The following is a 230686-nucleotide window of genomic DNA, read 5'->3' as shown; positions in this document are numbered from 1 at the left end:
GACAACGCCTCTGATGAGTACGCCTAGTAGACGTTCATCTTTTACGACAGCAATTGGAGTAGGTGAGTTATGAATCATTCCTAAAATATCTTGTAAGAGCATATCAGGGGGGACTGTTAAAATTTCTGGTTGAACAATCGAATGGACTGTCTGTTCATGTTTTTTTGCTGCAAGAAGTGCATCATCCGCAGTAATAAAACCTTTTAGGCGACGATTTTTATCGACAGCCATAAGTAAACTAACGGTTTCTTCGCGCATTCTTTTTAGCGCTACGGTAGGGCCATCAAGATCAACATTGACGTATACCGGTCGAACCATTGCATTTTCAGCTGTTAAAACTTTGGAGCGATCTACGTCTTCTACGAATGTTCTGACATAGTCGTTAGCGGGATTCGTTAAAATTTCTTCACCTGTACCGATTTGTATGATAGTGCCGTCTTTCATAATAGCAATGCGATCGCCAATTCGAAGCGCCTCATTCAAATCATGTGTAATGAAAATAATTGTTTTTTTCAATGTTTGCTGTAAATCTAGTAATTCATCTTGCATTTCTTTACGAATAAGAGGATCGAGTGCAGAAAATGCCTCATCCATTAGTAGAATTTCAGGGTCATTTGCAAGTGCCCTCGCCAAACCGACACGTTGTTGCATCCCACCGGATAATTGGTTTGGATATTGATCTTTATATGCAAGTAATCCAGCATTTTCAAGTGCTTGTTCTGCTTTTGCTTTACGCTCTTCTTTTGAGACACCTCTAATTTCAAGACCGTATTCGGTGTTTTGAAGAAGTGTTCGATGAGGGAATAAACCGAAGTTTTGGAATACCATACTCATTTTGTTACGTCGAACAGTTTTTAAAGCATCCTTGCTCATTTTAGAAATGTTCTCACCATCGATTAGAATATTGCCGCTTGTTGGCTCAATTAGGCGATTTAGAAGTCTGATAAGTGTCGATTTACCACTGCCGGATAAGCCCATGATGACGAAGATTTCTCCTTCATTAACAGAAAAGCTAGCGTTATAAACACCAACTGTTGCACCTGTCTTTTTTAAGATATCCGTTTTGCTTTTTTGCTGTTTGACTAGTTCTAGTGCTTGAGGGATTTGCTTCCCGAAAACCTTGGAAACATGCTCCACTTTTATTTTTTCCATAGAACCACTCCTTTCGTTGATTGATGCTATTTTTAGGATTGTTATATCCAAAAATGAACAAGTAACAACTTAACGATAACAAAGAGTTGTTACTTTTGTCAAATTAACAAATTACAAAAAAAACGGTTAAACGCTGAAATAACAGCGTTTAACCGGATTTTAATTTGGGTATAAGAAATTTTGGACACGCGCTAAACTTTCATCATTACCAATGAAATAAATAATATCGCCATCCTCAAGCGATGCATACGGGCCGGGGGATAGTAATAATTCGTTGCTACGGCGAATACCAACGATTGTTCCAGAGGTATTTTGCCAAAAATTTAAGGCTTGTAGTGTTTGCTGAATACATGGGCTTTCCATCGTCATTTCAATCTGATAGGGTATGAAGGGATTTACGGAGCGGAAATGTTCAGTTCGGCTAATGAGCTGCTTTGTTTTTTCTTGCAAATTCAACAATTCATTTTGTTGGTTACGAATACTTACTAGTAACTCATTTTGTAGCTCATGCACTGACTGAACATCATGGAATTGTCGGACAAATTGAGCTGCTTTTTCATATGATTTAATGAATACACCACTCCCTTTTGAAGCTTCAACAATTTCTAAATCCTGTAAAACAGCAATGGCTCTTCTTGCAGTTTCAGCAGATACATTATATTGGCTTGCGAGTGAGGATCGTGCATATATTTTATCGCCTACTTGATATTTTTTTTCTACTATTTTCGAGGCGAGGTCTACCGCAATTTGCTGATATTTTGGCTGCTTCACCTGAACATTTTTTTCTAAGTTCATTCATAACTTCCTTTCATCTTAAAGAGCTATCTTTGCCTATTATAGACCAGCCTGTCCTGAAAAAATAGCACATCTATATATAATAAAAAAGGTGCATAATATTGTACTAAAATAAGAGTTGGTATTTGACACAAGTTGGTTATTATAATAAACTTAGTTACGTTATGTAAGTGATGTGTGAATATAAGCACGCAGTTAGGCAACTGCCCTAGCTGTTCACGATAGAAAGTTGGAGAAAATGATGACAATTACTACGAAAATAATGGATTTAGTTAAAGATAAGATGAGTATTATAAAGCAATCTGAAACAGAAAATATATGTATCGTTGGTCCCATAGAATTACCCGTAAAACAAGGAGATTTTTCAGCGACATTCCAATGGTATAACTGGCTAAAGGTGAAGGTGAATCTTTCAAAAGAAGAAATTATTGATTCACTTGCGACAGCAAATTTAGCCTTTCAACAACAATCATCTGTCCTTGTTTACGGTGATTTTGCTAATGCAGATAATGCAATGATACGCATGCATAGCATTTGTCATACTGGCGATATTTTTGGTAGCCAGCGATGTGATTGTGGCTATCAACTGCATGAATCTATGAAAATGATTGTTGAACATGGGTGTGGTGCTATTTTCTATTTAGCGGATCATGAAGGCCGTGGCATCGGTTTATTTTCAAAATCAATAGCCTATTTATTACAAGAAGAAGGCCTAGACACAGTTGAAGCAAACCATGCACTTGGTTTCCCTGATGATACACGTTCTTACGAGGAAGCCATGACTGTACTAGAAGCACTTCGCACAAAACCAGTGACACTGATTACCAATAATCCGAAAAAGCTAGCCGCATTAGAATCACACGGTTTAGCAGCAGAAGGACATGTACCATTATGGGGCGGCGTGACAGAAACAAATCAACTCTACTTGAATACAAAGGTTGAAAAATCTGGACATATGCGTGAAATGAAGTAAGTGGGGGGACATTAGTGATGACGACGGATGAAAAATATATGCAATTAGCACTTGATTTAGCAGCGAGTGCAAAGGGACATACGAACCCGAATCCATTAGTAGGTGCAGTCATTGTGAAAGACGGCGTCATTGTGGGTACAGGGTTACATCGAAAAGCTGGTGAGCCACATGCTGAAGTCCATGCTTTTCGTATGGCAGGGGAGCATGCAAAAGGTGCGACATTATATGTGACACTCGAACCATGTTCACATTACGGGAAAACACCTCCTTGCGCGAACTTGGTGAAGGAATCTGAAGTAAGTCGTGTTGTTGTAGCGATGCAAGACCCTAATCCCGATGTGGCAGGTCGTGGCATTCAACTACTTCGTGATGCAGGGATTGAAGTAGAAGTGGGTGTATTAGAAGCGCAGTCTCGTCGTTTAAACGAACGCTTCATTCACAATATGCGTACAAGTCGCCCCTTTGTAATTTCAAAATATGCGATGACATTAGATGGGAAGATTGCCGCACATACTGGACATTCAAAATGGGTGACAGGCGAAGCAGCACGCGAAGATGTCCATCATATTCGCCATGAAGTAGATGGTATTTTAGTAGGCGTTGGTACGGTGATTGCTGATAATCCTTCATTGACTACACGATTGAATGGAGTCAAAGGTAAAAATCCTGTACGTATTATTATGGACAGTTCGCTCCGAACACGGGAAAACGCGAATGTGCTTAATGTCGAAGAAGCAAAAACGATCATTGTTTGTAGTGAAGATGTAGACCAAGAGAAAATTGCTGCCTTTGAAAAAAATGGTGTAATAATGCTACCGGTTCGCAGTGAACATAAGAGACTTGATATTGATGAAATGCTTGAAAAACTCTATCAGCTAGGTATTACGGATATTTTAGTTGAGGGTGGTAGCACAGTGAATGCGTCCTTTTTACAAAGTGGTGCCATTAATAAGTACATTATATATGTAGCACCGAAAGTGTTAGGCGGTCGTTTGTCGTTAACACCAATTGCTGGTCATAGCGCCACATCGATGGACGAAGCATTTGACGTTGAATTTGATTCGTTTGAAAAAGTTGGTCATGATTTACGCATTATCGCTTACCCAAAGAATGGTGACGAAAAGTGAGTTATGAAGCGGATGTTTGCATTGTAGGAGCTGGTCCTGGTGGTGCTCTTCTTGGTTATTTACTTGCGAAAAAAGGACTATCAGTGATACTACTTGAACAAAACGCAGAGCTTGGGAAAGCATTTCGCGGCGAGCATTTAAATGAAGAGGGTGAGGCTGTTTTAAAGAGTCATAATTTATTTGAAGCAATCGAAGCCCATGGTTTATTACGGATGGAAAAACTTGAATATTTCAATAATGGGCAATTGTTTAAAACTATCGTTGCGGATCCAACAGTGGGTCACCTAGGTATACATGTGCCGCAAGCGCATTTGCTAAAAGTCATTTTAGACAAAACGCATCAATTCCCACACTTTACTTGTATGTTAAACACGAAAGTTACACAACTTGCGACAGATGAGTCAGGGCGCTATGTTGGGGTGGTCGCTTCTAAAGATGGTATATCGATTGAGATTGCCAGTCAGCTTATTATTGGGGCGGATGGTCGTTATTCCACGATTCGTAAGCAGTCGCACATTGATATGGCTAAACGTAAGCATGGCTTTGATTTACTGTGGGCAAAAATTCCTGCCCCGAAAGGATGGGAGCCTGCTATAAAAATGGCACTCATAGGTGATAAGCAATTGTCATTATTTGCACAGACAAATGGGTTTATTCAAATTGGTTGGAATATTGAACAAGGTAGTTTTTCAGAACTTCGAAAGCAAGCATTTACACCATTCATTCAACAGCTAACAAAAGCTTTTCCAGATTTAACTGAGATAGTGGTACAACATATTCAATCTTGGCGAGATTTCGTATTACTAGATGTATTTAGTAGCCATTGTGACAGTTGGGGAACAGAGGGACTCGTACTTTTAGGAGATGCGGTCCATACAATGACGCCAACTGGGGCCTTTGGTTTGAATAGTGCGCTTAAGGATGCGGATTGTCTTGCATCATTATTATCGAAAGAAACGATTGCACAATTCGACGTACAGGTTTTCCAGCAAATGCGCGAGCCTGACATTAATGAAGTACTGACGAAGCAAATCGAAAAAGAACAAACCTTTGCCGCAAACTTCTTAGAAACTGCTTCTTGAAAGGAACAAAAAAAGATGAAATTTGGTTTTGATATTGATGACACACTAATCGATTTACGCGCTCATGCTTTTGATCTTTATAATAAAAAACTAGGTAAAAATGTAGGAATTGAAGCCTTTCATGCACTGCAAAGAGTTGAAATTCACGAGCCATTTGGATTAAGTGATGCAGAAGGTTCTGTTATGTGGAATAGCTCTTTAGAGGATATTTATTTTACGGATTGTCCAATTTTTGAAGGTGCGCTGGAAACATTACAAGCATTGCAGCAAGAGGGACATGACATTTACTATATAACGTCACGTCCAAAACAATATTGTGAGAAAACACGTGAATGGATGATTGCGCAAGGCTTCCCTGTCACAGAAGGGCACTTCTTTTGTGGGATGCAAGATCATGAAAAAGTTGCGACTATTAAATCATTAGCACTGGATGTTTACGTAGATGATAAACCAGCAGTACTTGAAACGCTACAAGATGTAGAGACAGAAGTTATCTTAAAAAATCAATCGTACAATCAACATGTACCACTAGCACGACTTTATCATTGGCATGGATTTTTAGATATGATTAACGAATGAAAAGGATTGGCGCAACGAAATATTCGTTGTGCCAATCCTTTTTCTTTAGTTTGAGTGCCGGGTACTCAAACAATTCTAACTGTTTTAGCCAATCTACCGTTATTCTGCACACTTTCTTCAAATTTATAGATTATACTATAAATTATCAGCGTTTTACGACGTAGAAAGAAATATACAAGAGGTGGATACAAAATGAAATTAAAAATCTTTGCTGCAACTTTGTTTGCTACTGTTGTGTTAGGTGCTTGTAATGGAGAAAGTGCTAATGTAGATAACCCTACAAAAGAAATTGAAACGCAAGATATCAAGGAATTGGTGAATAATTATAGCGGGAGTAAAATTGAAGGTGAATCTGCTTCAATCACATCTAAGCAACTGATTGTGACTGATAAAGAAGACAAAGAGTCAACATATGGTTTGCCAGAAGACGAATTTTTTGTTTCGATTGCTCCATACATAAATGAAACTCATCCTTGCACAAACCATAGTTTGACTGGATGCCAAGGTGAGATGGTGAATAAAGAGATTGATGTTTTCATTGAAGATTCGAAAGGTAATGTGATAGTGGATGAAACAATGACAACTCCAGCGAATGGATTTATTGATTTATGGCTACCTCGTGATCAAACGTATAACATAAAGATGAAGCACGAAGGCAAAATGGTAGAGTCAAAGTTCTCTACTTCTGAAAAGGATGGTACTTGCATTACAACGATGCAATTAAAATAAAACAAAGTGAGGTTGTCACAGAAAACGGACTTTCTGCGGCAACCTCTATTTTTTTGAATGTTTAAGTTAGGTGGGCGTCTATCGTGCGAGATTTGTATTCAATCGTGCATAATATTGATTCTATCGTGCACAAACTCAAATTAATCGAGCATAATTCCACTGCTATCATGCATACCCCCTAGCAAATTTCAAATTCCGCTATGTTATGGAGAGGTTTGCAAGTTCACGATGGCGTGAAAGAAATTGTCGCAAGGCTTTATGCCATGGCTTATTGCAGTATAAGGTTTTGAAGGGCTTGGATATATCATTACAGGCACTTTTTTAGTAGTTATCATTCACAATATTCCATCGTTTGAAGCGTATTATTAACTTCGTTTTATTTTAATTAACAACATATTGTTAATTTGGATAAATCATATATCCCATCATCATAGCTATAAAGCAGGGCTTATTTTCGCCTCGTGATCATGGTATTCGGTAGATGGAAAACGGCCAAGTGGCAGGCTGAAATAGAAAAATGGAATAGCACGCGAAGCACGAGCTCCACCATAGTTAATGGGGCGTGGATACAGAATAATACGTTCAAGGGCAGCGGCTTTAATAGCTGTCCTTTTTATGTAATAGAAATAAGTTTATAAATGGAAAATCATTCCGATGTAAAGATAAATCTCATTGTAAAAGGTTTAACAATAATTAATGAGCAAAGGAGTGTTTACTAGATGAAAATTCAATCCAGTACAAGTTATCTTGGATCTATCAAGGAGAATGAATTAAAATGTCTGCCTTCGGATTTATTTTTAGATGAAGCGAAAAAGAAAAAAGGTAAAGCGAAATTTGAAATTAGAAGTGAAAATGGCTACATCCGCCATTATATTATTAAAGCGAATGGCGAAAAAATTCTTGTTAAAGAAGTGAAACAGCAACAAGAAACGCTTAGTGCAACGGGTACAGGAGAACTTTCTGCCTCACTTGATAAAATGTTAATGGAGCAACTCACTTCTAAACAACCGACGAATCAGCAAAATAATGTCGTAAATGAAGATAGTAATGAACAAAAAGAAGCTCGCATTAATAAATATAAAGCGAGTATATAATCTCATTCCGGCAGCATGACTAAGAGGAAATAATATACTTGTTATTTTGATATATGTATTAATGGAAAAATTCGTATGTTTGTAAAAGTGAAGAATAAGGTAACTGTATATTATGCATTTAAAATAACAATAGGAGGGGACAAAATGCAAGATTTACTTTTGATTTTATTGTTACAACTTTTATATGTTCCTTTACTAACATTGCGTACAATCTTTTTAGTGAAAAATATAACGACTTTAGCTGCTATTATAGGCGTTTTAGAAATGCTTATTTATGTATTTGGACTATCTTTAGTTTTTAATGGAGATCAAAGTGTTTTAGCAATGTGTATTTATGCAGGTGGCTTTGGTATAGGGATATTTGCGGGAACAGCCATTGAAAAGAAATTAGCAATTGGATATGTATATACAATGGTTAATACAAAGGAAAAAAATTCCGAAATGGTCGATTTCCTTCGTGTAGAAGGGTTCGCAGTAACAACTTATGTTGGTGAAGGACGAGATAGTAATCGCTATAAATATGAAATTTTGACAAAACGTAATCGGGAAGCGGAGTTGTTTTATCTAATTGAAAAATTTGAGCCAAATGCATTCATTATTTCATATGAACCAAAATCTTTTAAAGGTGGATTTTTACTAAATCGCATTCGTGCAAAAGAAAAAAAGTAGGATGAATTTAGTATGATTATACGGATACTCGCTTTCTGTGGGCAAGCATCGAGCCGCTTCCTTTGTAGCTGGCACTTCGCTCTCGCAACAAAACACAGCTTCACTCCGTTCCATGTGGGGTCTTTTTCTTGCTTGCATTTACCTAATCAACAAGATTAGCTTTTTTGCGAGAGTATATTTTGATATAGAGCTAAAAAGGTTAATAAAATAGGCAACTTCCTGTTCGAATTTGAACAAGAAGTTGCCTGTTTTTATTTGAAGGACATATGCAAAATTAAAAAAGTAAGCTTTAATGACTTCTAGAATTTGGATGTAACACTGTTTTTATTGAATATTAGATGGTACGTAGATATCTTGGGGTACGAGGTCTAGCTTATTACCACTACTATCTTTTATTGCATTTGTTGTTGATTTTTGAATCTTCACAATACTACCTGCTCTTAGCCATTTACCGCTCTGTGTAATGGTAATCAGTGCTGTCTTAGAATCTGTGCCATACGTTGCTGTTGCAACAGTGGCTCCATCTATCATTACTTCAAAATCCGTTGGGAAAATAGTTGAAACATCTTCAGTAAAGACTAGCGTAATTGTTGAGTTATTTGTTACATAGGCTGACGCCACTTTAGGTGCAATGTTTTCTTTTAAGCTAATAGTTGTTTTTAGCTCTGCTAACATTTCTGTTGAATTTGTAGCTTTTAAGCCTTTAATCGTAATATTACGTTCACCTGTGAATGTGTTTGAATCTTGTTTTAGTGTCAGTTTTATACCATTTAAATTTGTTGCCTCAATGACAGCACTTTCTACTTGTGCACCGTCAATTACATAGTTTTCAACATTTTTCGCGAGCGCTGGATCTACGGGATAATTGAAATGTAGGTAAATAACATTAGTATCTGTCAATGACAGATCATTAGCCGTTGTACGAATGCCTACTAGTGCTAACTTATTAATATTTACATTCAAGTCACCTGCACGTGTAAACTTCACATTTGGTATTTGTTTTAAGTTCACACCATATGTACTAGCGACACCAGAAAATGTTAATGTACCATCATAGTTAGCACCTTTTATATCATATTGATTTAATAAAGAAGATAGTTTTAAGCGAACCTTTGTTGGCGAATCCTTCACAGCTAACACTTCACTGCCTGGTACATTTGCCATATTATATAAAATATTTTGGTGAATATAGCTACCAGTAAACGTTGCAATTGGATAGCCACTTAATTTTATTGCTTTATCAAATGTTAATTGTAAATACTCAACGTTTTGATCATAAACTACTTCAGAATTAACGAGAGTCGGTGCTTTATCATCCTTCACGAAATTATAATCTGTAGAGAAAGTTGCTACTTCTCCAGAAAGGTCTGTTACAACACGTTGATAACCTGTTGCTATAGTTGCGACGCCAAGTAATGACACGTTCGCATCCACCGTCACATTAAATAAACGACCATTTGTTGCATCCTTTTCTATTTTCGTCACTGCTACTGGTCTCGAACCCAGTGTTACGGCTAAATCTATTGGTGCAATAGCTAGTAATTCCTCAGAGAAAAGTAGTTGGAATGTATTTGGTCCAGTTTGGTGTACACTTGTTAATGTAGGTGCAATGCCGTCCTTATCGCCTTTTTTCACCGTCACCATTGATGGGTTTGGCGAAATTAAATTACCCGCTACATCACGTGCTGCAATAAAAGTCAATTGTACCTCAGCTCCAGGAGACAATTGTTGTCCATTTGCTGTTGCGCTAGATAAATCAAATGTTGCTTCTGATGCATGGGCAGCTAATGCACCTTTAATTCCGACAACTCTCACACCATTAGGTAAAGCCGCCTGGATTTGCTCATTAGCAAAGGCTAACATTGGCTCCGAGAATTGGACAGTGACCGTTGATGCATTGCCTTGTTTTGTATCTTTAATGAACGGCGCCGTTGTATCCTCTGCAATCATCATCGTGTTGTCAATTTTACTTACAATCATACCCTTTGCTGATTTCACATTTTGTAATACATAACGATGTGTACCTTTTAACGTTTCTTTAAATATAAACGTGATTGCTTTCTTATCTTCGCTTATTTCAATTTTGAAAACAGGTAGTGCCTTTAAAGTATCTAGGTTAGAGAAAGCAAACACATTGTCAGCTATTGTACTATCTGCTTTTAGCACCGACGATGGATCGATTGCTTGGTTAAAAGCCACTTTGACCTGTGTACCATTTATCGCATCAATAGATTTTACTTTTAGCTCCGCTACTTCATATGTTACGACAGCTTCATATTGCTTTTCATTTATAACAAAATCCACTTTTGTTTCTTCATTTTCTGGTAATGGCGTTGGTAACGTCACCGTATGTTGAGTTCCATCTGTTAATGTAACTTGCAGCGTTGTTTCATTTGTAACAGTCACTGTTTGAATGAGCAAAGGTACTTCTGGTTGAATTGGTGGTTCTGGTGCCTGTGCATCTGTTATTGTACGATGTAAGAATGATGCGAACTGTCCGCGCGTTAATGTATTTTTTGGATTGAATTTTTTCACGTTCGTGATTTTTGCATATTCTAATGCAATAATTGCTTCTCGGTTTTCATCAGTAGACGCTTTATCTAAATCTGTTATCACAGTTTCATATGTTTTTTCTTTATATTGCGCTACTAAATCCAAATCATAAACTGTTTTAATGGCACGAACTAACACAACAGCCATTTGTTCACGTGACATATTATCCGTTTGCATTAATTTATTATTAGCACCTTTAAATACACCCTCGTCCTTTACAAGTGCTGCATATTGTAATAATTCCTTATCTTTTGAAGTCGTTGGCAAATCTGTGAAACGTGCTTGCTTATCAAAATCTTTAGGAATCTCATAGCCGTTAGCTTCTAGCCACTTCCCTAAAAACTTCGTTACACCTCCACGTGTCACCACAGCATTTGGTTTAAATGTACCATCTGGATAGCCACCTACGATACCTGCCTCTGCTAATGCTAGAATCGCAATTTGATGGTCATTATCACTAATATCTGAAAAGCTTGCTGCACTTGCTACGGGCACTACTGCCGAAGCTACTAATGCCGCTGATGCTGCACTTACAACCCATTTACTATGTCTATTCTTCAAGTTAAATTCCTCCTCTAAATGGTAGTCTAGTTTCTATTATAAAAGAAATCGGTATACTTTACCAAAAAACCATGGAAAATAGTTGAATAAAAGAAAAGTGAAGTTCCTATAAAGGGTTTCGCTTGTGCAGTGCCTCTCATTCATGAGAATTGAAAGGTTAATTGTAGGATTAAGGAGGAGTATTTAACAGGAAGAAAACTTTGTTTCAATTACAGCAGGTGCCAAAGAATTAAAGATGATCATGCCTATAATGTTAGCAACTTGAGGTAAGAGTATTGCAATAGATGAGAATGGACAAGCAAAAATAATAAAAGAAAATGGAATATCGTTGAGAGAAGTAAAATTTAAATCATTTACAGTGAACAATGAAAAACCCTGAATAGGAACGCTCTTATTTAGAGTGTCTTATTCGGGGATTATTTTATATATTGTTAGGATGCCTGTTTCCTATACATATTCAGCAATGTATCTAATTCTTGGCTACAAATAACAACCTTTGGATGCGTATATCCTAAATCCTTTGCCTTTTTATACATAACTTGTCTTTTGAATTCAATGACTAGTTTCAAAATTTTTATATTCAATAAACGTTTCACAAAATATCTCCAATCAATTTATTTAATTTTTATTATGTCCTGTAATTTAGTTTAAGACTATACTATTATTGTATAATATTTGAAATGAAAAATGTAAAATTTTTAATCAAATATGAAAATTTAATTAAATTGTAATATATAGGGGCGGAAGAGCGGGAATTACAAGCTTATTTTTATCGATGAGAGAAATAAAAAGATTTTACGTTGTATAGAGTGTAGAGGCTTTTACGACAAAAGGTAAGAAAGGGAACTGGTGCCATGAAGTCAAATGATAGAAATTTTATAAAGCGTTTGAAAAGACAAGAAGAGGATGCACTAGAATATGTCGTCGATCATTATTTACCGCTTGTGAAAGGTGTTGTTTATAAAGTATTGACGCCACTGCAACAAGAAAGTTTATTGGAAGAATGTATGAATGACGTATTTTTAAGTATTTGGGAAAACATAGATCAATTTAAAGGGGATGCCATTGATTTTAGAAAATGGGTCTGTGTAATAGCTAAATACAAGGCAATCGATTATTACAGGAAGGCAGGAAAGAGCATGGAAGTTTCCTCTGAACATACAGGTTTACTTGTTGAAGATTCTGTTGAGGAAGCGTTGATTCAAATCGAAAATCATGAAGAATTGCTACAGCTAATCAATCGACTTGACGCAATGGATCGTGAAATTTTCATGATGAAGTTTTTCCTAGGGGTGAAAACTGAGGATATTGCTGCTCGATTTGGTTTAACACGCGCGGCCATCGATAATCGTATTTATCGGGGGAAAAAGAAACTTCAGCAGCAAGCCATGGATATGAAGTTAGGAGGTAGCCTTGTATGAAAGACATTTATAAATTATTAAATGATGTGCAATTGGATGAAAATGAATTTGTGGAACTTGAAGTTAGTGATATTGAAAAAGCACAAATGAAAAAACAATTAAAGCAAAGAATAACGAAAAAGAAAAAACGAGGTAACTGGTGGGGTCAATTTGCTGTAGCCTCTCTTCTTATAGGATTATCAGGCACTATATTAGGCTTTACCTTCCCAGCACAGGCTGGAAGTATTCCAATTGTTAGAGATATTTTCAAGTTTATAGACGGGGACCGGGCTGCTTTTTATGAAAATTATAAAGAATTTTCGACAGCGATTGGATTATCTGATGAGAGTAAAGGGATTGAAATTACTATGAATGATGCCATTTATGATGGTGAAACGATGACTGTCACAATGGCCATTAAAAGCAAAAAAACTTTAGGAGATCAACCGATATTTCGTCATACGGCTTCTTTTAAAGATGTTGATGGGGGGACGTTTGGTTTACAAATAAAAAAAGTGGATGATTTCAATTATGTGGGAATATTGACGGCAGGAAGTTTTGGTCAAGCTTCAAAGGATATGGTTAATTTCATATGGAAAGTAGATAAAATATTTATCGAAGAAACAAATAAAGTTATTAATGGTAACTGGCGTTTTGCTTTTTCCATTGATGCGACAGAACAACATACTCAAGTAGTCAATCAATCCATAGAGCAAGATGGTGTCAAGGTGACAGTTAAGCAAATCACGAAAACACCAATGTCGGTGATTGTTTACGTAAAGGAGCAAATAGAACAACAAGTTTCAGAAGAATGGGATTCTATAAGTCTTCAGTATTCAATGAAGGATGATGTAGGGAATGTCTATGAAGGGGAGAGCCTAGGGGGATATGGAGAACCAGACGACCCAGGTGTGATGAATACGGGGAAAACGTTTGAGAAATTAGATGAACGGGCAACAACGTTAACGATTGTTCCTCAGCTCCGCATGTTGAAGGCTTCAGCGAATCCGAGTGAGAAAACTGAAAGCGTCAATGCACTTGGTGAATCTGTAATAAGTAATGCTACAACAGAAGTTGCTGATTATAAGGAAATGACGCTTGAGCCGATTGTAATTGAGTTAGAGAAGTGAATTCAATGAAGAGGGGGGTAGCGAATAATGCGAGTGCTGAAAAAAAAACGAAGCGAACGCTGAAACCTTGCTATGAGTGCTGAAAAAAACGAAGCGAACGCTGAAAAACAGCTATAAATATTGAAAAAACTAAGCCGAACGTATAAAAAATCGATGAGAAGACGTTCTCTTTATTTATTTTGTAGTTTCTTCTTCACAGCTGAATTGTTTTCGTTTTTCGGACGAGTAGTTTGCTGAAAAGCGAAGACACAGCTAAATAATTGTATAAATTTTCTTTCAATTCAAAAAGTATGTGTTACAATAAAAGAAACCAATCGGTATCTTTTTGGGGGTAGACATGAAAAAAGGCGAGGAAACTAGGCGGAATATTATTCAGAAATCTGCCGCGATTTTTAATCAAAAAGGTTATATCACGACAACAATGAATGACATTATTCAAGAAACAAAGATTCAAAAGGGAGGGATTTACAGGCACTTCAAGGATAAAGAGCAGCTGATGCATGAGGCTTTTCAATTTTCTGCAGAAACGATGCGTCATTATCTTATGGCGAGTGTATCACAGCACGAAAAAGCAGAAGAGAAATTAATCGCTTTTGTAGAGACCTTTTTACAATTGAGTGAAGGGAAGCCAATGGTTGGAGGATGTCCGATTTTTAATGCAGCAGTTGAAATGGATGATTTAGAGGGAAGTACATTGCTTCCAATGATCGACGAAGCAATGGGGTTGTTGATTCATTGGGTAGAAGAAATAATTGAAGAAGGTATTGGGCAGCAAGAGTTAAAACAATCGGTTCAGCCATATGATACGGCGGTATACATCGTCTCGACGCTTGAAGGCGGACTTGTGTTAGGTAAACTGAAGCCAGATGGGCAAGTAAATAACATCATTAAAAATCAGTTGATACATTATATTTCAATGATGAATGAGCGGCAATAGAGCCGTCTTTTTTTACAACAAAAAGAGACCAATGGGTATCTTTTTAGGAGGGGTAGAATGAAATATTTCTTAATAATTGTTTTGATTATGGGTGTTTTATTTGTTAGGCACTATATGGTGTACTCCATTTTCACTCCGAAAAAGAGAGCAACTAAAAAATTGCCTTCATTGCTATATGAAAATATTGAAATACAGTGTACAAAGGGAATGATTCGAGGTTGGTTAATGAAAAGTGAGAAGGCTGATGGCTGCTTTATATTGGTACATGGGTGGGGGTCGAATCGATCTACTATGTTAAGGTATGCAGATTCTCTGGTAGTGAAAGGGTATGACGTTCTGTTAATAGACGTTTTGGGTCATGGAGAGAGTGATTCAGTACAAAAGCAGGTGAGTATTGAAACTTTTGTGATAAGCATTCAAGCGGCAATTGATTTTGTGGAGGCACGATCAAATATTAATAGTCATGCAATTTATGTTTTAGGTCATTCGATGGGAGGGCTAGCTGCTAGTATTGTGAATGCAACGGACCTAAGGCTAAATGGGTTGATTACAGATTCCATGCCGACCTCATTAGAAAGTATTAGTAATTCGATGGCTGGCAAAGTAACACTTCCATATAGACCTTTTGGATGGCTCATTGTTAGTTGGTTTTTAGTGAGGGGAGGCGTATTTTTCAAAACTAGAGGCGAATGGCGTTTAGATAGGGTTTTTAATCAGCAACTAGCCCCAGCATTTAGTATTCACTCCTGCTTCGATCAAAAAGTGCCGGTTTCATGTGTTGATGTGTTGATGCACACTAGCAATTTTAAAGAAGTCATCAAAGTAAATACAAAAGGTCATCATAACTGCGTGCAAGACGAGCATTTTTGGCGTTATGTTTTTCAATTTATAGAAAGTACGAAGGGGGAGAAGGGCTATGAAACAACTTGAAACACTTGTAATTGGAGCAGGTCCAGGAGGTTATATTGCGGCAATTCGCGCGGCACAACTTGGTCAAAATGTGACGATCGTGGAGCGAGAGTATATAGGAGGGGTTTGTTCAAATGTTGGTTGTATTCCATCAAAAGCATTAATCTCAGTCGGTCATCGTTTTATGGAGGTAAAGCATGCGGAACCGATGGGTGTTACCACTGCCAATGTGACACTAAATTTTTCGAAAGTACAGTCGTTTAAAGATGGTATTGTGAAGAAGCTAACGAATGGTGTAGAAGGTTTGTTAAAGGCGAACGATGTAGAAATTATAAAGGGGGCAGCATACTTCGTTGATGCGAACACAGTGCGTGTTCAAAATGGAGATCAAACTCAACACTATACATTCAAAAATGTAATTCTTGCCACAGGTTCTCGTCCAGTTGAAATCCCAAGATTTAAATTCACTAAGCGAGTACTAAATTCAACGGGTGCACTTAACTTAAATGAGCTGCCAAAAAAATTGGTTGTTATTGGCGGAGGATACATCGGTACTGAGTTAGGGAGTGCTTATGCTAACTTGGGTTCTGAAGTAACCATCATCGAGGGCGGAAAAGACATTTTAGCTGGTTTTGAGAAACAAATGACTCAAATCGTGAAAAAAGGTCTGAAGAAAAAGGGTGTAGACATTGCAATAAATGCTTTTGCTAAAGGTGTTGAAGAAAACGAGTCAGGCGTTCGTGTTACTTATGAAGTAGACGGAGAGGAGAAAAAGATTGAAGCTGACTATGTATTTGTCACTGTTGGTCGCCGTCCAAATACAGATGAAATGGGACTTGAGGAAATCGGCATTGCATTCTCTGAACGCGGATTAATTAATGTAGATAAGCAAAGCCGTACGAACATCCCAAATATTTATGCAATTGGTGATATCGTCGCTGGTCCACAACTTGCACATAAGGCATCTTACGAAGGGAAAGTAGCGGCAGAGGCCATTACGGGCAAAGAATCCATAGTAGACTATCTAGTGATTCCAGCAGTATGCTTCACGGATCCAGAATTAGCAACAGTTGGTCTTTCTGAAGAGCAAGCAATAGCGGGAGGACTTGAAGTAAAAGTAGCGAAGTTTCCATTCGCAGTGAACGGTCGAGCATTAGCTTTAAATGAATCAGAAGGCTTTGTGAAGCTCATTACACGCAAAGAGGACGGCTTATTACTAGGAGCAGGGATTGTTGGCGTTGGCGCATCCAATCTGATTACTGAATTGGCCCTTGCAATCGAAGCGGGGATGACAGCAGAAGATATCGCGTTAACAATTCACGCTCACCCAACATTGGGGGAAATTGTTATGGATGCAGCAGAAGCCGTGTTAGGGAGAGCTATCCATGTTGTAGGGGTGTGAGTAGATGATTGTTTTTCAATACTATACGAAATGATATATACACATTTTTAATCGAGAAATAGTAATAAATGAATAGAGTACTTGCCATCTTTTTCTCTCCGTGGTTTCTCTATGAGACGTTAATCAATCATTCATGATTGAAATATAATAAGGTATTTGAATCTATATGGCTTGCTGTAGCGCGGCAATTAACAACTGTAATTGTTCTGAACGAGAGAATGTATAATAAAACGCTATCCTTCAATGTGTGTCACTGAAAGAATAGCGTTTTACTTGTTTCTAGGGCTAACCTGATGGATAGGGGTCATCATTCATTTTGTATTATTCAACAATCAAAATACGAGGGGAAGTTTTTGCAATAACTTTTGTTGATAGCCAACAGCCAATGCAAGAAACGACGATACTTAAGCAAGCTATGGCTATACTCATAGGCCAGTTCACGACTAGTGGTAATTCAATTAATCCATATTCTAATAGGATGATCTTTAGGGAAAAAGGAATTAATTTTATGCCAACAAAAATGCCGAATATTGAGCCAAGTGTTGAAAGTATACATATTCCAGAAGTAATGGACCATCTAATATTTGCTGAAGTCATACCAATAGATTTATAAATCCCATAGGTACTGCTTTCTTTTCGAACATTAATACGAGAAACACTAAAAATAATAATACATGTAACGGTTAAGAATAAAATGCCCATGACAGAAAGTGGGATGATAAATACGGCAATAACCACTTTGAACACAGAGTCTAATAATGTTTGCTGCGTTTCAGGGGTGATAGAGTGCTTGAATTTTTCATTTAACTCAGTTACTACTTGGTCTGCTTGCGTCTCATCGTGTAAGTTAATCAAACTGATTTTAGATGCTGAGTAGTCGGAATGATGAACCTTGACAACTTCAGCTGTGATTCGCGCAGAGGTAGACTTATTCGCGATAGCTTGATAAATGCCAGTAATGAGAAGACTATGTGGCTTTCCTTCTATATAGACGTCGATCACATCGCCTAAGTTTTTGTTTAATGCGCTTGCAACATTCACACCAATGGCAATTTCATTTTTAAGGGAAGGGTTACGACCTATAATAGTTTCGTAGCCTACATCATCGAAGCTTCCTTCTACAATATCTATATTTATATGCAACGGTTGCTGTGCTTTGTTTGGAAGGATTCCAGTAAATACATCTAGCCAAGCGTAATTTTTAATTCTACTATCAGAAAGCAATTGCTGTTCAAAGCGCTCTTTTGAAAACGTAGCATCATTATCTACAGTTACTGCGATATGAGATGAATCATAGCCCCATGAAGGTGCAGTTTCTTTAATAGAAGCAATGCTGTTAAGAAAAACAACACCAAATACTAAAATGCCAGAAGTGATTGTAGTCAGTATAATAATAAGAATTGAACTTTTCATATTCTTTGTTATATTTTTCATGCCGAGTTGCAGATGAATTGGTAAATCTACAAAATGTAGAATTCGATTTGATTGATTGAGACGTCTATTCATTTTGCTGTTGGCTAGTTCAGACATACCGTATTTGATGGCTTGAACAGGTTCGATATATCGAGCTTTGTTCGAATAGAAAAAAGCGGTAATGCTAACAATAAAAAATATTAGCAATCCGATAAGTAAATTAGTCGTAACATCTTGAATAATCGTTAAATGATCTCCTGTTTTTAAATAAGACAAAGAGCTTTCAATGATGATGCGAGAGAGGACATTACTTACTATAAGACCTGGAACAATGGCAACAATCGATAACAAGCTATATTGCAGTACATACGTTGCAATTATCCCTTTAGATGAAAGACCAAGGGACTTGATAACACCAATGGTTTTGTAGTTGGATAAAATCGCATCTGAAATGCTTAATCCAATGATAAATAATGAAATAAATAGCATTGCTATGGCTAATACCACCATGATAAAGCTTATTATTTTATTGATGATTGAATAAAATGAGAAGAGTTGCTCATACTCCATTTTGGATTCAAGATATGGGCTTTTTAAATATTGTTCGAAGTTCGTCCAATAGTCTGTATGTTGATGATAGTCTTCATATCGAAGGGCCATCATATATTGATCTATCCCTTTCATCATGCCTAAGTGTGCATTGTAATCCAGTTCGTTCATCCAAATTCGAGCATTTGTTGTAAAGGGTCCGCCGTAAGGTAAATCTACGACAATTGCAGCAACGCTTAGTTTAAAACTATTTTCACCTGTCTGGAATTCCACGAAATCACCAATGGTAATACCAGAAGTAGTAGCCATAGATGTGGGAATCCAAATGGTTCCTTTGTCTGGATAAGACTGTTCTTTTCCTTCTGCAAGTAGTAGTTGATCAATTCGAGATGGTGTTTTCGGTGTATTCATCATAAGCGGGTATAGATTTGGCGGTTCAATGCCATTGAATTTTATCCCCGATAGTTGTCTAAATGGTATTAGTTCGGAAGCTGTTACACCTTTTTGATTTTGCCACCAGTTGTTTACGATGTGCGGATTATGGATTTCTTCGCCCATTGTCAAAATTTGATGGGCACCATTTGATTCACGATGTGCTTTTTCAAACATATTATCTGTATTGATGATAATAGTAATTGAAGTGGCTAAAAGTAAAGTGGACAACAAAATGAGTATGGCAATAAGTCCATTTTGAATTTTTCTTTTTCTTATCTGTGCGAGACATAGAGTAGTGATTGCGTACATAGTCTACTCCTTCCTCGAAACATAAGAAAATATTATATTCTCGCGCTCTTGCATGTCCAGATTCTCGAATGGCTCAAAGTTTATAATCCCATCTATTTTTCCATCTTGAATTAGTATGAGACGATTCGCACGACAAGCTGCTTTTATATCGTGTGTAATCATGACAACGGACTGACCATTTCTGTTTAAATTCGTTAAAATATCTAATACCGCAATGCCTTGGTCATAATTTAAGCTACCAGTTGGTTCATCGGCAAATATCACTTCTGGGTCATTGACTAATGCTCTTGCTATTGCAGCTCTTTGTTGCTGACCTCCAGAAGTTTGGGAAGGGAGTCGGTTGCGCTGTTCATCAAGCGACATTGCTTGAAGAAGAGACTCCACTTTTTTTAGCACTTGTTTTTTAGCTGTTTTTGCAATATATCCTGGTAGTGCGATATTTTCAAGTAAGGTCAAATCAGGCACGAGATTACTACTTTGATAGATGTAACCTATCTTTTTTGAACGAAAAAAAGCTAACTCTTTTTCTGGAAATGTATCCAACCTTTCTCCATGAAAATAGACCTCTCCAGCAGTTATTGTATCCAGTCCACTAAGTAGATAGAGAAGTGTGGATTTGCCAGATCCAGAATTCCCCATAATAACAGTGAAATCACCTTTGTAAATTTCTACATCAATATTTTTTATGGCATGGTAGTGTTCACTACCTGTAGTATAAGTCTTACACAAATTTGTAGCATGAATAAGAACCTCTTTTTCCAATCAAAATCACCCCTAAATGCTGTATTTACTTAAGTGTAATGGATATATATTACAAGGTCCTTATCGAAATATTAATAAAGTATTAACAAATAGGGAGCAGTAGCGTAAAGGTTGTTCCTTCATTTTGTTTACTTTTGAATGATATGGAACCATTATGAGCCTCCATAATATGCTTGCAAATGGATAATCCGAGGCCAGCACCTTCATTTTTAATGATTGTTTCATCTGTAGGATGAGCACCTCTAAAATAACGTTCAAAAATAAAAGGCATATCTTGTGGAAGCATACCTTTCCCTGTATCCGACACAATAATTTTTAGTGTTTGCTGTTCAACAGTGATGGAGATTGTTATGGAGTCTCCATAAGATGTATGTTTAAGCGAATTTGTAATGAGATTCGCAATAACTTGTTCTAAGCGATGTTCATCAACTTGGATTAGGACATTCGGAATTTCTGTCGGCGCTATGAAGTGAATGCCGGTCGTTTGGACGTAATGACTAATCGGATGGATGATATTCGTAAGTACTTTTTTACTGTACTGTTCTTTTAAGGTGACAGGAATATGGCCAAGTTCTTTTAACGAATGGATCAATAAATCATCGAGGAGTCTCGACATTTTTTCGGTATTGGTTTGCATCACATTAATATAGGCCATTAGAGATTCCATATCAGGACAAATCCCTTCAGCAATCGCATCTAAATAGGCCTTTACTGTTGTCAGAGGGGTTTTAATATCATGTGAAATGCTAGAAACAAGTTTCTTTTGATTTTGATCCTGTTCAAGACGTTGCTTGTCTAGATTCATAATTTCGATGCGCATTTGTTCAAACACTGCGTATAATTCACCAATTTCATCGTTTTTCACAAAGTCATTTTTTTGTCCATAGTTGCCCTTTAAAATTTCTTCTGTACTCGTTTTTAGATTGCTAATAGGTATTAGCACGTCTTTTTTTGATTTATTTACAATAATACAGAAAAGGATTATTAGAATAATCGACAGGAGACTAATAACCAACATTATTAAATTGTTATTCGAGGTATCTGGCTTTTCTGGTAAAATCATATCTTTATGTAGAGTAAAGATAGCGTTACCTATTTGATTCTGTGTTTTTTCGTCTATAATAGGGAATGAGATTTTGTAAAATTCCGGTTCCACTTTTGAAGCTGATACATCATAATGAAGGTCATTTTTAATCTGAATATACGATGGACTATCTACATTTGTAGAATTAAAAATTACTCTACCGTCTAATTGAACAACTAATACACCTATTTTTTGGTCATTGCTCATTGTCTGAAGAGAATTTTGTAGATGCAAGTCCTGTTCCAAACTTTTATAGTGTTTCTCTATGTACAATTGTAAGTCGTTTACTTGTAGTCGAGTTTGATTGATAGCGTAGGGAGTTTTGGATTCAGCGTCGCTATCCAAACTATTAAAGAATAAATAACTGATACATCCAAGCATCAGCAATAAACAGACGATTGCTGCCAATAACCATTTTCTCAGCCAGTCTTTCACATACATAGTGTTCTCCTATTTAGTCGTTTTTGTATTAAACTTATAGCCAATTCCCCAAACAGTTTGTATATAAACAGGGGTAGATGGATTTTTTTCTATTTTTTCACGCAGCCTTCTAATGTAAACTGTTATCGTATTTTCATCGCCAAATGAATCGTATCCCCAAACAGCATCCAGTATCTGACTTTTTGAGAAGACTTGATTCTGATTTTTGATTAAAAAATATAATAATTCGAATTCCTTTGCGGATAGTTGAATTGGTTTTTGGTCTCGTATAAATGTATGTTCTATTTTATTTATCTCCATATTTTCAACCTGAATTATTTCTTTACTGTTAATTTGGCCTTGTAATAATCTATTTTGTTTACGTAAATGTGCATTAACTCTTGCTACAAGTTCGCTTAAAGAGAATGGTTTTGTCATATAATCATCCGCACCGAATCCTAATCCGAGTACTTTATCGGTATCACTGCCACGTGCACTTAATATAAGAATCGCAACATTGCTGTTCCCGCGAATTTGGCGACACAACTCGATGCCATCACAATCTGGGAGCGTCAAATCAAGGATAATAAAATCAGGATTATTATTCTCAATAGTATAAATAGCTTCCTTACCTGTTTCGGCAAGTAGTACTTCAAAATGATGCACACTTAAATAATCTCGAATAATAAATGCAATATCCTTTTCATCTTCAATAATTAAAACCTTGGAATTCTTCATTAAGAGCATCTAACTCCTTCATTACTAAATTTTAATTAATCAATCCCCATTACAAGTTTCATTTGCGCTTAGTGAATAAAAAGAAAATACCTATAACGAGGATGCTATACATAAAAATCCAAGTAAATTGCCAATAAAATAATCCAGGCATAGAAAGATTTTCATCTCCTGAATCCATCATTTCTAACGAAAGATAGACAGGTGGTAACAGCCAGATAAGACCTTTTATTTGTAGAATTACACTTTTTAAAGTGGTAATAGCTAGAGAGATAATTAGGGTGCTTAGTACACCCCACCAAGTATTCTGCTTGTTTTTAACAATGTCTCTTGTGAAAATAGCAGACAGTGCGATAGCTAAAAAGGAAAGACTAAAGTGAGATAGGAACCCCATCATAATATGTAATGGTTTTGGCTTTAAACCAAACGCATCAATAAGTATAGGGTAAGTGACTGACAAACAACTTAGGCACAAACCGGTAAGTACACAAAACATAAAAAGTACTAAATTGTACTCTTTTCTATTTTTTATGTGGAGTAAAGTTATAATCTTTTGATCCTCGTCTTCTGAGTGGAAAATCGTGATTGTAAACCAGCCCATAATAAAGAAAAGCACTATTGATGAAAAGGAGTAACTATCTAATATGGGGTTTGGCGTAAAAGTATAATTCACCACAAGGAATATGATAAAAATCGAAAATGGTGGAACATATCTATAGGTTCGTAGATAATTAATAAATTGATAGCGTAGTAAACCGCTCATTTTCATACCTCACTTATTTAGAATTGGTTGTAGAAATCCTCTTTTGCATGATTAATGGGCTGTAACTGTTTAATTGATGCATTTTTATGGAGGAGTTCTAATAAGATTTTGTCTGTATCCTCCAGTTTAATAATTACCTTTACTACATTAACTCTCTGATTTAATTGACTTGTTTGTACTATTTCAAAATAGGGATGTAGATCTTCAAAAGATTCTTGGATAGAGATTTCAAAAGTAAGTCTATTTCTATGTTGAGTGGTATTAAGTAATAAGTTATTTTGATTAACTTGATGATTGTTTATGAAAAAGATTTTATCTGCAATATTTTCAAGTAATTTAGTTTCGTGGCAAGATAAGATGATACTTAATCCTTTATCTTTCAATAACAAAAGGGTATCTTCTAAATTACTTTGTGCCTTAGGGTCCAGTCCAGATAAAGGCTCGTCCAGTATTAGAAGATTTGTTTCTTCAAGCAAGGCCTGCATAATCATGACTTTCTGTTTCATGCCCTTCGAAAAATCAGAAATCCTTGTTTTGCGAGAACCTTGCAAATTAAAAATATCAAGTAAGTAGTCTATTCTTGGTTGAAGTTGATTTTTAACCATACCTCTAATACATCCCATGTGAAATAGATACTCTTCAGGAGTAAACATTATAGTAGAAGGTGTTACTTCTGGTACGTAGCCAATTGTGAAAGGATGGATATGTTTATAGATTGTACCGCTGTCAGGATTAACTAAACCCCCAATTATTTTGAGGAGAGTACTCTTCCCAGAACCATTTTTCCCTACTAATGCTACAACCTGATGAGCAAATAACGAAAATGAAATATCTTCGAGAATGGTCTTGCCTTTATACTGTTTAGTAATGTTCTTTATATCCACTATTGTTTTCATGTATGCCTATCCTTTATTAAGTATTTGTAAGCTCGGCGAAATGAATTGTAAAAAAGGAAAACTTATTTATCAATGCAAAAATTGATGATAGCTAATCATATGTTATCCTTAAAAGTATTATAAAGTAATTTTAATTCTATCGCTTTCAATATATGGTTTATTTTTCTATTTAATTGTAACAAAAAAGTCCCGCTAAGTAATTTTTAGCAGGACCTTCAATTCTATAGATTTAAACGATTACAACGATCGATATTTTTTTAAGCTTATAATATTTAAGGTAATAAATACGAGCGCGAAGGAGGCTAGTATACCTAAATTTGTTGCAATGTCACTAAATGTATATCCCTTGTACATTACGCCATTGAGAGCATCTGCTGCGTAAAACATAGGCATAATCCGACCAATATTTTGTAACCAATCGACCATATTATCAAGTGGGAAAATACCTGAAAAGAATGCTTGTGGCACGATGACCAGAGGGATGAACTGCATCATTTGAAACTCTGATGCGGCGAAACTTGATAATAAGGCCCCTAATGATAAAGAAACAAGTGCCACTAACATATTCGTGAGTAATACGAGCCAGATGGAACCGACATGTACAATATCTAGCACATAGATACCAAACACTACAATAATAATCGTTTGAATAATCGCAAATAGCCCATAACCAATCATATAGCCAGCGACAATTTCGTAACGTTTAATAGGTGTAGCTAGTAAGCGTTCTAATGTGCCAGAAGTTCGTTCTTTTAATAGGGCAATGCCAGAAATTAAAAAGACGAAAAAGAATACAAAAAAGCAAATGAGCATTGGGCTAAACGTATCGAAAAGTGCTGTATTTTCATCACCATACACATAAGAAGTTGAGAATTTCATTGTTGTTGCGTTATCCGGTTGCATCGCTTGTGAAAGTTTCATCTTTACGGCTTTAGCTGTGGAAGGACTGTCGTTAAGTAACGTAAGCTCGAATTGATTTTGTTGAATATCTAACCAACCATCATATTCATTAGCCATCAAATCTTCTTTTGAAAAATTTTCTTTTTCAATTACATGAAAATCTACAGCTTGAAGTTTATCAATAAGTTGACTGTTACCATTTGATACAACAAGCGACAACTCAGACTCATCACTATTAAAAATAAAATACATCAAAGAAAGTATAACTAACGGTGCTATAAAAAGTAGTGCAAGCGTACGTTTATCACGTCTCATTTGCTGCATGATTCTTGTTATTAGTGCGACGACTCTCAAATGATATCCCCCCCAGCCTTTAAAAATACCTCATCAAAGTCTTTTGCGCCATAACATGTTTTTAGCTCTTGGGGTGTTCCTTGCGCAATGATTTGACCGCCCCTAAGCATTGCTAATTGATCGCAACGTTCTGCTTCATCCATTGCATGTGTAGTTACCAAAATAGTTTTATGTTCTTGATCTTTCAAGCGAATGAGTTCCTGCCAAATCTCTTTTTTTAGTACTGGATCAATACCTACTGTAGGTTCATCTAAAATAAGAAGTTTAGGATTTTGAATTAATGCAATGGCTAGTGACAATCTTCGTTTCATACCTCCAGAGTAATTCATCACCTTTTCATTTAAATCCCCTGTTAAATGAACAAGGTTGGCAGCGTATTGAACGCGATTTATTCTTTCCGTTTTGGATAACCCATATAGTTTTGCAAACAAATTGATATTTTCCGCCCCTGTTAAATCTGTATAAAGGGCGTCAGACTGTGCCATATAGCCAATATCCATTAGTAGTTGTTTATGAGGGACAGTGTAGTTGAAGACGTGAATGCTTCCTTGGTCGGGCTTTAACATGCCCATAATCATTTTAATTAATGTTGTTTTCCCACAACCTGAAGGACCAAGTAAGCCAATCAGCTGACCTGTTGGTACTTCTAAGGAAAGCGGGGCAATGACTTGTTTATGTTTAAATCGTTTTTCAACTGCAGATAAAGTAATTGCTATATCTTCCACAATTTATCTCTCCTTTACTGAACAACGTGTTGAGTATACTGAAATTTTACGTTAGGATAAATGCAAATACAATCAACAAATTGATAATGAGTGTTAAGTGAAAAGGAGGGTATTGATGTCGGTTCATGAAAAGATGAATTATGAAACGAAGCAAGCCATCAAAAAAGCACTACTTACTCAAATTGAAGAAGTAGGCTTTCAACGGGTAACAGTGAAAAATTTAGCCCTTACAGCAAAGATTAACCGTGGAACATTTTATCTGCACTATGCTGATAAGTTTGAGGTGATGGAAGATTTACAACAGGAGTTATTAAATGCGTTACAGAGTTATATTGAAAAGGTGCAACCTGTAGAAGCATTTCATACTTTGCAAACGGGGCAACTTTACCATCCCTTTATTGTTGTCATTCAGTTTATTAAAGAGCATGCAAAAGCCTTTCGAATCATTTTATCCGAGCAGGGTAGTCCAACCTTTAGTAAAAAAATGAAAGATGTTTTCAGTAATCATATATTGAAAAATCTTACTTTAAGTCAGACAGAAGTGCTAGATCCTATTTTTGAAAAATATTTACAAGCATTTATTACTTCAGCGATTTTAGGCGTTATTCAAGAATGGCTAGAGGGGGAAGATGCTGATTTAAGCGTAGAAGAGATGGCGACTATCCATCTTCGAATAGTGCGTTTCATAAGTAATTTGAGCGATTTGTAAGAATGGTGGAGATTCCGAAAAAAATAAGACTGTTTTCTCAAAGATTGTTGCTTCTCGTTTGGCTATCTTCTTTAACAAAAAAAACACCATTTATACAATAAGTTTAATAAAATAAGACCATCAAAAATGATGGTCCTACTTCACAACTATCACACAGTCATAAAAAAAACAAAGGTCATTGTAGCTAACAAAATCCTTCATCTTTAATGTTATTGTTCCATAACATTTCTAACAAACAATTGCTTATTTTTATGAGCAATTGTACTTACTATCGCAAGTAATAGCCCCGAAATAACGAATACAATTCTGATTCCTAACAAATCTGCCAATACTCCCATAACAAGAGAGCCCACGCCAAAAATCCCAGTTCCGATAGCACCTAATGAGGTATAAACAGTTGACAACTGTTCTTTTGAAACACTAGTTTGTATAACCGCTTGTTGAGGAATGTATTTTATTTGTCCAAAAAGTCCTACACAAAGCGATAAAAATAAGGAAATTATTGGAATGCTGTTTAGACTAAATAATAATGTGAATAAGAAACTTGCGAATGAACCGACAAAAATAAAGGTTCCTAATTTCTTTTCAACAAAAGTAGAAAATTTAATACAATAAACACTTCCTAAAATCAGACCTAAAAAGAAAGCTCCATTGATAAATCCCCACCATTTTTCATCAACGTTCAAAGCATCGTTGACAAACACATATAAAATAGCAGCTATCCAAACCGTTCCTGCAATTGTTTCCAAAAATTCTATCCAAGCAATCCTTCTTAATACCGGAGTGTTAGAAAGAGTTCTCCATCCCTCTTTAATCTTTTCTAGTTTTCCTTTTAGCTCGGTTGTTTTATGATTTACACTTTCTAAAAGACAAAGTAAGATGCTTGCAATTACAAATAAACATCCAACTAACCAAACAAGTTGTTGAGAACTCATAATAATTAGTAATGAACTTCCTACGAACCACATACCTGCTTGTATAACCTGCGTAATAGTTTCTGCAATTCCATTAGCTTGAATCAGATGGTCAGGTTTTACATAGTATGGAATCAATGTCTGTCTTAATGGATTTGCACAACCGTCAAAAAAAGCAATCAATCCTATTATTAAAAAGATAAAATAATAATTAGATGCTGTTATACCAATTAACATAAACCCTAGAATAAGGAGTAAAATCGTTTTTCCAATTTGTGACCCAACAATTAACCATTTAAGATTTACTTTCTCAACCAAAAGAGGTGTCAGCAGACTGGATATAAACATAGAAGAAGCGATCGTAAATGGCACAAACGATGCTGCAATTGCAGAACCTGTTAATACAAAAATTGTACTTATAACACTGACTATATATAATACATCGCCTATATTAGCGAGTGACTGACCTATTAGTAATAAAGAAAAATTTCTATTCAATTTCATTATATATCCCCCGATATTTCATTTGAATTTTGGCTTAATAGGGGAATATTAGATTGGACTATTCATTAAAATTTAACTCCTATCATTTATCGGACAAATCTGGGGGATTTAGATTTATCACAAGTTTTGTATCATCATAATATTTATATAAATTATAGTATTATTCTAACACCTAAAATGATTCTTAGCTTTTTTTTCAAAATATTACATTCCCTTAGTAAGTGAAAAATATCAAAGGGAAATGAGTATCCATAAATTATTTTCCTTACGATTCTTTTATTTAGTATCGTTAGTTGAAGAGCAACAATCTTTACGAAAACAGCCGAAAATAAAACCAGCAATGCTCCAAACCATTCGATTGAGAGGTTGCTGGTTACTTATTTATTCGTAATACTCAATTAATGCTACTTCTAAGCGATTTGTTAGATGCTTCGATATATAGTCTTCAACAAATTGTTCTTTCTCTAGTTCAATTTGTGAAGAACGGAAGTATTTGGCGAAAAAGCCCGATTTTTTTTGAGTAGAAAATTGCTGTAACGCTTCTGTTCTTAAAGCAGAAGCAATTTCATTTTCAATAAAACGTTCACGGACTTTTATAACAACATCCTTCGCATTAACCTCTTTTAACTCGGTGATTTGCTTTTGCAGTCTTTCATTTTCATATTTTAATTTATTTGTTTCTTTTTGAATTTCTATGATTTGGTTGTTTGATTCAGAGGCTTGTACTAGCATATTTTGCGTGAGGAAATCTTTGTTCAAAGCAATTTGCAAAGTGCCACTCTCATCTTCCTGTTCCAAGTTAAATAGCCCAGTCTGCATCATTTGCTGTAACACATTACCTAACATATCTACTTTATTTGCTAACTCATTTGAAGGTGCAATATCTGTTGTAGCAGCTAGTTGTTGGTCGATAAAACGGCCATATTCGTCCATGCCAAGAAGCAGTTTAAGCCCATTCACACGGTGCTCATCTTTGAGTAATAAAATCATACGAAGTTTTAAAATAGCTGGTAAATTTAAGCGAATAGCAGTGGTAGTTTTTGAATTAACTTTTGTGTCATCAAAAATATAAAGTTCGAATGGTTTAATGTAATAACGTAATTTCCTCTCAGTAATATCAAACCAACTTGAAACCTCTGCTGTTGAGTAATACTTTTTTTCGGAAATGTCGCTTAAATAAGGATCACGGTAAAGTACTTCCTCAAGAGGGGTGTCTCGTATAACAGCAAATAATGGGTCATGCTGGATTATTCCGAATATCATTTCTTTTGCATCATGTGTTTCAATCATATCCTTCACACTCCGTTTTAAATTATTTTAGTTCACGCGAATTTTCGGAATACTTCTCTATTAGATTCCTATTCATTTTTTAGCAATTGTATGCGTATTTTTATGAAGTAAATAATTTTAGGAGCGGTAAATTTTAATAGAATTGAAAAATATAGAATTTTTCTCTAGTTGTAATCGGAAGCACATTTCCATGACCACTGTTACATATTGTAATAGGAGTGGAATTATGTTATGAATAAAAGCGATGAGATCTGCCTTTTTCTAGTACAGTAAAAAACTGAGTGTATAGGAAATGTTGAGTGTGACCGAAGAAATTCTTCAGCATACTAATGGTACTTCGATCGTCAATAGGGTGACTTTTAGGAATAATAGAAAGCTTACCTCAACAGGGCAATCGGCGTATTATGTAAAAATTGAAGGAGTGTTGCACATGAATCAACTAGTAGTCGAATATTATGAAAATATTTTCAAAAACGAAATTATGCTAAAGCAATTAGATGGTGCCACCAAAACATTAAAAGAGCTAGTAGCAGAATTTGTTCAACGAGATGAAGCCCATCTTTCTGATATTCATACAGCATATTCGAATGTCAAAAAAGAAATAATCGGATAAAAATAAATAAAAACGAGCAATCCTCAAAAAAAGGATTGCTCGTTTTTATTTGCCCATCGCTAAAATGCAAGTGTGACAAAGTACAAAGCCTATTGTAACAGTGAATGGCGTAAATAGCGAGTAATAGTTAATACTTGTTCACCCATTGTGAAAGGTAGTTATTTCGAAAAATTTAAAGGCGGTCATCAATCGTGGATAAGATGAAGCTTTAAAATTTTTTAGTGAATATCTCGTTTTTTGAAGCTACCGCCACGTACTTCTGATACGTCGGAAATAACGACAAAAGCACCAGGATCTATATCTTTAATAATGGAGACTAGCTTATTTTCCTCCATTCGGTTAATAACGCAGTCTAAAATTTCTGTGGATTCGTTAGAAAAACCACCTCGGCCTTGTGAGTACGTAACACCACGACCTAAACGTGATTGAATGGCGTCTCCAATTTCTTCTGATTTACGACTGACAACACGAACAGACTTCGATTTTTCTAAACCGACTTGAATAATATCAATGACATTTTTCGCAATGTAGTAGGTTAAAGCGGAGTATAATGCACTTTCGAGACCGAAGATAAAGCTTGCGCCGATAAAAATAAAGGCATTAATAAATAAAATAATATCGCCGACTGAAAATGGTATTTTACGCGAAAGTAAGACCGCTAAAACTTCAGAGCCATCCAAAGCTCCACCGTTACGTAATACGATCCCGATACCAACACCTAACAGAAGACCACCAGCTAATACGACTAATAAAGGATCTTCAGGTCCTAAAATTGTCTCAACATTGTGTAAAAGTACTGTCGAAATCGATAAAGCTGCAATCCCTACAATACTCATAATCGCAAATGTTTTTCCGACTTGTTTGTAGCCTAAATAAACAAACGGAATATTTAACACAAACAGGAATACACCTAATGGAATACCAAATAAATGTGCTCCCATAATACTAATCCCTGTAACGCCACCGTCAATAACGGCGTTTGGAATTAACACAGCTTCTAGTCCGTAAGCTGTGATGACTGCACCAATGATAATCATTATAGCTCTTATAATTTTTTCTAATAATTTTTGATTCTTCATTCATCTTCTCCATTTCTTTTTAAAACATTAAATAGTTCTGTTTTTAAACTAATCGGTTATCCGTGCTCTTATAAATTTAACATGATTTATGTGTATATGTCTTTTTAGAGCCTCTACAATTTATGATCTTGGAATAATGTTTATAGCAAAAGTTTTCGTTTCAGTTTCTTCATTTTGGTTGCCCATTTTATAAAATTTAGTCACTAAATTGTTTAACTCATTTTGAAATTGTATGAATTGTTCGTTGGATAAAGACAACTCTACTAATGAAAAAGTTGCGGTATCTTCGGTAGACTCCTTTTCCTCAAGTGAAGTTAAATAGTTTTGATATTGGGATAATAACATTAATTGATAATAGGAAATATAGTTTAGCTTTTGCTCCTTGGATAGACGCTGCCAATCCTCCTGGTCTAATAGTGACGCATCCCCATTTAACGAATAAAATTTCTCAGTAACAGAGCGTACTTTTCGTTCCTTTACTATTTTTATGACATTTGTATCCATTAAAATTTGAATATGCCGATATAATGTGGCTTGAGGGACATCCTTAATAATCGAAATCAACTCTAATGTGCTTAAGCCATCTTCTTTCTGTGGAATAAGTGCCTGTATAATTTTCATTCTCACAGGATGCATTAAAACCTCTGCTTTATTGCGCATAATTAGTTCCTCCAATATGTTTTTTTGTTGAGTCATCAATGATAAACATAAATTGTTATTTAAAATGAGAACATTATCAAAAAATATAATATAAATTTAAACAGATGTATAGTGAAAAAAAGAGGTGAAATAATTTTCCATATCTGTTATCGTTATCGATAATGATAACGAAAGAGGGTAACTAGTTATGAAATTGCATTATGGTTTTGATGAAATCAGTCAAATAAATTGGGGGAGCATACTACCAATAATTGTCCCTTTTCTACTCGTTGGATTTTTACTAATACTGATTGCTTTAGTGGATTTATATCGTCATCGCGCAACAAGAGAAAACGTACTTCTCTGGACGATTGTTATTGTATTTTTTAATACACTTGGACCAATCTTATACTTTGTGATTGGTAGAAAGGATGTCAACAAACATGCGATTAGAAATCAATAATGTTACCAAAAAGTTTAAGCATAAAACAGCAGTGGATCGTTTTTCAATGGTAATTGAGGTGAATGATTGTGTTGGTTTAATCGGGCCAAATGGTGCAGGGAAATCCACGTTAATTCAGATTATTGCAGATATTCTTAGTGCAGATGAAGGTTATATTCTTCTAGATGGACAAAAAATTTCCACTAAGAAAGATCAAATCGGTTATTTGCCTCAATATCCGAATTTTTACTCGTGGATGACAGCATTTGAGACCTTATTGTTCATGGGAAAACTCTCAGGAATCTCTAAGTCTCATTTACATAAAGATATTCCTCTTATCTTAGAAAAGGTAGGGTTGGAGAAAGAAGCACAGGCCAAGGTCGGAACATTTTCAGGGGGCATGAAGCAGCGATTGGGTATTGCACAAGCCTTACTACACAAACCAACTTTAATCATCATGGATGAACCTGTATCAGCACTAGATCCAATTGGGCGTAGGGAGGTATTGAATCTACTAAAAGAAATTAAAAAAGAAACGACGATTTTAATATCTACTCATATATTGGGCGATGCGGAAGAAATCTGTGAGCGTTTCGTTGTCATTAAAGACGGTCAGAAAATTGAAGACGCAACAAAAACGCAGCTACTTAATCGTAGTCAAGAATCCGCTATTTACTTAACGATTCGAAAAGAAGATTATGAATGGCTAAACCAAGTAGAAAATTTGCCGTATGTGAAGGGAATTGAAAACTTTGGAGATGGATTTAAAATAAGTGTGCAACAAATGGAAGACGATGCATATCGATTACTCCAACATGGTATGGATCGGAAAATCGGATTTAAAAAGTTCGAGATAGGGGTTAGGGAAAGTCTTGAAGAGATATTCTTAGCATTGGTGGTGAAGGTATGAATAATTTTGCGGTATTAAGTAAAAAAGAATTTGATCAAATGATTCGTGAGTTGAAAATAATATGGCTTCCGGTTGTTTTTATGCTGTTAGGACTTATGCAACCAATCTCGATGTATTATTTACCCGTTATTTTAGAGAAGCTTGGGGGCGTAGAAGGAATACTTATTGATCCGACGATGGCGAGACCTGATGGGAGTGAAGTACTAGCATCAACGTTGGGCTCACAGTTTGATCAGTTAGGTATTATCATCCTTGTTGTTGCTGCCATGAGTGTCATTCAAGCTGAAAAAGTAAATGGGATGTTGGCATTTATTTTAACGAGACCCGTGTCTATTTCTTCTTATATCGGAAGTAAGATTATGACTCATTATTTTTTGGCGATTTTTTCTATAGCGATTGGTTATGCCGTGTCATATGGTTATACAGCGTATTTATTTACATCCGTACCAATTCCACAAGCTATATTAGCATTTGTCTTGTACTGTATTTGGTTGTTATTCCTAATTACTTTAGTAACCATGTTGAGTACGTTTTTTAATAGCCCTGCGTTTATTGCGTTAGTAGGGATTGTGGTGCTTTTACTATGCCGGATGACTGCTGGTTTACATCCGTTAATAGGCGCCTTAAATCCTGCAGGTGTTAGTCTACGTGCCACAAGTGTTTTAGCCACAGGTAGTATGGGGGATTGGTGGGAAGTCAATATTATAGCGACACTTCTTATAATATTAGGAATGGCACTTATAATACATTATTGGATTGCAAAAAAGAAATTTTAAATGAAAAATACGAGGGGATGGGTGAATTAAATTGAAAATATCTCTAAATATGAATAGCCAAATTCCCCTTTATCAGCAACTAGTTCAGCAAATTATTTTAGAAATCGCTATAGGGAATTTACGATGTGGCGACCAATTGCCTTCTATTCGTGATATGGCTAAGCAAACAAAAATACATTTACATACGGTTCATAAAAGCTACAAGGAACTTCAAAAAAAGGGCCTTATAACAATGAAACCTAACAGTAGAGCCTTTATTTTGGCAAAAAAATCAGGATCTATAGACGATATTGAACTACAACAAATTTCGTGTAATCTGGAGCAATTGCTAGTAGAGGCATATGTGAAGGGAATCAGCGAGGAACAACTACGACAGATACTTAATCAGATTTCAAAAAAACATTTCTTATAAAGTAATGTAATTTAACAGGTGTGTTGATTAACCGAATTTAACCATTTCTGTTAAAATGGGAAGTTGATTTCCGCTACGGGTAGCTCGCTTTCCGCGGGCAAGCACCGAGCCGCTTCCTTCGCTATGCTCAGTCCAGGGTCTCGGTTAGCTTGTATTTCCCGCAGGAGTCGAGCACCCTTCGCTACAATCAAGAAAAAATTTAGTATTGAGTATAAAAACAACCAATTTACAGGTGAATAACAACCTAATATTTCCCTAATCAACACATCTGGTAATTTAAAGTAGATGACTCCAGATTGGAAGTCATCTCTTTGCTATTTTCCTTTTATGATTTTCAACATTGAATTTGCATGTTTCTGAAATTCATTCGATACTTTAATTTCTTGCACAGTACAGCCAATATCAGCTAGAAAACATATTAATTTATCTAAATGTTTGTATCGTTTGCCTTCCAAATCAACTAAAGGAAAAATTTGGATTTCTTCGTTAGTCACCCGTAATAATTCTTTTATTGTTTCAACATGAAAATTATAATCCAATCGATCAGCGTAGGAAAATAGGAAATGTGCTGAAAGAATAATGTCAAATTCTCCATCCTCAAATGGAAAGGAAGGAAGTGTCACTGGCACATAACGACCATTCGACCTTGCCATATCCGTTGTACAATTTTCTAGAGCACTTTGACGGTGTTTTCGTAAATCCTTTACATCATTATAATAATCCCATACAAAAATATTCTTCGCTTTTTCCATATGCTTCATCGTATATGTAATGTCTTGAAGTCCTTTAATTTTCAAATCTTCCGCAGCATGATAGTAGGCAATGTCACATGCCGTAATATCAAAGCCGAATGTGTTGCCAACAGCTGTAAAAGAACAAGCCCCGGCTGGACAATCAAGAATTTTCTTGCCCTCCAAATCTTCTTGCGAGAGGAGAAACATATCTAGATACTCCTCAAAAGTTCTCCCGATAAATACAATTCTTTCTAAATCTAATTTTGTGCTCTGCTCTACTTTGCTCAACTAAGCTCACCTCATAACATAAGAATTACATATATCTTAACATCGATTTGGTAATATTAACCTTTTAATTTGGCTGAGGTAAGAGAATTGCAATTTTTACTGGTTTTGCAAAAGTTCCAACATGAATAAGGAAGTAAAAATTTAAAATAATATGAGTGGAAAACGACTTGTACTACTAGACAAGTTGTTTTTTGTTGCTTTAAATTTTTATAAAAGTAATATATATGTGACAATAGTAATTTATATGTTACAATTAAAACGAACGTTGGGTGAGCAATTACAACAAAAGGTTAATTAAAATGGTCGAAATAACTGAAGTATTTAAAATGCATGAGAGAGGAGCATTTTTATTGAAGGATGTTCAAGTAAAAAACTGTGTCAAGTTAATAAGAATTGAACAAGGGAACATGACGCAAGGTGAGTTAGCAAAAATGATTGGTGTGACGAGACAGACGATGAATTTAATCGAAGCTCAGAAATATAATCCAACGATCAAAGTGTGTTTATTAATCGCAGCAGCACTACACACATCAATTGACAAATTATTTTGGATGGAGGATGAGGAATGAATAAGATTTTTACGTATATACCAATTGGGTTACTAGTGCTTGTTTCATTTGGCTTAGAAAGCTCTTGGCTGAAGTGGCTATTACTAGGTATAGCGTCAATCGCCATAGTATTTGCTAAATATTATCGGGTTCACATGCAAGATGAAGATATTGAGTTTGATGAAAGAGTAAATGCAAATATATCAAAATGGTCCTTACGTACAATGATACTCTTGAATGCAGTGTTAATACTTGTTTTATTGATAAATAATAAAGGGCTATTGCCGGTGGATTTAGATTTACAAATGCTATTAATCTACCTACTACTAACTTTGTTTATTCCGTTTTATATAGTACCGACAATTATCAAAAAACTTTAAGGGGATGGATATTATGGATGCGAGCTTACTAATCATTGGAGTGATTTTACTAGCTTTAGGTTATTTAATCGGCGTAAAAAAACAAACTTGGCTACTATCTGGTTTTAATGAAAAAAGAGTAAAGGATAAAGTAAAGTTAGCTCATTTAGTTGGTGGCGCAAACGTGTTGCTAGGTAGTATTTTAATTATTGGCGCTGTAGTGGATGTAAAGTCAGTTGAATATTTAGTAATGCTAGTAGTTGGGGTAATGGTGAGTCTGGTGATTTTTGTGAATGTCAAAATGGTTGAATAATTTATCTATGTTTAATAGTAAACGTAAAACCCAGCGTATGTAAATTATTCTTACATACGCTGTTTTTTTATATATGGGTTATATTAAAAATACCGCAACGATGGTTGTGGCAATGAGCCCAATGAGTACGGGCAGTAAGTTACGGCGTGCGAGCTCAAATGGACTAACGTTACAAATTGCGGCAGCAGGAATTAGTGCCCAAGGAATTAACGTCCCCCCTCCAACCCAAATTGCTGTAATTTGTCCGAGTGCTGTTAATGTAGCGGTGCCCTCACCTATGGCATTACCGAACAAACTACCGACAGAACCTGCTAAAGATATGCCGGAAAATCCAGAACCATCTAATCCTGTAATGGCACCAACGATGGCTAAAGTAATAACCGCAATTTCTTTTGTTAAAGGAACAATCGCTGCTAAACCAACACCGAGGTCATTGACAATACCATGTGAAGCTTTTGGTAAAAAGTCACCAATGATTTGATTGAAACCTGAATCCCCTAAGTAAAAGAAAGCGGCAATTGGAATGACTGGTCCAAATACTTTAAAGCCAAATTGAAAACCTTGGATTAAATAACTTGTTGTCTTTTCAAGCCCTTCTTTTTTATGTGCAACTAGGGAAAGGATTAGTAAAATAAAGACTGCCGTTCCACCAATTAATGCGGTTGCATCCCCACCTTGTAATTTTAAAATGGACATCGCAACGACATCTGCTAAAAATGCAATAGGAATAAGTATGGCAAAAAAACGTTTTTGTCCTTTTGTGAGCAAATTCTCGACAGTCTCTTGCTCTTTTTCTTCATCGTTAGTACCGATCAATTCAAGAGTCCCACGCTTCATATCACGTCTTAGTAAAATATAGGCAACAATCGTCGTGACGAGCCCCATTGTAATAACAAGTGGTATACTTGCGCTAACAACATCTCCAACTGGAATCCCAGCTGCATCTGCCGTTAATTTTGGAGCCCCTTGAATGACAAAGTCACTCGATAAGGCAATACCGTGACCAAATAGGTTCATCGCCATCGCCACACCTAGAGCGGGTAAGCCGGCACGAATAGCTACGGGTAATAGAACTGCTCCTAAAAGTGCGACTGCTGGTGATGGCCAGAAGAACCAAGAGATGACCATCATTAAAATGCCAATCGTCCAATAGGCAAGTGTCGGTGTTTTAATGATTTTCGTAAAAGGTGCAACCATGACCTCATTAATACCTGATTTCATGAGCACCCGGCTCATCGCAACAATAATGGATATGATTAAGATGGTTGATAACAGCTCTGTAATGGCATAAATAAAGCTATTAAAAACACCACTAATCGAAGAAGTAATATCGCCCGTAGCGACAATAGCTATCATGAAAATACCGATAATACAAATGAGGGTAGTATCTCGACGTCTAACCATAAACCCAATAATCAATACAATAAATACAACATAAATCCAATGGAGAGCTGTTAATTCAATCCCCATAATTTTCCCCCTCAAAGTAGGTCTGATTATAGAATATGAGGGGAATTTTAGATGGTGATTAGTTTCAGAAATAAAAGTCGTTCCAGACGTGATGTAAATACAAAGGAGCTTTTCATAGTAAGTTAAAACGAATCAAGAGGAATAGCTTTACCAAATAAACTTGTTAATATCTTTAAGGAAGAAACATATTCGTCTATGGCCACACTATTAAACCGCGCCAAATAATTTCAAAATATTAATAATGAGGATACCTACAATACCGAAGTCTGAATCGCCGAATGTTGTGCCTTCGTAACCAATATCACCCATGAATATAAGTAGGATCGCTGGCAGGAAGCTGATGATTATTCCATTCGCGAATGAACCAGCCATAGAGCCAATTCGTCCGCCAGTCGCATTCCCGAATACACCTGCAGCTGCACCTGTGAAGAAATGGGGAACTAGACCGGGTACAATAACCTTTAAACCTAGGAGAGGGAGGGCAAACATTGACAGTATTCCTGCTAGGAAGCTAAATAAGAAACCGATAATCACTGCATTGGGTGCGAAAGGAAAAATAGTTGGGCAATCTAATGCAGGTTTTGAATTGGGTACGACCTTATCTGCGATGCCTTTAAATGCGGGAATAATTTCTGCAATGAGCATGCGCACACCTGCTAAAATGATGTAAACACCCGCCGCAAATGTGATAGCTTGAATAATAGCAAAAACGATGAAGTTAGAACCGCCAGATAATTCTGCTTCAATATAAGATTGACCTGCAAATAAAGCTACTATGATAAAGAATAAAGTCATGGTTAAGGAAATAGCTACGGACGTATCTCTTAAAAATCCAAGAGATTTAGGTACTTTGATATCTTCCGTTGATTTTCCTTTGTTTCCAAAAATTTTGCCGATTTGAGCAGATACGTAATAACCCACACTCCCGAAATGGCCGACAGCAAAATCATCGCTACCTGTAATTTGACGTACAAATGGTTGTAACATAGCGGGAAATACAACCATACAAATGCCTAGTAAAATAGATCCGATAATTATGAGCGGAGCACCACTCATGCCACCAACTGAAAGTGAAGCAGCGATTAAACAAGCCATAAATAATGTATGATGACCAGTTAAAAAAATGTATTTTAAAGGCGTAAATCGCGCTAACAATAAGTTCATGACCATACCAAATACCATAATCATAGCCGTAGCTGTACCAAATTCCGTTTGAGCTGCTGCTACAATAGCTTCATTGTTCGGGATAACCCCTTGCACATTAAACGCATGATCGAACATTTTACTAAAATGATCTAATGATCCAATCAGAACTGCTGCCCCTGCACCCAATATGACAAAGCCCATTATTGTTTTTAACGTACCTGAAAGAACTGTTGAAGCTGACTTCTTTTGGATTAGTAAACCAACCAATGCGAATAGGCCAACTAGTATTGCTGGTGTTCCTAAAATGTCATTTACAATAACATCTAACATACCAACACCTCATCCTATCCAATTATTTTTAAAACAATGGTTCAAGCTTCGATCTAATCTCTGAAATACTCATCATATTAACTATGCTCACTATTTTCCCTTTACGTTCATCTAATTGCTCGACAATATCTCCTGCACCAATATAAATATCAGCCTTTTCAGCTTTTGCTGATGCTAAATCCGTGTGAGTTACCTCTGCCGTTTTTCCGAGTTCAGTGAGCGCTTTTTTTACATTCAATTCCATAATGAAGCTACTGCCTAATCCATTTCCACACACCACTAAAATTTTCACGATTTCCTCTCCTCTGTAGAATATTGTTTTAAATTTTTTAGAATATCATCTGAATGCTGGCACGCAATAATGTTATCGATTTGAGTGGGTTCATATAAAACTTGTGTTAAATCTATTAATGCCTGTAAATGGGATTCACTATCCGTCGCAGCTAAGACAAAGATTAAGAAAACAGGTTTATCTGGTCCGAATAGTACAGGCTTTTGTAAGCTTAATAAGCTCATGGATAATGCTTTAACACCTTCAGTTGGCCTTGCATGTGGAATAGCGACTTTTGGTGTAAGTACAACATAGGGCCCATGTTCTTCGATGGAATGAATCATTGCTTGTATATAGCGGTTTTCTATTTTATTTTGCTGCAACAGAGGTGCGGAAGCTAAGCGAATAGCATCTTGCCAGTTATCTACTTCGTTGGCAATTTGAATCGTATCCTTATTTAGTAACTCAGTTAGCAAAAAGTAATACCTCCTTTCTATAGAATTCTAGAACCCTTCTATTCATATTATTAATGCGAGGTAAGCATTTATGTCAGTAATAATCATATTTTTAGATAAATTGTTGAATGATGGGTTTGGCATCAAAAGTTGGAGTTGATCCTAAATTTTTTTTGATATCGACGGTTCTAAAAATGTTTTGTGAAGGAGATAGTGCCCCTAAGTGAAAGTAGTATTTAGTAAGATGAAAAAACATGGACAAAACTGTTCTAACTTTTTCGATTTGGCTTAAACTTACTATAGGACGAACTATGCAAGGGAGGAAATAACATAGCAAAAAAGTGGGGAATTGTAGCGCTGTTGTTATTTGGACTGTATGTAATTTTCATGTATATGTATATTTTTCATATTGGAGGGGGCTCAATACCACAAGCTTTGAAAGGGACAGCTGCGGATCCCGCAATGTTTATGTCTGAGCGAGAATTAAATCTTAGTGGAGAGTATTCACAAATACGAAATTTTCTTTTCTTTGTCGTGACGCCGTTAGAATGGCTTGTTTATCTATTTGTTTTGCTGATGGGGCTTTCACGGTGGTTTGAAAAAGTAGCGACGTCACAAACAAAATGGACACTATTACAAAATGCGGCTTATTTATTTTTGTTATCACTGTTTTTGTATCTGGTGTTATTCCCTATAGATTACTACCGCTATGCCTTAAGTAAAAAGTATGGGATTAGTACACAAGACTTTTCTTCTTGGATGAGAGATGGTGTCATTGATTTTTGGGTAAACTTTGGCATGATGGTTATCATTGTGTCGGTGCTCTATTGGCTCATCAAAAAGAGTACAAAAAGATGGTGGCTATATGCTTGGCTATTAACAATTCCTTTTTCTATTTTCGTGATGTTTATACAACCTGTAGTCATTGACCCTCTGTATAATGACTTTTATCCACTGAAAAATAAAGAATTAGAGGAGAAAATTCTAACACTCGCTGAACAAGCAAATATTCCATCTGAGCATGTCTATGAAGTGAATATGGCGGAAAAGACCAATGCATTAAATGCCTATGTGACAGGTGTAGGGAGCAATTCTAGAATTGTACTGTGGGATACAACCTTAAATCGCTTGACCGATAATGAAATTTTATTTATCATGGCACATGAAATGGGACATTATGTTGAGAAGCACATTTATTTTGGCATGGCTGGCTATCTATTAATGACGTTGGTTGGGCTTTGGATAACCGCAAAGCTAATGACGTGGATGATTGCACGTTATGGGCGGGTATTAAATATTAAAAAGATAAACGATATACGTTCATTGCCACTGTTTTTACTCATTACTTCTGTTTTACTATTCGCATCTAGTCCTATCTCCAATTATTATTCGAGATACCAGGAAACTAGGGCTGATGAGTATGCAATTGCATTGACTGGTCAAAATGAGGCAGCTGTGACGGCATTTCAGAAGCTGACGAAAGCTGGGTTAAGTGAAGTGAACCCACCTCTTCTTGTGAAATTGTTCCGCTATTCACATCCAACGATGCTCGAAAGAATTGATAAAGTAGCTGAAAAAGAAGGACAGAAAAAATAAGTGTGACTGTCATTTTGAAAAGATCGAATTGATTGAAATAGATTTACGTTTTTTGTATGCAAAAGTTGGGTATTCTAATTAGAAAATACATCAGAATTTTTTTCGCTTAAGAATGGTAGGGGAGTCGTTATGCGCAATATTGTAATTGTTACGTTTGGATCCATTTTGATTGGCTTTGCTTATAACTTTTTATTAATTCCTCATGAAATTCTTAGTAGTGGATTAAGTGGGATTGCCATCATGTTGGGTTTAGTGACGCCAGTGAATACCGGTGTTTTAAATTTTTTATTAAATCTACCGTTGCTTATTTTAGGGGTAATGAAATTAGGAAAGAGATTTATTGGTTATACAATTCTCTCGGTCGTAGTTGTCTCGGTTAGCTTATATATCATTCCCGTTTATAAAATGACGAATGAGCCATTATTAGCATCTATATTTGGTGGAGTTATTGCCGGCGTTGGGGTTGGAATTATTTTTCGTGCCTCAGGATCATCTGGTGGCTTTGACATCGTAGCAATGCTTTTAAATAAGAAAAGAGATTTACCTTTAGGTGCACTCATTTCTGGAATGAATGCAGTAGTTGTCTTGATTTCAGGTTTCATATTTAGCTGGGATGCAGCATTATATACACTGGTATCGATTTACGCGACAGGTAAGGTAATTGATACGATTCATACAAGTCATATTAAACTCACGCTGATGATTGTTACGAGTAAAGGAGAGGAAGTAAAGAAGAAGCTTCTGGGGAGCCTTTATCGTGGTGTGACGATTATGGATGCAGAGGGAGCGTACACAGGAGAAAAAAGAAAGGTGCTTTTCACGGTTATCACGCGCTATCAACTGGGGGAAGTGAAAGACATGATTAAAGAAGTCGATTCGACAGCATTTGTAAACATAACGCAGACAACAGAAGTTATTGGCATGTTCGACCGAGGGTGAAACAGGGATTTACTTACTTGAAAAAATAAACTCGATTCTACGTTGAGAGAATCGAGTTTATTTTTATTTTATGATGTAATACAAGGAATAGAAAAGCGTTAAGAAATGTATGTACATTCCTCATTTTTTTGAATTATAGCCTTTTTCGTCAAAAGGCTGTAAAGTGTCTAACCACTTTTCTTCTAGCTTTTCTAACTCTTTTTTTGCATCGAAATAGCCATCTTCTTTTTTCTTTAAATATTCCACCACTTCAATATCAAACGCATCGGCACCAAATGTATTGTAGTCAGCTTGCAAAGCCTTATTCGTATGTGTGTTCGTTTTTAGCATAAACTGAAAGCCGTTTAATCGTTTTAAATTGTTGAAACTTCCGACAACCACTTTACCATTTTGTTTGTTAGTCATCGTAAATACGCCAGCTTCAATCGGTGTATCTTTATATAACTCTTTCAACTGTTTTTTGTGATCCATAATCAGTCCTACTTTCTTATTTTTTTAGCCAATAAGTACTACCATCATCTTGGCGGTCCATAAAGCCGTATTCAATTAAATAACGACGAATTTGTACATAGTCTTCATAAATTGGTTGAATAATTTCGTTTAACTCTTTTTCTGTATACTGTTTGGAGTCGTCTAGTAATTTTGAAATAGCCCGAAGCACGACAATTTTATGTTTTTCACGTTTTGGAAAGCGAACGAGTTGCTGTCCAATGCCATTTGGAAAATACTTTTCAAGTAGCTCTTGCTCTTCAGAAAGCGTGACATCATAACGCTCATCGACCATTGTAGCGGTTTTATGAATCGGTACATGGCTATCTTCTTTTTGATCTTGTTCTTTTAATAATTCCATCATCGCAAGAAATGTTTTTGCCTGACGCTCCTTTTCTTTTAGAGCGAAGCGGTGATGACGAATTGTCGTTGCACTACCAATTTCTAATTCCTCTTTAATCTCTTGATCGGTTTTCCCCTCATAAAATAATCGTAAAATGTTATTTTGATGGTCTGTTAAGCCCGTCATTTTTTTATTTAAGCTAATTAAATAATGGAAAACTGACTTATGCTCAGTTGTAATATGGTGTTGCATATATTTTTCAGCCTCATATAAAAGGCCGTCTTGCGGATAAATGATGCCTTTTTCAATGCCTTTTCCGCACAGTAGGCAAGTAAATTGCGATGATTCATCCGTATAGCCTTGTTTAATATCATCCAATGTCGCTTGCCAGAATAGTTGATCTAAATCCATTGTGTAACCACCTTTTGCAAACGAATATTAAATTCGTTTGCTTATTTATATACATAATAACGAATCGTTTGTTAAAAATCAATAAAAAACACATCGCCTTTCGTTAGCGATGTGTAAAGAAGCCTATTTGTTTTTCTTTTTAAAGATCATAATCGATAAAACAGAAAGAACGACAATTGTAACAAGAATGATGATGATGCTCATAGAAGAACTTAGTAAATGGCCATTTATATCGTAGACAACCCCGTAATTTAATTTATAAGCTTCCACGTCAGCTGCTGGAACGCTGTCAAAAACAGTAGCAAAGGAGTTTTGCATAAAGGCTTCTCGTAAAAGCACAGTAGTATGGCTAATTGGAAAGTACATGACCAAATTTTGCGCAAAGCCAGGTAGCACGCCAACTGGCACGTAAACACCACATAAGAATCCAAGGACAGTTCCGACAAGTGTGCCAAGTGTTGAAAAAGAATTTTGTGTACGAACAAACAATACAAGGAAAAGATTGAAAACACTCGCTAGAGAAACCGATAATAGTAAGATTGCAAACACTTTGGCGAACTCAGCAAAGCCAAGTAAGTTGCCGCCTGTTGCGACGATGAAAATTTCACAGCCAATAAGGGCAGTAAAGGAGAAGACAAGCCCAATTAGAAAAGCATTCGCGACATAACTAAATTGAATGGTTGATCGGGATACAGGGGCGGTTAAAAAGTCCGCTGTTGCCTTTGTTTCGATATCCTTTACAGCAATACCGAAGGCGGCAAGTGTTGATGTCACAGCAATCATTGACAATAGTCCGGCGACGAGCCATTCATTGACCATTGTCACCATTTCAGGTGTTGCCATTGCTATCTGTTCAAGCCGATCAATTTGCATTTTTTGTAGAAAGATTGCGTAGAGGGCAACTACAATGATAACGGATAATAGTGAGAAAAAGACTTGTGTTTTATCTCGGCGAAATACTTTGTTATTACGATTAACTAAGCTGAGAAATGCGTTCATTAGGCAGCCCCTCCGTCTTCCATAATGTGAATAAAGACATCATCCATCGTTCCTTTAATGACCTCAAAGGATACCAATAGTGGTTCAGCCTTTTTCAGTAATGTCAGTGCATGTAGTGTTGAATCCACTTTGATGGTGTAAATTCCTTGTTTCTCAGTGTAAGTAAGCTCGTTTTCAAGAAGCCATTTTTCGCCGTCTTTCTCGTTTTGAAATACTAAAGTCATCTGGTCATACGCATATGTCGTTTTGAGTGCATCTGGTGTGCCTTGTGCAACGATTTGACCCTTTTTTAAGACGATGACGTGGTGAGCAACAGCTGCTTCTTCCATATAATGTGTCGTTAAAAAGATCGTCATATTGGTTTCTTGTTGTAATTTTTTGATGGCCTGCCACACGAACTGACGTGTTTGTGGATCTAGTCCTGTTGTAGGTTCATCTAAAAATAAAATTTGTGGCTTATGGATCAAGGCACGCGCGATATCTGCCCGCCGTTTTTGCCCACCAGATAGCGTACCGTACTTTTTCTTTTCAATATCTTCTAGATGGAGGTACGTAGAGACGAACTGATAGTTTGCAGTAAGTTCAGTTTTTGTTAATCCATAGGTCTTTCCGCGGTGCATAATATTTTCATAAACTGTGAGACGCTCATCGAGTAAGCTTTGTTGAAAGACGACACCGATGGACTTTCGAATATCGGCATTATCATTTTTGGCATCGAGTGTGAAGCCGTTAATGTTAACGGTACCACTTGTTTTTTTGAGTAAAGTACATAAAATTTCAATTGTCGTGGATTTTCCTGCACCGTTTGCCCCTAAAAAGGCAAGAAGTTCCCCTTTTTTGACCTCAAAGGAGATCCCCTTGACTGCCTCATGCTCACCATATTGCTTTCGTAAATTTTTAACTTGAATAGCAATTGTCATCGAAGGGTTCCTCTTCTCTTTTGAATAGATTTGTTTATTTCCTGAATATCTCGCTTTAATAACACACGTATAATACACCAAGTGATTATATAAATAATGACCACAGAAAAAAGGACACCCACAATTGTGGAAATATCTGAAATGTCATACCACTGGCCGAAGTAACCAGCTATTAACACACAAATGATAATTGCGATAAAGTGAATGCATAACAAAACCGTAAACGGTAAGCGCTCTGACTCTAAAATAAGTGAAATCAAACCAATAACTATGCCCATTACCGCAGCAATCGCTATTTGTTCTAATAGTTCTGCTCCAGACATCACTGCGTTCGGTTTAGAAAACACACTTAGTGACATTAACACATAGGAAGAACTTAGTGAGATGAGTAAACCGATGATCATCATACGTAAAGCATGCATATTAAAATTCCCTCCCAATGCCTAATTGACGTTTTAAGTCTTTTAAATACTTACGGCTGACGTGAATAGAGACATCGTTATCGAGTAATAATTCCGTCGAGCCGATTTTGCCCATTTGTATAGAGGCAATTTTATTGATGTTGACGAGTGAGGATTTACTAACTCTTGCGAAGTCTTTAGCAAATTGCATTTCCAACTCATATAATTTGCGCTTCGATTCGAATTCCTGTTCTTCAGTTTGCAAAAACACCTTCGCACCCTCCGCATAAATTGAGTAAATATCACTAATTTTCAACATGTAAATTTCCTGTTGTATATAGCCGTCAATCATCGTGGATTGTGTTGCTTGTAATTGCTTCATCAGTTTTTCAATTTGTTCGTTATACTCTTTTGCATGGATGTGAATCTCAGTTTCTTGAAGCTCACTATTAATCGTTAAATGAATTTTCATTAGAGGCCCCCTCCGTTAATGTAACTTTAACATAGAAGATTTTGGAAATGATATGTTGGTTGATAAGAGGTTGTAAATGATCTGTAACAGGTTATTTTTAGCACATATAATGCGTGGTACATATGTTGCTAGAAAAATATTTACGTTCCCTGCATAATAGAACTATACGAACGTAAGGGGTTGGTGTAGGTGAATAAGGATTATAAAACTATGCTCATTACGTTATTAGTTGGCTATTTTGGTGTATTACTGTTTCGTTTTTTACATATTCCGATGCCTTGGCTACTCGGAGCGATTACAGCGGTACTTTGTGTGCAGCTATTTACGACGGTGCAGTTGAAATGGCATAAATTTTTTCGTGATTTTGGTTTAGTCGTTGCAGGTTACTCAATAGGGTATGCGTTTACGCCAGAAGCACTTCAGGATATTCAGCGGTATCTTGGTAGCATGATTGTGCTGAATATCCTCTTTATCTTGTTATTTATCGGCGTTAGTTTTTTAGTTGCTAAGCGAACGGATTTAGATTTGGCGACGGCACTGACATGCTGTGTGCCGGGCGGTATGACACAGATTGTGGCGTATGCTGATGAACAGGGAGGCATGGATATTGCGGTAATTACCTTTTATCAAGTGCTGCGTGTGCTACTCATTGTTAGCTTTGTACCGTTATTGGTGGCTGGTTCAAGTGTAGGTGGCATTACTGAGGATGGGTATTATGCATGGGGCCTTATCGGTTTGCTTATTGTTTGTGGTCTAGCTGGGTGGCTTGCACAAAAGGCGAGGATACCGACAGGCTATATGCTTGGTCCAGTATTTTTAATGATGGGCTTGAATCTAGCGGGGGTTGATGTACCAAAGTTGCCACTTTCCTTACTGCATGTTGCACAGCTTGCTATTGGCATTTATATTGGACTCTTACTGAAAAAAGAAGATTTGCATTTATCGAAGCAACATATTTTTTATGCTTTCGTATCAGCGGGAATTTTTATTGGCGCAACGTATGGTTTTACATTCGGGATGGAGGCATTATACGGGCTTGATTTTGGGACGGGCTTTTTAAGCATTGTGCCAGGAGGACTTGACCAAATGGGCATTATCGCAGCCTCCGTTCATGCAAATGTCACGATTGTTACAGCGTTTCAGCTCTTCCGTGTGCTTGTGGTGTCAATTTTGATTGTACCAATGGTAAAGTTTTTTGTGCAGAAATTAAGATCATAGTTTGGCTATGTGTAAACAAAATGCGCCTTCTCCATTTAACAGTGGGAAGGCGCATTTTTTAGATGGCATAATGATGATCCATGCGAGTACCTGTACGAATTAAATAGATAATAAACCAGAACATGATGCTAAACGCATACATAGCCATGGCAACGGTTAAAAGATTTTGTACTTACAAAGGTGTGTGTATTAAAGTGGCTATGCCGATACAAAAAAAAATTCAGAGGAAGCCCTATGTGGCAGAATTTCCAAATACAAAGCGGGATGGCAATAAGACTAACTCGTTTAGCAGATGGCTAGTTTGCTTTTTCTAAAGCAGCAATGATAAGAATCTAGCCAACAAAATCAGGAAGGATATCAAATGGAATGTTAGTACTTAGCCAAATAAATAGAAAGGATAGATTCGCTTTGTGGAATGGGAATCGGTGTTGGATGGTATTACTGTAGTATATAAATATACTACTACAAACAATCGTCGTCGCTAAAAGTAGGAGTGCGATAAAACGTTTACTCAATAAGATTCATCTCTGATACTACATATTTATTTAATTATTACATGTATAAAATGGTGAATAATTAGGAAAAGGTTGCTCATCATCATATTTACTGATGATTGACAACCTTTTTAATTAATATTTAAACTGAAGAATTAATGTTTGGAGAGTCTCGGCGTTCTTCGCTAACCGATTTGCGGCTCCGTTAATGTCTTCCATTGAATGCAGATTAGATTCGGCAATTTGAGTAACGCTATTTGCCTGCTGACCAGCACCACTTGCGATTTCTGCCATCATTTGTGTAGAGGCATTAGCTTGTTCGATACGAGCATAAAGCTCTTCGGCAATGCTTGACACCTCTTGGATTTTATTGGTTACGAGTGTTACTTTTGTTGTAATTTCAGCAAATGCGACGCTTGTTGTGTGCACGATATCAGCACTTGCTAATGCTTCCTGCTCACTTTGTTGCATATGCTCACTTGCATCCTTTGATAGCTGTTGCATCGTATGAACCGTATTGGTAATTTGTGCAGCTGAGGTTTTTGATTGCTCAGCTAGCTTGCGTACCTCCTCGGCAACAACGGCAAAGCCTTTCCCATGTTCACCTGCACGTGCGGCTTCAATAGATGCATTGAGTGCCAGTAAATTTGTTTGATCGGCTATGGCATGAATGACTTCAACAATTTTTCCGATGTCATCAGCATGTGTGTTAAGCGTAGTTATCGAGCTTGTACTGTCATGCACGGCGTTTGTCATTGTCATCATCTGCGCTTGCATTGCTTGGACGGTTTCTTCGCCGTGCTTTGCTGTGTCAAATGCATCAGATACATATGTTGAAACTTCTGCATTGGCTTCTGTGACAAGATGAATGCCACTTGCAATGTCCTCCATTGCTTCTGCATTTTCATTGGCACCATGTCTTTGCGTATCCGCACCGCTCGCTAGTTGCTGCATACTTGCAGTCATTTTTTCAGTTGTCGCAGTAGAGGAAGCTGCCGTTGCAGAAAGCTCTGCTGAAGAAGCGGATACTTGTGTTGCTGTGTCATTTACGTCTCGCATCATCGCACCAAGTGTGGCTAGCATTGCATTAAACGCAGTAGCAACTGCGCCAATTTCATCTTTAGAGGAAACTTCAAGCTGCTGAGTTAAATCGCCTTTCCCAGCAGATATCGTTTCAAGCTGCACGATTAAACGTTTCAGTGGCTTCACGATGCCCCGGACAAATAAAATGCCAGCAATTACGGCAATAATCCCGGCAATTAGTGCGAGGGCAGCCATTTTTAGAAGCATTTTCTGTGCTATTGCATCAATTTCAGAAGAGGGAACACCGGCAAACAACATACCGATTGTTTTACCATCAGCACTCTTAATCGGTTTATATTGTGTTAAATAAGGTTCACCGGCAACTTGGGCTGTGCCGTTATAGTTATTGCCTTGCTGCAGCACGACCTCTGTGACAGTTGAATCCGCTGTTGTTCCAATCAAACGCTCGCCATTCACTTGAATATTCGTATTTATACGTGTATCGCCTGAGAAAATAGTAATGGCTGCATCAGACAATTCTCCTAACTTGTCAATTAATGCTGTTTGATCGGCAATTTTTGCATTACCTTTAAATAGCTCACTATTTTCTAAGTGCCAGTCTCCTGGTAATGTCCTATCTAAATTGTATTGGCTCAAAGCAAAAATTTGTCCAAGACGTGCATTGTATTCCTCTACTAATGTGCTTTTCATTTGGCTTGTATTGACTATGCCTACAGTAATTAATACGAATAGAAGGATAGCAATAATCAGCGAGCTCAATTTGTTTTGCATACTTAAATTTTTCATCAAAGTTCCTCCAGGTTTTTGGCACATGAATTAGGCAGTAAGTATAAAAATAAAACTCACTGCCTGCTTATGATTCATTTAACTATAAAGAAAATAAAGGAAAAATATTTCTGTTTTTAGTATATAACTACTTTTTTTGTTTGTATATTTATTTAGTTTAAAAAACTGAATTTTTAAAAAATAAATAACTTTCTATTTTCTCGTTCCTGTGTCTTGTGCTACAATGATTATAAATATTTTGAACGGAGGTGAAGAGGAATGAATCGAAACGCTACTGGAACAGGTGTGAAAGTTGATAAAGCTATGTATTTTGCACGTGTACTTATTTTCGATTTTGCGACTGACGGGACAGGTCTGTTCATTTTTAGCAAAATTAAATAGTAAACGTAGCGGATTAACCATTCTTTTTCACAATTAGGATTTCTGAAAAAGGCTGCTTGTTAATGAAGCAGCCTTTTTTGTGTTGAAAAATGCTCTTTTCGCTCGTTTTATGGAGGGAAAAACGATGCAAATTAAGGCAGAAAACATACAAAAAATATTGGGTGGCAATATAATATTCGAGGGACTTCAATTTGAGGTAAATCATAGTGAACATGTGGCCGTAGTTGGAGCAAATGGCTGTGGTAAAACGACACTCTTACAACTTTTATCGGGGATTGATCTACCTGATGGGGGGCGTATTATTAAAAGTAAAGAGGCGACGATTGGTTATCTCCATCAAATACCGAGTTATCCATCGTTTACAGCAAAGGAAGTTTTAGAAGAGGCATTTATTGAGATTTTTGCGTTGAAAGCAAAGATGAAACAGTTAGAGCATGAAATGCAGAAGGATAAAATTGACGATAAAATATTGCATCAATACGGTCATGTGCAGGAGCAATTTGTACAGCGAGGTGGCTATGAAACTGACGCCCAGCTTGCGGCTATTGTAAATGGCATTGGCATTGCTCATTTACTTGAACAATCATTCGCAAATTTGAGTGGTGGGGAAAAGACAAAGATAATGCTTGGACAAATTTTGTTGAATAATTCTTCTATCTTATTATTAGATGAACCGACGAATCATTTAGATATGAAGGCGATTGAATGGCTCGAAAACTATGTGCAAAATTTTGTCGGTATTGTGATTGTCGTATCGCATGATCGTCAGTTTATGAATAGAATGGCACAAAAGATCATTGAAATTGAGGATGGGGCTGCCTGCACATATTTAGGAAACTATGATGCATTTGTAGCACAGAAAGAAGCGAAGATTGAACAACAATTCGCTGAATTTGAGGAACAGCAGAAGAAAGTCAAAAAAATGCAGGAAGCAATTAAACGCTTAAAGCATTGGGCTAATGAAGCAAATCCACCAAGTGAGTCTTTGCATCGCCGGGCGAAAAGTATGGAAAAAGCGTTAGCGCGCATTGAGCGAGTAAAAAAGCCAACGACCACAAAGAAAATGAATTTAGCGTTAACAATGGCTGAGCGGAGTGGCAAGGAAGTCGTTCAATTGAAGGATATCTGTCATGCATTTGAAAAAACTTTATTTAAGAAAAGTCATTTATCGGTTTATTTTGGAGACCGAGTAGCGATTATTGGTGATAATGGCAGTGGCAAATCAACCCTACTTAAAATGATTTTACAAGAAATTGAGCCAGATAGCGGTATATGTAAAATTGGTAGTAACGTAAAAATTGGCTATCTCTCACAACAATTTGAGCATAAAAATCCAACTATTCGTTTGATTGATGCTTTTCGTGAGTACGTCTATGTATCTGAAGCAGAAGCCCGTCATATTCTCGCACAGTTTTTATTTTACGGCTATGATGTATTCAAGAAAGTAAAAGATTTAAGTGGCGGCGAAAAAATGCGACTGCGTTTAGCACAGCTAATGCACGAAGATATCAATTTATTGTTACTAGATGAGCCGACGAATCATTTAGATATTGAGTCTAGGGAAGTGCTAGAGGATACATTAGAATCCTTTGAAGGAACGATTATTGGAGTGTCCCATGATCGGTATTTTTTACAAAAAATCTTCAAGAAAATTGCTTGGATTGAGCATGAAGAAATTACGATGTTCGATGGCGATTATGAATGGGCGAAAATGAAGCGACAAGCGCAAGAACATAGTCAATCGGCGGACAACAAGCCAATGAAAAAAAGAGGACCTGCAAAAGGAAGTCCATTAGAAGAGCAAATTGAGAAACTCGAAAATAAGCTTAAAGAATCGTTACTTGCTAAAGAGCAGCGACAAAAGTTAGAGCAAAGACTTGAGGCTTTATACGTAAAATGGATAGATGGGGGAGAAGAACATGCTTCAAGTTGAAGAGATTATGCAGTTAGACAGTGATTATATTAAGAGCTTTAGTCATGTTGAAAATTGGGAAGAGGGAATGTTATTTTACAATCAGGAGATGCCAACTTATTATGACGCTAATCATGCACATATTTGGAGAGAAATAAAGGATGCTCATTCATTTTTAACAGATATAAAGCAATTTTATGGAACAAAGGGTCTTGTGCCAAGAATGTATTTGTACAATATTGAGGAAAATCAACATTGTGTAGAAACTTTACAAGAGTATGGTTTTCAATATGAAACATTCACAGATGAAATTCAGCGCTGGAATGGTAATTTTGTAAATTTGTCACCTGCACCTGAAATAAAAATCGAACATGTTACAGATGCAAATTTAAGTGAAGCTTTAGCCATTGAAATGAGTATCTCAACTTTTGGAGAACCAGCGTTAATAAAGGAAGCATTTTTACGAACATATCATTCGCCTCATTTTACGTATTATTTACTAAGAGTGGACGGCGTAGCGTGTTGCACTGCGAATGTTTTTACGACAAAAAAACAGGGGAGAATAGAGAGTGTAGCAACATTAGAAAGCTACAGAGGTAGAGGATTAATTGGCTATTTATTGCAACATATTCAGAAAGAATCTGTTAAGAAAGAGTTAGAGCATCTATGGATACTACCAATTAGTGAACAGGTCGCGAAGGTATATGCCAAGGCTAATTTTGAATCAGTCCTTACAATGACCTCTATCCATGCCTTTATCGAGGGGAAAAGTATTCAAGAAATTCGACAGGGGAAATAATACTTTTGATAGAAGTTTTAAAATAGTATTCAACAATATCCATCGTAAAATTCGTCTAGTCTAGACTAATAAACCTGAACAAGGTAATTGTGAATAAATATAGGAGCAATGAAATGAAGTATTTTAGAGAATTAGAGGTATGGTACTTGAAAATTTTTGGATTTAGATTTATGTTCATTATAGATACTCTATAATTATATTCAGTCAGTGTCTAAACCAGAGGCTGAATATGATTAAAGCTCCGGTGGGTGTCACAGATGTTGAATTATGCTTACATAATATACATCTGGACGCAATGGTTACTACGCTTTAGCGTAGTGACAGCAGCAAATTCTCTGGGGCGAATTTGATTTGAACTTGGAGGATGTAAAATGCATGGAATTATTATACGTTATAATGTATCTGAAGAACTGACTGTAGATCAGTGGCCTAAAAAAATGGATGCATTTGCTTATGTTCAACGTAGCAAACCGCATACAGATGAAAAAACACTTTCATTGGATGAATTAAGAGACCATGCTATTCGCTATATTAAAAGTTTAAAAGAAAACGCAAGTGAACACCTGGTGGAACATCGTAACGGTGAAATTGAACATTTTGATCGCCGCTATACAGAGTCATTAAAATCAAAAGAAAATATGGAAGCACAACTCATAAATCTAGAAGAAATTCTTCTATTATTAAAATCGATGAGTGCGCTAAATTTATCACATGCATTTGTAGAAAATTCGGGGAAATTATTGCGCCAACTTAGCCCGTATGCCAATGATGCAGGGCATCCAACATTTCAAACAACTCGTGTAGAGCGCCATTTTTATACTGAATTGATAGAGCATATTGAGGTGGTACATGCGCGTATATTACGTATGCATAATCCATCCACTATAGAGATGCAGCATAACGAAAAACTGTGGACCTCCGTATGTGAGCAACTGATTGAAAAGGTAGAAGCTCGAATCGAACGTTTTTTGTCAGTGAAATTGAAGCATGAGGAAAAATTACTTGAGCTTCATCAATTAAAGCAACAAAATGTCGAGGCAAAAGAGCGTTTGGATCATGCTGTAAATGAGTTAGAGCAAATTTTAGAAGCGCTGGAATCATAAAAAAGCATGCCACTAGCAGTACTCTTAAAATGAGAGTCTTCTAGCTTGGCATGCTTTTATTGCTGTTCGGCTCTTTTACGCTTCGATTGGCGATATATCCTTAGTAAATCGATAGTGAACAATGGCCCTAGAATATAAAAAAATGGATCATTAAAGGATTGGATTGTTTGAGATTCACCACCAAGTAATGTGAGAACAATCCATAAGCCAACAAAATACATTATCAAATAGAGATATTCCTTTAGGGAGAGACTACCCTCTCTCCCTTTTGTTATCATAAGTTGCAAAATAATAAGGAAAATAACAATGATTAAAATTGTCTTTTTAGAAAATACCTCAGCTAATGCCGTGGAAGGGAAAAAGTCATTAACAATTAGCAGAGTGAAAAAAACGAGAACAGTAAAATTGATATTCCTTGAAAGCTTCATACAATTTCTCCATCCCCTTTATACCTCAGATAAAAAACACAAAGGTGATGTCGTCCTTTGCGAAGTTAGATTTTTCGTTGCTTCCCATTTTGATAAGCATGTTGAGCAGTTGCCCATAATAGTTGTGATGACTGATGTGGTGTTTTTTTCGAGCTTGTTCTCCTTTTTTTCGTATGATCAAATTCCGTTGCTGGTTTTTCTTTATATTCTTCAGTTTTTTGATATTCTTTGACTGAATCTTGTAAGTGGCTTGCCCGAACTTTTGCTTCTTCTGGATTTGTGCTTGATTTCTTGATGATGTTGATAGCTAGAAGTGGGACTTGCATAGTATCAGCCTTGGTGCGAGACATGCGCATCATCATTTCAGTTTGCTCGCGCTCAGCAGTAATGCGTAAAATACGGTCCACACTGGCAGGAGCGTTTTTAATTAGGTAACCAAGTTCCTCGGGCGTCAACTTCTTTCCGCCGTTAAATTTAGTTAAAATACGCTCCGCCTTTGAATCACCCTCACCTGTTTTCATCTTCGCTTCTTGCATTTCAGTTAATTGCTGCTGTACGGATTCTTTTAGGATGACAGCAGGATCTTTTACTTTGTTTTCTTCTTCTATGATGACTTCAGTTGTTTTTGTAGCAGTTGTCTGTGAGGTTTTTTTCGGTAAAAAAGTATTCATAGATGGATGAATTTTCATTACGTAGCCCCCTCTTATATTAGTAACTATATCGGAGCAATGTAAAAAATATTAATGGGAACTTCGGTATGGATCTTTGCATTTAGGAGCGAAGTGAAAGTGGTTGCTTTTAATGCGCGTATGAACAGATTTGTGTGTTGCATCTAAAAAAACCGCTCTAATTATTTGAAAATATGAAAAAATTCGAAACTTTGCACCTGGTTAATCCGTAGAGTAGGTAACGCGATGAAAAAGGGGTGAAACAATTTGACACTATTTGGCTATTCGCTAGAGCAAATATATTTAGTTGTTCTAATTTTCGTCGGTCTAGCAACGATCTTGTACATGTTTTTTGGGGATGTTGCTGAGGGCATTGGGGAAGGCATACCAATATTAAATCCGAGCGTGATTTTATCGTTCATCACCATGATGGCTGCAACTGGCCATGTTTTAGAAAAGCTTGCATGGTTTTCTAGTGGTATTAATCTCGTCGTTGCTTTTATAATCGGTGCCATTTTAAGCGCTCTTTTCTATCTATTTATATTAGTACCGCTAAAATCAGCGGATGTCTCCCTAGCTTATACCGAAGAATCGCTTGGCGGCCAATTAGGGAAAGTCATTGTGCCGATTCCGGTAGACGGTTTTGGTGAGGTCGTGATTGAATCAGCAAGTGGCATGATTTCAAAACGTGCAACAGGCTTTGACAATGAGGCCATCGATTATGATACAACGGTTCTCATTGTGGAAGTGAAGGAAGGGACTTTATTTGTTAGAGAGTATGAAAAGAAATTTATATAAAGAGGAGAGATTTAGATGACAGGGTTAGCAGGGATGACTGGAATTTTAATTGTTGTAGGAATTGTTGCTTTTGTATTACTCGCAATCGTGGCATTGTATGTCACAAAATACCGTACGGCAGGTCCAGATGAGGCATTAATTGTTACGGGTAGTTATCTTGGCTCAAAAAATGTACATACGGATGAGTCAGGAAATCGCATTAAAATTATTCGTGGGGGCGGTACATTCGTCTTACCGGTATTCCAACAGGCTCAACCACTTAGTTTATTATCAAGTAAATTAGAAGTTACTACACCAGAAGTGTACACAGAACAGGGAGTTCCTGTAATGGCAGATGGTACAGCAATTATTAAAATTGGCGGCTCAATTACTGAAATCGCTACTGCTGCTGAACAGTTTTTAGGGAAGCAAAAATCAGAACGTGAAAGTGAAGCTCGTGAGGTTTTAGAAGGACATTTACGTTCAATATTAGGGTCAATGACTGTAGAGGAAATTTACAAAAATCGCGATAAATTCTCGCAGGAAGTACAACGTGTGGCATCACAGGACTTAGCGAAGATGGGGTTAATTATCGTATCTTTCACGATTAAAGATGTACGTGATAAGAATGGCTACTTAGACTCACTTGGGAAGCCACGAATTGCGCAGGTGAAGCGTGATGCTGATATTGCTACAGCAGAAGCAGAGAAAGAAACGCGCATAAAGCGTGCAGAAGCGTCTAAGGAAGCTCAAAAGGCCGAGATAGAGCGTGCAACAGAAATAGCAGAAGCAGAAAAAGAAAACCAGTTAAAAGTTGCAGAATTCCGCCGAGAGCAAGACATCGCCAAAGCACGTGCTGACCAAGCGTATGAACTTGAAACAGCCCGTGCAAAACAAGAAGTAACAGAGCAAGAAATGCAAATTCAAATTATTGAACGTCAAAAGCAAATTGAGTTAGAGGAAAAAGAGATTCTACGTCGTGAGAAGCAATATGATTCGGAAGTAAAGAAAAAAGCAGATGCAGATCGTTATGCAGTGGAGCAAAATGCGGCAGCACAAAAAAGTCGTGAACTCGCGCAAGCAGATGCAGAGAAATACCGTATTGAGTCGTTAGCAAAAGCCGATGCAGAAAAGATTCGATTAGACGGTCTTGCGAAGGCAGATGCCCAACGTGCACAAGGGGAAACAGATGCTGATATTATTCGTTTGCGAGGTCTTGCAGAAGCCGAGGCCAAACGTAAAATTGCGGAAGCCTTTGAATACTACGGTCAAGCAGCTGTACTCGACATGGTTGTCCGTATGATGCCGGAATATGCAAAAGAACTTGCAAGTCCACTAGGTAATATCGATAAAATTACTGTTGTCGATACAGGTGGTGGAGAAGGCGGAGGCGGTGCCAATAAAATAACGTCTTACGCAACGAATCTCATGTCCACACTGCAAGAAACGTTGAAAGAGACATCAGGAATTGATATGAAAGAGCTGATCGAAAGTTATGCAGGCAAACATACACTGCGCCCAGAGCTTGCTCAAATTGTCACAGGATTAGAGAAGAAACAAACGACAGATGTGACAGAGAACGAACCACAAACAGTTGAATAATAAAAGAAATAGCTACCTAACACTTTTCTGTTAGGTAGCTATTTTCTTAAAGTAAAAAAGGGATTTGCATATAAGTATAAAAAATGCCACATTTACTATGAAGTTTTTGTCCATTCATTTGCCAGCATGCCATATACAACATGATCGACAAAGTGGTCGTATAGCCATTCTGCTGAGCGAATTGTTCCTTCTTTTACAAAGCCTAGACGCTCAGGAATTGCACGACTCTTTGTATTTCCTACCGCCGCACGTATTTCAACTTTATTGAATTGAAGCTCTTCGAATGCATATTGACATAAAGCATGCACGACCTTTGTCATGATGCCGTGACCTTGTGCACCTTTACTTAACCAGTAGCCGATATATACGGTTTCATTGGCATGATTTATGTTGTTGAAGCCAGCGATACCTACAATTTTTCCGTGAAATAAAATGACAGCTGAAAGGCATTTTCTCTCCTTGTAACCTGCGATATTACTTTCTATGTAAGCTCGTGTATGCTGCACTTCTGTCGTCATATCGAGCCACGGTAGCCACTCACGTAACGTACTTCTAGATGCGTCCGTTATAGCAAAAACTCTTTCCGTATCTTCCACTGTTACTGCGCGCAGGGATAATGTATGGTCGACAATAATTTCCATTAAATCTACTCCTTTTCATAAAAGTATCTTATTGATTGAAAAATTTATAATGGTTATTATGGGCCATTGCCAAAACATGTACTTGACTAAAAATAATTTCCGCTTTATGTAAGCTTGTGGTGGGATGTGCTGTCAAGTACAGACTTTGATGTAGAGCCGTTATTATTAAACTATATTTCTTTTTTGGAAAAAGAGAATATAAAATGTCAAAATTGTTTCTTATAGGGGAAACTGCCTTTTTTGAAAGTATATAGATAATCTTCTTAAGTGTATAGAGCTATTAATTGTAATCATTAAGTATGAATAGAAAGAGTGGGAAAGAAATGCGTAGGCAAATGGTTATCTAAAGTAATTACTGAAATTTGTCTATTTTTCGACAATTTGAGCTGTAATTCACATAAAGTTGTATTAGAATAATAGTATAAGTGTTAGATTTTTCAAACAGCAGTAGGAAAAATAAATATACCAGGTTGAAGGAGGTAGGATATTTTAGGGGTGAAAGTATTTTAGAAAATTTAATGACGGCTGAAATTTTGGGGAGAAAAAATTATGGATTATATAAAAAAGGGCACCAAAGAGTTTAATAAAGCAAATTGGGCATTGTTTTTAGCTGGGTTTATTACTTTTGCGAATTTGTATGTGTCGCAACCGTTATTGCCGACATTTGCTGAGGAGTTTAACGTATCGCCAGCAGTCGCCAGTTTATCTTTATCAGTAACAACATTTGCATTAGCGGTAAGTATGATTATAGTCGGCTCATTATCGGAATCTTGGGGAAGAAAACCATTAATGACCATTTCGATTTTTGCAGCATCTGTTATTACGTTAGCACTCGCATTTTCACCAAACTTCGAAACGATTTTGGTGTTACGTGTGATTCAAGGAGTCGTATTTGCTGGTTTACCTGCAATTGCCATGGCGTATTTAGGTGAAGAAATCGATCCACCAAGCTTAGGCGTTGCAATGGGTTTATACATAAGTGGTAACTCAGTTGGCGGACTGAGTGGTCGTGTTATAATCGGTACATTCACAGATTTGTATAGCTGGAAAGTGGGCATGATTGTTCTAGGGATTTTAAGTATCATTATTAGTATAATGTTTGTCATGATGCTTCCAAAGTCTACACATTTCACACCACGACCTTTGCAAATAAAAGCATTAACAAAATCGCTCATTCAACACTTAAAAGATCCATCCATGCTATGTCTATTTGGCATTAGCTTTGTATTAATGGGCAGTTTTGTCACACTCTATAACTACATAGGTTTTAAATTAATGGCACCACCGTACAATTTAAGCGCAACGATTGTCGGCTGGATTTTCGTGATCTATCTAGTTGGCACGTTTAGCTCGGCTTGGTTTGGTAGTTTGGCCGATAAATACGGTCGCCAAAAAATGTTATTAACTGCTATTACAATTATGCTAGCGGGTGCAATAGTAACGTTAAATGGCTTACTAATTATGAAAATCATTGGTATTACTGTATTTACATTTGGCTTTTTTGCGGCACATTCAATTGCGAGTGGCTGGGTAAGTAGGCGCGCTACACATGATAAAGCACAGGCCTCGTCACTTTATTTGTTCTTTTATTATTTTGGTTCGAGTGTTGGGGGAACAGTAGGGGGCGTGTTCTGGATGCAGTACGGCTGGATGGGTGTCATCACAATGATTATGGTCCTGTTACTAATAGCATGCATTCTGACATATGTATTAAAGGGGATTATTGCGAAACAACGAATAGCTACATATCATTAGAGTAATCAAGATATTTAAAATTTTATGTGGTGAGGTGCTAATTTGATAGAACTCATATTATTCTTTTTAATCATCTTGTTAGCATCCGTTCTGCAAACAAGTTCGGGATTTGGCTTTTCAATTATGGCTACACCATTTCTACTCATGTTATTTTCACCACAGGAAGCAATGCAGATAAATATTGTATTGTCTCTCGTAATTTCTTTATCCCTTATTTGGACGATCAGACACGATGTAGATTTTAGTTTGATAAAGAGAATTTTTATAGGCAGTATATTCGGTGCCCCATTAGGTAGTGTACTATTTGCTACTGTGGATTTAGTCACATTTAAGTTGATAGTAGGAGTCATACTAATAGGGGTAACCTTATTATTAATGAAAAATTTTTCAATTCAGCCAACTAGAAATAGAGATTATGCTGTGGGTTTCTTGTCTGGATTATTAACAACAAGTATTGGTATGGCTGGACCTCCATTATTGCTTTACTTTGCAGGAACGCAGAAAAATAAAGAAAATATGAGAGCTACATCAATAGTTTTCTACATCTTTATCTATCTAATTAGCTTAATGAGCCAATTGGTAATTGAGGGTACAAATAAAACGGTTTGGGTCAATAGTTTGTACGCATTGCCAATTGTCATGGTTGGTTTATTCTTTGGTCAACTTCTGTTTAAAAAGATTAATCAGCAACTATTCAGAAGGATGATTTATATACTACTGCTAGTTGCCGGAGTATTTTTGTTGTCGCAAAGTATTTTAACTATGTAGCGTTCTAATATAATAAAGAAGCAGATGAGATTGTACTCACCTGCTTCTTTTCATTTATCCCATAATATTATAGCCAGCATCGATGTAAATCGTTTCACCTGTGACACCACGCGATAGGTGAGAGAGCATCACGATTGTCATATCTGCTACTTCATCTTGTTGGACATTTCGTTTTAACGGTGCTGTTTCCTCGATTTTGTGTAAAATCGTATTGAATGAAGGCACACCTTTTGCAGCAAGTGTACGAATGGCACCAGCTGAAATGGCATTAACACGAATATTATCCTTACCGATATCTGCTGCAAGATAACGCATTGAAGCTTCTAAAGCTGCTTTTGCGACACCCATTACGTTGTAGCCTTCAAGGACACGCTCTGCCCCTAAGTAACTCATTGTCACAATCGAGCCGCCTTCTGTCATGTATGGATGCGCGGCTTTTGCTGTTGAAATAAGGGAGTATGCACTTGTATCTTGTGCAAATGCATAGCCGTCACGTGTTGTTTCTAAAAAGCGGTTGTGTAAATCCTCTGCATTGGCAAAGGCTACAGAGTGAACGATTCCGTGAATGACACCAAATTTTGCCCCGATTTCATCGAATGCTGCTTTTGTACTTTCATCACTATTCACATCACACTGCACGATGAAAGTATCTTGTTGTCCGTAGTTTTCAAGTTGCTTTTGTAGTTTTTTTAGAGAGCGTTCTTGACGATAAGTGAAAATCACATTTGCGCCGACATCAAATAGACGTTTAGCAATCCCCCAAGCAATACTTCTATCATTTGCAACGCCCATTACGACGATATTTTTGTCTTTTAACTGTAGTAAATTATCCATCATTTATAAAAACCCCTTTGTGAAATGATATCTGTTATTAGTACCAACTACTAAAATCTTATCATATATAAATTATGGATGCAATAACAACATTAAAAAGACGATACACAAGTGGCTCGCCTTTTTGGGAATTTTAATTATGAGGATGAACTTGCAGACATCGTTGAAGAAATACGTCAAGTCGCTCAACCCAGTTGAAATTGTTTAAATTGCTCTATTTGTTCGTGACGAATAATATATAAGCTGTGATCCGTTTCTAATTGTTTAAACGTCAGGCCCCGCTTATACAATTCTATATTTCCGGAATAGCAAGAATATAAACGTTGATGAAATATGTATCGCTAATAAAAAAGTAACAAGGCATCCTTTTTAAAAGGATGCCTTGTCGCATATACGTATAACTGCATAAAAATTATTCGAACTTTAATGAGTCGCCATCAAACGTTTCATCTGCTACTTTGATAGAATCAGTTGGGCAACCTTCAAAAGCGTCTTGCATGTCTTCTAATAGATCTTCTGGAACTTCAGTAGTCCCCATGTTATCATCTAAAATAACGAAGGCAATTCCTTCATCATCATAATCATAAATGTCTGGTGCAGCTGCTCCGCATGCGCCACACGCGATACATGTATCTTTATCGACAATTGTGTATTTAGCCATTTCTTTCTCTCCTTTTAAGATGTTCCTACGAAAGCTTCATACTCATTCTAAAGATGTTTAACTTACTTTTCAACATAATACTATTAAATTGGAGGAATTTGCGTCAATGTTTCAGCAAATCTTATTGCAAATTTTTCAAAAACTGAATAATGAACGAACCGTTTCTGCTGCGTATCATTTACTACGTGGGAAGCGTTCAGGTCAGACGATACAAGATGTCGGGCTGTTTCAATTGCACGCTTACTTTGGTTTATTACCTAAAATGACGCGAGCAACTTTTGACGCTGAAGTCCATACGTTTATGCAATATAGTTGGTTAGAAATTCAAGAATCTGGTCACTATTACCTGAAAAAGCTGGGTTTACAGAGGGCAGAACAGACACCTGACTTTTTATTTGATGGGTGGCATTACCGTGGAAATGAGCATGTGTTCTTTGCAAGACTATCATTAATTATACAGAGCTTATCCTATCAACGAGCTGGCATTCGTTCCTTTTCTCCAATTAGTAAAGACCCACAGGTTCAGGCATGGGTACGTGCGTTTTTACTTGACCATTCTTTCCAATCAGGACAGTTACAGCAACAATTATTTGATGAGTGCGAGAAAGTATTGGCAACTATTCAATTGTCTAATGCCAATAAACAACTTGTATTATACCGATTAAGTGGACATGGCATACCAGGTTGGACGTGGCAACAGCTTGCAAGTGAGCGAAAGGAAACAGTGCTCGATAGTCAATTAGCATTTATCGAAGTGTTACATACATTATTAAATGAAGTGTATACCACAAATACCTACCCGCTACTCGGTAAAATTGCTGAGGGTTTACGTGTTAAAGCACTGCTCACAGATTCAGCGCAGCAAACTGCACATTTATATGAACAAGGCTATTCGCTAGCGCAAATCGTACAAATGAGACGTTTAAAACAAAGTACAATTGAAGACCATTTAGTTGAAATGGCGATGAATGAACCGAACTTTTCCATCGGAGCATTCGTCTCCTATACAGATGCAGAAAAAGTTTGGCAAGCATCAAAGCAATTACAAACAAAAAAATTAAAAGCGTTACATGAAGCCGTTGAAGGCATGAGTTACTTCCAACTGCGATTAATTCTTGCTAAAGGGGAGGTATAGCGCATGCAGTTAGAACAAACTTTAGCAAAGTATTTTGGCTACACTTCGTTTCGTCCGGGACAAAAAGAAGTAATTGAAGCTGTTGTAGAAGGAAAAGATGTGATTGCATTATTGCCAACGAGTATGGGGAAATCACTTTGTTATCAGTTACCGGGTTATCTTTTTTCAAAGCCTGTGCTAATTGTTTCGCCGTTACTGTCTTTAATGCAGGATCAGGTTGAACAACTAAAACGTTTAGGTGAAAAAAGAGTAGTCGCATTAAACTCTTTTCTATCGGCAGAAGAAAAACGTTATGCTCTCCATTATTTAGAGCAGTATCGTTTTATTTTCACATCCCCTGAAATGCTGTTACAGCAACAGGTACAAGAGAAACTTTCACGAATGGAGCTCAGTTTAATTGTGGTTGATGAAGCGCATTGTATTTCTCAATGGGGCTTTGATTTCAGACCAGATTATTTACGAATTGGTGAATGGTTTATGCAATCGCAACGCCCGCCAGTATTGGCCTTATCAGCGACTGCGACAGACAAAGTATTAACTGACATACGCTCAACACTTTCTTTACAGGCACCGTTTGAATTTATTTATGATGTGGACCGTCCAAATATTCACCTAGGGCGTGTTTTATTTGAAGATAAGGCAGACAAGGCGAGTTGGATTTTGCATCATATACAAAAAACGGCGGGACCGGGCATTTTGTATATGTCTTCAAGAAAACGTGCAGAGCAGTATAGTGAGACATTTAAGCAAGCAGGTATTCGAGCGGCGGCTTATCACGCAGGGTTTGGCGCAGAGGATCGTCAGTTTATTCAACAACAATTTATAGACGGGGAGCTCGACTGGATTGTAGCGACGAATGCATTTGGTATGGGCATCAATAAAGCCGATATTCGCCAGGTCATTCATGAATCGTTACCGTCAACAGTAGCGAATTATATGCAGGAAATTGGGCGAGCAGGGCGTGATGGTAAACCGGCACTGGCAATATTGCTTTATAGCGATGGAGATGAGGAACTGGCTAAATTTGTAACTACCGGTGATTTGCCTGCGACTATTCATGTTGACCGATATCAAGAGCTGATGATGCAAAATGTACTTCCATCACAGATGCTAAAAAACGGAGAGCTTAGTGAGACTGCTTTTCGAGTTCTTGATTATTGGATGAAAGAGGAGCCTGTGGAGCAGGTGAAAATTCGTTTAAATAACTTAGCGCTCGAAAAATATCAATCAATCTATGAAATGCAAAAAATTGCACAAACAAAAGATTGTATGCGTAGACTACTAGTAGGCTATTTCGGCCAAAATTTACGAGAAAATCCAGAAAATTGTTGTGAGAATTGTGGCATTCTATATGATGCAATTATTAAAGGACGAACAGAAGTAAATCTGAAAATAGAAATGGTCTCTTGGGAGAATCGATTAAAACAATTATTAGTCGGTTTGTAGACAAATAGCGGCAGTCATTTACTTTTTTCGCAAACTTCGTCATAATAATATGAAAGAATGGAAGTAAAGTTGGAGGTACGGCGAATGAGTAAAGAAGACTATCGTGATAAAATTGAAGAACATCGTCAGTCATTTGAAGAGGAGAAAGAACTGGAAACGTTATCGAGAGCGTCACGTGTGAAGCGAAATGGCGGCAATAATAAACAAAAGAATACGCAACGTAAAATACCGTTAAATACGATTCTGTTTATTATTTTTATCCTAATTCCATCAACGATACTAATATATATCTGGGTGTTTTATGAGCCTGGAAAGACGATTGAGGAAGCAGAGAAGGATTCGTCTGGTTCTATTGTGGAAATGGCTAAACCTGGTGACAAATCCGATATTAAAGTTACAGAAGATAAAGATGATGAAGATACTAAAGCTAACGAACAAGCAGAAAATCAAGCGCAAAAAGATGCTGAAATGCTAGCCGCGAAAGAAAAAGCGGAATTAGAAGCAAAGAAGGCAGAAGAAGCTAAAAAGGCAGAGGCAGAGAAGGCGGCTGAAGACGCGAAGAAAGCTGAAGAAGCTCGAAAAGCACAAGAAGCTGCTGCAGCCAAAGTAAAAACACATACAGTAAAAGAGAAAGAAAATTTATACCGTATTGCCCTTAATTACTATGGTAATGGAAGTGAAGCAACATTAGCAAAAATCCGTGCGGCAAATGGTATGACTTCAGATACAGTTTGGGTTGGGCAAGTGATTAAATTACCATAGGTAATACGCGTGTTATTGATTTGCAATGAAGTTTTTCTAGTATAAAATAATCGACATACGTTAACTTCAAGAGCTATTGAATCGTATGTCAAATTTGGCAAAGAGACGATACTTCATGGAAGTGTATCGTCTTTTTGCTTTCGGTAAGGAGGAGTGCAGGGATGATTTATATTGGTCTAATACTAGTAATTGCAATAGCATTCCTACTCTATATGTGGAAAGTAGCAAATGAAAACAATGTGCTAAATCACCAAATGCAGTTGAACGGCGAACAGGAAAAAATCCGACTATTTTTTATTTCTGATACGCATTTACGTAAAATTAATCGCAACATGATTAAGGAGATAGAGGGTTCATTTGATGCAGTGATTATTGGTGGTGATTTTGCTGATAGAAGAACGCCTATTGAGCGTATTCATGAAAACTTAACCTTATTAACACTACTAGGTCCTACTTATTTTGTATGGGGTAATAATGATCGTGAAGTTGGAGAGGATCGTCTTCGAGGGATTTTGGTTGAGCATGGGGTGCATATACTAGCAAACGATGCAGTGCTATTACCTGAGAAGAAAAATCGTTTTTGGCTAAGTGCCATCGAAGATACATCGACAAGAAAGTACAGCTTTGAAGCAGCTTTTGAAAAAATCGAGGAAGAAGATCTAGTCGTCTTTATTTCACATAATCCGGGTGTTTTTGCCCGTGTACGCGCTAAGTTTAGAGCTGATTTGATGATTGGTGGGCATTTACATGGCGGGCAAATTCGTATCGGTCCATATGGCGTACATCCAAACGGCTCTTATAAAGAACGTGAAGGCGTTATGACGCTTGTTAGTAACGGCTATGGTACAACATTGTTGCCTCTGCGCTTAGGTGCGAAGCCACAATGTCATATTATTGACATCAATATTTCGGGTAAATAAACAACCAAAGCTGACTAAAGGGCGTATAATGGAAGTTATAGTGGTTTTTTAGATTCTAAAGGAGTGTCAAAAATGCAACAAGTAGATGCAATTATTGTAGGCGGAGGCCCATGTGGGTTAGCGGCAGCAATATCTTTGCAAAACATTGGCTTAAACCCAGTTGTTATTGAAAAAGGGAATATTGTAAATGCGATTTTTCATTATCCAACACATCAAACATTTTTTAGTACAAGTGAACGTTTAGCAATTGGTGATGTGCCGTTTATCATTGAGGAACGTAAGCCAAAACGTAATCAGGCACTTGTCTATTATCGTGAAGTAGTACGTCTGAAAAATATCCAAGTAAATCGTTTTGAAGAAGTAAGTACTGTCGTGAAAAGTGGAGAAGTCTTTACAGTAACGACCGATAAAGATGTCTATGAAACACCATATGTCGTGATTGCGACTGGCTATTATGATCATCCGAACTATATGAACTTACCAGGCGAAGAACTGCCAAAAGTGCATCATTACTTTAAAGAAGCGCATGAATTTTTTGATACGGATGTATTGGTGATCGGTGGGAAAAATTCTGCAATCGATGCGGCGCTTGAGCTAAATAAAGCAGGAGCACGTGTGACTGTAGTCTATCGTGGTAGTGAATATTCACCAAGCATTAAACCGTGGGTATTACCGGAATTTGAAGGTGTAGTCCGTAACGGTGAAGTGACGATGCATTTCAACACAAATGTCAAAGAAATTCGTGAACATGAAGTCGTTCTTGATATAGATGGCCATGAAAAAGTACTGAAAAATGATTTCGTTTTTGCAATGACTGGCTATCATCCAGATCATGCGTTTATCCGGTCGATGGGTGTTGCCATTGATGAGGAAACAGGTCGTCCGTTTTATGAGGCAGAAACAATGGAAACGAATGTGAAAGGTTTATTCATTGCTGGTGTGATTGCGGCTGGAAATAATGCCAATGAGATTTTCATTGAAAATGGTCGCTTCCACGGAGACTGTATTGCGAAAGCAATTGAAGAAAGAAAATAAGAATACTGGCTGTATGAGCACAAGATGCTGATACAGCTTTTTTTATAGGAGATGTCAGATTTAGAGGGATAAAAACGTAAATTTGATGGATAAGCAAGCATCGTGCACATGAAGGAGGAATGAAGGATGATTTGGCTGTACTGGTTATTGAGCTATGGTGTTGGAAACTTTATGACGGCATATTTCGTTGGAAAAGTATATAAAGTTAATTTACAAGAAGAACGTAGCAAAAACTTAGGGGCTAGAAATGCAGGAAGTGTCATTGGCAAGGCTGCATTTACATGGACGTTATTAGGGGATTTAGTAAAAGGTGTATTTATTGTTGTGTTAGGACGTTTATTGCATCTTGAGGAGTGGGTAATTGTTGGGGGAGCGTGCTTTGTCATCCTTGGGCATTTATATCCTATCTGGCTTAAATTTAACGGTGGGAAAGGGGTAGCGACATTTATTGGTGTGGGGCTCGTGCTGTCACCGGAATTATTTTTAATGATGATTCTTGGGACTACCTTAACAGCTATAGTAACTAGAAGCTTAACGCTCGGTATGCTTGGTGGCTTTGTATTTTATGTAAGCGCTATTATCATCTCAGGACAATTGCAGACATATATACTTTTAATATTCGCTATTGTATTGATGCTTATCAAACATAGGTCAAATGTACAGGAATCTTTAGGGAGAAAGAAGTGATTGCATGTATTGGTGTAAAATTGCACAAACACAAGCAGAATTTGCTGCCATAGAAAAGTTAAATTACGCTATATTTGTAGATGAAATACCACAACATGAACCAAATGAGTCGAAACGGAAAATGGACCGTTTTCATGCTGAGAATACATATTTAATTGTTTACAAAGAGAAGGAAATAGTCGGTATGCTAGCGTTTCGCGATCAACGTCCCTTTTCAATTGATGAGAAAATTGGAGTCGTCGAGAACTATTTGGAAAAGGGACTTTGCGAAAAATTATGTGAAATACGTCTTCTTGCAGTAAAAAAGGAATATCGAACAGGGCGAGTGTTGCTAAGATTAGCGCGAGCTTTATATAGCTTTGCATATGAAAAGGGATATTCTGCAGCGGTCATTTCCGGCACAACTCGTGAGGAAAAACTGTATAAACAAATGGGTTTTACACAATTTGCACCAGCAGTTGGGACGGAGGAAGCCAAATTTTTGCCAATGGTACTGACGCGGCAACAATTTGAACAGAATTTACTGCAACGCTTAGCGAATGATAATTATACGTTTTATCCAGGTCCGGTAAAACAACTTGGGGGTATCACGTATTCTGATATTTCGCATCGTACCCTTACGTTTCAGGCGCTATTTCAGCAAATGAGACAAAAGCTTTTACAACTATCACAAACAAATTACGTAGCCACTTTAGTTGGTTCAGGAACACTAGCTAATGATGTTCTACTTGGGCAGTTAAAACCACTAGGGCGTGGGCTGATCCTATCAAATGGTGAATTTGGTGAACGTTTAATAGAGCAAGCGAGGCATTGGGCTTTAGCCTTTGATACGGTGCAAAATGCATGGAGTGATCCGTTTGACGAGAAAATAATTGAAGCACACTTACAAATGGGTACTTACAATTGGTTATTATTCGTTCATGGTGAAACATCAACTGGTACTTTCAATGATATGGAGATGCTTGCAAAGCTTACGCAACGATATGATGTGTTGCTATGTGCAGACTGTATCAGCTCATTTGGTGCGATGCCGTTTTCATTAGAAAACTGTTATCTAGCAACCGCTGTCAGTGGTAAGGCAATTGGTGCAATGAGTGGTCTATCATTTGTCTTTTCACAGGACTTAGCGAAGCCTTCAACATTACCAGTCTATGTAAACTTAGCAAATTATCATGGAGAGCATGTGCCATTTACTGTGCCGGCAGCACTTGTGGCAAATGTAGAAGCGGCTTTACAAGAATATCCGGCAAGATTTAATCTTTTACAGGAACGTTTTCAAGCACTACAAAAACTATCTATTGTGCAAAAATTTCAATTACAAACGTCTTCGTATCCAATGATTCTAACCTTAAAGTTACCGAAAGAATACAGCGGTTTATGTATAGATTTAAAGCTTAATGGACTGTATTTACATGGAGATAGCCTTTACTTGCGTCAGAAAAATTTTGTGCAATTAGCTGTTATTCAGCCTGATTTTGATGTGGCATTCAAGCAACTTAGAGAAATTCTGACCTATTACGAGCAAGTAGTGGAAATGTAAAAAGCACTTCAAAATAGTAATGTATTTTAGAAGTGCTCATTTGAAGTTAAGAAAAGTATTCTTTTAAATCAATTGTGTGATCAATCTGATTGAGACCTATTAATAATTTTAAACGAGCTTTTTGGCCGTTAATGCCTGTGGCAAAGAGAACACCTAAATCTTCAAGCATTTTACCACCACCTTCGTAGCCGTATACACCTTCTGCGATACCATTAAAGCAGCGAGATACGAGCACCACGGGGATGTTGCGATCAAGCAAGGTTTTGATGCCTTTGACAACAGCTGGTGGCACATTGCCCTGTCCGAGTCCTTCTAATACAACACCATCATAGTGACAGGTAAGAACAACATCCAGTAAATCTTCTTCCATGCCAGCATATATTTTGAGCATGGCCACACGTTTCGTTAAATCTTGCAACTGGACATATTTGCGTCGCAGTGGGCCATGGTGGAATAAAATGCGTGATTTTGTAATGAGTCCAATCGGTCCATACTGTGGTGATTGGAAAGTATTGACTGAGCTAGTGCTCGTTTTTGTTGTGTTGACAGCGAGATGCACCTCATCATTCATCACAACAAGTACACCTTTTCCGCATGCTTCGTCATCAACAGCGACACGTACAGCTTCGACCAAGTTGTAGACACCATCTGCACCTAATTCATTGGAAGAACGCATCGCACCGGTTAACACAATTGGTATATGTAAATTCGTTGTAAGCTCTAAAAAATACGCGGTTTCTTCCAGTGTATCCGTACCATGTGTGATGACAATACCGTCAATGTGCTGAGCCGAAACTTTATCTACAATTATATTACGAAGTGTCAGCATTTCGTTCGGCGTAATATGCGGTGAAGGAAGGTTAAAAGCCTCCATTTCGATAATTTGGGCAATCGAATCAAGCTTATTACTTTCTTTCATAAGAGGATTTTCTTTATTGGGCAAAACTGCACCTTCATCGCTCATTGCCATAGAGATCGTCCCACCTGTATGAATCAATAAAATGGTTTTTTTCATAAAATAAAAACTCCTTTTCAATTTTTATGTCCTAACATGATATAATATTTGCAGTCTATTGTTGAAAGGGGCCGGCAACATGATCATCCTTTTATCAGCTGCCATTGCTCCCGGTCTAGCGCTTTTTAGTTATTTCTATTTGCGCAATCAAATGGCAACGGAGCCAAGAAGAACATTAGTCCATACGTTTTTATATGGTGCATTTTTAACATTCCCTATTATGTTCTTGCAGTATGTGCTGACAGAAGAAGGGGTTTTTCCAAATGCTTTTTTACAAAATGTCCTCTTTACGAGTACTATTGAAGAGTTTTTTAAATGGTTTGTCTTATTAATTGCTATTTACAACCATATGGAGTTCGATGATCCTTATGATGGCCTTTTATATGGTGCTAGTATTTCGCTTGGTTTTGCAACGGTTGAAAACGTGTTATATTTACTTTCTTTCGGTCTTGATACAGCATTTCTGCGTGCGCTATTGCCAGTATCTAGCCATGCCTTATTTGGTGTCGTGATGGGCTATTATTTCGGTAAGGCAAAGTTTTCAAAGCACACAAAATTGAAAGAAATGATTGCGATGGCACTGTGCGCCCCAGTGATTTTGCATATTCTATATAATACAATATTATCGTTTAAAGGGCATTGGGTATATTTAATGGTACCTTTTATGCTGTTCTTATGGTGGTTTGGTTTGCGAAAAGTAAAGCTGGCACATTATCATCTCGTACAGCATTTGCATATGCATAAGAAAATATAAAGCGTAGAAATCAAAAAATGATTTCTGCGTTTTTTTGTATAGAAAGAGATAGCTCAAGATTAATTGAGGTATCTCTTTTTCTTATGTAAAAAAACGTATAAATTTCAGCAATTGTTTCAAGCTATAAAAAAAGGAGTGATTGTTGTGCGCTTGTTAAGCATAATTTTTAGTTTAATTTTTGCGATTAGTATCGTCTCAATTCCTCAAAATGATGCCATTGCTTTTACCGAGCAGCAAATTGCGCGTGGTGCATATGGGGATGATGTTATTGAGTTACAGTCTAGACTACAATACTTAGGTTTTTACACAAGTAAAATCGATGGGAAATTTGGCTATAACACGTATTGGGCATTACGAAATTTCCAAGAAAAATTTGGTCTTCCAGTTGACGGCATAGCTGGTCCCCAAACAAAGAAAACGTTAGCGGGTCACTCAGACTATGACGAGAAATGGGTAAAAGCGCAGCTTAAAGCGGGCAATCAATTTACCTACTACGGTGGAAAGCCACTAGATCAACAGGTAGTGAAGAACCCAAATGGAGGAAATAATAGTGCTGGTGGCAATGGTGGTGGCGGCGGTACGAATACACAACTTCCACCGAAATATACGGATCGTGATTTACAGCTTATGGCCAATGCCGTATATGGTGAAGCGAGGGGAGAGCCATATGAAGGGCAGGTTGCGGTCGCAGCGGTTATTTTAAATCGTATAGAGCATCCAGATTTCCCAAATACAGTTTCAGGCGTTATTTTCCAACCTCGTGCTTTTACAGCTGTAGCTGACGGGCAAATTTGGTTAGAACCGAATCAACGTGCAAAAGAAGCTGTAATAGATGCAATGAATGGTTGGGATCCTTCAGAAAATGCGATTTACTATTTTAACCCCAAAACAGCGACAAGCGATTGGATTTGGTCACGACCTCAAATAAAACAAATTGGCGAGCATATTTTCTGCTCATAGATAGGAGGGATTTAGATGAGAACAATGCTCGTTATTTTGACAGTAGCGGTCATCGGTTTAGGTGCTTATAGTATTGATTTGCACAGAGATAAGGAAAATCTACAGCGTACCGTGCATGCACAGTACACTGAAAAATTAACGGATGCCTCTGAAAAATTATCATATTTACAAAGAGCTGTATCACAGTCATTATTGTTTCAAGATGAGGCAGCAGTTCATAACGAACTGGATACAATTTGGCGATTAAGTTCGGATGTACGGTCGTCAATTTCTAATCTTCCAATTGATCAGGAAATGTCGAATGATTGGTTAAGTTACTTAGGTAGACTCGGTGATGAAGCGAAAAAAACGGCTAAGTCAGGAGATTTTGATGCATGGCGAGAAAAAATGCCGGAAATCTCTACAAACCTACAATCACTGTCAGAGGAGTGGCAGGTCGCAACAACAGATTTTTATAGGCAAGATGGAAAATTAGATGTATGGATGAAGGAAGTAGACAGCAAAGAACCAAATACCACATTTGATAATGTCAAAAAGAATCTAAAGGATTATGGAGAAAGTGATTTCCCGTTGACTTTAAGTGAATCTGATTGGCAGAAAAAAGTAGGACTAGAAGCGCTACAAGATTCACTTATTACAGAAAAAGAAGCGCTGGAAAAAGTAAAGACTTTATTCCCAATGATCAAAGATGCTACGTTCACTGTGACGAAAAGTAGTGAAAATGCAACGTATCCGTTTTATCATGTTCAATTCCACCAAGGTGTGCGTCTTGGCTACGCTGATTTAACAGAAAAAGGTGGTCATTTATTATCTTATTTAGTTGAGCGACCGGTTGATGAGGCGAAACTTTCACAAGAAGAAGTTTTGAAAAAAGCAGAGGAGCATTTGAAGAAACTTGGAATGAACGATGTTGCGTTTGTTGAGAGTCGTGAAAATCATTTAGCATGGCATGTCACATTTGCACGTGTCAATCCGAGCGATAATGCTTTGATTTATGCGGATGGTGTTCAGCTGAAAATCGCGAAAGACAATGGTGAGTTACTTGGCGCAAATGCGATGGAATATATTCAGTCGGAAACGATTAAACCGCAAACAGCAAAACCAATCGATTGGAATACATTTTTCCAAGACGATGTTCGTGTAGAAGAGGTGAAAAAGATTTATACGGATAATGGACAATTTGATCAGCGTCTATGTTATCAGGTTATTGCGGTTCGAGGTGGGAAATCATCTGAGACTTTCCGAGTTGTCATTGATGCCGAAAACCATAATGTATTAAAAGTTGAGTATTTATCTTAATGGCAAGGAAAATCTTCCAGATAATATAGCAAAAATTTGTATCTCATGCGATAATGAAATTATATATTTCGTTCGAGGAGATGCGCATGGATATAAAAATTGGTACATTATTGCAATTGGAACCGACTCATAGTACGCGAATAGAAAAATTTCGCTGTAAAGTTGTTGAACAAACAGAAAATATCATCTATATCGATTATCCAACAAATGTTTCAACGAAGAAAACAGCCTTCTTAATAGACGGAACTGAATTTAGAGCAACCTTTCATACGGAGGATAGACAATCATTTGCTTTTAATACGCAAGTAATGGGGCGTAAAAGTGGTAATATTCCAATGATTAAGCTGTCATGCCCTGCAGAAACGGATTTTATTAAAATTCAACGTCGTGAGTATGTGCGTGTGGAAACACCTGTAGATGTCGCGCTACAATTGGGTAATTACAGATATCAACTTGTAGCAGAAGATATAAGTGCAGGTGGGTTGGCAATTGATTTGAAGGGGCCAGTTGCTTTCAAAGATGGTGATGATGTAGTGCTAACAATTGTTTTACCTTTCTCAAATGGAGAAATGCATTATGTTGTTACAGATGCAATTGTCGTAAGAATTTTTGAAAGAGATAATACAAAAATTGCATCTATTCGGTTAACAGATACAGATGAAATTGATCAACAACATATTGTGCGTTTTTGCTTTGAACGCCAACTATTGATTCGTAGAAAAGAATTGAATGAAACTGTCTAATTTAAATTAAGAAAAGGAGCTGTCCAAATGACTCTTAGGACAGCTCCTTTTTTATTTCTGTGATACAATATTGTGTGATAGAAAGTGAGGAATCGTATGAAAAAGAACATTCAAATTGCAATCGATGGTCCAGCAGGTGCTGGCAAAAGTACAATTGCAAAAATTGTCGCAGAAACATTGGGTTTCACTTATATTGATACAGGTGCAATGTATCGTGCAGTTACGTATAAAGCGTTGAAACAAAACATACATTTAGATGATGAAACAAAATTAGCTGAAATGTTAACAGTAAGTACGATTGACTTGAAGCCATCTCAGCAAGGACAACTTGTCTTTCTAGATGGAGAGAATGTGTCTGCAGAAATTCGTTCAAATGAAGTAACATCATCTGTTTCGCAAGTAGCAGCACATGCAAGGGTACGTGAGCTACTAGTAGCCCAACAGCAAAAGTTAGCTGCAAATGGCGGCGTAGTCATGGATGGTCGTGATATTGCCACGCATGTGTTAAAAGATGCAGAATTAAAAATTTTCATGTCTGCTACGGTAGAAGAACGTGCAAGACGTCGCTTTATCGACAATGAAAAACGTGGCATTGAGTCTTCTATAGAGAAATTACAAGAAGAAATTGCGCTACGTGACAAAATGGATAGTGAACGTGAGGCATCGCCACTCATTCAAGCAGAAGATGCGTTATTCTTAGACACAACTGATTTATCAATCGACGAAGCAGCGCAGGCCATTTTGAAATTAGCTAAAGAAAAAATGGCATAAATTCTAAATTTGTAGACAATTTTTAGAATTTAAGGATTAATTTTTGTTTTTGTCATCAATATCGAATAAAATAGTAATTGAAGATGCGAAGGAGGGTTACATATGACTGAAGAAATGAACTATACGGAAAACAAAACGTTTCAAGAAGGTGATATCGTAAAAGGTATTGCTGAGAAAGTGGATGAAAAAGCAGTAACTGTTTCAATTCCGGGTGCACCATTTGATGGAATTGTACCAATTAGTGAATTATCGAGCCTACACATTGAAAAAGCGTCTGATGCAATCTCCGTTGGGGATGAATTAGAGTTGATGATTACAAAAGTTGAAGAAGAAAACTATGTATTATCAAAACGTAAAGTAGATGCCTTAAAAGCATGGGATGCACTTGAACAACAATTTGCTGCGGAAGAAGTATTTGAAGCAGAAGTAAAGGATATTGTAAAAGGTGGTCTCGTAGTCGATTTAGGAGTACGTGGCTTTGTTCCAGCATCCTTAGTAGAAGATTATTTTGTAGATGATTTTGAAGACTATAAAGGTCAAACATTAAAATTTAAAATTGTCGAGCTAGATAAAGAAAAAAATCGCTTAATCTTATCTCATCGTGCAGTTGTTGAAGAGGAAAAAGCTTCTCACAAGAAGAATGTGATTAACCAGATTCATGCTGGTGATGTATTAGATGGGAAAGTACAGCGTATCGCAGTATTTGGTGCGTTTATTGATCTTGGTGGCATTGATGGCCTTGTGCATATTTCCCAAGTTTCACATGAGCATGTTAGTGATGTAAGCGAGGTTTTATCAGTAGGACAAGACGTAAAGGTAAAAGTTCTTTCTGTTGATCCTTCAAATGAGCGTATCTCACTATCCATTAAAGATACACTTCCTGGGCCGTGGTCGAATATCGAAGAGCGCGCAAAAAAAGGTACTGTTCTTGACGGTAGAGTGAAGCGTTTAACGTCATTTGGCGCATTTGTGGAAGTATTCCCTGGTGTGGAAGGCTTAGTGCATATTTCGCAAATAGCGCATAAGCACATTAATACGCCACATGAGGTGCTGAAAGAAGGCCAAGAGGTACAAGTGAAGGTGCTTGAAGTAAATGTTGATGAGGGCCGCTTAGCACTTAGTATTAAAGAGTTACTTGAAAATCCTAATGCTGAGGAAATCATTGATTATGAACTTCCTGTAGAAACAACTGGCTTTTCATTTAGCGACGTGATTGGCGATCAATTGAAAAACTTTAATAAATAATGAAATATAGAAAGGCGAGGATGCATAATGTATCCTCGCCTTTTTTGACGGTATAAGACTAGGACAAATAGAAATAGGGTCAATGGATAATCGATGACTCATCACCATGAAGTGGGGGTGATTTCCGTTCCAACTGGGCGCTTTCAGGGAGTCGCTCAGCCTCCACTTCAATCAATGAACTTACTAAAATTCTTTTTAACCAAATGTCACCCCAAACTTTTCATGATGGACCTAATTGATCAAGTTTAGCCTCGTTTTTGGCGGAAATTCATGTCTAATATTTGTGCAAACTGTTAATTCAGGAGGCACGGGTGCTATTTCTTATGATATAATGTCATTTTTCGTGTATAATAGCGAAAGACGAGAAGTTGGAAGGATGAAGTACAGATGACGAAACCAGTAGTAGCCATCGTAGGTCGTCCGAACGTAGGTAAGTCGACGATTTTTAATCGTATCGTAGGTGAACGTGTATCGATCGTGGAAGATATTCCAGGCGTAACACGTGACCGTATTTATAGTTCGGCAGAGTGGCTAACACATGACTTTAATATTATTGATACAGGCGGTATTGAGATTGGAGACGAGCCGTTTTTAGAACAGATTCGTCAACAAGCTGAGATCGCTATTGAAGAAGCTGATGTAATTATTTTCATGACAAATGGTCGTGAAGGTGTTACATCTGCAGATGAGCAAGTTGCAAAAATTTTATACAAAACAAAAAAGCCGGTCGTATTAGCGGTAAATAAAGTCGATAATCCAGATATGCGCGAAATGATTTATGATTTCTACGCACTTGGCTTTGGTGAGCCTTGGCCGATTTCGGGTTCTCACGGCTTAGGTTTAGGGGATTTATTGGACGAATGCGCGAAACATTTCCCACAAGTAGATGAAGTACAATATGGTGATGAGGTCATTAAATTCTCACTAATTGGCCGACCAAATGTTGGGAAATCTTCATTAGTAAACGCCTTTATAGGGCAAGATCGTGTTATTGTAAGTGATATTGCTGGAACAACACGTGATGCCATTGATACACCTTATGTATACGATGATCAAGAATATGTGATTATCGATACAGCGGGTATGCGTAAAAAAGGGAAAGTGTACGAAACGACTGAGAAATACTCGGTGTTACGTGCCTTACGTGCTATTGAACGCTCAGACGTTGTACTAGTTGTTTTGAATGCGGAAGAAGGTATTCAAGAACAAGATAAAAAAATTGCAGGTTATGCACATGAAGCGGGTAAAGCTATTGTTATCGTTGTCAATAAGTGGGATACTATTGAAAAAGACGATAAAACAATGAATGCCTTTACAACTCAAATTCGTGAGCATTTCTTATTCTTAGATTATGCGCCAATTATTTTCGTATCTGCGAATACAAAACAACGTGTACATCAAATTTTACCGATTATCCAACGTGTAAGTGAAAACCACGCAATGCGTATTCAATCATCTATATTAAACGAAGTGATTGAAGATGCAGTAGCGCGTAACCCGGCTCCGACAGATAAGGGTCGTCGTTTGCGCCTATACTATGCAACTCAAGTGGCAATCAAGCCGCCAACATTTGTTGTATTTGTCAATGAAAAAGAGCTTATGCACTTCTCTTACGAACGTTTCTTAGAAAATCGTATTCGTGACATATTTGACTTTGAAGGTACGCCAATTCGTTTAATTACTCGTGCTCGTGATTAATAAATAGAATAGTTATAAAAAAAGTACGTCAACCCGATACCAAAGGGGTGACGTACTTTTAAGCAAAATTTCGAAAAAATCTAAAATAAGTTACTCGTTTTAAAAGCGAAGTTAATCCACAAAGGGGGATTTTTGATGGAACGAGTTTGTGTGTTAGGGGCAGGCTCATGGGGCACTGCTTTAGCGATGGTACTTGCTGAAAATGGCCATGATACCCTTGTATGGACACATCGTGCCGAGCAGGCAGATGAAATCAATCAACATCATACAAATACAAAATATTTGCCCGAAACAGTGCTACCATCAAATTTACGTGCTACAAGTGATATTGCAAAGGCCGTTGCACATTCGGACACGATTATTGTGGCTGTACCGACAAAGGCAATCCGTGAAGTATGTGAGAAAATGACGTCCATACTTGATAAGAAAGTGCTGTTTGTTCATGTATCAAAAGGAATTGAGCCAGATTCATTAAAACGTATTTCAGAGATTTTAGCGGAGAGCTTACCGGCTGAGTTTGTGGAAGAAATTGTTGTATTATCAGGACCAAGCCATGCAGAAGAGGTTGTGCAACATCATCCAACAACGATTACAGCTGCTTGCGGGAATATTGTGGCTGCTGAAAAAGTTCAAGATTTATTTATGAATCAATATTTCCGAGTGTATACCAATGAGGATGTTGTTGGTGTTGAAATCGGTGGAGCATTAAAAAATGTTATAGCTCTTGCTGCGGGAATTACAGATGGCTTAAATTACGGTGATAATGCTAAGGCGGCGCTTATAACGCGTGGTCTCGCTGAAATTACGCGTCTTGGCGTGAAAATGGGTGGTAATCCATTTACGTTTTCAGGCCTAACTGGCATGGGTGATTTGATCGTGACATGTACAAGTGTGCATTCTCGTAACTGGCGTGCTGGTAATATGCTTGGAAAAGGCATGAAGCAACAGGAAGTGCTTGAACAAATGGGCATGGTGGTCGAAGGTGTTCGTACAACGAAGGCTGCTTATCAACTAGCTGAGAAGTTCGATGTGGCGATGCCAATATCAACAGCGTTATATGGTGTTTTATTTAATGATGTAGCTCCAAAAGAGGCTGTTGATGCATTAATGATGCGCGGAAAAAAACGTGAAATTGATGAGATGATGCCATAATATTGTTTAGCTTCTGGGGAAATTTATACCAACAAATTTGATTATTTCGTCGTAAAATGGACACAAACAGAAGACTCTAAAAAGGGTACTTCTGTTCTTTTTTATGTCGTACATAGTATAATATACGTTGATTGCATAAAGCTCTAGCGAATGTCATATCTGTAAAATTGTGTTTGAAAAAATTTTGTATGTGAATTATAGAGAAAGGTGGTTGTCCATTATGGGTCCTTTATCGCATATGCATGCACTGGATATTATGTGGGTTTCTTTTTATTGTATAGGTTTTATGATTATTTCTGTCGGGCTCATTTTTTTAAGCCGACATAAAATTGCTAATGGTTTTCTTCGTACCATAGTGAATTTAATTGCATACATATTGTTTGGACTTGGTACATTTTTAATGGTGCTCGTTGTTGCCACATGGCCGGCTTAAACATGAAGGGGAGTAAGTAATATGAAAAAATTAAGCGCTTTACTTTTGATGGCTGTCGTAACGGTATTAATGGCTGGATGTGTGGGAAGTGCATACCCAGAAGATGAAAAAATGGCTAAACAAATACCAGATATTGATCAACTGGCAGCTATGCAACGTGCTGTAAATGAATACCGCGAGGCAACGGGTGGACTTGTGCCTATTAAAACGACCGATATGGATACAGATATTTATATTAAATATTTGATTGACTTTGAAAAGCTAGTACCGCAATATATTGCTAAAATTCCGGGGAACGCTTATGAAAAGGGTGGTATTTACCAGTATATTATTTGGGATCCTGAAAATACTGCTGAAGTAAAACTAGTGGATTTAAATGCAGCTGAACGTATGCGCGAGATTAATATTCGTAAAATGGGTATGAAGTATTTACCAACGACAGGTGCAATTTCTGATAATGTCTACAAAATTAACTTTGAAAAACTAGGCTATAAATCAGATTTAACTATGAAAAGTCCCTATTCAGGCATAGAATTACCAATAATTATGACGGGTGATGGCGAACTTCACGTAGACTATTCGATTGATTTAAATCAACTGTTAATAGAAGATCAGCCTGATGTAAAACCAGGTGAAGATATTCGTCACTTGCTTGTCGATAAATATCCAGTAGTACCGGCATACTCAGTCCCTTATACAGTGGATGAAAACGGCGAACCAACATATATGATGGATGTATATATGGCAGAAGTAGAGAAGAAAAAGGAAAAAGCTAAAAAAGCAGCACAAGAAGCAGCACAAGATGCTGAAACTGAAACAAAATAATAGAAAGCTCCTCACATTTGTGAGGAGCTTTTTCATATCTGCAATTCGATTCGCATATAGTGAAAAAGCGTAGATAAAGGAGGCAAAAACCTTGAGTGAAGCAGTATTTAGAGAGATTGCAGAGCGCACAAATGGCGATGTTTATATTGGTGTAGTCGGTCCAGTACGAGTAGGGAAATCAACATTCGTAAAAAAAGTAATGGAGTCTGTTGTGATACCGAATATTGTGGATGATACGGAAAGAATGCGTGCACAGGACGAGCTGCCACAAAGCTCACCAGGTCCAGTTATTATGACAGCTGAGCCGAAGTTTGTGCCTGCCCAAGCAACTCGAATTGCAGTTGGGGAAGACGAGATGTCGTTCCAAATTCGACTAGCAGATTGCGTCGGCTATGTCATTGAAGGTACGAAAGGCTATGAGGATGAGAATGGTCCGAAATTGGTGCATACACCGTGGCACACAGAGCCAATTCCTTTCCAAGAAGCGGCGAAAATTGGCACTGATAAAGTCATCCGTGATCATGCCAATATCGGCATTGTAATAACAACGGACGGTACAGTGAATGGAATTCAGCGAAGAGCGGCAGAAAGAGCTGAAGAAGAAATTGTGGCACAATTAAAGGAAATAGGAAAACCGTTTGTCATTGTTTTAAATTGCCAAATGCCAGCGAGAGAAGAAACGGTACAGCTACGCAACGAGTTGATTGAGCGTTATAATGTCCCAGTAATTCCCATTTCGGTTGATCAAATGCGTGTACCGGATATTCAGTATATTTTACAAGAAGCATTGTTTGAATTTCCAATCCGAACAATTGAAGTAGAGAAGCCGGATTGGTTAGATGTGCTTGAAGCCTCTCATCCGTTAAATGTAGCGCTGGTTGATTCGATGGAAGAGGTACTTTCTTCAGTCATGAAAATTCGTGATGTACAACAAGCATCAGATGCATTTAAGGAAATTGATTTCATAGCATCTAGTGAAGTCGTGAATGTGGATGCTGGAATTGGTACAGCGGTTATTCGTGTGGCCCTTCAAGGCGACCTTTATAAGGCAGTGTGTAATGAATGGCTAGAGGAGCCGATTGAAACGAAGCGAGACTGGCTTTTATTCATAAAAGAGGCTGCAGAGGCAAAAGAGGCGCAAAAACGCTTTAGAGAGGCCATTAACGATGCTAGAGAAGATGGCTATGGTGTGACGCTGCCGATGATGCAGGAGTTTGAGCCGACAGCGCCGGAGCTTATTAAGCAAAATAATTTTTATGGGGTGCGTATGAAGGCAAGTGCACCGTCTTATCATATTATCCGTATTGATATGGAATCGGAATTTGCACCGCTCATTGGTTCTGAATTCCATAGCCAGCAATTATTAAAAGATTTAAATCATGCGTATTTACACGATCGTGAGGCATTATGGCAAACTCAACTTTTTGGTACGCCGTTACATGAAGTGCTAAAGCAAGGGATTCGTTATAAAATGGATGCTGTCCCTAAAACTGCAAAAAAACGGATGCGCCAAACTATAGAAAGAATGGTAAATGAGGGTGAAAGAGGTTTAGTAACCTTTATTTTGTAAAGAAATTAATCTAATTTAATTTATGAAAAAACAGTGCAGGACTCCACATTTCTATGTGAAAAGTCCTGTTATTTCTGTTTTTAGGGGGAAAATAGATTTTTTGGGTAAAATCTTGAATGAATACAGTTGCGTAGCGGTTTTCTATATGTTACTCTTTTTACAGATTGATTCATGACCCTTTGAGAGGAGGTGAATGGTGTGAATAAAACAGAATTAGTAAACTCTGTTGCTGAAGCTGCAGGTCTTTCTAAAAAAGACGCTTCTAAAGCAGTTGAAGCTGTATTTGATACAATTCAAGATGCTCTTGCGAAGGGTGACAAAGTACAATTAATCGGTTTTGGTAACTTTGAAGTTCGTGAACGTGCTGCTCGTAAAGGCCGCAACCCACAAACTGGTATGGAAATCGAAATTGCTGCGAGCAAAGTACCTGCTTTTAAACCAGGTAAAGCGCTTAAAGACGCTGTAAAATAATAAGCGTCTAGTAGTTACATAGAGCAGTCTTCATGTAAACTAACATGGAGACTGCTCTTTTTGATGGTATGGTGCGTATATACATAAAAAATGAACTAGAAATTACGTGAGATATGTTGAGTTTTGTATTGATAAGGTTAGCTGTTTTGCGCTTGCATAGTGGATATGCTACGATGCAAAGAGAAAATGTGTAATGCTTTGATACGCAGGAGGGTTTTTTAGGATGTCGAATGTTGATATAAAGAAAATAGAAGACGCAGTAAAAATGATATTAGAAGCAGTTGGTGAGGATATAAACCGCGAAGGCTTACTGGATACACCAAAGCGAGTGGCAAAAATGTACGCTGAAATGTTCAGTGGTTTACATGAGGATGCAAAGGATTATTTTAAAACGGTATTCCATGAGGATCACGAAGAATTAGTGCTTGTGAAAGATATTCCGTTTTATTCTATGTGTGAGCATCATCTTGTACCATTTTACGGGAAAGCTCATGTGGCATACATACCAGAAGGTGGAGTTGTTGCAGGACTAAGTAAATTAGGACGTGCTGTTGAAACAATTGCACGCCGACCACAATTACAAGAGCGTATTACTTCTTCTGTGGCTGATACAATCATGGAAATGCTTTCACCTAAAGGTGTTTATGTAGTGATTGAGGCAGAGCATATGTGTATGACGATGCGCGGACTTAAAAAACCTGGCGCCAAAACGGTTACATCTGTTGCACGTGGCGTATACGCAGAAGATGAAGTGAAACGTCGCGAAGTGTTGTCATTTATTCAAATGTCTTAATTTGCGTGTCTAATTATGTTACAATAAACGAAGAATTTGGTTGATTTAAGGAGCGTAAAACTATGGCGCAAGATTATATTGTTATTCAAGCTGAGGAAGATGGCGTGCATGTGATTGGCTTAACACGCGGTACAGATACGAAATTCCATCACTCAGAAAAATTAGATGCTGGCGAAGTAATGATTGCACAATTTACAGAGCATACATCTGCAATGAAGATTCGAGGTAAGGCGCAAATCCATACAGGTCATGGTGTTATCCATAGCGAAGCGAAAAAGTAAAACTGATAAAAAGAGAAAACTTTTTTATTCCAAATCGTTGCTTATGCTATAATTACACAGTAAGCGAGCGTTGGGTCATGCGAATGATAGACGTATTTGAAAGTGAAATGGAGAAAGGTCTATGGATGCAACATACATTCAAAATTCAATTCTACAACTTAAAACAGATATTTTCATGGATGTTCGACATAAAACTTTGCAAAAGTACACAGGAGATCCTGTGCTCGATGAAAATCAATTGTTTTACTTGTTAGTTCCTTTTTTTAATGGGGAAGAGTGGGAACATGAGCAAAAAGAAGCTGCAATTACAGTAGGTATAGTGTACGCAGCACTTGCGGCACATGATCATATAAAAGAATTAGATGCCACTTCGAAAGAACAACAGTTAACAGTGTTAGCGGGTGACTTTTACAGTGGCCGTTACTATGAGATTCTAGCTGCGTCAGGAAATGTCGCACTGATTAGAAGTTTGTCACAGGGCATTGTGGCACGCTGTGAACATCAAATAAAAGTGTATGAACAAGAAGAACGTACGGTCGAACAATGGTTTGCTGCAGTAGAAAATATTGAAGCAGGTTTAATAGCGCAGTTTTTCGAACTTTATGCATTTGAACAATATGTAGCGTTGGTAGAAAAAGGTTTATTATACTTCCGTTTGGAACGAGAGTTGGCAGCTCATCAGTGCGGACAAACGTCATTGTTTAATACGTGTATTGAAAAGAGTGCTATACATGAAGGCACGACGTATGAACGTGTTATGCAAAACAAAATAGTGCAATTAAAAGCAGAAATTCTGCAAGACATTAAACAAGCTTCATTTTTGCAGGATGATATAAAGTGGGCTTTGGAGGCACGTGTAGAGGCAAATGTAGTTTCTACTAACGGATAAGAGAGGTTTGACAAAATGGCTAAATCGAAAGAAGAACACGTACACGAAGTATTTGAACATATTTCGGAAAGCTATGACAAGATGAATGGTGTTATCAGCTTCCAAATGCATGTCGGTTGGCGCAATGATACGATGAAGCGTATGGCTGTGAAACCTGGCTCTAAAGCTTTGGATGTTTGTTGTGGTACGGCAGATTGGACAATTGCATTAGCAGAGGCAGTTGGGGAAACAGGGGAAGTTAAGGGCCTTGATTTCAGTAGAAACATGTTAAAAGTTGGCGAGGAAAAGGTAAAGCCATATCCACAAATCGAGCTTTTACATGGCAATGCAATGGAATTACCGTTTCCTGATAATACCTTTGATTATGTCACTATTGGCTTTGGACTCCGTAATGTACCAGATTATTTACAAGTGTTAAAGGAAATGCAACGAGTTGTAAAACCAGGTGGGATGGTTGTTTGTTTAGAAACATCACAATCTGAAATCCCGGGCTATCGACAATTATTCCGATTTTACTTCAAATATATTATGCCGATATTTGGAAGAATCTTTGCGAAAAGCTTTAAAGAGTATTCTTGGTTACAACAATCTGCAAATGATTTCCCAGGCATGAAAAAATTAGCGACAATGTTTGGACAAGCAGGTTTAGAAAAAGTAACGTATAAAGCTTACAGCGGTGGTGCTGCAGCAATGCATATGGGCTTTAAAAAAGTACGTTAACGGGGGAAGGTATTCACGCGTGGAAAAGATGAAGTTAAAACTACTCTATTCTGATTTGAAATCAGATATAGAGATCATCGAAAAAGAACTAGAAACAGCGGTGAACTCGTCATCACATTTGATTAATGATGCTTCTCTCCATTTATTACAAGCTGGTGGAAAACGGATACGTCCAATTTTCGTGTTACTTGGCGCGAAATTTGGTGACTACCAAATTGATAAAATAAAGGATGTCGCTGTTCCGTTAGAGCTTATTCATATGGCATCCCTTGTGCATGATGATGTGATAGACGATTCGGATATGCGAAGAGGCCGTCCAACCGTAAAATCACAATGGAATAACCGAGTAGCGATGTACACGGGTGACTTTATCTTTGCGCGTGCACTTGAATATATTACAAAGCTTGAAGACCCACATGTTCATCAAATTTTAGCACGAACAATGGTGGAAATTTGTAACGGTGAAGTCATTCAAATTGAAGATAAATACAGACTTAATCAAGGCTTAAAAGATTACTTCAGACGTATTAAACGAAAAACTGCTTTATTGATTTCGTCTAGTTGTGAACTGGGTGCAGTTGCAGCAGGTGTAGATAAAAAAACAGTCAACCATTTAAAACGTTTCGGCTATTTTGTGGGCATGAGCTTCCAAATTATAGACGATATTTTAGATATTATGGCAACCGATAAAGAGCTTGGGAAGCCTGCGGGTAGTGATTTGTTGCAAGGGAATATTACTTTACCCATATTGCTATTAAAGGATGACCCGCATATGCAACCGTATTTAACAAAGGTGTTTGCAGGCACATTAACTGAGCCTGAACGTCAAGAAATGTTGAAGTACGTGCGTAAATCAGAGGCTATAAAGCAAGCAAATAAAATGAGCGATCAGTATTTGAAAAAAGCATTGAAAGAGATCGATGCGTTACCAAAGCATCCTGTAAAGAAAAAGCTGAGAGACCTTGCTTTAGTAATGGGAAAACGTAAATTTTAGCTTTTTGTTGTACAATGGCTCATTGTTTGTTAATATTTATCGGTAGGTGAAAAACCTGTTAGACGAATTTAAGGAGTGTTTTTAAACATGGCAATCGAAAAAACTTTTTTAATGGTGAAACCAGATGGCGTAGAACGTCAAGTAATCGGAGATATCGTAGACCGTTTTGAACGTCGCGGTTTTGTATTGAAAGGCGCTAAATTAATGGTAATTCCAACTGAATTAGCACAAAACCACTATGCTGAGCATGCTGAACGTCCATTCTTCGGTGAATTAGTTGATTTCATCACTTCTGGTCCAGTATTCGCTATGGTATGGGAAGGCGAAAACGTAATTAAACTTGCTCGTACGATGATGGGCGCAACTAAACCTGAAGAATCTAACCCAGGTACAATCCGTGGAGACTACGCTACAACAGTTTCTCACAACATCATCCACGGTTCTGATTCTTTAGCTTCTGCTGAACGTGAAATCGGTCTATTCTTCGGTGAAGATTTAGTTTAATCTAAATCTACTTTAATAGTATAGATAAAAAATAAACAACTATCGTTTTTTATAGCGATAGTTGTTTTTTTATTTCAAAATATAGAATGTTCTTAGAAAACATTTCTATTTTTAGAATTGTTAGAAAATTTAATTTATAGTACAATTAATTTCGTAACTAACTAATTTCTTAAAGGTGGGATTTCATGGATTTAACAGTACCGTTAATGATACATGCACATCGAACGCCAAAAAAGGTTTGTTTAGTTTATCAGGAAAAAGAGTACACATATCAATCTTTAAATGAAGAAGTCAATCGCTATGCCCATGGGTTATTGGACCATGGAATTAAAAAGGGTGACAAAATTGCAGTTTTTATGAAAAACTCGGATGATTTTATTATCGCAGCTTACGCAATTTGGAAAGTCGGGGGGGTTCTTGTACCGATTAATTTCCGATTAACAGCAAATGAACTGAGTTATATTTTAAATCAATCAGATAGCGTACTTATGCTTGCTGATGCAGAGCTAGAAGATGTTTGTAAAGAAGTGATTGTTCAACTGCCCGTATCAATACCAGTGGCGATTACGCCGACAGCTAGAACTGAAGGATTTTTATCATTCCATGCGTTGCGAACAGACACTATTGCTGAAACTGGTGTTGAACTTTCGCCAATGGATGATGCGGAAATTTTGTATACTTCAGGGACAACTGGAAAACCAAAAGGAGCTTTATTTGATCATCATACCGTTTTAAATGTGAATGTAGCCTACAATCATATTGCGAGATTAAATGAAGAGGATTGTTATCTTTTAGTTGCGCCAATTTTCCATTCAGCTGCATTGAATTTAGTGTTTTTAACAACGATGTTTAGTGGGGGCACGCTAGTTGTGCATCGTGATTTCCATCCAGTCGAGGCATTGAAGGCGATTGAAAGGCATAAAGTGACAACTTTCTTTGGAGTTGCAGCTATGTATAATGCGTTTTTACAAGTGCCACCTAAGTCATTTAACTTATCCTCTATTCGCTTTTGTGCATATGGTGCTGCGCCGATGTCACCAGCACTAATAGAAAAGTCGATGGCGTATTTCGGAACTGATCAGTTTTACAATTACTGTGGTCTTACAGAGGGTGGTCCGGGTGGGATTTACCTTTCACCAGAACAGCATAAAACAAACCTTGGTGCTGGTGGGAAACCTATGCCATTTACGAATGCACGTGTTGTTAATGAGCAAATGGAAGATGTGTCACCTGGAGTAGTGGGTGAATTCATTCTCCGTGGTGCTACTATGATGAAAGAATATTATAAAAAGCCTGAGGAATCACGTAAAACTATTGTAGACGGTTGGTTATTAACAGGTGATTTAGCAACAATTGATGAGGAAGGATTTATTACAATTGTTGATCGTAAAAAGGACATGATAATTTCAGGTGGTGAAAATGTTTACTCAGTTGAAGTAGAGCAGGTGTTGGACGGGCATTCAAAAATACAAGAAGTAACGGTGATTGGTGTGCCAGATGAACATTGGGGAGAAAGTGTTGCAGCTGTTATCGTATTAAAGCCGGACGAAGTAATTGATGAGCAAGAGTTGAAGGACTATTGCAGAAAACACTTGGCAGGCTATAAAATTCCACGTCAATTTTTTTATGTAGATCAATTACCAAGAAATGCATCGGGTAAAATATTGAAATATAATTTGCGTGAAAGTTTTGGTACGAAAGTGATTAATAGATGAATAGTTTATGAGGATAACGCATATTGTACTCAGTATGCAAAAAAGCTATGTTAAATGAGACAGTAAGGGAGAAGTTTAAAAATGAGAGAAGCAGTGATTGTAGCAGCGGTTCGTACAGCAGTCGGGCGTAGCAAAGGCGCATTAAAGGATGTACGTGCCGATGATTTAGCGGCCGATGTATTACAGGAAGCGGTTAGTCGTGCAGGTATTGAAAAAGGTCAGGTTGAGGATGTTATTTTCGGCTGTGTCACGCAAACAGGGGAGCAGGGCGCCAATATTGCACGTACAGCGTTGCTGATGGCCGGTTTCCCAGAGACAGTGCCAGGCGTAACGATTGATCGGCAATGCGGCTCTAGTCAACAGGCAGTACACTTTGCGGCACAGGCCATTTTAGCTGGTGATATGGATATTGTCATTGCGGGTGGCGTAGAGAGCATGACCAGAGTGCCGATGTTTTCGAATATGAAAGACGCACATAAAGGAAAGCGCTTACAAGAAAACCAGACAATTATTCATCAAGGGTTATCTGCTGAAAAAATGGCGGAGAAATGGCATTTTTCAAAAGACAAGTTAAATGAATATGCGCTTACAAGTCATAGACGAGCACTTGCAGCGATAGAGGCTGGTCATTTTGAACAGGAGATTATTCCGGTGATGGTGCCTCAAGAAAATGGTGAACTCGATGCTTTTGCGGTTGATGAAGGTCCACGAGCAGAAACAACTCTCGACATATTAAATAGTTTGAAAACTGTCTTTCAGGAGGACGGGGTGATAACAGCAGGGAATGCTAGTCAAATGAGTGATGGTGCATCAGCTGTTGTTGTGATGTCACTTGATAAAGCGAAAGAACTCGGCATTAAGCCACTTGCAAAAATTGTGACAAGGGTTGTCGTAGGCTCGGATCCTACCCTTATGCTGACAGGGCCAATTGAAGCAACGAAGCGCGCACTTGAACGGGCTGGCCTTACAATCGATGAGATCGATACGTATGAGGTAAACGAAGCCTTTGCGCCTGTGCCACTCGCTTGGCTTCATGAAATTGGAGCAGATCCAACAAAGCTCAATCCAGATGGTGGGGCAATTGCACTTGGACATCCACTCGGTGCAACTGGCACAAAGCTGTTAACGACCATGCTATATCGTATGGAACGTGAAAATTTACGTTATGGCTTACTTGCGATTTGTGAAGGCATGGGGATGGCGAATGCCACAATTATCGAAAAACTGTAAAAGGGGTTGTTTTTGATGAAATGTCATGAAGTAGTAGCGATTGTAACAGGTGGTGCGTCAGGTTTAGGGGAGGCAACTGTGCGCAAAATTGTAGGAGAAGGCGGCAAGGCTGTTATATTTGATGTCAATGACGAACGAGCAACTGCCCTTGTACAGGAGCTAGGTGAAAATGTGCAATATGCACGCGTAGATGTGACGAAAGAGGTGGATGTTGCAGCAGGCTTGGAACAGGCTCTAGCAGCATTTGGATTGGTGAATGTGGCTGTGAACTGTGCGGGGATTGCAATTGGAAGCAAAGTACTGTCAAAGCGAGGAGTACATGCACTCGATTCTTTCGAAAAGGTAATATCTGCAAATTTAATCGGGACGTTCAATGTAATTCGCCTCTCTGCTGAAAAAATGCAGCATAATGAGCCGGATGAAGATGGTCAACGTGGTGTCATTATTAATACAGCGTCTGTGGCTGCTTTTGATGGGCAAATTGGACAAGCAGCCTATAGTGCTTCAAAAGGTGGCGTGGCAGCGATGACATTGCCAATTGCTCGCGAACTGGCGGATATAGGTGTACGTGTCATGACGATTGCACCGGGATTAATTGATACACCAATGTTTGCGACGCTTCCAGAGCCGGCAAGAGAAGCGCTAGGGGCTATGACACCGTTTCCGAAGCGACTAGGTAAACCGTCTGAATATGCATTGCTTGTTGAAAGTATTATTCACAATGGGTTGTTAAATGGAGAGGTGATTCGCCTAGACGGTGCCATCCGAATGCAGCCAAAGTAAGGGGGAGCGCTTATGCGGTATAGTTTTGAGACAGAAGAGCATGATGTTTTCCGAAAAACAGTGCGGAAATTTTTGCAAAAGCATGCGGAGCCGTATATTGATACGTGGGAAAAGGAGAAGCGTGTTCCACTAGCATTTTGGCATACACTTGGCGAGATGGGTTACCTTTGTCCGCAGGTAGCAGAAACATATGGCGGTCTTGGTCTTGATTTTAGCTATAATGTCGTCATTGCTGAAGAGCTAGAGCGTATTGCGTCTAGTTTAATCGGAATTGGTCTTCATAACGATATAGTCGTGCCTTATATTGAGTCCTTTGGTACAGAAGCACAAAAGGAGCGGTGGCTACCGAAGTGTGTGACGGGTGAAATCATCACTGCAATCGCTATGACGGAGCCTGGGACTGGATCGGATTTAGCTGCTATTCAAACAGTTGCTAAAAAAGAGGGTGAATACTACATTGTTAATGGTCAAAAAACCTTTATTACCAATGGGATTCACAGTAATGTTGTGATCGTTGTTGTTAAAACAGATGTAAATGCGGGACATAAGGGAATTAGTTTATTAGTTGTGGAAGAAGGTATGGAAGGCTTTACACGAGGGAGACAGCTAGAGAAAGTTGGACTCCATGCACAGGATACTGCAGAGCTATATTTTGAAGATTGTAGGGTACCCGTTGGTAATTTACTGGGTGAAGAGGGGAAAGGTTTTTATTATTTAATGAATAAGCTTCAGCAGGAGCGTTTAGTTGCAGCACTTGGCGCACAAATAGCCGCAGAGGATATGTATGATACAACACTTGAATATGTAAAAACACGAACAGCATTCGGTAGACCAATCGGTACTTTCCAAAATACACAATTTAAAATGGCAGAAATGGCAACACAGATTGAAATCGGAAAAACCTTTTTAGAAAGTTTATTAGTAGCACATATGGCTGGTAAGGATATCGTGACGAAGGTTTCGATGGCGAAATATTGGATTACAGAAAATGCGCGTCAAATGGCTGCTCAATGTATGCAGCTACATGGTGGCTACGGTTATATGGAAGAGTATAAGATTGCTAGAAGATACCGAGATATTCCAGTAGCTTCGATTTATGCCGGAACAAATGAAATTATGAAAACGATTATTGCCAAAAATATCGGTTTATAGCAGCAATCAGCCTTGGATGTTTATTAAATTGAGAATGAAGGGGAGAGATTTTATGCATATGATGGACACACCTTTATTATTAACGAGTTTTTTAAACAGAGCAGAGCGTTTTTTCCATGCTAAGAAAATAGTTTCTCGTACAAGCCCTACAACGATTCAGGAATTTACGTATAAAGAATATGTAAGTCGTACACGTAAGCTAGGGGATGCATTAACGAAGCTTGGAATGACAAGAGGTATGAAAGTTGGTTCGTTTGCCTGGAACCACCATCGACATTTAGAAGCCTATTTTGCAGTTCCATGTGCAGGAGCTGTACTCCATATGATCAACATTCGATTAGCATCGGAACATATTCTCTATGTCATTAACCATGCAGAGGATGAAATTTTACTGATTGATGATAATTTAGTGCCGCTCATCGCGCCATTTGCTGCGCAGTTAAAAACAGTGAAGCATTTTATCGTTATGGGGGATGCGGTGTCGTTAGATAATTGTCCATTGCCGAATGCTCACTCATATGAGGAATTACTAGCAGCTGCAAGCGATGATTTTGTTTTCCCAGAAGATTTAGATGAAAATACTCCGGCTGGTATGTGCTATACAAGTGCGACAACAGGTATGCCAAAAGGTGTCGTGTATACGCATCGTAGTCTTGTGCTTCATAGTATTTCGTTGGGCTTGTCAGATAATACTGGCCTTTGTGAGAACGACGTAGCACTTCCAGTCGTTCCAATGTTCCATGCAAATGCTTGGGGTTTACCGTTTGCGAGTGTATTATTTGGGACTACTCAAGTACTGCCTGGGCCGATGTTTTCACCACAAATACTGCTCGATTTGATAGAGCAGTACAAGGTGACGTTGACAGCAGGTGTGCCAACGATTTGGTTAGGTGTTTTACAGGAGCAACGCCAAAACCCACGCGATTTATCGTCGCTTCGTCTCATTCTTAGTGGTGGTTCAGCATCTCCGGTCGGTTTAATTCGTGGCTTTGAAGAGGAGCAGGGAATTCCGTTTTACACGGGCTATGGCATGACGGAAACATCGCCACTTGTAAGTATAGCGACTTATTTAACGCATATGCATAATTATACGCAAGATGAAAAAATGCAGATTCGTGCGTTGCAAGGACTCACGACGCCACTCATTGAGACGCGAATTGTCAATGAAGAAGGTGAAGTACCATGGGATGGTACAACGATGGGTGAGCTTACGATACGTGGACCTTGGATTGCAGCAGAATATTACAACGATGAGCGCACAGCCGAAGCCTTTAAGGATGGGTGGCTCTATACGGGTGACATTGCTGTTATGACGCCAGATGGTTACATTAAAATTACGGATCGTACGAAGGATTTGATTAAGAGTGGAGGAGAATGGATTTCCTCAGTCGACCTTGAGAATGCACTTATGACACACAGTAAAGTATTTGAAGCGGCGGTCATTGCTATGCCACATGAAAAATGGCAAGAGCGTCCATTAGCGTGCGTTGTACCAAAGCCTGAGTTTAAAGATACGATTACAAAAGAAGAGTTATTAGAGAGCCTTCGTGGTCAATTCCACAAAACATGGATTCCCGATGATGTACTATTCATAGACGAAGTACCGAAATCTTCTGTCGGTAAATTTTTAAAGGCAAAACTAAGAGAAGATTTAAAAGATTATCGTATAGAGGTTTAATCACGAAGGAGCTGACCGAAATCTGGAAAGCTCCTTTAATATTATTTAATAAATGAAACTATAGGTTAACACCAAAATTGGTTCTTGAATCGCACTATATTGATATAAAGCATTTGGATCGGAGAGCGGCGACTCCCTTAGTGGAATGTACGTTTAAGTAAATGTTTTGAAAAGGCTGTTTTCTAAATGATTATTGTTTTTCAATGAAGCAGATTAGTATTATAAACTATTTATAATGAAAAAAATCTGTTAATCTAAGATGGAAAATAGGTATTAGAATCAAAATCATTGGAGGATCTGCATTTGAAACAAATAATATATTTACTTAGACATGGAGAAACTGAATTTAATGTAAAAGGCAAATATCAGGGAGAACTTGATTCACCGCTAACTCCAGAAGGAATCGAACAAGTGGAGAATAATGGTAGATTATTGAAATTGTTTATAGACAATCCGAAAGAATGGGATTTCATTTCTAGTCCATTAGGTAGGGCTAAACGGAGTACTGATATAATATGTGAAGTTATAGGATACGACAAAAATAAAGTTACAATGGACAATAGATTAAGAGAGGTTTCAGTCGGTAAATGGGCTGGTTTAACTACAAAAGAAATAGAAAAATCTTGGCCAGATCTTATAGAAAATACTAATAGCTATAATTGGTATTTTAATTCTCCGAACGGGGAAAGCTATGATTCTGTTGTAGAAAGAGTATCAGATTGGCTTCGTTCCATTCGGGATAAAGAAAAAGTTATAGTAATGTCACATGGACTTACAGGAAGAATAATAAGAGGTGTATATAAAAATCTAGAAAAAGATCAAGCACTAATCTTAGAAGTGTCTCAGAATACTTTCTTCAAACTGGCAGATAAGCAGATAGCAAGATTTTGTTCAGAGTATGAAGAGTTTTAGTAAATAGGATACCACTTTTTATTTATGTGAATATACGAATTGGAATTTTCATTAAAAAACAACTGTATTAATGGCAAAATGAAGGGTCGCTCATTCATATGTCATTTTGAGGAGATGTCCCTGCAATAGAATAAAGATGATCATAGTTTATGAAAAAAACTTAAACTATCGGTTAGATTTTGTTGAATATTTGATTCGCGAAATACTCAAATCAAAATAACGATGACCCCTCAAGTTTTTGTGAAATCATAGCTGTTTTTTATCATAAGACAGATAAAGTAACAATCAATAAGAAAACAGTTTTTGAAAAAGAGTCGAAACTATATTTCTGTTTTATCGTATAATTTAGTTAAAGGAAGGATGTGGATGTATGAGCATTGCAATAGTTGCGATAATTGGTGGAGTGGTCATTGCATTAGCCGGTATTTTTACAGAAGCACGTACAAGGGGACAAAAGATTAAAATGAAGACTGTTCAACAAGAAATAGAATTGGAAAAGCTAAGACTCGAATCGTATACAATGGAAACTGAAAAAATGAGACTGGAACTGGAACATTCGAAAGTTCAGTTACTAGAAACGAAACAAAGTTCACTCAATAAACCGTGATCCCCCTTGAAAGCCTATTTCAGTAATGCTATTTTTCCGTTATAATGGAAATAAGACGCAAGAGGGGAAGATGACCATATGTCTGATTATGTTCAATTTATAGAAGGTATTAAACGTAAAACAGGTATTGATTTAGCTTTATACAAAGAAGCGCAAATGAAGAGACGTTTAACTTCTCTCTATGAGAAAAAAGGTTATCGTGATTTTGTTGATTTTTTAAGAGCGCTAGAGCAAGATCGAGATTTAATGAACGAATTTTTAGATCGTATGACGATTAATGTGTCAGAATTTTATCGCAACGGTAAACGTTGGGAAGTATTAGAAAAGAAAATTCTCCCGAAATTATTGCAAACAAATAAACGTTTGAAAATTTGGAGTGCTGCATGTTCAACTGGAGAAGAGCCATACTCATTAGTGATGGTATTGTCTCAGTTAGTGCCACTATCACAAATTCAAGTAATTGCCACTGATTTAGATGAAAATGTTATTCAAAAGGCAAAGTTAGGACTTTATCCGGAGCGCTCGTTAGCCGAAGTACCAAAGGATATTCAAGCAAAGTACTTTGAAAAAGAAGGTAACTTCTTTAAAGTGAAAGACGAAATTAAGCGTTGTGTCACATTTAAAAAACATAATCTTTTAAAGGACAATTATGAATCTAATTTTGATTTAATCGTTTGCCGTAATGTCATGATTTATTTTACTGAAGAAGCGAAAGATCAAATTTATGCGAATTTCAGTAAGTCACTTCGCAAGGATGGTATCTTATTTGTTGGCTCAACAGAGCAAATCTTTAATCCATCACGTTATAATTTTGAAGTAGAGGATACGTTCTTTTATCGCAAAAATAGTTAATTGTATATGGAAACATACGTACAGAGGACAAGCCTTTATTCACGTACATATAATACAAGCATTAGATCTGGATGAAATTGCGCTTTTCGCTTGTTAGTGAAAAAGCGTATTTTTATTTTAGGCAATTATGAATGGCTGAATTTTGCATAAATCGTTCAGAATATTCGCATATAATATTGTGGCGTTTGAAAAGGCACTGTTTTTTTCGAGAAAATATGTTATAGTGAAAAATACATACTTTAGCGAGTTGAAGGGAGAAAGCGTTTATGCGTTACTTAACAGCAGGAGAGTCACACGGACCTCAATTGACGACAATTATTGAGGGGTTACCATCATTATTACCAATTACAGCAGCAACGATAAATCATGATTTAAAACGACGTCAAGGAGGTCATGGTCGTGGTCGTCGTATGCAAATCGAGACGGATACAGTAGAAATCGTTGGTGGCGTGCGTCATGGCCAAACACTAGGTTCACCTGTCGCACTTGTTGTAACGAATGATGACTGGAAGCATTGGACTAAAATCATGGGTGCAGAACCACTAGCAGATGATGTGAATCCAGAAGATATTAAACGTCAAATTTCACGTCCGCGCCCAGGGCATGCCGATTTAGTAGGAGGCATGAAATACGGACACCGTGATTTGCGAAATATATTAGAGCGATCTTCAGCGCGTGAAACGACTGTCCGCGTGGCAGTAGGTGCTGTAGCAAAAGCATTATTAAAAGAACTTGGTATTTCAATTGTGTCACACGTAACCGAAATCGTTGGCATTAAAGCAGATACTTCAGTTATAGAAGGAAAGACAGCAGACGAAATCCGTGAAATTATTGAAGCGGACCCTTGTTACTGCGTAGATCCGGTCGCATCAGCCAAAATGGTAGAAGCAATTGATGAAGCGAAAAAAGCAGGAGACACTATCGGTGGTGTTGTAGAAGTTATTGTAGAAGGTATGCCAGCAGGTGTCGGTTCTTACGTGCACTATGATCGTAAACTAGATGCGAAACTAGCAGCAGCCATGCTCTCTATTAATGCATTCAAAGGTGTCGAGTTTGGTATTGGCTTTGAAATGGCTCGTCGTAAAGGCTCTGAAGTACATGATGAAATTATTTGGTCAGAAGAAGAAGGCTACACACGTGCTACAAATCGTCTTGGCGGTTTAGAAGGCGGTATGTCTACAGGCATGCCAATTGTCGTTCGTGGTGTGATGAAGCCAATTCCAACATTATATAAACCACTGCAAAGTGTTGATATCGAAACAAAAGAACCATTTAAAGCGAGCGTTGAGCGTTCAGATAGCTGTGCAGTACCGGCAGCTTCAGTTGTAGCCGAGCATGTTATTGCCTGGGAAATTGCAAGTGCCATTATGGATCAATTCCACGGCGATCAATTACCACAATTAAAAGCTCAAATCGACGAACAGCGCCGTTACGCAAAGGAGTTTTGATGTATGCGCGTACCAGTAGCGACAAAATCTCACCATTATGATGTTGTGCTTGGGCATAATTTTTTAGCCGAAGCAGTCAAATCATTTGATGATAAATTGCAAAAAGCAGATAAACTCATTGTTTTTACAGACGCCAACGTATGGGCAGCTCAGGGTGACTATTTTAAAGCTAATTTCCCATATGAATTTGAAGTCTTTGTGCTTCCAGGTGGAGAAGCTTGTAAAACATTCGAACAATATAATGCGGCACAAACCTTTTTACTTGAGCAAAAATGCTCACGTAAATCCTTCGTTTTCGCTTTCGGTGGTGGTGCAGTTGGGGATCTAACAGGCTTCGTAGCAGCGACCTATATGCGCGGTGTGCCGTTTATTCAAATTCCGACGACGATTTTAGCGCATGACTCAGCAGTTGGTGGGAAAACAGCCATCAATCATCCACTTGGCAAAAATATGATCGGTGCCTTTTATCAGCCTGAAGGTGTGGTTTACGACACGATCTTTATTGAGAGCTTACCAGAGCGTGAAGTGCGTTCGGGTACAGCCGAAGTCATTAAGCATGCGATGATTTCAAATGCAACGTGGCTAAAAGAGCTGATGGCTGCGGATTCGGTTATTCACTTTACTACAGAGGAATTAGCGAAACAGCTAAAGGCCGGTATTGAAGTAAAGGCAAAAATCGTATCAGAAGACGAGACAGAGCAATCTGTACGCAAATATTTAAACTTAGGGCATACGTATGGGCATGCCATTGAGGCAGCTGCTGGTTATGGTAAAGTTGCACACGGCGAGGCGGTAATGATTGGCTTAGTGTATTGCTTATTACTAAGTGAACGCTACGGAGAATTAGACCGTACTTTCACGAAAGAATTTTTACAGTTTGCGCTAAAAAATGGCTATCCATTTGAAGCGGTGAATCACTATTCATTTGAAGAGTTAATGGAGTATTTACTAAAAGATAAAAAAGCGGAATACGGCGTGTTGCAATTTGTTTTGCTCGAAAGAATTGGGGAGCCTTTTGTGCGACCAATTGAACTAGCAGAGTGCAAAGAAGTAGATGCCGAATTTAGACAGCTATTAGCGGAGGTGCTTGTATGATTCGTGGACTTAGAGGAGCAATAACAATTGAATCGGACCAGCCAGAGCTTGTATGGGATGAGACTGCAAGGTTAGTACGAGAGGTTGTAGCGGCAAACAACGTCGATGTTGATGATATTGCTTCTATTATTATTTCTACAACGCCAGATATTACATCAGCGTTCCCAGCTCGTTCTGTACGTTTAATGGACGGCTGGCAGTTTGTACCGGTTATGTGTATGCATGAGATGGATGTCCCAAACGCCCTGCCACTATGTATTCGCGTACTGATTCATGCGAATGTTGAAGTAGCACAAAAAGATGTACAACATTTGTATTTAAACGAAGCAATAAAATTAAGACCAGATTTAGCTCAAGCTTAATAATAGAGGAGACGGTAGAGATGAAATGGAAACAACAAATTCACGGCATGAAAGCCTATCAACCTGGTAAACCAATTGCAGAAGTACAACGCGAATTTGGTTTAAAAGAAGTTATTAAACTAGCATCCAACGAAAATCCGTTTGGTTGCTCACCAAAAGTAACAGCCTATTTAAAAGACGATGCGACGAATCATGCAATCTATCCAGATGGCTACGCACAAAACTTACGTACAGCTGTGGCAGACCACTTAGGTGTGAAAGAAACACAACTTCTTTTCGGGAATGGCTCAGATGATATTATTACGATGATTACTCGTGCCTTGTTGTATCCGGGTGTGAACACAATTATGGCAGACCCTTCATTCTCGCAATACTGGCACAATGCTGAAATCGAAGGTGCAGAAATACGTAAAATCCCGTGCATCGAAGGCGCACATGATTTAGACGCAATGGCAGCTGCAATTGATGACAAAACTTCCGTTGTTTGGGTATGTAGTCCGAATAACCCAACCGGAGTTGTCATTCCAGATGCAGACCTACGAGCATTCCTAAATAAAGTACCGAGTGACGTACTCGTTATTTTAGATGAAGCTTATCTCGAATACGTAACACACCCAGGACATAAAGAGACGCTACCATTAATTAATGAATATCCAAACGTGTTATTAATGCGTACATTCTCAAAAGCTTATGGTCTTGCATCATTCCGCGTTGGTTATGCAATTGGTCAACCCGAAATAATTGCAAAGCTTGATCCAGTACGTGCACCATTTAATAATACAATTTTAAGTCAGTCGGTAGCCGCAATCGCGCTGAGTGACCAGGATTATATTAAAGCATGCAGAGAAGCAAATGAAAAAGGCAAAAAACAATACGTTGAATTTTGTGAAAAACATAATTTAAACTATTACCCATCTGATACAAACTTTATTTTCTTTAACACAAGAGCAGATAGTGATGTTGTTTTCAATGAGCTCATGAAACGTGGATTTATTATCCGTAGTGGAAATGCTTTAGGTGCACCAGGTTTTATCCGAATCACAATCGGCACTGAAGCTCAAAATGCAGCGCTGTTAAGTCATCTTGAAGAAGTGTTAAAAGAGCAAGGAGTTTTTGCATGACACGGAAAGTGCTAGTTATTGGGCTAGGCTTAATCGGCGGCTCAATTGCCCTGGCTTTACAGAAAGCGCCTGAAACGAAAATTTTCGGCTATGATATGGACGAAAAAACACGCGAACATGCAGCGACACTACAAATCGTGCATGAGGTGGTAACAGATCCTAAAGAAGCCGCTGAAGAAGTGGATGTAATTATTTTTGGAACACCAGTCAACGCAACATTAGACTGGATGGAACAATTAAAATCTTGGCCACTTAAAAATAAAGTGATTATTACAGATACAGGTAGTACGAAAAAAATGATTATGCAAAAAGCAGGGGAATTACGTGCACAAGGCATTACATTTATCGGTGGTCACCCAATGGCGGGCTCACATAAAAGTGGTGTGTTAGCTGCAAAGCCTCATCTTTTTGAAAATGCTTATTATATGCTAACGCCACTGGCTGGTGAGGAAATCACCAATATGGCGCAACTTGAGAGCTTATTGAAATTTACACATGCAAAAGTTGTGAGTGTATCTGCACGTGAACATGACCATATGACAGCAGTTGTTAGTCATTTCCCACATGTCATTGCCGCTTCTTTAGTTCATCAGCTGGGCGATGAAAAAAGCGAATACCCAATGACACGCTCGCTTGCCGCTGGAGGCTTCCGTGACGTGACACGTATTGCGTCATCTAATCCAATTTTATGGCGTGACATTACGCTACAAAACCGTGATGAGCTTATTGTACAATTAGAAGGCTGGCAGTCAGAGATGGACCGTGTGAAGAAACTTTTACTTGAAGGAAATTCGGACGACATTGAAAGCTATTTTGCTGTAGCAAAAGAATTGCGTGATGAATTACCAATTAGTGCAGGTGCGATGTTTACATCATTCGATTTATATGTCGATGTACCTGACTATCCGGGTGTAATCTCTGAAGTAACAGGTTTACTCGCAGATGAAGCGATTAGTATTACCAACCTACGTATCATAGAATCTCGTGAGGATGTATTTGGGGTACTTGTAATAAGCCTTCAAAATGAAAATGACCGAGAACGTGCCGCAACGTGTATTCAAAAGCGTGCGAATTTTGAAACGTATATTTCTTAAAGAGGAAAGCGTCGAACAATCGGCGCTTTCTATCTTCATTCAGAGGACGTATAACGCCCGCTGAATGAAGATAAAGCCTCCGGCGGATGTCACAGATTTTGAAGGCCTAGGAGGATGTCAGCCCAAGTACGTCGCATCCATGCGACAATAGCTGACTGACCTGCGTCATGCAGGCCTGAGCACAATTCAAAATCTGGACGCAATTACGCCAAGGCGTAATTGAACTTCATATAGAGGGGAGAAATAATAATGAGTGAAAAAGAATTACAATATAGTAAACCTTCCCTACAAGGGACGATAACAATTCCAGGAGATAAGTCGGTCTCTCATCGTTCGGTCATGTTCGGCTCGATTGCGACAGGTAGAACGACAGTGAGTGGCTTTTTACTTGGAGAAGATTGCTTAAGTACAATTGACTGCTTCCGAAAACTTGGTGTGGAAATCGAGGTAGATGGCACAAATGTGACTATTAACAGTGCCGGTATCGATGCATGGCAAGAACCGACAGAGGTGCTATACACAGGGAACTCGGGTACGACAACTCGTCTAATGCTTGGTATTTTAGCGGGCTCTTCTGTGCATACAGTCATGACAGGGGATGCATCTATCGGTAAGCGTCCGATGCGCCGTGTCATTGATCCACTACGCCAAATGGGAGCTCATATCACTGGACGTGCAGATGGACAATATACACCGCTTGCCATTCAAGGAACAACACTGCAAGCGATTGATTATCAAATGCCTGTTGCCAGTGCACAAGTAAAATCAGCTATTTTGCTTGCAGGCTTGCGTGCTGAAGGGACTACAATTGTCCGCGAAACAGAGGTCTCTCGTGACCATACAGAGCGTATGCTTCGCCAATTTGGTGCGCAAGTAGACGTAGCAGATGGCGTAGTGTCGTTTAAAGGCGGACAAACTCTAACAGGGACGCATGTATCAGTACCGGGGGATATTTCATCGGCTGCCTTTTTCTTAGCGGCAGGCGCGATTTGTCGTGATAGTGACATCGTGCTAGAAAATGTAGGCGTGAACCCTACACGTGACGGGATGATTGAAGTGCTACAAAATATGAACGCGGCAATGACAATGGAGCGAGAGAATGACGGTGGTGCTGAGCCAACTGCTACGATACGAATTCAGACTTCGACATTGAAAGGAACAACAATCGAGGGAGCGATCATTCCACGTTTAATCGATGAAATTCCGATTATAGCGCTTCTAGCAACACAGGCAAACGGCAAAACAATCATTAAAGATGCCGAAGAGTTAAAGGTAAAAGAAACAGACCGTATTACAGCAGTTGTAGATGAATTAAAGAAATTAGGTGCCAACATTGAAGCAACAGATGATGGCATGATTATTGAAGGTCCTACGCCATTACATGGTGCAAATTTAAAAACATATGGCGACCATCGTATTGGTATGATGGGGGCTGTGGCGGCTTTAATTACTGATGGTGCGGTGACTTTAGATGATGCAGACTGTATTGCTGTATCATACCCGGAATTTTTCGAACATATTGAAGTTGTGAAAAAATAATGAAAACAAGACTCTCCAGTACTTTTGGGGAGTTTTTTCTTGTTTAGATAGATAATGTCTTGTAGCATAAAGATATTAATGAAAGAATAGGTGAATATCCATGAACAATCCGATGAATGAACTCGTGCAAGCCCTTGAACAAGGTGACTTAGCGTTAATAGACCAATTACTTGAACCTTTTTTAACAAATGCGATGCCAGAAGAGCAATATTCAATCGCTGAATTATTTATGCAATACGGCTACATGAAAGAAGCTGACCGAGTACTCGAACATTTACAATTTTTATTCCCTGAAGAAGCACAGCTGAAAATTGACCGAGCAAATGTATTAATGGAGCTTGGAGACGAAGATGGAGCGCTGGATTTACTGCTAGAAGTGGAAGAAACAGCTCCTGAATATCCACAGGCACTTCTTGCATTAGCTGACTACTACCAAATGCAAGGGTTGTTTGAGGTGGCTGAAACGCGTATTAACGAGGCGTTAGCTATTTTGCCAGATGAGCCTTTATTACAATTTGCTAAAGCTGAATTATTGTTTGAAACAGGTCGATTTTTAGAGGCGGCACGACTTTATGAAGAATTACACGAAATGCAAGAAGAATTTGCTGGGGTAAGTCTGATTGAACGTCTTGCAGAGATTTACCGTGCAGGTGCTGCGTATGAAACAGCGTTAGATTATTATTTAAAGGCACTTGAAGATGAAGTTAAACCAGACATTTTATTTGGAGCTGCTTATTCAGCTTTCCAATCAAAAAAATATGAAATGGCAATTAAGCAGTTAGAGGAGCTAAAAGAATTAGATCCTGACTACTTCTCTGCGTATTTATTACTAGCTGAAGCCTATGCAATGATAGAAGATAATAAAAATGCCTATTTAGCAATTAAAGAAGGTTTAAAACGTGATGAATACGACAAATCACTATTTTTATTTGCCGGCAAGATGGCACTGAAAAACGGCCTCCCAGAGGAAGCTGTGGGTTATTTACGTGAGGCTGTTGCGTTGGATCCTGAGTATATGGAAGCGGTGCTTGCGTTGATGTCAGTGTTGGCAAAACAAGAACGTCATGAGGACGTTATAGAACTATTTGAAACGCTACAAAAAAATGATTTTGAATGGGATGCGCTATATCCGCTTACTGCAGAAGCTTATGCGAATTTAGAGCAGTATGACCGTGCATACGAATTTTACCGTTTGGCATATACTGAGTTTAAGGAAGACGCAACATTTTTAGAAAAATATGTTTATTTCTTATTGGATGACGGAAAACGTTCGGAAGCAAGGGAGATTGTTGAACAATTAATTGCATTGGAGCCTGGGGAACCACAATGGCAAGAAATGTTGGAGAGCTTAGAATTCGAATAAAGGGGGGAGTGGGTATGACTGCTTCTGTATCAGTTGTCGATAAAAAGACATTTGTGAGATGGTTTTTAAAAAATTATCAGTTGAAACGTCGGGAATGTGTATGGATTTTAAACTACTTATTAAGTAATGATGAATTGCTTAAACATATACGATTTGTAGAAGAAGCACATTATTGTCCAAGAGGAATGGTTATGTCAACGGTTGAGTCAACAGGTGTACCATTTCGTTTTTACAAAGGGAACGTCATGACAGCAGATGCTGAAAAATCTTTTCATGATTTACGCTTAAACGAGAAGGAAGATATGTATTTGCAGTTGAATTTTCCAAATATACCACCAAGTACGCAATACTTAGCTGTTCTTGAAGAAAACCCTTATATGCCAGAGACACTACTAGTCAGTGAAAAAGACCGTTTGCTAGCAGAAGAAATGTTATCGAGTAGTTTACTTGTGTTCCAACAAGAGAAACTATTAGCGCAAATTGATGAGGCATTGGATAAAGGCGACGAGATTCGTTTTTATGAGTTGTCAAATTTATTACAAGCGTTGAAGCAAACAGCAGAACGAAACTAAAGATTTACCAATTAGGAAAAATGAGTGCCCTTTATGCATTTCTATATGGTACGATTACGAGGTGAAGTATAGATTTCACTTCGTAATCGTTTGCCTAATAGAAGTGGAAGAGGGTACTTTTTTATTTTAGCAATACAGGGAGGATTTTCTGATGTATTTTAATGCAAAAGATATAACAGAGTTCATGGCACAGAAGGAATTTATTGACACAGCGATTGTGCCACTAGTATCAGTTGATTTATCAAACGAAAAAATGAAGCAAAGTGGTGCAGAAGCAGATTTTTTAATTGCATTAACGGCCTTTATTGAACAGCAATTTAAAGGGCGTCTACTTGTCATGCCGCTATTTTCATATAGCACTGTCATGAAAAATGAAGAGATGCCTAAGCAACTGGAAATACAATTACATAATGCTGGTTTTAAACATGTATTTTTCATAACTTGTGACCGTTTTTGGACAAATATTGAAGAATTGATAAATGTTATATGGTTACCTGCAATACCGCTAGAATCAATGGATAAAGGCGTGAAAAACTCTATTCTTGAAGATCAATTAAGACAAGTTATTCCAATTTTTTCGACTAAATGGTCACAAAACTAACAATTTGTTTCAATATTTGTTCACATTCTTAGAGTTTCCACAGAATGCTATATTGACCAAGCTATGGTCTTGATATATCATAGATATGTCCTAGTATTACTATTTGTAGAAGCATGTCCGTTGGACTGACCTTTAAAGGTAGAGGGGGGAAAAGGATGAGTAATAATAGAGTTTCACGACGCCAGTTTCTTAGCTACACATTAACAGGTGTAGGTGGTTTCATGGCAGCAGGTATGTTAATGCCTATGGTACGTTTTGCGTTAGACCCTGTACTTCAAAAGCATGAAGGTGGGGATTTCGTACTAACAGAGCAAAAAATCGCTGACATCACGGAGGCCCCTATCAAAGTTGACTTTACATTTGAGCAAGTTGACGCATGGTACAAAGCAGATGTTACAAATACTGCGTGGGTTTATAAAGATGGCGATGTAATCGTCGCACTATCACCAGTATGTAAGCATTTAGGTTGTATGGTGGACTGGGAACATAAAGACGGAAATAAAAATGAGTTCTTCTGTCCTTGTCACGCTGGGCGTTACACGAAAAACGGAGGCAATATTGCAGGTACACCACCTCTAGGTCCGTTGGATGAATTCGAAGTACAAGAAAAAGATGGTTATTTAATGATTGGTCCATCAAAACCAAATACGCTAGTTTAATCTGTTAGGGGGTACGAAATCAGTGCTAAACAAAATTTATGATTGGGTCGATGAACGACTAGATATTACACCGATTTGGCGTGATATTGCCGACCACGAAGTGCCAGAGCACGTTAACCCTGCACACCATTTCTCAGCATTCGTTTACTGCTTCGGTGGATTAACATTCTTCATCACAGTAATTCAAATTCTTTCTGGTATGTTCTTAACAATGTACTATGTACCGGATGTAGAGAATGCTTGGAAATCAGTTTATTACTTACAAAACGAAGTAGCATTCGGCGAAATCGTTCGTGGTATGCATCACTGGGGGGCTTCATTAGTTATCGTAATGATGTTCTTACATACGCTTCGTGTATTCTTCACAGGTTCATATAAAAAACCTCGTGAATTAAACTGGATGGTTGGTGTAGGTATCTTTGGTGTAATGATTGGTCTAGGTTTCACAGGCTATTTATTACCATGGGATATGAAAGCATTATTCGCTACTAAAGTAGGTATCGAAATTGCTGCATCTGTACCGTTTATCGGTCAAATGATTAAAGTATTATTAGCGGGGGATGCAACGATTATCGGTGCACAAACGTTAACACGATTCTTTGCGATTCATGTATTCTTCTTGCCTGCAGTATTGTTTGGGTTACTAGCAGCTCACTTTATCATGATTCGACGTCAAGGAGTTTCAGGACCGTTGTGATTTAAGCTTGACGGTTCGATGATTTTTTAAAGGAGGGGACACTATGCATCGCGGAAAAGGAATGAAATTCGTCGGCGATTCACGTATTAAAGCGAATCATCGTATGCCGAACGTTCCAAAAGATTATTCCGAGTATCCAGGGAAAACAGAAGCTTTCTGGCCAAACTTCTTATTAAAAGAATGGATGGTTGGTGCTGTATTCTTAATTGGTTATTTATTATTAACTGTCGCTCACCCTTCACCACTTGAGGGGCCAGCAGATCCAACAAAACCATATACTCCATTACCGGACTGGTATTTCTTATTTATTTATCAATTATTAAAGTACACATATGCGTCTGGTCCATATAATGTAATCGGAGCAATCGTAATGCCGGGTATTGCGTTTATGGCACTATTATTAATGCCATTCTTAGATACAACTCCAGAACGTAAGCCATCTAAACGCCCATTACCAACTGCATTCATGATGCTAACTTTGGCTTCAATGTTCTACTTAACTTGGGAGTCAGTAGTAAATCATGACTGGGTAGCTGGTAAAGCGCAAGGTGCTATCGTGCACGAAGTAGAATTTGATAAAGAATCAGAAGGTTACCAAGCCTATTCTGCTTCATCATGTATTGGTTGTCATGGTGGAGATTTGACTGGTGGCGCAGGTCCTGGGTTAACGAACACAGGTTTAACTGCTGATGAGATAAAGAACATTGCAATCAATGGTTCTGAATCTGGTGCAATGCCAGCTGGTCTGTGGCAAGGTACTGATGAAGATTTACAAAAAGTTGCAGAATTTATCGAAAGTTTAAAATCTGAATAATTTTAAAAAAGAGTCGGGTAACTGGCTCTTTTTTTCATCATTTTTATACATACTAGCAGTAATGTAGAATAAGGCAAACATAAAGGAGTTTTAAACATGCAACTAACACGCGCAAATATTTGGTATTTATTAACGCACCGTTCATTTTTGATTGTGTTACTTATTGTGAATTTTTTAGGGACGTTATATGGGTACTACTGGTATGGGTGGCAACTAGCCATAACAGAGCCGATTTTTTATATTTTCGTGCCAGATAGTCCGACAGCTAGCTTGTTTTTTTGTTTTGTGTTAGTGGCGTGGATCTTAGGTAAAAGCTGGCCTTTAATGGAGGTTTTAGCGCTTGTGACGCTTGTGAAATATGGGTTATGGGCAGATGTCATGAATATTTTGACATTAATAGAAACAGGCTCGATTGGCTGGCAGGGCTGGATGCTAGTCGGCTCACACTTTGCAATGGCTGCACAGGCTGTCATCTATTTATCAAAATATACATTTAAATTATGGCATGTAGGTGTTGCGGCCGTTTGGACATTGCATAATGATGTCATCGATTATGTGTTTGGGCAAATGCCGATGTATCGTGTTCTTGCGGATTACACAAACTATATTGGGTACTTTACATTTTGGTTGTCCATTATTTGTATCAGTTTAGCGATTTTTTCTATTAAATGGCGTAATCATTTGCCGAAATAATAAAAACTAGCTAGAATTAAATCATAAAGCTAGAAAGGGGATAAAAAATTGTCAACAAGTATGTATATTGTCTATTTTGCAATAATTATGCTGCTACCACTTTATGCACAGCTTAAAGTAAAAGGCACATATAAGAAATTTGCAAAAGTACGTACAGCGAAAGGACAAACTGGTGCTGAAGTTGCCCGTGCAATTTTGGATGCAAACGGTTTGTATGATGTACGTGTTGTGCCGACACAAGGTGTGTTATCAGACCACTATAATCCGGCGACTAAAACAGTTGCTTTATCTGAAAGTAACTTCTATGAATCGAGTATTGCTGGTGCTGCGGTTGCTGCCCATGAGGTAGGACATGCAATTCAACATAAAGAAGCGTATTCAATGCTTACTTTACGTAGTAAACTTGTACCAGTTGCAAATATTTCATCAAATGCATCATGGATTTTCGTAATGATTGGTATTTTTGCAAGTAGCACGAATTTTTTACTGCTTGGTATTGTCTTATTAGCTGCAGGTGTCGTGTTCCAATTAGTAACATTGCCAGTAGAGTTTGATGCGTCTAAGCGTGCGCTTGTGCAAATGAATTCAATGGGTATTATTACGAATGAAGAAGAACGTCCAGCACGTAAAGTGTTAAGTGCCGCTGCATTAACATACGTAGCAGCAGCAGCAGTAGCTGTGCTTGAATTATTACGTTTAATTTTAATTTTTACGAATATGCGTAGTGATGACTAATTAAAAGACTCGTTGTAGTGCATTTATTGTGCTATGGCGAGTTTTTCTTTTGCGTTGAATGCACTTTTTAATCAAATTAATTAGAAAACGCCAGACAATTTGTCTAGGGCACTGAAAAACGCTAATGTTGAAATTTTTATAGTAATTATTTGCAGGAGCATTACATTTTTTATAAGGATTTAGCGCGGAGGTGTGAGATTTCTGCGGGAAAGCGAACGCCAGAGCGCTAAATCCTAAGAAGTGATTTTTATTAGAGTTTTATTGCGAGAACCGCTTTCTCTGTGCCTACCAATTTGTCCAGCGTCAATTTTAGTGTAACGGTTGTTTTTGATCGTCGAGGGTAAAACCTTCACCGGCGACATCGTGCACTTCAAAAATTGATACGAATGCATGTGGATCTACTTCGTGAATAATTGATTTTAAGCGAACCAGTTCATTACGACCTACAACGCAGTATAATACTTCCTTATCTTCTTTAGTGAAGTGACCCTGACCTTGTAAAGTCGTTACTCCTCGTTCCATCCGCAGCGAAATCATATCGGCAATGGCACTAGGATTTTCTGAAATAATGAGTGCACCACGCGCTGCATAAGCCCCGTCTTGTACAAAGTCAATCACACGAGCCCCGACGAATACCGCAACGAGTGTATACATCATTGAACGCGCATCTAAAAACGTCAGCCACGATAATAAAATAACTATCGCATCAAACATAAACATCGATTTTCCCATGCTCCAGCCCAAATATTTGTGAGCTAGGCGTGCTAAAATATCGACACCACCCGTTGTACCACCAAAGCGGAAGACAATACCAAGCCCAAGTCCGACAAATACCCCTGCAAAGAGTGAGACAAGGAATAAATCATCTTGTAAATGAATATCGAACTGATAAACTTGGAAGATTTTTAAGAAAATAGAAACGGAAACCGTGCCAATAACGGTATAGATAAAAGCTTTTTTTCCGAGTAAACGCCAGCCAATGAAAAACATTGGGATGTTTAATAGCAAATTTAGCAATGCAGGGTCCCAACCTAGTGTAAAATAGAAAACAAGGGTAATACCACTGAAGCCGCCTTCCCCAAGCTGGTGTTGCATATTAAAATGTACTAAACCAAAGCTATATATCGCTGCGCCGAGCATTATTGCCAGGACGTTGCGTATTTTAATTTGTTTGAGCATAATACCTCCCGTGAATTTTCTGACAAATGAAGTAGTGCATTCTATTATCTGATATTTTATTGTTTTTGACAACAATGGTGTAAAATATATACGATATAGTGTAGGAGTGTGAAAATAAATGAAAGATCAAATGAGCATGCAGGCTTTGCAAAAGCGTGTAGACGATTATATCGGACAATTTAAAGAAGGTTATTTTCCACCGTTTGAGCTGTTAGCACGTTTAACAGAAGAACTTGGTGAATTGTCACGTGAAGTGCAGGACGTCTACGGACAAAAAAAGAAAAAGAGCACAGAAGCTACGAATAGTATTGAAGAAGAATTAGGCGACTTTTTCTTCGTATTAGTATGTTTTGCAAATGCTCAAGGAATTAAACTAGATGAGGCACTACTTGGCGTCATAAATAAATTTGAAACGCGAGATAAAGATCGATGGACTAGGAAGGATGAAGAATAATGACTATTCGTGTAGCAATAGCAGGACCAAGAGGAAAAATGGGAGCAGAAGCTGTACATACCATCATGAAAAATGGCAAAATGGAATTAGTTGCTGTACTTGATTATAAGGAGGTTGGGGTGACTTTAGCAGATTTAGACATGTTCCCTTCCAACTATACAGCACCGATTTTCACGGACATGAAAGAGCTTGTAGCAGCGACTGATCCGGATGTATTGGTTGATTTAACAAATCCACATGCCGTCTATAAGCATACCAAAGAAGCATTAGCATTAAATGTAAGACCTGTTATCGGTACAACAGGCTTTACAGATGCTCAACTAGAGGAATTAACAGCACTGGCGAGAGAAAAGGATCTGGGTTGCATTATCGCGCCAAACTTTGCCATTGGTGCTATTTTAATGATGAAATTCGCCAAAGAAGCAGCTAAATATTTACCAGATGTTGAAATTATTGAAATGCATCATGACCAAAAGTTAGATGCTCCGTCTGGTACTGGTGTGAAGACAGCGCAAATGATTCAAGAAGTGCGCGCACAGAAAATACAAGGGCACTTAGAAGAAAAAGAAACAATTGAAGGCGCGAGAGGTGCTGATTTTGATGGCATGCGTATTCACTCAGTACGGTTACCTGGTTTAGTAGCACATCAACAAGTATTATTTGGTGGGGACGGACAGCTTTTAACGATTCGTCATGACTCATTAAATCGCGCTTCATTTATGTCAGGCGTTGCATTTTGCGTCGAAGAAGTGATGAAAATGGACCAGCTTGTATATGGTTTAGAAAATATTATTTAACATGAATGAATGGAGAGATTTCCTCTATTGATTCGAAAACTGAACATACATTGCCACAAGGTAAATTTGAGTAGAATAGGATGATTGCTATGAAGATTGCATTAATTGCGCATGACCGTAAAAAAGATGATTTAGTACAATTTGCTATTGCTTATCGTGATATTTTAAGTGAGCATACGCTCTTTGCAACAGGTACAACAGGACTGCGAGTGATAGATGCAACAGGTCTAGAGGTAACACGTTTTCGCTCAGGTCCATTAGGTGGAGACCAACAAATTGGTGCGATGATTGCCAATAATGATATGGACATGATTATATTTTTCCGTGATCCACTAACAGCACAACCACATGAGCCCGATGTTTCTGCCCTTATTCGTCTTTGTGATGTTTATCAAATTCCACTAGCTACGAATATGGGGACTGCAGAAATATTACTAAAAGGCCTGCAAAAAGGATTTGTGGATTGGCGATTGATTCAAGAGCGACGTGGTTAATCAAACCTGTAGTGTATGTATTATTACACACGGAATTAAGTTATGCCCTAGCTGGATGTCTCAGAAATATTTTGCGCGAAATTGTAGCAACAGTAGCCCAGATTTTGTAAGGAATCAAGGGAGTTAGCTTAAGTTAGTCACATCCGTGTGACAGCGGCAAGCCAACCTAATTCACACAGGCCTTAGAACGATTCGTATTATGGGTACAATTTTTCAGGGCTAAAAAGAAAAGTGCAACGCAAAGACAGCTACAAATACGTTCTGGCGTATTTGATTAGGAGAGGATGATAATCGAATGAGAAAGCTAAAAATCGGCATTACTTGTTACCCAACAGTTGGGGGCTCTGGTGTAATTGCAACAGAATTAGGGAAAATGCTTGCAGAGAGAGGGCACGAAATTCATTTCATCACCTCAAGCGTACCATTTCGATTAAATAAAATTTATCCGACCGTCTTTTTCCATGAAGTAGAAGTGAGCAATTATTCAGTATTTCAATATTCGCCATATGATATTGCACTTGCGAGTAAAATGGCGGACGTGATTAAAGATGAAGGGCTAGACGTGTTGCACGTACATTATGCGATTCCACATGCTGTATGTGCTGTATTAGCTCGTGAAATGAGTGGGCAGGATGTTGGCATTGTGACGACGTTACATGGTACAGATATTACCGTACTTGGTCAAGATTCAACACTTGTGCAAGCGATAAAATATGGCATTAATAAATCTGACGTTGTAACAACGGTTTCAGATGCATTAAAAGAACAAACATATGAACTAATCGATACAGTGAAGCCAATCGAAACGATTTATAATTTCGTTGATGAACGTGAATATCGTCCATTAGATCCAGGCGATTTGAAAGAACAGTTCGGTATTCATGAAGATGAAAAAGTCATTATTCATGTATCTAACTTCCGTAAAATTAAAAACTTACCGCATATCGTTGACGCGTTTATGAAAATTCGTGAACATACAAAAGCAAAGCTATTACTTGTAGGAGATGGTCCGGAAAAACATCGTATCATGGATCAGGTAAAAGAAAGTGCTTATGCAAGAGATGTCCTATTTTTAGGTAAGCAGGAAAACCTAGCTGAACTATATGCGATAAGTGATTTGAAATTATTACTGTCACATCAAGAGTCATTTGGACTTGTATTACTAGAAGCAATGGCTTGTGGTGTACCGTGTATCGGTTCAGCTGTAGGCGGTATTCCAGAGGTCATTGAACACGGTGTTGATGGCTATTTAGTAGAAGAAGGCGATACAGATGCAGTTGCTATGTATGCAATCGATTTGTTGAATGATGAAGCGAAATTACAGAAATTCCGTGAGGCGGCAATCCGTGCTGTGAGTGAAAAATTCCACTCATCGAAAATTGTCGAGCAATATGAAAAAATGTACGAGAAGGTTGCTGAAAAAAAGCATGCAAAACAATAAAGAATGGCAGGCGGCATTTACTGTCATTAAACAACTAGAAAATGCAGGCTATGAGGCAGTTGTCGTTGGGGGCGCTGTGAGAGACGCTTTACTTGGCCGTGCTGTACATGATGTGGATGTAGCAACGAGTGCGATGCCATCAGAAGTGAAGGAGATTTTCGCACATACAGTCGACATCGGTATACAGCATGGTACGGTACTTGTGATTGTGCCTGAATCCCCAGTGGAAGTAACAACATACCGTACAGACGGAGAATATACCGATCATCGTCGCCCGGAGGTCGTGCAGTTTGTGCGCTCATTAGCAGAGGATTTACGTCGCCGTGATTTTACGATGAATGCCATTGCGATGCGTCGTGACGGTTCTTTGGTTGATTATTATGGTGGACGAGAAGATATTGAGGCTTGTGTGATCCGTGCGGTAGGGGAAGCGCAGGCCCGTTTTGCTGAGGATGCTCTTCGTATGCTAAGGGCAGCGCGCTTTGCTGCACAGCTTAGTTTTACAATTGAACCAGCTACCAAGCAGGCGATGCATGAGCAAGCAGCTGATATCGAGTGGATTGCTATAGAACGTGTCAAAGCAGAGCTCGATAAGTTATGGGTAGGCAAAGCTGTCTATAATGGGCTGTTAACACTTGTGGAAAGTGGCTTAGCGACATATTTACCAGGTAAATTTGAAGCGGAACAATGGCAAGGGTTTAGTACGAAGGATGCCCAAATTGGCTGGGCTTATTTTGCATGGTTACAAGGCGAAAATTGGCCAGAAGTATTACGTAGTTACCGATTATCGAATAAGGAAACTTCTTTTATTAAGGCTGTTTTAGCAGCTTTTGAAGCGTTACAGATGGGCTGGACAAAGATGGATTATTTCACGTATTCGGAGGCAGCACTTGTTACGGCGCTTGATTTTTCCAAATTACAAAAGCTTCAAGTTGAGGTGACACAGGACGGTATTCGGGAAGCACAGGCGAGATTGCCAATTCGAACGCGGAATGAACTGGTTGTAAACGGGCTTGATTTACAAAATTGGTCTGGACAAAAACGTGGACCGTGGCTAAAAGAGGCACTACAAGAAATGCTAGAAGCAGTTGTAGCTGGTGAAGTAGAAAATGAGCGACAACACATAAAGGATTGGTTTGAGCTGCAGATTTTCCATAAAGGATGAAAATTGGCCCAAAAGTGACTAAGTAAAAAACTAGTTACTTTTGGGTCATTTGCGTTTATTTTAGGGAGTGACTGACACTCGAGCTCACTGTCAAAAAAAAGACACATCCAAAGTTTTTTTCTGTACATATCATTTTAAATTTAATTTATGTGGTGCTATTATATTTGTTGTAAGGGTTTTCATGAAGAGTGATTAGATGATTTTCTTTTTGAAATTTTAGAGGTCTGACGTCAGAAGTGTATTATTGGGTGCGAAATGTGAGTTAATAATATACGTTCATAAATTAAAGTCATGAATCACTCATAAATTTTAATGTTTTAGGGGAAATTAACTATAAAGTAGAAAGAGGGCGAAGGAAATGAGTCAAAAACACCCTGATTTAATTCCAGAAAACGAAAGAGTTGGACAACCTAAGCAATTATTTTGGATATGGTTTTCATTGAATATCGGTATAATGGGATTGGTTTATGGAGGGATTATCGTAAGTTATGGTCTTAACTTTATTCAATCAGTCGTAGCTGCATTCTTAGGGGCTGCATCGTTTGCCCTTATCGGATATCTTAGCTTACCAGGTAAGCTAGGAAAAGCACCGACCTTTGTTTTATCTCGAGCACCTTTTGGAAATAAAGGAAACTTGATTCCAGCTGTACTGGCATGGATTTGTTTAATTGGTTGGCTGAGTGTCGGTAATGTTCCTACTGGTATTTTCTCAATAAATGCAATTGTCACTGCAATGGGATTAGAAGTAACAACAACAACACAGATAATTGGACTAATCGGTCTTGCTATTGCAATTATGGCATTATCTCTTGTAAATCAAGAAACACTTGTTAAAGCTCAAACTATTTTCACCTACATTTTTGGTGCTCTAACAGTAGTTGTATTGATTATTTTAGTACCTCAAACAGACTGGTCAGCACTTATGAATATGCCAAATGGAGACTGGGTTGGCGGAGTACTACCTGCGATTTCCATCATTATTGCAGGTTCTGCACTTAGCTGGGCAATGTGTGCGAGTGATTACTCTTGTTATCAAAGTCCTCAATCTTCGAATAAATCGATTTTCTGGACAACTACATTCGCATCAGCTACACCACTATTTGTCATCATGTTCTTAGGGATTTTAATGAATGCAACGAATCCTGAACTAGTTAATTCAGCGGATCCTATTGCTGCATTAGCGTTACAAATGCCTAAATGGATGGTTATTCCATACTTTATTACAGCACTTGGCGGAATCATTCCACCAGCAGTTATTTCACTTCGTTCCGGACGTAATGCTTTAGAAGCTACAAATATAAAAATTTCAGATCGAGCATCTATTATTTTACATGGTGCAATCATGGTATTGCTTCCGACGTATGTGTTATTCATCAATGGTGACTTCTTAGGTTCATTCCAAATGTTCTTAGGGGTTGTCGGTATTGGCTTGGCAGCATGGACTGCTGTATTCGTAGCGGATTACGTTATCCTACGCAAAAAGCAAGGCTATGACCCTGATATCATTTCAGGCGATAAAAATATTGATGTAAATAAAGGAAATGTAATTATATGGTTTGTGAGTGTTATCGTTGGACTTCTGTTCACTGAAAACCCAATAATTCCTGCTATATTTGCTAAGGGAATCTTTGAAGGTAACAGCCTGGGCGTCTTACTAACATTTGCGGTTGGTTTAGTCTTAAGCTGGATTTATTCATCAGCACAATTGAAGAAGCAAACAGAAGATAGAGAAGCGAAAACAATCTAACATATCAATTATTTGGAGGTAAGAAAAATTATGAGTATCCATTTAAATGCAAAAGAAGGTCAAATATCTGAGAAAGTATTGATGCCAGGAGATCCACTTCGTGCTAAATATATTGCAGATACTTTTTTAGAGGATGTTGAGTGTCATAATACAGTTCGCGGAATGTATGGTTATACGGGAACGTATAAAGGGCAGAAAATTTCTATTCAATCTTCTGGAATGGGTGCTCCTTCCATGAGTATTTATGCCACTGAACTCATTAAAGATTATGGTGTGAAAAATATTATTCGCATTGGTACAATCGGAGCTATGAAGCGTGAAGTGAAAATCCGTGACATTATCATGGCAATGGCGGCTACAAATGATTCGAAAATGCAAAACATCATTTTCCCACAAATAAATTATGCACCAAACGCAAGCTTTAAGCTTCTTGAGAGAGCATATCGTTTATCTAAACAAAATGCTGATTTGAAAGTTCATGTAGGTAATGTGTTCACTGGCGATTCATTCTATGAAGACGATGATTCCATGATTCATAAGCTGGCTGATTTCGGTGTGCTAGGTGTAGATATGGAGACATCAGCACTTTATACACTTGGAGCTAAATACAACATCGACGTCTTAAGTATTATGACAGTGAGTGACCATGTTATTACAGGTGAAGAAACAACAGCGGAAGAACGTCAAACAACTTTTAATGACATGATTACTGTAGCGTTAGAAACGCTTATTAATGAATAGTTTTCGGTGATTGGAAAAAGCCTTACTTATATTTTAAGTAAGGCTTTTTTACATTGTTGAAATACAATTACGTCAACAAATTATTTGGCGAGCGTTAATGAGAGTTTGTTCAAGGAACCGTTGATTTCCGTTACAGGCGGGCGCTTTCCAGGGGGCGAGCCTTGATCCGCTTCGTCGCGGTGCTCCTGCAGGGTCTCAAGATGCTCGCTTATCCCCTAGGAGTCGCCGCCTTCCACTCTAATCAACTTGATATTTAATTAGAAATATTTTTTTCTTTATGAGTAGGTGGTTGTAAGCGGCGGACATTATTCGGAAATTTCAGAAATAACATCTTTGCTGTTTACGTATTCATGAGTCTAGTCTTTTTACAATTGTTGAAGAGTACATAGCTAAAAGATATCGCCATATGTAACATAATTAAACATCTGTTACACTGTTCACTTAACTACTAAATATTACGAAAGTTTGAAACTTTTTATGCCGTATTCTCGTAAAGACCTATTAAGAGATTACATATGAGAAGGGGATAGTTATTTTGAAAACGAATAATAGTAAAGTAATGTTTTATCTTTTGTTGGTAGTTGGAATTTTCGTAGTTATTACTGTAGGTAAGTTTTTCTTTTATGACACGATTGGTAGTGTTATTGAAAACTTTATAAAGGATATATTCTAAAAAGAATACGCTAAAATATCAGGCGTGTTGATAAATAATTTTCACCATTACTATTAAAGTGGAGGTTGATTTCCGCTATGGGAGCTCGCTTTCCGCGGGCAAGCACCGAGCCGCTTCCTTCGCAATGCTCAGTCCAGGGTCTCGTTTCGCTTGCATTTCCCGCAGGAGTCGAGCACCCTCCGCTACAATCAACAAAAAATGTAGGTGCAAATACTAGTATTGAATATGAAAACAAGCAATGATTAAGTAAATGACAACCTGATATTTACCTAATCAACACACCATTTAAAATATCTTACTTTAGGGTTTGAGCGTATGAATACAAGTCATTTGTGTATGTCCTTTGTTATGTTATGATCTGCTACAACCTCACAAAATGGCTTAAGGAAGCTGTTGTACTTACAATATTTAGGGTTGAATACATAAAGGGAGAAGAACACTATGTGATGGTAATCTATCTTGTGAAATAAATGACTAAAAGCGATTTTTAGTAACAGTCGGTGGTCAATTGTTATATTTTACAGTATCATAAAAACTAATAACTATAGTATTTGTGATCTAAAGTAAATAAGTGATTGTACACTTAACTAAAGGGTTGGTTTGAGGATGAGTATTTCCATGAAGGATGAGATTCTAAGAAGGTTATTAGCGGCTAATGGAGAAGCAGTTTCTGGCCAAGAACTAGCAGATACATTGAATGTGTCACGCACAGCTATTTGGAAGCATATGCAGGGATTGCAAGAAGAAGGCTATACGTTTGAAACAGTGAAGAAAAAAGGCTATATACTGACAGGCGTGCCGAATAGCTTAAGTCCAATGCAAATTGAACTATTTTTAAATACGGAGCGCTTTGGTCGTACTATTCATCATTTTGATGTGGTGGATTCAACACAAACGATTGCACATAAGCTTGCACAAGAGGGTGCACCGGATGGCACAATTGTCATTGGGGAAGAGCAAACAGCTGGTCGCGGTCGTATGGCAAGACCGTGGGAATCTGCACATGGAACAGGTATTTGGATGACCATTATTGTGCGACCAGATGTGACGCCGCAACAGGCTTCTTCTTATACCCTTGTCGTAGCGGTCGCTGTATCAAAGGCGATTAAAGCACTGTATAAAAACGTAGAGCCAGCAATTAAGTGGCCAAATGATTTACTGATTAATGGCAAAAAATGCACAGGTATTTTAACGGAAATGCAAGCAGAGGCTGACTGTGTACAAGCGTTACTTGTCGGTATAGGCATAAATGCGAACCAGGTGGAAGCGGATTTCTCACCAGAAATTGCGGACATTGCAACTTCTTTACGCCTGGCAGCCGGGGAAGAAATTAACCGTGCGGCACTTGTTGCAACTATATTACAATACTTGGAGCAATACACGGAAATATTCGTGAAGGAAAGCTTTACGAGCATTAAAAAAGAGTGGGAACAGGCATCTTGCACAATTGGTCAACGTATCGAAGTGACGACTATACGAGAGCGATTTGAAGGTGTAGCAAGTGGCATTACTGATGAAGGTGTATTACAGCTAAGACAGGATGATGGTACCGTGAGGACGATTTATTCTGGAGATGTAAGAATTATTTAAATGAAAAGCTGCAAGTAGATCACACTACTTGCAGCTTTTATTTATTTGAGTGATAGCTCTAGGTCACCATGTGTAATAGAAACTTTCAACTGATTGTCACCTACATATGATTGTGAAAAATCACCTTCGATCGACTTGTTATTAAGCGTAATATCTCCAAAATTAGTATTCAAGTCTAATCCGAGTTCACTTTCTTTGTTTAGTAAATCAAGATCAACATCCCCAAAACTAGATGTTATCGTGGATTCTCCATTCAACTCCCCATCGATGTCAATATCACCGTGTTCACTTTCTACAATGAAACGCTCACCCGAAAATTGCTGTAATGCCATATCACCAAATGATTGCGTAATTTCTGTATGTCCTGCCACAATATTTTCGAAAGAAATATCCCCATGGCTTACAAATAAATTGAGCTGTTGATAATTTAATTGTTCTAGGTTTATATCCCCAAAGCTAGAGTCCAATTCAATGTTTGAGAGCAACGCATCTTTTGGTACATAAATTGTAATGGTAGGTGTTTTAAAGGATCTAAAACCAATTGTGATGCCGTTGTCTTTTGTGCTTTTGGCATCCACTGTAAGCGTACCATCCTTTACTGCATACGTAACATTCGACGTTTCAAAAGAGTTTAATTCTAAACCATAGTTATCTGATGGCAGTATTTCAATATCTGCATGTTTATTGGAAAGATTAATGTTTGTAAAGGCATCGAGTTCATATGAATTGGCACCAAGTGATTGGTCGTTTGGTACGTGAAAACCTGCATCGCTAATTAAAATAAACCATTTGCCACCGGAGGCAAAACCGATCATGGCTAATACAATGCCTACAACAATCATACTACCTGCAATTTGTTTAAGAGAAGTCATTGATAACGCCCCTTTCGTTTACGTGTAACTCTTTGAAATAATCCAGCCAAACCTTCTACGCATACTAGGCCCATTTTTTTAATAAAGCGGATGGTAGAAGGGAAAATCAGAACCCCAATTCCTGTAATAATAAGGCCAATACCTATAAAGAGTAGCGCTGTGGGCCAGTGATCTGTAATGATAAAAAAACCAGAAATGAGAGCTGCAAGTCCACCAAACAAGATTCCACCCACAGTGGCAACAATTGCAATAACAATGCTGAAAACAACTGCACCAGCTGAAATGATAAGTGCAATTGCTGTGGCGAGCAGTGGTAGCGAAAGTGGTGCAGATAATATAGCAAGAATGATAAGCCAGATGGCCGACACGTTCTTTTTCGTAGAAGTTGGTGTCGCATCTAAATCTTTAATGGCAAGATCGGCCAATATTTGTGCAGCGACTTGAGAAGGGGGGCCTAGTTGCTGAATGACTTGCTGTTCGTTTTCTTCTCCGGCTTCATCAAAATATTCCTCGTAATAAATAAGTGCAGCGTCGATTTCATGTTCCGGAAGTCGGTGTAATTTACTTCTTAGACTTTTTAAATAGCCCGCTTTATCCATCTAAATTCCCTCCTATTAGTACACTGTCTACTTTCTGTTTATAAATTTGCCATTCGTTAAGAAGCTCCAGTAATCGTATGCGCCCTTGTTCCGTAATACGATAGTAGCGCCTATTTCTTCCTTGAAAAGGCTGGTCGTAAGTTGTTAAAAAATCAGCCTTTTGCAAACGACGTAATACAGGATAAAGCGTCGATTCCGATATATCCATCACTGATTGAACTTGCTGCGTCAATGAATAGCCGTAAGCATCTTCTTTTTCTAATATGGCAAGCACGCAGGCATCCAGTAAAGACGAGCCAAGTTGAAACGTCATCTTATCCACCTCACATTTCTATCCCTATACAAGGTTTTATATTATATGCTGTATAGTATATGGATAGTATATGGCGTATAATATGATTTGTCAATAAATACAAAATAATCCGTTGAAAACTAAAGCTTAGAAGAGACAATGGATATATTAAAAAACCTTCTTTAAGAGTAATAAAATTTGAATTCCAAAGATAGGATTTTAAATTGAAAGTTGATGCATTAATTAAAAAATAAGAAAAATGTATTCTATTGACAGGCAGATGGAGTGAATGTGAAAATATGTGAGGAGTTTTAAAATGACTGTTTAAAAAAGCTGTAAAGTTTACTAGAGTGAAAAAATTTTGAGTACTTAACTAATTCGAAAAACAAATAATGATCTTTGATTTTTTTAACCCTAGTTGTAACAAAAAGTCTTTTTGAAGAAAAGTAATTTGTAAGAGCACTTGCCAATTTATTACGATGAAAATATTGGTGTTGAAACGGGTGCTCGACAATTCAACTGTATACTAGAAAGATTTTCTGACGAAATTTTTTTTGTATGAAAAAATTAATAAATTTACCTGTTCCTATGGATGGAAGAAGTATTCTCCTTTATTTAACGTACATTTTGGAATAATTACTATTAATCGACCTGATAGACAAAGCCGCACTTGATCAGTTCTTGCTATTGTTGGAGACAAACTCTCAGACTACAAATTACTTATTATACTAAACAAAGCATATACAAACGACTACCTAAAAAATGGTGGAATTATTTGAACATATAATGGAGGGGTATTGATGTTACTAGGAGAAAAAATAAAAAACGCTAGAAAGTTAAAGGGGTTGTCACAAAAAGAATTGAGTGAGGGTATATGTTCACAAGGAATGCTTAGTCAAATCGAGAGGAACAAACATATTCCTAATTTAATGATTTTTGTTGAAATATGTAATAAATTGGACTTGCCATTAACCGAAATGGAATATCAAGAAAGCGAAACGGCAATACAACTACAAAATGAACTGCTAGAATATTTATCGCAATTATTTTACCAAAGAAAATATGAAGAAATTAATAATACTATTAACTCTCATTTTAGAAAAATTTACTTGCATACAAAATTAGATCAACAATTACTGTTATTTTATAAAGGTCTATATCAAGGTTTTGTAAAAAATGAGTATTATCAAGCGTTTGAATTATTGGAGGAATCTCTTAAAATCACATATTTTCAAGACAAAGAACATTTATCTCTAGAAGAATATTTAATACTTAATAATATTGGCATTATGATGTTGAAACTAGGTATGGTAGATGAAGGATTTGGCTATTTTGATTTAATTCTTTCTACAATTAATAAGAGTCGGAAAATTCGAAATGAAAGCAAACTTACAATGGTATTTTTCAATATTGCTAATTCATATTCTAAACTAGGGAAATATGAAAAATCTCTAAGTGTAGCAAATGCTGGGATTGAATGGGCAAATAAACCTCAAATATTAACACAATTTCGTTTAAGTTACCTTTATTATGAAAAGGCGTATAATGAAGAGATTATAGGGATATGTAGTTTTAAAGAATCCTATAACATAGCCTATCACCTCGCTTTAAATAGCAAAGATGATTTATTAATTAGCTATATTAATTCAAAAAATAATTCTTTTTTGAAATATTAGAATTCTAATATTATTTTAGTAGATTTATTACTTAAATAATATAAAATTACATAGAAAGAAGGTAAAGTATAAAAATAGTTACTATTACCTTTTTAAAAGCGAATATTTTAAAAATTGAGGTGAGAACAAGTATGTTAGATTTTTTCATTACATTATTAAGCGATTTACCTTACAACTACATCCAATTCTTAATTAAGTAATTGCTCCCATTTCTCGGATATGGTATGGAATGGATTGGCCACCAAGTATAAGTACTTGTATTTAACAATAGATGGACAGTTTATACGTGGAGGTATATAGCAGGGAAAGCTGGAGATAACATCAAATGCATACCTACTTTCGTAAGCGACAAATAGCACCTAACTGTTATTCAGTGGGAGCTATTTGTCGCTTACTTTTGTTTTTACAACTTGGCATACGTCATTACAATTTTTTTAATTGAAAGGCAGTATGTTGTCCGATAATTTGGTTAAAAAATCTGAACAAGTAATGCTGAACTCTTTATTCAAATTACAACGTTTCTGAAACCTGCGATTGTGCTAATTTTTTTGCATAGCAACAAGTTCTAATAACCATCTAAACTGTCAACGTTATAGGAGATGAGTAGGTAGTTGGCTAATCAAAATGATGGTTTTTTAATCTCTTACTAGGAGCCACTGTGCTAGCCGAGATGAGGGGTGTGGGTATGTCCTGTTTGGTACAGTAAGTAGCGGCATCTGTTTCACATATATATTGAAAGGCTTGAATATGTGAGTACCATAAAAAAGTGTGTTCGAATCGAGGCTGAAAAAGCTTTCTAATGAATGGTAATCGTAATTGTCTCGCGATTTTAAATTCATTAGAAGGTGGGGATTACCTGACGCTTACTAAACAAATGATTATTTATTTATTATAGGCGTGGTCTTACATGATAAATCATTAAAGTCTACATGCAATATTTTATTATAAGAGCTTGGTTGTTTATTCAATAGAAAACGAACAGCATCATAAGCAACTAGTATAGGAATAATACAATTTGATGGTTCTGGTGTACCAAAAAAAGGATTAATTACTTTTATATTTTCAGGTCTTTGTTCATATTCGGTATCTTCCAAAAAGTGAATCATATCACTTGGTTGATCAATAAATGGACCGACTCTTCCAAAGTGGGGACCAATACTTCCAGTGATAAAGGGGATTTGATATTCAATACATACTTTTAGAACTTCTTGATATAAATAATGAGGTTCATCAGCAGCATTGATTACAATATCAGGGTTAGATTTTTGAAGTATAGTTGATAGGTCTTCATGATTTTTGATTCGTTTTTTTAAGATTAGGACTTGTCCATGTGGATGAGATTCTTTAATTTTTGAAAAACAAATATCTACTTTATTAAAGCCGAGATCTTTTAAGGAATACATATATTGTTTATTTAATTGATGAATTTGCACTTCATCACTATCTATTAAAATATAGTTTTGAACCCCTAATCGAATTAATTGATCTAATATTACAGAACCAATTCCGCCAACACCTATGATAGCTACACATTTTTCTCTAAGTGTTTGTTGTAAATGAATAGGAGTTGGTGCGAGATTTTCTAAGTGAAATAGCTGTTTTTCGTAGCTATTAATGTCAAGGTTATCCCAATCGTCGATAAGTACCCCCATCTGCAATAAAGATTCCCAAAGTACTTGTACGTATTCTACTGGGAGAATTGATGCTAGTTCTATTAAAGATGTTCCTTTTTCTAATAGGAAATAAATATGTTTGAATTCTTCAGTTTGAAAACGAATTTTAACGCTTTTATTGTTATATAGAATCAAATCATAATCTGAGTAGTGTACAATCACGGCATCATATCTTAGTTTTTTTCTGATCATGTGAATACTCCTTAAAAATAGGCATGATGAATCAAATCTTCAACAAAGAAATACTATTCGGTTTTCATATAGAACCATCTCTTAGAATAGGTTGAATGTTCTAATGCAACTTATATTACAACAGGAGTTATAAGTATTCCATATACCAAATATTAGAATACTAATATTTCGCTTTTGAAATTCAAATCGACAGAAGACATATAAAAAATAGGTACTGTACATGTAATGTAAGCTAAAGGGCTCGCCGGAAATGGTGAGCTCTTTGGTGTTATTTAGAGATGTAATTGCATAGTAAATGTTTTAATGGTGTATGACATGGTTTTAATTTAACGCGAAAAGTAATTAGAAAATTAGAATTATAGAAAATATTGTTTGATGATGGGACCCAAATTCTGTTATAGTATGTGCTGAAGGGCAGTATCCTTTTGTGAACGGCACCTTCAAACTGTAAGACAACCAACAACAAATATCTGCCTTGATCTTTATAGACAGGGACGGAAGAAAACGATGCGTTCTGATCCATGAACGAACAAGCTACCCTTCTGCCCATTTTTAGGAACAGAAGGGTTTTTTACGGTTTTCTTCTCTTGAAAAGGAGGACTTCAATTGAAAACAACATCAGATTTTTTAAGAATGAAAGCAGCTGGTGAGAAAATCGTAATGCTGACGGCTTATGATTACCCAGCAGCAAAGTTTGCTGAGGAAGCTGGCGTCGATATGATTCTAGTAGGTGATTCACTAGGTATGGTCGTACTAGGGTATGATTCCACAATGCCTGTGACAGTTGCGGACATGGTACATCATGCAAAAGCGGCACGACGCGGTGCGAAGAATACATTTGTGGTAGTCGATATGCCATTTGGCTCTTATCATGGCGATGTGAATGACACATTAAAAACAGCAGTATCTATGATGCAAGAAACAGGCGCAGATGCACTAAAGGTAGAAGGTGCAGATGACGTTTTACCGGTTATTTCAAAATTAACATCTGCTGGCATTCCAATGGTGGCGCATCTAGGTTTATTACCACAATCTGCGGGAGTTTTAGGTGGCTATAAAGTCCAAGGGAAAACAGCTGAACAAGCAAAAAAACTTATTGAGGACGCAAAAAAATGTGAAGCAGCTGGTGTATGTGCAATTGTCTTAGAATGTATTCCGCATCAGGTAGCTGAAATTGTATCTGCGAACTTAGTCATTCCAACAATCGGTATTGGTGCAGGAGTGGATTCGGATGGGCAAGTGCTTGTCTATCATGACATGCTTGGCTATGGCTCACATCATGTGCCGAAATTTGTGGAGCAATTTGCGGATATGGGGGCTGCGGCAAGACAGGGAATTGCAGGCTATGTGGAGGCAGTAAAAGCTGGGACTTTCCCAGCACCGAAGCATTTCTTCACGATGAAGGATGAAGCACTGGATCAGCTTTACGGGGGCGTAAAATAAATGAAAGTCATCACAACAATCGAAGCTCTAACAGCAGAAATACTAGCAGCAAAAAAGAGTGAAAAGACTATAGGCCTTGTACCAACAATGGGCTATTTACACGAAGGGCATTTAACACTGGCACAAGCGGCACGTGAAGAAAATGATGTCGTTGTAATGAGCATTTTTGTGAATCCAACACAATTTGGTCCGAGCGAAGACTTTGAAAGTTATCCGCGTGATTTACAACGTGATACAGCTTTAGCTGAGTCGGTTGGTGTGGATATTGTCTTTGCACCGAGTGTTGAGGAGATGTATCTACATGATGGAGGAATTCGTATCTGTGCGGGTAAGCAGGCCAGCATATTGTGCGGAGCCAGTCGACCTGGCCATTTTGATGGTGTGTTACAAGTCGTGGCGAAATTATTTCATTTAACGCAGCCAATACGCGCCTACTTTGGTCAAAAGGATGCACAACAGGTGGCGATTATTGCCACAATGGTGCGTGATTACAACTTCCCATTAGAGATGCGTGTCGTGCCGATTGTACGTGAAGAGGATGGTTTAGCAAAGTCTTCGCGTAATGTCTATTTAAGTGAAGTGGACCGTCAGCAAGCACCGGCGATCAACGAAGCATTGACGTTGGCACGCGACAGCTTTTTAGAGAATGGTGATGCGGCGGAGGCAATTGAAAAAGCGTCAGTTCATATTGCGACGCGTACAAACGGCAAGATTGATTATATTGAACTTTTGGCGTACCCAGATTTAGCTCCTGTTACAGATGAGACAAAGCAAGTACTACTAGCAGCGGCAGTGTATATTGGCAAAACGCGTTTAATTGATAACATTATTTTTAATGTGAAAGAGGGACTGTAACATGCTACGAATGATGATGAACGGTAAAATCCACCGCGCGACAGTGACAGAAGCGGATTTAAATTATGTGGGATCCATTACAATTGATGAAGATATTTTAGATGCAGTTGGTATGTTACCAAATGAGAAGGTGCATGTTGTCAATAATAATAACGGCGCACGCTTTGAAACGTATATAATCGCCGGCAGACGTGGTTCAGGTGTAATTTGCGTCAATGGTGCAGCTGCTCGTCTTGTACAACGCGGGGATATTGTGATTATTATTTCGTATGCTTATGTGGATAATGCAGAGGCCAAGGACCACAAGCCAACTGTAGCTATTATGGATGAAGGTAATACTATTAAAGAAATGATTGAGTATGAGCCGGAAGCAACGGTGCTGTAATTTTATGAGAAGTATGTACTTTGGTGCATGCTTCTTTTTTATTGGGATGATGGGTGGAAATAACAAAAACTAGGTGTGAAATCGCTCAACCTCAAGCCGAAGTCGCTCAACCTCAAGCCAAAGTCGCTCAACCACGGCCTCAAGTCGCTCAACCTCGGCCTCAAGTCGCTCAACCTCGGCCTCAAGTCGCTCAACCTCGGCCTCAAGTCGCTCAACCTCGGCCTCAAGTCGCTCAACCACGCCCTCAAGTCGCTCAACCACGGCCGCAAGTCGCTCAACCACGGCGCCAAGTCGCTCAACCTGACCATAAATCACTCGTCCTAAACGTTGAAAATCTTGTAAAGTGACAGAAGCATGACCACTGAGCCGAATTTATGATAAAATTCAACTATACAAAAGTGAACTGTGAGTTGAGATGATGATGGATAGTCAAAAGTATGCAATTGTTGATTTGGAGACAACAGGACATTCGCCTGCAAATGGTGATCGAATGATTCAAATTGCGATTGTTATTATGAAGGATTGGGAAATTGAGCGTACCTATACGAAGTTTATTCATCCAGGGAAAACAATTCCGTCCTTTATTCAGGATTTAACGCATATTACGGATGAGGATGTGAAGGATGCCTTACCGTTTGAGGCACATGCCGACTACATATATGAACTGATTGCCGATTGTGTATTCGTCGCGCATAATACGGATTTTGACTTATCCTTTTTACAAGCAGAGTTCAAACGAGCGGGTTTACCAAAGTGGCAGGGCAAAAGTATGGATACGGTTGAACTGGCGAAAATTTTGTATCCAATGTCACTTAGCTTTAAGCTAGGCGATTTAGCAGCTGACCTAAACATAGAGCTAACCAATGCACATCGCGCAGACGAGGATGCACGTGCAACGGCTGAACTTTTCAAATGTTGCTGGAAGGAATTACTGAACTTACCACAACTAACGCTCGAGCAAATGCATAAACGTTCGTTTCGTTTGAAATCCAATTTGTCACAACTCTTTTTCGAGGCACTGCAAATTAAACGCCAGCATGTCACAACCAATGAAAATGTTACGTACCACCGCAATTTTGCCATAGGTGATGGTCGGAAAAATCATACAGACAATCATGAATTATCCCCGTATCCACAAACAGCAGCCGACAAGGAAACACTCATGGCAAAGACGATGAAAAATTATGAGCAACGTCCAGCGCAATTTGCGATGATGGACGCTATATGGCAAGCACTAAACAAAAAAGAAGAATGCGTAATTGAGGCATCCACAGGGATCGGCAAAACAGTTGGCTATTTACTGCCGGCCATTATGTATGCACGAGCGCATAACAAAAAAATCGCCATTAGCACATACACTGCGCATTTACAGGAGCAACTTGTGGAGGAAGAGCTCCCAAAGGTCGAAAAAATACTTGGCACAAAGGTCAACATCGCCGTATTAAAAGGCATGCATCATTACATCGACTTATCACGCTTTGAGCAATGCATTGCGTATGGAGACGAATCGTACGATGAAACGTTTACTATTTTACAACTACTCGTATGGCTAACAAAAACTGAGACAGGTGTACTAAGTGAACTGAACGTTTCAGGTGGAGGGCAGCTATTTTTAGATAAAATTCGTAAAATGCCAGATGAAAAACCACCGAGAGGCTTTGACTTCTACGAACAAGCATTAAAACAGAGTGAATCCGCCGACTGCATCGTGACGAATCATTCAATGGTGCTTAGTGATTTGGTGCGTCAAACGCCGATTTTTACACAAATCGATGGTTGGATAATCGATGAAGCCCATCAATTTATCCAAGCGGCCATGCAACAGGATGAAACGGTCCTATCCTATACGCAGTGGAAATATGTATTCGGCCAAATTGGCACAATGGAAGAAACTGCGCTCTTCCAGCAGTTTAGCCAAGCAGCCAAGAAAAAACAGCGTGTCCCAATGCAAAACTTACAGCGCCTCGACGAGCAATTTATGCGCCTACAACGAATTTTTGACGAAACGATTCAACATGTCGTACAAAAAATGCAACAATACTTAAAAGGTAAGCAAATAGCGGGAAGCAAACGTACTCTCTTTTTAGAGGAATTACAACTTCAAAAAGAGCCATTTATCCGCGTCAGCAAGCTCTTACAACAGTGGGTAGACCTTGCAGAAGCCGCTAGTCGCGCCTTTGAAAACGACATCGAACAACTCGACAAAAACGAGGCATTTATATTGTCGGAATGGCACTACTGGATTCGTGAAATAAAATTAAAAATTACTGACTGGGAAGAAATATTCCTATCGCCACAAGAAGACAACTCTGTTTGGCTGGAAATTGATCGACGCAGTGTCCCGGGGAGTTTACACATCTTTAAAAAGCCCATCAATGTCACACCAGTCATTGAAAAAGTTCTCGCACCACTACGTCAACAAGCAAGCATCGTGTGGACTTCTGGTACGTTAACTGTACCGGGCAATGAGCGTTTTATAACACGTCAGCTCGGCATTCAAGCTAATGTAAACGTGCTACAACTGCAGGCACCATCAGCCTATTATGCGGGGGCAAAAGCGTTTATTGTCACAGATATGCCGGACATTCAGCAGGTGACACAAGCAGAGTATATTGAAGCGGTCGCACTCGCCATTACGCGTACAGTACGAATGACAGAAGGGCGTTGTTTTGTACTCTTTACTTCACAGGATATGCTACGAAAAACAGTTGAACTGATTCAAGAAAGTGAGCTACTTGATGATTATATGCTCTTTGCACAAGGTGTCACAGGGGGCAGTCGCATGCGTATTTTAAAATCATTCCAAAAATTTAGCAATGCTGTTCTCTTTGGCACAAATAGTTTTTGGGAAGGGGTAGACGTACCTGGTGATGCACTTGCATCCGTTATAGTTGTACGCTTACCATTCTCTTCACCAGAAGAACCCGTATTCAAGGCACGTGCCAAGCATTTATCCGATCAAGGCCGCAACTCGTTCAACGAGCTATCACTACCCGAAGCCATTATGCGCTTCAAGCAAGGCTTTGGTCGATTGATCCGTTCATCACAGGACAAAGGCGCCTTTATTGTCTTAGATCGACGTATTACTACGAAATCGTATGGCAAGGAATTTATCAAAGCCCTGCCTCCAATTGAAGTGAAGAAACTACAATTGCCGGAATTGCTGAAAGAATTGGGTAATTGGGAGAAATGATTGAAATCCCCTTAGGTCGAAATTCGCGACTTAGGGGGATTTTTGTATTTTATATTTCGGAATATTATAGGATGTTAAGAGTATGTATCTTCCAAAAATAGATAAAATGAGATGAATGAAATTGTCCTATCCGTACCATGGACGATGTGTTTAATATTCGAAGCACCTATAATTTCGATATGTCTAAATGGCGTGAGCACGTAAAAGCTTTACAACTAGATGCAATTATTGAAAGGAAGTTAACAGCATATATCGAACAACGCTATTTAGGACTAGGCTTTGACGACACTCCGCAATATAAATTTTATCTACTAGAGAAGGTTTGTCACTGCCAAACCAACCAAGACCAAAACAAAATAACGCAGGTAGAAGACGCTATCGATTTGGTGATTTGAAGAAGGCAGAGTGTTTTGTGGAGTCGGCGGGGGAGCAAATGAGTATTTCGGATATGGGTGTGTGATGTGAGAAAGGTTTCTAGAAAGTCAATGAACGGACAAAGCTATTTTAGTAACGTTCTAGAGTGTGTTTGAAAGTAATAATATAACTAAGTAAAAAAAGAAGTATATTAACTTTTAGGAAGAGAGTTAATGTACTTTTTTGTTATTTTGTTAATTTTATGATATATTTTGGTGTGAACAAATGAAATAATCATATGTTCATGGTCTGATTGAGAAAATATTTAAAATATCGATAGTATTCTCAGAACTAAGATTAAATGGTAGTAATAGAATAAGTAAGGAGTAGTAGAATTATGACTAATAAAAATGATCAAAAAATGGTACAGGTGCAAGGAGAAGAAGTAGAGGTGGACAATATTTATGTCATCATGCCGCCATCTGGCACAATTATTGGAGAAGCGACTGAGAAAGAAATGGAAAAAGCTGCTGAGCTAGAATGCAGACATATGGCATTCCTACGCTTACAGGACATGAATCTACAAGTTAATGGGGATTCGTATAAAGAATTATTAAATGATTTTCTGGATTTCGAACTCGAATCGAGTAAATTTTGGCGATCAATCGCAAATCGTATAGGGTTACCATATGAGTGGCCAATTCGAATTGATCATGCGAATGGACCGATTTATATGGGTCAACATGAATTTGATGTAGAACCAGATGCAGAAGACGAAGCGTAAATAAAGGTATTTTCACACGAAAAAGCTATGGGAAGAAACTGGTAATTCGATATCTTTTAAACAGAATTAAAAACCAAACCTAGACCACTCACATAGAACTTCATTATCAGTATGTACAATTTTACCATAATAGAAAATATGAAAAGGTGTGTGAACAGAGATGTTTGCTTGCCTTTTTAGATGGGGTGAATTCCATCAGAAGGTTATATTTGAGGAGCCCCTCGTTGCAAGATAAAGAAAATAAAAAAGCAGAGGCGTTCTTTTATGAATGCTCCTCTACTTTTTTGTAAAAAAATCCATTTATTATTTTTATCTTAGGCTTTCGCTTTATAATGCAATTTGAATCGAATACTACATTTTTTAAATTAAAGAATCGTCATAATCCTATTACAAATGACTGGAAATAATATTCAGAATTATAGAAATTCAAATAATTTGTATAAATAAAAGACTCTAAAAATTCCTATACCTTTTTGTTGTTGTAAAATTTTTTGTGATCACGATTTGTTATTTTTACGCATCTAATAACAAATTTAATAGGAGTTCATTCTATTATTATAAAAAAACTCTGTATGAATTATTATACTATAATAATAATAATTATTCATTAATTTAAAAGTATTACACGTAGTAGTTTTTTTGTAAAAAAGGATAAATGAATTAATGTTCATAGCAATTAATCACAGAAAAATATTAAAAAATAAATTGACACTCAAATATATATGATTTAATATGAGTCTCAGCATAATAATATAGCTCTTATTAATAACCGTTGAGACGAGGGGTCGAAGATACGGTGGCCAAACAATTTAGTTCAATATGAATTAAATCCAGTGGGCCGAACCTGAGCACAAAATTTACTTTTGTGAACAATAAGAGGAACAGCAGCTGATAGTATTCGAAGCTTTCCTTAAATTGGGTGAGCTTTTTTTTTATGCCCTAAATCTATTATTTTGTTAGGAGCAGTGAAAATTGTCAGAAAAAGTATTATTCACATCGGAGTCTGTATCGGAAGGACATCCAGATAAAATTGCAGACCAAATTTCAGATGCGGTATTAGACGCAGCATTATCACAAGATCCACTATCACGTGTGGCATGTGAAGTATTCACAACTACAAACACGGTAATTGTTGGTGGAGAGATAACGACAAAAGCAGAACTAGATATCGAAAAAATTGCCCGTGATACCCTAGTCGGCATCGGATATACAGATGATAAGCTCGGTATTGATGGTCATAACTGCAACGTACAAGTTTTAGTACACACTCAATCACCTGATATCGCAGTGGGCGTTGATTCTTCAAGCGATACAAAAGAAGTTGGTGCAGGAGACCAAGGGATTATGTTCGGTTTTGCGACGAATGAAACTGAAAACTATATGCCTTTAGCAATTGAAATGGCGCATATGCTTGTAAAACGTGCAACTGAGCAACGTAAAAATGGACAATTCAAATGGGCTCGACCAGACATGAAATCACAAGTAACAATTGATTATACGGATAATAAGCAACCTAAAATCGATACTGTTTTAATGTCAATACAACATGATGATGGTTTTGAGCAAGTGGCTTTCATTGAGTACGTTACAGAAAACGTAATTAAAGCTGTTGCAAAGCAATTTGGAATGAAAGAAGACTTCCGCATTTTAATTAATCCAACTGGTCGTTTCGTAGTAGGGGGACCACACGGAGATGCTGGTTTAACAGGACGTAAGATTATTGTTGATACGTATGGCGGAGCAGCTCGTCATGGTGGTGGCGCATTTTCTGGTAAAGACTGCACAAAAGTGGACCGTTCAGCGGCTTACGCAGCGCGTTACGTTGCCAAAAATATTGTTGCAGCAGGCTTAGCAGATAAATGTGAAATCCAATTATCATATGCAATTGGTGTAAGTGAACCAATTAGTATCGCTTTAGAAACATTTGGTACAGAAAAAGTAGCGAAAGAAGAAATTTTAAAAGCGATTCGTCAATTGTTCGACTTAACTCCAGCTGGCATTATCAACATGTTAGATCTATGTAAACCACAATATCAACAAGTTGCAGCTTATGGTCACTTTGGAAGAAATGATGTAAACGTAACTTGGGAAAGAACAGATAAAGTTTCAGAATTACAGCAACTATTAGCAGTTGCTAGTGAACAATAATGCAAGGGTTACAGAATTGGGAGGCTAAAGAAGAAACTTTAGTAGCTCAAGATCGCATGCCATTATTTGAAGCTTTAGTGAACTATGCTAAACAAGACGTTACGCCGTTTGATGTACCTGGACATAAAATGGGGCTACAAGAAAACCCATTAAAATGGGTGCTTGGAGAAATGACGTTAAGAATGGATGTAAACTCCATGAGTGAGTTGGATTTATTAAGTCATCCGGAGTCAGTAATTAAAGAAGCACAGCAATTAGCAGCACAAGCATTTAATGTAGACTACGCTTACTTTTTAGTAAATGGAACGACTGTCGGTATTCTGGCGATGATTTTAGCGACATGTAAACCAGGAGATACATTAATCGTACCTCGTAACTGCCATAAATCAGTGATGAACGGCATTATATTAAGTGGAGCAAAACCTGTATTTATTCAACCTGAAGTGGATCAACATTTTGGTATTGCACACGGCATTTCAGTTGAGAATGTAAAAGTGGCACTTGCAGAAAATCCACAAGCGAAAACTCTTCTTGTGACGTATCCAACATATTTTGGCTCAATGAATAAACTGCAAGAAATTTGTATGCTCGCACATGAACAAAACGTAACCGTTATTGTAGATAGTGCACACGGAGCGCATTTAACATTTTTACCTGATGCAAAAGATGCGATACGTGCTGGTGCAGATGCAGTAACGATTAGTATGCATAAAACGGGTGGCTCATTAACACAAAGTTCGCTTCTTTTACTACAAGAACAACGAATCGATTCGAAGCATTTGCAAAAAGTATTAAATATGCTTCAAACGACAAGTGCCAATTATTTATTAATGAGTTCTTTAGATGTAGCAAGACGGGATTTAGCAGTGTTTGGTCAGCAACGTTATAGCAAATTAAAACCAATTGTTTATACGGCAATTGAAAAAATTGAAAACAATTCACGCTATGAAGTACTAAAAGCTGAATACGTACAACAAAATTTCAATCAATCATATGATTGGACGAAACTTGTTATTCGTGTGAACGGTATTGGTTTAACTGGTTTTGAAGTTTACTCAATATTGAAACAACAGTATGGTATTCAATTAGAACTTGCTGAAGGGTATGTCATAATGGCAGTCATTAGTCACGTAGATACGGAAGAAACAATCGATAAATTAGTACAGGCGTTAAAACAACTAGAACTTATACACGCTAATAAAGATGCGATTCAGTCAGCTCATGTGACAGCGAATCAAATAAATGTATTAGCAATGACACCACAACAGGCATGTAATGCAGAAACAGAAACGATTTCAATTTATAATGCGGTAGGTCGAATTAGTGCAGATTCATTAATGATTTATCCACCAGGAATACCACTAATAATTCCCGGAGAAGTTATTTCAGAGGACGTAGTAGAATTATATCACTTCTATTTTCTTAATTTTGGCAATGTTCTGATTGAGGCGAAAGAAAAAAATCACATCACGGTCGTAAGGGAGACAAATAAATGAGTATAGAATTATCAACATTAGGTAGACACGTATTAATCGAATTTTATGGTTGTCCAAGTGAAATTATTGAGCAAAATGCTTTAATCGAGCAGTTTATGAACGAAGCGGCAGACTATTCTGGGGCGACAATTGTAGAATCTTGCTTCCACCATTTCAACCCTTATGGCGTTTCAGGTGCAGTCATAATCGCTGAATCACATTTAACGATTCACACTTGGCCAGAATACGGATTTGCTTCAGTAGATGTATACACTTGTGGCGATTCAGTAAGTCCTTGGAAAGCAGCAGAATATTTAGAACAAAAACTACAAGCGAAAAAGACAGAATCATTTGAAGTACCTCGAGGAATGGCAGATAAAATTCGCCAATTTGCAGAACAAAAAATTGATACAATTCTAGTGAAACAAGAAGTATTAGAGGGCGTGATTTAATGAAATGGTATACAGAACAATGGAGCGATCATTGTAAATTTTCAATTGGGTATAATGAAGAGATTCATAGTGAACAAACTCCATTCCAAAAAATCGATTTTTATAAAGGTGATGAGTTGGGTACTTTCTTCACTTTAGATGGATTGATGATGGTCAATGAAAAAGATGAATTCGTTTATCACGATATGATAACTCACCCAGCATTCGCTACAAACCCAGATATAAAAAAAGTGTTAATTATAGGCGGTGGTGACGGCGGTACTGCTCGTGAAGTGTTACGCTACAAATCAGTTGAAAAAGTAGTAATGGTTGAAATCGATGAATTAGTATTCCGTTTAAGCCAAAAATACCTTCCAATAACAGCAGCGGGTGTTGAAGAAGATCCACGTATGGAAATGATTTTCGATGATGGCTTAGCTTACGTTCAAAATGCAGCTGATAAATCATTCGACTTAATTTTAGTAGATTCTACTGATCCAATTTCAGTAGGTGAAGGCTTATTTACAACAGCTTTCTATAAAGAGTGCTACCGTGTATTAAATGAACAAGGCATTTTAATTAACCAACACGAATCGCCATACTTCTCTGAGTATGCAGAAAACATGCGTAAAGCACATAAAAAAATTAAAGGTATTTTCCAAATCGCAAGCGTATATCAATTCCATATGCCAACATATCCATCAGGACACTGGCTATTCGGATTTGCCTCTAAAGCATTGCATCCTACTAAAGATATTAAGGTAGAGGCATGGGACAACTTTGGTCTGAAAACGAAATATTACAATACAGATTTACACGTTGGCGCATTTGCACTTCCTACGTATGTAAAAGATGCGCTTAATCGTGATGAATAAATCTTAAAAGATAGCACTGTTATTGATGTGATAGTGACAATTTTAATTCAGAAATCAAGGTAATAAAAAATGCTTAATGGTTGGTGGAGACAATACGATCCATAGCAGTAGCATGTAAAACAATTCGTCAAATGCTACTGACTTTAGCGAAATAAGTCACCAAGCATTCAAAGTGAAAAGACTTTGAATGCTTGTTTTTTTGAATATTTATATTGACTAAGTTAATTGTTTTTTAGAAAAAAGAGAATTCAACAAAATAACGTAGGAAATAGACGCTATCAATTTGATGAAGGCAAAGTAATTAGTGGAACCGGCGCATAAGTAGAGGGAGCTATTACTTATGATATGAAGAACCATACCATAAGTATATGCGGTTAAAAGAATTCACCACTTAATTTCTAATCCTCTTAAGCGGTATTTGGATATGATTAATAAAGACTAATTGTTAATAAAAAACCGCTTAAAAATTAGTTGCGGAGAATCAAATCATAAATAAGTACCGATTTTTGAAAATTCTTTAATAGAGTATATTACTGCTATTTGAATTAAAATAATATAAAAAGGAGGTAGCTCTTATGCACACGATTAACAAAATAGGTAACAGTTTTTGGTATATCACACCAATATCGGAAACCGACCGCCCGATTCTAGGAATGGTGGTAGGTAATAATAAGACATTAATGATTGATGCAGGGAACTCGGAAGACCATGCTAATTATTTTCAGAAAGAACTTTTAAAAAGAGGAGTTCCCAATCCTGATATAGTTGTTCTTACTCATTGGCATTGGGATCATATCTTTGGTCTTTCAGCACTATCTAATACAGTTTCCATCGCTTCCAAAGAAACAAAAGAAGAAATGGAGAAATTAATCCCATTTTCATGGTCAGATGAGGCAATCGATGCGCGAGTGAAAGAGGGAACGGAAATTGAATTTTGCGCCAGAGCCATTAAGGAGGAATTCAAGGATCACCGAGATATCAAGATTGTCTTACCAGATGTAACTTTTGAAAAACGAATGGAAATCGACCTTGGTGGGGTAACTTGTATTGTTCAACATATTGGAGGGGACCACGCTGCGGATTCTGCAATCGTGTATATCAAGGAAGAAAAGATTCTTTTCCTTGCAGACTGCATTTATCCTAAAATGTATGCTGTAAAAGATAACTATACGATTAATGAAACGCTACGGTTATTAGATGAGTTAGAGCAATTTGATGCAGATACGTATATACCTTCGCATCAAAAGCCAATTTCAAAAGAGGAATTTAATCAAGAAGTAGCCAAGCTTAGAACGATTGCAAAATATACAGATGTTTGCGGTGGGAATCAACAGAAAATAATAAAGGAATATGAAAAACATGTTCAAAGGGAATTGACAGAAGACGAAATAGAAACGATTTCAAACTTTGTGAACGGTTATTAAATCAAAAGGCAGTGGTGCGTACCACTGCCTTTTTTAAGTAATTATGATAAGGGTTCTAATGCAATTAGAACCCAGTTATTAATGGTTGTTTGCCTTTTCTTGGCCGTTGTTTTTAATTTCAACCGCCAAATACTCTGTGGTTACGCAGTACCTTTATAGAATCAAACTAACGATGATACTTGAAAGTATGCTTACAAGTGTGGCACCATATAACAGTTTCAACCCAAAACGAGCGACAGAATTCCCTTGCTTTTCATCCAGACTTTTAACAGCCCCGACAATAATACCAATAGATGAGAAGTTGGCGAAGGAAACAAGGAATACAGAAAGAATTCCCATTGTTCGTTCACTAAAGTGATAATTACCTCCGGATAAATCCAACATCGCCACAAATTCATTAGTCAGCAGTTTAGTTGCCATAATTGATCCGGCACTAACAGCTTCAGAGAAAGGAATCCCCATGATGAAGGCAACTGGAGCAAAGATATAACCTAATATCGTCTGGAAAGAAATATTAAACAATAGCTCAAACACATGATTGAATCCCGCCATCAATGCAATGAACCCAATCAACATGGCTCCAACAATAACGGCAACCTTGAAACCATCAAGGATATACTCGCCGAGCATTTCAAAAAAGGATTGTTTTTCATGCGCCTCAATTTTTAATAAATCCTCATTTGGGTCAACCTCGTACGGATTAATAATAGAAGCTATGATAAAACCACCAAATAGATTTAAAACTAAAGCTGTGACAATATATTTTGGTTCCAGCATCGTCATATAAGCCCCAACTATGGACATTGATACAGTCGACATTGCTGACGCACATAGGGTATACATACGCTGATTTGAAATCAGACCAAGTTGTTTCTTTAATGTGATGAAAACCTCTGATTGTCCGACCATCAATGAAGCAACGGCATTATATGATTCAAGTTTACCCATCCCATTCACTTTACTTAATAACAAGCCAATTCCTTTCATAAGGAATGGTAGGATTTTCAGATGCTGAAGAATACCAATTAATGCAGAAATAAATACAATTGGTAGCAACACAGTTAAAAAGAATGGAGCCTCTCCTTCATTCGCTATGCCACCAAACACGAAGGAAACCCCTTCATTTGCATATTCGAGCAGCTTGTTAAAAACAGAAGCAATTCCCTTGATGATGATTAATCCAAATTCTGTATTTAATAATAACAAAGATAAAAGAATTTGTATGACAATCATTGTGATAATTGGTTTGATTTTTATCTCTTTTCGATTGGAACTTGCCAACCAAGCCAAAAACAATACAACAAGAATGCCTAAAATAGAAATAATGTATTGCATATGTAACCTCCTGATGAATTAAAACATGATGTGTGTGTCTCCGATATAATTCCCTTTCGTATAGTAATCTCTTTTATTTGTGATTGTAGTGAATATTTTTTCCATATTTAATAAAAAAGAACCGTACTTAGAGAATGGTAACATAGAGATGTTAATAGAAAATTGTTAAAAAAGCAATAGAAATGGTTGAATATTAATTTTAAATAGGTCTTAGGAAATGAAAAAAGAAAAAAGGCTGCTTCTTATTGGACAAATATAGGGTAATTAAAATAGAAATAAAAGAAGGCTCAACTATTTTTTAGCCCTCTTTCAGCTTTTTCATGTTAAAACGTCAAGAGTGATACTTGTTTATCCCCGTTTATAAGCCCATCTATTTCATAGAAATCAATTTTTCATAGACTCGTTTTGCGTGTTCATTAGAATGCTCATAAGAAAGTGTAATAGTTTGATGGCGATCCTCTTTCATATTTCTAATATCTAATATGATAAGTTTAATCGCCTCTTTTCTATATCCTTTTCCCTGATGTTTTTGGTCAGTTATCAACATTTATTTCTGTTTTAAAGTGGTAGTTGCTTTCCTCTCCAACACACGCGCATCCAGAGAGCGAGCGTTAAGCCTCCTTTTAAGGAAGTGGTCCCCTTACTTTATTGTGAAAACAATCAAAGCCAGTGGAATTTTACTCGTCGTAAAATTCCACTGGCTTTTTCATTTAGAGAAGGGTTTTATCATTAATTTCGGATTAGATAATCAAATGCACCTAAAGATGCAGTAGCTCCTGATCCCATCGAAATAATGATTTGCTTATACGGGCTGTTCGTGCAGTCTCCCGCAGCAAATACACCAGGGATATTCGTTGCCCCATGATTATCTACAATGATCTCACCAAATTTAGTACGTTCAACGGTATCACTTAACCAGTCGGTATTAGGTACAAGACCAATCTGAACAAATACTCCAGCAAGCTCAATGTGCTGAGCTTCTCCTGTATCACGCTCAACATAAGTAATACCGTTTACTTTGTCAGTTCCGGTAATTTCTTGAGTTTGAACATTTTTTAGAACCGTTACATTTGGCAGACTGTATAGACGATCTTGTAATACAGAATCTGCTTTTAGCTCTGAATTAAATTCAAGAACAGTAACGTGCTTCACAATTCCTGCAAGGTCGATGGCCGCCTCGACACCGGAATTTCCGCCACCAATAACAGCTACATCTTTGCCAGCAAACAATGGACCATCACAGTGTGGGCAGTAGGCTACGCCTTTATTCTTAAATTCAGCCTCACCAGGTACACCAACATTGCGCCAGCGAGCACCTGTTGAAAGGATGACAGTTTTGCTCTTTAGAACAGCACCGTTTTCTAGTTCAACTTCGATAAGGTCTTTCTTTTCTAAACGTTTTGCACGCTGTAAATTCATGACATCAACGTCATACTCTTTCACATGCTCTTCTAGGTTTGCTGCAAGCTTAGGGCCTTCAGTGGACTTTACGCTAATAAAGTTTTCGATGCTCAATGTGTCCAGAATCTGACCGCCAAAGCGTTCAGCGACAATTCCTGTACGAATGCCTTTACGTGCTGCATAGATGGCAGCAGACGCCCCTGCAGGTCCGCCTCCAACAACAAGTACATCGAATGGATCCTTGTTAGCAAACTCGGATGCATCTGTAGCACTTCCCATTTTAGCAAGAATTTCTTCTAGTGACATACGACCGCTGCCGAATGATTCTCCATTAAGGAAAACTGTAGGTACTGCCATAATGTTTTTGGCTTCTACTTCTTCCTTAAATGCACCACCATCAATCATCGTATGTGAAATGTTAGGGTTGAGAACGCTCATAACGTTCAATGCTTGTACAACATCAGGGCAGTTATGACAACTTAAGCTAATGTATGACTCAAAGTGATATTCGCCCTCAATTCTTTTCACTTGATCAATGATTTTCTGATCGACCTTTGGAGCTCTTCCGCTTACCTGAAGTAAGGCTAATACTAATGAAGTAAATTCGTGTCCAAGAGGAATACCCGCAAAAGTTATCCCAGTTTCTTCGCTGAGACGATTCACGCTAAAGCTCGGTGTTCTCTGTAGTTCTGTTTTTTCTACTTTAATTCTAGATGACATAGTGGCTAATTCTTCAACTAAAGCCAACATGTCACGAGAAACATCATCGGATCCAGCACTAACTTTGAGTAGTACATCACCCTCCATCATTTGAAGATATTGGGCTAATTGTTCTTTAATATTTGCATCAAGTATCATTGATTGCACTCCTTAAATTTTACCTACAAGATCAAGGCTTGGCTTAAGTGTAGAAGAACCTTCTTGCCATTTTGCTGGGCAAACTTCACCTGGATTGTTACGCACGTATTGAGCTGCTTTAATTTTGTTCACAAGAATACTTGCATCACGGCCGATGCCGCCTGCGTTGATTTCAAGTGCTTGTACAACACCGTCTGGGTCGATGATGAAAGTACCACGATCTGCAAGACCTTCTTCTTCGTCCAATACATCGAAGTTACGAGTGATTTTTTGTGAAGGGTCACCAATCATTATATATCTAATTTTGCTAATAGCTTCTGAGTGATCATGCCATGCTTTATGAGTAAAGTGTGTATCTGTTGAAACAGAGAAAACTTCAACTCCAAGTTCTTTTAGCTCAGCGTACTGGTTTTGAAGATCTTCAAGCTCAGTAGGGCAAACGAATGTAAAGTCTGCAGGATAAAAGCAAACAACACTCCATTGACCTTTCATGTTTTGTTCAGTAACCTCGATAAATTCGCCGTTGCCAGCGTTGTAAGCAGAAGCTTTAAATGGTAAAATTTCTTTTCCGATTAGAGACATAATAAATCTCCTCCTAATATGGTTTTGTGCTTAGATAGTTTGGTTATAAAACCATAATTTTATAAGGTAAATAATAATTTTTATTGAATTTAATTATCATTTCTTAATTAAAATAATTCTAAAGCAATAGCTATTATTATATAGAAATAACTTTATGTCAATAATTATGCTAGTTTTTTATAATTGCTTTTGCGTATCAGTACTGGAGCTATTCTTTTTGTATAGAAATAAGCCAAAGAAAATCGTCTTCCGGGATAATTTGAATGTCAAAGCCATGATTTATCAATTGCTCAGCTTTCTTCTGCTTAGTACTTATCCCACGACGTTTCTCCCCAAGAATTAAGAAATTCGTCTCCTTTGTAACAGCCCCTTGCATAATTCCTCCATAAGCTCGCACTTTTTTCGCAGCTTTTGAACGTGTCATAGTAGAAAGAGCTCCTGTAAAGACAATTTGTTTATTAGTAAATGGATGCATCAAGCATTCGGATGGGTCAGACAGGATGATGTCTTCTGTGTTGTTCATATTATTGTTCATGTTGCTTCTCCTTAATTGAATGGAAAGATGGTTATTTATTATTATAGGCTAGATTAATTGAGGGGATTTAAGGAATACCTTCTCGACATTACCCCGTTGCTGGTTAAGTGCCCCAAAAGTTAGACACTATTTACTATAAAGTAACTACGGATGATTGAATTCGGTATTGTACCGGACTCAATCTTTTTATGTCCTTAAATACGTATTCGATTATATTTTTCGCACTATTGTTAAAATTATCGCAGCAGTTTGTTTATAAAAATTCCTGATGATAATTTGTATTAATATAAGAATTGAAAGGGCTAGTTTCGATGAATAGAAATATGAAATTACCTTATTGTTTTTTAGGAAGTGCTGTACTTGTATTATTAAATAGTCTGATAATTGATTGTGCTAAACTGGGAATATTCCCAGTGAGTGAGAGTACAGAGGTTGAAAATATACGCAGTAAATTCTCGATGGGAAGGGACTAAATGATTATTTTATGCGTGAGAGAATAAAAAATTTGAGGAATCTATTAGAATTTAATAATGTACCAAAGTGGAACAGCACTTCTAGAAGGCATAGAGAGCTATATCATCAGCAAGTTATACAGCCAATCATAAGTAGTTACGTTTTTTTCGGAATTAGAAAGATAAAGTGTTCATGCAGTATACTCTATTGAAGGTGAATTTTCTAACAATGGTTTTGAAAATAATTTGAAACATAATCTCGGTGTCATTTCAATAGCATTGCCGAATGATTCAAATTCTGCGGAATCGTAATTTTCTATTATGGTAGAAGAATCGCTGACAATTTGACGGAGAATATGTAGCTTTTTGAGATGTAATTGAGGGCATGAAGACAGCGGACGCTATCACTGCCGCTGAACGAGCTGGTGCAGATAATCCGATTTAAAAAAGTCGAAGTGGATACGAATGGCTTTGACTACCTGGCTCGAGAAATACGAAAATAGAGGATGTGACAATACGAAATTGGGCGATCTTAACTTATAGTGTAAGTATTAATGAAAAGAGACTCTAAAAAACCTGATTTAAGGGGTTTTGGAGTCTCTATTTTATTAGAAGTATATTTATTAATTAAGTTGTATAAGAAATTTCTATGCTATCATTTATGTTATTTTTTCATTATTATGAAATATAACTTTATAAATAAGGAGAGATTTTTTGAAGAATGGGAAATTCCAAAAAAGAGGGTTATTAAGTATAGTTTAAGTACAAATTTGGAAAATAAACAACTTGTTCCAAAGCTTATAGAAGCAAGAAGTATATCTTGATGACAGTGTTCATATGGACTCAAATACTGCCTACAATTGGGCTAATTAGTAGGTTTTATACTCCTGCATTAGCCGTATGGCTGTATGATCGTGAAAGTAAAGAATTTAGTCTTAAAGAAAATGGAGGTATTAGTAATGAATATCGGGGATAAGGTTGAAAAGTTAAGACAGCTAATGAAAGAAAATCAAATGGATGCTTATATAGTTCCGAGTTTTGATGCACATCAGAGTGAATATGTAGCAGAACATTGGAAATGTAGACAATGGATTTCAGGATTTACAGGGTCTGCAGGTACTGTAGTTATTACATTAGAGGATGCAGGGTTATGGACAGATGGTAGATACTATATTCAAGCTGAAAAGCAGCTTGAGAACTCAGGAATCAGATTATTTAGAATGATGGATCCAGGGGTACCATTTTATTCAGAATGGCTAGCAGATGTTCTTAAAGAAGGAAGTACTGTGGGTTTTGATGGAAATGTTTTTTCAATTAATATGGTTAAAAAGTTGGAAAAAGACCTAAAAGCAAAGAGTATCGTATTAAAAATGAGTCAAGATTTAATTGGTGATCTATGGGAAGATAGACCGGAGATTCCTAAAGGGCCAATGTTTACTCATGACGTAAAATATGCAGGCAAATCCCGAGCAGAAAAATTAAATGAAGTTAGAGAAGAAATGAAAAATAAAGGAGCAAATTATTATATTTTAACTTCCCTTGATGACATTGCATGGCTTTTGAATATAAGAGGAGCAGATGTGCCTAACAATCCAATTGTAATAGCTAATGTAATCGTAGCAGAACATAAATGTTATTTATTTATTGATTCGTGCAAGGTTCCCACTTCGGTTAAATTAGAACTGGAGGCTGAAGGAATCGAGTTAAAAGCGAATCATGAAATTCAAACATTATTGGAAAATCTTTCAGGCGGAGATGCTGTTATTTTAGATACGAATAAAACAAATATTAGATTATATAATGCCATTAACAGTAATACAAAGAAAATTGAAAGTCCTAACATCACGACTAATTTAAAAGCTATCAAAAATGAAATTGAGATAAAAAATTTAAAATGGTGTGAAATAAAAGATGGTTTAGCCATGATGAAATTTATAAAATGGCTAAAAAACTCTGTAGATAAAGAAGAAATTACAGAGATTACTGCAGAAGAAAGATTAGAAGATTTCAGAAAGGGGGAGGAAGGATTTGTTGAATCTAGCTTTGATACGATTGCAGGTTATAAAGACCATGCTGCCATGATGCATTATAAAGCCAATAAAGAAACGCAATATACTCTTAAGAATGAAGGTCTTTTTTTAATTGATTCAGGCGGACAGTATTATGATGGAACAACAGATATTACAAGAACAATTGTTTTAGGAAAACTTACCGATGAACAAAAAAGAGATTATACTTTGGTGTTAAAAGGATTTATTGCATTAAGCTCAGTTAAATATTTATATGGAACAACAGGCTCCAATTTAGATGTTTTAGCAAGACAACCAATTTGGCAGTATGGTTTGGACTATAAATGCGGGACTGGACATGGGGTTGGTTTTTTCTTGAATGTTCATGAAGGACCACAAAGTATAAGGAATGATAATAATAATGTTATATTAGAAAAAGGTATGATTATTACGAATGAACCAGGAATATACCTTGAAGGTAAACATGGAATTAGAATTGAAAATATGATGTTAGTAGTTGAAGACGAGAAAACAGAGTTTGGTCAATTTATGAAGTTTGAAGCAATCACGTATTGCCCTATTGATTTAGCCGGTATCAATCAAGATATGTTAACAGAAAGTGAAAAGCAATGGTTAAACGATTATCATCAAGAGGTATACACAAAGCTGGCTCCTTATTTAAATGAAGAAGAGAGAGTATGGCTAAGGGAAGAAACTAGGGATATTTAAATAGATATTGCCGAATGCAAGTTCGAATGTAGCGCAAATATTAAAATAGAACTGCACTTAGACTAGTAACGGTGAACCGCATCATAGTAAACGAGGATTGTACAAAAAGTGGAATTATAACGTTCAACCTCAAAAAAGGTAACCCCCCTTCTCTAATTGAGAAGGGGGGTTACCTATAAAGTCTAAGCAATACTAATCATGCAATTTTCTAATTTTGTATCAAGTATTTCATGAGGTTGTTTTTGAAAAGGTCCCTTTATTTGATAATACGTTTTGGATCTAAAAAGGTTTTTTCCAGTACTTAATGTACATTCTCGATTACCTTCGTTTTTTCCTGGTTTTCCTTATTCTCGAGCTGGTGAATACGATTTTCAGTGTCTTTATCAAAGAAGTGAGCTTTTTTCATATCTAATGCCAGGGGATGAATTTGGCCTGGTTTAACATCAGCGGAAGAATCGACGCGAGCGATAAATTGTTGTTCCTCGATTTGGGAGTAAAGAATTGTTTCTGCACCCATTAATTCAGCTACTTCTATTTTTGCATCAATGCAAGAACCTTTAGAAGCTTCAATGAATGCAGGCTCGATATGGAAATCTTCAGGGCGAATGCCCATCGTAATTTCTTTGTTCAAATAGCCTTGCTCACGTAAATATTTCATTTTTTCTTCTGGGACTGAAAGTGAAACGTTACCAATGATAATTTCCCCATCTATAAGAGTCCCCGTGAAGAAATTCATTGCAGGCGAACCAATAAAACCGCCGACAAAAACATTTATAGGTTTCTCGTAAACATCTTTAGGAGTACCAACTTGTTGAATTATTCCGTCCTTCATAACAACAAGTCTAGTTGCCATTGTCATTGCTTCCGTTTGGTCATGGGTCACATAAATGGTTGTTGTTTGTAATCGCTGATGAAGCTTAGTAATTTCAGCACGCATATGTACACGAAGCTTTGCATCTAAATTTGATAATGGCTCGTCCATTAAGAAAACTTTTGCATCACGGACGATTGCACGACCTAATGCAACACGCTGACGCTGACCACCTGATAAGGCTTTCGGCTTTCGGTTTAAATATTGCTCAAGATCCAAAATTTTTGCAGCTTCTTTTACACGACGATCAATTTCATCTTTTGGAAGTTTTCGTAACTTCAAGCCAAATGCCATATTATCATACACACTCATATGTGGATAAAGTGCGTAGTTTTGAAAAACCATCGCAATGTCGCGGTCTTTAGGAGCAACATCATTCATGCGTTTTCCATCTATCAGAAAATCCCCTTTTGAAATCTCTTCTAAACCAGCCACCATACGTAATGTAGTCGATTTACCACAACCCGAAGGACCAACGAATACAATAAACTCTTTATCTTTGATTTCAAGATTGAAATCTTTTACTGCTGTGACATCTTTATCGTAGATTTTATAGATATGTTCTAATTTTAATTCTGCCATTATTAATATCCCCCTTAAAATGTAAGTGTTTTTCAAAATCTTATAGGAAAATGATGGTTAATGTAAACGTTCACATTGCACAAAATTTTCTCTCTATTTATAAGGCAATTTGTACAATCTTAATGTTTTCCCTTAGTGATTAATGGGATAGCAAGCGATAAAAATGCTGCATTTGAAAAATCTCGACAGTCAATGCCTGTTTTATTGATTAATTTGTCAAATCGATATTGCAGGCTATTTCGATGAATATGTAATCTTTTAGCTGCTAGAGAAGCATTCAAATTATATTGTAAAAATACTTTTAAGGTATGAAGCATTTCTACGTCCTGAAGACTTTCTATTAAATAGCTGGAGAGTAGTTCTTGATCGATTAAATGTGCTGATGTAACAAGCAGTATAGGGAAAGCTTCATAGAACATGACAATTTTTTCTTGTTCAACAAAAGTAAGTAGTTCTTGAAAGCATTGTTTTTCTTTTCTGAATTTCTCTTTTAAAAACAAATTTGCTTTATGTAATTGTCCAATAAAACCATAAATATCAACAAGAAAGTCACTCGTTAATGTATCACTTAACTGGATAAAGTCCTCTTTTTCGAAAACACTATGTGGCTTTTCTTCAATGATGATTCCATACATGTTGTTAATCCAAAGGATGATGGGTTGTTGGAAAGCCCCTTTAATGGCGACTTCAAAGTTAAGAGGATCAACGATTGGTTGTTTCAGACTAAAATAGAAAAAACGAATGGATTCAACATCATCCAAATAGGGTAATTCGTTTGTATCTTCAAATAAAAATCGACGCCATTTCAGATGAACAATAGAGTTTTTTGAACTGGTTTCCGTATGCTCAACTAGAAGAAATAATGCTCGTAACAGGTTAAGTTCGACTTCTGAAAGAGCTGTTTTTAAAATCCCAAACATCTGACCATCTTCTGTTTGAAACCAATATTTAGCTGTGTCCTCTGATGTGAATTCGGTCGTAAAGGCAGTCTTAAAATGGTTAGCTAGTTTTTCAAGCATAGGCTTCTCCTTTGTGTAGGCAATTATTAACATTACTTTTTATTAATTTGCGTGAAAAGGGGAGCTTTGTCAAACGAAAAGAGGGGGGATATTAATCATTGTGAAAATTTTTTCCTAAAAATAATAAAATTCAGAAAAATATTTACACATTCCGTGAAGATGTTGTATTATTACTTGTAAGCGTTGCCAAGTTAAATTTCAGAAAGAATTGAAATCTTAATGAGGGTGTTATGTTAGGGGGAATGGACAAAATTATTTATATTGTATTTAAATATCATTACGTTTAGGTGGTGTACAAAGTGAATTTAGAAAAATTAAAAGGGATATTTCCTGCTTTTTATGCTTGTTATGATGATGTAGGAGAAATTTCAGAGAATCGAACAAAAGAATTGTGCAATTATTTGTACAATAAAGGAGTCAAAGGACTTTACGTTGGTGGAAGTTCAGGGGAATGTATCTATCAAAACCTTGAAGAGAGAAAAGCGACATTAAAATATGTTGCTGAAAGTTTAAGAGGAAAATGCACATTAATTGCCCATGTTGGAGCACCGTCGACTAGAGAAAGTGTTATTCTGGCAGAGTATGCCAATGAATTAGGATATGATGTGCTCTCTGCAATTCCACCAATCTACTTTAAATTGCCTGAAAGTTCAATTTATAAGTATTGGACAGAAATCATGAATTCAACTGACCTACCATTTATTATTTACAACATCCCTCAAACGACGGGATATAGCCTTTCTCTGCAACTTCTTAAGAAATTATTAGAGAATAAAAAGGTTATAGGGATCAAGAATTCTTCTATGCCTGTAATGGATATTGAAAGATTCAAGGCGGTTGAAGAAAACCTAATCGTATTTAATGGACCAGATGAACAATATGTTTCTGGGAGATTAATTGGTGCTGATGGTGGAATAGGCGGAACGTATGCAGTGATGCCAGAACTTTTCTTAATGGCTGAAGAGTTTGTATCAACAGGGAACTTCAATGATGCTAGAAGAATTCAAAGAGACATCAATGACATTATTATCGCTTTATGTTCATTAAATGGTTCTATGTACTCCGCTATAAAAGAAGTCTTGAAATTAAGAGGAATTAATATCGGAAGTGTAAGAGGACCATTAGAGCCGGTAACAGGGGAAGACCTAAACAAAATAAACGAAATAAAACAGATGATTGATCAAGCGATTTCTACCTACTTAACGGTAAGAAAATGAAAAGAAGAATAGTATGCTTTGGGGATTCTAATACATGGGGCTTTAATGCTAGAACTATGGAGAGATTTCCGGAAGGTGTAAGGTGGACCAGCCTATTAGCTGAAATGCTAGGTGATGAGTTTCAGGTGATTGAGGAAGGATTATCAGGTAGAACGAGTGTAATAGATGATCCATTATTTGAAGGATTAAATGGTTATACTTACATCCATCCTTGCTTGATGAGCCATGCACCCTTAGAGCTTGTCATTATAATGCTTGGTACAAATGATACAAAAGAAAGGTTTCATTTAACCGCTTATAATATAGCTCAAGGTATTGTAAGGCTTTCGCATAAGGTCAAAAATACTCCAGCGGCGTCAAAGGGAGGCTTTCCAAAAGTATTAGTCATTGCGCCTCCTCCTATTGAAAAAGGATACTATGAAACAGGAGTAAGTCAATCAATGGGAAGAGAATGTGATCTTAAATCAGAGGAAATGCCAAAGTATTTAATGGAACTGTTGGAGATTCAAGGTACGGAATTCCTTAACACGAAGGGTCTCGTACAAATGAATAACATTGATTTCATGCATCTTGATGAGGAAGGGCACAAGCTATTATCACATCATGTTTTTAATAAAATCGAAAGTATGTTACTACGTTAAATAGATTGATAAGGGGGAGTAGTTCATGTTTAAAAAACGTTATTTCACATTAAGTTTGGCAATCGTGCTTGTACTGTCAATATTGGCCGGGTGTACTGGAAAAGAAGAAAGTGAATCTAGTAAGGGTACTACTTCAAAAGATGAGATGGCAATCAAAGTTTGGTTAACACCGCAGTGGAAGGGTGTTTTAGACTCTTCTGAAGATGGAGCCGATTATGATAGTTTCTTCAAACATGCAGCTGAGCGTTTCTCAGAAGAATACAAAGATCAAAAAGTAAAAGTGGAAGTAGAAGTAATTGCAAGTGACCAAAGGGATGAACTTTTAAACGTAAGCCTAAATGGTGGAACTCCTCCAGATGTTTTCTTTGAGAGTGTTTTTGCTATGGGTGACTATGCACACCGTGGTGCATTAGTACCTTTAAATGATATCGTGGATGATGAATCGAAAAAAGATATTGCACAAAGCCATTGGAATAACGTTACTTTTGGTGACGATATTTATTTCTACCCATTCTCACAAAACCCAGGTACTTTAGCTTACAACGCTGATATGTTTAAAGCAGCAGGCCTTGAAAAGTACATTGGTGGAGAAAGCGATATTAAAACTTGGACTTTAGCAGAGTATGAGGAAATTTTAAAAGCTTTAAAAGACAACCTACCTAAAGACAAATATTCAAATGCATTTCCAATGGGCTTATATGCATTAAACAATCAAGGCGATACTTGGAACCTTGCTTATTTAAGAATGTTCGGCAACCAATTCTTTGACGGTGAAGGAAATATCATTGTTAATGATGAAAACGGTGTGAAAGCGGCAGATTGGTTAAAGAAAATTTATGATAATGGTTACACAAACCCAGGTGTGGAATCAGTTTCTTCAAATGATGTGAACGCAATGTTCCAAAACCAACAGCTTGCAGTAAGTTTCACAAATGCAATTCTATTCAATAACGCAAAAGCTGATATGGAAAGCGGTAAAGCACCTAAATTTGATATTCGCCTTGCAAACATTCCTTCAGAAAGTGGCGACCCATTAACATTCACTTATGTAACAGGGGCAACTGTTTTTAATACGAAAGACGAAGCAAGAATTAAAGTGAGTAAAGATTTTGTAAAATTCATCTCAACAGATGCTGAACTTGTAAAATCTTCGAAAAATGGTGTGCCAGTAAGAACTTCTGTTACAGAAGAATTTAGTTCAGAAAACCCTTACTTTGCAGCATACTCTGCAAACGATCAATACATGTTTAACTTTACTGGAAATGTACCAGGCTACGGTCAATTAAGACAAGTTCTTTATCCAGAACTACAAGCTCTATACACTGGAGCAAAAACATCAAAAGAAGTAGTAGAAAGTTACCAAACAAAAGGAAATGAAGTAATCGAAACTTCAAAAGCAGATTCTGTAATTTACAATAAGTAACTTCAAAAGTATATGACTTTACAACAAATTAAGCCCCGTTTTTGGGGCTTGATTTGTAGAAAGGTAAATGATGTAAATGAAATTCATCAAAAAATCCTATAAAGAAAATCTAACAGGCTACTTGTTTATCGCACCTCAAATTTTATTTTTCTTAATCTTTTTAGTGTACCCAATCATGGAAGGGGTCAGATTAAGTTTATTTAAAATAAACTATCAGGATGAAGTATTTGTCGGGTTAGAAAACTATAAACGATTATTTAGTGATCCAGTTTTTGTACAATCTACTATTAATACAGTTATTTTTGTTGTCTTCATCGTAGCATTAACAGTTGGTTTTGCACTTTTTGTTTCCGCTACAATTTTCGATAAAAATGCTAAATATGTGTCTTTTATTAGGGGTGCATATTATATTCCTGTCATGGTTTCCATGGTAGTCATGAGTATGATTTGGAGCTTCCTACTAAATCCAGCGAACGGTTTAATTCCTTTCATGGCAAGGGAGTTAGAGATAGCTTCAGTTAATTTTTTGGGTGATACGAGGTTGGTTTTACCAGTTATTATTTTCGTAACATTTGCAACGAATGTCGGTCAAGCCATTATCTTATACATCGCTTCGATGATAGGGGTGCCAAAGGAAACGTTAGAAGCAGCCGAAGTAGATGGTGCTAGTAAATTGAAAATAGTCTTTAAAATCATTATTCCAATGGTTAAGCCAACAACTATTTACATTATCATTATGAATATTATTGCAGTTTTGAAGATATTCGTTGTTATCCAACTATTAACGGGCGGTGGACCAAACAACGCATCTACAACGCTTATGTACTATTTATATAATAATGCCTTCAAGTACAATCAGCTAGGTATAGCATCAGCTGTAGGTGTCATTATGTTCTTACTAACATTGGCTCTATCGATTCCACAGCTAAGAGCTATGTTTAAGAACAATTAGAGGTGATTGGTTATGTTTAAAAATAGAGGTAAGAAAAAAGAAAAAATTGATATTATCGCAAATTGCATCGTACTATTTTTTGCTGTTTTAAGTTTGTTCCCTCTTTATTGGCTTGTAACAAGTTCTTTTAAAAATAGCTCTGACGTTGTGAAAATGCCGCCAGATTGGTTTCCAGCAACCTTTACTTTGAGTAACTATGTAGATGTTTTTAATAATCAACCTGCTTTTACATGGGCGTATAATAGTTTATTTGTAGCGATTGTGTCTACTTTTTTGTTAATTATTGTGAGCTCTCTCGCAGCTTATGCGTTTTCAAAATTACAGTTTAAAGGGAAAAATATCATTTTCGTAATTTTTATTTCAAGTTTAATGATTCCGAAAGAGGTCATGATTGTTCCGCTGTTTAGAATTATTCAAGACTTTGGTATGGTCAATACGCTAAGTGGCATGATTTTTCCTAACGTAGCAACAGCATTTGGTGTATTTTTACTGAAAGGATTTTTTGATACAGTTCCAGACTCATTGAGAGAAGCTGCGAAAATTGACGGAGCGAGTGAATTTAAGATTTTTTATAAAATCATGTTACCTCTAGCTAAACCGGGTATTGGTGCATTATTTATTCTTAACTTTGTTCAAGTATGGAATGACTATTTATGGCAACTTGTAGTCGGTCAAAGTGAAAATTCGAAAACATTAATGGTTGGGATTGCAACATTAATGCAAGATTTAAATCCAAACTTTGCTTATAAGATGGCTGGTGCAACTGTAGCAGCAATTCCTATGTTACTTATATTCATCTTCTTCCAGAAGTACTTTACAAAAGGAATTACACTTGGAGCAGATAAGTAATATTTTATACGTGGAGATGTGTGTAAATGAATAATAAGCAAAAAATAGTTAATCAAATTAAGGGTCAGCTAATTGTTTCCTGTCAAGCGTTGCCAGAAGAACCCCTTCATAGCCCTTTTATTATGAGTAAAATGGCTTATGCAGCAATGTGTGGAGGGGCGAAGGGAATCCGTGCAAATAGCGTTGAGGATATTAGGGAAATAAAGAAAACCGTAGAGTTACCGATCATCGGTATTATTAAAGCGGTTTATGAAGGTTCGGATGTTTTTATCACACCGACGAACAAAGAAATTGAACTTCTTTATCAAGAAGGTGTCGAAATTATCGCACTAGATGCAACGAAAAGAATTCGGCCAGATGGAAAGACGATAAGCGAAGTATTTCCAGAAATAAGAGCAACATATAAAGACCAAATTTTTATGGCGGACTGCTCGACCTACGAAGAAGCAAAAGAGGCGTATGCATTAGGGTTTGATTGCTTAGGTACAACATTAAGCGGTTATACGGAATATACAAAACATCATCATTTACCGAATTTAGCGTTAATGGAACGCTTAGTCAAGGATTTCCCGATTCCTGTCATCGCTGAAGGGGGAATTTGGACTCCGGAGGAACTGAAGCGTGTTTTCGATTTAGGCGTTCATACAGCGGTAGTGGGTACGGCGATTACTAGACCAATGGAGATTACAAAAAGATTTATTCATGCAATTCAAGTCAATTGATCAAGAATAAATCCTTTTTCAAAAGGTATTTAAAGGATATAGGCTGAGGATGACTAAAGTGAAAATATTAGCGGCTTATATTGGTGGGACACCTATAAAAGCTGGCATCTCCGACCAAGCTGGGAAGTTTGATGTATTTAAAGAATTCGATACAGAAAGTAAAAAAGGTGGAAAATATTTAGTTGAAAAACTAATTAAGATAATAAGTGAATTCCAGGGCTTTGATATGATTGGCATAAGCATTGTAGGACCAGTTAATAGTATAAGAGAATCAATTTGGGGTTCCTGTTCAGTAGATAAAACAATCTTTTACAAGTGTCCTAACTACAGGTACCATATCACTCAAGAAACGGTAGAAAATTCTATGAAAAATTTGATTCATGGTCACGCAACGAGTTGCACATGAAAGATGTAACACCGTACATGTCGTTTACAATTGAAGAATTATTACAATAAAAGGGTAGTGATCTAGATGATAAAGTATGCAGTAGTTGGAACAGGATATTTTGGAGCAGATTTAGCAAGGTCATTGAACAAAATAGAAGATGCAAAAATTACAGCAGTATTTGACCCATATAATGCAGAATCGGTAGCTGAAGAGTTAGGCGCAGATGTATGTGGAAGCCTAGATGAATTAGTACAAAGAGAAGATGTGGATTGTGTTATAGTTGCATCACCAAATTATTTACATCTTGAACCAGTAGTAAAAGCTGCTGAAAACGGTAAACATGTGTTTTGTGAAAAACCGATTTCTCTATCTTATGAAGATTGTAAAGCTATGGTAGATGCCTGTAAAGAAAATAATGTAATGTTTATGGCAGGACACATTATGAACTTCTTTAATGGGGTTCAACATGCGAAAAAATTGATTGAAGATGGCGTGATTGGCGACGTGCTTTATTGTAAAGCGGCTAGAACTGGATGGGAACCAATTCAAAAAGAAGTATCTTGGAAGAAATTCCGTGATAAATCAGGCGGGCATTTATATCACCACATCCATGAATTAGATTGTATACAATTTATTATGGGTGGAATGCCGAAGAAAGTAACAATGGTAGGTGGAAATGTTGCTCACGAACATGAGAATTGGGGCGATGAAGATGATATGCTGATTTTAAATTTAGAATTTGATAATAAGCGGTATGCAACAATGGAATATGGCTCAGCTTTCCGTTGGGGAGAACACTATGTGTTAATCGAAGGAACAAAAGGTGCAATTAAATTAGACTTATTCCACTGTGGAGGCACATTACATGTAGATGGTCAAGAAAAGAGTACATTCTTAATACATGATAGTGTGGAAGAAGATAATGACCGGACAGACATTTATACTGGTCGTGGAATGGATGGTGCAATTGCTTATGGTAAACCTGGAACAAGAGCACCACTATGGCTTGAAACATGTATTGACAAAGAAATGATTTATTTACACGATATTCTAAATGGTGGGGAAGTTACCGAGGAATTTGAAAAATTGACAAATGGTGTAGCGGCGCTTGAAGCAATAGCGACAGCAGATGCATGTACTAAGTCATTAGCTGAAGATAGAAAAGTAGAATTATCAGAGATAATCAATAAGTAACAACTGTTGAGTGGTATCTTTCAGGAATGAAAGGTACCACTGTAAAAAAACAAAAGCTATTTTCAGGCTATGTGTAGAGGATGACTAAAGTGAAAATATTAGCAGCCGATATTGGTGGAACATCTATAAAAGTTGGAATCTCTGATAAAGATGGCAAGATAGAAGTATTTAAAGAATTCGATACGGAAAGTAAAAAAGGCGGAAAATATTTAGTTGAAAAACTAATTAATATAATTAGCGAATTCCAGAACTTTGATGCGATTGGCATAAGCACTGCAGGGCAGGTTAATAGTATAGAGGGTTCGATCATTTATGCCAATGAAAATATTCCTAACTATACAGGTACGAAATTAAAGGAGATTCTAGAGAATCAATTTAAGGTTCCTGTTAAAGTTGAAAATGATGTAAATGCAGCTGCTTTAGGGGAAAGGTACTTTGGGAGTGCAAAGAAGTTTGATGATTTTCTTTGTTTGACATTTGGTACAGGTATTGGCGGTGCTATTGTAATAGATTCTAAAGTTTATAAGGGACATAATGGCCTTGCAGCGGAATTTGGGCACATCATTACTCATCCTTTCGGAAATAAGTGTAACTGTGGTAAGGCAGGTTGCTATGAAACATACGCTTCAACAACGGCTTTAATAAAAAGGGCAAAGGAAATACATCCTGATTTTATAAATGGTCGTGTTATTTTTGAAAGACTAGACCAGGGGGACAAAAGTCTAGCAATGGTTCTCCACGAGTGGGTTGAAGAAGTAGCGTTAGGTCTCACTTCTCTTATCCACATTTTTAACCCCCCGGCTATTATTATAGGTGGCGGAATTATGGAGCAGGAAAGTGTTGTAAATATGATATCAAGTAAAGTTCTAGAATTAACGATGGAGAGCTTTTCAGATGTGAAAATTTTGAAGGCCTCTCTAGGAAATAAAGCTGGAGTGCTTGGTGCAGTATCACTACATTTAAGATGAAATAAATAAGAAGGAGTTCCCAAATGGCAAACCAGGATATATTTACACTTATTCATTCAAGGTACAATTCATTTACTAACACTGAAAAAAAGGTAGCTGATTATATTCTTGAAAATATAAAAGGCGTTATTTACATGTCAATCACTGATTTAGCAGATGCGTGTAACGTGGGTGAATCAAGTGTTTTTAGATTTTGCAAGACGATGGATCTGAAAGGATACCAAGAATTTAAAATTGTTTTAGCTCATAGTATTTCCCTTGATAACGAAACCCCACAACTCTCCAGCATGATTACAATGCAAGACACAATTGAGGAACTAGCATCTAAAGCTTTATCTTCAAATATAAATGCACTTACAGAAACCTTTAACTTAATCACAGAAAATAATATTTCCAATGCGGTTGAAAGTATGGTCCAAGCGGAAAGAATTCATTTTTTTGGGGTAGGTACATCCTTAATGACAGCAATGGAAGCAAAGAATAAGTTTATGAGAATTACCAATAAAACAGAATGTTCCCTAGATTCACATCTTCAAGTAATGTCTGCTGCTTTAATGACAGAGAAAGATGTAGCTATCCTAATCTCCTATTCTGGTTCAACGAAAGATACTATTGAAGTGGCAAAAGTAGCAAAAGAAAGAGGAGCAAAAATTATTTCAATCACTAGATTTGCCAAATCTCCTTTGACAAGTTTCTCGGATATTACCTTGCTTTGCGGTGCGAATGAAGGCCCGCTTCAAGGGGGGAGTCTATCTGCAAAGATAGCACAGCTTTATCTTTTAGATCTGCTCTACTTTGAATATTTTAAAAGAACCAATAAGGAAGCAGTTCACAACAAAGAACTAACTGCTAAAGCTGTAATTGAAAAAATGTTATAAAGCGAAACTCCCATCGGTGGGGGGGCTTGTTGCCTGTTAAGAATGGGGTAACGTCAGTTGCATAAAGAAGGAGGAAAATAAGATGGATACATCAATTGTTTTAATAAATGCAAAAATTTATGAAGAGAATCAGATTATTCCCGATGGATTCATTAAGATTAAAGGAATGGAAATTAAAGAAACAGGATGGATGAGCAAGTATAAGGCGGATGACCAATCCAATGTTATCGATTTACAAGGACAAGTAGTGATTCCTGGCATGATTGATATTCATATCCATGGAACGGCTGGCGCTGATGTAATGGATGGAGAAATTGCATCACTGGAAACGATGGTCAAAGCATTGCCGCAGGAAGGTACAACGGCCTTTTTAGCAACCACAATGACCCAATCTGATGAAAATATTTCAAAAGCCTTAAAAAATACAGCTAACTTTATAAAAAATTATCAAAAACCAGGTCAATCAGAAATCCTTGGTGTACATCTTGAAGGACCATTTGTAAATCCTAGCATGGCTGGAGCACAACCAGTAGAGTATATTATCTCGCCTGAAATTCCACTGTTTGAAAAATGGCAAAAACTAGCTGAAAGATCAATCAAGCTAGTCACGATGGCTCCAGAGCAAAAGGGTGGATTGGAACTAATCCGTTACCTTAAACAGAATGGTGTGGTTATTTCGATAGGACATTCTGATGCGAAATTCACTGATGTGAAAAAGGGTATCGAAGCCGGTGTAACGCAAGTAACTCATTTATTTAATCAAATGAAAGGATTGCATCATAGAGAGCCTGGGGTTGTGGGTGCTGCTTTGCTTCTTGAAGAACTATATGCAGAGTTAATTGTAGATGGAATCCATGTATGTCCTGAGATGATACAGTTAGCATATAGAAACAAAAATAGCGAAAAACTCATTTTAATTACAGATTCAATGAGGGCAAAATGTTTGAAAAATGGAGAATATGATTTAGGGGGTCAATTGGTAAGTGTTAAAGATGGAATGGCTGTATTAGAGAATGGTGCATTAGCGGGCAGTGTATTAAAGCTAAATGATGCAATGAAAAATATGCTGAATTATTGTGATGGCTGTAACCTCGCCGATGTCATTAAAATGACATCAACGAATCCTGCAAAGCAGTTAAATATTAGTGATCGTAAGGGAAGTATTAGAGTAGGGAAAGATGCAGATTTAGTTGTTTTAAACAGTGAGTACGATGTACTTATGACATTTTGTAGAGGGGTTTTATCTTATCAAAAAAAGGGTGCATTTTGACGATGAATTTAGTAGAAGACCATTCCCTACGCAATACAAACGTTCCTTTAATTTAGCTGAATATGTGCTATGAATCTAGACAACGAAACTAGTTAGTATCTTTTTTATATTTTTACCAAATAATGTTTTCTTCCCGATGGAATTTAAGATGACTTAGATAACGAATGCAATCGTTATGAATTATTAATTGAACAAAATGTGGGAATCGATTTAAAGGTTTTAGGGTTTGACCAAAATGATCATATTAGGTTTGATAAACTAGGTACCTCTTTTAAATTCAAAAATCATATCGTGGAACTAGATTATTCTACTCGAAAAGCTAATTATCGATTCTTCTTTACAATAAATACAGCCCCTACACATGCATTACAATAGGGATTTCTGCAATTTTGAGAAGTAAGGACATTCTCCTATTAGTTTCTGGCAAAAGTAAGATTCGAGCTTTTCAAAGATTACTAGAAGGTGAAATTTATAAGGAATTTCCACCTTCAATTTGCACCGCAGATCAAACACCTCAAATGTTGTCGTTTCTACCTCTTTTTCTGCAATTTTTCTTTTCATCAAATAATTGGGACGTTTCCAAAACATGTCCTTGATCTAACTGAGAGTCGTCTCCTTATACCTAGGGCAGAATGATAATGCATATTAAGTTTAGATTGCTTGTTGATTGTAGTGGAGGTGAGGGATCAGGCGCCCCTCAGAAAGCCTCCAGCCGGAACGAAAATCAACCTCACGTTGATGTGACGGAATATGCTTTCAAGAACAGATTTTGGTGAAGAGCCAAATAATCATGTTAATAACCTTCAATAATAAATAATAGGTTTATTTTTCTGAATATTTTGAATTAAGATATTTTTTCGTAATAAAAGCAAGCGCCTAAAGGAGGTGATGGTAGAGATTTTATAGTTATCTATAATAAGAAATTTGTTCAAATTTCCATAATAAGAGGAGGAGAGATTTTGAAAAAATTTTGGATAGCAGCCATTACATCAATATTCGTTTTAAGTGGGGGTACTATGATTAAAGCAAACGCTTCTGAGGTAGAGAAATCGATAGAAAAAATAGTATGGGAACACGCAGGAGAGTTAGAGGCGCAAAAAGGATTTGACAAGAATATTGGGACTGCAGGAGTGTTATCAGGATCTTATAAAGATTATGTAATCGTAGGGGGAGGGGCAAACTTCCCATATGAAACAGTTTTAAATGGAGGGGCAAAGAAACATTACTCCGATATATATGTATTAAAAAAGGATAAAAATAAATTAACGATGGTAGAACATACTAATCTTAATCATGAAATAGGCTATGGATCTTCCGTAACGACAGAAGAAGGGGTTTATTATATTGGTGGTAGCCCTGAAAAAGAATATGCAGACGATATTACTTTACTAACTGTTGGCCAAAATAAAAAATTGAAAGTAAGTAAAATAGGAGATTTACCATTTACTATCAGTGATGGAGTAGCAGCTGAGAGCGATGGGAAATTGTATATTGGACTTGGAAAGCAAAATGGAAAAGAGAGCAATAAATTATATGAATATGATTTAAAAACTTCAAAAACTCGTGAATTAGCACCAATACCAGGAGAAACTGTTCGAAATCAAAGTGTAGCTCAAATATTAGATGGAAATCTTTATGTATTTAGTGGTGGAGGATCTGTTGCTTATACGGATGGCTATAAATATAATATCGAAAAAAATAAATGGTCAAAAGTTTCCTCAGTAAAAGTAGGTAAGAAAGAAATATCTTTATTGGGAGCAAACTCAGTCAAATTAAATAAAGATGAAATGATGGTAATAGGTGGATTTAATAAAGAAATATATGATCATGCAGTAAAAAATTTAGGCTCATTACAAGGGGAAGGGTTATTAGCTTTTAGAACTAAATACTTTAATACGGACCCTGTTGAATTTAACTGGAATAAAGATATTTTAATATACAATGCAAAAAAGGATACTTGGAGATCTGTAGGAAAGATTCCATTTGATGCACCTTGTGGTGAAGGCTTAGTTCTAATGGATAAAACTATTTATTCTATTAATGGAGAAATAAAACCAGGGGTAAGAACTAATGCAATTTATTCAGGAACAATTCTCTATAATTAAATATTAAAACTTGTCAGCTAGATAAACCAGCCCGAAACAGTTGGATGTAAGTTGAACTGTAATGGATTTATGTTCCTTGACATTATTTTTAGGTATACAAAAAGCACCTCATTTTCTGGTTTAGTGTGATTTTCTAGAAAACACTAACAAGTAGAAGGGGTGCTTCAATTATGATAGAACAGAACCTTTCGTGTATTAGAAATTAATAAACTTTTATGAAACACAGGAATTACAAAGGGCTTTGGCTTTTCAAGAAGCTATTTGTTTCAACTTGTCTTTTGCCTCGTATTTCAACATAAAAGCTGGTCACCCTACATCAAAGTAAGAGAAGTGACCAAAATCCAGCGTAAGATACAGTTTATGAAAAAACTATCAGAGCTTATTGAAGCAGGGGGTAAGTCTTATATTTGAATGGTAATGGAAAAGATAAAATGTTATTTTGATTGGGGATTATTAGGGTTTTCTGTGTATCCTTTTTTTCCTGTTTATCAAAAAATAGTATACTATTTTTCTTTTAGGACAACCCCGTCAGCCCCCTCTTTAAAAGATGATGGCGGCTATACTTTTGAGATAGAAATGAGCCACATAAAATCATCCTCAGGAACTATTTGAATGTTAAATCCATGACTGATCAATTGCTCAGCTTTCATCTGCTTAGTACTTATCCCACGACGTTTCTCCCCAAGAATTAAGAAATCGGTCTCCTTTGTAACAGCCCCTTGCATAATCCCTCCATAAGCGCGCACTTTTTTCGCAGCTTCTGAACGTGTCATAGTAGAAAGAGCTCCTGTAAAGACGATTTGTTTATTAGTAAATGGGTGCATTAAGCGTTCAGATGGGTCAGAAAGGAAGATGACTTCTGTGTTGTCTTTATTTTTGTTCATGTTTGTTCTCCTTGATTGAATGGAAAGATTTCTCCTTTTATTATAAGCGAGATGGATCCTCGTCGCAGACTCAAGGCTGCAAAATAGTACTTTCTCGTAAATAAGTAACGCTATAATGATTGGCTAATTGCTGTAAAAAGCAAAGGAGTGTTGGTACATCGCAAGTGTTGAGCAGTTGTTCGTATTTTTGCTTTTCTTCGGGTGTGGCTACTTTACGGAAATATCCCCACATATGCTGGCAGGCATTACGCATGCTGCTTTTGGTTGGCGTTTGATGTAGTGCATCATTGATTAATTGTTCAATTTGTTCATGAGGGAACTGGTCACGCATTGCCTTTCGTATTTGGTCATAATGCTTTTGGCTATGGAACATGACACGGTATTTTTCTTCACGCCACAATTTTTCTGTAAGTTGACGTTTCATACAATCACCTCTTAATATCTAAATGAAACGCACTTAGACTAGTCATGGAGAAGTATATCATCAGCAAGTAAAAAAACCACATCGAATACTTATTTGGTTGTCTTACTTTTGAATTATTTGCGATCTCAATTTGTCTAATCACCATCATTTATAAACCACAATAAATCTTGAAAACTTCAAAATGAATCAAATTCTGTACTAAGTAGAAGGAAAACATGTAGTTTTAAGATGTCTTCGATTTACCTTCGTAGTATATAATTGGTTTATTGTATTTATTTACAAAAATACAGTAAAAAACTTAAGTGACTTGAAATTTATTATTGAGTATCACCTTTTTACGGTGTAAAAACGTACGATTAAATTCGTAAAACGAAATAATGTACGGAAATGATTTTTGTTGTTACTTGGATTGAAGGTATAATTTAATGGAGAAATTAGAGAATAAATGGATGCGTGCAGTGTTACCAGCATTGTTAATTCATTGTAGTATTGGTACGGTATATTGTTGGTCATTGTTCAAAGCCGATATAGCGAATTATATTGGGAAGCCGATCGGGGAAGTGGAATGGGCGTTTAGTATTGCCATTTTTGTACTTGGTATGTCTGCTGCGTTTGGTGGGAAGTTTGTAGAAAAAGACGTGCATAAGTCTTCGCTGATTTCCGCTATATTTTTTGTAGCGGGAATGCTTGGGACAGGGTTCTTTATTTATCAAAAATCACTGATTGGCATCTATATTTGTTATGGTGTGATTATGGGGATCGGGCTAGGTATTGGTTACTTAACACCAGTAAAAACATTAATGCTTTGGTTCTACAAACAAAAGGGATTAGCGACAGGTCTTGCCGTAGCAGGTTTTGGTCTTGCGAAAGTAATTGCGAGCCCTGTTATTGAAATGCTTCTAGGTGCTACAAATGCAGATGGCACATTAGTAGATCCAACAAATATTTATAAAATGTTTTATATTTTAGCAGCTGTTTATTTAGTGATGATGCTGATTGGGCATTGGCTTATTAAAAAACCAGCGGGCTGGGTTGAGGAAAGTGTACATACAGAAAGTTTTAATTACATGGCGGTTTTAAAAAATAAAACATTCATCGGTATTTGGCTCATGTTCTATATTAATATTACATGTGGCTTGGCACTTATTTCACAAGAAAAAGGGATTCTCTATTTCATTGGTTTTGGTGCAGTCGGTTTGGTGAGTTCGTTAACGGCAGTTTTTAATGCAGGTGGCCGTTTATTCTTCGCAGCATGGGCAGATCGATTGAATGACCGAAATACAATTTATAAAATCATTTTCGTCTCAGCTATTGCGTTAATAGGGATGACGATTGTGTTTGATGGGGTTAATAATTCAATGGCGCTACTAATTATCGCTTTACTCTGTGTTATTAACGCAGGTTACGGCGGTGGATTCTCCAACTTACCACCGTTATTAGTAGATCGATTTGGCATCCATAGCATTAGCACAGTGCATGGTTTAGCGTTATCAGCATGGGCTTTTGCAGGTCTAACAGGCAATCAGCTAAGTGCATTTATTTTAAAGCAGACTGGATCATATGACGCGGTACTGTATGTCATTTTAGGGCTATATGTAGTCGCAACAGTTATTAGTATGTGGGTTGTGAAACCAGAAAAAGTGCATTTAGAAAATGACAAACCGCAATCACGAGGCGAGAAGCTCGTAACTAATTAAGGGTGACTGAAAAGCACATACATTGCCCTGTTTGAGGAGAAGAAGATTCGTCTAAAGATGAGTCTTCTTCTCCTTTTCTAATTTGATAGAGATAAAGTTACGAGCACCCAGTTTTTGGTATAATTGATATAGGGACTAAGATTGGAAGTTGATCTTAGGACTGTACCGAATAATTAGATGCTACAAAAATCCCATTTGATAAAGAAAGTAGGTTGTAATGATGGCACTAACGTTGGTAAAAGGACAAAAAGTAGATGTTACAAAAACGAACTTAAATCTTGTTAAATTAAATGTAGAACTAGGTTGGCAGGTAGATGAGAAAATTGAGCTGGATGCATCTGTGTTTTTACTAGCTGAGAATGGAAAGGTTAGAAGCGATGCGGACTTTATTTTTTATGGACAACCTTCCTCAGAATGTGGTTCTGTAAAGAAAAATGCTAGTGGAAATAAGCATCAACAATTTCAAATCGAATGGAGTGAAATCCCGACAGACATCCAAAAAATTGTATTTTCATTAACAATTTTCACAGCAAACCAATCATTTAAACAAGCCTCTTCGATTTATTTAAAGATGTCCGATCCTCAAACAGGGTCAGAAATACTTCAATTTAAAGTGCCAAATACATTCTCGAATGAGACAGCGATTGTAGTAGGTGAATTATATCGCCATGCAGGTCAATGGAAATTCAATTCAATCGGAGCAGGCTATTTTGGTGGGCTTGAGGCATTATGTGGATCGTTTGGAGTGGTTGTTGATGATGAGCCGACAGTTGCAGCGACGATTATGGAGGAAAAGCCAAAATCCAAGCCAATAGAAGCAGTCAATTTAGGGAAAATAGAATTAAAGAAAAAACAATCAGTGAACATTCAAAAATCCCAACGGATCACAGCTACATTAGAATGGGAAACCAATAAAGACCTCGATCTCTATTGCTTCTATGTTATGAAAAATGGTAGAACAGGTAAGGTCTACTATCGTGATTTGGGAGCTCCAAACCAGTATCCTTTTATTAAACTAGATGGTGATGCACAACAATTCGGAAAAGAAACCATTGAAATTTATAAAACGGATGAGCTAGCGTTTGTATTATTTGCGGCCTATAGCGCTGTTGGAAATGGTGTTGGGAGCTTTTATTCAATGAAAGCAAAAGCAATCGTGGATAATCATAAGGGCAGTGTTGTAGTTGCGCCACTTCTAGAACGAAATAAAAATTCTTATTGGGTAGCAATTGCGCAAATGAATTTTACAGATGACAAAGAGATGCAAGTTTCTCACGTAGAGCGATATTCTAAAAATCATTCGGAAGCCTCTCCTCGTCTTTATGAAGATGGTACTTTCAAAATGGATGCAGGTCCTATCGAGTTTAAGTGAAAATTGATTATGGATAAAGAATAGTCAAAGTGTCACTATTGAAAGTCGATAAAACCATATGCAATCTATTGAAAGGAAAATGTTTATTTCTTGTAAAAAATAGATTACAGCACATAAATTAGAATATGGCGTATGTTTGGATTGCTGCATATGACTTTAGAAAGAACATTTTAGAACACAAGAAAACCACTCCTCGCCGCCAAAAGCAAAAGAGTGGTTCTCGTAGGAAAAACAAAATATAGACAACAACCACTTTTACGGTAGAAGTTGCATTTGAGAAGTGTTAATCGACACTTCTTTTTTATCTATTATTAATCACGATAATTAACTAATGGAACGGTTTATCATGCATGTAGACAATATCAGTCGTAGAAATTTTTTTTCTTGTAGGCAGATAGAGTTTAGTCGTTGTTACTCGGAAAGGCAAAGGTCGACACGGATTCACTATTTTCTTCAAACCACTTTTCTGAAATGGTTTTGGTTTTGGTGAAGAAGCGGACTTGGTCAGGTCCAAACATATGCCCTTCACCAAATCTTGAGCGTTTCCAGCCGGCAAAGTTATGGTAGCCGACAGGGATTGGGATTGGGACATTTACACCGACCATACCAACTTCTATCTCCGATGTGAATTTACGAGCGGCAGCACCGTTATTAGTGAAAATTGTGACACCATTTCCTAGCTCATGTGCATTGATTTGTTCAATGGCTTCTTCTAACGTATCCACTCGGACAACATTACGAACTGGTCCAAATACCTCTTCTTCATAAATTTCCATGCCAGGTTTGACGTTGTCTAGTAGTGTAGGCCCTAGATAGAAGCCATTTGAGTTTTTCGCGATGTCTGGGTTACGTCCATCGCAAACTAATGTCGCGCCTTCCTCTAGGCTACGGTCGATAAAACCAATGATTGTGTCCTTTGATTGTTGTGTAATGACAGGACCAAAATCAACTGCGGAATCTGTGTAGGGACCAACTTTTAATTTTTCGATTTTATCAGCCAGTACTCTTACAAGGTTATTCGCTGTTTCTTCGCCAACAGGGATGATCGTTGAGATAGCCATACAGCGTTGGGAAGCAGCTCCATAAGCAGCACCTAAAAATGCATTTGCGACTTGTTCTAAATCAGCATCTGGCATGACAACCATATTGTTTTTCCCACCACCTAAGGCTGTGACGCGTTTACCATGTTTTGCACCTGTTGAATAAATGTATTCTGCGACTGGTGTTGAACCAACAAACGAAATGGCTTCAACAGTAGGATTTACTAATAACTCATTGACAGTATCCTTGTCACCATTGATGACTGTCCAAACGCCATCAGGTAAACCAGCTTCTTTCCAAAGTTCCGATAAAAATAGAGCGGAGCAAGGCACACGCTCAGACGGCTTTAAAATGACAGAGTTTCCAACCGCAACTGCCATACTCGTAATAGCTAGTGGTACCATCACAGGGAAATTGAAAGGAGAAATCGCAGCCACAACGCCCAGTGGTGCTTTTGTTGAGTAAGCATTGATATGTCCACCGACATTGACGGAGTACTCGCCTTTTAAAAGGTGAGGGGCATTGATGGCTAAGTCAACAGACTCTAGTCCACGGATAATCTCCCCCTTGGCATCTTCTTTTGTTTTCCCACTCTCGGTACAAATCATATCAATTAATTCATCCATATTCTCTGTCATCAATTGACGGAACTTCATGATAATTTCAGTGCGTTTACCAACCGACAGCGCACGCCATGCTGGAAATGCAGCTTTCGCTGTTGCAATTGCATTTTGTACTTCTTCTTTTGTGGCAATAGGGACACGTGCAATGACTGCACCGGTACTTGGGTTGAAGACTTCAGAGAACTGACCACTTTTTCCTGGAACGACTTCGCCATTAATGAAATGCCCCAGTTCCGTTACTTCTGTATTGGTTACCATTTAATTAATTTCCCCCTTAGTTTTCATTAGTTTTATGGCTGTTGCAGAAGTTCATTTAAAGCGTTCGTGAATTTTTCTACAATTAAATCCTTTTCTTCCAATGAGATAATAAGTGGCGGTGATAAGGTTAATACATTATTAAAGCCTGCAACGGTTACGCCATTTTTTCCGATGATGAGGCCTTGTTCTTTACATAAACCAATCACTTTGTTGACAAGAGCTACGTCGAGTGGTGCTTTACTATTTTTGTCGCTCACAAGTTCAATGCCGAGTAGTAAGCCTTTTCCACGGATATTGCCTACATTCGGATGATCTTTTAAACGTTCTTGTAGTTCTGCATAGATGATAGCGCCCATTTCTTCCGAGCGTGCAAATAAATTTTCATTTTCCATGATTTCTATATTTTTGAGGGCAACAGCACAAGCGGCTGGAGAACCGCCGAATGTGTTCACATGGCGGAAAAAGTCGTATTCATCGCTACCTGCAAATGCCTCATAAATTTCACGTCGTACAGCGGTTGCTGATAGTGGCATATAAGCGCTCGTTAAGCCTTTTGCCATTGTCACAATATCCGGCTGAATGCCATAGTTTTGAAAGCCAAATGCTTTGCCTGTGCGTCCGAATCCACAAATTACTTCGTCAACGATGAGAAGGGCACCATGTTTTTCGCAAACAGCTTTTACACCACGTAAATAATCCTCATGTGGCATAATCACGCCGCCACCGGTAATAATGGGCTCGAGGATTACGCCGGCAATCGTTTCGGAAAATTCCCACGTCATGACATTATCGATTGCTTGAACAGAAAGTAACGCAGATGGGTCTGTAATATGATCTTCATTTGCACGGTAAGCATCGGGTGGCGCGACATGAATAAAGCCAGGTGTTAACGGTTCGTATTTGTATTTCCGCTGTGCCTGACCTGTTGCCGCTAATGCACCCATCGTGCTACCGTGGTATGCCCGATAACGAGAGATAAATTTCGTACGGCCCGTGTGTCCTTTTTGCTGATGGTATTGACGCACGATTTTAAACGCTGCTTCGTTCGCCTCTGAACCACTATTGGAGAAAAATACAACATAATCATCGCCTAATAACTCGCTAATTTTTTCACTCAATTGAATGGCAGGGATGTGACCAACCGATAGTGGGGTATAGGTATTTTCAAGTAATTGCTCGTAGGCAACTTTAGCGATTTCTTCTCGACCATACCCAACGTTGACACACCATAAGCCAGCCATAGCATCTAAGTACCGCTTTCCATCAGTGTCCGTAATCCAGGCACCTTTTGATTTTTGGACAATCATCGTTGCATTTGGGTTGTACGGCTTCATCGAATGCCATACATACTGTTCATCTTTAACTTGCCAATTTTGACTTGTTAAATTTGTCATCGAACATCACTCCTTTGCTATAACTCTATTATTCAATATTTGGGAAAAATAAGCATTGTACAAAATGTAAAACAAATGCTATGTCACTATTTACATTAAGGTAAATTAAGTAGAGTGTTCAAAGAGTGACCATTCATTTGCAACGAGCATTAATTCTAATGCCAATCGTTTTTCTGGTTTCATAAAATCATGACCAAGCAACTGTTCGATTTTTTCTAAGCGATGATAGAGTGTTTGTCTAACGATAAAAAGGCGCTCGGACGTTTCTTTTTTGAGCCCATTTGTTTGCAAGTATACTTTTAACGTTTCGACTAATTTACTGTTATGTTTTAAGTCATATTCGATGAGTGGGTTTATATATTCGGCCACCATTTCCATAATGGCGGGATTTTTTTGTAATTGGAAAATTAAATGATGAAGGTGCAAATCTTCGTAGAAATACGAAAAATCTTGCGTTCTCAATCGAATTTGCAAAGTGTCTTTGGCTGTAGTGAAACTATTTTTAACATCTTGTAAGTTGATGACGTATTTGCCAACGGCTAGAGAAATTTTTAACTTTGCATATTTTTTGTTATTATCGAGTATTTGTTCAATTGCTTGTTCGATTCGGTTCTTATACGTCTCTTGCTCACGTAGATTCGCTAAAATAAAAATAAGTTGGTGATTTTTTTCTACTATAAACGGATAAAAGCCAAACTTCTCAAACACATTGCGTGTAAATAGTTTGTAGTACGTTAAATCACTATTTTTGCCTTTTTGGATTTGATGAATCATGACAATCCAATGATGCGCAGGGATGTTTGGATGATGATCTTGAATGAAAAGCGTCAACTCTTCGATATTGGGCACACCATTCAGCCAATTCTCTAAAATTTCACGATTCTCCATACCTTTTTTCTCTTCTATATACAAATCTCGTAATAAATATTGTGATAGTGCAATAACCGTGCGATCCAAAATAAGTACATCATATTCATTAATGACACGCTGCGGGGAAAACAAACAAACTTCACCATAGCATTGATTGAGGATGTTAACATCACAGCGTATAAAATGTTTTTCTGTATACTCAAGGTTCGATTCTTTTTGCATCATTTCATACTTGTCCTGATGAATATTCGGGATAAAAATAGGTTTTTGCCCGTTGAACGTAAAGATGACTTGCAAACCGAGGTGTTTATATAAATGCATTAAAATTTGCTCATAGTTGTTGGCCGTTAGTGTGTATTTATTGATTTGTTGGGCGTAGTTTTCAAGGTTTTTAATCATGCCATATTGTTGATTGATGAGAATGCTGTGTATTTCTTGTGTAATTTCGACAAAGGCGACTTCCTTTTGAAAAATGATGAGAGGGAATTGATAATCTGTTGCCATTTGTTGTATGAATTCAGGGATCTTTTGAATGGAGCTACCAAGCTCAATGCACAGACCAGCAGCTTTTGATGCAATCAACTGGTGAATAAACTGTTTAAAGCATTCATCATTTTCTTTTAAATGAATACCAGTCGTCAAGATTAATTCATTACCCTTAAGTAACTTTACAGTATCCATATTTTCGACAATATGTACCCATTTGATGACATTTAGTTGTCCTTTAGCACCTGCAATCAACGAAGCACTACTAAATAACTTTTTCGTCATCGCATCAGCTACAGTGAGTGAAAAACCATTCATATTTTCCTCCTCCTCCTAGAATAAGCATACAAAGCTATATTAATTCTCGATTTGAGCAAAATCACGCCCCAAAATACCTAATCTATTTAACAAGGGAATCATCATGATTTGGGGTTGATTTCCGTTCCGGCAGGGCGCTTTCCGGGGGGCGTCTGATGAGCCGCTTCACTCGCAACCTCGCTCCAGGGTCTCATCTAGGACGCTGATTCCCCAGGAGTCGCCCGGCCTCCACTTCAATCAAAAAGCCAGCTACCACTTTATTTAGATGGAAATACATTATTACCAATTTGTTCATTATGAGTTAATTGTTATCCTATACGAGCAAAAAGTAGCGTATTGAAAACTTAAGCAATCTATCTACTTCTCATTTTTGCTAATAGATAGACTGCTATTTTATCGGGTGTGTTGCTTAGGCAAATATTAGGTTATAATTCACCTGAAAATTTGTTGTTTTTATACTCAATACTAACTTTTGTTACTGTAGTTTTAGTTGATTGGAGCGGAGGGTGCTCGACTCCTGCGGGAATCACAAGCGTACCGAGACCCTGGACTGAGCATCGCGAAGGAAGCGGCTCGGTGCTTGCCCGCGGAAAGCGAGAAACCCGTAGCGGAAATCAACTTCCCACTTTAATAGTAATGGTTAAAATGGGTTACCCAACACGACAGTTAGTTTATATGAATAGATTGAGAATTTTAGAAGGGTTGTCTTATCACTGAATATTCTGACGGAATACTGTGCACTTCTCTGCAAACTTCAATTAGCTATGTGTCAGAACATCTTCTATTAAAAAGGCCATATAAAGATTTGTTTTTGTAAATGGGTTGCTTAAGTCCATATCTAATAGCATTTCTATTTTTTTGATTTTATAAAGGACCGTGTTGCGATGGATAAATTGTCGTTCACTAATTTTACTTGTACTGCCGTTTTCTTCGAGAAAAATTCGTAAAAATGAAAGGTAATCGGTATTGTGTAAATCATCATAATGATAAATTTGTCCGAGTATATCTTGGCTAAATGATTCGATTAATGTTCGGTTTTGCACACCCATTATAATTTTATAAGCACCAATTTCTTTATATTTGTATAAGAAACGGTTGTTATGCAATTGTGCTAAACGAATGACAGTGAGTGATTCTTCGTAACTAGTTTGGATGTTTTCAAATTCTTTATGAAAATTACCTTTGCCGATGATTACATCTAGGCTGCCATTTTTCTTGGTGATTTTGTCGTAAATTTCTTCAACTGTTTTTGAGAAGGGGATAGTAGGTGTATTTATTTGTACTCGGTCGATTAGAAAGATGAGGTGATTTTTATACTTTAGTTTCAAAAATCGTTTATATCTATTTTGGAATGCGAATTGAATCATGACCTCGTAACGGTCAATGCGACTTTGTGCAGCAATTGTTTTGCAAGTGATGATGGCTAGTTCTGTACCTTTTGGGAATCCGAGTTGCGCTAAATTTTGTTTAATGGAATCAGCGTGCTGTTTGTAATGAAAAAGTAAGTTGTATAGAACCTTCTCTTCGGTGGATTGTTCTTGTTGATGCGTGGCGATAAATTGGAATGTTGTTTTTAAAAGATCGGCTACACGACGATCCCAAGGCATTTGAAAAATTGGGAAGTCATGTTCGTTAGCAAACGTGATGACCGATTCTGGGATGTCAGGAATGTAAGGACCTATATTAATAATAAAACCAGCTACTTTTTTAGCGTAAGCAAGTTTAACGAGTTGTTCTAAGGAAGTATCTTGGTGTGAGAAATTAACCCCTGTTGTCACGACTAATTCATTTGGTCGGCAAAACATGATTAAATCAATGCTCTCTACAACGTTAACCCCTGTAACTCTTCGATACATACCGTTATGTCCAGCTACTAAAGTAAGCATCGGGAATTGAGTTCCTTCTACAATTTTTCGTATTGTCCCCATAACAAGCGCCCCCCTATTATGCAATTAATCTACCATAAATGATGTGCAATTGCATATATTTATTTAGTTTTATCACCATATCTAGTAAAAATTTTCTATTTTAGAATTTGCATAAATGTATTTTTATTAATGAGGGAGTGAGGACTAGCATATGTATAAATGTAATAGTAGTCGGTTGCAAGAGTCAATTGAACAATTTAGTCAATTTGGAGCGACTGTAAATGGTGGCGTAACTCGTTTGTCCCTTTCGAAAGAGGATCTACTCGCGAGAGATTATTTTTGCGAGTGCTGTAAAGCCTTGGGCATGGAAATTGTAATAGACGATATGGCAAATATCTATGCGATTTTACCGGGAAAAAAAGATTTTCCACCGATTGTAATGGGGTCACATTTAGATTCAGTTGAAAAAGGTGGGAAGTTCGATGGCGTCTTAGGTGTGTTGACCGCATTAGAGGCTATTAAAACGTTAAAGGAAAATGATATTGAACTAGATATCCCGCTAATGATTGTGAATTTTACAAATGAAGAAGGTGCTCGCTTTGATCCGGCAATGATGAGCTCAGGTGTAATTTCTTCAAAATTTAATAAAGACAAAATGATGCAGTCTGTCGATAAAAACGGCATTACTTTTAAAAAGGCATTGCAAGCGAGTGGGTATGAGGGTGAACAAGAAAATCGTTTAACAGAAGCACTTGCTTATATTGAGCTTCATATAGAACAAGGCCCAGTATTAGAAGCGAAGCAACTAGAAATTGGTGTGGTTGAGGGTGTTTTAGGCATGATTTGTTATGAAATTACGATTACAGGGGAATCCAATCATGCTGGAACTACACCAATGTCGATGCGTAAAGACCCGATGATTGTAGCGTCTCGAATAATGACGTATTTACATGAGCAACTTGGAAAAGTAGATGATGAACTTGTTTACACATTTGGCCGTATGAACGTTTCTCCAAATATTCATACAGTAATTCCGAACAAAGTAGTGTTTACCATTGATTCGCGTCATCAAGATCCACAAGTCATGCAAAAGGTGGAAGATATACTAAAAGGCTTACCCTTGGAGATAAAAGGTTGCCGTATTCAACCATTAAAGCTATGGGGAAGAGATACTGTATTTTTTGATAAGTTCATTTGTGATGAAGTAGAGAAATCATGTCAGAACTTTGGTTATTCTTCTCATCGAATGTTTAGTGGGGCAGGACATGATGCACAGTATATCGCAAGCTTTATTCCTTCAGCGATGATTTTCGTGCCAAGCATTGCTGGTAAAAGTCATTGTGAGGAAGAAGAGACGACATTTGAAGATTGTGCGAAGGGTGCAGACGTGTTACTTGAAACTGTGTTGACGTTACAAACAAAATTTAGTGTTGGCGAGTCATACACGTTAAATTAAATTTACTTAAATTAAACGAAGGGTGAGGGGAACGATGAAAAAAATTATTACAGGTGGACTAGTTGCCACAGCTTCAGATGTGTATGAGGCAGATATTTTAATAGAAAACGGAAAAATTGTTCAAATTGGCACAGATTTATCAGCTGAAGGAGCAGAAATTATAGATGCAACGGGCAAATATGTAATGCCTGGAGGAATTGATCCCCACACGCATTTAGATATGCCCTTTAACAACACGGTGACTGATGATGATTGGAAGTCTGGTACAATTGCTGCTGCATTTGGTGGTACGACGACAATTTTAGACTTTTGCTTATCTGCTGGGGAAGAAAAGCTTTCAGCGGCTGTGGAAAAGTGGCATGCAAAAGCAAATGGCAACTCGGCCATTGACTACGGTTTCCATTTAATGATTGGTGAATTAACGCCAGAAACAGAAGCGGAGTTACCGTTATTACTAGAGCAAGAAGGCATAACATCAATGAAGGTATTCATGGCTTACGCGAAAGAATTCCAGGCTTCAGACCGCACGCTTTTCAAAGCATTTAAAATCGCGAAGGACTTGGGTGCTATCGTGATGGTGCACTGTGAAAACGGCTCAGTTATTGATGAACTAGTAGAGGAAGCGAAGTGTGCTGGTCATACGGAGCCGATTTATCACGCACTTACGCGTCCGGCGGAATTAGAAGGTGAAGCGACAAAACGAGCAATTGAACTGGCGCACATCGCAGGTGCAAAGCTTTATGTCGTACATGTTACGTGTAAAGAGGCTTTAGATGAAATTATAATGGCGCGCGAAAAAGGGTATGACGTGTACGGAGAAACATGTCCTCCTTATTTAACGCTCGATCAATCCGCTTTAGCACAGCCAGGCTTTGAAGGGGCAAAATATGTTTGGTCACCACCACTTCGTCCTAAATACCATCAAGAACATTTATGGAACGCGTTAAAGGCAAAGCAACTGCAAACAATTGGTTCGGATCAATGTTCATTTAGCTTTAATGGCAAAAAGCAGTTGGGCATCAATGATTTCTCAAAAATTCCAAACGGTGGGCCATTTATCGAAGATCGTTTCAGTATTTTATTTTCAGAAGGTGTGGCGAAAGGGAAAATCTCCATTAATGACTTCGTCGATATGATTTCGACAAGTGCAGCAAAGATTTTCGGCTTGTACCCACAAAAAGGAACGATTGCAATCGGCTCTGATGCAGATATCGTACTTTTCGATCCTTCCGTAAAACGAGAGATTTCAGCGAATACACATCACATGAATGTCGATTATAACGCTTATGAAGGCTGGGAAGTTACGGGTGAGCCAGTAAGTGTACTCGTACGTGGTGAATACGTGATTAAAAATAAAGAGTTCGTAGGGGTATTAGGCAGTGGACAATACGTGAAACGCGTACTAAAACCAACTGTTACAGATACAATCAAGGTTTAAATTCATGAAGCGGGTGCTCGAATGCTCGCTGGAATCAATTACGATGGGGCGTAATTGATTGTATATCCAAAAGTAAGGTTCATCACCAAAAATAGGGTATGACATTAAATTTAATAATGTTTGTTGATTGGAGTGGAGACTGGGCGACTCCTGGGGGATTAGCGTCCTAGATGAGACCCTGGAGCGAGCTTGCGAGTGAAGCGGCTCATCGGACGCCCCCGGAAAGCGCCCAGCCGGAACGGAAATCAACCCTTAGTTATGGTAATGGACCAAAAGTAAACACATGAGGGGGATGTGGAAATGGTTCCGATTCAAGAAAATGCAATGACTGAACAACTCAAACGAAACTTTGTTGAAATGAATAGCAGGATGACAAAAAATGAAGCACTAGAAGAGGCCAATCGTTGCCTATACTGCTACGATGCACCTTGTATTACAGCTTGTCCGACGAGTATTCAAATCCCAAATTTTATTAAAAAAATCGCTTCAGGTAATATGAAAGGTTCGGCCATGACGATTATGGAGGCAAATCCGATTGGTGCTAGTTGTGCAAGAGTATGTCCGACAGAAGAGTTATGTGAAGGAGCATGTGTGCTAAACGCTTCAACAAAACCAATTAAAATCGGCCATTTGCAACGATATACAACAGATTGGGCGATGGAATCGGATGTCGAGTTATTCAAAAAAGGGGAAAGCAACGGGCAAAAGGTAGCAATTGTTGGTGCTGGACCTGCTGGTTTATCCGCAGCTCGTGAGTTAAGTCGTTTAGGCTATGGTGTTACAATTTTTGAAGCAGAAGCGAAAGCGGGTGGCTTAGGAAACTACGGCATTGTGTCATTTAGATTACCGAACGACGTCGTGGATTGGGAAGTTGAGCAAATTGTAAAGCTTGGTGTTGATATTAAAACGAATACGGCAGTAGGCGTGGATATTTCTGTAGAAGAAATTTTAGCGCAATACGACAGCGTTATTTTAGCGGTTGGTATGGGAGCGGTTCCGAATCTAGGTATTGAAGGTGAAGAACTAGCGGGCGTTCATGATGCCATTGAGTTTGTAAAGCAAACGAAAATGGGATTACTTACGGAAGACTTAGTCGGTAAACGTGTTGCGGTCATTGGTGCTGGGAATACAGCAATCGATGGTGCTACGTGTGCTGTTCGATTAGGTGCTGAACAAGTAGAAATTCTTTATAGAAGAACAGAAAAAGAAATGACAGCGTACCAATTTGAATATGAATTTGCAAAGCAAGATGGTGTCGCATTTAAGTGGCTGACAGCACCGAAAAAAATTATCGGTGACAAGGCAGGTAAAGTAGTGGCGCTTGAATGCGTCAAAATGAAACTCGGGGAGGCGGGTGCAGACGGCAGGCAAAGACCTGAAATTATTGAGGGTTCTGATTTTGTCATAGAGGTGGACGCTGTCATCAAAGCTATTGGGCAAACACGTTTCGTATCGCTAATTGAAGCTTTTGGTTTAGAGCACACGCATGGTGTTGTTGATATTGACGAAACGACAATGCAAACATCGAATAAGAAAGTGTTTGCATGTGGAGATGTCGTTTTCGGAAACGGTCAAGGGGAAGCAATGGTGGTAACAGCGGCACAACAAGGAAAAGATGCAGCTTACGTTATTCACGAACATTTAAGAAAACCAAGCGAAATCGCATAAGGGGGGATGTGGCATGGCAGACTTACGAATTAACTTAGCAGGCATTAAATCACCAAATCCATTTTGGTTAGCATCAGCACCACCAACCAACTCAGGCTATCAAGTACAACGTGCATTTGAAGCTGGCTGGGGTGGAGCAGTTTGGAAAACATTAGGGGAACCGATTTTGAATGTTACTTCACGTTTTGCGGCAGTGAGCTATAACGGACAGAGAGTAGCGGGTTTTAATAATATAGAACTGATTACGGATCGTCCGTTAGAGGTGAATTTAAAAGAAATTTATGAAACGAAAAAAAGGTTTCCAGATCATGCAATTATTGTGTCCTTGATGGTGGAGCCAAAGCAAGAGAAGTGGCATGAAATTGTAAAAAAAGTAGAAGATGTGGGGGTTGATGGTCTTGAGCTTAACTTTGGTTGTCCACATGGGATGGCAGAACGAGGGATGGGTTCTGCCTCTGGTCAAGTCCCTGAATTGGTGGAAAAGCAAACGTACTGGGTGAAAGAAGTTGCGCGTACGCCAGTCATCGTCAAACTAACGCCGAACATCACGGATATTACGGTAACAGCAGAAGCGGCCGCAAGAGGCGGAGCAGATGCCATCAGTATGATTAATACGATTAACAGCTTAGCGGGTGTTGATTTAGATTCATGGAATACAGTGCCTCACGTTGGTGGTAAAGGAGCACATGGTGGTTATTGTGGTCCGGCAGTAAAACCAATTGCACTAAATATGGTGGCAGAATGTGCACGTAATCCTTTATTCAATGTACCGATATCAGGAATCGGGGGCATTTCAAACTGGCAAGATGCTGCAGAATTTATTTTGATGGGTGCAACAGGGGTTCAGGTTTGTACAGCGGCAATGCACCATGGATTCAGCATTGTAGAAGATATGATTGATGGGCTTAATAACTATCTAGATGATAAAGGCATTGCATCTGTGATGGATTTAGTTGGCAGGACAGTCCCACGTTATTCTGACTGGGGTAACTTAGACTTAAACTACAAAATTGTCGCTGAAATTAATAATGATGTATGTATTAACTGTAATAAATGCCATATCGCATGTGAAGATACGTCGCATCAATGTATTGATTTGTACTCAGAAAGTGGTCGGCCAATGCTAAAGGTACGTGAAGAAGATTGTGTAGGATGTAATTTATGTTCGATTGTGTGCCCTGTAGATGGTGCGATTACGATGGTTGAAAGAAAATCCAATATTGCACCAATGACTTGGAATGAACGCCAATCACTTATCAGTAATTTTGCTCGATAAGTAGCGCTGAATTTTTGTGAGCTGGAAATCTAACTTAAGGGAGAGACATGTATGGCGAATGGTGGGAATTATTTAAAATCACCAGATTTACTTCCAGTGACACATCAACAAAGAAGCATCGGTACATTTGGTTTTGCAGTGATATGGATAGGTATGGCGATTGTATTAGCTGCCTTTGCAATTGGTGGGGCAGGAATAATGAGTTTACCATTGCCAATGGTTATTTTGGCGACAATCATAGGTTCCGTTTTAATCGGCGTATTTATGACGTTAATCGGTGATATTGGCATAGAGCACGGATTGTCCTTCCCAGTTTATATGCGTGCCCCATTTGGTACATTTGGAACACATTTACCTTCACTTGTTCGTGGGGTTACTGCAGCATGTTGGTTCGGGATTAACACTTATTTTGGTGCGCTTGCGATCAATGGTATCTTGAATTTATTATTTGGCTTTGATAACTGGTTTTTATGTTTTTTAATTTTTGCAGCATTGCAGTTATTCAATACATCATTGGGCATAAAATCAATTGAGCGCTTTGCGGATTTAGCTGCTCCAATTATTATATTAATTTCGTGCTGGATGTATATTACGTTAGCCGATAATGCAACATCTCAAGGAAAAGATGTTTGGAGTTGGGTGGAATCACCAACGACAGGGATGGCAGCGTTTACAGCATTTATGGTTGTAATCATGGCGAATATGGGATTCTGGGCGACATTAGCAGCTGATATGCCGTCATTATCACGTTTCTTTAAAGCACCAAAAAATGAGCGCAATTGGTTCAAACGCAATAAAACGCAATTAGTAGGTTCTTTAATCGTGATGCCAATTACCAATACGTTTATCGTAGCCATTGGTGCGGTTTGTTATATGGCAGTGGCATCTGCTGATCCTGTAAATGCACTACAACAAAGTGCAAGTGGATTCATTTTAGGAATCTTATTGCTGATGATTGTGTTAGCGCAATGGTCTACGAATACGTCAGCAAATGTCATACCTGCGGCGACAATTTTCTCGAACATTGGTGGGCCAAAAGTGCCGTTCTGGGCTGGGGTTATCATAGCGGGGGTTATTGGGATTTTAGCACAGCCTTGGAGCCTATTTGGCGTCTTGGTCAATGCACTATTAATCATTGGCGGTATTTTAACAGCAATTGTTGGTATTTTATTTGCCGATTATTACTTAATCCGTAAACGCCGCGTGAACGTAAAAGAACTATACGAGTTAGATGGCCAGTATAAGTATATGAATGGCTTTAACTTGGCAGGTTTGATTGCTTGGGTGATCGGTGGTGTCTTAGCGAATATGTTCCCGACTTATTCTTCATTGATTGGTTTCTTCGCAGGGGCTGCCATTTATTATGTGTTGGCGAAATATTGGTGGTTTAAAAAGTATCCACAAGCGGAACTTGACGATCCAAGTGATGAGAAGTATCTAGGCATTACAGTTGGTCGTGATTGGGACGATATACTCGTGCAAGAAACAGAAAAAGTACCTTCAATTGTGCGGGTGAAGTGAACCCAATCCTCTAAGTAAAGGTGCTGAATAAGAAAAGCGGGGTGTGTGTATGTCAGATCACTTATTAAGTTTGGATGAAATGAAAAAAGTAGATAACTATTTAGACACGGGCTATAAAGTCCAATATGTATATGAAAATTTAAGTGGTATGTTTATTGAGTTTGAACGGCAAGAAGAAGAGGTTTGTTTGCAGATTACGACAGCAGAAGCACGAAAGTATTTTGCGGCAAAGCTTCAAGAATAAAAGCTGTTGTAGTAAGTCAATTTAAAATGCAGTGCTGGGCACTCTATTCTATTAAGTATATAGAATAGAGTTTTTACGTTAACAAGTTTTTCTAATAGGGCTGGTGAATGAACAATAACCAAGAATAACTGATATGTTGAAACTAAAGGTCATTCTGGGATATAATAAAATATAAATTTCGTAAATAACTGAACGAACTAGGAGATTAAGTGATGAAAGAGTTGAAAAAATTAACGATTCACCGAGCTTTAACAGAATTAAAAATGCTGAATCATCGAATTGAAGCATCGACGAATGAAGTAAGTGTTGTCTTAGCTAATCGCAAGAGTAATGAGAAGATAAATGGAATTAACATTAAAGAATACGAAAAGCAGATGCAGGCTTCTTATGATAAGGTGACGAGCTTAATAGTATATCGTAACCGTTTAAAGGCACTCGTTGTCGAATCGAATGCGTTAACAAAAGTTAACATAGGTAGAGATGAAATGACTGTAGCAGAAGCAATTGAACGAAAACAGTCCATTCAATATGAAAAACAGTTATTAGACCGAATGCAGCAACAGTATCGTACAGCGATTAAAACAGTCGCTAAAGAAAACGATGCACTACCAGCAAAACTTGAAACGTACTTGGTGAATATTCTTGGAAACAAGGAAAAGCAATCTGCAGAAGAAGTCAAATTACATACAGAGACATTTATGAAACGCAATGAATTTGAATTCGTTGATCCGATGAATGTCAAAAAAATGATTGAAACATTGACTAATCGTATTGAAGAGTTCGAATCAGAAGTGGATGCTGTATTATCGGAATCCAATGCGACTACATTTATCGAAGTAAAAGCTTAATAGGATTAGAATTGCATGGCCTAGCGAAAACAGAAAACGTATAAGTCGCTCGTGCTTAGAGGGATGTGTGCGAGTTGAAACATCAAAACACACCTCACTCAAATGGTTTTTAACCAACTCAACTTAGTCAGCATTATTGAAGCTGCAAATGCAGGCGGAAAATAATGCTTTAATTTGAAAGTTCAAAGGGTAAAGCTAAAAGTGTAAAGTTTACGTTTCAAAGTTCTTTATAATTTAAAGTTAAAAACTTAAAGTTAAAACTTCTTTTAAATCCTGGGTTTCTGGTTGAGGTATCGACTTTTCAGGACCGTCTGTCATCCACTAGGCAGCTTGTGCTGTGCAAAACTAATATTAAATGATGAGGGGTTAGCATAAATGATCACTCCCAGTGAGTTAAAAACATGCTTTTTGCTCTCAAAATATAAGGGTAACTTTCAGTAGTTTGAACTGAAGGTTGCCTTTTTTTTGTTTATTTATCACTCGTGGGAAAGGTTCTGCGCCCACTTAAGTTCTTACCAATCCAAAGCTTAGACTGAGAAACCTTTTATAGAAATTATGCAATTCTCCTAAAATATTTGTCTAAAATGTGAACGAGTCAGTGTCTGAGAAGAAAAAACACTTACATCATAGTGAATTATTTTGCTACAATAACAAACAGACCGGTTGGTATGTTTGGAGGAATGCATCAAATATGGATACAAAATCGCAATTAATCAATACTGCTACAGCTCTTTTTCAACAAAAAGGCTACAAAAGTGTAGGGCTCAATGAAATCTTAAAAGCCTGTAATGTTACAAAAGGTGCGCTTTATCATCATTTTCCAAATGGCAAAGAGGAACTATTAATTGCCTGTTTACATGATTTAAACGAAGCCATTACGACAGATATCAAGACTATCTTCAAAGAGAATCTATCCATCAGAGAAGCCATACGATCAATGATTGATAAGTTAGTTCATGACTTTGAATCTGACGGGACACTTTCTGGCTATACATTTAGCAGCATGGTCAGTGAAATGGCTACAGTAAGTGAACCTGTCCGTAACGCATGTAGTGCACTCTATGAAAATATCCAACACATTTTCTATGAGAAACTTGTAACTGAAGGCTTTTCGAGTGAATCGGCTTCGGAAATGGCATTGTTGATGACAGCCTCGATTGAAGGTGCGATGATGCTTTGCCGAACGCAAAAATCGACAGATCCTTTAAAAACGGTTGCCAAATTAATACCGAATTTATTGAAGTCGTTTTAAATTTGTATTTTGTGTATTGCTGAGGTCTAGAATAAGCTTTTTGAAAGGATGAATAAAATGAAACAAGAAATGAGATTGCCAAGAAACGGGAAGGAGGGTGCATTGTACGGTGCCATAATTTGTACACTAACCGTTTTGTTAATGACTTCGTTAAATATCATTCTAGCAGTCGGAGAATTTAATGTAGACACGCTCTTAATTATTCTAAAGACACTACCGATTTTTTGGATTATTGCCATGGTTATTGAACCTGTTCTAATAGGTCGTATCGCTGAAAAATTGGTTGAGAAATTCACAGCACCAACCGATAGCTTTAATGCCAAAATTTTATTCCGAATTCTCTTCACTGTAATCGGGATGTCAGTCGTTATGACGCCAATTGGTTATATTGTTGGAAATGGTATTAACAGTGGCATCTTTAGTAACTTCATATCAAATTGGCCAAGAAATTTTTTAATTGTCCTCATTGCTGAAAGCTTAGTGATTCAACCAATTGCTCGCTTTGTAATGGTGAAACTACATGCTGCACAGGACAAAAAGAATCAAGCAGTAATGATGTAAGTATAATGAGCCCTCAGACAAATAGATTTGTCTGAGGGCTTTTTTATTTTATACAATCTCATACACAAATCAAGTATGCGAAATCACAAATGAAACATACTATCTCCACACGATTGAAAATTAATAATTGAAAATATTTTATTTTACGTAACATTAGTAGACTGCCTACGTCTAATCACTTTGTAGTCAAATAATTAGTAAAAAGGAGAGTTTATTATGAAAAAAATGATGTTAATTATGCTAACGATGGTGTTAGCTATGGTAGTTTCAGCATGTTCTGGAGATAAGACTACTACAATCGAAGCAAGTAAGTCAGCAAAAGAAATGGCAGACCAAATGCTAAAAGAGGTCGAGCAACCAGATCTAATGGAATTATCAGAAGAGGAAATGCAGAACCTATATAACATAGATCCTGCAAAGCTTGAAGATTTTTCAGTCCGAGTGCCAATGATGAACGTAAAAACAAATGAAATTGCAATCTTCAAAGTGAAGGATGAAAAAGATGTAGCTGACGTGGAAGCTGCAGCAAAACAAAGAGCAGAAAATGTGATGAAGCAATTCGAACAATATCTTCCAGATCAATATGAAAATGCAAAAAATCATAAAATAGTTGTAAAAGGAAATTATGTGTTGTTGGTTATTTCTGATAGAGCAGACGAACTCATTAAAGTTTACGACAGCTTCTTCGAAGAAAAATAGACAGCTATGGTATTTAGTAGCCTTCTTTTCTTATTCTTGTTCTTGCCGGCAGTTCTAACGCTTTATTATTGTTCGCCAAGAAGTATTAGAAATCTCATTTTATTTATTATGAGCCTTGTCTTTTATGCATGGGGCGAGCCGGTTTACATCGTGATCATGTTAGTGTCTACGCTTACGGATTATTGTTTCGGTTTGCTACTCGATAAACCGAATATGACTTCTGTCAAACGTAAGGGTATTGTCGCATGTTCAGTTATCGTGAATCTCATGCTGCTGTCTTATTTTAAATACGCGGATTTTCTAATTCAGAATGTCAATGCGTTAATCGGGACGAATATTCCTTTAACCGAACTGCCTCTTCCAATCGGAATATCCTTTTACACGTTCCAATCGATGTCTTATATCATCGACGTCTATAGAGGAACAGCGAAAGCACAGCGCAATTGGATTGACTTCGGCACATATGTCGCCCTGTTTCCACAATTAGTGGCAGGGCCGATTGTGAAATATAGCACGATTGCCGAACAGCTAAAACACCGATCTGAAAATATGAAGATGTTCGCAGAGGGGGTTCGTAGGTTTACGATAGGACTCTCAAAGAAGGTGCTACTTGCCAACAACATCGGCTTGCTTTGGGACACCATCTCGAGCTCTAGTCCTGAGACGATGCCGGTGTTAACGGCATGGCTTGGCATCATTGCGTTTGCCTTCCAAATCTATTTTGATTTTAGTGGTTATTCGGATATGGCTATTGGTCTCGGTCTTATGTTTGGTTTCCGGTTTAACGAGAATTTCAATAAGCCGTACATTGCGCAAAGTATTACTGACTTTTGGCGGAGATGGCATATCTCGCTGGGCAGTTGGTTTCGCGAATATGTCTACATTCCGCTTGGTGGCAATAGACGAGGGTTGGCCATTCAAATGCGTAACATCTTGATTGTTTGGATGCTGACAGGATTTTGGCATGGAGCTAGCTGGAACTTTATATTGTGGGGCTTATATTTTGGTGTCATTCTCATTTTTGAAAAGTGGTGGGGATTATCATTACTTCAACGTGCACCTCGTTGGATCAGACACTTTTATGCAATTATCCTCATTCTTATTGGGTGGGTGCTATTTGCCTTTGATCAGCCTTCTTTAATTGTTGGTTATTTAGGTGCTATGTGGGGATTCAATGGACAAGCGCTTTGGAATAACGAAACAATATACTTTTTTTATACAAACGCCGTGTTACTGATTGTATTGATCATCGCTTCTGTACCGTTGAAGCAATGGCCAAGAACGAGTGGATTATCGATAGCTCATCTTGTTTGGTATGGGTTTCTTTACTTACTTTCGGTTGCCTATTTGGTAGACGCCACGTTCAATCCATTTTTATATTTTCGTTTTTAGGGAGGTAGAACTTTATGAAGCAAATATCAGAGCGATTATTAGTAGCTGGATTTATCGGTACGACGTTTTTAATCGCTATACTCTTTTTCATTTTGCCTCAACAACGTTTCTCTGAACTAGAAAACAGGTATTTACAAGCAGCGCCACAACTAACTTGGGATAACTTGATATCCAAGAAATTTGCCGAGGAGGCGGAGAGTTTCATCACAGATCACTTTCCTTTCCGAGACAAATGGTTATGGGTCAAATCAACGTCAGAACAAGCCCGTTTGCAACAAGAAAATAACGGCATCTATAACGGCAAAGATGGCTATTTATTTGAAAAGTTTTTAGAGCCAGATTATACAAAGGTGCAACAATATACTGAGTCGGTAAACCAATTTGCAAGCAAGCATCCGGAAGTGAATATGACGTTCATGCTTGCACCCACATCGATTGGCCTTTATCCAGAAAGGTTACCTTGGTTAGCGCCGTCGTATCCTCAAAGGGAAGTGAATCGTTTTATCGGTCATCAAATGGAGGACGAGATAACCTTCATTGACGGCTTTGATGTTCTCACACCACATGCATCAGAATCGATTTACTACCGGACTGATCATCATTGGACAACATATGGTGCCTATTTGGCCTATGTTGCCTATGCAGAACAAAAGGGATGGCAACCACTTTCTCAGCAAGATTTTCTGATTGAGACAGTAAGTGATTCGTTTCTAGGGAGCTATCATACAAGGAGTCAGTTTACTGGTTTAACGCCGGATTTCATCGAAGTTTACAAACCCCGTGATTCCGCACCGACAGAGATGTATATCGCCGATTCGAATCAAACTTTGACGGGTATGTATGATGAGAGCTTTTTGGCGAAGAAGGATCAGTATTCCTATTTTCTAGGTGGGGTTCATGCGCTAATGAAGCTTACAACTGAACTCGATTCACAACAGGTTGCACAAGATAAGCTACTTGTCATTAAAGACTCTTACGCGCATAATGTACTCCCATTCCTTACTAATCATGTGTCAGAAATTCATGTAATTGACCTTCGTTATTATAATGGTAGTATTACTGATTATTTGAATGAGAATGGCATTAAAGATGTACTGTTTTTATTTAATACAGCTACCTTAGTTGAAGATGCATCGCTTTTGAAACTAAATTAAGTGGAAAAGGCTTATTCCGGCACAAAACAGTCCCACTCAAAAAGCACATCAACTTTATGCGTTGATGTGCTTTTTGAATATAGTTCGCTTATAAAATCAAATTGGTCAATCTTCTTTTCTCATAATAAAGCTCATATGTCGACCACTTTGTTTATCCTCACGATAAGAGAAACCACTTGGGCTCAAATACGTACAGGTTGGGTCAATCGTAATTTGATGTGAAGGAATACCAGCTAGTTCACATTGTTTTTTCACAGTTAGTTGATTATCGATGTGATACTTATTTGTTTGCTCATTGAGATACATAAAATCATCTGCGTAGCCAAGGTCTTTGAATTTCACATATACATCTGAATCGACTTCGAATTTTTCCTGACTTAGCGCCATCCCAATTTGTACATGAAAATCACTAGGATTACATTTTTCTACTTCTACTAAGTGCTTAAATAATTTCAGCGTGATTTCTTTAACAGTACCTTGCCAGCCGGAGTGAACGACGCCGATAAGACCATTCGCCTCATTGTAAAAAATGACAGGCACACAATCGGCCGTAAAGCTACATAATAACAAATTCGGCTCATATGTGTAGAGCGCGTCGGTGTCCTTAATAGCGGTATCTGGATGGTCAGCACCGCGGCCTTTATCAGCAAGTGTTACCTTATGAAAATTCGCGCTATGTGTTTGATGGGTACAGACAAAATGATCTAAATCACAGTGCAAGGCAGCAGTTAATTTCTGACGATTTTCTAGAACGTTCCGAGTGCTAACACATGTGTGTAGCGCCATGTTGTTGTTTTCAAATTCAGTTTCATCTTTGAGGGTAATCCCTGCGATGAATTTCTCGTTGTCTAAATAAATGTTTGTTTCCATATCATCACCCTTCATTAATATATAGTAATAAATTGTGCGTGTATAGGCTGACATAATCGCAATGGTTGCAAGTTAATGGATATATGATCCAGTAGATGATTTCTGTGCGAGAGCAAGTAGGAATTGCATACCAACTAATTTAAATTCATTACCAAAAGAAGTAGTTAATTTTGCAGTAAGGAGATGCTTTCCATACTAAATTGGCTTTTTTTCAGCACTCACGGCAATAAATCAGTGATTGCGAAGGCTAATTCAGCACTCTCAGCAATAAATCAGCGATTGCGAAGGCTAATTCAGCATTCACAGCAATAATTCAGCGATAGCGGAGGCAAATTCAGCACTTGCGGCAATAAATCAGCGCTCATATCTTTTATTTAGTATTCACTGAAGTTTTTTAGCACTCAAAGTGGATTCAAGAATTTTTATCAACAATTATTAGGATCTGATTTTAACATAAACAATAAATTTTGGTTCATATAGTATCAGAGGAGCGTAGGGGCTATTTTCATTAATGATTATAAAGGATGGTGTAGTTGAATAATCCAGTCGACTTACTTTTAGTTTGTCAATTAGGGATGGGCCTATTTTGGATACTGACTTACATACTTATCATAAAACGAGGATTTCAAGACAAGGCGTATGGCATGCCTATGGTGGCCATTTGTGCAAATGTTTCATGGGAATTTATTTTTGCATTCATTTATCCACAAAATGATTTACAACAAAAGATCACGATTATTTGGTTTGTACTGGACATTGTGATACTGATTCAGTATTTAATCTATGGTCGAAAGGAATTCAAAAAATACCTATCTAACAAGCTGTTTTATGCGTGTTTTTTCATAACACTGGGTATTAGCTTTCTAACGATACTGGCAATCACGCAGGAGTTTAATGATTACGAAGGGATATACACTGCTTTTTTTCAAAATTTAATGATGTCGGGTCTGTTTATCTCTTTGTTGTTCTGGCGAGGGAATTTAAACGGTCAATCTCTATCCATCGCAATTTTTAAAATGCTTGGGACCTTATTTGCTTCTGTTGCGTTTTTTATCTATTTTAGAACAAGCTTAATTACAATACTCTCCGTAGCTACTTTGCTCTATGATTGGATTTATATTTTCTTCCTGTGCAAATTCTATAGTAGAAGAATTAAAGCTAGATAGTAATCACTTTTGCCGATTTTCGCACAAAAAGAGGTTGTCTCAAATGATTTTTGAGATAACCTCTTTTTCTATTTTGGGGATATTGTTAGCTATAAAAACTACTTTTAGATAAAAAATATCATAGTAATATATTCCTATTACAGCTATATTTCAAGCTTATTACAGAAAAGAAGCGTGAGAAAGTTGTTATCAAAGTAATCTTAAAGGCAATTGTTTCTGGTGTAATACTCCTGTAAAAATCCTTCCATATATTTAGGGATGCATTATTCTACAAAACTATTTACTATGGTTATAGAACAAACCGAAAGGAATGGTTAGATGTTTAAACAAATTAAAAAAGTGGCGATGGCCTCAGTATTATCATTATCTTTATTAGTACCAATGACTGCGATGGCAGCTGGTTCATATACAGTAGTTTCAGGAGATACACTTTGGAAAATTGCCGTTAAAACGCAAACAGGTGTACAGGAGTTAATCGATTTAAATCCACAACTTTCAAATCCAAATCTGATTTACCCAGGACAAAATATTAATGTCCCTTCAAATGAACAAGCAAGTGTAGAACAAGAAGTTGTCAAACTTGTCAATGTTGAACGAGCAAAAGCTGGACTACCAGCATTGAAAGAAGATTGGGAGCTTTCAAGAGTAGCGAAGTACAAGTCACAAGATATGCATGACAAAAAGTATTTCGACCATACGAGCCCAACTTACGGTTCACCATTTACAATGATGAAAAACTTCGGTATTTCATATAAATCAGCTGGAGAAAACATTGCACAAGGTCAAAAAACAGCAGCTGAAGTCATGAAAGCATGGATGAACAGTGAAGGGCACAAAGCGAACATCATGAGCAAAAACTTTACGCATATTGGTGTAGGGTATGTAGCAGATGGTAACTACTGGACACAAATGTTTATTTCAAAATAATTAAGATAAGGGTTGTTCCAACGTCAGTAAATATTGACCTTGGAACAGCCCTTTTTTTATTGCTTCTTATGCAGTATTGCTTTTGCTCTTGTATTAACGCCGAGTTTACTATAAATATTTGATAAATAAACACGAACCGTACCTTCTGACAAACCTAGCTGTTCCGCGATTTCACGATTCGTTCCACCGTAGGCTAAAAGATCAAACACTTCTTTTTCACGAGACGTCAGTAATTCGTTTGGTACCGATGTTGACTTGATACTTTCTTTTAGATAGTTGAAAAAAGGCGCTGGAATAGTATCCCACTTCGTTTCAAGTGACTTTAACTTAAAATAGCTGTCTAGTAGCGGAAGTATTTCTTTTTCATCTAAAAAAGTTCGAACGTAGTAAAACTTTTCCGCCAGCACTAAGGCTTCATGTAAAACATCTAATGCGATATGTGTGTTTCCTAACTGATTATGACAAATTGCCTCAAGCACCGTTGCTTCCACAATTGTCGCGATTTGCCCATCTTGCTGAGCTTTTGTTTTGACTTGAATCACAGTAGTTAATGCTTCATTGGGCTGTTCCTTTAATAACAATAGACGAGCATACACGAGCATCCAAAATGGCTGTTTTGTTTTTGTTGCTTGTAGGAGCATCTCAGCATTCTGGCTATCTCCGTCTACTACATAACAATAAGCCTGCATGATTTGAATAGATGTTCGCCAATGCTTTTCAGAAACATCTTCTAACACCTGGGCCAGCATTGCACGAGCTGAACTTATTTGGTTTTGTTGTACGTAAATTTTTGCTTTTAGTAAATACATGGGGACGAATAAACTAGGATCTTGGTATTGATGACCTAATCGGATGGCAATTTCCAACTCTTTTTGAGTATCTTCTAATACGTTTCTCTCATAATAAATTTCAGCAGCTATACCAGTGATGAACGCAGTAACATATAATGTCTTGAAATTTGTTTCTTGAAAAAGCTGTACTATGATTGGCACTTCATCCAATATAGGCAATTTTCCTTTCGAAGCTAAACTTGTTCGTAGAAGCTTATATTCAAAACTATTATAGACCATTGGTATTTTGTCCCAAATGTTGAAGGCATATTGCTTAGTAAGCTGTTTTCCCAACATTTCTTTTACAGTGTTTAAATCCCCACCTGCTGCAATTATTGCATAAGCTTTTGTTCTTTCATAAGAATTCGCCATCGCCGCGTGTTCTTCTTGTTCCATCCATTGTTCAGTTTGTTGACGCAGTTCGAGCTCTTGCATCAGCGAGTTCGCCGTTTCAAGTTCTAATGTTGTAATGGCATGTTCATAACCCAATATAAGCATCTCATAAGGAACTGTATAATGATTGTTTCGAAGTTGCTGCAACCAACGCATGAAAGTCGCAGTTTGCCCTGATAAAAACAGCTGGACAAGATGTTTTGACATCCATAGTTGTGCTTGTTCATGAAGATCATGTTTCAAAGCTAGTTCAATAGCGGAAGTGTAATCACCTTGCATATATATTAATTGAGCTGCTTTTTTTACAATCGACTGTATTTCCTGAGCTGAATATTGTTTGAAAAGTTCAGCTTGTAGCGCTTCGGCAAATAAATGGTGGTAGCGAAAAACAAGTTTTGATGATTGAAGGCGCACTGTGAAAAGTCCTTTTTCTTCCATTTGAGTTAAAAATTCCTCGCTATTAGTTCTCTCTGTTAATTGGTCACATGTAGCTGGGTCTAATTCATGTAACAAAGAAGTTCGTAATAGAAAATCCTGTGTTGCTTGTGGAAGGTTATGAATAATTTCTTGCCATAAAAATTCAGAAATAAACGGCTCGGCTCGTTTGACGTTTGGTTGTGATTCATTTGTTAGACTCGTTAACAATAATCCAGCTATCCATCCTTCTGTTTTGTCTTGGATATTTTGTAACTGATGTTGATTAAGGAAAGTTGAATTTTTTAAGGAAAAAAATTGCTTTGTTTCTTGGTAAGTAAAACGTAAATGTTCAGTGTTGAATTCTTGTACCCATTGTTTGACGCGCCACTTGGCTATTGGTAACGGCAAGGCGGTACGTGTTGTTAAATAAACATGTACGTGCTTAGGAAGCTGTTCTATTAACTTTGTCATCATTTGGTGAATCACTGTATTTTCGATTAAATGGTAATCATCCATCACGATATATAAGGTTTTTTCAGTAAAACTAATTTCATGTAAAAAGGAGTCAATTAAAAATTCATATGTGGCAGCGTCTTGTGACTGTAATAGTGGTGCGAGCACTTGATCAATATCTGTTTGACAGGCTTTAGCTACTGCTTGAAAAACGAATGTCCAGTACCGTATCGGATCATTATCAGCACGGTCGATAGCTAGCCAGGCAATTTGTTCCTGTGAATGTTTGAGCCATTGACTTAAAAGTGTTGTTTTCCCATAGCCTGCAGGCGCTCGTAGAACTGTTACTTTTTTAAGCATGTTATTGCGAAAATTTTCGTATAATCTAGGTCTTTCCAAAGCTTCTGTCGTGCTGTAAGGTACATTTATTTTAGAAGATAATAGAGTGCTGGGCATCTCATTTCCCCCCTTATTTTAAATTAATAGATGGCATTATTTTGTTGTGAAGATACAATAAAAGCTTATTATCTGTCATTCTATTACAAAAACTATCAAATTTACCAGTGTTAATATGCAAACCATTAACATTCGTCAGTATTGCACACTTATTTTTTGTTTTAAGGTAGTAGAAAAAGGTGCTTAAAAAAGATAAGTATTAGATGGGAGGCATCTATTTTGGAGAAATCTGTTTGATACTATTGCTTTATGCGAAGTAGACAGTCAATCCACAGTATCCATCCAGATGAGCCAGTAACACGCGCACAATTGCTGGCGCTCATGTACAGAGCACTGAATTTACAAAATTCACACTTTGCTTATTAATTAAAACTAACGTACCTGAGGAGGTCATATTTATGAATGTACTAAAAATTAGAGCAAGCGTTTTTATCCCACTGAACTGGACACCACCTTTTAAAGATGAAGAAACACAAGATCTTATTGAATTTGAAGGGGATTCTCGGGAATTTACACCGCATGCAGTAAATACGATGCGTTCACGTGTCGAACAAGATGTCACAATCGATTTTTATAAAAAAGAAATTTTCAATTATGCCAATACTGGGATTACAACGTTAAAACTTACACGCGCTGACGGTTCTGTAGAATACCATAAAGCACAGGCAAGTAACGAAGAAATCACATGTGAAAATATTCAATGGCAAGACGATTCTGTGACATTTGAGATGCACGCGAGCGGTACGAATCCTTTAAGTCCTGAAGCACCAGCAGTCGATTACTTATTGCAAGTCGCTGCATCCAATGATGGCTCGGTGACGATTAAAGGCTCGCACGATGGTTTTCCTTGCTTTGAATTTTATAAACAAATCGACTTTGGTCCATTTGAAGAAATTTATACACACGATTTCCGGAAAACAGGCGATACACCGCACGCAATGGCAGATGATATGGAATATCACTTTGAAAAAGTGATGCAAAGATGTTTGCTCCTGAATTAGAGCTAACAGTGAAATGTAATAAGATGTCCCAAAGAGTCATCCATACTTTGAGGCAATTACACTACTTCAGAAAGCAGGCATTGCCTTAAGCGATAATGGCACCTTTAGACCAGATGAGCCAGTGATACGTGCGCAATTCGTGGCGTTTATGTACAGAGCGCTTAATCTATAAAAAGAAACACTCTACCAAATTCGAGTTTTAGAATTTGGTAGAGTGATTTATTTATGAAGTTACCTTTTCAGAAAGTATCCTAAAGCATAGGTCTTGTTCCTTATTTTTCGAAAAATTCTATTTATTTAACCTAAATTTAACCTTTGTGATTTACAGTTAAGTGTAGTCGAATGTAGAAATCCCAACAAAGGGAGAAATACAAAAGTACTATTACACCTATGAAGAATTTAACTAACATACATGATAACAATTCTATCAATGAGAAAGAGAGGATGATTATGAGAAAATCATTTCATCAAACATTGTCAATGTTGGCCATTTGTCTACTACTCTCGCAAGCTTTTTTAGGGAGTTTACCAGTGTTCGCGGAGACCAGCAGTAACGTATTAACGATTACGATGACAGAGAACGGACAGCCTTATGTAGAAGGTAGCGTCGCAACAAGCCCTGTCACGATTCAAGTAGCGGCATCATCTCCAGATAGTGCGGGCATAGAACTATCACAAGACTTTGGCGCAACATGGAAATCGTATGATTCAATCGTGCCACTGGTGTTGGAAGATGCGGGCGGCCACGATATCTGGTTCAAGGCAACAGATGCAGTAGGTCAAACAGTCATCGAAAAGCGTCGTATTCAAATCGCAGTCGCGCCATTGCTGTTGTCACAATCAACAAGTGTTGCAACAGCAGACAGTGCCACTATCTATGTGAATCAAGCATCGACGGGTACTGTAGAAGACGGTATAAGCTGGGCAACCGCCTACAAAGATTTACAGAAGGCACTTACTAAAGCAACTGATGGAAATCAAATTTGGATTGCCAAAGGAACGTATATACCAACAAAACCTTTAGTTGGGAATGATTCTCGTACGGCTTCATTTCAAATGAAAAACGGTGTGGCGATTTATGGTGGATTTAATGGAACAGAAGTGATACGGGAACAACGAGATTTTGCGGTCAATGAAACCATCTTAAGTGGTGATATTGGCACAGCTGGAGATAATACGGACAATACCTATCATGTATTTTACCATTCACAAAGCTCAAATTTAGACATATACGCGATTTTGGATAGTATTACCATTAATGGGAGCATTGTGGATATGAAAGTTTCATATGGTCTACATTCTTCGGGAAGCGGTATGTACAATCATACTAGCATCCCTCACTAGTGAATGTCACTTTCAGCGGAAATTCTGTAGCGGTATGGGCACTAGGGACAACAGCAGACTCATTCTAACAAATGTCATATTTATAAACACTACTATTTATCGAGAGGAGAAAGTCGGGATGAAATTAAAAAGTTATAAAATGTATCAAGTAAGTGGGGGACATCGTAGGTATAAAAAAGTTGTTTATGCCTGGATTATCATGGTGTTAGCGGCGTTTACTATTTTTTCAACGCCGATAGCATCTGCTGAAGCGGTAGAGCAGAATCCGGTGAAGTCGGCTGCCATTAAAATTAAGGAGAAGCTGAAGCCTAAGCCGAAAACGACTTTAATTCAGGGGCAGGTGAAGGCACCTTCCATTCATATTGACGGTCAGGAAACGAATCAGGATATTGTGCCCGTTTTTGTCAAGGATAGAGTATACCTGCCCATTGAGGCAATCTCTAACCTGTTGAATCTTGATGTTCGTTGGGATCAAACGAAAAAAGCGGTTTATTTTACGACTGGTAGTACGAAAGATTCTGACTCTTCGATTAGCGAAATTAAACTGGAAGCAGGCACTATAATTAAAGGGACCGAAACAAGTGCATCTGTTTATGTTGATGACAAGAAAATTGAGCTAAAGGACTCAAGTAGCAGTAGTATGTCGCCATTTTTGTTTAATAACAATATATATTTACCAATACAATCAATTACCACTGCACTTGGTATGGAAATAGATTGGGACAGTAAAAATAATCAAGTGTTAATTACTACACAATCTGGTGACAAGGGATTAAAAGGAGATAAGGGAGATAAAGGAGAAACTGGGGCAACGGGATCAACTGGCCAACAGGGAGAAAGCGGAGCAACGGGATCACAAGGTCAAAAGGGAGAAAGCGGAGCAACGGGATCACAAGGTCAAAAGGGAGAAAGCGGAGCAACGGGATCACAAGGTCAAAAGGGAGAAACTGGAGCAACGGGATCACAAGGGGATAAGGGAGATACCGGACCACAAGGAGCAATAGGACCAGCAGGACCACAAGGACCACAAGGAGCAATAGGACCAGCAGGACCAATAGGACCAGCAGGACCACAAGGACCACAAGGGGAATCGGGATCAAATAGTCTACCTTGGGCAAACGCTGTCACGCAGAATACAGTCGTTCCTGTGACTTCTGATGGTACTAAACTACCCTGGCCTGGTTTCTCATTTAATGCTACTTATTATAAATCCTTGTCAGATGGTATTGCAGTAACCCAAACTGGTTACTATTATATAACCTATCATATTAACTTGACACAAGCTAAAAGTGTAGGGGCGCGGCTGCTTATAGATGATCGTCCTTTAGAGACCTCTACAGTACCACCGGGTGAGGCAACATCAAGCCTATCAGCTACTGTTATAGTACAATTGTACGCTGGTTCCAAAATATCACTTCAACTATACGGAACTAACGAAACAGTGGATTTAGTAAGCGATGGTCAGGGTGCATCTTTGAGTATATTGAAAGTAAGTTAAGCTCAATCGGATGGCAACAGATGTTGCCTAGCATATCGGTAAAGCGAAGTATATTTCCTTTATGGACGAGAGATGCCTCTGTTTTACCGACTGTTTTACGTAGGCTCATAAAAACAGGGACTTAACCGCAAATGAGTTAATCAGCAGCGAATGATCGAGAGATAATAATAGCCATTGAAGCAATCGTACTAACAATGCATTGAAACTATAACTAAATTGCGTACTCGCAAATAGTCGATATTGCACTTGGCGACAACGGTAATTTCAGTCCAGATGAGCAGTGACATGCGCACGATTCGTGGCATTTATGCACCGTGCGAGTAATCCATAAAAATAACACGCTACAAAAGTGAGAATCAAAGCTTTTGTAGCGTGTTTAATTTTATTAATAAGCTCGTAGTCATAAATAAAAATGAGTGAAAATAAACACACTACTATGTATAGACGAATAAGATGTGTCTGTAGAAGTACCTTAGAGGTAGGTGTTTGGTAGTGAAGAGAAAATGGATGGCTACACTTTGTCTAGTATGTGCAATTGGATTAGCGGGTTGTCAGGGGAAATCAGAGAAAGAACAAGCTTTAGAGAAGAAAGTAAGCGAATTGGAACAACAAATCGAGGAAATACAGAAGCCGGTTACTTATGAACAAGAAGATACACAAGAGGTCGTCAATATTGTCGATCCAAATACAATGGAAATTGTCCATACATTATCCCCGCAAGACTTAGGTTATGAAGAGGACTTAAAAACGTATAAAAAGCACATTGAACAATTAGCGAAAGAGTTAGCGAGAGGAACTGAAAAAGAACTTGGTTATGACCAGCGAATGGTGCTAGATCGGATGGATGAAAAGGGACAAATCATTAATGGTAGTCCAATGGTTCTGTTAAAAGAAAGTGAATTGGTAGAGAAAATTCTCGCTGTATCAGGAACTGGTGGGAATGTTGAAATGCCCTTGTATGTCACAGAAAGCGGCTATTATTTAGAAGATATTCCGTACTTAGAAGACGTAGTCGTTGCCTCCTATACAACGTATTTTAACACCTCGGATGTAGGGAGAAACAAAAATATTGAGCTTTCAGCACAGGCTATTAATAACGTCATTGTTGGAAGTGGCGATCAATTCTCTTTTAATACAGTAGTAGGTCCAAGAGATGAGGCGAATGGCTATCAACCTGCACCAGAAATTATTAATAAGAAAGTAGTGATGGGAATAGGGGGAGGGATTTGCCAAACCTCCTCAACCCTATTTAACGCAGTTGATCAGGTACCTATTAAAATGGTAGAAAGACATCACCATTCATTAGATATAGGCTATGTGCCAAAAGGAAGAGACGCCACGGTATCATATGGTGGATTGGACTTCAGATTTCAAAATACCAGTGATGTTCCCTTTTTAATTCAGGCGATCTACGGTAAAGACTTTCTGACAGTAGAGGTCAGAACTTCAGAGAAATATGAAGAGATGTTGAAGAAGACGCCATAATGTAACACTTCCAACAGTAGGGGAAGGAGAATCCCTGCTGTTGGGAGTGTTTTTTCTACATCACTACTAAATGATTTCCAAAATTTCAGATGGCGAGTATACTTTGTAGTCTGGTTTTTCGGATTGAACCACTTCAATTGAATCATAGCCCCATCCAACCCAAATAATGGGGATGCCGACTTTTTTACACGCGACAATGTCTCTATGCTCATCACCAACATAGAGCACATCCGATTTTTTTAAATTTGAATCCTTCAAATATTTTTTAATAATCTTATCTTTTCCAAAAATACGACTAGAGCAAAGCACTTTCGATACGTTGTTTATGTTGTTCGCATGTAAAAATGCTAAAATATTTTCTTTATCGTTAGAAGAAATGATAGCAATTTTATACCCCTTTTTTTCTATCTCTTGTAGCAAATCTTTCATGCCATCAATAAGGTGGACATCTTTTATAGATTGGCGGTATAACTGATAAAATTGAGGAATAAATATGGGCATTTTATGCATGGGAAAGTTCACTAACTTACTACGCTCCATGATAGATAGTTTTTTCAGCGATTCTAATTCATCTAGTTTTATCTTTTTATAATGATATTTTTCAGCTAGGGTATTCCACGCAGCCATAAACACCATTGTAGAATCTGCTAGCGTGCCATCAAAATCAAAAATGATATGTTTCATTATAAGTGGTACTCCTTTGGGATTAAGTTGTATCGACGATGTTATATCTTAGTATAGTACTCATTAATGAAAAAAGTGGTCATGCTTTTGTCTTGAATCAATTGTTTTCTTTTTTCAGAGCAAACTTAATATTTAACCATTATCCTCTAAAATTACAATTATTAAAATATATTAGTCCCCACATACATTGCAAATCATGAAGCGTAGGAATCCAACAATCCGTTCTAAAAAGTTGGCCAGAGTTATAGGAAAGACAACCAAAAAATATGCATGCAAAAAATCCCGATATACATAACCGAAACACCTACTAAAGAATAAAGAAATAGTTGTTGGAATTTTACTTTGCTTTTTTGATAAACCCAATAGGATGCACATAAAATTAAAATGGAAAGAACAATTTTTATACATAAAAATAAGAGTGGACTAACCGCCATGAAATAATCCATAAGAGGATTTAGTTCTTCAATCATATTGTTCAATAACCCATAATGAGTAGCAATCCCATCAAACAGATTTAATAGGGCAACTAATACACTGCAATATATTATAAAGCGTTTATTTTTCATTTTACCGTCCTTTTCTAGAAAAATAAATAACATTCAAGTGCATTATATACATGGCATAATTTATCTATTCAGGATTCCGGTGATTAATAATTAGAAAGTTGCCTCAACTCCGAGAGTAGTTATTATGCTCATTGCTATGTATAATAAGAGTCTGTGTTAAGAACTCATAGTGAGTAAAATATCAAGAATTTATTTCCATCTGGTTAAGTGGTAGTTGCTTTTCGCTCCACGCAACTACTAGTTACAAAGGAAGACAGGATTCTATTTATGGATCTATGCATGCATTCTTTTGAAGAACTTATTAATAAGTAGTACGCTTGTTGATTGGAGTGGAGGCTGGGCGACTCCTGGGGGATCAGCGTCCTAGATGAGACCCTGGAGCGAGCTTGCGAGTGAAGCGGCTCATCAGACGCCCCCCGGAAAGCGCCCAGCCGGAACGGAAATCACTCCCAATGTTTGATGATGAATTCTTTTTATAGATTGAGTATTTTTATGGTGTAATTTTACTCATATTGAGTTAGGAATTAAATATATGCAAATTGAAAATAAAAGAGGCTTCGTGATGAGTGAAAATAGATTTAAGGATTATACATTAAGTAATGAAATAATAATGGCACTGGATAGCTTAGAATATACACAACCAACAGAAGTTCAAAGTAAGGTCATTCCGTTAGCGTTGGCAAAAACAGATCTTGTTGTAAAATCACAAACAGGTAGTGGGAAAACTGCATCGTATGCGATTCCGATTTGTGAAGCTGTTGATTGGCTTGAAAACAAACCTCAAGCATTAGTGTTAACACCAACGAGAGAGCTTGCTGTTCAAGTAAAAGAGGATTTTACGAATATCGGCAGACTGAAACGTATTAAAGCAACCGCGGTTTATGGAAAACAACCGATTGCCTTTCAAAAAACAGAACTAAAGCAAAAAACGCATGTTGTTGTTGGTACACCAGGACGCATGATGGATCATATTGAAAGAGGAACGCTTGTCTTAGACAAAGTACGTTATCTTGTCATTGATGAGGCAGACGAAATGTTGAATATGGGGTTCATCGAACAAGTTGAAGCGATTATTAAACAAGTGCCTCAAAACCGTGTGACGATGTTATTTTCAGCTACATTGCCAGAGAAGGTAAAAGACTTAGCCCTTAAGTATATGAAAACACCAACGGATGTAGAGATACAGGCAACGGGATTAACGACAGATAAAATCGATCATTCACTTTACGTAGTGGAAGAAAATCAAAAACTATCTGTGTTACGCAATGTAACGATTGTTGAAAATCCAGATAGCTGCATCATTTTTTGCCGCACAAAGGATAGAGTGGATACGCTATGTGAGCAGTTAACCAATTTCGGCTATAGCTGCGATAAAATTCACGGCGGTATGATACAGGATGCACGTCTTGAAGTGATGAATGATTTTAAAAGAGGCGATTTCCGCTATTTAATTGCCACAGATGTAGCAGCTCGAGGGATTGATATTGATAATATCACGCATGTCATTAACTATGATTTGCCATTAGAGAAAGTAAGTTATGTCCATCGTACAGGTAGAACTGGAAGAGCAGGTCTACAAGGGAAAGCAATTACGCTTGTAACACCGTTTGAAAATCGTTTTTTAAGTGAAATTGAGGAGTATATTGGTTTTAAAATTCCTAATAAAGTAGCCCCAACTGAAGAAGAGGCTTCGAAAAAGAAAGCAGCTTTTGAAGCGAAAATGACTATTGAGCCAACATTGAAAAAAGCGAAAAGTGAAAAGTTGAACAAGCAAATCATGAAATTATATTTTAATGGTGGGAAGAAAAAGAAGCTTAGAGCAATAGATTTCGTTGGGACGATTGCCAAAATCGATGGTGTAACAGTAGAGGATATCGGCATCATTACAATTACAGATACTTTTACTTATGTAGAAATATTAAATAATAAAGGGCCGATTGTCTTAAAAAACATGAAGAATACGACAATCAAAGGTAAACTATTGAAAGTATATGAAGCCAATAAATAACAAGTAACTTTAAATAATCGCATCAACAGTAAATGAGATGTTAAATATAATGCCGTTAGTGAACCTTGCTAACGGCATTTTTTATCCTACAAACTGAATCAGCAACTCGCTTCCACTCTCTTATAAACCCTCCTATTTCCATAATAACCCAATGTGTTTAAGGGTGTGTTATACTATTCGAAAAACTTATCTTCAAGTTATAAAGAAATAATTAAACGATTATTTGCTGTTGCAACGTATGTTGAACGTGGCAAAGGTCATACATTATAGATAATAAGCAAAGTGAAATTTATTGGAGTTGGGGGTTATTCAATTGACAGTAAATAAGAAACCTATTTATGCAATCTATGGACCGGAGTTTTCGGGAATCGTGCTGACACTTAATGAATATCAAAATAGAGTAAAAGGTAAGAAAAAGACATTTGGAAAAAAGTTTTCGAGTGAAGAAACGGCCTATCAATGGTTAGAAACAAATAAAGCAACCTCTGTACTAAAGGCGAATTCATTACCACTAGCAAATCCAAAAGAAACAAGTGCGAATAATGAAAAGAGAAATACTAAAAAAAATACAGAGGTCGTTATTTATATAGATGGTAGTTACAAAAATGGTCGTGGAAAATATGGATTCATTGGATTTGCACCATTAAAAACCGAGCCATTATTTAAAACATTTGGCTATGTTTACGACGATGAATTCAATAAGTTACATAATATCGGTGCTGAATTGATGGCTTGTTTGCGGGCTTTAGAATGGGCTTACAGTAATAATATCAAAACAGTTCATATTATTTATGATTGCGAAGGGATCATTAATATTCAACAGAAGGAACAAACACAAGGAGCACGTAAGAAATACTACGAAGCAGTACATGCGTTTAAAAGGAAATTAGATATTCATTTTCTGCATGTGCGCCATGGGAATAATTCATTACATCAGGAAGCACATAAATTATCTCAAATGGCTGTCCTTTAAATTCACAGTATAAGTGAAATTATATATCGCAACATCTCCTTCGAGGTCGTGCCAAGTTCTCAATCGACGAGGATGAAGCAATTCAAAAAAATGGGCGAAGCGAAAAGATATATTACAAATTTATAATTTAGTAGGACCCTGCTTGTGATAGGGAGAACCGTGCCATAAGTAAGTGCGGTTTTTATCTATCCCCCTATCCTTCCAAAAGAAGAGAAACTGATTTGAATTTCCAATCATGATTTAAAATGTATCGAAAAATATATAAGAGGAGGTCGTTCATTTGAAAGCACTTGTATTTAACGCATTCGGAGGACCGGAAGTACTAGAATATCTTGAAATTGCGGATCCGGTTATCGGACCTGATGAAGTATTAGTAAAGATGAAAGCTATTGGATTGAATTTTGCAGATATTTATAGAAGAAAAGGGAACTATCATCTTACTGGAATTGCCCCATTTATTTTAGGGTATGAAGGGGCCGGAGTCGTTGAAAAGATCGGAGCTAATGTTCAAGGAATAAGTATTGGCGACCGTGTTGCATTTGCGGATGTCCCACATTCTAACGCGGAACTAGTGGCTGTTCCGATAGAAAAGGTAATTCCTCTTCCAGAGACCATTTCATTTGAAGATGCGGCTTCCGTTTTACTACAAGGCTTGACTGCTCACTATTTAACAAAAGATAGTTATGCGGTTAAGGAGAATGATGTAATTCTTGTTCATGCGGCGGCAGGGGGCGTGGGACAGTTGCTCGTCCAAATTGCAAAACTCCTTGGTGGAAGGGTCATTGGTTTAACTTCCTCTGTAGAGAAGGCGTCCGCAGCTAAGAAAGCTGGGGCAGATTCGGTTATCTTATACTCGGATGATTGGAAGGGAAAAGTTTTAGAGGTAACAAACGAAAAAGGTGTGGATGTAGTCTATGACTCAGTAGGATCCACGCTCGAAGATAGTTTTGCAGCTACTCGCATTGGGGGAGCGGTCATATTTTTTGGAATGGCAGGAGGAGACCCTTCTCCGGTTGACCCAAGAATGTTGATGGAAACATCAAAGACTTTGACTGGTGGGGATCTATGGAATGTCCTTACCTCCCCTGAAGAACGAGTAGCCCGTTCATCCGAGTTATTCCGCTGGATAGAAGAGGGGGAAGTAACAGTATCTGAGCCTGCGGTATTTGCACTGCGAGATGGCCGCAAAGCGCATCATTTTCTAGAAAGCCGCAAAAGCATGGGGAAAATTTTATTAAAACCATAAAATGATAAGCTATGTGGGCGAACAGGGAGACGTTCTCATTTTTTGAATCAAGAACCGTCCTATGTTTTACTTTCGTTTGAAAATATAGGAAACCTCATTTTGATGCGAACCGTATCATAAGTAAGTGCGGTTTTGTTAGATTGTATATTTATGTTTTATTGAGTGAGTTAATTTCATAAATAGTTTATCTAGGGAAAATCACGAACATTTCAGTGGAGCGTAAGTCGGCGACTCCAGCGGGAAAAGCAGATGTTTTATGTGCGAAAGCGAAGCGTCAGCAACAAGCGAACGAAAGACCCTGGACTGAGCGTAGCGAATCTGTGTTTTGTTGCGAAAGTTTTGAAAGTTAAACTATAATTACAAAAAAGGATAATGGTTATTTACCGAAGTTGATTTCTCTACTACCTTGTTTATTTTTAATTAATAGAGAAGGGAATGATTTCATTAATCATTCCCAATTTTTTTGGCTTTTTTATCTTTATAAATGCCTTCAATTTTTTTGCCTTCTACAAATGAGGGTACATCTAACTCTAGCAAATCATAAATAGTAGGAGCTATATCTAAATTAGACGTGGAGTTAATTTGTTTCCCTTTGTGAAAGTCTGCCCCAGTAGCCATAAAAACAGGTCTAAGCATGCTTCTTTCTCCATCTGCTCCATGTGTTCCCAATTCAATGGGTGGAGTTATATTTTTTTCAATGTCGCTGCCCATAACATAGCCAGGAGCCCCAATCAATACAACATCGCCTGAATTTTGATGTTCCAAAAGGGTTATATTTGTATTTTTCATTACTTTTTCATAAGGATGAATTTTTAGATTGAAAAGATGATTCCAAATATCTTTGATATGCTCTTGCCCCTTATTGAACGAGAAGTTGTCTGTTTTAATACTTGATATGATTTCTTTTATGTCATGTTGAATGACCTTTCCACTTTTATTTGAGACTTCTACCCCTTTAAAGGCCTGAATAATCTGGTCACGGACAGTCTCATATTCATCGAGAGGGACAATACCGCCTTTTTCTCGGTTTTGTAAGTTAATGTATACATGTGCTGTTGATCCACTTGGAATGGCATATGCCTTTGATTCTTTAAAGTTGATTTTATTTTTTTGATCTACAGTTAATAACCCAGCATCTTTTAATACTTTGTTAGGTGAAAGAGTAGAATGGGCAGGTTCCATTCCGTGATCGGAGACTACAAACAAATAATCATTCTCTTTTAGGGAATTCAATGTTTCGCCAACTACCTTGTCCGCCAACTGGTACGACCACTCGATATAGCTCATATATTTTTTTGACTTTTCAGGTGAATATCCTGGCTGCCGAGGATCTATTAATAAATACTTATGTTGTTCATGATCAATTTGGGGAGTATAAAACATTAGCAAATCAGGATCGTATTTCTGTTTTATATAGAGAGAAACTTTTGTGACCCACATAACATATCGTGTGCTTATCTCCTGATATTCCTTTCTCGTAATCCATCCTTTCTCAAGGGCACTATCATCATCTTGCGTCGGATAAAAACCAAATTCCTTCTCAATCTCATCGGAAAATCCTTTAGGACCACTAATTAAGCTAGAAGTTACTGATGTCCTGTACAATTGTACGGGATGAGTAAGATCTGGGTTACCTTCTTTAATTTTGAACCAAAAACCAGCAGATTGATGATCTTTTATATGGAGTGGAAGAGATCCCCATTGATTGCCTTTTACAATTGAGTCATTAGGATCTACCTTTTTGTCTTCAGATAATACAAAGGTGTCATAGTTTTGCTTTTGATCATCAGTTGAGTCAATCGCCAAAATGTGGATGAGACAATTCCTTTCATTTTTCATTTTAATGGAGAATTCGGTTTCCTTTAAAGGACTGAAGCTTTTGGGAGAATGAATCCATTCGGCAGATTTTATATAGGTTAACGACTCTAAATTGCTTGGAGACCATGTTTCTCCAGCATAAATAGAGTAATCGCCTTGTTTTCCTTCTTTGGGATTAGCACCTGGAAAAGCAATGGTGGCTGTTGTTTTCCCTTGTTTTCTAGCTTCTACCCACAATGGGGGTACTTGGATTTCCGCCTGGAAACCACTTTCTTCATTATCTAAAGCTGTATTTGGTTCGTGCCAATGATTACTTACAATTCCGGTCTGGTTAGGTTTAGCCCCAGTGGCAATTGCTGCGTGTGAAGGTGCTGTAAGAGAAGGCGTAATAGTAGAAGGATTTTTTGCTGAAACCCCGTTGTCTTGCATCTGTTTGATATGAGGCAATTTATTCTCTTTAACATATTTTTTAGTATAGTCATTTTTCATTCCATCAATAGAGATAAGTATGACCTTTCTATCTGTTTCTTGATTTTCCTTAGCTTTTACTTCATTAATTATAGTAAAAAGACACAAATTAAGAATAATTATGCCCGCGTATAAACATTTTTTCATTTTCTTATCCTTTCTGAGCGCTATCTCTCTTCAAAAGTAAAATTGGTTTGTCCAAAAAGGGCAAATCTGAACAAAATTCAAAATGAAGAATGCTGTTATATCAGTATTTTCATAATCTTTTTCCTTAAAGGTTTTTACTGGATCGGTGAATTCAAATTCCTCTAAATGATTCATTACTAAAATAGCAGTTTTTTCTCATTCCAATCAGCACCTTCATAAATAAATTACCCTTTTTCCAATGGATGAAACTTTTCAGTGATTACGAACCATCTCTAGTATCACCGTGCTGGAATCCAGGGATATAAAAACCTCATTTAGATGTGTTACTGTGAACCGTAACACAGGTAAGTGAGGTTTTAGCATTTGTTAAAGAGACAGTCTTGCTAATTAGTTTATTTAGTAGGGCTATTTTTCTTTATTGTTAGTGCATTAATTATATATATAAGTGAGATTGATATAGTAAAATAATAGATATGCTTTTGAGATTATAATTGCTATAATCGTTTTATTTATCGTGAATACACGTTATATACATATTTTATGGATTATACTGCCTAACTTTTTTATAAGGAAGTGGAGGAAATAGCTGTTTTGAGAAAGTATTTTAAAAGGAATTTATTAACGCAAATGACTTTACTAATTATTGTGGTGATTCTTATTAGTACAATATTGGTGAGTGTGCTCTTTTCTTTTATGTTAGATAATCTAGTTAAACAGTATATGGGGGAGCAGGCGTTGATTGTGGCGGAGCTCGCTGCGCAAAATGAGGAGATTATCGAAGCTTTTGATGATGAAAATCCGTCTCTGGCCATTCAAAGGATTTCGGAGCAAATTCAGCGCACGACTGATGCAGACTATGTGACGATTGCGAATCGACAGAGCATTCGTTACTCCCATCCCAACCCCGAAAATATCGGAAAACCTACAGCTACAAGTAATGAGCCTGTTTTCCAAGAGAGAGAACCGATCATCTATAGTGGAAAAGGTATATCAGGAGAAGCGATTAAAGCAAAGGCGCCTATTTTTAATGAGCAAGGGGAAATCATAGGTGTGTCTTCAGTTGGATTTTTAATTAACAACGTAGAAAAACAAATAGGCGATTATCATCAAAAACTATTTCAGCTAGCAATTATTCCATTGATTATAGGATTTAGCGGTGCCATTCTAATTGCTCGACGGTTAAAAAAACTGACATTTGGTTTAGAGCCTGAGGAAATTTCTTTTATGTTTAAAGAAAAAGAGGCGACACTTGAATCAATTACTGATGCAACGATTACAGTGAATACGGATAAGAAAATTACGTCAATGAATAAACGGGCCAGGGAATTATTTTATAGTAAGTCGTTGATGGTTGATTCTATATTTAAGGAGGAGAGATTGAACTTATATATTGATGAAGTGATTGAATCAAATCAATCTCAAACGAACAAAAAGCTATTAATTGATAAAAATTTATACGTACTTGATGCATCACCTATTTCAGATCATAATCGTGTCAAAGGAATTGTTTTGACGATTCGTCCACTGTCAGAAATTAAGCAACTAACAAATGAATTCTCTAAAATAAATGAATTCACAGAAAATATGCGAGCTCAAAATCATGAATTTCTAAACAAGTTGAATACGATTTACGGTTTGTTAATGCTTCAGCAATATGATCGCGCGTTAAAAATTGTGTCCAATGAAGTAAGCGAACGACAGGATATTATTTCTTTTTTAATGACATCGGTGAAGGATCCTTTAATTGCAGCGTGTTTATTAGGAAAAGTCAATCGTGCGAAGGAGTTACATGTGCAACTAGTGATTGATGAGGAAAGTCGATTAGATTCTGTGTTCGATGAAGTGAAATCAAACCATTTTGTTCCTATTATTGGAAATGTTATAGAGAATGCGGTGGAAGCGGCGAGATTACATAGTGGGCAAGACGCTCAAGTAAAGGTATCATTTACGGACTTAGGGAAGGACATTATTTTTGATATTGAAGATAACGGTCCAGGGGTTCCTGTTGAATTAGAAAAACATATTTTTCAAACAGGATTTACGTCAAAACAAGGTGAAAATCACGGTTTAGGTTTGGCAATTGTAAAAAATGCACTCGAAGTCTTAAATGGGCAAATATATATTGATAAAAGTGAGCTTGGAGGAGCACGATTTACGATTGTTATTCCGCAAGAAATTTGGGTTCAAAAGGAGGGGCTAGAATGATAGATGATACAACGATTAATGTAATCATTGTTGAAGATGATTTGGATGCCGTAAATATTTATAAGCATTTTACAAATCAATTAGAAGGATTTCATGTTATTGCTACAACAAGTTCGGGCACTCAGACTTTACAAATGTTAAATATGATTCAACCACATTTAATTTTATTGGACGTTTTTTTACCAGACATGAATGGGATCGAACTTTTACGGGAAATTCGTAAAAAATATCGAGGAATTGATGTCATTATGATTACAGCAGCTAATGATACAGAAACTGTAAGTGAAGCTATTCGTGGCGGAGCTTTTGGATATCTTATTAAGCCAATTATTATTGATAAACTGGTTGCGACTTTAAATAAATTTAAAACCGTTCGAGAAAATTTGCATAAAAATAATAGTATAAATCAGGAGCATGTCGACCTATTATTTCAATCAAATCAAAAGGATGTACCTGAGCAAGTGGAGAAAAAAGCATCATATCCAAAGGGAATTGATAAACATACATTAAAATTAGTAAGAAATCATACACAAGTATTGGAAACAAGTGTAAGTGTAGATGAATTAAGTCAAATAGTTGGCATCAGCTATTCAACAATGCGACGCTATTTAGAATATCTAGTTTCCTTAGATGAGATGGAAGTAGAAAATGATTACGGTAATGTAGGGAGACCTGAAAGAAAGTATAAGAGCATAAAACAGCAATAAATGAGTAAATACTCATTATTGCTGTTTTTTTTCGCGCGTAAAAAATATGAAAAAAATGGTGATAATAAAAATTATAAATAATATATTGATAATTTATTAATTTATCAAAAAAGTGATAATATTTAAAAATAAAACGTTTTCAAAAATGTTTGTCAATGAATGGAGTGGCATGTATGTTATCATTTTTAGGATTTGCTATGGTAGCGGTATTCATGTATTTAATTATGGCGAAGCGCCTATCGGCATTAGTAGCTATAATGATTGTACCGATTATTTTCGCTATTATAGGTGGTTTTTTCACAGATTTAGGACCAATGATGGAGGCTGGCGTAGAGAATGTAGCTATGACAGCGATTATGATTTTATTCGCGATTTTATACTTTGGGATTATGATTGATACTGGGTTATTTGACCCGTTAATTAAAACGATTTTGAAGTTAGTAAAGGGAGATCCGTTAAAGATTGTCGTAGGGACAGCTATTTTATCGATGATGGTTGCACTAGATGGTGATGGAACAACTACATATATCATTACAGTTTCCTCTTTATTGCCGTTATATAAGAGATTAGGGATGAATCGTTTAGTATTAGCTACAACAGCGATGCTTTCTATGGGGGTTATGAATATGACTCCTTGGGGAGGAGCTTCTGCGATGGCCATGGCTTCTCTAGGTTTAGATTCTTCAGAAATATTCATTCCTATGATTCCAATTATGGCAATTGGACTTGTATGGGTTGTTGTAGCGGCCTTCTTATTAGGGATGATGGAGCGTAAACGAATCGGAGTAATTGAGTTGGATGACTCTGAAACTGTAAAAGTAGATGAAAGTTTAACAGGGACGTTAGCTTATAAACGACCAAAATTAGTCTGGTTTAACTTAGCTTTAACGATTACATTGATGGTCTGTTTAATTTTAGATTTTATGTCATTAGGTCTTTTATTTATGATTGCGTTGGCAATTGCACTATTAGTGAATTATCCAGATTTAAAATTACAGCAGGAACGATTACTTTCACACTCTAGGAATGCTTTGGCAGTAGTTTCAATTGTTATTGCAGCTGGGATTTTCTCTGGTATTATGTCTGGAACAGAAATGATCGATGCGATGGCGCAAACGTTAGTAGCGGTTATTCCGCCTGCATTAGGACCTTATTTAGCGATTATCGTTGCTTTCTTAAGTGCACCATTTACCTTTTTCATGTCTAATAATGCCTTTTACTTTGGGGTTCTGCCAATTTTGGCACAAACCGCTGAAGCTTATGGGATTAGTGCAGCAGAAATTGGACGTGCAGCGTTAATAGGACAGCCTGTACACGTACTTAGTCCACTAGTAGCTGCTGCGCATTTAATGATTGGATTAGTCGGCACAGAGTTTGGAGATTTGCAGAAATTTGCTATGAAATGGGCTTTCGGCACAGTAACTGTTATGACGATTGCCGCCTTAGTTTTTGGTGTTATCTCGATTGGATCTTGAAGAGGGGCTGCCCCCAAAATATAAAAATGCAATTCGATTTCAACTCGAATTGCATTTTTTTGCTTTTGGATGATGAGGAGAATGAAGTCAAACCCACGGAAAGCGAGCTCCTGTAGCGGAGATCAACTTCCCACTTTAAAAATAGTGGATAATCAATGCGTCTGGAACCTTATTATTTCTAAAGTTCAAATCCTTTGTTAAGCATTTTTAAAAATTCTTTTAATGCAAACGATTGGTAGGCATCTTTCTTTGTAATGATACCAATTTTCCAACACAAAGCAGAGTTGTCTATTTCAACGATTTTAATATTTTTGTTATTTTGTTTTTTATAAATCGATTTAGGAAGTAAAGTAATGCCTAGTTTTGATGAAACAAGCTCAATAATCAAATCCCATTGCGAACTCTGATAAGAGATGGAAGGAGTGAATCCACTTCTTTCGCATGTCTGAATGATGTAATCATGTAACGTAAAATCTTTTGTGAATAAAATGAATTTTTCGTTTTTTAATTCGTTCAACGTGACGCTAGTCCTTTGAGCCAGTTTGTGATCCTTGTGGAGGAATAAAACGAAATCGTCTTGTATAAATGGGGAGATATTTAATTTTTCCTCATTAGCTGGTAATACTACTATGCCAACATCTATCTGTGCATCCTCGACAAGTCGACCAATAAGCTTGGCACCTTGTTCCACCAACTTGAGAGATACATTTGGATAATATTTATAAAAATCGTTAGCGATTTTAGGGAAAAATAAAGTGCCAATAAGAGGTGGGATACCTATTTTAATTTCACCAGTAGTTACGTTTCTGAGATCATCTAAGAGTAAATTCATTTCAGTCAATACAGCAAATGCCTTTTGACTTTGCTGGTACACAACTTCTCCAGCATCTGTAAGGAATAAGTGTCTTGTTGATCGATCAAATAATTCGACGCCGAGCTCATTTTCAAGTTTTTTGATAGCTTTACTTAAAGAAGATTGCGTTAAATAAGAATGGTCGGCGGCATTCGTAAAACTTTTATGATTAGCGACTTCAATAAATGATTTTAAATCTCGTAACTCCATAGATATCCCCCTTAATTTATTCCATTTATTCATAAATAATATGACTTTTAGTCATTTTACAATTAAATTTTTTCAAAGTAAAATATTTAAGAATAATAATTATTTCGGATAGCACCACTTTATATAATGTTTTTATGCTCGAATTAATGGAAAACGGAATAAAATAAGAGATTTTGTAAATTTATACAATAATATTCCGGTATAATAATTACTTATTTTTGTCTAAATTATGTCGACTTCTTACTTTAGTATTTCCGCTTCGTTAAAGATGTAACACGAGTGAACATAAGCGATTCCTGAAATTATTTAGATTAAATTGAAAGAGGTGATATTCTTGTTAAGTATAGTTGTAGGTTTAGTTTTATTAATGGCTTTAGCCTATTTAGGATGGTCTATTATTTGGGTAGCACCATTGGCTGCTGGTGTTGTAGCATTAATGAGCGGGTTAGATGTTTTTGAAGCATATACAGGTACCTATATGACTGGTTTGGTTGGATTTGTTCAGAAATGGTTTCCTATTTTCTTATTAGGGGCAGTTTTTGGTAAATTGATGGAAGAAACGGGTGCAGCTAAATCAGTTGCTAGAAAGGTAACGCAGTTAATAGGCAAAAAGAGAGCAATTCTTGGCGTATTAATTGCAGCAGCATTATTGACATACGGAGGCGTTAGTCTATTTGTAGTTGTATTTGCAATTTATCCGATTGCACTTCAATTATTCCGTGAGGCAAACATTACAAGAAAATTACTTGTACCAACGTTTGCTCTTGGAGCCTTTACATTTACTATGACATCCGTGCCAGGTACGCCACAAATTCAAAACTTGATACCAATGGATTACTTCCATACTTCCCCAACTTCTGGACCGATTATTGGGATTGTAACAACTTTGATTATGGCAGTTGGTGGATATCTTTGGTTAGCTTATAGAGCGAAGGCCTTTTCTGCAAAAGGAGACGTATATACAGAACCAAATGCGGATTCTTTGGCGGATACAGAGGACGAAGAAAAAATTCCAAACTGGATCTTATCTTTAATACCTCTTGTTGTCGTTGTTATACTTCTAAATGTTGTGAAAGTAGAAGCAATATATGCTTTATTACTTGGTATTTTAAGTATCATGATTTTAAATTTTAGGGATTATAAAAAATTTATATTCTCTATTAACGAGGGTGGGAAAGGGTCAGTTATGGCGATCCTTAATACCAGTGCTGCTGTTGGTTTTGGTGCAGTTATAGCAGTGGTACCTGCATTTGATACCATTACAACTTGGTTACTTAATATCTCTGATAATCCATTAGTTGCTGAAGCCCTTTCCGTACAAATTATGGCGATCATTACTGGCTCTGCTTCAGGCGGTATGGGGATTGCACTAACGACGCTAGGGGATACTTTTTACAATGTCGCACAAGCAACTGGCATTAGTCCTGATGCGTTACACAGAATTGCCGCTGTTGCTTCAGGTGCGTCTATATTCCCGAATAATGGTGCGTTGTTAACATTAGTCGCGGTTACGGGACTGACTTATAAAGAAACTTATAAAGACGTATTTATGGTCGCTTTCTTAATCCCTTCAATTGCATTGGTTGTTGGCGTAATTATGGGGGCAGTTGGATTAGTTTAACTTACTCAAAAAAGAATTTTTGTGTACCGAAGCGCAGTGGTAACATTGCGACAGGTACTGAAAGTTATAGATGTTTTTCGGATCTCTTGTTTATGTAGGATCGCGCGCGATTCTATCATAACGTAGTAGATTACTAGCATCAAAAAAATGGTTACTTAAAATTAGGAGGAATTTATTATGGTTGAAAATAAAGTAGTTATTATTACAGGCTCTGCTCGTGGTATTGGATTTGAAATTGGTAAACACTTTGCAGAAAACGGAGCAAAAGTGGTCCTTTCTGACATTAATGAAGAAATGGTAAATGAATCTGCTGAATCTTTGAAAAAATTAGGTTACGCATCAATCGGAATTAAAGCCGATGTTACAAAAGAAGAGGATCTACAAAACTTAGTACAAGTAGCGAAAGAAACATTTGGAACAGTAGATATTGTCATTAATAATGCGGGATTACAACACGTATCACCATTAGAAGATTTCCCAACAGAAAAATTCGAATTAATGCAAAAAATTATGTTGATTGCTCCTTTCATTATTACGAAAACGGTTTTCCCAATTATGAAAGAGCAGGGGTTCGGCCGAATTATTAATATTGCTTCTATTAATGGTTTAGTTGGATTTGCGGGTAAAGCGGCATATAACAGTGCTAAACACGGTGTTATAGGTTTAACAAAGGTTGCTGCATTAGAAGGTGCAGAACACGGTATTACTGTTAACGCATTATGCCCTGGCTATGTAGATACTCCACTTGTTCGTGGACAAATGGCAGACTTAGCAAAAACGCGTAATGTTCCTGTAGAAGATGTGTTAGCTGAAGTTCTTCTTCCTATGGTTCCTCAAAAGAAATTATTAGATGTTAGTGAAATTGCTGATTATGCTTTGTTCTTAGCAAGCGATAAAGCTAAAAGTGTAACAGGACAAGCTGTTGTAATTGACGGCGGTTACACAGCTCAATAAAATCATAAAAGAAAATAAGTAGAATAATTAAGATGAACCCCACTATCAATTAATGTGATTGATAGAGAGGTTCATTTTTAGCGTTTTTCTCTACAATCAACAATTTAAAAAACAGTTGTTTATAGAGGGATATTGGAGAATTGATAATTAAACTATACAAGGGGAATACTAATGGATTTAGTAATTATATTATTTGCACTTGGATTTTTAATGTTTGCCGCCTATCGTGGTTACTCTGTTATTTTATTTGCACCGATCGCTGCCTTATTAGCTGTTTTCCTTGTTGATCCGGGGAATGTGTTACCTTTTTACTCCGGTGTATTTATGGAGAATGTTGTAGTTTTTATAAAAAAATATTTCCCTGTCTTTTTATTAGGTGCAGTTTTTGGGAAAATCATTGAAATGTCAGGTATTGCCGAATCGATTGCCAAGACAATTGTTCGATTGCTTGGTGCTAAACAAGCTATGTTGACGATTGTTATATTGGGTGCAATTTTAACTTATAGTGGGGTAAGTTTATTTGTAGTGGTTTTTGCCATTTACCCTTTTGCTGTTCAATTATTTAAGCAAGCTGATATTCCTAAAAGACTTATGCCTGCTACTATTGCACTTGGAGCATTTACATTCACCATGGATGCTTTACCGGGAACTCCTCAAATACAAAACGTGATTCCTACATCATTCTTTGGTACAGACATTTATGCTGCACCAATACTCGGGATCATTGGCGCTCTTTTTGTTTTATTCGTTGGTTTAGCATACTTAGAAATGAGAAAGAGGCAAGCCAAAAAAGCGGGAGAAGGTTACTATGGATTTGAAGAGGATAAGTCTGCTGCTGTTGAAGAAGAGAAATCTCAAAACAATGAAGAAATTGGCTCTGATTTAAGTTCCAATCAATCTGTTTTTAGACAGATTTTAGCGTTTGTTCCGCTTGTTCTAGTAGCATTTATGAATAATTATCTGACAAAGGCTATCCCGAAATGGTATCCAAATGGATTTGACTTTTCGTCAATTGGACTAGCGCAATATTCAGTTGATGTCGCTGCAAACACTGCTATCTGGGCAGTTGAAATAGCGTTAGTTGTCGGAATACTAACAGCTCTCGCCTATGATTGGAAACGTGTATCGAAAAACATGAAAGAAGGGCTAAATAACAGTATTGGTGGATCACTACTTGCCGTCATGAATACTGGTTCTGAATACGGTTTTGGTGGAATTATCGCAGCTCTTCCTGGATTCACTAAAATAAGTGATGGCATATCTGGATTATTTTCGAACCCACTTGTCAATGGTGCATTTACCACTAGCACACTAGCAGGTATAACAGGATCTGCATCTGGAGGTATGGGAATTGCATTAAGTGCCATGGCTGATCAATACAATAAGGCAATTGCACTGGCGAATATATCACCTGAAGTGATGCACCGCGTTATCGCGATGGCCTCTGGCGGTATGGATACGCTTCCTCATAACGGTGCAGTAATTACCTTACTAGCTGTTACAGGTTTAACACACAGACAATCATATGGCGACATTTTTATGATTACCATCATTAAATCATTGGCTGTTTTAGTCGTCATTGGTCTCTATACGTGGTTTGGTATTGTTTAAATTACTATATTTAAATGCAGATATAGTAATGGGGTTTTATTAATGAAATCGGATATGTTTTTCTTTTTAGGACAATTTTCCGCTCTTATACGTTACGTCACTAAGTACATTGGATTCAGATTCTTGGGTCCGTCGAAGTAAGCCTAGTTCGCATAGCTCGAATTTTTTACATCAAGAGGCACATAAATTATCTCAAATGGCTATCCATTAATTTTAAAGTTTGAAAAGAGCTAATTGCTTATCAGAGACAGTCGATTGAAGATATTCAATACAGAAATAGAAAAAACGATTGGATATACTATCCAATCGTTTTTAAACTTTTTCTCCTGTTTTTAATAAAGCAGGTGTCAACCCACATATAACCATGGCAACTGCCATAACGATAAATCCCGTAAAGAAGGATCCACCAGCAATTGTTACAAGATTCCCAATAATAATTGGAGAAATGATGCCACCAATGAAGGCACCAATATTGATTACTGCATAAGATGAGCCGATAAGAGAAGATGGAATTAGTTGGTATGGTAATGATAAAAATGCAGTAAATGTAAACATAGATAAAGTAGTTACGATATATAAGAAAGCAATCATTAAGATAAGGTTACTACTAGTTATAAACGCCATTAAACCTACTGCAGTTAAGACGCAAGATAAGAAAACAAAGTATTTCTCTTTACCGGTGAAATACTTTCGAAGTATAATACCAGCTGCTGCCGATGCAAAGGCCATTACTGTCAAGCCCATCATACTTTTATCTAAACATGAAATTGAACCAATAAACAATAAAGTAAGAAGCGTTTTTTCTGCTGTGATGTAAGATTTATTTGTTTTTCTCCACTTCTATCTATAGTATTTCCACATGAATTAACAAGCAAAAATACCCCTTCATTAACCCATATCCCCAAATACCATATCAACACAACGCTTGTATATTCCTTTGAGATGATTATTTCTATGTTTGTAGAAAAATAAAAAAGCAATAGTCAAATGAAATGAGAAAACTCATTTGACTATTGCTCTTTTTTGCGTTTGCTTAAAATCAACAAAAGCTTATTTTGCTTAAAAATAATAATCCTCGATATGGACAAAATACATTATGAGGAGTATGGATGAGGTAACGGATTACCTTTTTATACTTTTCAAGGCTATCAAATTACTGAGGAGGAGAGCTATGCCAAATGTAGAAGTGAACTGTACTGTATCAAATTGTGTTTTCCATGCAAAAGGAAATATTTGTGGAGCCGACAAAATTGAAATCAAAATGGATTTCCGCCCAAATAACAAAAAAAATGCAGAGTTTGCTTCTGATTTTGATTTCCGCAGTGTGTCTGAAGAAGCCAATCAGTCTTCAGACACGTGCTGTAAGACGTTCATGTCAAAAGAAAAAAGTCGAAAATAATTTGGCTTTTGGGGTAAGTGGTTTGAAAGTATAGGCTGTTTTTGCCTATACTTTTTTTTCATTAGAAATGAATTTAAAAATCGCTAAAAAACGCTTAACCTTCTCATCATCGGAGTATAAAAAAAGTTCATGACAAAAGAGTTTTTTCAAAGAGAACGGTTATCTTTAAAAGAATTTGAAATAATCATAAACAAGTCATTCTGAATTTAGTTATAGTATAATAGTATTGGTAGAAAAAATTACTTTCGTTTCATTAGCAAATGAATGCTATATATGAAATTCGGATGATTTATGTAATTATCCACCTTTTAAATAAAAAAGATGAGGAAGTACCAGTTTGTATGAAAAATTATAAAATAAAATTAATTTTAGTGTTATCAACTGTCTTAATATTATCGTTTACAAGTTTAAATGTTTTTACATCTTATGTGAGGACGAAAAAGACGATTGAAGAGTCAATTGCAAACCAAAGTCTTGAAGCAGCTATTGCGATTGCATCAACAATCGATATAGACACCTACCAGCATTTCTTAGGTACAAAAGTTAAAGATGCGTATTATTGGCAAATAAGTAACCACTTAAATGATGCAAGAAAAAAACTAGGTGCTTTAAGTGTGTATACATTGGAAATTGATAATCCTAAGCAATCGAAAGTAATGATAGCTGGAGTACCCAATGAATTAAATAACAGGTTTATCATTGGGGAGGTTTGTACAGTACCCGAGGCTCAGGTCAAAAGAGCCTATGAAGGAAATACATATGTAACAGGCGTAATTGAAGATCCCCATTTTGGTTCATATCTTTCTGTTGGAGCACCGATAAAGGGTGAAGCAGGGAAGGTGATCGGATACATAGGTATCGATATTGGTGCCGATACACTAAATGAAATCAAAGGCAAAGTACTAGAAAATAATTTTCTACTTTTCGTCTTTAATGGTGTAGTTATTTTGGTTGTAATAGGAACATTTTTCTTTTTGCAAAGATGGTATCGAAAAGAAGTGGCAAAAGAGGTAGGTGTTACTGAAGATATTTACCAAGCAGAAATTAAAACATTAATCACCTCGGTTTCCTCTTTAAGACATGATTTTACCAATCATATTCAAGTTTTACACGGGCTTCTCCAATTGGGTGAATCTGTACGAGCTCAGGAATATTTAGCATCACTGTCAAAAGAAGTTCGTGCAATTGAATCACTAAAATTAAATATAGATCATCCAGGGCTGTCTATATTATTGCAAACAAAGAAATTGGCCGCACAAAATTATATTATAGATATGAATTTTACAATTTCTCGAGATACATTCAATAAAATAAAAACAACTGATTTAATCAAAATTTTATCGAATTTAATTGATAATGCCATTGATGCAACAATTGAATTACCTGAAGGAGAACGGAAAATAACGATCTGCTGTACAGCATTTAATACACACTATGTATTTAAAATAATGAATACAGGACCGAAGATTATAGAAAAAGAACAAATTTTTAAACAAGGGTATTCAACAAAAAGAGCAGAACAAGGGAAAATAAGAGGGCAAGGTTTATTTATCGTGAGAGAAGTTGTGGATAAATATAATGGGAAAATCACCATTAACTCAACCAGTGATTTAGAGACAACAGCTATTGTGAAAATTCCACTAAAGTGAAATTGAGCGAGAGTTGTAAACGTTCTAAAAATCCAGTATACTTCTTTCGATAAAGAATACTTGATATGACTGAGATAAAGGATGAGTATAAATGACGTTTGAAGAGGTTTTACCACGCTTAAAAGCTGGCGAGAAAGTGATTCGTAAAGGATGGGGCGGAGCCGAGTTGTACGTGAAGCTTGTTGGACAAAGCACACATGATGGCGAGAACTTGAATCCCTATTTTTTAATAAATGTACGTGGTGAGGGCTACACAATGTTCACACCGACAGTTTGTGACTTGTTAGCAGAAGATTGGATAATAGTAGAGTAAGCGTAAAAGCTCATGAGCAATCATGGGCTTTTTGCATGGAGGAGAGATGTTATGAAATTTGAAGAGTACGTAGGCAAGACGGTATTTGTAACGGGGGCTGCTTCTGGTATTGGGCAGGCGCAAGCCATTGCTTTTTTAGAAAATGGCGCAAATGTATTTGCTTTTGATATGGATGAGCGGGGGTTAATCAATCTACAACAACAATATCGTGAACGTTTTACATACAGGGTAGGAAGTGTATGCAGTAAAGCTGATGTGGAGCAAGCGTTTGAAGGAGCGGTGGCAACATTCAAGCAAGTCGATATATTACTCAATACCGCAGGCGTTTTAGATGGCTTCGCGAAAACGCTTGATACAGATGAAGTGCTTTGGGATAAAATCATGAATACTAATGTAAAGGGTACCTATTTTGTGACGAATACAGTTTTACCGCATATGTTAAAACGAAAATCGGGTGTAATCGTGAATATGGCATCCATTGCAGGGCTTGTTGCCGGTGGTGGTGGTGCTGCGTATACAGCTTCTAAGCATGCGATTGTTGGTTATACGAAACAGTTAGATTTAGATTATTGTCGTGAAGGTATTCGCGCCAATGCGATTGCACCTGGAGCCATCCAAACGCCAATGAATAAGGCTGATTTTGAAGGAGATGGCGAAATCGCAAAATGGGTTGCTAAAGAAACACCTGCGGGTCGTTGGGCACAACCAAGTGAAGTGGCAAGTTTAACACTTTATTTAGCGAGTAAGGCAGCTGATTATATGCACGGGGCTGTTGTACCGATTGATGGTGGTTGGATTGCAAAATAATATTGTTTCTTGTTAAATTTTTCTGCTATAATACGCAAGTAAGCAAAATTTAGCTTGCACTACGGCACTTCAGATAGGGCGATAGGCTCTCTTCCTTTGGTCGTAGTTATTACTAAAATAGCCATGATGCTATTTTACAAAGGAGAATGAAAATTGAATACATCTGTTTTAAAAGACTCATCTCGTACTTCTGTCAGTGAGCTTACAAAGACAGCACTTGTTGCAGCCCTTTATGTGGCCGTAACTGTTTTGTTGTCGGTCATTAGTTTTGGAGCAGTACAACTACGTTTGTCGGAGATGTTCAACTATCTGGCATTGTACAATAAGCGGTATATAGTGGCCGTGACGTTGGGCGTAATCCTCGCAAATCTCATGTCACCAACTTGGCTACTAGACGTACCAATCGGTGGGATTTCGACATTTCTTGTATTAATTCTTTGTAGAAGCCTAACTAAAAATATGACAAATGACATTTTGAAAATGGTTTTGACCGCATTGATTTTTGCTTTATCAATGTTCACAGTTGCAGGGCAATTAACAATTCTTTTTGATCTTCCATTTTGGGCAACTTGGTTTACGGTTGGAATCGGGGAGTTGTTGTCAATGACTGTTGGTGGAGTAACTATATATTTATTAAATAAAAAAATCGATTTATCGAAATAATATCCATTACGCCGAGGTGAAAACTGCGACATTCACATAAGTGGAAGTGTAAAAAACGTATGAAGAAGTGTTCGCAGCACTTAACACAATGGTGAATGTACTAGTTTTTTTTCAGAAACTATAAAATAAAATAACTAAAGTTAGAAAAGATAGTAGAGGAGTTTCCCTACTATCTTTTTTTGTTTTCTAAGAAATTTACTATTGAATTTTACGCCTACGTTGAGGGTTAATGTTGAAAAATCATATAGAAAAAAGCTAGGCTTAGGCCACCTTCCATTTTCTTTGGCGATGTAGCATTTAGCTTAGCTTTAATTTGCTGGATTGGCATTTTGTCACCGCTTAATCGAACAAACATGTTTATGTGGATAAGCACGGTTGTTTTTATAATCATAAATACATATATCTAGAAAGTAATATGTAGTAAAAACTTCATTTGAAAAATACTCTTTTGGAGAGAGGCGATTTAGGATGGGAAAAGCAATAAATCCGCCGATTCTTAATGAGCTTATAGCACAGGCCATCAAGAAAAGGAATATAACCGGAGCAGTTTTATGCGTAGAAAAAGGGGATAACTCTTTTTCAAATGTTAGTGGTGCTGGGAATATAAAAGAAGAAGATCCATACTTTATTGCGAGTGTAACGAAATTATATATTACAGCAATCATGTTGAAGTTAAGGGCGGAAAATCAGGTACATTTAGATGATGCAATTTCAAAATATCTTCTGGAAAATGATATTAGACGTCTTCATATATTAAAAGATCAAGATTACTCAAATGAAATTACTATTAAACACCTAATGTCTAATACTTCGGGGATACCAGATTATTTTACTTCTGAAGTTTTTTTAGAACTTGCTAATGGAAAGGATCAATCTTGGCCTCTTGAGAGAACACTTCAATCTGTCAAACAAATGAAGGCAAAATTTAAACCTGGACAAAAAGGTAAGGTGCATTATTCTGACACGAACTATAAACTCTTAGGTGAAATCATTAAAAGTATTACTGGAAAAACGACTCAAGAGGTATTCAAAGAATTTATTTTTGACGATTTAAAGCTACAACATACCTATGTTTACGAAGATGTGAATGACTCAAAACCGATCCCTTTGAATTATAAGTCAAAACAACTTCATATTCCCGAGTACATGGCATCGATCCCATCAGAAGGTGGTATTGTATCGACAGCAAAAGAATCGATGCTATTTTTAAAAGCATTTTTCGACGGACATTTCTTTCCAAAAAGTGATTTTAAAGAGTTAATGAATAACTGGAATTTCCTGCTGATACCTGGACAATTTTATTATGGAGTAGGAATAGCTAAACAGCCGATATCCATATTGTCTTTCAAAAACGGATTAATCGGACACTGGGGACAGTCGGGGGCTTTTGCTTTTTATTATCCTAAAAAAGATCTTTATTTTACAGGGACGGTCAATCAAATTACAGGACATAGTGTAGCGGCTGGCTTAATAGGGAAGGTCATAAAGAATTTTGATTAATTTAGGGTTCATCACCAAAAGTTGAGGGCAATTTCCATTCCAACTGGGCGTTTTTAGAGAGGCTTCTGATTGACCTGTTAATCCATGATGAATTCTGAACTCATGCTTCATCTGCAATATGTGAAGAAGCAAAATAGAAATATTAGATCAACTTTCAATAGGCTTATTAGCAGAAAAATTAGAAGTACGGCCACCTTCGTTATATAACCATCTCGATGGTTTAAATGGATTGAAACAGAAGTTAGCTATTCAAGGAGTAAAAAAACTACATGAACACTTGCTTCAAGCTGCGGTGGGACGCTCAGGTGATGACGCCATTCGGAAAATTAGTAATGCATATATACAATTTGTACGGATGCATCCGGGGCTGTATGAAGCGAGCACTCGTTTTCCAGATGCGAACGACAAAGAATTGCAACAAGCCCAGGAATCTATCGTGCACCTTGTTGTTCAAGTACTACAAGCCTATAATTTGAAGGAAGAAATGGCGATTCATATGATAAGAGGTTTACGGAGTATTCTTCATGGCTTCACTTCTATTGAACAGATGGGCGGATTCGGGATGCCACTTGATATCAATAAAAGCTATTCAATCCTCATAAATACGTTTATAGAGGGTATTCATGCAGTTGCTATTAATGAAGATGAATATATGCAATAGAAGAAAAGATTCGGATGATAGTTTTGTATCCTTACTAAGGGTATGATACGGTGAACCGTATCATAAGTATGCGAGGTTGAAAATTTATCAAAAATCCGATTCATAATACTTCTATGAATCGGATTTTATTTTTCATGAATTTTCATGCTATTGGTATCGAGTTCTAACTTTATTTTGATGTTTGTAGGGAATTCTAGGCAGCTAATTTGTAGGTGGTTATCGATCCACCCGTTAAATTTAATCATATCCATCGGCTTTGGACTTTCGATTGTTTGTCGTTCATCCAACAATGCACCAACTAATTCGATAGAATAATAGTCAGCTATAATAAAATCGCCATCAGGTGTTACCGTTAAATCTTGATAGATTTTCTGCTCTTCATAAATTGATTCAAATGAAGTCATTTTCTTGCTAATACAATCGATTTCAATTAAATAATCGGAAGTAAGAATTAAAACTTTATTATGTTTGGTAGATAAAGCGATGGATTTTGGTAATCCTCTAAATTGACCATACCATTCATAATAATTTTCATCTTCAAACTTTACCCATGTCCAATCAATCGTAGTTGGGGAAGAAACTTCATAAATTATTTCATCAAATTGACCAGCTATTGGTTGTTCCGTTATTTCAGCACTAATAATCATCAGTTTTCCTATCCTACCTTCTTTATTAGAATGTGAGTAATTATCAAACAGTATAATTGAAAATGATATATGATTCCAATAATTTTTAATAACCGCAATTAGACCAGTTACAGAGAATCGCATCACAAGTAAGTGAGGTCATATATTTCTGAACTTTAATGAAAACAAAAGAAGGAGAATGCTTGATATACCAAGTGTTCTCCCTTTACCATTTTGTTGCGGCAATTTTCGAGATTACTTATTTCATCTTTTGTAGGGATAGTAGAATCGGCTTTTGCAACCGATTTTATAAATATAAATGAAAACCTTCCACCAAAATGATAAAATGCATTATTAATTTCCCTTCATTCTGTGGGTAACGTTTATATTGATAGATTGGTATCATTAACTATTAAGATTCAGAGAGGAGGAAGGAATCGAAATTGTACTCCGAAGATTTTGTAAGCGCTTTATTTGTTTATTTTATTGGAGGTGCTTGATGACAGTTGACTAGTAGTAATCTTTTAAGTCCATGAACCTTGTGTTTAAATTTTTTTAAAAAATAGTCCTAAAACCTGAAAGTCTTTCACGTATTTTATCCATGTGGTGATGGTATTCATGGAGGAATGCTCATCAGTTAATTATCGGTTAGAAAACTTTAAACTTAGCAAATAAGGAGTGATAGTTTTTGAAAAAAAAGTTCAGTTATTTTCTTATATTTTTGCTGTTTTGTTCAAGTTTTGTTGGAAGCGGATCAGTTTTAGCTTCTGGAAACGCTCTTTCAGCCGATTTAATTTTGAAAAATGGCTCTGTGTATACAGTAGATGAAAATCGAAGTATAGCAAAAGCAGTTGCTGTAAAGGATGGAGAAATTGTTTATGTTGGTGATAACAAAGGCGTGGAGGCTTTCAAAGGAAATGACACGAAAGAGATTGACCTAAAGGGTAAAATGGTTATACCTGGAATTATCGATACCCACAGCCATATGTACGCTAAATCGGAAGAACTTTTTTGGATAGATCTTAATCCCTCCAACACAATGAAAAAGTATGCAAGTGACATCAAAAAGTTCCATAAAAAAAATCCTAACTTAGAACAATTACGCGGTGTGGGTTGGGACAAAAGCTTAATCCAAAAAGAGAGTGAAAGTAGAAAACTGGCTCCTAAAAAATTGCTTGATGAAGTCGTTTCCGATCTACCTGTTGTTATGATTGATAACGACCATCACACGATATGGGTTAACTCAAAAGCCCTTGAATTAGCAGGCATCGATAAAGACACTCCTAATCCCCAAGGAGGATTTATTGAACGAGACCCTGTAACCGGAGAACCAACTGGAATTATACGTGAATTTACTGCTATTGCTCTTTTGGTTAAAGGTCTTCCAGAACCTTACTTTACGGTAGAACAAAATAAAATGGGGATTCTTGCTTTTCAGGAAATGGCTGCTGAGAGAGGGACAACCTCCGTCTTCATACCCCTTGCCGGAGAATCGCCACACGAAACTTTGCTGGATGCATTAAAAGAATTAGACAAAGAAGGTAAATTGACTTTACGATACGAAATCGCGTTATGGGCCGATGAAACGAAAGGTCCAGAGCAGATCGAGAGATTTAAAAAATTACGTGATGGACATCAAGGAAAGTTGTATAATGCAAATTCCATTAAAATATTTGCTGATGACGAAGAATATAAATCGACTTGGAAACAAGATCATTTAGAGAAGGTTGTAGCTGCTGCGGATAAAGAAGGTTTTCGAGTTTTCGTTCACGCGTTTGGTTCAGGGGTAAACGCGACTCTAGATGCTTTTGAAGAAGCCGCTGGACAAAATGGGACTAGGGATTCTCGACATGTGATTACCCATCTTCCTAATCCTAGTGATGAAGAAATGAAACGCTTGAAGGAATTACGAGTAATTCCATCTCCGCAGCCTGGTTCTTACTGGGGAGTCGCACGAATGAAAAGTTATTTTGAGATGGGAATTCCAGTTTCCTCATCGAGTGACTTTCCTGTAAATGAATTCTGGCCTATGGATGGCATTCAAGGAGGTATGATAGCAAAGGATGAAGAGGGAAATCTTAAGCCTGAAGAAAATGCCTCACTTGATCAAATGATCACTAGCTATACATTAAATGGCGCTCATTTAATGTTCAGAGAAAATGAAACAGGATCTATTGAAGTGGGTAAGAAAGCAGATCTAGTTGTTTTGGAGAAAAATCTCTTCGAAGTTCCAGTTGAGGAGATTAGCGATACGAAGATTTTAATGACTTTCTTTGAAGGGCAAGAGGTGTTCCATCGCTGATTTTGGTACAAAACCACTACACTAAGTACCGCTTCAAAAAGTTAACAGATGAAGACTGTTTTAAGATAATATATAAAAAAGTCAGGTGTGTTGATTAACTAATGCTATCTAATCCTAATGATAGAAAAAGTTGATTTCCGCTACAATCTATGATGGGAAGCTTTATGAATAATGATAAAACCATATAATATTTACCTAATCAATACGCTTGTAAAAAAGTATTATAAGAACTGTTTGAGAATATAAGAATTAATCTAAAAGAAAACTGTATTTATAAATTGATTGAAGAACGGTTAGCTTAAAGTCTAGCAATGAATACTTGATGAATTTGTTAATAAGCCCTGGTTGGACATAAAAGTCAATCAGGGTTTTGTTATGAATTAGGGATATTGTTATTAAAATATCAACTGCTCTTGCATCATTTACTCGTGATTTTTTTCATAATATTATTTTCAATAATGCTTCAAATTATGTACCAGAATTCATTTTTTAGCTTACATAGATATTCGTCACGCTAGCCTTGCATATTCTCTGGACATTTCACAATACTATGTCTAGATCATTTATTTAATCGGTAGGAAGGGATGAAGCAAAATTGGCTAAGCATTCAGATGTAAGTTGGAAACAGGACCATCCAAGCACTTTGTCAAGCAACTCTGTTCAAAAGGCAGAGCGTTTGTTGAAGATAGCGAAGTCACGGCCAGAAGAGATGGCAGTTGAGCATGTTTTCGAACAAGTATCACATGCTGAAAATGCACTCTCAAATGCTGAACAATATGGTGAGCATTTGGATATCGTTCAACAAAATAGAGAACAGTTAGAGCAGATTAGGCAGCAATTACACGAAATGAAAAATCAGTAACATCATACAATAACCCTCGTAGGTCTATAAAAACGTACGGGGGTTATTTTATATTCTTGATTCGGCAATTGGTCCGCTTTCATTCCAAGCATAGTGTTAACACCAAACGATTATTTTATATGGTGTGGTTTGTGCAGGAATACTTCTTGTAGTAGGCCCATATAGCACAATTAGGTTTCGATTTGCAGGATTTTTTGAAAAAGGTTGGTCATTTGTGAGGAAGATAGGGGTATAGGGTGAGAGATTTAACTTTAACTCTCCATCACTGCTCACCAGTTGGTTATTAAAAAAATCTACTTTTACATTTTGATAGTTGGTTTCCTTGACAACAACAAGTGCTCGATATTGTGGCGGGTATATCAAAGGAACAGGTGCATCCCCATCATAATAGCCTGTAATTTGATTCCCGACAGTTACAATTTCATGGTTCACAAAGTAAGTAGTAGGTGAGATGACAAAATTAACGATGCCGCCAACCCCATCTTCTACAGTCATTAGTTTATAACAACCTTCGCTTTCCCCATTTTGCTCAATCATAAAATCATTGATCTGAGTAACAATCCCACGAAAAGATTTAAAATTTACCATAGCCATTCCTCTCTTTATTAAATCTCAATCGAACATTGATGGCGCAAAATTCCTGCCCGGATAAAAAACATGTTGTACAGCACTATTTTATGTAACATTTCGAAGAGGGGTGACAAGGAATGATTGAACCTACATGAGGTTATATCGTTCTGAGACAACTAATTGACGCATTTAATTAGTAAAAGGGGACCTCATCAAAAGAAAATAATTACAGTCTTCAAGAATTATATAAATGTTGGTTTAATCATTATATAATTAAGCTGTAGACGATCATGTTATTTTACAGTGGAGGCGAACATATTGAAGTGGATTTCAAAAAAAAACAAGAAACCGATGATATTAATATTTTTACTAATTTTTATCATTGCCGGTTTACTTGATATTATATATGAAGGATTATTCTATCAACTATTACCTAACTCTGTTCAATCATATTTATCTGATATATTTTAAAACGTGAAAAAGTGTCGATAATGAGCTTCTAGGACAAAAAAGTTCTAGGGGCTTTTTTGTGAGTAATTCTGACAAAAATTTTAACTAAATAAAATCTGCTATATAACAGGTTGCGCATGTATTTTGAGTTGATTAAATAACGAAAATAGCATTCATTTGTGTCTATTTCTAGAACATTATGGACAAGACTTCTCACTTGTTACCGATAACTCTCATATAGGTAGTAGATATTTTAATATTTAAATAGTTGTGATACACTACAGTAAGGTTGAAATTGATACAGAAAAGGTGTGTTCCAAGGTCGCTTCTTGTCTTTTTATGACGCCTAAGCGGGAGCTCCTACATCCTTTTTTGCAAAATTTACAGTATAAGGATGGTAGAAATGGGTAACAAAAAAACTAAAACAGACGTTATTTTAATTGGTGCCGGAATCATGAGCGCGACATTGGGATCAATGCTAAAAGAATTAGCACCGGAATGGAATATCAAAGTGTTTGAGTCACTTGAAAAAGCAGGGGAAGAAAGCTCTAACGAATGGAATAATGCGGGAACGGGCCATGCTGCGCTATGCGAGCTGAACTACACTTCAGAAAAACCAGACGGCTCTATTGATATTAAAAAAGCGATTAATGTTAATGAACAGTTCCAACTTTCAAAGCAGTTTTGGTCGTACCTTGTAAATAGTAACCTTATTAATAATCCACAAGATTTTATCATGCCAATACCTCATATCAGTATGGTACAAGGCGAAAGTAATGTAGCGTTTTTAAAGAAACGTTTTGAAGCTATGTCAAAAAATCCATTGTTCCAGGGCATGGAATTTTCTAATGATGCGGAAACACTGAAAAAATGGATTCCACTTATTATGGAAGACCGTCTAGCTGGAGAAGCAATTGCGGCAACAAAAGTAGACGATGGTACGGATGTTAACTTCGGTGCTTTAACGCGTATGTTATTTGACCACTTAGAAACTCAAAATGTTGATATCAACTACAAACATACTGTCCAAGCTATTAACCGTACTAAAGAAGACAAATGGGAACTTAAAGTACACGATATCGATGGCTGTAAAATGGAATATCATACAGCAGATTTCGTCTTCCTTGGAGCTGGTGGAGGAAGCCTAGAATTACTTCAAAAAACAGGTATTCCTGAAGGGAAACATATTGGTGGATTCCCAATCAGCGGGCTATTCCTTGTATGTAAAAATCAAGAGATTGCTGATCAACATCATGCAAAAGTATACGGAAAAGCTAAAGTTGGTGCTCCACCAATGTCTGTTCCACACCTTGACACACGATATATCGATAACAAAAAAGCATTACTATTTGGACCGTTCGCTGGTTTCTCACCAAAGTTCTTGAAAACAGGTTCAAATATGGATTTATTCGCTTCTGTAAAACCGCATAATATCACAACATTATTAGCGGCAGGCGTTAAAGAGATGGGCTTAACAAAATACCTAATTCAACAACTTATGTTATCAAAAGAGCAACGTATGGATGAGTTACGTGACTTTATCCCGAACGCTAAAACCGATGATTGGGATATTGTAGTAGCTGGTCAACGTGTACAAGTTATTAAAGATACTGAAGCTGGTGGTAAAGGAACGCTTCAATTTGGTACGGAAGTTGTTAGTGCTGCTGATGGTTCGGTTGCTGCATTACTAGGTGCTTCACCAGGTGCTTCTACTGCTGTTCACGTTATGATTCAAGTAATCAATAAATGCTTCCCGCAACATGTAAAAGAGTGGGAACCAAAATTAAAAGAAATGATTCCTTCTTATGGCAAGTCACTAGCGGAAAACCCAGAGATTTTCCAAGAAATGCATACTTCAACATCACAGGTGCTTGGTCTAAAGGAAAACTAGTCATATAGTTAACTCTTTGGATGTGGAAACAAAGATATTTAATGAAAACGTTTACGTTCCATTTTTTTCAATGAACAGTCATTTCTAGGATGAAAATATTGAAATTGCTATGTGAGATGAAGAACGTTTACATAAAGTATTGAATGAATAATAGAATATCATTGAGAATAAAGCATAGAACCTTTGATCCAATTTTGGATTGAAGGTTCTTTTTTTAAAACTCTGCAGTTAGCAGGCCAAGGAGGGTTTCCTGTTTGATAACTATTACTTCTTTTTCTCTGGAATAATGAAGTTTGTGAAACTACCTCAGATTACTAGAAATAGCTTTTTTTGAATCTTTTTATAAAACATTTCGTAAAGTATAATGCAAAAAGGAAGTGGGGGTGAAAATAGTGGGGAAAACACAAAGAATTATGGTAGGTGTTTCAATGACTGCACTTACACTTAGTCTTACTGGATGCGATACCGACAGCAATGATCTCCCTCCTAAACCAAATGATCAAGATTGTAGCGATTGGGAATGGGAAGATGATGAAGGAGTCTGGGTATGTGATGACAACAGTTCAAGTTACTATGGTCATTATTACTATGGCGGTCATTATTATAACAATAAAAATTCATTATTAACAAACAGTGACTACAATAGTTATAAAAATAGCTCCTCATTTAAACGAGGAAACAATACGAGCTCTGGATTTGGAAATGGCTCGAACCACTTCGGGGGATAAGTATTCCTACATACATTAGAGTTGAAAAGGAGAATTTTTGTGAATTTATATATCAATTTTCTATCTTATTTAGGAGTTGCCCTGCTTCTACTTACTGTAGGGGTGGCTTTATTTGCAATTAGCACACCGAAGTTAAAGGAATTTCGTTTGATTGCTGGGAAAAATGTAACAGCTGCAATGTCACTCGGTGGGAAAGTCATGGGTCTGGCGATTGTTTTAGGAGCTGCTGCTGAATATTCGGTATCGTTGCTTGATATGGCGATTTGGGGTGTTGTTGGGATTGTATCTCAAATTCTAGCGTTTATTTTTGCGGAAATAATCACAATACGTTTTAGTATCCATGAAGCAATCGAAGCGGATAATCGGGCTGTCGGTACGATGTTATTATCCTTATCCTTAGCCATTGGCTGGATAGTTGCCAAATGTCTATCTTACTAAATGAATTGAGGTAGTAAATTGAAAAAAATAATTTATTATATTGATAAAGGCTATGGCCATTATGAGCCGTTCTATGAATATACTGTTTCAAACGTTGGAATGGATGAATTTTACGCTAGACAGCTGTGTACATATTTTATAATGAGAGGAACCGAGTATGAGCTTACTGCTACTGAAATGGATGGAGAAGAAGACATTTTAGTGATAAAAGAAATAGGGAAAAACTTGTCTGGAGAAGATGAAAAAAGTTTTCGAGGTGAGGGAATACACATTGAGTTTCGTAGCTATGATATAAGAGAGAATTTTCGACTCATTTCTCGTATTCCTTGTAGTACTCATTTTGATGTTCTTCGTTTTCTTTTAAAGGATGTTGTGGATGTGCCAGGAATCGGACAAAAGCTTAGAACCTCTACAGAGATAGATGAAGATCGAGGCGTGTATGTGATTTACGTTAAGGATTTAGGAGAGGAATAGGATTGAGCGAGTATAGTACAAAAAGGCAGGAGTTTTATGAGAAAATCGGAGGCTTTTGGGCTGACCTTTATGGGGAGGAATATGCTCTTTATGACATAAAACTAATAAATCAAGCAGAGGTTGTTAGAATACGTCGTATAAGTGAGCGTATTGGTTTTATTTTTTTTAAAACTGCAGCATTGCTTCGAAAGGTGCCAGATCAAACCCTACTTGAAATGGGATTTCCAAAAGAGACCGTTTCATTTATAAGATTAAAAACCCTTCCAGTCGAGAGTGTTATTTCGCGACTTGACCTAATTCCCTATAGAGGTAGCTATAAATGCATTGAAATTAACGCCGACACCCCTACATTTATTAAAGAATTATTTTATATTAATACAATGGTATGTAAAGAATTTGGAGTGGAAAACCCAAATGAGGGCATGGAAAGGTTTTTACGAAAGGCAGTTCACGAAAGCATAGTTCAAAGTACAAATAAAATATCCCCCCATATTGTTTTTACTGCACACCAGGATAACATTGAAGATTTCGAAACCGTCCTGTATCTTCAAACTGCTGTGTCATCAAAATTCACCCCATTAGATAAGCTACAGATTCAAAAAGGTGTAGGTCTTTTTGATGAGGATGGAATCAAAATAGATGTTCTTTATCGCCAGACATTCCCGATAGAAAGTTTGATAAAGGACGTAGATGCGGAAGGAAATCCAATTGGTTGCTGGTTATTGGAACTTGTTGAGGAAGGGAAGCTCTCGATCATTAATCCTCCTTCATCCTTTTTATTACAAAATAAAGTTGTTCAGGCAGTCATTTGGGGACTACATGAAGAACAGAACACTTTTTTTACAGT

At 37.3% G+C, this 230686-nt stretch carries 218 protein-coding genes and 1 pseudogene (2 of these 219 cut by a window edge); 157 read left to right on the top strand and 62 right to left on the bottom strand.

The features are described from left to right. Both AEA09_RS12245 and AEA09_RS12240 read right to left on the bottom strand, forming a co-directional pair. Positions 1-1152, bottom strand: the 5' portion of a protein-coding gene (locus AEA09_RS12245; RefSeq protein ID WP_053584112.1) for a quaternary amine ABC transporter ATP-binding protein. It extends 48 nt beyond the left edge of the window; the window shows 1152 of its 1200 coding nt (coding positions 1-1152); its start codon is at positions 1150-1152; its stop codon lies off the left edge, out of view. 159 nt (positions 1153-1311) lie between these two features. Continuing rightward, positions 1312-1947, bottom strand: coding sequence for a GntR family transcriptional regulator (locus AEA09_RS12240; protein WP_053584111.1), 636 nt, complete (start codon positions 1945-1947; stop codon positions 1312-1314). A 241-nt stretch (positions 1948-2188) separates the two neighbouring features. On the opposite strand from AEA09_RS12240, the gene AEA09_RS12235 reads away from it, so the two are divergent. The 7 genes from AEA09_RS12235 (at position 2189) to AEA09_RS12205 (ending at position 8200) form a co-directional block, all read left to right on the top strand. Beyond that, positions 2189-2920, top strand: a complete 732-nt coding sequence (locus AEA09_RS12235; RefSeq protein ID WP_053584110.1) for a GTP cyclohydrolase II — start codon at positions 2189-2191, stop codon at positions 2918-2920. A gap of 17 nt (positions 2921-2937) precedes the next feature. Continuing rightward, positions 2938-4047 carry a bifunctional diaminohydroxyphosphoribosylaminopyrimidine deaminase/5-amino-6-(5-phosphoribosylamino)uracil reductase RibD gene (gene ribD / locus AEA09_RS12230; protein WP_053584109.1) on the top strand — a complete coding sequence of 370 codons (1110 nt, stop codon included), beginning with the start codon at positions 2938-2940 and terminating at the stop codon, positions 4045-4047. After that, positions 4044-5129, top strand: coding sequence for an FAD-dependent monooxygenase (locus AEA09_RS12225; protein ID WP_053584108.1), 1086 nt, complete (start codon positions 4044-4046; stop codon positions 5127-5129). Before ribD ends, AEA09_RS12225 begins: the two co-directional genes overlap by 4 nt. A gap of 15 nt (positions 5130-5144) precedes the next feature. After that, positions 5145-5708, top strand: a complete 564-nt coding sequence (locus tag AEA09_RS12220; protein WP_053584107.1) for a 5' nucleotidase, NT5C type — start codon at positions 5145-5147, stop codon at positions 5706-5708. A 192-nt stretch (positions 5709-5900) separates the two neighbouring features. Next, positions 5901-6437 (top strand): CueP family metal-binding protein, encoded by a 537-nt coding sequence (locus tag AEA09_RS12215; RefSeq protein WP_053584106.1) that lies wholly within the window; start codon positions 5901-5903, stop codon positions 6435-6437. 719 nt (positions 6438-7156) lie between these two features. Next, on the top strand, positions 7157-7531 hold the full coding sequence (locus AEA09_RS12210; RefSeq protein WP_053584105.1) for a hypothetical protein: 375 nt from the start codon (positions 7157-7159) through the stop codon (positions 7529-7531). A 144-nt stretch (positions 7532-7675) separates the two neighbouring features. Further along, on the top strand, positions 7676-8200 hold the full coding sequence (locus AEA09_RS12205) for a DUF5698 domain-containing protein (protein ID WP_053584104.1): 525 nt from the start codon (positions 7676-7678) through the stop codon (positions 8198-8200). Positions 8201-8524: 324 nt separating this feature from the next. Here the strand turns inward: AEA09_RS12205 and AEA09_RS12200 are convergent, their stop codons facing one another. Continuing rightward, on the bottom strand, positions 8525-11314 hold the full coding sequence (locus AEA09_RS12200) for an S-layer homology domain-containing protein (protein ID WP_053584103.1): 2790 nt from the start codon (positions 11312-11314) through the stop codon (positions 8525-8527). Positions 11315-11745: 431 nt separating this feature from the next. Continuing rightward, positions 11746-11910 (bottom strand): aspartyl-phosphate phosphatase Spo0E family protein, encoded by a 165-nt coding sequence (locus AEA09_RS19655; protein ID WP_082332646.1) that lies wholly within the window; start codon positions 11908-11910, stop codon positions 11746-11748. 258 nt (positions 11911-12168) lie between these two features. Here AEA09_RS19655 and AEA09_RS12195 point away from each other — a divergent pair, with 258 nt between their 5' ends. The 5 genes from AEA09_RS12195 (at position 12169) to lpdA (ending at position 17092) form a co-directional block, all read left to right on the top strand. Continuing rightward, a complete protein-coding gene (locus AEA09_RS12195) occupies positions 12169-12735 on the top strand; it encodes a sigma-70 family RNA polymerase sigma factor (protein WP_053584102.1) in 567 nt (188 codons plus the stop codon). Continuing rightward, positions 12732-13844: a DUF4179 domain-containing protein gene (locus AEA09_RS12190; protein ID WP_053584101.1), complete on the top strand. Its 1113-nt coding sequence runs from the start codon at positions 12732-12734 to the stop codon at positions 13842-13844. The genes AEA09_RS12195 and AEA09_RS12190 overlap by 4 nt, the downstream gene beginning before the upstream one ends. Positions 13845-14181: 337 nt before the next feature. Then, positions 14182-14781, top strand: coding sequence for a TetR/AcrR family transcriptional regulator (locus AEA09_RS12185; protein ID WP_053584100.1), 600 nt, complete (start codon positions 14182-14184; stop codon positions 14779-14781). A gap of 57 nt (positions 14782-14838) precedes the next feature. Continuing rightward, positions 14839-15711 carry an alpha/beta hydrolase gene (locus AEA09_RS12180; RefSeq protein WP_053584099.1) on the top strand — a complete coding sequence of 291 codons (873 nt, stop codon included), beginning with the start codon at positions 14839-14841 and terminating at the stop codon, positions 15709-15711. Then, complete coding sequence (gene lpdA, locus AEA09_RS12175; RefSeq protein ID WP_053584098.1) at positions 15698-17092, top strand: dihydrolipoyl dehydrogenase; 1395 nt, start codon at positions 15698-15700, stop codon at positions 17090-17092. The genes AEA09_RS12180 and lpdA overlap by 14 nt, the downstream gene beginning before the upstream one ends. A 321-nt stretch (positions 17093-17413) precedes the next feature. Here the strand turns inward: lpdA and AEA09_RS12170 are convergent, their stop codons facing one another. The 8 genes from AEA09_RS12170 to AEA09_RS12135 all read right to left on the bottom strand — a co-directional run bounded on the left by AEA09_RS12170 (position 17414) and on the right by AEA09_RS12135 (position 26437). Further along, the gene (locus AEA09_RS12170; RefSeq protein WP_053584097.1) at positions 17414-19798 is read right to left on the bottom strand and encodes an ABC transporter permease; all 2385 of its coding nucleotides are present in this window, start codon (positions 19796-19798) and stop codon (positions 17414-17416) included. A 3-nt stretch (positions 19799-19801) separates the two neighbouring features. Further along, on the bottom strand, positions 19802-20560 hold the full coding sequence (locus AEA09_RS12165) for an ABC transporter ATP-binding protein (RefSeq protein ID WP_053584096.1): 759 nt from the start codon (positions 20558-20560) through the stop codon (positions 19802-19804). An 82-nt stretch (positions 20561-20642) separates the two neighbouring features. After that, complete coding sequence (locus AEA09_RS12160) at positions 20643-22085, bottom strand: HAMP domain-containing sensor histidine kinase (protein ID WP_053584095.1); 1443 nt, start codon at positions 22083-22085, stop codon at positions 20643-20645. A 9-nt stretch (positions 22086-22094) separates the two neighbouring features. Beyond that, positions 22095-22802, bottom strand: a complete 708-nt coding sequence (locus AEA09_RS12155; RefSeq protein WP_053584094.1) for a response regulator transcription factor — start codon at positions 22800-22802, stop codon at positions 22095-22097. A 58-nt stretch (positions 22803-22860) separates the two neighbouring features. Then, positions 22861-23562: a hypothetical protein gene (locus AEA09_RS12150; RefSeq protein ID WP_053584093.1), complete on the bottom strand. Its 702-nt coding sequence runs from the start codon at positions 23560-23562 to the stop codon at positions 22861-22863. A 17-nt stretch (positions 23563-23579) separates the two neighbouring features. Beyond that, on the bottom strand, positions 23580-24458 hold the full coding sequence (locus AEA09_RS12145; protein ID WP_053584092.1) for an ABC transporter ATP-binding protein: 879 nt from the start codon (positions 24456-24458) through the stop codon (positions 23580-23582). Positions 24459-24695: 237 nt separating this feature from the next. Continuing rightward, positions 24696-25712: an ABC transporter permease gene (locus AEA09_RS12140; RefSeq protein ID WP_053584091.1), complete on the bottom strand. Its 1017-nt coding sequence runs from the start codon at positions 25710-25712 to the stop codon at positions 24696-24698. After that, positions 25709-26437: an ABC transporter ATP-binding protein gene (locus tag AEA09_RS12135; RefSeq protein WP_053584090.1), complete on the bottom strand. Its 729-nt coding sequence runs from the start codon at positions 26435-26437 to the stop codon at positions 25709-25711. The genes AEA09_RS12140 and AEA09_RS12135 overlap by 4 nt, the downstream gene beginning before the upstream one ends. Positions 26438-26552: 115 nt before the next feature. Between AEA09_RS12135 and AEA09_RS12130 the strand changes: the two genes are divergently transcribed. Beyond that, positions 26553-27146, top strand: coding sequence for a TetR/AcrR family transcriptional regulator (locus tag AEA09_RS12130; protein WP_053584089.1), 594 nt, complete (start codon positions 26553-26555; stop codon positions 27144-27146). A gap of 209 nt (positions 27147-27355) precedes the next feature. On the opposite strand, the gene AEA09_RS12125 is transcribed toward AEA09_RS12130, so the two are convergent. Together AEA09_RS12125 and AEA09_RS12120 are read right to left on the bottom strand one after the other, a co-directional pair. Then, the gene (locus AEA09_RS12125; protein WP_053584088.1) at positions 27356-28564 is read right to left on the bottom strand and encodes an MFS transporter; all 1209 of its coding nucleotides are present in this window, start codon (positions 28562-28564) and stop codon (positions 27356-27358) included. 381 nt (positions 28565-28945) lie between these two features. Continuing rightward, positions 28946-29854 carry a hypothetical protein gene (locus AEA09_RS12120; protein WP_053584087.1) on the bottom strand — a complete coding sequence of 303 codons (909 nt, stop codon included), beginning with the start codon at positions 29852-29854 and terminating at the stop codon, positions 28946-28948. Between the two features lie 430 nt (positions 29855-30284). Between AEA09_RS12120 and AEA09_RS12115 the strand changes: the two genes are divergently transcribed. Further along, a complete protein-coding gene (locus tag AEA09_RS12115; RefSeq protein ID WP_053584086.1) occupies positions 30285-30467 on the top strand; it encodes a hypothetical protein in 183 nt (60 codons plus the stop codon). A 218-nt stretch (positions 30468-30685) separates the two neighbouring features. On the opposite strand, the gene AEA09_RS12110 is transcribed toward AEA09_RS12115, so the two are convergent. Next, positions 30686-31546, bottom strand: a complete 861-nt coding sequence (locus AEA09_RS12110) for a YitT family protein (protein WP_053584085.1) — start codon at positions 31544-31546, stop codon at positions 30686-30688. A gap of 120 nt (positions 31547-31666) precedes the next feature. After that, positions 31667-32206 carry a helix-turn-helix domain-containing protein gene (locus AEA09_RS12105; RefSeq protein ID WP_053584084.1) on the bottom strand — a complete coding sequence of 180 codons (540 nt, stop codon included), beginning with the start codon at positions 32204-32206 and terminating at the stop codon, positions 31667-31669. 187 nt (positions 32207-32393) lie between these two features. On the opposite strand from AEA09_RS12105, the gene AEA09_RS12100 reads away from it, so the two are divergent. From AEA09_RS12100 to AEA09_RS12085, 4 genes are read left to right on the top strand one after another with little or no spacing between them, the layout of a single operon-like run. Beyond that, positions 32394-32648, top strand: coding sequence for a PLD nuclease N-terminal domain-containing protein (locus tag AEA09_RS12100; RefSeq protein WP_053584083.1), 255 nt, complete (start codon positions 32394-32396; stop codon positions 32646-32648). Next, on the top strand, positions 32629-33537 hold the full coding sequence (locus tag AEA09_RS12095; RefSeq protein WP_053584082.1) for an ABC transporter ATP-binding protein: 909 nt from the start codon (positions 32629-32631) through the stop codon (positions 33535-33537). The genes AEA09_RS12100 and AEA09_RS12095 overlap by 20 nt, the downstream gene beginning before the upstream one ends. Then, positions 33534-34313 carry an ABC transporter permease gene (locus AEA09_RS12090; protein WP_053584081.1) on the top strand — a complete coding sequence of 260 codons (780 nt, stop codon included), beginning with the start codon at positions 33534-33536 and terminating at the stop codon, positions 34311-34313. The genes AEA09_RS12095 and AEA09_RS12090 overlap by 4 nt, the downstream gene beginning before the upstream one ends. Before the next feature lie 31 nt (positions 34314-34344). After that, positions 34345-34725, top strand: coding sequence for a GntR family transcriptional regulator (locus AEA09_RS12085; RefSeq protein ID WP_053584080.1), 381 nt, complete (start codon positions 34345-34347; stop codon positions 34723-34725). A 314-nt stretch (positions 34726-35039) separates the two neighbouring features. Here the strand turns inward: AEA09_RS12085 and AEA09_RS12080 are convergent, their stop codons facing one another. Next, the gene (locus AEA09_RS12080) at positions 35040-35747 is read right to left on the bottom strand and encodes a class I SAM-dependent methyltransferase (protein ID WP_053584079.1); all 708 of its coding nucleotides are present in this window, start codon (positions 35745-35747) and stop codon (positions 35040-35042) included. 299 nt (positions 35748-36046) lie between these two features. Here AEA09_RS12080 and AEA09_RS12075 point away from each other — a divergent pair, with 299 nt between their 5' ends. The 3 genes from AEA09_RS12075 to AEA09_RS12065 are packed head-to-tail and all read left to right on the top strand — an operon-like array spanning position 36047 to position 36967. Then, positions 36047-36316: a helix-turn-helix transcriptional regulator gene (locus AEA09_RS12075; protein ID WP_342667627.1), complete on the top strand. Its 270-nt coding sequence runs from the start codon at positions 36047-36049 to the stop codon at positions 36314-36316. Next, a complete protein-coding gene (locus tag AEA09_RS12070; RefSeq protein WP_053584078.1) occupies positions 36313-36675 on the top strand; it encodes a hypothetical protein in 363 nt (120 codons plus the stop codon). Before AEA09_RS12075 ends, AEA09_RS12070 begins: the two co-directional genes overlap by 4 nt. A 13-nt stretch (positions 36676-36688) precedes the next feature. Next, positions 36689-36967 (top strand): DUF3784 domain-containing protein, encoded by a 279-nt coding sequence (locus tag AEA09_RS12065; protein ID WP_053584077.1) that lies wholly within the window; start codon positions 36689-36691, stop codon positions 36965-36967. Positions 36968-37045: 78 nt separating this feature from the next. On the opposite strand, the gene AEA09_RS12060 is transcribed toward AEA09_RS12065, so the two are convergent. The 4 genes from AEA09_RS12060 to AEA09_RS12045 form a co-directional block, all read right to left on the bottom strand. After that, on the bottom strand, positions 37046-38437 hold the full coding sequence (locus AEA09_RS12060; protein ID WP_053584076.1) for a hypothetical protein: 1392 nt from the start codon (positions 38435-38437) through the stop codon (positions 37046-37048). A 207-nt stretch (positions 38438-38644) separates the two neighbouring features. Next, a complete protein-coding gene (locus tag AEA09_RS12055; protein WP_053584075.1) occupies positions 38645-39913 on the bottom strand; it encodes a PTS ascorbate transporter subunit IIC in 1269 nt (422 codons plus the stop codon). Positions 39914-39941: 28 nt separating this feature from the next. After that, positions 39942-40205: a PTS sugar transporter subunit IIB gene (locus AEA09_RS12050; RefSeq protein WP_053584074.1), complete on the bottom strand. Its 264-nt coding sequence runs from the start codon at positions 40203-40205 to the stop codon at positions 39942-39944. Then, positions 40202-40660, bottom strand: a complete 459-nt coding sequence (locus AEA09_RS12045; RefSeq protein ID WP_053584073.1) for a PTS sugar transporter subunit IIA — start codon at positions 40658-40660, stop codon at positions 40202-40204. The genes AEA09_RS12050 and AEA09_RS12045 overlap by 4 nt, the downstream gene beginning before the upstream one ends. A 309-nt stretch (positions 40661-40969) precedes the next feature. Here AEA09_RS12045 and AEA09_RS12040 point away from each other — a divergent pair, with 309 nt between their 5' ends. Both AEA09_RS12040 and AEA09_RS12035 read left to right on the top strand, forming a co-directional pair. Next, the gene (locus AEA09_RS12040) at positions 40970-42235 is read left to right on the top strand and encodes a M48 family metallopeptidase (RefSeq protein WP_053584072.1); all 1266 of its coding nucleotides are present in this window, start codon (positions 40970-40972) and stop codon (positions 42233-42235) included. Positions 42236-42364: 129 nt separating this feature from the next. Beyond that, a complete protein-coding gene (locus tag AEA09_RS12035; RefSeq protein ID WP_053584071.1) occupies positions 42365-43174 on the top strand; it encodes a YitT family protein in 810 nt (269 codons plus the stop codon). 120 nt (positions 43175-43294) lie between these two features. On the opposite strand, the gene AEA09_RS12030 is transcribed toward AEA09_RS12035, so the two are convergent. From AEA09_RS12030 to AEA09_RS12005, 6 genes are all read right to left on the bottom strand, one after another. Next, complete coding sequence (locus AEA09_RS12030; protein ID WP_053584070.1) at positions 43295-43645, bottom strand: GIY-YIG nuclease family protein; 351 nt, start codon at positions 43643-43645, stop codon at positions 43295-43297. A gap of 16 nt (positions 43646-43661) precedes the next feature. Then, a complete protein-coding gene (locus AEA09_RS12025) occupies positions 43662-44417 on the bottom strand; it encodes a DUF2087 domain-containing protein (protein ID WP_053584069.1) in 756 nt (251 codons plus the stop codon). A gap of 123 nt (positions 44418-44540) precedes the next feature. Next, entirely contained in the window at positions 44541-45416 is an 876-nt protein-coding gene (locus AEA09_RS12020; protein ID WP_053584068.1) for an ABC transporter permease, read from the bottom strand. Continuing rightward, positions 45416-46336: an ABC transporter ATP-binding protein gene (locus tag AEA09_RS12015; RefSeq protein WP_053584067.1), complete on the bottom strand. Its 921-nt coding sequence runs from the start codon at positions 46334-46336 to the stop codon at positions 45416-45418. Before AEA09_RS12015 ends, AEA09_RS12020 begins: the two co-directional genes overlap by 1 nt. Continuing rightward, on the bottom strand, positions 46333-46758 hold the full coding sequence (locus tag AEA09_RS12010; protein WP_053584066.1) for a DUF3021 domain-containing protein: 426 nt from the start codon (positions 46756-46758) through the stop codon (positions 46333-46335). Before AEA09_RS12010 ends, AEA09_RS12015 begins: the two co-directional genes overlap by 4 nt. Position 46759: 1 nt before the next feature. Next, positions 46760-47209, bottom strand: coding sequence for a LytTR family DNA-binding domain-containing protein (locus tag AEA09_RS12005; protein WP_053584065.1), 450 nt, complete (start codon positions 47207-47209; stop codon positions 46760-46762). A 210-nt stretch (positions 47210-47419) separates the two neighbouring features. Between AEA09_RS12005 and AEA09_RS12000 the strand changes: the two genes are divergently transcribed. Next, the gene (locus tag AEA09_RS12000) at positions 47420-48427 is read left to right on the top strand and encodes an AbrB family transcriptional regulator (protein ID WP_053584705.1); all 1008 of its coding nucleotides are present in this window, start codon (positions 47420-47422) and stop codon (positions 48425-48427) included. 629 nt (positions 48428-49056) lie between these two features. Here the strand turns inward: AEA09_RS12000 and AEA09_RS11995 are convergent. Beyond that, the gene (locus AEA09_RS11995; RefSeq protein ID WP_053584064.1) at positions 49057-50751 is read right to left on the bottom strand and encodes a methyl-accepting chemotaxis protein; all 1695 of its coding nucleotides are present in this window, start codon (positions 50749-50751) and stop codon (positions 49057-49059) included. 258 nt (positions 50752-51009) lie between these two features. Between AEA09_RS11995 and AEA09_RS20500 the strand changes: the two genes are divergently transcribed. The 4 genes from AEA09_RS20500 to AEA09_RS11980 all read left to right on the top strand — a co-directional run bounded on the left by AEA09_RS20500 (position 51010) and on the right by AEA09_RS11980 (position 54946). Beyond that, positions 51010-51132, top strand: a complete 123-nt coding sequence (locus AEA09_RS20500; RefSeq protein ID WP_281176723.1) for a hypothetical protein — start codon at positions 51010-51012, stop codon at positions 51130-51132. Positions 51133-51256: 124 nt separating this feature from the next. After that, positions 51257-53065 (top strand): ribosomal protection-like ABC-F family protein, encoded by a 1809-nt coding sequence (gene abc-f, locus AEA09_RS11990; RefSeq protein ID WP_053584063.1) that lies wholly within the window; start codon positions 51257-51259, stop codon positions 53063-53065. Beyond that, positions 53052-53843, top strand: coding sequence for a GNAT family N-acetyltransferase (locus tag AEA09_RS11985; protein WP_053584062.1), 792 nt, complete (start codon positions 53052-53054; stop codon positions 53841-53843). The genes abc-f and AEA09_RS11985 overlap by 14 nt, the downstream gene beginning before the upstream one ends. A gap of 371 nt (positions 53844-54214) precedes the next feature. Further along, positions 54215-54946, top strand: coding sequence for a hypothetical protein (locus tag AEA09_RS11980; RefSeq protein WP_053584061.1), 732 nt, complete (start codon positions 54215-54217; stop codon positions 54944-54946). Between the two features lie 56 nt (positions 54947-55002). On the opposite strand, the gene AEA09_RS20330 is transcribed toward AEA09_RS11980, so the two are convergent. Together AEA09_RS20330 and AEA09_RS11970 are read right to left on the bottom strand one after the other, a co-directional pair. After that, positions 55003-55173: a hypothetical protein gene (locus tag AEA09_RS20330; protein WP_245622836.1), complete on the bottom strand. Its 171-nt coding sequence runs from the start codon at positions 55171-55173 to the stop codon at positions 55003-55005. 266 nt (positions 55174-55439) lie between these two features. Further along, positions 55440-56063 (bottom strand): hypothetical protein, encoded by a 624-nt coding sequence (locus AEA09_RS11970; RefSeq protein WP_053584059.1) that lies wholly within the window; start codon positions 56061-56063, stop codon positions 55440-55442. 246 nt (positions 56064-56309) lie between these two features. On the opposite strand from AEA09_RS11970, the gene AEA09_RS11965 reads away from it, so the two are divergent. Together AEA09_RS11965 and AEA09_RS11960 are read left to right on the top strand one after the other, a co-directional pair. Continuing rightward, a complete protein-coding gene (locus AEA09_RS11965) occupies positions 56310-56840 on the top strand; it encodes an NfeD family membrane protein (RefSeq protein ID WP_053584058.1) in 531 nt (176 codons plus the stop codon). A 15-nt stretch (positions 56841-56855) separates the two neighbouring features. Continuing rightward, positions 56856-58421, top strand: a complete 1566-nt coding sequence (locus tag AEA09_RS11960; RefSeq protein ID WP_053584057.1) for a flotillin lipid rafts scaffold protein FloT — start codon at positions 56856-56858, stop codon at positions 58419-58421. 95 nt (positions 58422-58516) lie between these two features. Here the strand turns inward: AEA09_RS11960 and AEA09_RS11955 are convergent, their stop codons facing one another. Beyond that, on the bottom strand, positions 58517-59062 hold the full coding sequence (locus AEA09_RS11955) for a GNAT family N-acetyltransferase (RefSeq protein ID WP_053584056.1): 546 nt from the start codon (positions 59060-59062) through the stop codon (positions 58517-58519). Positions 59063-59611: 549 nt separating this feature from the next. Here AEA09_RS11955 and AEA09_RS11950 point away from each other — a divergent pair. Further along, positions 59612-60817: an MFS transporter gene (locus AEA09_RS11950; protein ID WP_053584055.1), complete on the top strand. Its 1206-nt coding sequence runs from the start codon at positions 59612-59614 to the stop codon at positions 60815-60817. A gap of 45 nt (positions 60818-60862) precedes the next feature. After that, the gene (locus AEA09_RS11945; protein WP_053584704.1) at positions 60863-61585 is read left to right on the top strand and encodes a sulfite exporter TauE/SafE family protein; all 723 of its coding nucleotides are present in this window, start codon (positions 60863-60865) and stop codon (positions 61583-61585) included. Positions 61586-61639: 54 nt separating this feature from the next. Here AEA09_RS11945 and AEA09_RS11940 read toward each other — a convergent pair whose 3' ends face one another. Both AEA09_RS11940 and AEA09_RS11935 read right to left on the bottom strand, forming a co-directional pair. Then, entirely contained in the window at positions 61640-62422 is a 783-nt protein-coding gene (locus tag AEA09_RS11940; protein WP_245622835.1) for an enoyl-ACP reductase FabI, read from the bottom strand. Between the two features lie 409 nt (positions 62423-62831). Beyond that, positions 62832-63080: a ferredoxin gene (locus tag AEA09_RS11935; RefSeq protein WP_053584054.1), complete on the bottom strand. Its 249-nt coding sequence runs from the start codon at positions 63078-63080 to the stop codon at positions 62832-62834. A 106-nt stretch (positions 63081-63186) separates the two neighbouring features. On the opposite strand from AEA09_RS11935, the gene AEA09_RS11930 reads away from it, so the two are divergent. From AEA09_RS11930 to AEA09_RS11900, 7 genes are all read left to right on the top strand, one after another. After that, positions 63187-64215, top strand: a complete 1029-nt coding sequence (locus AEA09_RS11930) for a YpbB family protein (protein ID WP_053584053.1) — start codon at positions 63187-63189, stop codon at positions 64213-64215. 3 nt (positions 64216-64218) lie between these two features. Next, complete coding sequence (locus AEA09_RS11925) at positions 64219-65661, top strand: RecQ family ATP-dependent DNA helicase (protein ID WP_053584052.1); 1443 nt, start codon at positions 64219-64221, stop codon at positions 65659-65661. An 84-nt stretch (positions 65662-65745) separates the two neighbouring features. Next, positions 65746-66423 carry a LysM peptidoglycan-binding domain-containing protein gene (locus AEA09_RS11920; RefSeq protein WP_053584051.1) on the top strand — a complete coding sequence of 226 codons (678 nt, stop codon included), beginning with the start codon at positions 65746-65748 and terminating at the stop codon, positions 66421-66423. Positions 66424-66584: 161 nt separating this feature from the next. Next, the gene (locus AEA09_RS11915) at positions 66585-67343 is read left to right on the top strand and encodes a metallophosphoesterase (protein ID WP_053584050.1); all 759 of its coding nucleotides are present in this window, start codon (positions 66585-66587) and stop codon (positions 67341-67343) included. Positions 67344-67415: 72 nt separating this feature from the next. Further along, positions 67416-68378 (top strand): YpdA family putative bacillithiol disulfide reductase, encoded by a 963-nt coding sequence (locus AEA09_RS11910; RefSeq protein WP_053584049.1) that lies wholly within the window; start codon positions 67416-67418, stop codon positions 68376-68378. A 126-nt stretch (positions 68379-68504) separates the two neighbouring features. Continuing rightward, positions 68505-69065 (top strand): glycerol-3-phosphate acyltransferase, encoded by a 561-nt coding sequence (locus tag AEA09_RS11905; protein WP_053584048.1) that lies wholly within the window; start codon positions 68505-68507, stop codon positions 69063-69065. Positions 69066-69069: 4 nt separating this feature from the next. Next, complete coding sequence (locus AEA09_RS11900; protein ID WP_053584047.1) at positions 69070-70605, top strand: GNAT family N-acetyltransferase; 1536 nt, start codon at positions 69070-69072, stop codon at positions 70603-70605. Positions 70606-70651: 46 nt separating this feature from the next. On the opposite strand, the gene AEA09_RS11895 is transcribed toward AEA09_RS11900, so the two are convergent. After that, a complete protein-coding gene (locus AEA09_RS11895) occupies positions 70652-71620 on the bottom strand; it encodes an asparaginase (RefSeq protein WP_053584046.1) in 969 nt (322 codons plus the stop codon). A gap of 79 nt (positions 71621-71699) precedes the next feature. Between AEA09_RS11895 and prsW the strand changes: the two genes are divergently transcribed. The 40 genes from prsW to AEA09_RS11695 all read left to right on the top strand — a co-directional run bounded on the left by prsW (position 71700) and on the right by AEA09_RS11695 (position 109444). Beyond that, on the top strand, positions 71700-72374 hold the full coding sequence (gene prsW / locus AEA09_RS11890) for a glutamic-type intramembrane protease PrsW (protein ID WP_053584045.1): 675 nt from the start codon (positions 71700-71702) through the stop codon (positions 72372-72374). Positions 72375-72518: 144 nt separating this feature from the next. After that, positions 72519-73334: a spore cortex-lytic enzyme gene (sleB, locus tag AEA09_RS11885; RefSeq protein WP_053584044.1), complete on the top strand. Its 816-nt coding sequence runs from the start codon at positions 72519-72521 to the stop codon at positions 73332-73334. Between the two features lie 15 nt (positions 73335-73349). Continuing rightward, entirely contained in the window at positions 73350-74633 is a 1284-nt protein-coding gene (locus tag AEA09_RS11880; protein ID WP_053584043.1) for a PepSY1/2 domain-containing protein, read from the top strand. A gap of 86 nt (positions 74634-74719) precedes the next feature. Further along, positions 74720-75376 carry a flagellar brake protein gene (locus tag AEA09_RS11875; protein ID WP_053584042.1) on the top strand — a complete coding sequence of 219 codons (657 nt, stop codon included), beginning with the start codon at positions 74720-74722 and terminating at the stop codon, positions 75374-75376. A 96-nt stretch (positions 75377-75472) separates the two neighbouring features. Further along, positions 75473-76147, top strand: coding sequence for a (d)CMP kinase (gene cmk, locus AEA09_RS11870; RefSeq protein WP_053584041.1), 675 nt, complete (start codon positions 75473-75475; stop codon positions 76145-76147). Positions 76148-76249: 102 nt separating this feature from the next. Continuing rightward, positions 76250-77392 (top strand): 30S ribosomal protein S1, encoded by a 1143-nt coding sequence (rpsA, locus tag AEA09_RS11865; RefSeq protein ID WP_053584040.1) that lies wholly within the window; start codon positions 76250-76252, stop codon positions 77390-77392. 387 nt (positions 77393-77779) lie between these two features. After that, positions 77780-79090, top strand: coding sequence for a ribosome biogenesis GTPase Der (gene der / locus AEA09_RS11860; RefSeq protein ID WP_053584039.1), 1311 nt, complete (start codon positions 77780-77782; stop codon positions 79088-79090). 135 nt (positions 79091-79225) lie between these two features. Continuing rightward, a complete protein-coding gene (locus AEA09_RS11855; protein WP_053584038.1) occupies positions 79226-80242 on the top strand; it encodes an NAD(P)H-dependent glycerol-3-phosphate dehydrogenase in 1017 nt (338 codons plus the stop codon). A gap of 220 nt (positions 80243-80462) precedes the next feature. Further along, positions 80463-80675: a DUF2768 domain-containing protein gene (locus AEA09_RS11850; RefSeq protein ID WP_082332643.1), complete on the top strand. Its 213-nt coding sequence runs from the start codon at positions 80463-80465 to the stop codon at positions 80673-80675. Between the two features lie 21 nt (positions 80676-80696). Further along, complete coding sequence (locus AEA09_RS11845) at positions 80697-81500, top strand: hypothetical protein (RefSeq protein WP_053584037.1); 804 nt, start codon at positions 80697-80699, stop codon at positions 81498-81500. A gap of 91 nt (positions 81501-81591) precedes the next feature. Beyond that, entirely contained in the window at positions 81592-83070 is a 1479-nt protein-coding gene (gene spoIVA, locus AEA09_RS11840) for a stage IV sporulation protein A (protein WP_053584036.1), read from the top strand. A gap of 198 nt (positions 83071-83268) precedes the next feature. Continuing rightward, on the top strand, positions 83269-83541 hold the full coding sequence (locus AEA09_RS11835; RefSeq protein WP_053584035.1) for an HU family DNA-binding protein: 273 nt from the start codon (positions 83269-83271) through the stop codon (positions 83539-83541). A gap of 223 nt (positions 83542-83764) precedes the next feature. Further along, on the top strand, positions 83765-84334 hold the full coding sequence (gene folE, locus AEA09_RS11830; protein WP_053584034.1) for a GTP cyclohydrolase I FolE: 570 nt from the start codon (positions 83765-83767) through the stop codon (positions 84332-84334). 62 nt (positions 84335-84396) lie between these two features. Beyond that, positions 84397-84615, top strand: a complete 219-nt coding sequence (gene mtrB / locus AEA09_RS11825) for a trp RNA-binding attenuation protein MtrB (RefSeq protein ID WP_053584033.1) — start codon at positions 84397-84399, stop codon at positions 84613-84615. Between the two features lie 121 nt (positions 84616-84736). After that, positions 84737-85504 carry a heptaprenyl diphosphate synthase component 1 gene (locus AEA09_RS11820; RefSeq protein ID WP_053584032.1) on the top strand — a complete coding sequence of 256 codons (768 nt, stop codon included), beginning with the start codon at positions 84737-84739 and terminating at the stop codon, positions 85502-85504. A 15-nt stretch (positions 85505-85519) separates the two neighbouring features. Continuing rightward, positions 85520-86224 carry a demethylmenaquinone methyltransferase gene (locus tag AEA09_RS11815; RefSeq protein WP_053584031.1) on the top strand — a complete coding sequence of 235 codons (705 nt, stop codon included), beginning with the start codon at positions 85520-85522 and terminating at the stop codon, positions 86222-86224. 19 nt (positions 86225-86243) lie between these two features. Continuing rightward, positions 86244-87218, top strand: coding sequence for a heptaprenyl diphosphate synthase component II (gene hepT / locus AEA09_RS11810; RefSeq protein ID WP_053584030.1), 975 nt, complete (start codon positions 86244-86246; stop codon positions 87216-87218). Between the two features lie 87 nt (positions 87219-87305). Continuing rightward, on the top strand, positions 87306-87722 hold the full coding sequence (ndk, locus tag AEA09_RS11805) for a nucleoside-diphosphate kinase (RefSeq protein WP_053584029.1): 417 nt from the start codon (positions 87306-87308) through the stop codon (positions 87720-87722). A gap of 185 nt (positions 87723-87907) precedes the next feature. Beyond that, a complete protein-coding gene (locus AEA09_RS11800) occupies positions 87908-89437 on the top strand; it encodes a class I adenylate-forming enzyme family protein (protein WP_053584028.1) in 1530 nt (509 codons plus the stop codon). A gap of 81 nt (positions 89438-89518) precedes the next feature. Further along, positions 89519-90667 carry a thiolase family protein gene (locus tag AEA09_RS11795; protein WP_053584027.1) on the top strand — a complete coding sequence of 383 codons (1149 nt, stop codon included), beginning with the start codon at positions 89519-89521 and terminating at the stop codon, positions 90665-90667. A gap of 15 nt (positions 90668-90682) precedes the next feature. Next, the gene (locus AEA09_RS11790) at positions 90683-91450 is read left to right on the top strand and encodes a 3-hydroxyacyl-CoA dehydrogenase (protein ID WP_053584026.1); all 768 of its coding nucleotides are present in this window, start codon (positions 90683-90685) and stop codon (positions 91448-91450) included. A gap of 12 nt (positions 91451-91462) precedes the next feature. Next, positions 91463-92602 (top strand): acyl-CoA dehydrogenase family protein, encoded by a 1140-nt coding sequence (locus tag AEA09_RS11785; protein WP_053584025.1) that lies wholly within the window; start codon positions 91463-91465, stop codon positions 92600-92602. A gap of 52 nt (positions 92603-92654) precedes the next feature. Then, positions 92655-94280, top strand: a complete 1626-nt coding sequence (locus AEA09_RS11780; protein ID WP_082332642.1) for a long-chain fatty acid--CoA ligase — start codon at positions 92655-92657, stop codon at positions 94278-94280. 303 nt (positions 94281-94583) lie between these two features. Then, positions 94584-95192 carry a histidine phosphatase family protein gene (locus tag AEA09_RS11775; protein WP_053584024.1) on the top strand — a complete coding sequence of 203 codons (609 nt, stop codon included), beginning with the start codon at positions 94584-94586 and terminating at the stop codon, positions 95190-95192. Positions 95193-95562: 370 nt separating this feature from the next. Further along, entirely contained in the window at positions 95563-95799 is a 237-nt protein-coding gene (locus AEA09_RS11770) for a hypothetical protein (RefSeq protein ID WP_053584023.1), read from the top strand. A 78-nt stretch (positions 95800-95877) separates the two neighbouring features. Continuing rightward, entirely contained in the window at positions 95878-96651 is a 774-nt protein-coding gene (locus tag AEA09_RS11765; RefSeq protein WP_053584022.1) for a CheR family methyltransferase, read from the top strand. 266 nt (positions 96652-96917) lie between these two features. Beyond that, positions 96918-98099 (top strand): chorismate synthase, encoded by a 1182-nt coding sequence (gene aroC / locus AEA09_RS11760; protein WP_053584021.1) that lies wholly within the window; start codon positions 96918-96920, stop codon positions 98097-98099. Positions 98100-98102: 3 nt separating this feature from the next. Next, on the top strand, positions 98103-99194 hold the full coding sequence (gene aroB, locus AEA09_RS11755; protein ID WP_053584020.1) for a 3-dehydroquinate synthase: 1092 nt from the start codon (positions 98103-98105) through the stop codon (positions 99192-99194). Next, on the top strand, positions 99191-99556 hold the full coding sequence (gene aroH, locus AEA09_RS11750; protein WP_053584019.1) for a chorismate mutase: 366 nt from the start codon (positions 99191-99193) through the stop codon (positions 99554-99556). Before aroB ends, aroH begins: the two co-directional genes overlap by 4 nt. A gap of 20 nt (positions 99557-99576) precedes the next feature. Further along, a complete protein-coding gene (gene hisC / locus AEA09_RS11745) occupies positions 99577-100677 on the top strand; it encodes a histidinol-phosphate transaminase (protein ID WP_053584018.1) in 1101 nt (366 codons plus the stop codon). After that, positions 100674-101771 carry a prephenate dehydrogenase gene (locus AEA09_RS11740; protein ID WP_053584017.1) on the top strand — a complete coding sequence of 366 codons (1098 nt, stop codon included), beginning with the start codon at positions 100674-100676 and terminating at the stop codon, positions 101769-101771. The genes hisC and AEA09_RS11740 overlap by 4 nt, the downstream gene beginning before the upstream one ends. A gap of 249 nt (positions 101772-102020) precedes the next feature. Then, positions 102021-103310 carry a 3-phosphoshikimate 1-carboxyvinyltransferase gene (gene aroA, locus AEA09_RS11735; protein WP_053584016.1) on the top strand — a complete coding sequence of 430 codons (1290 nt, stop codon included), beginning with the start codon at positions 102021-102023 and terminating at the stop codon, positions 103308-103310. Positions 103311-103410: 100 nt separating this feature from the next. Next, a complete protein-coding gene (locus AEA09_RS11730; protein WP_053584015.1) occupies positions 103411-104673 on the top strand; it encodes a tetratricopeptide repeat protein in 1263 nt (420 codons plus the stop codon). A gap of 14 nt (positions 104674-104687) precedes the next feature. Further along, on the top strand, positions 104688-105245 hold the full coding sequence (locus tag AEA09_RS11725; RefSeq protein WP_053584014.1) for a ReoY family proteolytic degradation factor: 558 nt from the start codon (positions 104688-104690) through the stop codon (positions 105243-105245). Positions 105246-105396: 151 nt separating this feature from the next. Further along, positions 105397-105846, top strand: a complete 450-nt coding sequence (locus AEA09_RS11720) for a DUF2487 family protein (protein WP_053584013.1) — start codon at positions 105397-105399, stop codon at positions 105844-105846. 155 nt (positions 105847-106001) lie between these two features. Then, the gene (locus tag AEA09_RS11715) at positions 106002-106505 is read left to right on the top strand and encodes a Rieske (2Fe-2S) protein (RefSeq protein ID WP_053584012.1); all 504 of its coding nucleotides are present in this window, start codon (positions 106002-106004) and stop codon (positions 106503-106505) included. A gap of 22 nt (positions 106506-106527) precedes the next feature. Further along, the gene (gene qcrB, locus AEA09_RS11710) at positions 106528-107202 is read left to right on the top strand and encodes a menaquinol-cytochrome c reductase cytochrome b subunit (protein WP_053584011.1); all 675 of its coding nucleotides are present in this window, start codon (positions 106528-106530) and stop codon (positions 107200-107202) included. A gap of 43 nt (positions 107203-107245) precedes the next feature. Then, positions 107246-108016, top strand: a complete 771-nt coding sequence (locus AEA09_RS11705) for a menaquinol-cytochrome c reductase cytochrome b/c subunit (protein ID WP_053584010.1) — start codon at positions 107246-107248, stop codon at positions 108014-108016. Between the two features lie 96 nt (positions 108017-108112). Next, entirely contained in the window at positions 108113-108709 is a 597-nt protein-coding gene (gene lhaT / locus AEA09_RS11700; RefSeq protein WP_053584009.1) for a lipoprotein heptaprenylglyceryl N-acetyltransferase LhaT, read from the top strand. A gap of 60 nt (positions 108710-108769) precedes the next feature. Next, positions 108770-109444 carry a zinc metallopeptidase gene (locus AEA09_RS11695; RefSeq protein WP_053584700.1) on the top strand — a complete coding sequence of 225 codons (675 nt, stop codon included), beginning with the start codon at positions 108770-108772 and terminating at the stop codon, positions 109442-109444. A gap of 309 nt (positions 109445-109753) precedes the next feature. On the opposite strand, the gene AEA09_RS11690 is transcribed toward AEA09_RS11695, so the two are convergent. After that, on the bottom strand, positions 109754-110623 hold the full coding sequence (locus AEA09_RS11690; RefSeq protein ID WP_053584008.1) for a YitT family protein: 870 nt from the start codon (positions 110621-110623) through the stop codon (positions 109754-109756). Between the two features lie 118 nt (positions 110624-110741). On the opposite strand from AEA09_RS11690, the gene AEA09_RS11685 reads away from it, so the two are divergent. The 8 genes from AEA09_RS11685 (at position 110742) to AEA09_RS11650 (ending at position 119725) form a co-directional block, all read left to right on the top strand. Beyond that, on the top strand, positions 110742-111077 hold the full coding sequence (locus AEA09_RS11685; protein ID WP_053584007.1) for a nucleotide pyrophosphohydrolase: 336 nt from the start codon (positions 110742-110744) through the stop codon (positions 111075-111077). Beyond that, on the top strand, positions 111077-111874 hold the full coding sequence (gene dapB / locus AEA09_RS11680; RefSeq protein WP_053584006.1) for a 4-hydroxy-tetrahydrodipicolinate reductase: 798 nt from the start codon (positions 111077-111079) through the stop codon (positions 111872-111874). The genes AEA09_RS11685 and dapB overlap by 1 nt, the downstream gene beginning before the upstream one ends. 89 nt (positions 111875-111963) lie before the next feature. Further along, complete coding sequence (mgsA, locus tag AEA09_RS11675) at positions 111964-112368, top strand: methylglyoxal synthase (RefSeq protein WP_053584005.1); 405 nt, start codon at positions 111964-111966, stop codon at positions 112366-112368. A 295-nt stretch (positions 112369-112663) separates the two neighbouring features. Continuing rightward, positions 112664-113809: an N-acetyl-alpha-D-glucosaminyl L-malate synthase BshA gene (bshA, locus tag AEA09_RS11670; RefSeq protein ID WP_053584004.1), complete on the top strand. Its 1146-nt coding sequence runs from the start codon at positions 112664-112666 to the stop codon at positions 113807-113809. Next, positions 113796-114974 carry a CCA tRNA nucleotidyltransferase gene (locus AEA09_RS11665; RefSeq protein WP_053584003.1) on the top strand — a complete coding sequence of 393 codons (1179 nt, stop codon included), beginning with the start codon at positions 113796-113798 and terminating at the stop codon, positions 114972-114974. The genes bshA and AEA09_RS11665 overlap by 14 nt, the downstream gene beginning before the upstream one ends. A gap of 358 nt (positions 114975-115332) precedes the next feature. Then, on the top strand, positions 115333-116721 hold the full coding sequence (locus tag AEA09_RS11660) for a purine-cytosine permease family protein (RefSeq protein ID WP_053584002.1): 1389 nt from the start codon (positions 115333-115335) through the stop codon (positions 116719-116721). Between the two features lie 30 nt (positions 116722-116751). Continuing rightward, positions 116752-117462, top strand: coding sequence for a purine-nucleoside phosphorylase (gene deoD / locus AEA09_RS11655; RefSeq protein ID WP_053584001.1), 711 nt, complete (start codon positions 116752-116754; stop codon positions 117460-117462). Positions 117463-118741: 1279 nt separating this feature from the next. Then, complete coding sequence (locus AEA09_RS11650) at positions 118742-119725, top strand: biotin--[acetyl-CoA-carboxylase] ligase (protein WP_053584000.1); 984 nt, start codon at positions 118742-118744, stop codon at positions 119723-119725. A 41-nt stretch (positions 119726-119766) separates the two neighbouring features. On the opposite strand, the gene AEA09_RS11645 is transcribed toward AEA09_RS11650, so the two are convergent. From AEA09_RS11645 to AEA09_RS11635, 3 genes are read right to left on the bottom strand one after another with little or no spacing between them, the layout of a single operon-like run. After that, complete coding sequence (locus tag AEA09_RS11645) at positions 119767-120597, bottom strand: DUF4097 family beta strand repeat-containing protein (protein ID WP_082332641.1); 831 nt, start codon at positions 120595-120597, stop codon at positions 119767-119769. Further along, positions 120594-121196 (bottom strand): DUF1700 domain-containing protein, encoded by a 603-nt coding sequence (locus tag AEA09_RS11640; protein ID WP_053583999.1) that lies wholly within the window; start codon positions 121194-121196, stop codon positions 120594-120596. Before AEA09_RS11640 ends, AEA09_RS11645 begins: the two co-directional genes overlap by 4 nt. Beyond that, positions 121189-121509, bottom strand: coding sequence for a PadR family transcriptional regulator (locus AEA09_RS11635; protein ID WP_053583998.1), 321 nt, complete (start codon positions 121507-121509; stop codon positions 121189-121191). The genes AEA09_RS11640 and AEA09_RS11635 overlap by 8 nt, the downstream gene beginning before the upstream one ends. A gap of 779 nt (positions 121510-122288) precedes the next feature. Between AEA09_RS11635 and AEA09_RS11630 the strand changes: the two genes are divergently transcribed. After that, on the top strand, positions 122289-123164 hold the full coding sequence (locus AEA09_RS11630) for a helix-turn-helix domain-containing protein (protein ID WP_053583997.1): 876 nt from the start codon (positions 122289-122291) through the stop codon (positions 123162-123164). Positions 123165-124042: 878 nt separating this feature from the next. Here AEA09_RS11630 and AEA09_RS11625 read toward each other — a convergent pair. Beyond that, positions 124043-125029, bottom strand: coding sequence for a HesA/MoeB/ThiF family protein (locus AEA09_RS11625; RefSeq protein WP_053583996.1), 987 nt, complete (start codon positions 125027-125029; stop codon positions 124043-124045). 606 nt (positions 125030-125635) lie between these two features. On the opposite strand from AEA09_RS11625, the gene panB reads away from it, so the two are divergent. The 3 genes from panB to panD are packed head-to-tail and all read left to right on the top strand — an operon-like array spanning position 125636 to position 127712. Continuing rightward, positions 125636-126472, top strand: a complete 837-nt coding sequence (panB, locus tag AEA09_RS11620) for a 3-methyl-2-oxobutanoate hydroxymethyltransferase (protein WP_053583995.1) — start codon at positions 125636-125638, stop codon at positions 126470-126472. Further along, entirely contained in the window at positions 126473-127327 is an 855-nt protein-coding gene (gene panC, locus AEA09_RS11615; RefSeq protein WP_053583994.1) for a pantoate--beta-alanine ligase, read from the top strand. 1 nt (position 127328) lies between these two features. Continuing rightward, entirely contained in the window at positions 127329-127712 is a 384-nt protein-coding gene (panD, locus tag AEA09_RS11610) for an aspartate 1-decarboxylase (protein WP_053583993.1), read from the top strand. A 69-nt stretch (positions 127713-127781) separates the two neighbouring features. On the opposite strand, the gene AEA09_RS20650 is transcribed toward panD, so the two are convergent. Next, positions 127782-127952, bottom strand: a complete 171-nt coding sequence (locus AEA09_RS20650; protein ID WP_425412004.1) for a hypothetical protein — start codon at positions 127950-127952, stop codon at positions 127782-127784. A gap of 178 nt (positions 127953-128130) precedes the next feature. Here AEA09_RS20650 and dinG point away from each other — a divergent pair, with 178 nt between their 5' ends. From dinG to AEA09_RS11565, 8 genes are all read left to right on the top strand, one after another. Further along, positions 128131-130905, top strand: a complete 2775-nt coding sequence (gene dinG / locus AEA09_RS11600) for an ATP-dependent DNA helicase DinG (protein ID WP_053583991.1) — start codon at positions 128131-128133, stop codon at positions 130903-130905. A 146-nt stretch (positions 130906-131051) separates the two neighbouring features. Next, positions 131052-131300 (top strand): hypothetical protein, encoded by a 249-nt coding sequence (locus AEA09_RS11595; RefSeq protein ID WP_156312154.1) that lies wholly within the window; start codon positions 131052-131054, stop codon positions 131298-131300. A 356-nt stretch (positions 131301-131656) separates the two neighbouring features. After that, positions 131657-132043: a hypothetical protein gene (locus AEA09_RS11590; protein ID WP_425411986.1), complete on the top strand. Its 387-nt coding sequence runs from the start codon at positions 131657-131659 to the stop codon at positions 132041-132043. A gap of 972 nt (positions 132044-133015) precedes the next feature. Next, entirely contained in the window at positions 133016-134191 is a 1176-nt protein-coding gene (metK, locus tag AEA09_RS11585; protein WP_053583989.1) for a methionine adenosyltransferase, read from the top strand. Further along, positions 134191-135687 carry an aminotransferase class I/II-fold pyridoxal phosphate-dependent enzyme gene (locus AEA09_RS11580; protein ID WP_053583988.1) on the top strand — a complete coding sequence of 499 codons (1497 nt, stop codon included), beginning with the start codon at positions 134191-134193 and terminating at the stop codon, positions 135685-135687. Before metK ends, AEA09_RS11580 begins: the two co-directional genes overlap by 1 nt. Beyond that, on the top strand, positions 135684-136118 hold the full coding sequence (gene speD / locus AEA09_RS11575; protein WP_082332640.1) for an adenosylmethionine decarboxylase: 435 nt from the start codon (positions 135684-135686) through the stop codon (positions 136116-136118). Before AEA09_RS11580 ends, speD begins: the two co-directional genes overlap by 4 nt. Further along, positions 136118-136972 (top strand): polyamine aminopropyltransferase, encoded by an 855-nt coding sequence (speE, locus tag AEA09_RS11570; RefSeq protein ID WP_053583987.1) that lies wholly within the window; start codon positions 136118-136120, stop codon positions 136970-136972. The genes speD and speE overlap by 1 nt, the downstream gene beginning before the upstream one ends. A gap of 575 nt (positions 136973-137547) precedes the next feature. After that, positions 137548-138396, top strand: coding sequence for an MBL fold metallo-hydrolase (locus tag AEA09_RS11565; protein WP_053583986.1), 849 nt, complete (start codon positions 137548-137550; stop codon positions 138394-138396). 153 nt (positions 138397-138549) lie between these two features. Here the strand turns inward: AEA09_RS11565 and AEA09_RS11560 are convergent, their stop codons facing one another. The 5 genes from AEA09_RS11560 to AEA09_RS11545 all read right to left on the bottom strand — a co-directional run bounded on the left by AEA09_RS11560 (position 138550) and on the right by AEA09_RS11545 (position 143107). Further along, entirely contained in the window at positions 138550-139731 is a 1182-nt protein-coding gene (locus AEA09_RS11560; protein WP_053583985.1) for a NupC/NupG family nucleoside CNT transporter, read from the bottom strand. Between the two features lie 370 nt (positions 139732-140101). After that, complete coding sequence (locus tag AEA09_RS19650; RefSeq protein ID WP_245622834.1) at positions 140102-140278, bottom strand: GNAT family N-acetyltransferase; 177 nt, start codon at positions 140276-140278, stop codon at positions 140102-140104. Positions 140279-140460: 182 nt separating this feature from the next. Continuing rightward, complete coding sequence (ahpF, locus tag AEA09_RS11555) at positions 140461-141990, bottom strand: alkyl hydroperoxide reductase subunit F (protein ID WP_053583984.1); 1530 nt, start codon at positions 141988-141990, stop codon at positions 140461-140463. A gap of 12 nt (positions 141991-142002) precedes the next feature. Next, positions 142003-142572: an alkyl hydroperoxide reductase subunit C gene (gene ahpC / locus AEA09_RS11550; RefSeq protein WP_053583983.1), complete on the bottom strand. Its 570-nt coding sequence runs from the start codon at positions 142570-142572 to the stop codon at positions 142003-142005. Between the two features lie 208 nt (positions 142573-142780). Further along, entirely contained in the window at positions 142781-143107 is a 327-nt protein-coding gene (locus AEA09_RS11545) for a BRCT domain-containing protein (protein WP_053583982.1), read from the bottom strand. Positions 143108-144382: 1275 nt separating this feature from the next. On the opposite strand from AEA09_RS11545, the gene AEA09_RS19970 reads away from it, so the two are divergent. After that, positions 144383-144535 (top strand): hypothetical protein, encoded by a 153-nt coding sequence (locus tag AEA09_RS19970; protein WP_156312152.1) that lies wholly within the window; start codon positions 144383-144385, stop codon positions 144533-144535. Continuing rightward, complete coding sequence (locus AEA09_RS11535) at positions 144519-146297, top strand: aminopeptidase P family protein (protein WP_053583980.1); 1779 nt, start codon at positions 144519-144521, stop codon at positions 146295-146297. Before AEA09_RS19970 ends, AEA09_RS11535 begins: the two co-directional genes overlap by 17 nt. Before the next feature lie 301 nt (positions 146298-146598). Here the strand turns inward: AEA09_RS11535 and AEA09_RS11530 are convergent, their stop codons facing one another. Then, a complete protein-coding gene (locus AEA09_RS11530; protein ID WP_053583979.1) occupies positions 146599-147750 on the bottom strand; it encodes an ABC transporter ATP-binding protein in 1152 nt (383 codons plus the stop codon). Positions 147751-147869: 119 nt separating this feature from the next. Further along, a complete protein-coding gene (locus AEA09_RS11525; protein WP_053583978.1) occupies positions 147870-148769 on the bottom strand; it encodes a PucR family transcriptional regulator in 900 nt (299 codons plus the stop codon). A 299-nt stretch (positions 148770-149068) separates the two neighbouring features. Between AEA09_RS11525 and AEA09_RS11520 the strand changes: the two genes are divergently transcribed. From AEA09_RS11520 to AEA09_RS11460, 12 genes are all read left to right on the top strand, one after another. Continuing rightward, positions 149069-149986 carry a dihydrodipicolinate synthase family protein gene (locus AEA09_RS11520; RefSeq protein ID WP_053583977.1) on the top strand — a complete coding sequence of 306 codons (918 nt, stop codon included), beginning with the start codon at positions 149069-149071 and terminating at the stop codon, positions 149984-149986. Continuing rightward, the gene (locus AEA09_RS11515) at positions 149983-150627 is read left to right on the top strand and encodes a GDSL-type esterase/lipase family protein (RefSeq protein WP_053583976.1); all 645 of its coding nucleotides are present in this window, start codon (positions 149983-149985) and stop codon (positions 150625-150627) included. Before AEA09_RS11520 ends, AEA09_RS11515 begins: the two co-directional genes overlap by 4 nt. Before the next feature lie 25 nt (positions 150628-150652). Next, positions 150653-152050: an ABC transporter substrate-binding protein gene (locus AEA09_RS11510; RefSeq protein WP_053583975.1), complete on the top strand. Its 1398-nt coding sequence runs from the start codon at positions 150653-150655 to the stop codon at positions 152048-152050. Between the two features lie 76 nt (positions 152051-152126). Continuing rightward, positions 152127-153002, top strand: coding sequence for a carbohydrate ABC transporter permease (locus tag AEA09_RS11505; RefSeq protein WP_053583974.1), 876 nt, complete (start codon positions 152127-152129; stop codon positions 153000-153002). A 12-nt stretch (positions 153003-153014) separates the two neighbouring features. Next, positions 153015-153851 (top strand): carbohydrate ABC transporter permease, encoded by an 837-nt coding sequence (locus tag AEA09_RS11500; RefSeq protein ID WP_053583973.1) that lies wholly within the window; start codon positions 153015-153017, stop codon positions 153849-153851. A 26-nt stretch (positions 153852-153877) separates the two neighbouring features. Further along, positions 153878-154573, top strand: a complete 696-nt coding sequence (locus AEA09_RS11495; protein WP_053583972.1) for an N-acetylmannosamine-6-phosphate 2-epimerase — start codon at positions 153878-153880, stop codon at positions 154571-154573. A 49-nt stretch (positions 154574-154622) separates the two neighbouring features. Beyond that, the gene (locus AEA09_RS11490; RefSeq protein WP_053583971.1) at positions 154623-154979 is read left to right on the top strand and encodes an ROK family protein; all 357 of its coding nucleotides are present in this window, start codon (positions 154623-154625) and stop codon (positions 154977-154979) included. Between the two features lie 66 nt (positions 154980-155045). Next, on the top strand, positions 155046-156155 hold the full coding sequence (locus AEA09_RS11485; RefSeq protein WP_053583970.1) for a Gfo/Idh/MocA family protein: 1110 nt from the start codon (positions 155046-155048) through the stop codon (positions 156153-156155). Positions 156156-156235: 80 nt separating this feature from the next. Continuing rightward, positions 156236-157123, top strand: coding sequence for an ROK family protein (locus tag AEA09_RS11480; protein ID WP_342667626.1), 888 nt, complete (start codon positions 156236-156238; stop codon positions 157121-157123). A 23-nt stretch (positions 157124-157146) separates the two neighbouring features. Beyond that, positions 157147-158001, top strand: a complete 855-nt coding sequence (locus tag AEA09_RS11475; RefSeq protein ID WP_053583968.1) for a MurR/RpiR family transcriptional regulator — start codon at positions 157147-157149, stop codon at positions 157999-158001. A gap of 82 nt (positions 158002-158083) precedes the next feature. After that, positions 158084-159271: an N-acetylglucosamine-6-phosphate deacetylase gene (gene nagA / locus AEA09_RS11470; RefSeq protein ID WP_053583967.1), complete on the top strand. Its 1188-nt coding sequence runs from the start codon at positions 158084-158086 to the stop codon at positions 159269-159271. Between the two features lie 959 nt (positions 159272-160230). Next, a complete protein-coding gene (locus tag AEA09_RS11460; protein WP_053583965.1) occupies positions 160231-161376 on the top strand; it encodes a cyclically-permuted mutarotase family protein in 1146 nt (381 codons plus the stop codon). A 557-nt stretch (positions 161377-161933) separates the two neighbouring features. Here AEA09_RS11460 and AEA09_RS11455 read toward each other — a convergent pair. Beyond that, complete coding sequence (locus AEA09_RS11455; RefSeq protein WP_053583964.1) at positions 161934-162260, bottom strand: BRCT domain-containing protein; 327 nt, start codon at positions 162258-162260, stop codon at positions 161934-161936. Between the two features lie 70 nt (positions 162261-162330). Continuing rightward, complete coding sequence (locus AEA09_RS11450; RefSeq protein ID WP_053583963.1) at positions 162331-162684, bottom strand: YbgA family protein; 354 nt, start codon at positions 162682-162684, stop codon at positions 162331-162333. A gap of 425 nt (positions 162685-163109) precedes the next feature. Here AEA09_RS11450 and AEA09_RS11445 point away from each other — a divergent pair, with 425 nt between their 5' ends. After that, the gene (locus AEA09_RS11445) at positions 163110-164381 is read left to right on the top strand and encodes an OFA family MFS transporter (protein WP_053583962.1); all 1272 of its coding nucleotides are present in this window, start codon (positions 163110-163112) and stop codon (positions 164379-164381) included. 217 nt (positions 164382-164598) lie between these two features. Beyond that, the gene (locus tag AEA09_RS11440) at positions 164599-165753 is read left to right on the top strand and encodes a TerD family protein (RefSeq protein WP_483806699.1); all 1155 of its coding nucleotides are present in this window, start codon (positions 164599-164601) and stop codon (positions 165751-165753) included. 401 nt (positions 165754-166154) lie between these two features. Here AEA09_RS11440 and AEA09_RS11435 read toward each other — a convergent pair whose 3' ends face one another. The 4 genes from AEA09_RS11435 to AEA09_RS11420 all read right to left on the bottom strand — a co-directional run bounded on the left by AEA09_RS11435 (position 166155) and on the right by AEA09_RS11420 (position 172671). Next, positions 166155-167675, bottom strand: coding sequence for a CoA-acylating methylmalonate-semialdehyde dehydrogenase (locus AEA09_RS11435; protein WP_053583960.1), 1521 nt, complete (start codon positions 167673-167675; stop codon positions 166155-166157). A gap of 32 nt (positions 167676-167707) precedes the next feature. Next, the gene (locus AEA09_RS11430) at positions 167708-169069 is read right to left on the bottom strand and encodes an aspartate aminotransferase family protein (protein WP_053583959.1); all 1362 of its coding nucleotides are present in this window, start codon (positions 169067-169069) and stop codon (positions 167708-167710) included. A 105-nt stretch (positions 169070-169174) separates the two neighbouring features. Next, positions 169175-170743, bottom strand: a complete 1569-nt coding sequence (locus AEA09_RS11425) for a PucR family transcriptional regulator (protein ID WP_053583958.1) — start codon at positions 170741-170743, stop codon at positions 169175-169177. 758 nt (positions 170744-171501) lie between these two features. Beyond that, positions 171502-172671: a PucR family transcriptional regulator gene (locus AEA09_RS11420; protein ID WP_053583957.1), complete on the bottom strand. Its 1170-nt coding sequence runs from the start codon at positions 172669-172671 to the stop codon at positions 171502-171504. A gap of 151 nt (positions 172672-172822) precedes the next feature. Between AEA09_RS11420 and AEA09_RS11415 the strand changes: the two genes are divergently transcribed. From AEA09_RS11415 to AEA09_RS11360, 12 genes are all read left to right on the top strand, one after another. Further along, positions 172823-174067: a Zn-dependent hydrolase gene (locus AEA09_RS11415; protein WP_053583956.1), complete on the top strand. Its 1245-nt coding sequence runs from the start codon at positions 172823-172825 to the stop codon at positions 174065-174067. 34 nt (positions 174068-174101) lie between these two features. After that, positions 174102-175505: a dihydropyrimidinase gene (gene hydA, locus AEA09_RS11410; RefSeq protein ID WP_053583955.1), complete on the top strand. Its 1404-nt coding sequence runs from the start codon at positions 174102-174104 to the stop codon at positions 175503-175505. A 300-nt stretch (positions 175506-175805) separates the two neighbouring features. Beyond that, on the top strand, positions 175806-177173 hold the full coding sequence (locus tag AEA09_RS11405; protein ID WP_082332638.1) for an NAD(P)-dependent oxidoreductase: 1368 nt from the start codon (positions 175806-175808) through the stop codon (positions 177171-177173). A 13-nt stretch (positions 177174-177186) separates the two neighbouring features. Next, entirely contained in the window at positions 177187-178449 is a 1263-nt protein-coding gene (preA, locus tag AEA09_RS11400) for an NAD-dependent dihydropyrimidine dehydrogenase subunit PreA (protein WP_053583954.1), read from the top strand. A gap of 51 nt (positions 178450-178500) precedes the next feature. Further along, positions 178501-179970, top strand: coding sequence for an NCS1 family transporter (locus tag AEA09_RS11395; RefSeq protein ID WP_053583953.1), 1470 nt, complete (start codon positions 178501-178503; stop codon positions 179968-179970). A 49-nt stretch (positions 179971-180019) separates the two neighbouring features. Next, positions 180020-180214 (top strand): hypothetical protein, encoded by a 195-nt coding sequence (locus tag AEA09_RS11390; protein ID WP_053583952.1) that lies wholly within the window; start codon positions 180020-180022, stop codon positions 180212-180214. 212 nt (positions 180215-180426) lie between these two features. Beyond that, entirely contained in the window at positions 180427-181062 is a 636-nt protein-coding gene (locus AEA09_RS11385; RefSeq protein WP_053583951.1) for a hypothetical protein, read from the top strand. A 691-nt stretch (positions 181063-181753) separates the two neighbouring features. Further along, on the top strand, positions 181754-182314 hold the full coding sequence (locus AEA09_RS11380; protein WP_053583950.1) for a TetR/AcrR family transcriptional regulator: 561 nt from the start codon (positions 181754-181756) through the stop codon (positions 182312-182314). Positions 182315-182371: 57 nt separating this feature from the next. Next, a complete protein-coding gene (locus tag AEA09_RS11375; protein WP_053583949.1) occupies positions 182372-182875 on the top strand; it encodes a DUF2798 domain-containing protein in 504 nt (167 codons plus the stop codon). Between the two features lie 216 nt (positions 182876-183091). Continuing rightward, positions 183092-183574, top strand: coding sequence for a DUF4358 domain-containing protein (locus tag AEA09_RS11370; RefSeq protein WP_053583948.1), 483 nt, complete (start codon positions 183092-183094; stop codon positions 183572-183574). Between the two features lie 6 nt (positions 183575-183580). Further along, positions 183581-184966: an MBOAT family O-acyltransferase gene (locus tag AEA09_RS11365; RefSeq protein ID WP_053583947.1), complete on the top strand. Its 1386-nt coding sequence runs from the start codon at positions 183581-183583 to the stop codon at positions 184964-184966. Positions 184967-184980: 14 nt separating this feature from the next. Continuing rightward, positions 184981-186120: a DHHW family protein gene (locus tag AEA09_RS11360; RefSeq protein WP_053583946.1), complete on the top strand. Its 1140-nt coding sequence runs from the start codon at positions 184981-184983 to the stop codon at positions 186118-186120. A 105-nt stretch (positions 186121-186225) separates the two neighbouring features. On the opposite strand, the gene pgeF is transcribed toward AEA09_RS11360, so the two are convergent. Then, on the bottom strand, positions 186226-186990 hold the full coding sequence (pgeF, locus tag AEA09_RS11355; RefSeq protein ID WP_053583945.1) for a peptidoglycan editing factor PgeF: 765 nt from the start codon (positions 186988-186990) through the stop codon (positions 186226-186228). A gap of 533 nt (positions 186991-187523) precedes the next feature. Between pgeF and AEA09_RS11350 the strand changes: the two genes are divergently transcribed. Continuing rightward, positions 187524-188156 carry a transmembrane-type terpene cyclase gene (locus AEA09_RS11350; protein ID WP_053583944.1) on the top strand — a complete coding sequence of 211 codons (633 nt, stop codon included), beginning with the start codon at positions 187524-187526 and terminating at the stop codon, positions 188154-188156. Between the two features lie 318 nt (positions 188157-188474). Continuing rightward, positions 188475-189083: a SafA/ExsA family spore coat assembly protein gene (gene safA, locus AEA09_RS11345; RefSeq protein ID WP_053583943.1), complete on the top strand. Its 609-nt coding sequence runs from the start codon at positions 188475-188477 to the stop codon at positions 189081-189083. A 56-nt stretch (positions 189084-189139) separates the two neighbouring features. On the opposite strand, the gene AEA09_RS11340 is transcribed toward safA, so the two are convergent. Beyond that, on the bottom strand, positions 189140-191632 hold the full coding sequence (locus AEA09_RS11340) for a winged helix-turn-helix domain-containing protein (RefSeq protein WP_053583942.1): 2493 nt from the start codon (positions 191630-191632) through the stop codon (positions 189140-189142). A 398-nt stretch (positions 191633-192030) separates the two neighbouring features. On the opposite strand from AEA09_RS11340, the gene AEA09_RS11335 reads away from it, so the two are divergent. From AEA09_RS11335 to AEA09_RS11320, 5 genes and pseudogenes are all read left to right on the top strand, one after another. Continuing rightward, positions 192031-192633 carry a DUF3238 domain-containing protein gene (locus tag AEA09_RS11335; protein ID WP_053583941.1) on the top strand — a complete coding sequence of 201 codons (603 nt, stop codon included), beginning with the start codon at positions 192031-192033 and terminating at the stop codon, positions 192631-192633. 34 nt (positions 192634-192667) lie between these two features. Continuing rightward, a pseudogene (locus AEA09_RS20645) lies at positions 192668-192805 on the top strand (S-layer homology domain-containing protein); the annotation flags it as partial. Between the two features lie 278 nt (positions 192806-193083). Next, positions 193084-193977 (top strand): hypothetical protein, encoded by an 894-nt coding sequence (locus tag AEA09_RS20165; protein ID WP_211263247.1) that lies wholly within the window; start codon positions 193084-193086, stop codon positions 193975-193977. Between the two features lie 118 nt (positions 193978-194095). Further along, the gene (locus tag AEA09_RS11325; RefSeq protein ID WP_053583939.1) at positions 194096-195475 is read left to right on the top strand and encodes a stalk domain-containing protein; all 1380 of its coding nucleotides are present in this window, start codon (positions 194096-194098) and stop codon (positions 195473-195475) included. Positions 195476-195967: 492 nt separating this feature from the next. After that, positions 195968-196960 (top strand): VanW family protein, encoded by a 993-nt coding sequence (locus AEA09_RS11320; RefSeq protein WP_053584695.1) that lies wholly within the window; start codon positions 195968-195970, stop codon positions 196958-196960. 66 nt (positions 196961-197026) lie between these two features. On the opposite strand, the gene AEA09_RS11315 is transcribed toward AEA09_RS11320, so the two are convergent. Further along, entirely contained in the window at positions 197027-197644 is a 618-nt protein-coding gene (locus tag AEA09_RS11315; protein WP_053583938.1) for an HAD-IA family hydrolase, read from the bottom strand. A 242-nt stretch (positions 197645-197886) separates the two neighbouring features. After that, positions 197887-198210, bottom strand: a complete 324-nt coding sequence (locus tag AEA09_RS11310; RefSeq protein WP_053583937.1) for a DUF5658 family protein — start codon at positions 198208-198210, stop codon at positions 197887-197889. A 562-nt stretch (positions 198211-198772) separates the two neighbouring features. Here AEA09_RS11310 and AEA09_RS11305 point away from each other — a divergent pair. The 3 genes from AEA09_RS11305 to AEA09_RS11295 all read left to right on the top strand — a co-directional run bounded on the left by AEA09_RS11305 (position 198773) and on the right by AEA09_RS11295 (position 202437). After that, positions 198773-200218, top strand: a complete 1446-nt coding sequence (locus AEA09_RS11305; protein WP_053584694.1) for a DEAD/DEAH box helicase — start codon at positions 198773-198775, stop codon at positions 200216-200218. Between the two features lie 313 nt (positions 200219-200531). Next, positions 200532-201191: a reverse transcriptase-like protein gene (locus AEA09_RS11300; RefSeq protein WP_053583936.1), complete on the top strand. Its 660-nt coding sequence runs from the start codon at positions 200532-200534 to the stop codon at positions 201189-201191. A 280-nt stretch (positions 201192-201471) separates the two neighbouring features. After that, positions 201472-202437, top strand: a complete 966-nt coding sequence (locus tag AEA09_RS11295; RefSeq protein WP_053583935.1) for a quinone oxidoreductase family protein — start codon at positions 201472-201474, stop codon at positions 202435-202437. A gap of 444 nt (positions 202438-202881) precedes the next feature. Here the strand turns inward: AEA09_RS11295 and AEA09_RS11290 are convergent, their stop codons facing one another. Then, a complete protein-coding gene (locus AEA09_RS11290; protein WP_053583934.1) occupies positions 202882-204870 on the bottom strand; it encodes an alkaline phosphatase family protein in 1989 nt (662 codons plus the stop codon). Between the two features lie 591 nt (positions 204871-205461). Here AEA09_RS11290 and AEA09_RS11285 point away from each other — a divergent pair. The 3 genes from AEA09_RS11285 (at position 205462) to AEA09_RS11275 (ending at position 209257) form a co-directional block, all read left to right on the top strand. Beyond that, the gene (locus tag AEA09_RS11285; protein WP_245622833.1) at positions 205462-207075 is read left to right on the top strand and encodes an ATP-binding protein; all 1614 of its coding nucleotides are present in this window, start codon (positions 205462-205464) and stop codon (positions 207073-207075) included. Then, complete coding sequence (locus tag AEA09_RS11280; protein ID WP_245622832.1) at positions 207072-207782, top strand: response regulator; 711 nt, start codon at positions 207072-207074, stop codon at positions 207780-207782. The genes AEA09_RS11285 and AEA09_RS11280 overlap by 4 nt, the downstream gene beginning before the upstream one ends. Before the next feature lie 173 nt (positions 207783-207955). Next, on the top strand, positions 207956-209257 hold the full coding sequence (locus AEA09_RS11275) for a CitMHS family transporter (protein WP_053583933.1): 1302 nt from the start codon (positions 207956-207958) through the stop codon (positions 209255-209257). A gap of 178 nt (positions 209258-209435) precedes the next feature. On the opposite strand, the gene AEA09_RS11270 is transcribed toward AEA09_RS11275, so the two are convergent. Next, positions 209436-210320 (bottom strand): LysR family transcriptional regulator, encoded by an 885-nt coding sequence (locus AEA09_RS11270; RefSeq protein ID WP_053583932.1) that lies wholly within the window; start codon positions 210318-210320, stop codon positions 209436-209438. A 334-nt stretch (positions 210321-210654) separates the two neighbouring features. Here AEA09_RS11270 and AEA09_RS11265 point away from each other — a divergent pair, with 334 nt between their 5' ends. From AEA09_RS11265 to AEA09_RS11255, 3 genes are all read left to right on the top strand, one after another. Further along, positions 210655-211941, top strand: a complete 1287-nt coding sequence (locus AEA09_RS11265) for a GntP family permease (RefSeq protein WP_053583931.1) — start codon at positions 210655-210657, stop codon at positions 211939-211941. Positions 211942-212118: 177 nt separating this feature from the next. Next, positions 212119-212895 carry a 3-hydroxybutyrate dehydrogenase gene (locus AEA09_RS11260; RefSeq protein WP_053583930.1) on the top strand — a complete coding sequence of 259 codons (777 nt, stop codon included), beginning with the start codon at positions 212119-212121 and terminating at the stop codon, positions 212893-212895. 171 nt (positions 212896-213066) lie between these two features. Next, the gene (locus AEA09_RS11255) at positions 213067-214506 is read left to right on the top strand and encodes a GntP family permease (protein WP_053583929.1); all 1440 of its coding nucleotides are present in this window, start codon (positions 213067-213069) and stop codon (positions 214504-214506) included. Positions 214507-214818: 312 nt separating this feature from the next. Here AEA09_RS11255 and AEA09_RS11250 read toward each other — a convergent pair whose 3' ends face one another. Then, the gene (locus AEA09_RS11250) at positions 214819-215235 is read right to left on the bottom strand and encodes an MFS transporter (protein ID WP_053583928.1); all 417 of its coding nucleotides are present in this window, start codon (positions 215233-215235) and stop codon (positions 214819-214821) included. Positions 215236-215677: 442 nt separating this feature from the next. On the opposite strand from AEA09_RS11250, the gene AEA09_RS11245 reads away from it, so the two are divergent. From AEA09_RS11245 to AEA09_RS11215, 7 genes are all read left to right on the top strand, one after another. Further along, on the top strand, positions 215678-215905 hold the full coding sequence (locus tag AEA09_RS11245; RefSeq protein ID WP_053583927.1) for a DUF1540 domain-containing protein: 228 nt from the start codon (positions 215678-215680) through the stop codon (positions 215903-215905). A gap of 341 nt (positions 215906-216246) precedes the next feature. After that, positions 216247-217554: a sensor histidine kinase gene (locus AEA09_RS11240; protein ID WP_053583926.1), complete on the top strand. Its 1308-nt coding sequence runs from the start codon at positions 216247-216249 to the stop codon at positions 217552-217554. Between the two features lie 91 nt (positions 217555-217645). Continuing rightward, positions 217646-217867, top strand: a complete 222-nt coding sequence (locus tag AEA09_RS11235; RefSeq protein ID WP_053583925.1) for a DUF2829 domain-containing protein — start codon at positions 217646-217648, stop codon at positions 217865-217867. Between the two features lie 51 nt (positions 217868-217918). Continuing rightward, positions 217919-218674, top strand: coding sequence for a 3-oxoacyl-ACP reductase (locus tag AEA09_RS11230; RefSeq protein ID WP_053583924.1), 756 nt, complete (start codon positions 217919-217921; stop codon positions 218672-218674). Between the two features lie 153 nt (positions 218675-218827). Next, the gene (locus tag AEA09_RS11225; protein ID WP_053583923.1) at positions 218828-219337 is read left to right on the top strand and encodes a QueT transporter family protein; all 510 of its coding nucleotides are present in this window, start codon (positions 218828-218830) and stop codon (positions 219335-219337) included. A gap of 468 nt (positions 219338-219805) precedes the next feature. Further along, on the top strand, positions 219806-220837 hold the full coding sequence (locus AEA09_RS11220) for a serine hydrolase domain-containing protein (RefSeq protein WP_053583922.1): 1032 nt from the start codon (positions 219806-219808) through the stop codon (positions 220835-220837). Between the two features lie 229 nt (positions 220838-221066). Continuing rightward, positions 221067-221498, top strand: coding sequence for a TetR-like C-terminal domain-containing protein (locus tag AEA09_RS11215; protein ID WP_245622831.1), 432 nt, complete (start codon positions 221067-221069; stop codon positions 221496-221498). Between the two features lie 125 nt (positions 221499-221623). Here AEA09_RS11215 and AEA09_RS11210 read toward each other — a convergent pair whose 3' ends face one another. Continuing rightward, a complete protein-coding gene (locus tag AEA09_RS11210; RefSeq protein ID WP_053583920.1) occupies positions 221624-222145 on the bottom strand; it encodes a hypothetical protein in 522 nt (173 codons plus the stop codon). A 667-nt stretch (positions 222146-222812) separates the two neighbouring features. On the opposite strand from AEA09_RS11210, the gene AEA09_RS11205 reads away from it, so the two are divergent. Further along, positions 222813-224426: an amidohydrolase gene (locus tag AEA09_RS11205; RefSeq protein WP_053583919.1), complete on the top strand. Its 1614-nt coding sequence runs from the start codon at positions 222813-222815 to the stop codon at positions 224424-224426. A gap of 595 nt (positions 224427-225021) precedes the next feature. Next, complete coding sequence (locus tag AEA09_RS11200; RefSeq protein WP_053583918.1) at positions 225022-225288, top strand: hypothetical protein; 267 nt, start codon at positions 225022-225024, stop codon at positions 225286-225288. Positions 225289-225384: 96 nt separating this feature from the next. Here the strand turns inward: AEA09_RS11200 and AEA09_RS11195 are convergent, their stop codons facing one another. After that, a complete protein-coding gene (locus tag AEA09_RS11195; RefSeq protein WP_053583917.1) occupies positions 225385-225876 on the bottom strand; it encodes a hypothetical protein in 492 nt (163 codons plus the stop codon). An 826-nt stretch (positions 225877-226702) separates the two neighbouring features. Between AEA09_RS11195 and mqo the strand changes: the two genes are divergently transcribed. The 5 genes from mqo to AEA09_RS11170 form a co-directional block, all read left to right on the top strand. Further along, positions 226703-228199 carry a malate dehydrogenase (quinone) gene (gene mqo, locus AEA09_RS11190; RefSeq protein WP_082332636.1) on the top strand — a complete coding sequence of 499 codons (1497 nt, stop codon included), beginning with the start codon at positions 226703-226705 and terminating at the stop codon, positions 228197-228199. Positions 228200-228591: 392 nt separating this feature from the next. After that, positions 228592-228927, top strand: a complete 336-nt coding sequence (locus AEA09_RS11185) for a hypothetical protein (RefSeq protein WP_053583915.1) — start codon at positions 228592-228594, stop codon at positions 228925-228927. A gap of 39 nt (positions 228928-228966) precedes the next feature. Beyond that, on the top strand, positions 228967-229365 hold the full coding sequence (locus AEA09_RS11180; RefSeq protein ID WP_053583914.1) for a DUF350 domain-containing protein: 399 nt from the start codon (positions 228967-228969) through the stop codon (positions 229363-229365). 18 nt (positions 229366-229383) lie between these two features. Continuing rightward, on the top strand, positions 229384-229839 hold the full coding sequence (locus AEA09_RS11175) for a hypothetical protein (RefSeq protein WP_053583913.1): 456 nt from the start codon (positions 229384-229386) through the stop codon (positions 229837-229839). 2 nt (positions 229840-229841) lie between these two features. Continuing rightward, positions 229842-230686 carry the 5' portion of a glutathionylspermidine synthase family protein gene (locus tag AEA09_RS11170; RefSeq protein WP_053583912.1) on the top strand. The gene runs 391 nt beyond the window's last position, so only the first 845 of its 1236 coding nucleotides appear in the window; its start codon is at positions 229842-229844; the stop codon falls past the right edge of the window.

Origin of the sequence: Lysinibacillus contaminans (genome assembly GCF_001278945.1) — a bacterium.
GTDB classification, from domain to species: domain Bacteria; phylum Bacillota; class Bacilli; order Bacillales_A; family Planococcaceae; genus Lysinibacillus; species Lysinibacillus contaminans.
This window is presented reverse-complemented; position numbering and strand designations above follow the sequence as displayed.

What these genes read in the sequence shown, in the direction of transcription:
- AEA09_RS12240 (WP_053584111.1), bottom strand. Translation starts at nt 1,947, where the DNA reads ATGAACTTAGAAAAAAATGTTCAGGTGAAGCAGCCAAAATATCAGCAA.
- AEA09_RS12235 (WP_053584110.1), top strand. Translation starts at nt 2,189, where the DNA reads ATGACAATTACTACGAAAATAATGGATTTAGTTAAAGATAAGATGAGT.
- ribD (WP_053584109.1), top strand. Translation starts at nt 2,938, where the DNA reads ATGACGACGGATGAAAAATATATGCAATTAGCACTTGATTTAGCAGCG.
- AEA09_RS12220 (WP_053584107.1), top strand. Translation starts at nt 5,145, where the DNA reads ATGAAATTTGGTTTTGATATTGATGACACACTAATCGATTTACGCGCT.
- AEA09_RS12215 (WP_053584106.1), top strand. Translation starts at nt 5,901, where the DNA reads ATGAAATTAAAAATCTTTGCTGCAACTTTGTTTGCTACTGTTGTGTTA.
- AEA09_RS12210 (WP_053584105.1), top strand. Translation starts at nt 7,157, where the DNA reads ATGAAAATTCAATCCAGTACAAGTTATCTTGGATCTATCAAGGAGAAT.
- AEA09_RS12205 (WP_053584104.1), top strand. Translation starts at nt 7,676, where the DNA reads ATGCAAGATTTACTTTTGATTTTATTGTTACAACTTTTATATGTTCCT.
- AEA09_RS12195 (WP_053584102.1), top strand. Translation starts at nt 12,169, where the DNA reads ATGAAGTCAAATGATAGAAATTTTATAAAGCGTTTGAAAAGACAAGAA.
- AEA09_RS12190 (WP_053584101.1), top strand. Translation starts at nt 12,732, where the DNA reads ATGAAAGACATTTATAAATTATTAAATGATGTGCAATTGGATGAAAAT.
- AEA09_RS12185 (WP_053584100.1), top strand. Translation starts at nt 14,182, where the DNA reads ATGAAAAAAGGCGAGGAAACTAGGCGGAATATTATTCAGAAATCTGCC.
- AEA09_RS12180 (WP_053584099.1), top strand. Translation starts at nt 14,839, where the DNA reads ATGAAATATTTCTTAATAATTGTTTTGATTATGGGTGTTTTATTTGTT.
- lpdA (WP_053584098.1), top strand. Translation starts at nt 15,698, where the DNA reads ATGAAACAACTTGAAACACTTGTAATTGGAGCAGGTCCAGGAGGTTAT.
- AEA09_RS12170 (WP_053584097.1), bottom strand. Translation starts at nt 19,798, where the DNA reads ATGTACGCAATCACTACTCTATGTCTCGCACAGATAAGAAAAAGAAAA.
- AEA09_RS12160 (WP_053584095.1), bottom strand. Translation starts at nt 22,085, where the DNA reads ATGTATGTGAAAGACTGGCTGAGAAAATGGTTATTGGCAGCAATCGTC.
- AEA09_RS12155 (WP_053584094.1), bottom strand. Translation starts at nt 22,802, where the DNA reads ATGAAGAATTCCAAGGTTTTAATTATTGAAGATGAAAAGGATATTGCA.
- AEA09_RS12150 (WP_053584093.1), bottom strand. Translation starts at nt 23,562, where the DNA reads ATGAGCGGTTTACTACGCTATCAATTTATTAATTATCTACGAACCTAT.
- AEA09_RS12145 (WP_053584092.1), bottom strand. Translation starts at nt 24,458, where the DNA reads ATGAAAACAATAGTGGATATAAAGAACATTACTAAACAGTATAAAGGC.
- AEA09_RS12130 (WP_053584089.1), top strand. Translation starts at nt 26,553, where the DNA reads ATGTCGGTTCATGAAAAGATGAATTATGAAACGAAGCAAGCCATCAAA.
- AEA09_RS12125 (WP_053584088.1), bottom strand. Translation starts at nt 28,564, where the DNA reads ATGAAATTGAATAGAAATTTTTCTTTATTACTAATAGGTCAGTCACTC.
- AEA09_RS12120 (WP_053584087.1), bottom strand. Translation starts at nt 29,854, where the DNA reads ATGATTGAAACACATGATGCAAAAGAAATGATATTCGGAATAATCCAG.
- AEA09_RS12115 (WP_053584086.1), top strand. Translation starts at nt 30,285, where the DNA reads ATGAATCAACTAGTAGTCGAATATTATGAAAATATTTTCAAAAACGAA.
- AEA09_RS12110 (WP_053584085.1), bottom strand. Translation starts at nt 31,546, where the DNA reads ATGAAGAATCAAAAATTATTAGAAAAAATTATAAGAGCTATAATGATT.
- AEA09_RS12105 (WP_053584084.1), bottom strand. Translation starts at nt 32,206, where the DNA reads ATGCGCAATAAAGCAGAGGTTTTAATGCATCCTGTGAGAATGAAAATT.
- AEA09_RS12100 (WP_053584083.1), top strand. Translation starts at nt 32,394, where the DNA reads ATGAAATTGCATTATGGTTTTGATGAAATCAGTCAAATAAATTGGGGG.
- AEA09_RS12095 (WP_053584082.1), top strand. Translation starts at nt 32,629, where the DNA reads ATGCGATTAGAAATCAATAATGTTACCAAAAAGTTTAAGCATAAAACA.
- AEA09_RS12090 (WP_053584081.1), top strand. Translation starts at nt 33,534, where the DNA reads ATGAATAATTTTGCGGTATTAAGTAAAAAAGAATTTGATCAAATGATT.
- AEA09_RS12075 (WP_342667627.1), top strand. Translation starts at nt 36,047, where the DNA reads ATGGTCGAAATAACTGAAGTATTTAAAATGCATGAGAGAGGAGCATTT.
- AEA09_RS12070 (WP_053584078.1), top strand. Translation starts at nt 36,313, where the DNA reads ATGAATAAGATTTTTACGTATATACCAATTGGGTTACTAGTGCTTGTT.
- AEA09_RS12065 (WP_053584077.1), top strand. Translation starts at nt 36,689, where the DNA reads ATGGATGCGAGCTTACTAATCATTGGAGTGATTTTACTAGCTTTAGGT.
- AEA09_RS12060 (WP_053584076.1), bottom strand. Translation starts at nt 38,437, where the DNA reads ATGGGGATTGAATTAACAGCTCTCCATTGGATTTATGTTGTATTTATT.
- AEA09_RS12055 (WP_053584075.1), bottom strand. Translation starts at nt 39,913, where the DNA reads ATGTTAGATGTTATTGTAAATGACATTTTAGGAACACCAGCAATACTA.
- AEA09_RS12035 (WP_053584071.1), top strand. Translation starts at nt 42,365, where the DNA reads ATGCGCAATATTGTAATTGTTACGTTTGGATCCATTTTGATTGGCTTT.
- AEA09_RS12030 (WP_053584070.1), bottom strand. Translation starts at nt 43,645, where the DNA reads ATGGATCACAAAAAACAGTTGAAAGAGTTATATAAAGATACACCGATT.
- AEA09_RS12025 (WP_053584069.1), bottom strand. Translation starts at nt 44,417, where the DNA reads ATGGATTTAGATCAACTATTCTGGCAAGCGACATTGGATGATATTAAA.
- AEA09_RS12020 (WP_053584068.1), bottom strand. Translation starts at nt 45,416, where the DNA reads ATGAACGCATTTCTCAGCTTAGTTAATCGTAATAACAAAGTATTTCGC.
- AEA09_RS12015 (WP_053584067.1), bottom strand. Translation starts at nt 46,336, where the DNA reads ATGACAATTGCTATTCAAGTTAAAAATTTACGAAAGCAATATGGTGAG.
- AEA09_RS12010 (WP_053584066.1), bottom strand. Translation starts at nt 46,758, where the DNA reads ATGCATGCTTTACGTATGATGATCATCGGTTTACTCATCTCACTAAGT.
- AEA09_RS12005 (WP_053584065.1), bottom strand. Translation starts at nt 47,209, where the DNA reads ATGAAAATTCATTTAACGATTAATAGTGAGCTTCAAGAAACTGAGATT.
- AEA09_RS12000 (WP_053584705.1), top strand. Translation starts at nt 47,420, where the DNA reads ATGCTCATTACGTTATTAGTTGGCTATTTTGGTGTATTACTGTTTCGT.
- AEA09_RS11995 (WP_053584064.1), bottom strand. Translation starts at nt 50,751, where the DNA reads ATGAAAAATTTAAGTATGCAAAACAAATTGAGCTCGCTGATTATTGCT.
- AEA09_RS20500 (WP_281176723.1), top strand. Translation starts at nt 51,010, where the DNA reads ATGAATCGAAACGCTACTGGAACAGGTGTGAAAGTTGATAAAGCTATG.
- abc-f (WP_053584063.1), top strand. Translation starts at nt 51,257, where the DNA reads ATGCAAATTAAGGCAGAAAACATACAAAAAATATTGGGTGGCAATATA.
- AEA09_RS11985 (WP_053584062.1), top strand. Translation starts at nt 53,052, where the DNA reads ATGCTTCAAGTTGAAGAGATTATGCAGTTAGACAGTGATTATATTAAG.
- AEA09_RS11980 (WP_053584061.1), top strand. Translation starts at nt 54,215, where the DNA reads ATGCATGGAATTATTATACGTTATAATGTATCTGAAGAACTGACTGTA.
- AEA09_RS11970 (WP_053584059.1), bottom strand. Translation starts at nt 56,063, where the DNA reads ATGAAAATTCATCCATCTATGAATACTTTTTTACCGAAAAAAACCTCA.
- AEA09_RS11960 (WP_053584057.1), top strand. Translation starts at nt 56,856, where the DNA reads ATGACAGGGTTAGCAGGGATGACTGGAATTTTAATTGTTGTAGGAATT.
- AEA09_RS11955 (WP_053584056.1), bottom strand. Translation starts at nt 59,062, where the DNA reads ATGGAAATTATTGTCGACCATACATTATCCCTGCGCGCAGTAACAGTG.
- AEA09_RS11950 (WP_053584055.1), top strand. Translation starts at nt 59,612, where the DNA reads ATGGATTATATAAAAAAGGGCACCAAAGAGTTTAATAAAGCAAATTGG.
- AEA09_RS11940 (WP_245622835.1), bottom strand. Translation starts at nt 62,422, where the DNA reads ATGATGGATAATTTACTACAGTTAAAAGACAAAAATATCGTCGTAATG.
- AEA09_RS11935 (WP_053584054.1), bottom strand. Translation starts at nt 63,080, where the DNA reads ATGGCTAAATACACAATTGTCGATAAAGATACATGTATCGCGTGTGGC.
- AEA09_RS11930 (WP_053584053.1), top strand. Translation starts at nt 63,187, where the DNA reads ATGTTTCAGCAAATCTTATTGCAAATTTTTCAAAAACTGAATAATGAA.
- AEA09_RS11925 (WP_053584052.1), top strand. Translation starts at nt 64,219, where the DNA reads ATGCAGTTAGAACAAACTTTAGCAAAGTATTTTGGCTACACTTCGTTT.
- AEA09_RS11920 (WP_053584051.1), top strand. Translation starts at nt 65,746, where the DNA reads ATGAGTAAAGAAGACTATCGTGATAAAATTGAAGAACATCGTCAGTCA.
- AEA09_RS11915 (WP_053584050.1), top strand. Translation starts at nt 66,585, where the DNA reads ATGATTTATATTGGTCTAATACTAGTAATTGCAATAGCATTCCTACTC.
- AEA09_RS11910 (WP_053584049.1), top strand. Translation starts at nt 67,416, where the DNA reads ATGCAACAAGTAGATGCAATTATTGTAGGCGGAGGCCCATGTGGGTTA.
- AEA09_RS11905 (WP_053584048.1), top strand. Translation starts at nt 68,505, where the DNA reads ATGATTTGGCTGTACTGGTTATTGAGCTATGGTGTTGGAAACTTTATG.
- AEA09_RS11900 (WP_053584047.1), top strand. Translation starts at nt 69,070, where the DNA reads ATGTATTGGTGTAAAATTGCACAAACACAAGCAGAATTTGCTGCCATA.
- AEA09_RS11895 (WP_053584046.1), bottom strand. Translation starts at nt 71,620, where the DNA reads ATGAAAAAAACCATTTTATTGATTCATACAGGTGGGACGATCTCTATG.
- prsW (WP_053584045.1), top strand. Translation starts at nt 71,700, where the DNA reads ATGATCATCCTTTTATCAGCTGCCATTGCTCCCGGTCTAGCGCTTTTT.
- AEA09_RS11880 (WP_053584043.1), top strand. Translation starts at nt 73,350, where the DNA reads ATGAGAACAATGCTCGTTATTTTGACAGTAGCGGTCATCGGTTTAGGT.
- AEA09_RS11875 (WP_053584042.1), top strand. Translation starts at nt 74,720, where the DNA reads ATGGATATAAAAATTGGTACATTATTGCAATTGGAACCGACTCATAGT.
- cmk (WP_053584041.1), top strand. Translation starts at nt 75,473, where the DNA reads ATGAAAAAGAACATTCAAATTGCAATCGATGGTCCAGCAGGTGCTGGC.
- rpsA (WP_053584040.1), top strand. Translation starts at nt 76,250, where the DNA reads ATGACTGAAGAAATGAACTATACGGAAAACAAAACGTTTCAAGAAGGT.
- der (WP_053584039.1), top strand. Translation starts at nt 77,780, where the DNA reads ATGACGAAACCAGTAGTAGCCATCGTAGGTCGTCCGAACGTAGGTAAG.
- AEA09_RS11855 (WP_053584038.1), top strand. Translation starts at nt 79,226, where the DNA reads ATGGAACGAGTTTGTGTGTTAGGGGCAGGCTCATGGGGCACTGCTTTA.
- AEA09_RS11850 (WP_082332643.1), top strand. Translation starts at nt 80,463, where the DNA reads ATGGGTCCTTTATCGCATATGCATGCACTGGATATTATGTGGGTTTCT.
- AEA09_RS11845 (WP_053584037.1), top strand. Translation starts at nt 80,697, where the DNA reads ATGAAAAAATTAAGCGCTTTACTTTTGATGGCTGTCGTAACGGTATTA.
- folE (WP_053584034.1), top strand. Translation starts at nt 83,765, where the DNA reads ATGTCGAATGTTGATATAAAGAAAATAGAAGACGCAGTAAAAATGATA.
- mtrB (WP_053584033.1), top strand. Translation starts at nt 84,397, where the DNA reads ATGGCGCAAGATTATATTGTTATTCAAGCTGAGGAAGATGGCGTGCAT.
- AEA09_RS11820 (WP_053584032.1), top strand. Translation starts at nt 84,737, where the DNA reads ATGGATGCAACATACATTCAAAATTCAATTCTACAACTTAAAACAGAT.
- AEA09_RS11815 (WP_053584031.1), top strand. Translation starts at nt 85,520, where the DNA reads ATGGCTAAATCGAAAGAAGAACACGTACACGAAGTATTTGAACATATT.
- ndk (WP_053584029.1), top strand. Translation starts at nt 87,306, where the DNA reads ATGGCAATCGAAAAAACTTTTTTAATGGTGAAACCAGATGGCGTAGAA.
- AEA09_RS11800 (WP_053584028.1), top strand. Translation starts at nt 87,908, where the DNA reads ATGGATTTAACAGTACCGTTAATGATACATGCACATCGAACGCCAAAA.
- AEA09_RS11795 (WP_053584027.1), top strand. Translation starts at nt 89,519, where the DNA reads ATGAGAGAAGCAGTGATTGTAGCAGCGGTTCGTACAGCAGTCGGGCGT.
- AEA09_RS11790 (WP_053584026.1), top strand. Translation starts at nt 90,683, where the DNA reads ATGAAATGTCATGAAGTAGTAGCGATTGTAACAGGTGGTGCGTCAGGT.
- AEA09_RS11785 (WP_053584025.1), top strand. Translation starts at nt 91,463, where the DNA reads ATGCGGTATAGTTTTGAGACAGAAGAGCATGATGTTTTCCGAAAAACA.
- AEA09_RS11780 (WP_082332642.1), top strand. Translation starts at nt 92,655, where the DNA reads ATGCATATGATGGACACACCTTTATTATTAACGAGTTTTTTAAACAGA.
- AEA09_RS11770 (WP_053584023.1), top strand. Translation starts at nt 95,563, where the DNA reads ATGAGCATTGCAATAGTTGCGATAATTGGTGGAGTGGTCATTGCATTA.
- AEA09_RS11765 (WP_053584022.1), top strand. Translation starts at nt 95,878, where the DNA reads ATGTCTGATTATGTTCAATTTATAGAAGGTATTAAACGTAAAACAGGT.
- aroC (WP_053584021.1), top strand. Translation starts at nt 96,918, where the DNA reads ATGCGTTACTTAACAGCAGGAGAGTCACACGGACCTCAATTGACGACA.
- aroB (WP_053584020.1), top strand. Translation starts at nt 98,103, where the DNA reads ATGCGCGTACCAGTAGCGACAAAATCTCACCATTATGATGTTGTGCTT.
- aroH (WP_053584019.1), top strand. Translation starts at nt 99,191, where the DNA reads ATGATTCGTGGACTTAGAGGAGCAATAACAATTGAATCGGACCAGCCA.
- hisC (WP_053584018.1), top strand. Translation starts at nt 99,577, where the DNA reads ATGAAATGGAAACAACAAATTCACGGCATGAAAGCCTATCAACCTGGT.
- AEA09_RS11740 (WP_053584017.1), top strand. Translation starts at nt 100,674, where the DNA reads ATGACACGGAAAGTGCTAGTTATTGGGCTAGGCTTAATCGGCGGCTCA.
- aroA (WP_053584016.1), top strand. Translation starts at nt 102,021, where the DNA reads ATGAGTGAAAAAGAATTACAATATAGTAAACCTTCCCTACAAGGGACG.
- AEA09_RS11730 (WP_053584015.1), top strand. Translation starts at nt 103,411, where the DNA reads ATGAACAATCCGATGAATGAACTCGTGCAAGCCCTTGAACAAGGTGAC.
- AEA09_RS11725 (WP_053584014.1), top strand. Translation starts at nt 104,688, where the DNA reads ATGACTGCTTCTGTATCAGTTGTCGATAAAAAGACATTTGTGAGATGG.
- AEA09_RS11720 (WP_053584013.1), top strand. Translation starts at nt 105,397, where the DNA reads ATGTATTTTAATGCAAAAGATATAACAGAGTTCATGGCACAGAAGGAA.
- AEA09_RS11715 (WP_053584012.1), top strand. Translation starts at nt 106,002, where the DNA reads ATGAGTAATAATAGAGTTTCACGACGCCAGTTTCTTAGCTACACATTA.
- AEA09_RS11705 (WP_053584010.1), top strand. Translation starts at nt 107,246, where the DNA reads ATGCATCGCGGAAAAGGAATGAAATTCGTCGGCGATTCACGTATTAAA.
- lhaT (WP_053584009.1), top strand. Translation starts at nt 108,113, where the DNA reads ATGCAACTAACACGCGCAAATATTTGGTATTTATTAACGCACCGTTCA.
- AEA09_RS11695 (WP_053584700.1), top strand. Translation starts at nt 108,770, where the DNA reads ATGTATATTGTCTATTTTGCAATAATTATGCTGCTACCACTTTATGCA.
- AEA09_RS11690 (WP_053584008.1), bottom strand. Translation starts at nt 110,623, where the DNA reads ATGCTCAAACAAATTAAAATACGCAACGTCCTGGCAATAATGCTCGGC.
- AEA09_RS11685 (WP_053584007.1), top strand. Translation starts at nt 110,742, where the DNA reads ATGAAAGATCAAATGAGCATGCAGGCTTTGCAAAAGCGTGTAGACGAT.
- dapB (WP_053584006.1), top strand. Translation starts at nt 111,077, where the DNA reads ATGACTATTCGTGTAGCAATAGCAGGACCAAGAGGAAAAATGGGAGCA.
- mgsA (WP_053584005.1), top strand. Translation starts at nt 111,964, where the DNA reads ATGAAGATTGCATTAATTGCGCATGACCGTAAAAAAGATGATTTAGTA.
- bshA (WP_053584004.1), top strand. Translation starts at nt 112,664, where the DNA reads ATGAGAAAGCTAAAAATCGGCATTACTTGTTACCCAACAGTTGGGGGC.
- AEA09_RS11665 (WP_053584003.1), top strand. Translation starts at nt 113,796, where the DNA reads ATGCAAAACAATAAAGAATGGCAGGCGGCATTTACTGTCATTAAACAA.
- AEA09_RS11660 (WP_053584002.1), top strand. Translation starts at nt 115,333, where the DNA reads ATGAGTCAAAAACACCCTGATTTAATTCCAGAAAACGAAAGAGTTGGA.
- deoD (WP_053584001.1), top strand. Translation starts at nt 116,752, where the DNA reads ATGAGTATCCATTTAAATGCAAAAGAAGGTCAAATATCTGAGAAAGTA.
- AEA09_RS11650 (WP_053584000.1), top strand. Translation starts at nt 118,742, where the DNA reads ATGAGTATTTCCATGAAGGATGAGATTCTAAGAAGGTTATTAGCGGCT.
- AEA09_RS11645 (WP_082332641.1), bottom strand. Translation starts at nt 120,597, where the DNA reads ATGACTTCTCTTAAACAAATTGCAGGTAGTATGATTGTTGTAGGCATT.
- AEA09_RS11640 (WP_053583999.1), bottom strand. Translation starts at nt 121,196, where the DNA reads ATGGATAAAGCGGGCTATTTAAAAAGTCTAAGAAGTAAATTACACCGA.
- AEA09_RS11635 (WP_053583998.1), bottom strand. Translation starts at nt 121,509, where the DNA reads ATGACGTTTCAACTTGGCTCGTCTTTACTGGATGCCTGCGTGCTTGCC.
- AEA09_RS11630 (WP_053583997.1), top strand. Translation starts at nt 122,289, where the DNA reads ATGTTACTAGGAGAAAAAATAAAAAACGCTAGAAAGTTAAAGGGGTTG.
- AEA09_RS11625 (WP_053583996.1), bottom strand. Translation starts at nt 125,029, where the DNA reads ATGATCAGAAAAAAACTAAGATATGATGCCGTGATTGTACACTACTCA.
- panC (WP_053583994.1), top strand. Translation starts at nt 126,473, where the DNA reads ATGAAAGTCATCACAACAATCGAAGCTCTAACAGCAGAAATACTAGCA.
- panD (WP_053583993.1), top strand. Translation starts at nt 127,329, where the DNA reads ATGCTACGAATGATGATGAACGGTAAAATCCACCGCGCGACAGTGACA.
- dinG (WP_053583991.1), top strand. Translation starts at nt 128,131, where the DNA reads ATGATGGATAGTCAAAAGTATGCAATTGTTGATTTGGAGACAACAGGA.
- AEA09_RS11590 (WP_425411986.1), top strand. Translation starts at nt 131,657, where the DNA reads ATGACTAATAAAAATGATCAAAAAATGGTACAGGTGCAAGGAGAAGAA.
- AEA09_RS11580 (WP_053583988.1), top strand. Translation starts at nt 134,191, where the DNA reads ATGCAAGGGTTACAGAATTGGGAGGCTAAAGAAGAAACTTTAGTAGCT.
- speD (WP_082332640.1), top strand. Translation starts at nt 135,684, where the DNA reads ATGAGTATAGAATTATCAACATTAGGTAGACACGTATTAATCGAATTT.
- speE (WP_053583987.1), top strand. Translation starts at nt 136,118, where the DNA reads ATGAAATGGTATACAGAACAATGGAGCGATCATTGTAAATTTTCAATT.
- AEA09_RS11565 (WP_053583986.1), top strand. Translation starts at nt 137,548, where the DNA reads ATGCACACGATTAACAAAATAGGTAACAGTTTTTGGTATATCACACCA.
- AEA09_RS11560 (WP_053583985.1), bottom strand. Translation starts at nt 139,731, where the DNA reads ATGCAATACATTATTTCTATTTTAGGCATTCTTGTTGTATTGTTTTTG.
- AEA09_RS19650 (WP_245622834.1), bottom strand. Translation starts at nt 140,278, where the DNA reads ATGTTGATAACTGACCAAAAACATCAGGGAAAAGGATATAGAAAAGAG.
- ahpF (WP_053583984.1), bottom strand. Translation starts at nt 141,990, where the DNA reads ATGATACTTGATGCAAATATTAAAGAACAATTAGCCCAATATCTTCAA.
- ahpC (WP_053583983.1), bottom strand. Translation starts at nt 142,572, where the DNA reads ATGTCTCTAATCGGAAAAGAAATTTTACCATTTAAAGCTTCTGCTTAC.
- AEA09_RS11545 (WP_053583982.1), bottom strand. Translation starts at nt 143,107, where the DNA reads ATGAACAATAATATGAACAACACAGAAGACATCATCCTGTCTGACCCA.
- AEA09_RS19970 (WP_156312152.1), top strand. Translation starts at nt 144,383, where the DNA reads ATGACAGTGTTCATATGGACTCAAATACTGCCTACAATTGGGCTAATT.
- AEA09_RS11535 (WP_053583980.1), top strand. Translation starts at nt 144,519, where the DNA reads ATGAATATCGGGGATAAGGTTGAAAAGTTAAGACAGCTAATGAAAGAA.
- AEA09_RS11530 (WP_053583979.1), bottom strand. Translation starts at nt 147,750, where the DNA reads ATGGCAGAATTAAAATTAGAACATATCTATAAAATCTACGATAAAGAT.
- AEA09_RS11525 (WP_053583978.1), bottom strand. Translation starts at nt 148,769, where the DNA reads ATGCTTGAAAAACTAGCTAACCATTTTAAGACTGCCTTTACGACCGAA.
- AEA09_RS11515 (WP_053583976.1), top strand. Translation starts at nt 149,983, where the DNA reads ATGAAAAGAAGAATAGTATGCTTTGGGGATTCTAATACATGGGGCTTT.
- AEA09_RS11510 (WP_053583975.1), top strand. Translation starts at nt 150,653, where the DNA reads ATGTTTAAAAAACGTTATTTCACATTAAGTTTGGCAATCGTGCTTGTA.
- AEA09_RS11505 (WP_053583974.1), top strand. Translation starts at nt 152,127, where the DNA reads ATGAAATTCATCAAAAAATCCTATAAAGAAAATCTAACAGGCTACTTG.
- AEA09_RS11500 (WP_053583973.1), top strand. Translation starts at nt 153,015, where the DNA reads ATGTTTAAAAATAGAGGTAAGAAAAAAGAAAAAATTGATATTATCGCA.
- AEA09_RS11495 (WP_053583972.1), top strand. Translation starts at nt 153,878, where the DNA reads ATGAATAATAAGCAAAAAATAGTTAATCAAATTAAGGGTCAGCTAATT.
- AEA09_RS11490 (WP_053583971.1), top strand. Translation starts at nt 154,623, where the DNA reads ATGACTAAAGTGAAAATATTAGCGGCTTATATTGGTGGGACACCTATA.
- AEA09_RS11485 (WP_053583970.1), top strand. Translation starts at nt 155,046, where the DNA reads ATGATAAAGTATGCAGTAGTTGGAACAGGATATTTTGGAGCAGATTTA.
- AEA09_RS11480 (WP_342667626.1), top strand. Translation starts at nt 156,236, where the DNA reads ATGACTAAAGTGAAAATATTAGCAGCCGATATTGGTGGAACATCTATA.
- AEA09_RS11475 (WP_053583968.1), top strand. Translation starts at nt 157,147, where the DNA reads ATGGCAAACCAGGATATATTTACACTTATTCATTCAAGGTACAATTCA.
- nagA (WP_053583967.1), top strand. Translation starts at nt 158,084, where the DNA reads ATGGATACATCAATTGTTTTAATAAATGCAAAAATTTATGAAGAGAAT.
- AEA09_RS11455 (WP_053583964.1), bottom strand. Translation starts at nt 162,260, where the DNA reads ATGAACAAAAATAAAGACAACACAGAAGTCATCTTCCTTTCTGACCCA.
- AEA09_RS11450 (WP_053583963.1), bottom strand. Translation starts at nt 162,684, where the DNA reads ATGAAACGTCAACTTACAGAAAAATTGTGGCGTGAAGAAAAATACCGT.
- AEA09_RS11445 (WP_053583962.1), top strand. Translation starts at nt 163,110, where the DNA reads ATGGAGAAATTAGAGAATAAATGGATGCGTGCAGTGTTACCAGCATTG.
- AEA09_RS11440 (WP_483806699.1), top strand. Translation starts at nt 164,599, where the DNA reads ATGATGGCACTAACGTTGGTAAAAGGACAAAAAGTAGATGTTACAAAA.
- AEA09_RS11435 (WP_053583960.1), bottom strand. Translation starts at nt 167,675, where the DNA reads ATGGTAACCAATACAGAAGTAACGGAACTGGGGCATTTCATTAATGGC.
- AEA09_RS11430 (WP_053583959.1), bottom strand. Translation starts at nt 169,069, where the DNA reads ATGACAAATTTAACAAGTCAAAATTGGCAAGTTAAAGATGAACAGTAT.
- AEA09_RS11425 (WP_053583958.1), bottom strand. Translation starts at nt 170,743, where the DNA reads ATGAATGGTTTTTCACTCACTGTAGCTGATGCGATGACGAAAAAGTTA.
- AEA09_RS11420 (WP_053583957.1), bottom strand. Translation starts at nt 172,671, where the DNA reads ATGGGGACAATACGAAAAATTGTAGAAGGAACTCAATTCCCGATGCTT.
- AEA09_RS11415 (WP_053583956.1), top strand. Translation starts at nt 172,823, where the DNA reads ATGTATAAATGTAATAGTAGTCGGTTGCAAGAGTCAATTGAACAATTT.
- hydA (WP_053583955.1), top strand. Translation starts at nt 174,102, where the DNA reads ATGAAAAAAATTATTACAGGTGGACTAGTTGCCACAGCTTCAGATGTG.
- AEA09_RS11405 (WP_082332638.1), top strand. Translation starts at nt 175,806, where the DNA reads ATGGTTCCGATTCAAGAAAATGCAATGACTGAACAACTCAAACGAAAC.
- preA (WP_053583954.1), top strand. Translation starts at nt 177,187, where the DNA reads ATGGCAGACTTACGAATTAACTTAGCAGGCATTAAATCACCAAATCCA.
- AEA09_RS11395 (WP_053583953.1), top strand. Translation starts at nt 178,501, where the DNA reads ATGGCGAATGGTGGGAATTATTTAAAATCACCAGATTTACTTCCAGTG.
- AEA09_RS11390 (WP_053583952.1), top strand. Translation starts at nt 180,020, where the DNA reads ATGTCAGATCACTTATTAAGTTTGGATGAAATGAAAAAAGTAGATAAC.
- AEA09_RS11385 (WP_053583951.1), top strand. Translation starts at nt 180,427, where the DNA reads ATGAAAGAGTTGAAAAAATTAACGATTCACCGAGCTTTAACAGAATTA.
- AEA09_RS11380 (WP_053583950.1), top strand. Translation starts at nt 181,754, where the DNA reads ATGGATACAAAATCGCAATTAATCAATACTGCTACAGCTCTTTTTCAA.
- AEA09_RS11375 (WP_053583949.1), top strand. Translation starts at nt 182,372, where the DNA reads ATGAAACAAGAAATGAGATTGCCAAGAAACGGGAAGGAGGGTGCATTG.
- AEA09_RS11370 (WP_053583948.1), top strand. Translation starts at nt 183,092, where the DNA reads ATGAAAAAAATGATGTTAATTATGCTAACGATGGTGTTAGCTATGGTA.
- AEA09_RS11365 (WP_053583947.1), top strand. Translation starts at nt 183,581, where the DNA reads ATGGTATTTAGTAGCCTTCTTTTCTTATTCTTGTTCTTGCCGGCAGTT.
- AEA09_RS11360 (WP_053583946.1), top strand. Translation starts at nt 184,981, where the DNA reads ATGAAGCAAATATCAGAGCGATTATTAGTAGCTGGATTTATCGGTACG.
- pgeF (WP_053583945.1), bottom strand. Translation starts at nt 186,990, where the DNA reads ATGGAAACAAACATTTATTTAGACAACGAGAAATTCATCGCAGGGATT.
- safA (WP_053583943.1), top strand. Translation starts at nt 188,475, where the DNA reads ATGTTTAAACAAATTAAAAAAGTGGCGATGGCCTCAGTATTATCATTA.
- AEA09_RS11340 (WP_053583942.1), bottom strand. Translation starts at nt 191,632, where the DNA reads ATGCCCAGCACTCTATTATCTTCTAAAATAAATGTACCTTACAGCACG.
- AEA09_RS11335 (WP_053583941.1), top strand. Translation starts at nt 192,031, where the DNA reads ATGAATGTACTAAAAATTAGAGCAAGCGTTTTTATCCCACTGAACTGG.
- AEA09_RS20165 (WP_211263247.1), top strand. Translation starts at nt 193,084, where the DNA reads ATGAGAAAATCATTTCATCAAACATTGTCAATGTTGGCCATTTGTCTA.
- AEA09_RS11325 (WP_053583939.1), top strand. Translation starts at nt 194,096, where the DNA reads ATGAAATTAAAAAGTTATAAAATGTATCAAGTAAGTGGGGGACATCGT.
- AEA09_RS11315 (WP_053583938.1), bottom strand. Translation starts at nt 197,644, where the DNA reads ATGAAACATATCATTTTTGATTTTGATGGCACGCTAGCAGATTCTACA.
- AEA09_RS11310 (WP_053583937.1), bottom strand. Translation starts at nt 198,210, where the DNA reads ATGAAAAATAAACGCTTTATAATATATTGCAGTGTATTAGTTGCCCTA.
- AEA09_RS11305 (WP_053584694.1), top strand. Translation starts at nt 198,773, where the DNA reads ATGAGTGAAAATAGATTTAAGGATTATACATTAAGTAATGAAATAATA.
- AEA09_RS11290 (WP_053583934.1), bottom strand. Translation starts at nt 204,870, where the DNA reads ATGAAAAAATGTTTATACGCGGGCATAATTATTCTTAATTTGTGTCTT.
- AEA09_RS11280 (WP_245622832.1), top strand. Translation starts at nt 207,072, where the DNA reads ATGATAGATGATACAACGATTAATGTAATCATTGTTGAAGATGATTTG.
- AEA09_RS11275 (WP_053583933.1), top strand. Translation starts at nt 207,956, where the DNA reads ATGTTATCATTTTTAGGATTTGCTATGGTAGCGGTATTCATGTATTTA.
- AEA09_RS11270 (WP_053583932.1), bottom strand. Translation starts at nt 210,320, where the DNA reads ATGGAGTTACGAGATTTAAAATCATTTATTGAAGTCGCTAATCATAAA.
- AEA09_RS11260 (WP_053583930.1), top strand. Translation starts at nt 212,119, where the DNA reads ATGGTTGAAAATAAAGTAGTTATTATTACAGGCTCTGCTCGTGGTATT.
- AEA09_RS11255 (WP_053583929.1), top strand. Translation starts at nt 213,067, where the DNA reads ATGGATTTAGTAATTATATTATTTGCACTTGGATTTTTAATGTTTGCC.
- AEA09_RS11250 (WP_053583928.1), bottom strand. Translation starts at nt 215,235, where the DNA reads ATGGCCTTTGCATCGGCAGCAGCTGGTATTATACTTCGAAAGTATTTC.
- AEA09_RS11245 (WP_053583927.1), top strand. Translation starts at nt 215,678, where the DNA reads ATGCCAAATGTAGAAGTGAACTGTACTGTATCAAATTGTGTTTTCCAT.
- AEA09_RS11240 (WP_053583926.1), top strand. Translation starts at nt 216,247, where the DNA reads ATGAAAAATTATAAAATAAAATTAATTTTAGTGTTATCAACTGTCTTA.
- AEA09_RS11235 (WP_053583925.1), top strand. Translation starts at nt 217,646, where the DNA reads ATGACGTTTGAAGAGGTTTTACCACGCTTAAAAGCTGGCGAGAAAGTG.
- AEA09_RS11230 (WP_053583924.1), top strand. Translation starts at nt 217,919, where the DNA reads ATGAAATTTGAAGAGTACGTAGGCAAGACGGTATTTGTAACGGGGGCT.
- AEA09_RS11220 (WP_053583922.1), top strand. Translation starts at nt 219,806, where the DNA reads ATGGGAAAAGCAATAAATCCGCCGATTCTTAATGAGCTTATAGCACAG.
- AEA09_RS11210 (WP_053583920.1), bottom strand. Translation starts at nt 222,145, where the DNA reads ATGATTATTAGTGCTGAAATAACGGAACAACCAATAGCTGGTCAATTT.
- AEA09_RS11195 (WP_053583917.1), bottom strand. Translation starts at nt 225,876, where the DNA reads ATGGTAAATTTTAAATCTTTTCGTGGGATTGTTACTCAGATCAATGAT.
- mqo (WP_082332636.1), top strand. Translation starts at nt 226,703, where the DNA reads ATGGTAGAAATGGGTAACAAAAAAACTAAAACAGACGTTATTTTAATT.